Annotated in this window: 180 protein-coding genes, 3 tRNA genes, 1 other RNA gene and 4 pseudogenes; 68 read left to right on the top strand and 120 right to left on the bottom strand. The window is 57.4% G+C overall.

The features are described 5' to 3' along the window. Nucleotides 1-62: 62 nt before the first annotated feature. Complete coding sequence (gene gmhB, locus ACL2XF_RS25890; protein WP_410013744.1) at nt 63-635, bottom strand: D-glycero-beta-D-manno-heptose 1,7-bisphosphate 7-phosphatase; 573 nt, start codon at nt 633-635, stop codon at nt 63-65. A gap of 188 nt (nt 636-823) precedes the next feature. Here gmhB and metN point away from each other — a divergent pair, with 188 nt between their 5' ends. From metN to proS, 6 genes are all read left to right on the top strand, one after another. Then, complete coding sequence (metN, locus tag ACL2XF_RS25885; RefSeq protein ID WP_410013743.1) at nt 824-1,855, top strand: methionine ABC transporter ATP-binding protein MetN; 1,032 nt, start codon at nt 824-826, stop codon at nt 1,853-1,855. Continuing rightward, nucleotides 1,848-2,501 (top strand): methionine ABC transporter permease MetI, encoded by a 654-nt coding sequence (locus tag ACL2XF_RS25880; protein WP_410013742.1) that lies wholly within the window; start codon nt 1,848-1,850, stop codon nt 2,499-2,501. The genes metN and ACL2XF_RS25880 overlap by 8 nt, the downstream gene beginning before the upstream one ends. Nucleotides 2,502-2,565: 64 nt before the next feature. Continuing rightward, on the top strand, nt 2,566-3,381 hold the full coding sequence (locus tag ACL2XF_RS25875) for a MetQ/NlpA family lipoprotein (protein ID WP_410013741.1): 816 nt from the start codon (nt 2,566-2,568) through the stop codon (nt 3,379-3,381). Between the two features lie 116 nt (nt 3,382-3,497). Further along, nucleotides 3,498-3,908 carry an Rcs stress response system protein RcsF gene (rcsF, locus tag ACL2XF_RS25870; protein ID WP_410013740.1) on the top strand — a complete coding sequence of 137 codons (411 nt, stop codon included), beginning with the start codon at nt 3,498-3,500 and terminating at the stop codon, nt 3,906-3,908. After that, entirely contained in the window at nt 3,905-4,639 is a 735-nt protein-coding gene (tsaA, locus tag ACL2XF_RS25865) for a tRNA (N6-threonylcarbamoyladenosine(37)-N6)-methyltransferase TrmO (protein WP_413727762.1), read from the top strand. Before rcsF ends, tsaA begins: the two co-directional genes overlap by 4 nt. Nucleotides 4,640-4,808: 169 nt before the next feature. Beyond that, a complete protein-coding gene (proS, locus tag ACL2XF_RS25860; protein WP_413727761.1) occupies nt 4,809-6,536 on the top strand; it encodes a proline--tRNA ligase in 1,728 nt (575 codons plus the stop codon). A gap of 76 nt (nt 6,537-6,612) precedes the next feature. Here proS and ACL2XF_RS25855 read toward each other — a convergent pair whose 3' ends face one another. The 4 genes from ACL2XF_RS25855 to ACL2XF_RS25840 all read right to left on the bottom strand — a co-directional run bounded on the left by ACL2XF_RS25855 (nt 6,613) and on the right by ACL2XF_RS25840 (nt 13,156). Then, nucleotides 6,613-7,329, bottom strand: coding sequence for a hypothetical protein (locus ACL2XF_RS25855; protein WP_413727760.1), 717 nt, complete (start codon nt 7,327-7,329; stop codon nt 6,613-6,615). Nucleotides 7,330-7,336: 7 nt separating this feature from the next. After that, on the bottom strand, nt 7,337-11,656 hold the full coding sequence (locus ACL2XF_RS25850; RefSeq protein WP_413727759.1) for a hypothetical protein: 4,320 nt from the start codon (nt 11,654-11,656) through the stop codon (nt 7,337-7,339). 77 nt (nt 11,657-11,733) lie between these two features. Continuing rightward, nucleotides 11,734-12,342 (bottom strand): hypothetical protein, encoded by a 609-nt coding sequence (locus ACL2XF_RS25845; RefSeq protein ID WP_413727758.1) that lies wholly within the window; start codon nt 12,340-12,342, stop codon nt 11,734-11,736. A 265-nt stretch (nt 12,343-12,607) separates the two neighbouring features. Then, nucleotides 12,608-13,156, bottom strand: a complete 549-nt coding sequence (locus ACL2XF_RS25840; RefSeq protein WP_413721324.1) for a YaeQ family protein — start codon at nt 13,154-13,156, stop codon at nt 12,608-12,610. A gap of 258 nt (nt 13,157-13,414) precedes the next feature. Between ACL2XF_RS25840 and rof the strand changes: the two genes are divergently transcribed. Beyond that, the gene (gene rof / locus ACL2XF_RS25835; protein ID WP_410013735.1) at nt 13,415-13,672 is read left to right on the top strand and encodes a Rho-binding antiterminator; all 258 of its coding nucleotides are present in this window, start codon (nt 13,415-13,417) and stop codon (nt 13,670-13,672) included. A 56-nt stretch (nt 13,673-13,728) separates the two neighbouring features. On the opposite strand, the gene tilS is transcribed toward rof, so the two are convergent. Both tilS and ACL2XF_RS25825 read right to left on the bottom strand, forming a co-directional pair. Next, on the bottom strand, nt 13,729-15,051 hold the full coding sequence (tilS, locus tag ACL2XF_RS25830; protein WP_413727757.1) for a tRNA lysidine(34) synthetase TilS: 1,323 nt from the start codon (nt 15,049-15,051) through the stop codon (nt 13,729-13,731). After that, nucleotides 15,041-15,430: a VOC family protein gene (locus tag ACL2XF_RS25825; RefSeq protein ID WP_413727756.1), complete on the bottom strand. Its 390-nt coding sequence runs from the start codon at nt 15,428-15,430 to the stop codon at nt 15,041-15,043. Before ACL2XF_RS25825 ends, tilS begins: the two co-directional genes overlap by 11 nt. A gap of 230 nt (nt 15,431-15,660) precedes the next feature. Here ACL2XF_RS25825 and ACL2XF_RS25820 point away from each other — a divergent pair, with 230 nt between their 5' ends. Further along, complete coding sequence (locus ACL2XF_RS25820; RefSeq protein WP_413727755.1) at nt 15,661-17,316, top strand: inositol phosphate phosphatase SopB; 1,656 nt, start codon at nt 15,661-15,663, stop codon at nt 17,314-17,316. 8 nt (nt 17,317-17,324) lie between these two features. Further along, the gene (locus ACL2XF_RS25815; RefSeq protein ID WP_413727754.1) at nt 17,325-17,693 is read left to right on the top strand and encodes a hypothetical protein; all 369 of its coding nucleotides are present in this window, start codon (nt 17,325-17,327) and stop codon (nt 17,691-17,693) included. 97 nt (nt 17,694-17,790) lie between these two features. Here ACL2XF_RS25815 and ACL2XF_RS25810 read toward each other — a convergent pair whose 3' ends face one another. From ACL2XF_RS25810 to rpsB, 18 genes and pseudogenes are all read right to left on the bottom strand, one after another. After that, entirely contained in the window at nt 17,791-19,938 is a 2,148-nt protein-coding gene (locus ACL2XF_RS25810) for a lysine decarboxylase LdcC (protein ID WP_410013730.1), read from the bottom strand. Between the two features lie 247 nt (nt 19,939-20,185). Continuing rightward, the gene (accA, locus tag ACL2XF_RS25805) at nt 20,186-21,145 is read right to left on the bottom strand and encodes an acetyl-CoA carboxylase carboxyl transferase subunit alpha (RefSeq protein ID WP_410013729.1); all 960 of its coding nucleotides are present in this window, start codon (nt 21,143-21,145) and stop codon (nt 20,186-20,188) included. A gap of 12 nt (nt 21,146-21,157) precedes the next feature. Then, nucleotides 21,158-24,640 (bottom strand): DNA polymerase III subunit alpha, encoded by a 3,483-nt coding sequence (gene dnaE / locus ACL2XF_RS25800; RefSeq protein WP_413727753.1) that lies wholly within the window; start codon nt 24,638-24,640, stop codon nt 21,158-21,160. Nucleotides 24,641-24,704: 64 nt separating this feature from the next. Continuing rightward, nucleotides 24,705-25,301, bottom strand: coding sequence for a ribonuclease HII (rnhB, locus tag ACL2XF_RS25795; protein ID WP_410013727.1), 597 nt, complete (start codon nt 25,299-25,301; stop codon nt 24,705-24,707). 5 nt (nt 25,302-25,306) lie between these two features. Next, nucleotides 25,307-26,470 carry a lipid-A-disaccharide synthase gene (gene lpxB, locus ACL2XF_RS25790; RefSeq protein WP_413727752.1) on the bottom strand — a complete coding sequence of 388 codons (1,164 nt, stop codon included), beginning with the start codon at nt 26,468-26,470 and terminating at the stop codon, nt 25,307-25,309. Nucleotides 26,471-26,472: 2 nt separating this feature from the next. Continuing rightward, nucleotides 26,473-27,261, bottom strand: a complete 789-nt coding sequence (gene lpxA / locus ACL2XF_RS25785; RefSeq protein WP_410013725.1) for an acyl-ACP--UDP-N-acetylglucosamine O-acyltransferase — start codon at nt 27,259-27,261, stop codon at nt 26,473-26,475. 4 nt (nt 27,262-27,265) lie between these two features. Next, complete coding sequence (gene fabZ, locus ACL2XF_RS25780; RefSeq protein WP_331119968.1) at nt 27,266-27,727, bottom strand: 3-hydroxyacyl-ACP dehydratase FabZ; 462 nt, start codon at nt 27,725-27,727, stop codon at nt 27,266-27,268. Nucleotides 27,728-27,877: 150 nt separating this feature from the next. Continuing rightward, the gene (gene lpxD, locus ACL2XF_RS25775; RefSeq protein WP_410013724.1) at nt 27,878-28,900 is read right to left on the bottom strand and encodes a UDP-3-O-(3-hydroxymyristoyl)glucosamine N-acyltransferase; all 1,023 of its coding nucleotides are present in this window, start codon (nt 28,898-28,900) and stop codon (nt 27,878-27,880) included. Between the two features lie 3 nt (nt 28,901-28,903). Further along, nucleotides 28,904-29,401 carry a molecular chaperone Skp gene (skp, locus tag ACL2XF_RS25770; RefSeq protein ID WP_410013723.1) on the bottom strand — a complete coding sequence of 166 codons (498 nt, stop codon included), beginning with the start codon at nt 29,399-29,401 and terminating at the stop codon, nt 28,904-28,906. Nucleotides 29,402-29,548: 147 nt separating this feature from the next. Beyond that, complete coding sequence (gene bamA, locus ACL2XF_RS25765) at nt 29,549-31,975, bottom strand: outer membrane protein assembly factor BamA (protein ID WP_410013722.1); 2,427 nt, start codon at nt 31,973-31,975, stop codon at nt 29,549-29,551. A gap of 36 nt (nt 31,976-32,011) precedes the next feature. After that, nucleotides 32,012-33,367, bottom strand: coding sequence for a sigma E protease regulator RseP (gene rseP, locus ACL2XF_RS25760; RefSeq protein WP_410013721.1), 1,356 nt, complete (start codon nt 33,365-33,367; stop codon nt 32,012-32,014). A 20-nt stretch (nt 33,368-33,387) separates the two neighbouring features. Next, a pseudogene (gene cdsA, locus ACL2XF_RS25755) lies at nt 33,388-34,246 on the bottom strand (phosphatidate cytidylyltransferase). A gap of 9 nt (nt 34,247-34,255) precedes the next feature. Then, on the bottom strand, nt 34,256-35,017 hold the full coding sequence (ispU, locus tag ACL2XF_RS25750) for a (2E,6E)-farnesyl-diphosphate-specific ditrans,polycis-undecaprenyl-diphosphate synthase (protein WP_410013719.1): 762 nt from the start codon (nt 35,015-35,017) through the stop codon (nt 34,256-34,258). A 209-nt stretch (nt 35,018-35,226) separates the two neighbouring features. After that, nucleotides 35,227-36,423, bottom strand: a complete 1,197-nt coding sequence (ispC, locus tag ACL2XF_RS25745; RefSeq protein ID WP_410013718.1) for a 1-deoxy-D-xylulose-5-phosphate reductoisomerase — start codon at nt 36,421-36,423, stop codon at nt 35,227-35,229. A gap of 202 nt (nt 36,424-36,625) precedes the next feature. Continuing rightward, complete coding sequence (gene frr, locus ACL2XF_RS25740) at nt 36,626-37,183, bottom strand: ribosome recycling factor (RefSeq protein ID WP_410013717.1); 558 nt, start codon at nt 37,181-37,183, stop codon at nt 36,626-36,628. Between the two features lie 136 nt (nt 37,184-37,319). Beyond that, nucleotides 37,320-38,045, bottom strand: a complete 726-nt coding sequence (gene pyrH, locus ACL2XF_RS25735; protein ID WP_410013716.1) for a UMP kinase — start codon at nt 38,043-38,045, stop codon at nt 37,320-37,322. A 143-nt stretch (nt 38,046-38,188) separates the two neighbouring features. After that, the gene (gene tsf, locus ACL2XF_RS25730; protein ID WP_410013715.1) at nt 38,189-39,046 is read right to left on the bottom strand and encodes a translation elongation factor Ts; all 858 of its coding nucleotides are present in this window, start codon (nt 39,044-39,046) and stop codon (nt 38,189-38,191) included. A gap of 118 nt (nt 39,047-39,164) precedes the next feature. Continuing rightward, on the bottom strand, nt 39,165-39,890 hold the full coding sequence (rpsB, locus tag ACL2XF_RS25725) for a 30S ribosomal protein S2 (protein WP_410013714.1): 726 nt from the start codon (nt 39,888-39,890) through the stop codon (nt 39,165-39,167). A 337-nt stretch (nt 39,891-40,227) separates the two neighbouring features. On the opposite strand from rpsB, the gene map reads away from it, so the two are divergent. The 4 genes from map to ACL2XF_RS25705 all read left to right on the top strand — a co-directional run bounded on the left by map (nt 40,228) and on the right by ACL2XF_RS25705 (nt 45,246). Beyond that, nucleotides 40,228-41,022 carry a type I methionyl aminopeptidase gene (map, locus tag ACL2XF_RS25720; RefSeq protein WP_410013713.1) on the top strand — a complete coding sequence of 265 codons (795 nt, stop codon included), beginning with the start codon at nt 40,228-40,230 and terminating at the stop codon, nt 41,020-41,022. Nucleotides 41,023-41,143: 121 nt separating this feature from the next. Beyond that, nucleotides 41,144-43,822: a bifunctional uridylyltransferase/uridylyl-removing protein GlnD gene (glnD, locus tag ACL2XF_RS25715; RefSeq protein ID WP_410013712.1), complete on the top strand. Its 2,679-nt coding sequence runs from the start codon at nt 41,144-41,146 to the stop codon at nt 43,820-43,822. Between the two features lie 76 nt (nt 43,823-43,898). Next, a complete protein-coding gene (gene dapD / locus ACL2XF_RS25710; RefSeq protein ID WP_413727751.1) occupies nt 43,899-44,723 on the top strand; it encodes a 2,3,4,5-tetrahydropyridine-2,6-dicarboxylate N-succinyltransferase in 825 nt (274 codons plus the stop codon). A 130-nt stretch (nt 44,724-44,853) separates the two neighbouring features. Continuing rightward, a complete protein-coding gene (locus tag ACL2XF_RS25705) occupies nt 44,854-45,246 on the top strand; it encodes a DUF3461 family protein (RefSeq protein ID WP_410013710.1) in 393 nt (130 codons plus the stop codon). Between the two features lie 823 nt (nt 45,247-46,069). Here the strand turns inward: ACL2XF_RS25705 and ACL2XF_RS25700 are convergent. The 8 genes from ACL2XF_RS25700 to syd all read right to left on the bottom strand — a co-directional run bounded on the left by ACL2XF_RS25700 (nt 46,070) and on the right by syd (nt 53,990). After that, on the bottom strand, nt 46,070-46,522 hold the full coding sequence (locus ACL2XF_RS25700; protein ID WP_410013709.1) for a flavodoxin: 453 nt from the start codon (nt 46,520-46,522) through the stop codon (nt 46,070-46,072). Between the two features lie 14 nt (nt 46,523-46,536). After that, a complete protein-coding gene (truC, locus tag ACL2XF_RS25695; protein WP_413727750.1) occupies nt 46,537-47,328 on the bottom strand; it encodes a tRNA pseudouridine(65) synthase TruC in 792 nt (263 codons plus the stop codon). Further along, nucleotides 47,321-47,677, bottom strand: coding sequence for a YqcC family protein (locus ACL2XF_RS25690; RefSeq protein ID WP_410013707.1), 357 nt, complete (start codon nt 47,675-47,677; stop codon nt 47,321-47,323). Before ACL2XF_RS25690 ends, truC begins: the two co-directional genes overlap by 8 nt. A gap of 358 nt (nt 47,678-48,035) precedes the next feature. After that, nucleotides 48,036-50,696, bottom strand: coding sequence for an ankyrin repeat domain-containing protein (locus tag ACL2XF_RS25685; RefSeq protein ID WP_413727749.1), 2,661 nt, complete (start codon nt 50,694-50,696; stop codon nt 48,036-48,038). 522 nt (nt 50,697-51,218) lie between these two features. Beyond that, nucleotides 51,219-51,416, bottom strand: a complete 198-nt coding sequence (locus ACL2XF_RS25680; protein ID WP_410013705.1) for a group II intron maturase-specific domain-containing protein — start codon at nt 51,414-51,416, stop codon at nt 51,219-51,221. A 175-nt stretch (nt 51,417-51,591) separates the two neighbouring features. Further along, entirely contained in the window at nt 51,592-51,876 is a 285-nt protein-coding gene (locus tag ACL2XF_RS25675; RefSeq protein WP_413728863.1) for a reverse transcriptase domain-containing protein, read from the bottom strand. A 123-nt stretch (nt 51,877-51,999) separates the two neighbouring features. Next, nucleotides 52,000-52,344, bottom strand: a complete 345-nt coding sequence (locus tag ACL2XF_RS25670) for a hypothetical protein (protein ID WP_410013704.1) — start codon at nt 52,342-52,344, stop codon at nt 52,000-52,002. A gap of 1,097 nt (nt 52,345-53,441) precedes the next feature. Then, nucleotides 53,442-53,990: a SecY-interacting protein gene (gene syd / locus ACL2XF_RS25665; RefSeq protein ID WP_413727748.1), complete on the bottom strand. Its 549-nt coding sequence runs from the start codon at nt 53,988-53,990 to the stop codon at nt 53,442-53,444. Nucleotides 53,991-54,063: 73 nt separating this feature from the next. On the opposite strand from syd, the gene queF reads away from it, so the two are divergent. The 3 genes from queF (at nt 54,064) to xni (ending at nt 57,303) form a co-directional block, all read left to right on the top strand. Next, the gene (gene queF / locus ACL2XF_RS25660; protein ID WP_410013702.1) at nt 54,064-54,912 is read left to right on the top strand and encodes an NADPH-dependent 7-cyano-7-deazaguanine reductase QueF; all 849 of its coding nucleotides are present in this window, start codon (nt 54,064-54,066) and stop codon (nt 54,910-54,912) included. Between the two features lie 174 nt (nt 54,913-55,086). After that, a complete protein-coding gene (ppnN, locus tag ACL2XF_RS25655; protein ID WP_410013701.1) occupies nt 55,087-56,451 on the top strand; it encodes a nucleotide 5'-monophosphate nucleosidase PpnN in 1,365 nt (454 codons plus the stop codon). 87 nt (nt 56,452-56,538) lie between these two features. Beyond that, a complete protein-coding gene (gene xni / locus ACL2XF_RS25650) occupies nt 56,539-57,303 on the top strand; it encodes a flap endonuclease Xni (RefSeq protein WP_413721337.1) in 765 nt (254 codons plus the stop codon). Between the two features lie 108 nt (nt 57,304-57,411). Here xni and rlmM read toward each other — a convergent pair whose 3' ends face one another. The 4 genes from rlmM to ACL2XF_RS25630 form a co-directional block, all read right to left on the bottom strand. Next, complete coding sequence (gene rlmM / locus ACL2XF_RS25645) at nt 57,412-58,512, bottom strand: 23S rRNA (cytidine(2498)-2'-O)-methyltransferase RlmM (RefSeq protein ID WP_410013699.1); 1,101 nt, start codon at nt 58,510-58,512, stop codon at nt 57,412-57,414. Further along, on the bottom strand, nt 58,505-58,900 hold the full coding sequence (locus ACL2XF_RS25640; protein ID WP_410013698.1) for a DUF423 domain-containing protein: 396 nt from the start codon (nt 58,898-58,900) through the stop codon (nt 58,505-58,507). The genes rlmM and ACL2XF_RS25640 overlap by 8 nt, the downstream gene beginning before the upstream one ends. Nucleotides 58,901-58,937: 37 nt before the next feature. Continuing rightward, entirely contained in the window at nt 58,938-59,876 is a 939-nt protein-coding gene (locus ACL2XF_RS25635) for a transcriptional regulator GcvA (protein WP_410013697.1), read from the bottom strand. Between the two features lie 432 nt (nt 59,877-60,308). After that, nucleotides 60,309-60,530, bottom strand: a complete 222-nt coding sequence (locus ACL2XF_RS25630) for a YgdI/YgdR family lipoprotein (protein ID WP_410013696.1) — start codon at nt 60,528-60,530, stop codon at nt 60,309-60,311. Nucleotides 60,531-60,757: 227 nt separating this feature from the next. Here ACL2XF_RS25630 and csdA point away from each other — a divergent pair, with 227 nt between their 5' ends. Next, nucleotides 60,758-61,963 carry a cysteine desulfurase CsdA gene (csdA, locus tag ACL2XF_RS25625; protein WP_410013695.1) on the top strand — a complete coding sequence of 402 codons (1,206 nt, stop codon included), beginning with the start codon at nt 60,758-60,760 and terminating at the stop codon, nt 61,961-61,963. 19 nt (nt 61,964-61,982) lie between these two features. Further along, nucleotides 61,983-62,435, top strand: coding sequence for a cysteine desulfurase sulfur acceptor subunit CsdE (gene csdE / locus ACL2XF_RS25620; RefSeq protein ID WP_410013694.1), 453 nt, complete (start codon nt 61,983-61,985; stop codon nt 62,433-62,435). Here csdE and tcdA read toward each other — a convergent pair. After that, nucleotides 62,425-63,252, bottom strand: a complete 828-nt coding sequence (gene tcdA / locus ACL2XF_RS25615) for a tRNA cyclic N6-threonylcarbamoyladenosine(37) synthase TcdA (RefSeq protein ID WP_410013693.1) — start codon at nt 63,250-63,252, stop codon at nt 62,425-62,427. The genes csdE and tcdA overlap by 11 nt on opposite strands. Nucleotides 63,253-63,284: 32 nt before the next feature. Then, nucleotides 63,285-64,448, bottom strand: coding sequence for a murein transglycosylase A (mltA, locus tag ACL2XF_RS25610; protein WP_413727747.1), 1,164 nt, complete (start codon nt 64,446-64,448; stop codon nt 63,285-63,287). Nucleotides 64,449-64,664: 216 nt separating this feature from the next. Between mltA and ACL2XF_RS25605 the strand changes: the two genes are divergently transcribed. Further along, nucleotides 64,665-64,741, top strand: a tRNA-Met gene (locus ACL2XF_RS25605). Between the two features lie 92 nt (nt 64,742-64,833). Then, a tRNA-Met gene (locus ACL2XF_RS25600) sits at nt 64,834-64,910 on the top strand. 83 nt (nt 64,911-64,993) lie between these two features. Here the strand turns inward: ACL2XF_RS25600 and amiC are convergent. Then, nucleotides 64,994-66,251: pseudogene (gene amiC / locus ACL2XF_RS25595) on the bottom strand (N-acetylmuramoyl-L-alanine amidase AmiC). Nucleotides 66,252-66,482: 231 nt separating this feature from the next. Here amiC and argA point away from each other — a divergent pair. Beyond that, nucleotides 66,483-67,817, top strand: coding sequence for an amino-acid N-acetyltransferase (argA, locus tag ACL2XF_RS25590; RefSeq protein ID WP_410013690.1), 1,335 nt, complete (start codon nt 66,483-66,485; stop codon nt 67,815-67,817). A 71-nt stretch (nt 67,818-67,888) separates the two neighbouring features. Here argA and recD read toward each other — a convergent pair whose 3' ends face one another. The 12 genes from recD to rppH all read right to left on the bottom strand — a co-directional run bounded on the left by recD (nt 67,889) and on the right by rppH (nt 86,536). Beyond that, nucleotides 67,889-69,739, bottom strand: a complete 1,851-nt coding sequence (gene recD / locus ACL2XF_RS25585) for an exodeoxyribonuclease V subunit alpha (RefSeq protein WP_413727746.1) — start codon at nt 69,737-69,739, stop codon at nt 67,889-67,891. Next, nucleotides 69,739-73,305, bottom strand: a complete 3,567-nt coding sequence (gene recB / locus ACL2XF_RS25580; protein WP_413727745.1) for an exodeoxyribonuclease V subunit beta — start codon at nt 73,303-73,305, stop codon at nt 69,739-69,741. The genes recD and recB overlap by 1 nt, the downstream gene beginning before the upstream one ends. Before the next feature lie 15 nt (nt 73,306-73,320). Continuing rightward, complete coding sequence (ptrA, locus tag ACL2XF_RS25575) at nt 73,321-76,215, bottom strand: pitrilysin (protein ID WP_413727744.1); 2,895 nt, start codon at nt 76,213-76,215, stop codon at nt 73,321-73,323. Nucleotides 76,216-76,297: 82 nt separating this feature from the next. Next, nucleotides 76,298-79,711 carry an exodeoxyribonuclease V subunit gamma gene (gene recC / locus ACL2XF_RS25570; RefSeq protein WP_413727743.1) on the bottom strand — a complete coding sequence of 1,138 codons (3,414 nt, stop codon included), beginning with the start codon at nt 79,709-79,711 and terminating at the stop codon, nt 76,298-76,300. A gap of 79 nt (nt 79,712-79,790) precedes the next feature. Next, entirely contained in the window at nt 79,791-80,150 is a 360-nt protein-coding gene (locus ACL2XF_RS25565) for a prepilin-type N-terminal cleavage/methylation domain-containing protein (protein WP_410013685.1), read from the bottom strand. Nucleotides 80,151-80,197: 47 nt separating this feature from the next. Further along, nucleotides 80,198-80,623: a DUF2509 family protein gene (locus tag ACL2XF_RS25560; protein WP_413721343.1), complete on the bottom strand. Its 426-nt coding sequence runs from the start codon at nt 80,621-80,623 to the stop codon at nt 80,198-80,200. Further along, complete coding sequence (locus ACL2XF_RS25555) at nt 80,620-81,225, bottom strand: prepilin peptidase-dependent protein (protein WP_413727742.1); 606 nt, start codon at nt 81,223-81,225, stop codon at nt 80,620-80,622. The genes ACL2XF_RS25560 and ACL2XF_RS25555 overlap by 4 nt, the downstream gene beginning before the upstream one ends. Beyond that, on the bottom strand, nt 81,183-81,680 hold the full coding sequence (locus ACL2XF_RS25550) for a prepilin-type N-terminal cleavage/methylation domain-containing protein (protein WP_410013682.1): 498 nt from the start codon (nt 81,678-81,680) through the stop codon (nt 81,183-81,185). The genes ACL2XF_RS25555 and ACL2XF_RS25550 overlap by 43 nt, the downstream gene beginning before the upstream one ends. Before the next feature lie 197 nt (nt 81,681-81,877). Then, nucleotides 81,878-82,672 carry a thymidylate synthase gene (gene thyA / locus ACL2XF_RS25545; protein WP_410013681.1) on the bottom strand — a complete coding sequence of 265 codons (795 nt, stop codon included), beginning with the start codon at nt 82,670-82,672 and terminating at the stop codon, nt 81,878-81,880. 6 nt (nt 82,673-82,678) lie between these two features. Next, on the bottom strand, nt 82,679-83,551 hold the full coding sequence (gene lgt, locus ACL2XF_RS25540; protein WP_410013680.1) for a prolipoprotein diacylglyceryl transferase: 873 nt from the start codon (nt 83,549-83,551) through the stop codon (nt 82,679-82,681). A gap of 195 nt (nt 83,552-83,746) precedes the next feature. Beyond that, nucleotides 83,747-85,996 (bottom strand): phosphoenolpyruvate--protein phosphotransferase, encoded by a 2,250-nt coding sequence (gene ptsP / locus ACL2XF_RS25535; protein WP_410013679.1) that lies wholly within the window; start codon nt 85,994-85,996, stop codon nt 83,747-83,749. Between the two features lie 12 nt (nt 85,997-86,008). Next, nucleotides 86,009-86,536 carry an RNA pyrophosphohydrolase gene (rppH, locus tag ACL2XF_RS25530; RefSeq protein ID WP_410013678.1) on the bottom strand — a complete coding sequence of 176 codons (528 nt, stop codon included), beginning with the start codon at nt 86,534-86,536 and terminating at the stop codon, nt 86,009-86,011. Between the two features lie 690 nt (nt 86,537-87,226). Between rppH and mutH the strand changes: the two genes are divergently transcribed. The 4 genes from mutH (at nt 87,227) to ACL2XF_RS25510 (ending at nt 90,145) form a co-directional block, all read left to right on the top strand. Continuing rightward, a complete protein-coding gene (gene mutH, locus ACL2XF_RS25525; RefSeq protein ID WP_413727741.1) occupies nt 87,227-87,919 on the top strand; it encodes a DNA mismatch repair endonuclease MutH in 693 nt (230 codons plus the stop codon). Nucleotides 87,920-88,002: 83 nt separating this feature from the next. Then, a complete protein-coding gene (locus ACL2XF_RS25520; protein ID WP_410013676.1) occupies nt 88,003-88,725 on the top strand; it encodes a TerC family protein in 723 nt (240 codons plus the stop codon). Between the two features lie 24 nt (nt 88,726-88,749). Then, nucleotides 88,750-88,968, top strand: a complete 219-nt coding sequence (locus tag ACL2XF_RS25515; RefSeq protein WP_410013675.1) for a YgdI/YgdR family lipoprotein — start codon at nt 88,750-88,752, stop codon at nt 88,966-88,968. Between the two features lie 136 nt (nt 88,969-89,104). After that, entirely contained in the window at nt 89,105-90,145 is a 1,041-nt protein-coding gene (locus ACL2XF_RS25510) for an NADP(H)-dependent aldo-keto reductase (RefSeq protein ID WP_413721347.1), read from the top strand. A gap of 46 nt (nt 90,146-90,191) precedes the next feature. On the opposite strand, the gene lplT is transcribed toward ACL2XF_RS25510, so the two are convergent. From lplT to ACL2XF_RS25490, 4 genes are all read right to left on the bottom strand, one after another. Next, nucleotides 90,192-91,397 (bottom strand): lysophospholipid transporter LplT, encoded by a 1,206-nt coding sequence (lplT, locus tag ACL2XF_RS25505; protein WP_410013673.1) that lies wholly within the window; start codon nt 91,395-91,397, stop codon nt 90,192-90,194. Further along, entirely contained in the window at nt 91,394-93,550 is a 2,157-nt protein-coding gene (gene aas, locus ACL2XF_RS25500) for a bifunctional acyl-ACP--phospholipid O-acyltransferase/long-chain-fatty-acid--ACP ligase (RefSeq protein ID WP_413727740.1), read from the bottom strand. Before aas ends, lplT begins: the two co-directional genes overlap by 4 nt. A gap of 9 nt (nt 93,551-93,559) precedes the next feature. Beyond that, the gene (locus ACL2XF_RS25495) at nt 93,560-94,279 is read right to left on the bottom strand and encodes a GNAT family N-acetyltransferase (protein ID WP_410013671.1); all 720 of its coding nucleotides are present in this window, start codon (nt 94,277-94,279) and stop codon (nt 93,560-93,562) included. A gap of 410 nt (nt 94,280-94,689) precedes the next feature. Then, the gene (locus ACL2XF_RS25490) at nt 94,690-96,951 is read right to left on the bottom strand and encodes a molybdopterin-dependent oxidoreductase (RefSeq protein WP_413727739.1); all 2,262 of its coding nucleotides are present in this window, start codon (nt 96,949-96,951) and stop codon (nt 94,690-94,692) included. Nucleotides 96,952-97,155: 204 nt separating this feature from the next. On the opposite strand from ACL2XF_RS25490, the gene galR reads away from it, so the two are divergent. After that, nucleotides 97,156-98,157 carry an HTH-type transcriptional regulator GalR gene (gene galR / locus ACL2XF_RS25485; protein WP_410013669.1) on the top strand — a complete coding sequence of 334 codons (1,002 nt, stop codon included), beginning with the start codon at nt 97,156-97,158 and terminating at the stop codon, nt 98,155-98,157. Nucleotides 98,158-98,172: 15 nt separating this feature from the next. Here galR and ACL2XF_RS25480 read toward each other — a convergent pair whose 3' ends face one another. From ACL2XF_RS25480 to ACL2XF_RS25460, 5 genes are all read right to left on the bottom strand, one after another. Beyond that, complete coding sequence (locus ACL2XF_RS25480; RefSeq protein WP_413721350.1) at nt 98,173-98,637, bottom strand: GNAT family N-acetyltransferase; 465 nt, start codon at nt 98,635-98,637, stop codon at nt 98,173-98,175. Further along, a complete protein-coding gene (locus tag ACL2XF_RS25475; protein WP_410013667.1) occupies nt 98,637-99,392 on the bottom strand; it encodes a GntR family transcriptional regulator in 756 nt (251 codons plus the stop codon). The genes ACL2XF_RS25480 and ACL2XF_RS25475 overlap by 1 nt, the downstream gene beginning before the upstream one ends. A gap of 98 nt (nt 99,393-99,490) precedes the next feature. Continuing rightward, nucleotides 99,491-99,808 carry a PTS sugar transporter subunit IIB gene (locus tag ACL2XF_RS25470; protein ID WP_410013666.1) on the bottom strand — a complete coding sequence of 106 codons (318 nt, stop codon included), beginning with the start codon at nt 99,806-99,808 and terminating at the stop codon, nt 99,491-99,493. A gap of 11 nt (nt 99,809-99,819) precedes the next feature. Continuing rightward, nucleotides 99,820-101,256, bottom strand: coding sequence for a glycoside hydrolase family 1 protein (locus tag ACL2XF_RS25465; RefSeq protein ID WP_413727738.1), 1,437 nt, complete (start codon nt 101,254-101,256; stop codon nt 99,820-99,822). 8 nt (nt 101,257-101,264) lie between these two features. Further along, entirely contained in the window at nt 101,265-102,617 is a 1,353-nt protein-coding gene (locus ACL2XF_RS25460; protein ID WP_410013664.1) for a PTS sugar transporter subunit IIC, read from the bottom strand. Between the two features lie 195 nt (nt 102,618-102,812). On the opposite strand from ACL2XF_RS25460, the gene ACL2XF_RS25455 reads away from it, so the two are divergent. Both ACL2XF_RS25455 and ACL2XF_RS25450 read left to right on the top strand, forming a co-directional pair. After that, complete coding sequence (locus ACL2XF_RS25455; RefSeq protein WP_410013663.1) at nt 102,813-103,136, top strand: PTS lactose/cellobiose transporter subunit IIA; 324 nt, start codon at nt 102,813-102,815, stop codon at nt 103,134-103,136. 178 nt (nt 103,137-103,314) lie between these two features. Continuing rightward, on the top strand, nt 103,315-104,133 hold the full coding sequence (locus tag ACL2XF_RS25450) for a formate/nitrite transporter family protein (RefSeq protein WP_410013662.1): 819 nt from the start codon (nt 103,315-103,317) through the stop codon (nt 104,131-104,133). Nucleotides 104,134-104,180: 47 nt separating this feature from the next. Here ACL2XF_RS25450 and lysA read toward each other — a convergent pair whose 3' ends face one another. After that, nucleotides 104,181-105,443 carry a diaminopimelate decarboxylase gene (gene lysA, locus ACL2XF_RS25445; RefSeq protein ID WP_413727737.1) on the bottom strand — a complete coding sequence of 421 codons (1,263 nt, stop codon included), beginning with the start codon at nt 105,441-105,443 and terminating at the stop codon, nt 104,181-104,183. Nucleotides 105,444-105,565: 122 nt separating this feature from the next. On the opposite strand from lysA, the gene ACL2XF_RS25440 reads away from it, so the two are divergent. Then, nucleotides 105,566-106,492, top strand: a complete 927-nt coding sequence (locus ACL2XF_RS25440) for a LysR family transcriptional regulator (RefSeq protein ID WP_413727736.1) — start codon at nt 105,566-105,568, stop codon at nt 106,490-106,492. 43 nt (nt 106,493-106,535) lie between these two features. On the opposite strand, the gene ACL2XF_RS25435 is transcribed toward ACL2XF_RS25440, so the two are convergent. From ACL2XF_RS25435 to ACL2XF_RS25410, 6 genes are all read right to left on the bottom strand, one after another. Beyond that, entirely contained in the window at nt 106,536-107,693 is a 1,158-nt protein-coding gene (locus tag ACL2XF_RS25435) for an MFS transporter (protein WP_413721357.1), read from the bottom strand. Nucleotides 107,694-107,872: 179 nt separating this feature from the next. Then, nucleotides 107,873-108,595 carry a tetratricopeptide repeat protein gene (locus ACL2XF_RS25430; RefSeq protein WP_413721358.1) on the bottom strand — a complete coding sequence of 241 codons (723 nt, stop codon included), beginning with the start codon at nt 108,593-108,595 and terminating at the stop codon, nt 107,873-107,875. A gap of 115 nt (nt 108,596-108,710) precedes the next feature. After that, nucleotides 108,711-109,748 carry an NAD(P)H-quinone oxidoreductase gene (locus tag ACL2XF_RS25425; protein ID WP_413727735.1) on the bottom strand — a complete coding sequence of 346 codons (1,038 nt, stop codon included), beginning with the start codon at nt 109,746-109,748 and terminating at the stop codon, nt 108,711-108,713. A 93-nt stretch (nt 109,749-109,841) separates the two neighbouring features. After that, a complete protein-coding gene (locus ACL2XF_RS25420; protein WP_413721360.1) occupies nt 109,842-110,789 on the bottom strand; it encodes a dihydrodipicolinate synthase family protein in 948 nt (315 codons plus the stop codon). 66 nt (nt 110,790-110,855) lie between these two features. Next, nucleotides 110,856-111,863 (bottom strand): ABC transporter ATP-binding protein, encoded by a 1,008-nt coding sequence (locus ACL2XF_RS25415; protein ID WP_413721361.1) that lies wholly within the window; start codon nt 111,861-111,863, stop codon nt 110,856-110,858. Next, on the bottom strand, nt 111,844-113,547 hold the full coding sequence (locus ACL2XF_RS25410; RefSeq protein WP_413721362.1) for an ABC transporter permease subunit: 1,704 nt from the start codon (nt 113,545-113,547) through the stop codon (nt 111,844-111,846). Before ACL2XF_RS25410 ends, ACL2XF_RS25415 begins: the two co-directional genes overlap by 20 nt. 494 nt (nt 113,548-114,041) lie before the next feature. Here ACL2XF_RS25410 and ACL2XF_RS25405 point away from each other — a divergent pair, with 494 nt between their 5' ends. Then, the gene (locus ACL2XF_RS25405) at nt 114,042-115,250 is read left to right on the top strand and encodes a pyridoxal phosphate-dependent aminotransferase (protein WP_413727734.1); all 1,209 of its coding nucleotides are present in this window, start codon (nt 114,042-114,044) and stop codon (nt 115,248-115,250) included. On the opposite strand, the gene ACL2XF_RS25400 is transcribed toward ACL2XF_RS25405, so the two are convergent. The 4 genes from ACL2XF_RS25400 to ACL2XF_RS25385 form a co-directional block, all read right to left on the bottom strand. Next, nucleotides 115,247-116,380 (bottom strand): M24 family metallopeptidase, encoded by a 1,134-nt coding sequence (locus tag ACL2XF_RS25400; protein WP_413727733.1) that lies wholly within the window; start codon nt 116,378-116,380, stop codon nt 115,247-115,249. The two genes, ACL2XF_RS25405 and ACL2XF_RS25400, sit on opposite strands and share 4 nt — an antisense overlap. A gap of 18 nt (nt 116,381-116,398) precedes the next feature. Further along, nucleotides 116,399-117,457 (bottom strand): ABC transporter substrate-binding protein, encoded by a 1,059-nt coding sequence (locus ACL2XF_RS25395; protein WP_410013651.1) that lies wholly within the window; start codon nt 117,455-117,457, stop codon nt 116,399-116,401. Between the two features lie 72 nt (nt 117,458-117,529). Then, the gene (locus tag ACL2XF_RS25390; RefSeq protein ID WP_413727732.1) at nt 117,530-118,231 is read right to left on the bottom strand and encodes a type 1 glutamine amidotransferase; all 702 of its coding nucleotides are present in this window, start codon (nt 118,229-118,231) and stop codon (nt 117,530-117,532) included. A 47-nt stretch (nt 118,232-118,278) separates the two neighbouring features. After that, nucleotides 118,279-118,944, bottom strand: a complete 666-nt coding sequence (locus ACL2XF_RS25385; RefSeq protein WP_413721367.1) for a GntR family transcriptional regulator — start codon at nt 118,942-118,944, stop codon at nt 118,279-118,281. A gap of 577 nt (nt 118,945-119,521) precedes the next feature. On the opposite strand from ACL2XF_RS25385, the gene umuD reads away from it, so the two are divergent. The 4 genes from umuD to ACL2XF_RS25365 all read left to right on the top strand — a co-directional run bounded on the left by umuD (nt 119,522) and on the right by ACL2XF_RS25365 (nt 124,587). Continuing rightward, nucleotides 119,522-119,953 carry a translesion error-prone DNA polymerase V autoproteolytic subunit gene (umuD, locus tag ACL2XF_RS25380; RefSeq protein ID WP_410013648.1) on the top strand — a complete coding sequence of 144 codons (432 nt, stop codon included), beginning with the start codon at nt 119,522-119,524 and terminating at the stop codon, nt 119,951-119,953. 2 nt (nt 119,954-119,955) lie between these two features. Then, a complete protein-coding gene (umuC, locus tag ACL2XF_RS25375) occupies nt 119,956-121,224 on the top strand; it encodes a translesion error-prone DNA polymerase V subunit UmuC (protein WP_413721369.1) in 1,269 nt (422 codons plus the stop codon). Nucleotides 121,225-121,413: 189 nt separating this feature from the next. After that, nucleotides 121,414-122,340 carry a ketopantoate/pantoate/pantothenate transporter PanS gene (gene panS, locus ACL2XF_RS25370; protein ID WP_413721370.1) on the top strand — a complete coding sequence of 309 codons (927 nt, stop codon included), beginning with the start codon at nt 121,414-121,416 and terminating at the stop codon, nt 122,338-122,340. Nucleotides 122,341-122,736: 396 nt separating this feature from the next. Further along, entirely contained in the window at nt 122,737-124,587 is a 1,851-nt protein-coding gene (locus ACL2XF_RS25365; RefSeq protein WP_413727731.1) for a DUF3413 domain-containing protein, read from the top strand. A 210-nt stretch (nt 124,588-124,797) separates the two neighbouring features. Here the strand turns inward: ACL2XF_RS25365 and ACL2XF_RS25360 are convergent, their stop codons facing one another. The 3 genes from ACL2XF_RS25360 to ACL2XF_RS25350 all read right to left on the bottom strand — a co-directional run bounded on the left by ACL2XF_RS25360 (nt 124,798) and on the right by ACL2XF_RS25350 (nt 126,758). Then, nucleotides 124,798-125,343: a YfaZ family outer membrane protein gene (locus tag ACL2XF_RS25360; protein ID WP_410013644.1), complete on the bottom strand. Its 546-nt coding sequence runs from the start codon at nt 125,341-125,343 to the stop codon at nt 124,798-124,800. Between the two features lie 145 nt (nt 125,344-125,488). Then, nucleotides 125,489-125,665 (bottom strand): DUF3606 domain-containing protein, encoded by a 177-nt coding sequence (locus ACL2XF_RS25355; protein ID WP_410013643.1) that lies wholly within the window; start codon nt 125,663-125,665, stop codon nt 125,489-125,491. A 262-nt stretch (nt 125,666-125,927) separates the two neighbouring features. Next, nucleotides 125,928-126,758 (bottom strand): SDR family oxidoreductase, encoded by an 831-nt coding sequence (locus tag ACL2XF_RS25350; RefSeq protein WP_413721372.1) that lies wholly within the window; start codon nt 126,756-126,758, stop codon nt 125,928-125,930. A gap of 117 nt (nt 126,759-126,875) precedes the next feature. Between ACL2XF_RS25350 and ACL2XF_RS25345 the strand changes: the two genes are divergently transcribed. The 6 genes from ACL2XF_RS25345 to ACL2XF_RS25320 all read left to right on the top strand — a co-directional run bounded on the left by ACL2XF_RS25345 (nt 126,876) and on the right by ACL2XF_RS25320 (nt 133,289). Further along, nucleotides 126,876-127,766, top strand: coding sequence for a LysR family transcriptional regulator (locus ACL2XF_RS25345; RefSeq protein ID WP_413727730.1), 891 nt, complete (start codon nt 126,876-126,878; stop codon nt 127,764-127,766). A 75-nt stretch (nt 127,767-127,841) separates the two neighbouring features. Continuing rightward, nucleotides 127,842-129,014, top strand: a complete 1,173-nt coding sequence (locus tag ACL2XF_RS25340; RefSeq protein WP_413727729.1) for a hypothetical protein — start codon at nt 127,842-127,844, stop codon at nt 129,012-129,014. Between the two features lie 205 nt (nt 129,015-129,219). Next, nucleotides 129,220-130,071 carry an ABC transporter ATP-binding protein gene (locus ACL2XF_RS25335; RefSeq protein WP_413727728.1) on the top strand — a complete coding sequence of 284 codons (852 nt, stop codon included), beginning with the start codon at nt 129,220-129,222 and terminating at the stop codon, nt 130,069-130,071. Next, entirely contained in the window at nt 130,068-130,850 is a 783-nt protein-coding gene (locus ACL2XF_RS25330) for an ABC transporter permease (RefSeq protein ID WP_410013638.1), read from the top strand. The genes ACL2XF_RS25335 and ACL2XF_RS25330 overlap by 4 nt, the downstream gene beginning before the upstream one ends. A 37-nt stretch (nt 130,851-130,887) precedes the next feature. Next, nucleotides 130,888-131,973, top strand: coding sequence for an ABC transporter substrate-binding protein (locus ACL2XF_RS25325; protein WP_413727727.1), 1,086 nt, complete (start codon nt 130,888-130,890; stop codon nt 131,971-131,973). Then, complete coding sequence (locus ACL2XF_RS25320; RefSeq protein WP_413727726.1) at nt 131,973-133,289, top strand: acyl-CoA thioester hydrolase/BAAT C-terminal domain-containing protein; 1,317 nt, start codon at nt 131,973-131,975, stop codon at nt 133,287-133,289. The genes ACL2XF_RS25325 and ACL2XF_RS25320 overlap by 1 nt, the downstream gene beginning before the upstream one ends. Nucleotides 133,290-133,313: 24 nt before the next feature. Here ACL2XF_RS25320 and ACL2XF_RS25315 read toward each other — a convergent pair whose 3' ends face one another. Continuing rightward, a complete protein-coding gene (locus ACL2XF_RS25315; protein ID WP_410013635.1) occupies nt 133,314-133,955 on the bottom strand; it encodes an HD domain-containing protein in 642 nt (213 codons plus the stop codon). Between the two features lie 135 nt (nt 133,956-134,090). Here ACL2XF_RS25315 and ACL2XF_RS25310 point away from each other — a divergent pair, with 135 nt between their 5' ends. Then, the gene (locus ACL2XF_RS25310) at nt 134,091-135,059 is read left to right on the top strand and encodes a GlxA family transcriptional regulator (protein WP_413721378.1); all 969 of its coding nucleotides are present in this window, start codon (nt 134,091-134,093) and stop codon (nt 135,057-135,059) included. 204 nt (nt 135,060-135,263) lie between these two features. After that, entirely contained in the window at nt 135,264-136,112 is an 849-nt protein-coding gene (locus tag ACL2XF_RS25305; protein WP_413727725.1) for a hypothetical protein, read from the top strand. 160 nt (nt 136,113-136,272) lie between these two features. On the opposite strand, the gene psiE is transcribed toward ACL2XF_RS25305, so the two are convergent. Both psiE and ACL2XF_RS25295 read right to left on the bottom strand, forming a co-directional pair. Then, nucleotides 136,273-136,671 (bottom strand): phosphate-starvation-inducible protein PsiE, encoded by a 399-nt coding sequence (gene psiE / locus ACL2XF_RS25300; RefSeq protein ID WP_410013632.1) that lies wholly within the window; start codon nt 136,669-136,671, stop codon nt 136,273-136,275. A 248-nt stretch (nt 136,672-136,919) separates the two neighbouring features. Further along, complete coding sequence (locus ACL2XF_RS25295; protein ID WP_413727724.1) at nt 136,920-137,351, bottom strand: OsmC family protein; 432 nt, start codon at nt 137,349-137,351, stop codon at nt 136,920-136,922. A gap of 569 nt (nt 137,352-137,920) precedes the next feature. Here ACL2XF_RS25295 and ACL2XF_RS25290 point away from each other — a divergent pair. Continuing rightward, nucleotides 137,921-139,747: a methyl-accepting chemotaxis protein gene (locus ACL2XF_RS25290; RefSeq protein WP_413727723.1), complete on the top strand. Its 1,827-nt coding sequence runs from the start codon at nt 137,921-137,923 to the stop codon at nt 139,745-139,747. A gap of 15 nt (nt 139,748-139,762) precedes the next feature. Here ACL2XF_RS25290 and ACL2XF_RS25285 read toward each other — a convergent pair whose 3' ends face one another. Then, complete coding sequence (locus ACL2XF_RS25285; protein ID WP_410016736.1) at nt 139,763-140,500, bottom strand: SDR family oxidoreductase; 738 nt, start codon at nt 140,498-140,500, stop codon at nt 139,763-139,765. 141 nt (nt 140,501-140,641) lie between these two features. Here ACL2XF_RS25285 and ACL2XF_RS25280 point away from each other — a divergent pair, with 141 nt between their 5' ends. After that, nucleotides 140,642-141,550 (top strand): cupin domain-containing protein, encoded by a 909-nt coding sequence (locus ACL2XF_RS25280; RefSeq protein WP_413721382.1) that lies wholly within the window; start codon nt 140,642-140,644, stop codon nt 141,548-141,550. On the opposite strand, the gene ACL2XF_RS25275 is transcribed toward ACL2XF_RS25280, so the two are convergent. Then, nucleotides 141,551-142,036, bottom strand: a complete 486-nt coding sequence (locus tag ACL2XF_RS25275) for an RcnB family protein (protein WP_413721383.1) — start codon at nt 142,034-142,036, stop codon at nt 141,551-141,553. A 375-nt stretch (nt 142,037-142,411) separates the two neighbouring features. Between ACL2XF_RS25275 and ACL2XF_RS25270 the strand changes: the two genes are divergently transcribed. From ACL2XF_RS25270 to ACL2XF_RS25230, 9 genes and pseudogenes are all read left to right on the top strand, one after another. After that, nucleotides 142,412-143,134, top strand: coding sequence for a hypothetical protein (locus ACL2XF_RS25270; RefSeq protein ID WP_413727722.1), 723 nt, complete (start codon nt 142,412-142,414; stop codon nt 143,132-143,134). A gap of 113 nt (nt 143,135-143,247) precedes the next feature. Further along, nucleotides 143,248-143,613, top strand: coding sequence for a hypothetical protein (locus ACL2XF_RS25265; RefSeq protein WP_410013627.1), 366 nt, complete (start codon nt 143,248-143,250; stop codon nt 143,611-143,613). Further along, complete coding sequence (locus ACL2XF_RS25260; RefSeq protein ID WP_413721386.1) at nt 143,613-144,173, top strand: RNA polymerase sigma factor; 561 nt, start codon at nt 143,613-143,615, stop codon at nt 144,171-144,173. The genes ACL2XF_RS25265 and ACL2XF_RS25260 overlap by 1 nt, the downstream gene beginning before the upstream one ends. A 124-nt stretch (nt 144,174-144,297) precedes the next feature. Continuing rightward, complete coding sequence (locus ACL2XF_RS25255; RefSeq protein ID WP_413721387.1) at nt 144,298-144,930, top strand: TetR/AcrR family transcriptional regulator; 633 nt, start codon at nt 144,298-144,300, stop codon at nt 144,928-144,930. A gap of 231 nt (nt 144,931-145,161) precedes the next feature. Further along, nucleotides 145,162-145,803: a TetR/AcrR family transcriptional regulator gene (locus ACL2XF_RS25250; protein WP_413727721.1), complete on the top strand. Its 642-nt coding sequence runs from the start codon at nt 145,162-145,164 to the stop codon at nt 145,801-145,803. Nucleotides 145,804-145,845: 42 nt separating this feature from the next. Then, the gene (locus ACL2XF_RS25245; protein ID WP_413728862.1) at nt 145,846-147,015 is read left to right on the top strand and encodes a TCR/Tet family MFS transporter; all 1,170 of its coding nucleotides are present in this window, start codon (nt 145,846-145,848) and stop codon (nt 147,013-147,015) included. A gap of 234 nt (nt 147,016-147,249) precedes the next feature. Then, the gene (locus ACL2XF_RS25240) at nt 147,250-147,765 is read left to right on the top strand and encodes a ClbS/DfsB family four-helix bundle protein (RefSeq protein WP_413721390.1); all 516 of its coding nucleotides are present in this window, start codon (nt 147,250-147,252) and stop codon (nt 147,763-147,765) included. Nucleotides 147,766-148,078: 313 nt separating this feature from the next. After that, nucleotides 148,079-148,188, top strand: a pseudogene (locus ACL2XF_RS25235) (recombinase XerC); the annotation flags it as partial. Further along, nucleotides 148,178-148,429, top strand: coding sequence for a type II toxin-antitoxin system ParD family antitoxin (locus ACL2XF_RS25230; protein WP_413723564.1), 252 nt, complete (start codon nt 148,178-148,180; stop codon nt 148,427-148,429). The pseudogene ACL2XF_RS25235 and the gene ACL2XF_RS25230, both read left to right, overlap by 11 nt. Nucleotides 148,430-148,432: 3 nt before the next feature. On the opposite strand, the gene tnpC is transcribed toward ACL2XF_RS25230, so the two are convergent. Next, nucleotides 148,433-150,001, bottom strand: a complete 1,569-nt coding sequence (tnpC, locus tag ACL2XF_RS25225; protein WP_413721392.1) for an IS66 family transposase — start codon at nt 149,999-150,001, stop codon at nt 148,433-148,435. Nucleotides 150,002-150,092: 91 nt separating this feature from the next. Between tnpC and ACL2XF_RS25220 the strand changes: the two genes are divergently transcribed. Beyond that, complete coding sequence (locus tag ACL2XF_RS25220; RefSeq protein WP_413721393.1) at nt 150,093-150,320, top strand: SymE family type I addiction module toxin; 228 nt, start codon at nt 150,093-150,095, stop codon at nt 150,318-150,320. Nucleotides 150,321-150,358: 38 nt separating this feature from the next. Here ACL2XF_RS25220 and ACL2XF_RS25215 read toward each other — a convergent pair whose 3' ends face one another. From ACL2XF_RS25215 to ACL2XF_RS25205, 3 genes are all read right to left on the bottom strand, one after another. Next, the gene (locus ACL2XF_RS25215; protein ID WP_413721394.1) at nt 150,359-150,607 is read right to left on the bottom strand and encodes a hypothetical protein; all 249 of its coding nucleotides are present in this window, start codon (nt 150,605-150,607) and stop codon (nt 150,359-150,361) included. Next, nucleotides 150,594-151,499, bottom strand: coding sequence for a hypothetical protein (locus tag ACL2XF_RS25210; RefSeq protein WP_413721395.1), 906 nt, complete (start codon nt 151,497-151,499; stop codon nt 150,594-150,596). The genes ACL2XF_RS25215 and ACL2XF_RS25210 overlap by 14 nt, the downstream gene beginning before the upstream one ends. 224 nt (nt 151,500-151,723) lie before the next feature. Continuing rightward, nucleotides 151,724-152,392, bottom strand: coding sequence for an adhesin (locus tag ACL2XF_RS25205; RefSeq protein ID WP_413723563.1), 669 nt, complete (start codon nt 152,390-152,392; stop codon nt 151,724-151,726). 16 nt (nt 152,393-152,408) lie between these two features. On the opposite strand from ACL2XF_RS25205, the gene ACL2XF_RS25200 reads away from it, so the two are divergent. Then, complete coding sequence (locus ACL2XF_RS25200; protein WP_413721397.1) at nt 152,409-152,717, top strand: hypothetical protein; 309 nt, start codon at nt 152,409-152,411, stop codon at nt 152,715-152,717. A 105-nt stretch (nt 152,718-152,822) separates the two neighbouring features. Here ACL2XF_RS25200 and ACL2XF_RS25195 read toward each other — a convergent pair whose 3' ends face one another. Continuing rightward, nucleotides 152,823-153,680, bottom strand: a complete 858-nt coding sequence (locus ACL2XF_RS25195) for a hypothetical protein (protein WP_413727720.1) — start codon at nt 153,678-153,680, stop codon at nt 152,823-152,825. Nucleotides 153,681-154,295: 615 nt separating this feature from the next. Between ACL2XF_RS25195 and ACL2XF_RS25190 the strand changes: the two genes are divergently transcribed. Next, nucleotides 154,296-154,532 carry a SymE family type I addiction module toxin gene (locus tag ACL2XF_RS25190; RefSeq protein ID WP_413727719.1) on the top strand — a complete coding sequence of 79 codons (237 nt, stop codon included), beginning with the start codon at nt 154,296-154,298 and terminating at the stop codon, nt 154,530-154,532. A gap of 313 nt (nt 154,533-154,845) precedes the next feature. Here the strand turns inward: ACL2XF_RS25190 and ACL2XF_RS25185 are convergent, their stop codons facing one another. Then, on the bottom strand, nt 154,846-155,862 hold the full coding sequence (locus tag ACL2XF_RS25185; RefSeq protein WP_413727718.1) for a VENN motif pre-toxin domain-containing protein: 1,017 nt from the start codon (nt 155,860-155,862) through the stop codon (nt 154,846-154,848). On the opposite strand from ACL2XF_RS25185, the gene ACL2XF_RS25180 reads away from it, so the two are divergent. After that, nucleotides 155,802-156,194 (top strand): SymE family type I addiction module toxin, encoded by a 393-nt coding sequence (locus tag ACL2XF_RS25180; RefSeq protein ID WP_413723562.1) that lies wholly within the window; start codon nt 155,802-155,804, stop codon nt 156,192-156,194. The two genes, ACL2XF_RS25185 and ACL2XF_RS25180, sit on opposite strands and share 61 nt — an antisense overlap. A gap of 290 nt (nt 156,195-156,484) precedes the next feature. On the opposite strand, the gene ACL2XF_RS25175 is transcribed toward ACL2XF_RS25180, so the two are convergent. From ACL2XF_RS25175 to xerD, 11 genes are all read right to left on the bottom strand, one after another. After that, nucleotides 156,485-157,009 carry an adhesin gene (locus ACL2XF_RS25175; protein WP_413721400.1) on the bottom strand — a complete coding sequence of 175 codons (525 nt, stop codon included), beginning with the start codon at nt 157,007-157,009 and terminating at the stop codon, nt 156,485-156,487. A 167-nt stretch (nt 157,010-157,176) separates the two neighbouring features. Beyond that, the gene (locus tag ACL2XF_RS25170) at nt 157,177-157,443 is read right to left on the bottom strand and encodes a hypothetical protein (protein WP_413721401.1); all 267 of its coding nucleotides are present in this window, start codon (nt 157,441-157,443) and stop codon (nt 157,177-157,179) included. After that, the gene (locus ACL2XF_RS25165; protein WP_413727717.1) at nt 157,440-169,184 is read right to left on the bottom strand and encodes a hemagglutinin repeat-containing protein; all 11,745 of its coding nucleotides are present in this window, start codon (nt 169,182-169,184) and stop codon (nt 157,440-157,442) included. The genes ACL2XF_RS25170 and ACL2XF_RS25165 overlap by 4 nt, the downstream gene beginning before the upstream one ends. A gap of 421 nt (nt 169,185-169,605) precedes the next feature. Beyond that, nucleotides 169,606-169,716 carry a POTRA domain-containing protein gene (locus ACL2XF_RS25160; RefSeq protein WP_413721403.1) on the bottom strand — a complete coding sequence of 37 codons (111 nt, stop codon included), beginning with the start codon at nt 169,714-169,716 and terminating at the stop codon, nt 169,606-169,608. Between the two features lie 142 nt (nt 169,717-169,858). Beyond that, entirely contained in the window at nt 169,859-170,266 is a 408-nt protein-coding gene (locus tag ACL2XF_RS25155) for a hypothetical protein (RefSeq protein WP_413721404.1), read from the bottom strand. Between the two features lie 884 nt (nt 170,267-171,150). Next, nucleotides 171,151-171,224 (bottom strand) — tRNA-Gly (locus ACL2XF_RS25150). Between the two features lie 223 nt (nt 171,225-171,447). Then, a complete protein-coding gene (gene lysS, locus ACL2XF_RS25145) occupies nt 171,448-172,968 on the bottom strand; it encodes a lysine--tRNA ligase (RefSeq protein ID WP_413721405.1) in 1,521 nt (506 codons plus the stop codon). 9 nt (nt 172,969-172,977) lie between these two features. Then, a protein-coding gene (gene prfB / locus ACL2XF_RS25140) for a peptide chain release factor 2 (RefSeq protein WP_410013617.1) occupies nt 172,978-174,076 on the bottom strand; the annotation gives its coding sequence in 2 pieces (ribosomal slippage) (nt 172,978-174,000 and nt 174,002-174,076; 1,098 coding nt in all). 85 nt (nt 174,077-174,161) lie between these two features. Beyond that, nucleotides 174,162-175,898: a single-stranded-DNA-specific exonuclease RecJ gene (gene recJ, locus ACL2XF_RS25135; protein ID WP_413721406.1), complete on the bottom strand. Its 1,737-nt coding sequence runs from the start codon at nt 175,896-175,898 to the stop codon at nt 174,162-174,164. A gap of 5 nt (nt 175,899-175,903) precedes the next feature. After that, complete coding sequence (dsbC, locus tag ACL2XF_RS25130) at nt 175,904-176,608, bottom strand: bifunctional protein-disulfide isomerase/oxidoreductase DsbC (RefSeq protein ID WP_410013615.1); 705 nt, start codon at nt 176,606-176,608, stop codon at nt 175,904-175,906. A 79-nt stretch (nt 176,609-176,687) separates the two neighbouring features. Then, nucleotides 176,688-177,602 carry a site-specific tyrosine recombinase XerD gene (gene xerD / locus ACL2XF_RS25125; protein ID WP_413727716.1) on the bottom strand — a complete coding sequence of 305 codons (915 nt, stop codon included), beginning with the start codon at nt 177,600-177,602 and terminating at the stop codon, nt 176,688-176,690. A 99-nt stretch (nt 177,603-177,701) separates the two neighbouring features. Here xerD and fldB point away from each other — a divergent pair, with 99 nt between their 5' ends. Continuing rightward, entirely contained in the window at nt 177,702-178,220 is a 519-nt protein-coding gene (gene fldB / locus ACL2XF_RS25120) for a flavodoxin FldB (protein WP_413721407.1), read from the top strand. Nucleotides 178,221-178,251: 31 nt separating this feature from the next. On the opposite strand, the gene ACL2XF_RS25115 is transcribed toward fldB, so the two are convergent. The 3 genes from ACL2XF_RS25115 to ACL2XF_RS25105 form a co-directional block, all read right to left on the bottom strand. Beyond that, nucleotides 178,252-178,671 (bottom strand): protein YgfX, encoded by a 420-nt coding sequence (locus tag ACL2XF_RS25115; RefSeq protein ID WP_410013612.1) that lies wholly within the window; start codon nt 178,669-178,671, stop codon nt 178,252-178,254. Further along, nucleotides 178,652-178,918 carry an FAD assembly factor SdhE gene (gene sdhE, locus ACL2XF_RS25110; protein ID WP_410013611.1) on the bottom strand — a complete coding sequence of 89 codons (267 nt, stop codon included), beginning with the start codon at nt 178,916-178,918 and terminating at the stop codon, nt 178,652-178,654. Before sdhE ends, ACL2XF_RS25115 begins: the two co-directional genes overlap by 20 nt. A 63-nt stretch (nt 178,919-178,981) precedes the next feature. Beyond that, the gene (locus ACL2XF_RS25105; protein WP_410013610.1) at nt 178,982-179,137 is read right to left on the bottom strand and encodes a hypothetical protein; all 156 of its coding nucleotides are present in this window, start codon (nt 179,135-179,137) and stop codon (nt 178,982-178,984) included. On the opposite strand from ACL2XF_RS25105, the gene ygfZ reads away from it, so the two are divergent. Next, a complete protein-coding gene (gene ygfZ / locus ACL2XF_RS25100; RefSeq protein WP_413727715.1) occupies nt 179,136-180,119 on the top strand; it encodes a tRNA-modifying protein YgfZ in 984 nt (327 codons plus the stop codon). The two genes, ACL2XF_RS25105 and ygfZ, sit on opposite strands and share 2 nt — an antisense overlap. 123 nt (nt 180,120-180,242) lie before the next feature. Here ygfZ and trhA read toward each other — a convergent pair whose 3' ends face one another. Continuing rightward, complete coding sequence (trhA, locus tag ACL2XF_RS25095; protein ID WP_410013608.1) at nt 180,243-180,890, bottom strand: PAQR family membrane homeostasis protein TrhA; 648 nt, start codon at nt 180,888-180,890, stop codon at nt 180,243-180,245. Between the two features lie 240 nt (nt 180,891-181,130). Here trhA and ACL2XF_RS25090 point away from each other — a divergent pair, with 240 nt between their 5' ends. After that, on the top strand, nt 181,131-181,739 hold the full coding sequence (locus tag ACL2XF_RS25090; protein WP_413721410.1) for an HD domain-containing protein: 609 nt from the start codon (nt 181,131-181,133) through the stop codon (nt 181,737-181,739). Here ACL2XF_RS25090 and ACL2XF_RS25085 read toward each other — a convergent pair. The 3 genes from ACL2XF_RS25085 to mntR all read right to left on the bottom strand — a co-directional run bounded on the left by ACL2XF_RS25085 (nt 181,657) and on the right by mntR (nt 185,856). Then, entirely contained in the window at nt 181,657-183,873 is a 2,217-nt protein-coding gene (locus tag ACL2XF_RS25085; RefSeq protein ID WP_413727714.1) for a YgiQ family radical SAM protein, read from the bottom strand. The two genes, ACL2XF_RS25090 and ACL2XF_RS25085, sit on opposite strands and share 83 nt — an antisense overlap. Nucleotides 183,874-183,992: 119 nt before the next feature. Further along, nucleotides 183,993-185,198 (bottom strand): zinc metallochaperone GTPase ZigA, encoded by a 1,206-nt coding sequence (gene zigA, locus ACL2XF_RS25080; RefSeq protein WP_413728861.1) that lies wholly within the window; start codon nt 185,196-185,198, stop codon nt 183,993-183,995. Between the two features lie 187 nt (nt 185,199-185,385). Then, a complete protein-coding gene (mntR, locus tag ACL2XF_RS25075; protein ID WP_413721412.1) occupies nt 185,386-185,856 on the bottom strand; it encodes a manganese-binding transcriptional regulator MntR in 471 nt (156 codons plus the stop codon). 316 nt (nt 185,857-186,172) lie between these two features. On the opposite strand from mntR, the gene ACL2XF_RS25070 reads away from it, so the two are divergent. The 4 genes from ACL2XF_RS25070 to ACL2XF_RS25055 are packed head-to-tail and all read left to right on the top strand — an operon-like array spanning nt 186,173 to nt 189,622. Continuing rightward, on the top strand, nt 186,173-187,093 hold the full coding sequence (locus ACL2XF_RS25070) for a metal ABC transporter substrate-binding protein (protein ID WP_413728860.1): 921 nt from the start codon (nt 186,173-186,175) through the stop codon (nt 187,091-187,093). Next, on the top strand, nt 187,090-187,902 hold the full coding sequence (locus tag ACL2XF_RS25065) for an ATP-binding cassette domain-containing protein (protein WP_410013604.1): 813 nt from the start codon (nt 187,090-187,092) through the stop codon (nt 187,900-187,902). The genes ACL2XF_RS25070 and ACL2XF_RS25065 overlap by 4 nt, the downstream gene beginning before the upstream one ends. After that, a complete protein-coding gene (locus ACL2XF_RS25060; protein ID WP_410013603.1) occupies nt 187,902-188,771 on the top strand; it encodes a metal ABC transporter permease in 870 nt (289 codons plus the stop codon). The genes ACL2XF_RS25065 and ACL2XF_RS25060 overlap by 1 nt, the downstream gene beginning before the upstream one ends. Then, complete coding sequence (locus ACL2XF_RS25055) at nt 188,768-189,622, top strand: metal ABC transporter permease (RefSeq protein ID WP_413727713.1); 855 nt, start codon at nt 188,768-188,770, stop codon at nt 189,620-189,622. Before ACL2XF_RS25060 ends, ACL2XF_RS25055 begins: the two co-directional genes overlap by 4 nt. 248 nt (nt 189,623-189,870) lie before the next feature. On the opposite strand, the gene ACL2XF_RS25050 is transcribed toward ACL2XF_RS25055, so the two are convergent. The 9 genes and pseudogenes from ACL2XF_RS25050 to ACL2XF_RS25010 all read right to left on the bottom strand — a co-directional run bounded on the left by ACL2XF_RS25050 (nt 189,871) and on the right by ACL2XF_RS25010 (nt 201,450). Continuing rightward, nucleotides 189,871-190,071, bottom strand: coding sequence for a hypothetical protein (locus tag ACL2XF_RS25050; RefSeq protein ID WP_413727712.1), 201 nt, complete (start codon nt 190,069-190,071; stop codon nt 189,871-189,873). A gap of 110 nt (nt 190,072-190,181) precedes the next feature. Beyond that, a pseudogene (gene eptB, locus ACL2XF_RS25045) lies at nt 190,182-191,835 on the bottom strand (kdo(2)-lipid A phosphoethanolamine 7''-transferase). Between the two features lie 339 nt (nt 191,836-192,174). Continuing rightward, nucleotides 192,175-195,039: an aminomethyl-transferring glycine dehydrogenase gene (gene gcvP / locus ACL2XF_RS25040; RefSeq protein WP_413727711.1), complete on the bottom strand. Its 2,865-nt coding sequence runs from the start codon at nt 195,037-195,039 to the stop codon at nt 192,175-192,177. Between the two features lie 141 nt (nt 195,040-195,180). Continuing rightward, entirely contained in the window at nt 195,181-195,573 is a 393-nt protein-coding gene (gene gcvH / locus ACL2XF_RS25035; RefSeq protein ID WP_410013598.1) for a glycine cleavage system protein GcvH, read from the bottom strand. Between the two features lie 26 nt (nt 195,574-195,599). Next, nucleotides 195,600-196,697, bottom strand: a complete 1,098-nt coding sequence (gcvT, locus tag ACL2XF_RS25030) for a glycine cleavage system aminomethyltransferase GcvT (RefSeq protein WP_413721417.1) — start codon at nt 196,695-196,697, stop codon at nt 195,600-195,602. A 355-nt stretch (nt 196,698-197,052) separates the two neighbouring features. Continuing rightward, nucleotides 197,053-198,267, bottom strand: coding sequence for an FAD-dependent 2-octaprenylphenol hydroxylase (ubiI, locus tag ACL2XF_RS25025; RefSeq protein WP_413721418.1), 1,215 nt, complete (start codon nt 198,265-198,267; stop codon nt 197,053-197,055). Between the two features lie 43 nt (nt 198,268-198,310). Further along, nucleotides 198,311-199,489 (bottom strand): 2-octaprenyl-6-methoxyphenyl hydroxylase, encoded by a 1,179-nt coding sequence (ubiH, locus tag ACL2XF_RS25020; protein WP_413727710.1) that lies wholly within the window; start codon nt 199,487-199,489, stop codon nt 198,311-198,313. Nucleotides 199,490-199,492: 3 nt separating this feature from the next. Continuing rightward, nucleotides 199,493-200,806, bottom strand: a complete 1,314-nt coding sequence (pepP, locus tag ACL2XF_RS25015) for a Xaa-Pro aminopeptidase (protein WP_413727709.1) — start codon at nt 200,804-200,806, stop codon at nt 199,493-199,495. Between the two features lie 62 nt (nt 200,807-200,868). Further along, a complete protein-coding gene (locus ACL2XF_RS25010) occupies nt 200,869-201,450 on the bottom strand; it encodes a YecA family protein (protein WP_410013593.1) in 582 nt (193 codons plus the stop codon). 213 nt (nt 201,451-201,663) lie between these two features. On the opposite strand from ACL2XF_RS25010, the gene zapA reads away from it, so the two are divergent. The 3 genes from zapA to ACL2XF_RS24995 all read left to right on the top strand — a co-directional run bounded on the left by zapA (nt 201,664) and on the right by ACL2XF_RS24995 (nt 203,047). Next, nucleotides 201,664-201,993 carry a cell division protein ZapA gene (gene zapA, locus ACL2XF_RS25005; protein ID WP_410013592.1) on the top strand — a complete coding sequence of 110 codons (330 nt, stop codon included), beginning with the start codon at nt 201,664-201,666 and terminating at the stop codon, nt 201,991-201,993. A gap of 40 nt (nt 201,994-202,033) precedes the next feature. Beyond that, nucleotides 202,034-202,217, top strand: a non-coding RNA gene (ssrS, locus tag ACL2XF_RS25000) — 6S RNA. A gap of 230 nt (nt 202,218-202,447) precedes the next feature. Continuing rightward, entirely contained in the window at nt 202,448-203,047 is a 600-nt protein-coding gene (locus ACL2XF_RS24995) for a 5-formyltetrahydrofolate cyclo-ligase (protein WP_410013591.1), read from the top strand. Between the two features lie 130 nt (nt 203,048-203,177). Here ACL2XF_RS24995 and serA read toward each other — a convergent pair whose 3' ends face one another. Then, nucleotides 203,178-204,410 carry a phosphoglycerate dehydrogenase gene (serA, locus tag ACL2XF_RS24990; protein ID WP_410013590.1) on the bottom strand — a complete coding sequence of 411 codons (1,233 nt, stop codon included), beginning with the start codon at nt 204,408-204,410 and terminating at the stop codon, nt 203,178-203,180. A 315-nt stretch (nt 204,411-204,725) separates the two neighbouring features. Next, complete coding sequence (gene rpiA, locus ACL2XF_RS24985; RefSeq protein WP_410013589.1) at nt 204,726-205,382, bottom strand: ribose-5-phosphate isomerase RpiA; 657 nt, start codon at nt 205,380-205,382, stop codon at nt 204,726-204,728. 217 nt (nt 205,383-205,599) lie between these two features. Here rpiA and ACL2XF_RS24980 point away from each other — a divergent pair, with 217 nt between their 5' ends. Next, nucleotides 205,600-206,493 carry a LysR family transcriptional regulator ArgP gene (locus ACL2XF_RS24980; protein WP_410013588.1) on the top strand — a complete coding sequence of 298 codons (894 nt, stop codon included), beginning with the start codon at nt 205,600-205,602 and terminating at the stop codon, nt 206,491-206,493. Between the two features lie 55 nt (nt 206,494-206,548). Here the strand turns inward: ACL2XF_RS24980 and ACL2XF_RS24975 are convergent, their stop codons facing one another. The 5 genes from ACL2XF_RS24975 to pgk all read right to left on the bottom strand — a co-directional run bounded on the left by ACL2XF_RS24975 (nt 206,549) and on the right by pgk (nt 211,777). Next, a complete protein-coding gene (locus ACL2XF_RS24975) occupies nt 206,549-207,274 on the bottom strand; it encodes an oxidative stress defense protein (protein WP_410013587.1) in 726 nt (241 codons plus the stop codon). A 191-nt stretch (nt 207,275-207,465) separates the two neighbouring features. Next, a complete protein-coding gene (locus tag ACL2XF_RS24970; RefSeq protein WP_413728859.1) occupies nt 207,466-208,095 on the bottom strand; it encodes a LysE family transporter in 630 nt (209 codons plus the stop codon). Between the two features lie 204 nt (nt 208,096-208,299). After that, the gene (mscS, locus tag ACL2XF_RS24965) at nt 208,300-209,217 is read right to left on the bottom strand and encodes a small-conductance mechanosensitive channel MscS (RefSeq protein WP_413727708.1); all 918 of its coding nucleotides are present in this window, start codon (nt 209,215-209,217) and stop codon (nt 208,300-208,302) included. A gap of 203 nt (nt 209,218-209,420) precedes the next feature. After that, entirely contained in the window at nt 209,421-210,497 is a 1,077-nt protein-coding gene (gene fbaA, locus ACL2XF_RS24960) for a class II fructose-bisphosphate aldolase (RefSeq protein ID WP_410013585.1), read from the bottom strand. A gap of 116 nt (nt 210,498-210,613) precedes the next feature. Further along, on the bottom strand, nt 210,614-211,777 hold the full coding sequence (gene pgk / locus ACL2XF_RS24955; RefSeq protein WP_410013584.1) for a phosphoglycerate kinase: 1,164 nt from the start codon (nt 211,775-211,777) through the stop codon (nt 210,614-210,616). Between the last annotated feature and the right edge of the window lie 300 nt (nt 211,778-212,077).

Here is a 212,077-nt window from a genome sequence, read left to right as displayed (position 1 = left end):
GGGTACGGAAAAATGGCAAGTAAAAAAAACGTCATTTTAACCGACCGGTTAAAATCTAACCGTTATGCACCTTTTGCATGCTGTTTAATGGCAGCCGGTAGTTGCGCAAGACTGTCTATCACCCAATCCGCCAGGGCCTGGGCCTTTTCGTCCAGCGGCTTGCCGCTGCGCACCAGCACTTTGGCGCCGACGCCCGCGGCTTGCCCCGCCAGCATGTCTTCGGCCTTATCACCTACTATATAGGAGGCCGCCATATCGATATTCAGGAACTGCTGCGCATCGAGCAGCATGCCGGGTTTGGGTTTGCGGCAGTCGCAATCCTGGCGGTATTCCCCTTCCACGCCGTCGGGATGATGCGGGCAGAAATAGATGCCGTCCAATTCCACGTCGCGATCGGCCAGCGACCAATCCATCCACTCGGTTAGGCGCATAAACTGATCTTCGGTAAATTTACCCCGTGCAATACCGGACTGGTTCGTCACCACCACCAGGGCGAATCCCATGGTTTTCAATTCCCGCATGGCATCGATAACACCGTCGATAAATTGAAATTCATCGATCTCATGTACATAACCGTGATCGACATTAATGGTACCATCGCGGTCTAAAAATATAGCTGGGACAGGCTGTGTCACTGATTGGCTCCTGACAACATAAACGGCGCCCAGTATCGCATGTTTTATCGGGCGAAGAGAAACGGAGAAAATGAAACCCAGTTGACTTAGCCGTCTAGACGCCCTAACATCCACGCACGCTGATATCTGCGGATATCGTAAAGGTGCCATTTATTCTCGCAACAGGTAACCAGTAACCCTAAAAAAGCATGATCACACTCTCTCATATTACCAAGCAATATTCGCAGGGCGCCCTGACTATTAATGCCCTGTCGGATGTTTCCCTGCACGTTGCGCCAGGTCAGATTTATGGCGTTATCGGCGCTTCCGGCGCCGGTAAAAGCACGCTTATCCGTTGCGTAAATTTATTGGAACGTCCCACCAGGGGTACGGTGCTGGTCGATGGTAAAGATCTTACCAACCTGCCTGAGCGTCAGCTTATTGCCGCCCGCCGGCAAATCGGCATGATATTTCAGCATTTTAATTTGCTGTCCTCGCGCACCGTGTCCGGCAATATCGCCCTGCCGCTGGAATTGGATAAATTATCCAGGCGCGATATCACCGCGCGGGTCAATGAGCTGCTGACCCTGGTCGGGCTTGAGGATAAGGCCGACGCCTATCCGGCCAACCTGTCCGGCGGCCAGAAACAGCGGGTCGCCATTGCCCGGGCGCTGGCCAGCAACCCCAAGGTGCTGCTGTGCGATGAAGCCACCAGCGCCCTGGATCCGGCCACCACCCGTTCTATTTTGGCTTTGCTGAAGGATATCAATCGCCGCCTCGGCCTGACCATTTTGTTAATTACGCATGAAATGGACGTGGTGAAGCGCATCTGCGATCAGGTGGCGGTAATAAGCCAGGGTGAATTGATCGAACAGGACACCGTGAGCGAAATGTTTTCGCATCCCAAAACGCCGCTGGCCCAGCAATTCATCAAGTCCACCCTGCATCTGGATATACCGGACGACTATCGCGAGCGCATGACCGACGCGCCGTCGGCGGGTAAAATCCCCATTCTGCAGCTGGAGTTTACCGGCCAGTCGGTGGATGCGCCGTTATTATCCGAGGCCGCCCGGCGTTTTAACGTCAACAATAATATAATCAGCGCGCAGATGGATTATGCCGGTGGGGTTAAGTTCGGCATTATGCTGACGGAAATGGCCGGGGATGAACAAAATTCCCGTGACGCCATCGCCTTTTTGCAGCAGCAGCACGTTAAAGTAGAGGTACTGGGTTATGTCTGAAGCCATGGTGGCGTTATTCGCCAAGGGAATCTGGGAAACACTGATGATGACATTTGTCTCCGGTTTCCTGGGGTTCGTCGTGGGACTGCCCATCGGCGTATTGCTGTATATCAGCCGGCCCGGGCAGATTATCGAAAACGGCAAGGTCTATCGCACAACCTCGGCGCTGGTGAATATCTTTCGCTCCATTCCTTTTATTATCCTGCTGGTGTGGATGATCCCCTTTACCCGCATGATTGTCGGCACGTCAATCGGCCTGCAGGCGGCGATTGTCCCATTGACCGTCGGCGCCGCTCCGTTTATCGCCCGCATGGTGGAGAACGCCCTGCTGGAGATCCCGGCCGGCCTGATTGAAGCCTCGCGCGCCATGGGCGCCACGCCGCTGCAGATTATCCGCAAGGTTCTGTTGCCGGAAGCGCTGCCTGGCCTGGTGAACGCCGCCACCATCACGCTTATCACCCTGGTGGGCTATTCCGCCATGGGGGGGGCGGTGGGCGCCGGCGGCCTGGGTCAAATCGGTATCCAGTACGGGTATATCGGTTATAACGCGACCATCATGAATATTGTCTTGGCGTTATTAGTTATCCTGGTGTTTTTAATACAAATCGGCGGCGATAGAATCGTCAAAGCCGTTACCCATAAATAGTCAATAATGAAACTGCCATTCCGGCGTTTCATTGCGGCAACTTTATCCACAAGAGGAAAGGGATATGTTTTCTAAAATAAAAACTCTGGCTACCGTCAGCGCGTTGATCGGTTCCCTGGCATTGGCAGGCTGCGGGCAGGAAGAAAAAGATCCAAACCATATCAAGGTCGGCGTGATTGTCGGCGCGGAACAGCAGGTTGCCGAAGTGGCGCAAAAAGTGGCGAAGGAAAAATATGGTCTGGATGTCGAGCTGGTCACCTTCAACGATTACGTGCTGCCTAACGAAGCGTTGAGCAAAGGCGATATCGACGCCAATGCCTTCCAGCACAAACCTTATCTTGATCAGCAAATCAAGGATCGCGGTTATAAGCTAACGCCCGTGGGCAATACCTTTGTGTATCCGATTGCCGGTTATTCAAAACAAATCAAATCCCTGGATGAACTGAAGCCAGGCTCACAGGTAGCCCTGCCCAATGACCCGACCAATCTGGGCCGTTCCTTGCTGCTGCTGCAGAAAGTGGGCCTGATCACCCTTAAGGACGGCGTCGGCCTGCAGCCAACCGCGCTGGATGTGGTCGGCAACCCGAAAAACCTGAAACTGGTTGAACTGGAAGCGCCACAATTGCCGCGCTCCCTGGACGATCAGCAAATTGCCCTGGCGATTATCAACACCACCTATGCCAGCCAGATTGGCTTGACCCCGGCGAAAGACGGCCTGTTCGTGGAAGATAAGGAATCTCCCTACGTCAATCTGATCGTGGCCCGCGAAGATAATAAAAATGCCGAAAATGTAAAAAAATTCGTGCAGGCATATGAATCCGATGAAGTTAACGATGCCGCCAATAAAGTCTTCAATGGCGGCGCCGTTAAGGGCTGGTAATCTTTATACATTAATAACGTGCGTTTTTGACCAGACGGGCTACGGCCCGTCTTGTTATTTATGCCGTAGATTGATTCAATAGCGCCGTTGAAATAAAAATAATCAGAGGAAAATGTATGCGTGCTTTACCTGGATGTATTTTGGTGCTCTCGTTGACGGGGTGTGCATGGGTCCATACGCCCCCATCGTCCACGACGACCCAGGCCGCACCCGTCTCTCCGTTCAAGAGCGCGCCGCCCGCCCACAAGGCCCCCGCGCGCCCGCAGCCGGCCAAACTGTATAAATCCGCCGAAGAGCTGGTCGGTAAACCGTTCCGCGATCTGGGCGAAGTGTATGGCTCCACCTGCCAGGTGAGCTTGCAGGATCCACCGCCAAGCCTGCCCGCGGCGCGCAAGGAAATGCAGATGCGTGCGGCGTATATGAAGGGCAACGCGGTATTGCTGCACCAGTGTGAAACGGTGCGGGCGGTGGCGGGATGCTATCAGCAGGCCGTTTGCCAGGGCACGGCGTTGAAAGTTTCGCAATGAGCGCATACGCCCTGCGGCAAATCGGCGTAATCCATTCGCCCTATAAAGAAAAATTTGCCGTTCCCCGCCAGCCGGGACTGGTGCCGGACGGTACCGGCGAACTGCGGCTGCTGGCGCCCTATAACCAGCCGGACGCCGTGCGCGGGCTGGAGGCGTTCAGCCATATCTGGCTGCTGTTTATCTTTCACCAAACGATGGAACAGGGCTGGCATCCTACGGTGCGCCCCCCGCGCTTGGGCGGCAATAGCCGTATCGGCGTGTTTGCCACTCGTTCAACGTTTCGCCCCAACCCCATAGGTATGTCCCTGGTGGCGCTGCGCGGTATCCGCCTTCAGGGCGCGGAAGTGATACTGGAACTGGGCAGCCTGGATTTGGTGGACGGCACGCCGGTGGTGGACATCAAACCCTATCTGCCCTATGCCGAAAGCATCCCCGCGGCGCGGGCCGGTTTCGCCCTGCATCCTCCCGCGGCTTCGATGGCGGTAACCTTTACCACAGCGGCGGAGCATCGTCTGGCCGCGCTGGCGGGCCGTTATCCCCACTTGCGCCGGTTCCTCACCGATGTGCTGGCGCAGGATCCGCGCCCAGCCTATCGCCGGGATCGCGACGGCGAGCGCACCTACGCGGCGCTGTTGCTGACCTTTAATGTCAGCTGGCGTGTCTTGGGCGAGGTGACCGAAGTGCTGTCGATCGAGGATTATCCCGGCGCCGCGGCAGGCGAGAGCCGGTAATCAGCGGCCGTCGCCGGCGAACGCATACCGGCCGCGGACAGGTTTTTGCGATTTTTCCATTTGCTCTCTTTTGGCCGCCCGCCTGCACTGGTAAACTGATTCACTTTTGATACTTTGCTGCCGATAAGCAGCCTGTGGCATTAAGCCGTTCTTGTGGAACCCAACTATCATGCGTACTACTCAATATCTGCTCTCCACCCTTAAGGAGACCCCCGCCGACGCCGAGGTTATCAGCCATCAGCTGATGCTGCGCGCCGGAATGATCCGCAAGCTGGCATCCGGCCTGTATACCTGGCTGCCCACCGGCCTGCGGGTACTGCGAAAAGTCGAAGCCATCGTGCGTGAAGAGATGAACAACGCCGGCGCCATTGAGGTTTCCATGCCGGTGGTGCAACCGGCGGATCTATGGCAGGAGAGCGGACGCTGGGAACAGTACGGGCCGGAATTGCTGCGTTTTGTCGATCGCGGGGATCGTCCGTTCGTGCTCGGCCCCACCCATGAGGAAGTGATTACCGATCTGGTGCGCAATGAAATCAGTTCGTACAAACAGCTGCCGCTGAATTTTTTCCAGATCCAGACCAAATTCCGCGACGAAGTACGCCCGCGTTTTGGCGTGATGCGCGCGCGCGAATTTTTGATGAAGGACGCCTACTCGTTCCATACCAGCCAGGAATCCCTGCAGGCGACTTACGACGCCATGTACCAAGCCTACAGCGCCATTTTCAATCGTATCGGCCTGAACTTCCGCGCCGTACAGGCGGATACCGGTTCCATCGGCGGCAACGCCTCCCATGAGTTCCAGGTGCTGGCCGACAGCGGCGAGGACGATATTGTTTTCGCCAGCGGTTCGGACTACGCCGCCAATATCGAACTGGCCGAAGCGGTTGCCCCGTCCCATCCGCGCGCGCAGCCGGCTGAAGAGCTGCGCCTGGTGGACACGCCCAACGCCAAGACCATTAATGAACTGGTGGAACAATTCAACCTGCCGGTGAGCAAAACCGTCAAGACGCTGATCGTTCACGGCGATAACGAGGCGGGCCACGCGCTGGTCGCACTGCTGATACGCGGCGATCATCAGCTTAATGAAATCAAGGCGGAGAAACTGCCGCAGGTGGCAAGCCCTCTTGAGTTCGCCAGCGAAGAAGAAATTCGCGCGGCCGTCGGCGCCGGCCCCGGTTCCCTCGGGCCGGTCAACCTGCCGATTCCGCTGGTGATTGACCGCAGCGTGGCGGCGATGAGCGATTTCAGCGCCGGCGCCAATACCGACGGCAAGCATTATTTCGGCATTAACTGGGAACGGGATCTGCCGCTGGCGGAAACCGCCGATCTGCGCAAAGTCGTGGAAGGCGATGCCAGCCCGGACGGCAAGGGCACGCTGCAGATTAAGCGCGGCATTGAAGTCGGCCATATTTTTCAACTGGGCGCCAAATATTCCCAGGCGATGAATGCCACCGTTCAGGGCGAGGACGGCCGTAACCAAACCTTGACCATGGGCTGCTACGGTATCGGCATTTCCCGGGTGGTCGCGGCGGCGATTGAGCAAAACCACGATGAGCGCGGCATCCTCTGGCCAGAAGCCATTGCTCCGTTCCAGGTCGCCATCCTGCCGATGAACATGCATAAATCCTTCCGGGTCAAGGATGCGGCGGAAGGCATCTATAACGCGTTGCGCGCCAAAGGCATCGACGTATTGCTCGACGATCGCAAGGAGCGCCCGGGCGTCATGTTCGCCGATATGGAGCTGATTGGCATACCGCACACCATTGTTATCGGCGACCGCAATCTCGACAGCGAAGAGATTGAATATAAACACCGCCGGATTGGCGAAAAGCAGATGATGAAAATCAGCGCTATCGTCGACTATCTGGTGGCTGAAATCAGCAACGCCGGCCGTTAAGCCGGTAATCCGCCCACTATCCGGCCGGCAATATGCCGGCCGTTTTTTCCGATCGCCGGATTAAACCCGCCATCTGTTAATCATTGTGAATGAGATTGATCAATATCCAGCTTTTTTGCAGGATGCCCGGGTCACCATAGATAAAGTTGCGGCTGTTCGATTTTACCGGTCTAATATCCAGATGATCCTTGGCGCCAAGCTTAATGGTTTCGGTATATTTATTAACTTCGGTGGCAATAAAAAAAGCGATCTCTCCCTGGTCGGAAAATATTTCGCTTGGAATATTCCTTTGCAACATCACCAGCCTTTCCCTGTTTTCCAGCAGTGTGATGACCACCCTTGGCGTTGACGGCAAAGGGGACATTGTCGAACCGTTATTTTCACCATTATCGGGCCCGCCGGGGCGGTCAACGATTAACGTCTCATTCATTTGCAAAGCGAGCCGCCCTACTTGTTCCACCAACAGGGAATGCCCTAATCCGATATCATCGCGCGTATCGGTACGCCTTCCGCCTGTTTCGCTAAAATGAACATAGTGCGCGGGCTGAATGGGATCAAGCCTGGGTTCGTCGGTGGTCATATCGATTTGCAGGCTGAAATCAGACCTTAACCAGGAATTAAGATAAAAATGAAAATGCGAGAAATCAAATCCCATGCTTAAAATATCCTGATCTCTGACGCCCGCCATAATGGGAAAGAAAGCAGATTTTTCCTTGAAAAAATTAGCCAGTAAAAGTGGCCATAATGTCTTGCGATGGCATTCACTACCCAGGCGGATGAGATATTCTCTCAAATGATCTTTATCGTCCGTTAAAGAGATATAAATATTGCTCTTGCTCAGCAGATTCCTGGAAACAACGATCGAGGGGAGACTGCCGGAAGGTGTCCAGCGACGGCAGGACATCCCGCCAATGCAGCGGATGGCGTAAATCTTGTCCGTCCACGACGAGAGTCCCCGCCGGCATCTCCTTATATTCCCGCGACAAAATATAGGCATCCAGGGCGTTGCTCATAGTCCGGCTGCCATAAAAAATGGTCAGCATGGCGGCGATAAGCGTTTCCTCATCCCCGGTGGGGTTTGCCAGCAAGCTGGCCTGATAAAGGGATTCCGCCGTCATCAGGCCGGGATAATAAGCCATCAGCGTTTGCGCGCCGATTTCTTTCCTGAGAAAATGCAGCACATCAATTACCACCATGCCGAAGGGAATGTTTTCACTAACCGCCCTGCTGTGGCGCTGGAATGGCAAATTTCCAATGAGGCTAAGAGCGTCCTCGATGAAATCATGGATACGCCGGTGCCAGCGCTCGTTATCCCGCCGCCGTTCAATACCGCAGCCACGCTGCGGCTTAAACATAACTCCCGTCCCCCGATTACGCGATTTACTGTCGGTAATCACCCCGCGATAACTTTCTACCGTGGCACCCAGCCTGTCGGCAATAATCTGCGCGGAAGAGCGCCGTCCCCCTAACGCGCCAAAGCACGAGATCAGCTCGATATGGCTAATAGGCTGATCCGGGTGCAGCGAGCGATGTAACCCAAGAATAATATTTGATAGTTCAACGGCGTCGTAATGATTGATGGAAGCCAGGGCGCCATGGGCCTTTATTTCCATTTGCAGGCTATTTAGCCCGTTGCGAACGTAGTCAATACGACCATCAGGCCCTAATAATGCTGAAATCCGGTTTTTTTCTAAATTACCCTCTCCGACCACAACCTTAAAGGATTTTTGATCATTGATCCTTCTGCCGTTAGTGATATCCCCTATCTCTTGCGAAGAAACTATCCTCTGATCACTCCTCAGCATATTATTGATATAATCATTGTTAAGTCCCGCAAAACGATCGTCCCCCAAGCTGACCATCATATGAAAATCTTTATCATCGGTATAAAAAACCAACAACTTTCCGGCAGCCACATTGGCAAGCTGAGCGTTATTGTCAATATACTTATCTATAACCATAAATTTATTGAGCTTTATTATTGATATCCTATTACCATCCATTTTTCCGATCATTAGCCTTGCCAAACGTTCCAGCGCATCGGCTTGCTGAGGTACGAGATGTTTAGCGGCAATTAAAATTTCCAGTGCAAAACGGATGCTGGTTTTTTCGTTGGAACTTTTAGCGCTAAGTTCTTTGGCAATATCCATGATACTTTTGCTTGTCGGGCTTGAGTGCGGAAAATCCCCTTTTTCAACCATAAAGCTTTTACATTGGTTATAAGTAACTAACACATCGTCCTTGAAATGTCCCAATTGCTCAGTAATCAAAATGCATTTTTCATCACTGAGTTCCGCATCCAGCAGGCTATTATTCATCCCGGTAAACCTGCCGTTACCCACGCTGAGCATCAGATGTGAGATTGAACTGTCTTGAAGATTAGTAAAACGAACCAGTTTTCCCGGTTCAATACGCAGCATGTCGCTATAAGTCCTGATCTGAAAGGGATGTGGTATAATCTCAAGCATCGCTTCTGAGGAGTTTTTTTTATATGCTGCCAATAAATTATCCTTCTGATTAAGCGTGAGCTGTCCGGCTTTTTGCATAACCGATATAATAAATTCATAACTGTTTTTGGACGTTTGATCTTTGATAATGGATTTACGTATTTTTTTTTGCAGCAATAACTGTTGTTCCACGCCATCATAATGCGATAAAAAAGTTGAAAACGTTATCGGCGTAGCCGGCTGCAGCAATTCACTGAAACCCGGCGGCGACAATAATAATTGTTCATTGTCGCGGCTAATCATAAAACTTTCCTGATAATCTTGAGCCAGTTGTTCCGTAGCGAAGTCTTTATAAGTGATCAAAGCGGCGGAACCGGAATTTTTAAAGCTCAGGGTCCATTTATCCTCAGTTAAAATCGCCACATCTTCGATGTCAGGCAGTTTTATAGACCGTAAATTTTCAGCATTAGGCTCAAGTAGATAATCTATATTTTTATATTTAGCGGCCAACAAGTAATGGCGAATAACTTCACTATTTATAATTGGGTCGAAAATAAATAGTGCGCGATAACGGACATTATAAAATCCATGATTAATGGCAAAGCGTTCCACTCCTTTTAATGCTTGTTTTAAATTCCCTTCAAATTTGAATCGATTGCAATAACGACGAAACCTTAAGGCTAAATTATCATCATAACTGAAAATTTCCTTGTCTAACGTCGATGTTGATACCACATTATAATCCTCAACATACAAGGTGGCGGACCTGCCATTCTTTAATATCAGTTGCTGGTTATTCATTATGAAGGCGTCGCCGCCAACTTCTTGCCACTGCGAGGCGGAAAGAGAGTGATCCAATTTTTGCAGTCCAAAGCCGGCAAATCTGTCGTTACCTAGACTAAGCAATAATAGCGTCAATTTATTGGTTAAATTATCCACTACCGCAACTTTATAGCCAGGGGGAATGAAACGCAATGACTCCCTTTCGCGTAAAATTATTTTTGGACTAGAACTTTCATCCCAAAAATAAAGTTCATTGGCAAATTGATAGGTTTCATCATCTATCCGGCGACATAGCTGAAACACTTGCAGCATCGCCTTAATGTTGTTATTTCCCAGGATATTTAAACGACCTTTTTCTTCATTTACCAGCGCTTTAACCAACATGACCATACGATCGCGTGTTTCCCCTTTGGTAAAAGTCTCGGCCACCTGTGTGGCGGTGGTGGCGGACTTTAACAATTCACCGATCCTGCCCGCCTGCTCGTGCAGTAATGCGTATCCCTGGCTACCATAGGATTTTATCACGCCATAGATATCCGCCGCGCCGGTTATGCCGGTAATCACTATACTTAACAAGGCTGATTCCCAGCCCTTCTGGCGCCTTTGCGCGTCCTGTTCGCGGGCGGCGCTTTGCAGTTGCAGAACACTACCGGCACCCGCCAGCATATCGCCCAGTATCATGGCGGCACAGCCCGCAGGTGAACCGCCGCTGAAAAACAGCGCCAGCAGAGAAATGGCATTGCTTGCAGCCAGTAAACGCTGTTGTGTCACGTCATCAGGGCCGGCATCGTTTGGATTGGTTGAAACCAGAGCATTATAACCAATATGCTCGTCCAGTTTTTCCATATCCAGATGTCTTAAACGTTCCCAAATATTGACCTGATTGATCAACACGATAGTGGATTCTAAAATACAGGCAGGCTTATTCAACCTTGGTGTCAGACTGGTTGATTCTAGCCATGCTTTATGTTGAATCGAGAGGTGCCCGGCGATAAAGTGCTTTAATGCGGTGGATGCGTCGTCAGGAGTCCAAAGATAAATTCTGCCCGTTGCCAGGGAGATAAATAACCCGCCTGTTGGCTCGGCGATAGCGACAATGCCCGGAACAGTGAACCGGCCTTCAGGGGTAGCCACACTGATCAGCCGCTCGCCTATCAGTCCATCCATCCAGCGATCAATCATATTTCGTAAATCACGATCCGCGTCGCTGGCCATAAATGGGAACAACGCCGCGACCATCCGGTTTTTAGCCATAGTAATATAAGCGGCGCTGATATCCGTACTAGCACCAAAGTATTCAAGCAACCGTTCTAGCTCAGCCGTCAGGGTGATGGCGTCACCATTAATAATAAATTCCAGATAGGAGAGAAAATTTTCCTTATCAGATCCCAAAATGGTAGTTTTAATAATGATATAATCATTATCTTCTTTTGCATTATTACCTATATTTAATATGGCATTAGAGAATTCCTTTAGCAACAGTTGCCGGACGCTATAGATCCCTTCTTTTATATGCGTTGTCGGCTGCATGCCTTTGCGGTCGTGTTTCATAAAAAGAATAAGCAGGGAGATTTTTCTGGAAAGTTGATGCGCCGTCAGGGACAGGCCGTATTTTCTCTGTACCAGGTCACTTAACATCATATCAACAAAATTCAGGGTCACGTTATCACGTGCCGCCGGAAACTCTTGGGAAACACCGAATGTATGCAGCCATTGATTACGTTCCAGCATCATGTGGTGTCGGGACATGTTATTTCGGTTGGGATTCGGGTTAACAGGCGCCAAATCGGGTAGAGAAGGATAATGTCCATCTGCTGTCGGTTTATCCATGGCCGCGTTCATCTGAGAATATGTATTTATTTTTTCACGCAACGTCCGCCAATACGCCATGTGCTCTTCCTGGCTTGCACAAGCGGGTGATTGAGCTTCATCAGTTATTTGCCTTCTGCCACGTAAGATTTTATCGCTTATCTGCTCTGCTTTTTTTTTATTTTGCCTTGCGATATTCTTTCCGCGGGAACCACGCAGCGGGTAATAATGGCGGGGTATGGCGATCCATCCCGGGCTGGCTGCGCCTTTAGCGGGGCGATAGCCTCGCTATCGTCCCATCCTGGATATATTTTTGATGGCATAAGAGAGAAACCGGGCAGTCTGATCGAGGCGAACGCCTCAAGCAGCGCCGCGGTAAATCGAATCTTTTGCCGGGATAGCGGATGAACGCGTTCAGCGGCATCTCTGACTGCGCAAAGTACTCCTCTCGCCTCCCGTTGTTCCTCAGGCGGTAATTCCTCCAGCCATTTATTGCCGGAGATAGCCTCACTGCCATAGCGCAAATAGTACAGCAACGTATCATTGATTACTGGATGCGAAGCCTTTAATATATCTTTATTGCCATAAAATTTATTTTCATCATTCTTAAACTGACGTATTGTGACGCCCTCCCCATGTTGTTCTCTATTTGAAACGTTGGTTAGACTATGCGCTCCCCAGGTGACTTGCGGCGAATTATTTATTTTCGTTTTATTATTAAAGAAAGAAATAATAGAAAAAAGTTGAGTTGCATTCGCTATTAGCATAGATATTATATCCTTTTTTATTCACGGTGATCAGGTTGATGATTGGAAGAGGCTATAATCAATGGCGAACATTATCTTTTGCGGCGGCTAAGCGTCAACCGCGGATCAGGTTAATCAATATTTAATCATTACGCTGCGCCGGTGCCGGGGGGATATTAAATAGCGTTTATTACGCGGGCCATTCGCCATGAACCGCGCAACTTTTTCTGGGGATGCATCGTCGACGCCGCTGCGCGGCCCGGGCTTATCGGCGCAGCCAAAGTCCTTAGCCAGCCGCGTTTTTCCAGGTCGCCAGGGTAATTTCCAGCTGAGTTTGCTGATCCGACAGCCACATCAATCCGTCCTGCAGTGTTGCCTGCAAAGACATATTACGCGCCGCCAGCGCGGCCAGCTGCGCCATTTGCGCATCGTCGACAAAATAAACGCTCAGATTGTCGTGCTGGGATAATATTGGCTCGACCTGTCGCCACCAAATCCGCGCCGCGCGCTCGTTATAGGCATAGAGCACCACATTGCGCGCCAGGTGGCAGGCTTTACGCAGCCGTTTTTCCTCCGGCAGCCCCAGCTCAATCCACCACTCCGGTTCACCGTGATCGTTGCGCAGCCATAATGCAGGCTCATCTTCGGCGCTGAGGCCGCGGGTAAACTCCAGGCGATCGTCGGCATGATAAATCCATGCCAGCAGCCGCAGCATCATGCGCTGCGGTGTTTCCGAGGGATGCTGGGCCAGTACCAGATTAACATCGGAAAAATAATTCCGGTCCATATCGGCGATGTTGACCGCCGCTTTATGTACAGTCGCTTTTAACGCCATGGTGATTCCGTAAGATATGCTTTGCCCGGCAGTGTACCTGACATCGCCCGTCGGCCGCCAGAAAAGCGGTAAATGCATAGTGCTGGCTCTATTAATTCCTAAACCATTTATTCCAGGGATAGGGGCGCTCTGTGCTATAGTCTGATAAGGAAATACTGTTGAAAGATGTAGGCGGGATGAGCGGCGGATGAAAATCGCACTTCATCCTCCCTCAGGGAACAGGCGGTATTTACCGCCGTAACAAGTAGGTGAGCTATTATGTCAACGAATGAAGAATATCAACCCATTAATTGTGATGATTACGATAATCTTGAGCTCGCCTGTCAGCGCCACTGGGTCCTCACTCTGACGCTTAAGAATGGAGATACCGTTGCCGGCACGGCGCGCGATATGATCTCAAGAAAACATGTCGAGTATCTGGTTATCGATGACGCTGGCGGCAGCCATGAAATACGGCTGGACCATATTGCCAGTTTCACCCATCCTGAACTCGGTACAGTGGTGGTTAGCGAATAACCCCCGCGCCCCTTCCTTCCTGACGGGCAGTAGGATTGCTACCCGTTAGCGTAACTCTATCGTATCCATTCCACATTCAGGCCTGTTTCCTCCTCCCCGGCCTGTCCTTCGCGAGTAATAAAGATGCCGGGTGCGGTTATCAGTTGCTCATTGTAATACACCAGAGGTGTGCGCTCGCGTTGCCAGGGCGCGATACCCAGCTCCTGCCATAATTTTTTTACCGATCGTCCATGGCGCCGGCCCAGGATATGCAGGGTACCGGTCGCCGAAAACTGCACGCTTACCCGCTCGTCCATCCGCGGCCGGCGCACCGCCCCGCCGCTGGAACCCAGGCGCAGTAGACCGAGATCCTCCGGCAGCGGCAGCGGTTGTCCGGTGTCCTCCCATAATAGCACCCGCCCCCTGAGCGGGGGCCACAGCGGCAGGATAAACAAGCGTTGGCGAAAGCGCCTGATCTGCCGGTCACCCAGCCGCATCATGGGCTCGGCGTCCTGGCGGCTTAACGCAACCTCCTGCCAGATCCTGGCCAGTTGTTCCTGCGCGGGCATGGCCATGCCAAACGACGCCAGCCAGCGGCGCAATACGGCCGCGCGCCGGATAGCGCTCATGCCCATCATCGGCGCCAGTTCGAGTGAGCCGTCATCGCGGGTTAATTGTTGCAGCGTCTCGGCGAGCAGCTCGTCGAGCAGGGTTTCCTGTTCGGCGCAAAGCGTAGCGCTGCGCGCCGCCGCCCGGCTGAAATGGGGCCAGCGCTCCTTAAGCACAGGGAGAATGCGCAGGCGCAGAAAATTACGATCGAAGCGTTGATCCTGGTTACTCTCATCCTCAATCCAGCGTAAGCGCCGGCTTTCGGCATAGTCGCGCAGCTGCGCCCGGCTGATATCGAGTAAAGGACGCAGCAGCTCGTGCCCGTGGAAAGGCGACGCGGCGGCCATGGCCGACAATCCGGCCGGTCCGCTGCCGCGTTTTAGCGCCAGCAGCAGCGTTTCGCTTTGGTCGTCCTGATGCTGGGCGGTCAGCAATGTCTCTCCGGGCAGCAGCGCCTGGGCCAGCGCTTGGTAACGCGCGGAGCGCGCCGCCGCTTCAATACCGCCGTCGGCGGGATCCACGCTCACCCTGACCTGCTGGAACGGAATCGCCAGATGGCGGCACAGCGCCTGGCAATGCTGCGCCCAATCATCGGCATGGGCGCTCAAGCCATGATGAACATAGACCGCGCGCGGGGCGAGATCGGGCAGTTGCCGCCCGCGCAGGCATGCCAGCGCATCCAACAGCACCGTGGAGTCCAGTCCGCCGCTCAGGGCCACCAGCACCGTTCTGCGCCGCTCAAGCCTGGCGGCGATATGGCGGCAGAGCGCCTCACCGTCATCAGGCTTCATAGAGTTCCAGGGGCAGATCGTCGGGATCGGCGAAAAAGGTAAAGCGCCTGCCGGTCAGGGGATCGATGCGGATCGGCTCGCAGTCGACGCCGTCGATATGAAGCGCGCTGACGGCCGCGGCGACGTCCGCCACGCTGAACGCCAGGTGGCGCAAACCGCGGGCCTCCGGGCGGCTGACCCTGGCCGGCGCGTTGGGAAAACTGAACAGCTCGATAATATAGGCGCCATTGAGCGCCAAATCGCCTTTCCAGGAATCGCGTTCGGCGCGATATACCTCGCTTAACAACGTGAACCCCAGGATGTCGCAATAAAATTGCTTACTGCGCGGGTAATCCGACGCGATGATGGCGATATGGTGCACCTGCTGTAGTTTTAGCATCGGCATAGTCCTTTTTATTCCGTTAATGCGCGTTGCCCGGGTTTGCCGCCCGGCGTTCAAAGGCAATTTACCACACTCTCTCCGCCCTCGCCCGCCTGTCATGCGCGCGGCAAGATGCATAAAACGCTCACGCCCGGAGTAATGCCTGGAATTATCCATTTCATTGATTTAGCATCTGATTAAATTATATACACCTTCCATTAAATTGATGCATAGCAACAGGTAACGCCATGAGCAGTTCCTCCCACATCCTTATTAATCGTCCAGCCGACCCCAGCCGGTTCGCTACCGGTCAAGTGGCGGGTATTAGCCCTTGCGAGGCGGTTACCGGAACATTTGCGCATTTGAAAGCGCCGCGTATCAGTCATCCGGTCAATATCATGGGCAGGCCTTCAGCCGCCGGTTTCCCACGCTCCCCGATTGCGGCGCGGCGCAGGCTGGCGCTGGCGACAGGGCTCGGCGCCGCGGAGAAATTGGGCGACGACGAAGGCGTAAATTATTTTGCCGTCATGCTGGATAATGAAAAAGACGATGATGATACGCCCAGGGAAAATAAGGATTACAAGGCCGTACTGGCGCTGGAAAAAGGGATTATAAAATTGTTAGCCAATTTTATAAAGAAACACAGCGGATGCAGTTCCCGCAAAGCCAGCAGCGAGGCCAAAGCGCTTTTTAATACGTCCAGTAAAGATGTATTGAACAATCTGGATTGGAATACCGTTGAAGACAGTTTTCGTTTTCGCGGTACTCACTTTAACAGTACATTAATACCCGCGGGTCAAATAAAACTGGGTGATCAGGATATTTTTGCCGCGGGCTACGCTAACAAAGGGATCAGCAGTAAATCCAATGAGGAAACCACCCATGCGATGAATATGTGGATCTCGACGTTTTACGCGGGAGACGATAACCGGGATCCGCTGTTTTCCGGCATCCGCCACGGCGTACTGAGTCCCTTCGGCCTGAAAGCGGGCAGCGCGGAACGTCAACAAGGCGCGTTGAATCGGGCCAGGGAAGTGGCCGCCGCCGCGTTGTTCCTGCATCCGGAAAAACTGGCCGCGGCGTTGGCGGGCCAGACGGTAGTATTGCCGCTTACGTCGACGAGCCTGCTGACACCGGTGGATATCGGGCCGTCAACGGAGGAATCACAATTCAGGGATCAGATGGAAGCCTGGGAGAAACTGGGCGCCGGCCCGGTTGAAATACCTATCAGGAACGAGAAAGGCGAAATGGTGCGGGTCACCCTGCGCCTTGACATCGCCGCCTTTAATTTCGGGGTCAATGAGCTGGCGTTGAAACGGCTGCATTTGGGACATAACACCGCCGGCGCTTATAATCGCTCCGCCCTGGTCAAGCTGCTCGGCAAGGATCTTTCCCCCGGCTCGGCGCACGGAGGCTGGGTGGGGCAATATCTCGCTTCCCGGCCGGATAATGCCGACAGGGTTTCTTCGCTTGCCAGCGAACTGAAACAGATTTGGGCCAAGAAGACGTACCGTGCCGATAAAGGCGAGCCGTACAAGGCGGCCGTGCGGGTGGCGTTATTATCCCATGAAATAGGCATTACCCCCTGCTGGAACTGCAAGAGCGGAAAAGACCGCACCGGTATAATGGATGCGGTCATTAAGCATCAGGCTGTAAGTCAATACCTGCGTAAAACCGATGCAGACAGTGTATTGCCTGATGCAGAGAACAAAACGCTGATGCAGAAAGTGATGCTCAACAGCGGAAATATGCAAATCCAGCAACATAACGCCGGCGTCCCCGGCAACAAATGTTTGAAGAATAATAAAATATTTAATTTTTTATTCGGCAAATTAACATTGCGCCGCAGCATTGGCGATAAAAGAATAGCCGACCAGGCAGAAGGATTTTCTAAATACGTATAGGAGAGAGTATGGAAACCTTTTTGCAGGGTTTATACGACCGTTATAATATTATCCCCCATGAAGAAAACACATTATACATTAATGAAGATGTGGTTATTTATTTTGATGAAACAGATAAGGATATCATCTTGCTTTGTCCCTGTTTTCCCGTGCCGGCGCAGCAGATGCAATTACTAGAGCTGTTAGCGCTAAATGGCAAAAGCGATATCAGCTTCTGCGCCGCCGATAATCTGATCCTGGCCAGATTAACCCTAAGGCAGCACGATGATTTCGACGACATGATGGAGAGATTCAGTGCATATATTGCGGAAATTACCTGCGCCATTGAACGCTTTGATCCGGGCCCATGGCATCAGGCCGCCGGCCGCTTTGCCTGAAGATGGGCCGACACGGCCGCCGCCTTTGCCGGCCCGGGGAATGACCGCACCGGTTCGCCGCCGGCCGGCCCGGGCGCCGCATGCTTATCACGCGGCCTCAGGCCGGACTATCGGTTTTCAGCACCCGCACCAGGTAACGACCGTCCTCGGTCAACTGGGCGCCGTGGATATCGGTTTCAAATCCCGGATAATGTATCCCGATGGTGCACAGCATAATCAGGAAATCCAGCACGCCGCGGCTTTGCTCGGTGATCATTTCACCCGGCATCACCACCGGCACTCCCGGCGGATACGGCAACAGCATATTGGCGGAAATACGTCCCAGCAGGTCAGGCAACTCCACCGTCTCCACATTGCCCCGCACCTGTTGCTGGAAAGCGGCATGGGGCGTCATTTTCATCTCGGGCAGCACGTCGAAGGCGCTTAACATCAGATGCGGCAGCCGGTGTTGCCGGATCAAGCGGTGAATGCCCTGGGCCAGATCCTGGATACGCATATTGCGATAGAAATCAGGATCCTCGGCGAACAGATCCGGCAGCATATTCCTCACCCGCAAATTCAGATCATAGGAACGTTTAAATTCCGTCAGCCCGCGCAGCAGGCTCATGGCCTTGGTTTTATCAATGCCGATGCTGAACAGGAACAGCAGGTTGTAGGGGCCGGTTTTTTCCACCACCACGCCGCGCTCGTCGAGGAATTTGGCCACCAGCGCCGCCGGTATGCCTTCCTCGGCCATGTTGCCGAACTCATCCATGCCTGGCGTCAGGATGGTGACCTTGATCGGGTCGAGATACATATGGTCGGCGTCGGCATGGTTAAATCCGTGCCAGGGCGCGCCCGGCTCGATGGGCCAGCACACCGCCTCCTCGATAATCTCCGGTTGCCAGATATCGAAAAACCAGCCCTCGGACTCCTCACGCAGACGCTGCACCTCTTTGCGAAAATGCAGCGCCCGCTCGATGGAGCGCAGGATCAGCCGCCGCCCGGGCTTGCCGCGCACCATGGCCGCCGCGGTCTCAATCGACGCCACGATGCCGTAATTCGGCGACGTCGTGGTATGCATCATATAGGCTTCGTTAAAGGTGCGTTCGTCATAATCACCTTTAATATGAATCAACGAGGCCTGGGAAAACGCCGCCAGCAGTTTATGAGTGGACTGGGTTTCAAAAATCACCTTGCCGGGAATACGGTCGCCGCTCATGCCGCTTTTGCCGCGGTAAATCGGATGAAAATTGGTATAAGGCACCCAGGCGGAGTCAAAATGGATCGAGGCCACCTCCAGGGTTTCTTTAATATACTGTGTATTATACAGCAAGCCGTCATAGGTTGAATTGGTGATCACCGCATGCACGGGCCAGGAGGCGTGGGGGGTTTGCGCTACTTTCAGCGCAATGCTTTCCCGGCTGAACTCACGTTTGGGAATGCCGCCCAGGATCCCGTAGGCATTGCGGATAGGACACAGGTAGATCGGCACAATGTCGCTCATCATCAGCAAATGCGTCAGCGACTTGTGGCAGTTGCGATCGATAAGCACCGTGCTGCCCGACGGCGCGGCATACATCCCCACCATTTTATTGGCGGTGGATGTACCGTTGGTCACCATATAGCTTTGCTCCGCGCCGAAGATGCGGGCGATAAACTCTTCCGCCTCCAGGTGCGGGCCGGAGTGATCGAGCAGCGATCCCAGTTCGGTTACCGAGATCGAGACATCCGCCTTCAGGGTGTTGGCGCCGAAAAAATCATAAAACAGGCTGCCCACCGGGCTTTTTTGATAGGCGGTGCCGGCCATGTGTCCGGGGGTGCAAAAAGTATATTTACCCTCCTTCACGTAGTTGAACAGCGCCTTGGTAAAGGGGGGAATAATGGCGTCGATATATTCGTCGGTATACTGACGGATGCGCACGCTGATATCGTCGGCCACGCCCAGGCCGTACTCAAAAAAGTACAGCACCATACGCATTTCGTTCAGGCTGACGTCCAGTGACGAATGGGTGTTGATAAACGCGTAGAGCGGCAGGTATTCGTTCAGTTCATTGATCTCGATGCAGAGATCCATACTGTACTGATCCCAGTCGAAAATCACGCCGCAGATGCGCGGGTTCTGCTCGATAAGCTTGACCAGATCGCCGCTCGAGGTGGGATAGACTAATTGAAAACCCTGCGTTTTCAACGCCTCGTCCAGCTCACGGATGGGTTCATTTTTATAAAATACCCGCTCCGGACTTAGTATTGCAATGATGTTCATTCAGCCGGTCCTTTTAGCCTGGGTCTGTTTTGCCTGAAGATGTCGCTTAAAAAGTTCCCTTGAAAACTTCCCTGGCAATACTACGCCGCCCCATAAGCATAGATGACTTCATTACGCCCATGGCCGCAAATGCCGGCGGCTGCGCGCGGCCCATGAAAAAACACCCCGCGAGCGCACGCTTGCGGGGTGTTTGGCCGTGATCAACCGCGCGGTGCCGGCGGCGCATGCCGGCGCGGCCGGGTGGGTATCAGCAGTAGCCGTAATTCATCAGCCGCTGATAACGGCGGTTCAGCAGTTCTTCTTCGCTCATTCTGTCCAGCTCGTCCAGGTCGGAGAGCAACTGCGCTTTTAATGACGCCGCAATAGCCAGCACATCGCGATGCGCGCCGCCCAGCGGCTCGGGAACTATGCTGTCGATAAGCTCCAGTTCCTTCAGACGCGGCGCGACGATGCCCATCGCCTCGGCGGCAATCGGCGCCTTGTCGGCGCTTTTCCACAGGATGGACGCGCAGCCTTCCGGTGAAATCACCGAGTAGGTGCTGTACTGCAGCATATTGACCTTATCGCCCACGCCGATGGCGAGTGCGCCGCCGGAGCCGCCCTCGCCGATAACGGTGCAGACCACCGGTACCCGCAGCCCCGGCATTTCGCGCAGGTTGTGGGCAATGGCCTCGGACTGGCCACGCTCCTCGGCGCCGACGCCCGGATAGGCGCCTGGGGTATCGATAAAGGTCAGCAGCGGCAGGTTAAAACGATCGGCCATTTCCATCAGCCGCAGGGCCTTGCGATAGCCTTCCGGCGCGGGCATGCCGAAGTTGCGGCGGATTTTTTCTTTGGTTTCCCGGCCCTTTTGATGGCCGATGATCATCACCGGCCGGCCGTCGAGGCGGGCCATGCCGCCGACAATCGCTTTATCGTCGGCATAGGCGCGATCGCCCGCCAGCTCATCGAAGTCGGTGAAAATATGCTGGACGTAATCCAGCGTATAAGGCCTGCGGGGATGACGGGCCAGCTGGGCTATTTGCCAGGCCCCCAGATCGGAGAAAATTTTACGGGTCAGCTCTACGCTTTTTTCACGCAGCCGCTGCACCTCTTCATCCAGATTAATATCTAATTTTTCGTCTTGACGGCTGACTGCGGTCAGCGAGTCAATTTTCGCTTCCAGCTCTGCAATCGGCTGTTCAAAATCAAGAAAATTCAGACTCATAGTATTCCTATATTAGTCAAATTCCAGTTCTACCTGTTCGTTGCCTACCAGGGTACGCAAATCATTCAGCAACCGGTCGGTCGGCGTGACACGCCATGTCGCGCCAAATCGCAACCTGGCGCGAGCATCTTCGCGTTGATAATAAAGATGCACTGGAATCGTCCCGGATCGGTGTGGTTCCAACGATTGGCGGAGACGGTTTAAAAGCTGGTCATCAATTTGCCTGTCAGTCAGCGAGATAGCAAGACCCCGGGCATATTTTTCACGTGCTTCGCTGATATCCATCAGTTCACGGGCGGTCATTTTAAGACCCCCGTTGAAGTCATCAAAGCTGACCTGTCCAGATGCGATCAGGATACGGTCTTTTTCCAGCAAATGCTGGTATTTTTCCAACGCATCCGTGAACAACATCACGTCGAGGCGACCGGACCTGTCGTCGAGGGTCAAGACCCCGATGCGGTTACCCCGTTTGGTCACCATAATGCGGGCGGAAAGCACCAGGCCCACCGCGGTAATCATCTTGCCGCGATCGGTGGGATGCATGTCCTTCAGGCGCAGGCCGCCGGCATAACGCTCGATTTCGCGCAGATAACGCGTAATGGGATGGCCGGTCAGGTACAGCCCCAGGGTTTCGCGCTCGCCGTCCAGCACCACATGCTCCGGCCAGGGCGGCACGGTGCTATAGGATGCCTCCACCGCCTCGGGCGCGTCGGCCAGCACGCCGAACATATCGCCCTGGCCGATGGCTTCCGCCTTGGCGTGCTGGTCCGCCGCCTTAAGCGCATCGTTAAGGGAATTCATTAACGCGGCGCGGTGCGGCCCAAGGCGGTCGAACGCCCCGGACATAATCAGTTTTTCCAGCATGCGGCGATTAAGCTTTTTGATATCGGTGCGGGCGCAAAGATCAAACAGCTCTTTAAAATGGCCGTCCTGGTTGCGGGCATCAATAATCGCTTCGATCGGTCCCTCGCCCACGCCTTTGATCGCCCCGATGCCGTAAACGATTTCGCCTTCGTCATTGACATGGAAATGATACTGCCCGCTGTTGATATCCGGCGGCAAGACCTTCAGGCCCATGCGCCAGCACTCGTCCACCAGGCCGACCACTTTTTCGGTATTGTCCATATCGGCGGTCATCACCGCCGCCATGAACTCGGCTGGATAGTGCGCCTTCAGCCACAGGGTCTGATACGAGACCAGGGCATACGCGGCGGAGTGGGATTTATTAAACCCATAACCGGCGAATTTCTCCACCAGATCGAAGATTTTCATCGACAGTTCGCCGTCAATACCGTTTTTTTCCGCCCCTTCCTTGAAGATGGAACGCTGCTTTTCCATCTCCTCGAGTTTCTTTTTGCCCATGGCGCGGCGCAACATATCCGCGCCGCCCAGGGTATAGCCCGAAAGCACCTGGGCTATCTGCATCACCTGTTCCTGGTAGAGGATAATGCCGTAGGTCGGCTCCAGTACCGTGCTCAGGGATTCATGCTGCCATTGGATATCCGGATATGAAATAGCCTCGCGCCCGTGTTTACGGTCGATAAAGTTATCCACCATGCCGGATTGCAGCGGACCGGGACGGAACAGCGCCACCAGGGCGATCATATCTTCGAAGCAGTCGGGCTGCAGGCGCTTGATCAGATCCTTCATGCCGCGGGATTCCAGCTGGAATACCGCGGTGGTTTCCGAACGCTGCAGCATATCGAAGCTTTTTTTATCCTCGAGCGGGATCGCCGCGATATCCACCGGCGCCAGGCCGTGCCTGGCGCGGCGGGCGTTAATCATCTCCAGCGCCCAGTTGATGATGGTCAGGGTACGCAGCCCCAGGAAGTCGAACTTCACCAGCCCGGTATATTCCACATCGTTTTTATCAAATTGCGTGACCGGGTGATTGCCCTCGGCGTCGCAATAGAGCGGGGCGAAGTCGGTTATCCGGGTGGGGGCGATAACCACCCCGCCCGCATGTTTGCCGGCGTTGCGGGTGACGCCTTCGAGCTTGCGCGCCATGTCGATAAGCGCCCGGACTTCTTCATCGGCGTCGTAGATCGCCTGCAGCTGCGGCTCGGCGGCAAAGGCCTTTTCCAGCGTCATGCCCGGGTCGGGCGGCACCAGCTTGGAGATGCGATCGACAAAACCATAAGGATGGCCCAGTACCCGGCCGACGTCACGGATCACCGCCTTCGCCGCCATGGTACCAAAGGTAATGATCTGCGATACCGCCTCGCGGCCGTAGGTCTCGGCCACGTGGTCGATAACCAGGTCGCGCTTCTCCATGCAGAAATCCACGTCGAAGTCGGGCATCGAGACGCGTTCCGGGTTGAGGAACCGTTCAAACAGCAGATCGAACGCCAGCGGATCGAGATCGGTGATTTTTAATGAGTAGGCCACCAGCGAACCCGCGCCCGACCCGCGCCCGGGCCCCACCGGCACGCCGTTATCCTTCGACCACTGAATAAATTCCATCACGATCAGAAAGTAGCCGGGAAATCCCATCTGGTTGATCACCTTCAGCTCGATTTCCAGGCGTTCGTCATAAGGCGCACGCTTGACGCTGCGTTCCTGCTCGTCCGGGAACAGGAAGGCCAGCCGTTCCTCCAGCCCCTCGCGGGAGCGGGCCACCAGGAAATCCTCGGTGGTCATGTCGCCGGTGGGGAACTGCGGCAGGAAATATTCCCCCAGCCGGATGGTGACGTTGCAGCGCTTGGCAATCTCAACGCTGTTTTGCAGCGCTTCCGGCAAATCGGCGAACAGCTCGCACATTTGTTCTTCGCTGCGCATAAACTGCTGCGGGCTGTAATTGCGCGGCCGTTTCGGATCGTCCAGGGTAAAGCCGTCATGGATCGCCACGCGGATTTCGTGGGCGTCAAAATCGCCTTCGCCGATAAAACGCACATCGTTGGTGGCCACCACCGGCAGCCCGCGCTCGATGGCGATGGCGACCGCGGCATGCAGGTAGCTTTCTTCATCCGCGCGGCCGGTACGGGTCAGTTCGAGATAATAACGATCGGGAAAATACCGTTGATAAAACGCCAGGCATTGGTCAACCTGCGGCATATTGCCGCGCATCAGGAACTTGCCGACGTCGCCTTTGCGACCGCCGGAGAGCAGCAGCAGCCCTTCGTTATGCTTTATCAGCCAGTCCCGATCGATTATCGGACCCGCCGCGCCGTAGCCGCGCTGGTAGGCCTCGGAAATCAGCAGCGTGAGGTGTTGATAACCGACGTTATCGGCCGCCAGAATGGTCAGTTCCGCCATTTCCTCGCCGAGCATATCGCTCTGCACCAGGACATCCGCCCCGACGATAGGCTTGATCCCGGCCCCGTGCGCGCTGCCGTAGAATTTCACCAGGCCGCACAGGTTCATGAAATCGGTAATGGCCAGGGCGGGCATATTCAGCGCCGCCGTTTTTTTAACCAGCGGGCCGATTTTAGCCAACCCGTCGATCATCGAGTAGTCGCTATGAACGCGAAGGTGAATAAAGCGTGGTTCGGCCATTATCCTGCTACCAAAAGTTGATTTTTTGTGGTGAAGACCCGAAATCCACCGGGATACCGGCCTTTTAGACCAGTCCCAGTACCCGTTTTACCGGCGCGAAGCTGCGGCGATGATGCACCGTGGCGCCCAGCAGCGCCAGTTTTTCCAAATGGAACGCCGTCGGATAGCCTTTATGCTGCGCAAAACCATATTCGGGGAACTCCAGATCCAGCACCGCCATCTCCCGGTCCCGCGACACTTTTGCCACGATGGAGGCCGCGCTGATTTCCGCCACCCGGCTGTCGCCCTTGACCACCGCCAGCGACGGCATGGACAACAGCGGGCAGCGATTGCCGTCTATTAAAACAAAGTCCGGCGGGATATGCAGCCCCTGGACCGCGCGCTGCATCGCCAGCAGGGTGGCATGGAAGATATTCAACCGGTCGATTTCCTCGGCTTCGGCGCGTCCCAGGCACCAGGCCAGGGCCTTATCGGTGATTTCGTCATACAGCGATTCGCGACGTTTGGCGCTGAGTTTTTTGGAATCCGCCAGGCCGGCTATCGGCCGCCGGGGATCGAGGATCACCGCCGCGGTCACCACCGCGCCGACCAGCGGCCCGCGGCCGACTTCGTCAACGCCTGCGATACAGGCGGCCTGCGGATAAACAAACAATTCCATCATGATAGCTACCGTGAACGCGCAGGCTGCGCGATGAGTTGCAGCACCGCCTGGGCGGCCTGCTCGTCGGCGTTACAGCGAATTTGCTGGTGCAAATCGCGAAAAGTCTCTTTAAGCACCTGGCTATCGACACTCTTTTTTAACAAGGGCGCCAGCGCCGAGGCCAGTTTTTCCGGCACGCAGTCTTCCTGCAGCAGTTCCTGCACCAGCTCGCGCCCGGCCAGCAGGTTGGGCAGCGAGACATAGGGCGTCTTCACCAGGCGCCGCGCCAGCCAGTAGGTGAAAGGTTTCATGCGGTAGCCCACCACCATGGGGCATTTGGCCAGCATGCATTCAAGGGCGGCGGTGCCGGAGGCCAGCAGGGCCGCGTCGCTGGCCACCATCGCCTCGCGCGCCTGCCCGTCGAGCAGGTGCACCTGAAGATCCGGCGCTACCCGCGCTTTAATGGCGTCGAACTGCGCGCGGCGGCGGGCATTGACCAGCGGCACCAGGATATCGAGTCCGGGATATTGGGTGCTAAGCAGCTGGGCGGCATGGAGGAAATCGGCGCTGAGCATCTCGACTTCCGCGCCGCGGCTGCCGGGCAGCAGGGCCAGGCAGCGGGCATCCTGGGCAATGCCCAAATGTTGCCGGGCGGCCGCTTTATCCGGATCGAGGGGCATGGCGTCGGCCAGGGTGTGGCCGATAAACTGGCAGGGAACGTTATACCGGTCGTAAAAGGCTTTCTCAAACGGCAGGAATGCCAGTACGTTGTCGGTGGCCCTGCCGATTTTAAATACCCGCTTCTGGCGCCAGGCCCATACCGACGGACTCACGTAATGAATGGTGCGGATACCGCGCCGCTTGAGCCGGCCTTCGAGGGTGATATTAAAATCCGGCGCGTCGATGCCGACAAACACCGCCGGGCGCAGCGCGGTGAAACGCCGGGTCAGGTCGCGACGGATGTGCAGCAGCCGCGGCAGCCGCTCTATCACCTCGACGATGCCCATCACCGCCAGCTCTTCCATCTCGTACCACGCTTCGCAGCCTTCGGCCTGCATACGCGGGCCGGCGACGCCGACAAAACGGGCGTCGGGCAGATGCCGGCGCAGCGCGCGGATCAAGCCGGCGCCAAGGACATCCCCCGATGCTTCGCCGGCTACCAAGCCGATTACCACCGCGCAAGCCTGCATGTTCAGCGGATAATACCCCGTTGCGAACGGGCCAGGAAATCGGTAAAGGCGGAAATCACCGGATGCTGGACCGCCATGGCGTCGAGTTCGGGTTTTACTTCATCCAGGGTCTTGCCGCTGCGATAGATAAGCTTATACGCGGCGCGAATGGCGTGTTGGGCTTCCTTATCGAAACCGCGGCGCTTAAGCCCTTCGATATTAATGCCGAACGGCGTGGCGTGATTGCCCTGGGCGATGACAAACGGCGGCACGTCCTGGGCCACGCCCGAGCAGCCGCCGACCATAACATGGGCGCCGATGCTGCAAAACTGATGCACAGCGGTCAGGCCGCCGATAATGGCGTAATCGCCCACCGAGACATGGCCGCCCAGGGTGGCGTTATTGGCCAGGATACAGCGATCGCCGATAACGCAATCGTGAGCGATATGGGTATTGATCATCAGTAGATTATCGCTGCCGATGCGGGTCACTTCCCCGCCCTGGGCGGTGCCGCGATGCACGGTCACGCTTTCGCGGATGCTGTTGCGATCGCCGATTTCAACACGGGTGGGTTCGCCGGCGTACTTCAGATCCTGGTTCACTTCGCCGATGGAGGCGAACTGGTAGATCAGGTTATCTTCACCGATCTTGGTAATGCCGTTGATGACGATATGGGATTTCAGCACCGTGCGGGCGCCAATCTCGACCTGCGGGCCGATAAAGCAAAACGGCCCGATCTGTACACCGGCATGAATGATGGCGCCGTCTTCAACTATGGCACTGGGATGGATAAAGGCGGATTGATCAATCACGTTTTCAGGACTCCCGACGACGGGCGCACATCATTGACGCTTCGCAAGCGATCTCGCCGTCCACCTTGGCAACCCCCTGGAAACGAGCAACTCCGCGGCGCTCTTTAATGAATTCGACTTCAAGGATCATTTGGTCGCCTGGTTGCACCGGGCGTTTAAAGCGCGCGTGATCCACCGCTGCAAAATAGTATAGCTCACCCGGCTCCAGCTTACCGACGCTCTTAAAAGCCAGGATACCCGTTGCCTGCGCCATCGCTTCCAGGATTAGCACACCGGGGAAGATGGGTTTGCCGGGGAAATGTCCCTGAAAAAACGGCTCGTTAAAAGAAACATTTTTCACCGCACGCAGGAATTTCCCTTTTTCAAAATCCAGCACCCGGTCCACCAGCAAAAAAGGGAAACGGTGCGGCAATAGTTCTAATATCTCTTCTATCTGCAGAGTATGAGCATGAGTGTCATTAGTCAAAATACTCTTCCTGTCTGAAAAAACGATGGCATTAACAACACGGCCTGCAACAATCCCACACAGGACAATTTAGCAGGCCGCAAATAAAAAATGTCTTGCCAGGCTTTAAGTGCCTGAACGCGCATAATTATCACTATCTGGCGAAGGCGATTAGTTTTTTGCCAGGTTTCGCTCGATAGCTTTCAACCGCTTGCTGATCTCGTTGATATTCATTACTAACGCTGCGGTCTTGCGCCACACTTTATTGGGTTGCAGCGGAATACCCGAGGAGTATACGCCAGGTTCAGTGATAGGTCTCATCACCATTCCCATGCCGGTGATGGTCACTTTGTCGCATATTTCCATATGGCCGTTGATGACGCTGGCGCCGCCAATCATGCAATAGCGGCCTATTCGCAGGCTGCCGGCCATAATAACGCCGCCCGCAACCGCGGTATTGTCGCCAATTATGACGTTATGTGCAATCTGGCACTGGTTATCAATGATGACGCCATTGCCGATAATAGTGTTATCCAGCGCGCCGCGATCGATGGTGGTGCAGGCGCCAATTTCAACCCGATCGCCAATTTCAACCGTGCCCAGTTGGGGAATCTTAATCCAGTTGCCGCGATCGTTGGCATAACCGAAACCATCGGCGCCGATAACGGTGCCCGACTGGATCAGGCATTTTTCGCCGATGCGCACTTCATGATAAACGGTGACGTTGGCCCACAGCTGGGTGCCCGCGCCGATGACCGTATTTTTACCGATAAAGCAGCCCGGACCGATAACCACGTTATCGCCCAGGATCACGCCGGATTCAATGACCGCGTTGGCCCCGACGGCCACCTGGCTGCCAAGCTGCGCGTCGGCTGCAATGACCGCGCTGGGGGCGATATCCTGTGCGGCGGCGGGCGTGGTATTTAGCAATTGCGCCATATGCGCATAGGTCAGGTAGGGATTTTTAACCACCAGCGCGGCGCTGTGGCAAAAGGGCAGGTCGGCTTCGGTAAGAACGATCGCGCCGGCCTGGCAGGAAGCAAGTTTTTCACGAAAACGGCTATCAGCCAGAAACGTAATCTGGTCCGCCTTGGCGGAGCCCATGGAAGCAATGCCGGTGATGACAAGAGAGCCATCACCGTGCAATTGTGCATCCAACTGCTGCGCTAAATCAGCAAGTCGAATTGATGGCATGACTTATTTAACCTGTTTTAACACATCAGCCGTAATGTCATTGGCAGAACCGGCATACGCCACGGCGTTGGCATCGATAACGATGTCATAACCTTGTTTGCTGGCGACGGCTTTCACCGCATCCTGAATACGGCTCAGGATTTTATTGCGTTCTTCACCCTGACGGCGACGATTGTCCTGTTCAAAGGCCTGCGCCTTGCCGGAGAAGTCTTCACGTTGCGCCATGACTTCCTTCTCCAGACGGCTGCGATCGGCGGCTTTCATGGTAGAGCCGTCACGTTGCAGGCGCTGCATTTTGGTCTGCAGATCACGTTCCTGCGCTTGCAGGTCGGTTGCCCGGCCCTTGAACTCATTTTCGAGTTGTTTAGCGACAACAGCGCGCTGAGGAGACTGCTGAAAGATATTGGCAATATTGACAACAGCAATTTTATCAGCAGCTTGCACGCTGGCTGAGGCAGCCAATGCTAATCCGAGGCCCGCGGCATACAACCACTTTTTCACTATAAACTCCTTAACACTACATTTAAGTTTGAAAACATTTCAACGCGGCAGGAACTAACACCCAAACCGGCGGCATGGCCGCCGGTCATGTCATTCAGGCTCCGTTCGCTGCCTTGCATGGTGCCTGCGCTGTGAATCGACGCAATGTTACCACGTTTTACCGATATTAAACTGGAACTGCTCCGCCTTATCGCCATCGTACTTCTTGACCGGCTGGGCATAAGAGAATACCAACGGCCCGAGCGGAGACATCCACTGCAGGGCAAAACCGCTGGAAATGCGGATATTACCCGGATTACTGTAGTCAGGTACGTTGTATTGCCGGGTCTGCGCGGTGTTTTCCCACGCGGTGTCCCAGACGGTGCCGCTGTCCACGAACAGCGAGGTACGTACCGAGTTGGCGTATTTCGGGCTGATAAACGGCGTCGGCACGATAAGCTCGGCGCTCAACAGCGCCATGGCGTTGCCGCCCACCGCATCGCTGGATTTATCCAGCGGGCAATCGCCAAGCGACGACTCGCCGCCGCCGCACTTATAATACGCCGCTTTCGGCCCGATGGTATTGGACCGGAAACCACGCACGGTGCTGGAACCGCCGGCGTAGAAGTTATCGTAGAACGGCATTTCCTTGCTGCCGATGCCATCGGCGTAACCCGCGCGCCCACGGCCCATCAGCACCCAGCTGCCGGAGTCGGTCAGCGGCACATAGCTGGTGGTATCGAAAGTCACCTTGTAGTATTCGTTATCCGAACCCGGCACGGTGACCTTGCCGGTCAGGCTGGCGCTGGTACCCGATGTAGGGAAATAGCCCCGATCCAGGTTGCTGTAATTCCAGCCGGTGGTCAGGAAGAAATCATTGGCGCTGAAATCAGCGTCGTTGTCTTTCTTCTCGCCCGCCACGACCTTGGGTTGGAAACCGGTGGATTCCAGGTAACGCCACATGGCAATCTGCGGATACATATTCGACAGATCGTTATGGACATAATCCACGCCCAGGCGCAGCGCACTGGTTTCACTGATCGGGAAACCGAGCGTGGTGCCTAAGCCATAGCTCCTGTTGGTGTAATCCGACAGGTCGGCGTTATCGGCGTCGAAGTTATTGTAGAAAATGCGCCCGCCGAGACTGACGCCGTCCACCGTAAAGTACGGGTCGGTCAGCGAAAGTTCGGCATAGGTCTGGTAATCGTTCTTGGTGCCGCTGAAACCAACGGAATTACCGGTGCCCAGCCAGTTGTCCTGCTGGATGCCGAACTGGAAGCTGACGCCGCTCTCGGTGCCGAAGCCCACGCCGAAGTTGATGCTGCCGGTGTTGCGCTCCTTCACCTTGTACGTCACGTCCACCATATCATCGGTGCCGGGAACACGCTGCGTGTCCACGTCAACCGTTTCAAAGTAGCCCAGGCGGTTCAGGCGCTCCTTGCCCTGATCCACCAAGTTGCTGCCAAGCCAGGCGCCTTCCATCTGGCGCATTTCGCGCCGCAACACCACGTCTTTGGTGATATCGTTGCCTTCGAACTTCACGTGCCTGACGTAAAAACGGTTGCCCGCGTCCACATTGACATGGAGTTTGACGGTTTTGTCGGCGTCGTTGATTTCCGGTTGCGTCACCACGCGCGGATAGGCATAACCATAACGGCCCAGCAGCTGCTTGATGTCGTTTTCCATCTTGGTGACTTTCGCGCCGCTGTACAGCTCGCCCGGCTTAACGCGCGACAGGGCGTCGATCTCGGCGGAGTGGCCGGCCAGGTTGCCGTTGACCACGGTGCCCGACAGGGTGTACTGCGCGCCTTCGGTGATATTCAGGGTGATATAGATACCCTTTTTGTCCGGCGTCAGGCTCACCTGGGTCGAGTCGATATTAAAGCGGGCATAGCCCCGGTCAAGGTAGAAGCTGCGCAGGGTCTCGAGATCGCCCGCCAGTTTCTGCTTCTGGTATTTACGATCGCCGACCACGTTCCACCACGGCACTTCATCGCGCAGCTGGAAGCGCGAAACCAGTTCGTCGGTGGTGAAGGCATGATTGCCGACAATGTTGATTTGCTGGATCTTGGCGGAAACGCCCTCGGTAAAGACCAGTTTTAAATCTACCCGGTTACGCGGCAGCGGCGTGACCACGGCTTTCACCGACGCGCTGTATTTACCGACGCTGTAGTAGAAATCCTCCAGCCCTTTCTCGATGTTGGAAATCGTGGTGCGGTCCAACGCCTCGCCGACGCGCACGCCGGAAGCCTCGAGATTCTGCTTGAGCATATCCTCCTTCACCGCCTTGTTGCCGGAGAAGGTGATACTGGCAATAGTGGGACGTTCCTTGACCTGAACGAGCAGTGTGTCTCCATCACGCAGCACCCGGACATCCTCGAAGTTCCCGGTGGCAAATAAGGCGCGGATAGTATTGCCGATATCTTCATCACTGGCCGTGTCTCCGACACGTACCGGCATACTGAGTAACGCCGCACCGACGGCGACCCGTTGCAGTCCTTCGAAATGAATGTCCTTCACTACGAACCCGTCTGCACCGTATACGGTGGCGCTGCTAAGAAGCAGCGACGCTATGAGCAACTTTTTCATCGCCATCGTGGTTATGCGTTCTTCCTAACATAATCCCCGGCGCTAGAGCCGGGAGAAATCATTGAAAAGAGCAAGGCCCATTAACAGCACCAGCAAAATCGAGCCGATACGATAACTGAAATCCTGCACTCGTTCGGAAACCGGCCCCCCCTTAAGCTTTTCTATCGCCAGGAAGAGCAAGTGACCACCATCTAACACCGGTAACGGGAACAGGTTGATGATACCCAGGTTGACGCTGATAAGCGCCAGGAACATCAGGTAGTAGATCAAACCATATTCCGCTGACATCCCCGCGCCTTGGGCTATTGATATCGGCCCGCTCAGGTTGTTCAGCTTAACATCTCCCGTGACCAGTTTGCCTAGCATACTGACCGTCAATTTCATCAGTTGCCAGGTTTTTTCGCCAGCCTGATAAAACGCGGGAAACAGGCCGTACTGGCGTATCGTTTTGTATTCCTCGGGCAGGGGCGTCACTTTCGGCACCACGCCCGCGAAGCCTTCCACTTCGCCTTTACCTACCGACTTCTCGTCGGGCACCAACGTCACCGGCAGGCTTTCACCCTGTCGGTCGATTTCCAGGGCCAGCGGCTTGCCGGGATTATCCCGCACCCGCATGACGAAATTCTGCCAGCGGCCGATAGGCTGACCATCGACTTTAACGATCCTGTCGCCCGCTTGCAAACCGGCTTTTGCCGCCGCCGATGCATTTTGCACCTCGGCGAGCACCGGTTCTATCTGCGGACCCCGGGGAATAATCCCCAACGCGATGATAGGATCCTGCTTATCCGGTTCAAAATCCCACCCGCGCAGATCGAGTATCTTCCGTTCGATATGGGAAGACCCGAAAGGCGCCACCCCGACGCTGGTCTGGCCGTCGCCAATCTTGCCGATAAGCTCCAGCCGCACCGAATCCCAGTCAGGCGTTTCGATACCGTCAACCGACTTTAGTTCCATGCCGGGCGAAATATCGGCCTGCGCGACGATAGAATTGGGGGTAACCTCACCGATTACCGGACGAAAACTCGGCACGCCGATCAAAAATACCAGCCAGTAGGCAAACACCGCAAAAATAAAGTTGGCGATGGGGCCGGCGCTGATAATGGCGGCGCGCTGCCAAACCTTCTTGTGGTTAAACGCTTCATGCCGGCGTTCGGGGGCGACGGTATCCACCCGTTCGTCCAGCATTTTCACATAGCCCCCCAAGGGGATGGCCGCGATAACATACTCGGTGCCGCGCTTATCCCGATGACGCCACAGCGCGCGGCCGAATCCGATGGAGAATCGCTCCACCGTAACACCGCACCGGCGGGCCACCCAGAAGTGACCGAACTCGTGCACGGTGATCAATATACCCAACGCAACGATAAATGCGGCGAGACTCCAGAGAAAGTGCAACATGATAACTCCTGGCCCCTCGATTAAATAGCTCTAAAAATCAGCAGCATTAAACAGGCGAAAACCGGCACCGCGGCGGTCAGGCTATCGATGCGGTCCAAGATGCCGCCGTGCCCCGGAATCAGGTGCCCGCTGTCCTTGATACCGGCCTCGCGTTTAAACATGCTTTCCGTTAAATCGCCCAGCACCGACGCCAGGGCGGCAATCACCGAGCACAGCAGCAGGCTGAGCGGCAGCGCGTCCAGCGGGGCGTATTTGCCGAACAGCCAGGAAATGACGGCCGAGGTCACCAGCCCGCCCGCCAGGCCTTCCCAGGTCTTGCCGGGAGAGACCTTCGGCGCCAGCTTATGCTTGCCCAGCGCGCGCCCGAAAATATAGGCGCCCGAGTCGGCCCCCCACACCAGCAGCATCACATACAGCAGCCACCAGGCGCCGGTAAAATGATTCACCGCGTAGTGGTACTGGCGCAGGGTGAGCATGCCCCAAAAAAAAGGCATGATGGTCAGGACGCCGAACACGAGACCGCAGCGCGCATGAATGGCGCCAGAACGCGGCGGAGCGCGGATAGAACAGCACCAGCACCAAGGCCGCGGCCCACCACGCCAGAGAGGCTCCCAGCGCGTATTTCACCATGGTGGCGGTGACGAACGGATGGTAATCCGGAATAGTGAACATCATTAACGCCAGCAGCAGCCCGCACAGAATAGCCAGCCAGATGCGCTGGCTTCGGGTCGCCAGGCCGGCAAGCTGCCCCCATTCCCACGCCGCCAGCATGCAGACAACGAGCGTAACCAGCGCAAACCCCAGCGGGGGCAGTAAAAAGATCGCGGCGATAACAACAGGTATCAGAATAAAGGCAGTGATCAAGCGAGACTTCAGCAAAAATCCCCCCTAGGACGCGTTGGCATCATTAGGCGTAGTTCCTCCGAAGCGCCGCTCACGTTGAGCAAAAGCATTCAGCGCACCTTCAAAAACGTCTTCGTCAAAATCCGGCCACAGCACATCGGTAAAATAGAGTTCGGCATAGGCTATCTGCCATAATAAAAAATTACTGATGCGATGTTCTCCGCCGGTGCGAATTACCAAATCCACCGGCGCGAGTTCATTGAGGCAGACATGCCGGCACAGGGCGTCCTCATCTATCTGGTCGGGACGCAATATCCCTTCCTGCACTTCTTCGGCCAGTCGCTTCACGCCCTGAATAATATCCCAACGGCCGCCATAATTCGCGGCAATATTGAGGGTTAAGCCAGTGTTATTTTGCGTCAGGGCCTCTGAGCGGCGGATTCGCTCCTGCAAACGCAGGCCGAAACGGCTAGTATCGCCGATAATACGTAAACGAACGTTATGTTTATGCAGGCTTTTTACTTCGCTGTCCAATGCCCTGACGAATAATTCCATCAATGCGGACACCTCCTGCGTCGGCCGGTTCCAATTTTCGCTGCTGAAGGCATAGAGCGTCAGAGCATCAAAATGATGGCTGACGGCAAAACTGACCGCGCGACGGACTGACTTCACCCCCGCTTTATGCCCGAAGATGCGTAATCTTCCCCGGCTTTTCGCCCAACGTCCGTTGCCATCCATGATGATGGCCACGTGACGGGGAGTGGATGATGACAGAATAGTAGCCTCGTGCTGATTTTCGGACGACATAACGCTTACGTATTTCCTCAATAAGAATACAACCGTCTTTCCGGAACAGTAGGCCCCGAATGCGCAAAAAAGCCGTGTACTCACACGGCTCACTCCGGATTTCTTATGGCCAGCCATCATCCTGGAGACAATTGGCGCTGACTATATCATTTCAGCAGCGGCGGAACAAATCAGGCCGCGACCGACGCAACGACCCGCGCCGGCTGATTTTACTGCATAAAAGCGGCCATTTCGCGCTCCGCCACGCTTCTGGCCTCGGCGTCAATCGCCACGACGTCGTCCACGCTCTCCGGTTCCGGCAATACCATCCGTTCAAGCGTAGCGCGCACCAGGGGGGCGATGGCGGTAAAGCGCACCCGCCCCTGCAAAAACGCCGCCACGGCTATTTCGTTGGCGGCATTCAGCGTCGTGGTGGCCGCCTGGCCGCGTTCGCAGGCGTCTATCGCCAATTGCAGGCACGGGTAGCGCGCTTCATCGGCCCGCTCGAAGGTCAGCCCGCCGATGCGGTAGAAATCGAGCGCCTCGACCCCGGCCGCCACCCGCTCGGGATAGGCCATCGCGTGGGCGATGGGGGTGCGCATATCCGGCGAACCCAACTGCGCCAGCACGCTGCCGTCGCGATAACGCACCATGGAATGAATCACCGACTGCGGATGCACAATCACTTCCATTTGCGCCGCCGAGGCGTTGAATAACCACCGCGCCTCGATATACTCCAGTCCTTTGTTCATCATCGTCGCCGAATCAACGGAGATTTTGCGCCCCATCGACCAATTGGGGTGGGCGCAGGCCTGATCCGGCGTCATGGCGTCCAGTTCAGACAGGGCCGTGGTGCGAAACGGGCCGCCGGAACCGGTGAGGATGATGCTCGACACGCCATGCGCCTCCAGGGAAGCGTACCCTAACTGACGCTGAAATGGTTCGGGTAAACTCTGAAAAATCGCATTATGTTCGCTGTCCACCGGTAATAGTTGCGCTTTGCTCTGGCGAACCTCGTTTATAAACAGCCTGCCGCAGGTCACCAGCGCCTCTTTATTGGCCAGCAGCACGGATTTACCGGCGCGGATTGCCGCCAGGGTCGACGGCAGCCCCGCGGCGCCCACGATGGCGGCCATCACCAGATCGACCCCGTCGAGAGCCGCCAGTTCGCAGGCGGCCCGCGGCCCCGCCATGACCTCGGTGGCGCTCCCCGCCTCATGCAGGAGGCGTTTGAGCTCACGCGCCGACGCCTCGTCGGCCATACAGGCATACGCGGGACGAAAAGCCAGGCATTGTCGGGCCATGACGGCGCTGTTTCGTCCGGCCACCAGGGCGCGCACGGCGAACTTTTCCGGATTTTGCTGAACAACGGCCAGTGTGCTGGTTCCAACCGAACCAGTGGAGCCGAGAATCGTCAAATTTCTCATGAGGTACTCTGGACAACCGCGTGTTAAAAATAAAGAAGGCACAGTAGTCTGGAACGTTGCGCAACATTTGTCTATGACGTTGCCGACAAAAAAAACCGCGGCGGACAAACAATATAATTGATTGGCCGCCGCGGCGTGTTTGACGGGCCGGCGCGCTGCCGGCCCCTGCAGGCCGGCATGACGTCAGCGTAGCGCCGTTAGCTTAGATTTCCATTAACTCGGCTTCTTTGTCGGCCAGGGCGCTGTCGACCTTCTTGATAAAGGCATCGGTCAGCTTCTGGATATCATCCTGCGAACGGCGATCCTCGTCTTCGCTGATTTCTTTATCCTTGAGCATGGCTTTGACTTTATCGTTGGCGTCGCGGCGCACGTTGCGCACCGATACCCTGCCCTGCTCGGCCTCGGCGCGCACGATCTTGATCAGATCACGGCGGCGTTCCTCGGTCAGCGGCGGCAGCGGAACGCGGATCACGGTGCCGGCGGACGAGGGATTCAGGCCCAGGTCGGAGGCCATGATGGCTTTTTCCACCGCGGCGCTCAGGGAGCGATCGAATACGGTAATGGCCAAAGTGCGTGAATCTTCGGCCACCACGTTCGCCAGCTGGCGCAGCGGCGTGGACGTACCGTAATATTCGATCTGAATACCATCAAGCAGGCTCGGAGACGCTCGGCCGGTACGGATTTTGCCGATGTGGTTTTTGAATGCTTCTACGCATTTTTCCATGCGTTGCTCTGCATCTTTGCGGATTTCATTAATCACGTTGCGAACCCTTGGAAACTGGTTATCCGGGCGGGCTTAAGCTTACGTCAAGCCCGTGATAGTCTGACCAGCCGCAGCCAGTCGTGTCTATTATTGCCGTAAAATCGGCATGATACTGTAACCTGGCGAACAAATGCTACTTGGTAATGAGCGTGCCTTCCTTCTCGCCCATCACCACCCGCCGCAGCGCGCCGGGTTTGTTCATATTGAATACCCTGATGGGAATATTATGATCCCGCGCCAGGGTAAACGCCGCCAAATCCATCACTTTCAGCTCCTGCTCCAGGACGTCCTGGTAGCTGAGCTGTTCATACAGTGTAGCATCAGGGTTTTTCACCGGATCGGCGGAAAATACGCCGTCCACCTTGGTGGCTTTCAGCACCACGTCGGCTTCGATCTCAATGCCGCGCAGGCAGGCGGCGGAGTCGGTGGTGAAGAAAGGATTGCCGGTACCGGCGGAGAAGATGACCACGCGGTTGTTGCGCAGCAGGCTGATGGCCTCGGCCCAGCTGTAGTTATCGCACACGCCGTTAAGCGGAATGGCCGACATCAGCCTGGCGTTGACATAGGCGCGATGCAGCGCGTCGCGCATCGCCAGCCCGTTCATTACCGTCGCCAGCATGCCCATATGATCGCCGACCACGCGATTCATCCCCGCCTGGGCCAGTCCCGCGCCGCGAAACAGATTGCCGCCGCCTATCACCACGCCGACCTGGATGCCCAGCTCGACCAGCTCCTTCACTTCCTGGGCCATGCGATCCAGGACGCTAGCGTCGATACCAAAACCTTCTGCGCCTTGCAGGGCTTCACCGCTCAATTTAAGCAGGATACGCTGGTATACGGGTTTTGCATTGGTTGCCATTTGTTCTGTTCCTAAGCAGCGATAACGAGATGGGCGGATCCGACTGCTGGACCGCGCGTTGCAGTTTTTATGCGGCAAAAGTCCCCTGACTTTATTTCAGCTCATAAAAAGGAACCGCCTGATGGCGGTTCCGGAGTTCTAATTTAAGACTGTTTGCTCATGGCGGCAACTTCGGCGGCGAAGTCGACTTCCGCTTTTTCGATGCCTTCACCCACTTCAAAACGGATGAAGTCGGCAACAGTGGCTTTATGCTCTTCGAGCAACTGGCCCACGGTCTTGCTCGGATCCATCACGAAATGCTGGCCGGTCAGGGAGATTTCGCCGGTAAACTTACGCATGCGGCCTTCAACCATTTTCTCGGCGATTTCACGCGGCTTGCCGGACTGCATGGCGATATCCAGCTGGATCTGGTGCTCACGGGCCACCACGTCCGCCGGTACGTCTTCGGCATGGACATATTCAGGCTTGCTGGCGGCGATATGCATGGCAATATGCTTGACCAGTTCTTCGTCGGCGCCGGTAGCGGCCACCATAACGCCGATACGCGCGCCGTGCAGGTAAGAACCCAGCACGTCTCCCGCCAATGCGGCTACGCGGCGGATATTGATGTTTTCGCCGATCTTGGCAACCATCGCGGCGCGCTGATCTTCAAATTTGGCTTTCAGCGTCTCGATATCCGTGATGCGTTCGGCCAGGGCCGCGCTGATCACTTCGTCGCCGAAGGCTTTGAATCCGCCGTCTTTGGCCACGAAATCGGTTTCACAGTTCAGCTCGACGATAACGCCGTATTTGCCGTCGGCGGCGATTTTAGTCAGGATGATGCCTTCGGCGGCAACGCGGCCCGCTTTCTTGGCGGCCTTGGCCTGACCGGATTTACGCATGTTGTCGATAGCCAGCTCGATATCGCCTTGAGCTTCAACCAGCGCTTTTTTACATTCCATCATGCCTGCGCCAGTGCGTTCACGCAGTTCTTTCACCAGGGCGGCGGTAATATCAGCCATTATTTTTTCCTCGTTATCCCATGAGGGGGGATAGGTAAAAAAGAGGGCCTGAAGCCAGGCCCTCTAACCAACATAGTTAAAACTTGGTTAATAAGGGCTCAATGAAGAGCATGCCTTATTACTCAGTTTCTACAAAGCTTTCTTCGGCCTGTTCAACCAGGTCCTGAGAGCGGCCTTCGCGAACGGCGGTGGCAACGGCGGTCAGGTACAGGTTGATGGCGCGGATGGCGTCATCGTTACCCGGAATGATGAAGTCCACGCCGTCCGGATCGGAGTTGGTATCAACGATAGAGAACACCGGGATGCCCAGGTTGTTCGCTTCTTTGATAGCGATGTGCTCGTGCTCGGCATCGATAACAAACAGCGCGTCAGGCAGGCCGCCCATATCCTTGATCCCGCCCAGGCTGTTTTCCAGCTTGGCCAGTTCGCGAGTGCGCATCAGCGCCTCTTTTTTGGTCAGCTTTTCGAACGTGCCGTCCTGGGACTGGGTTTCCAGATCCTTCAAACGCTTGATGGACTGACGAACCGTTTTCCAGTTGGTCAACATCCCGCCTAACCAGCGATGATTCACGAAGAACTGATCGCAGCTGTTGGCAGCTTCTTTTACCGCTTCACTTGCCGCGCGCTTGGTGCCGACAAACAGAATTTTACCCTTGCGGGAGGCAATTTTGTTCAATTCGGCCAGGGCGTCGTTGAACATCGGTACCGTCTGCTCAAGGTTGATGATGTGTACTTTATTACGCGCACCGAAGATGAAAGGCTTCATTTTCGGATTCCAGTAACGGGTCTGGTGACCGAAATGTACACCCGCTTTGAGCATGTCACGCATGGAAACAGTAGCCATGATTAAACCTCTTGTTAAAGTTTGGGGTTATGCCTCCACGTGTCCCATACGACCGACCCCGCCTTACTGGCCAAGGCACCCCGGCGCATGTGCCGACACGTGTGTGTAATTACACAATTGAGTTTAGTTGATCTGAACGGCGCATAGGACCAAAATACTCTACGCCGATCGTCGGCGCGCTTTATACCATAATCCGCGCCCGGACTCCACTCTTTGTTCAGTCACGGCACCGGCACCAAATGATAATTTGGCAGTCTTATGGCTGGACTGGTAACATTATCCTCTACTTAAGCTTAATCATAATTTGTCGACTTTCACGCCGACTGTGGATCTATTCATGGCCATTCCAATTAAAAATTCCGATGATATCGCCAAAATGCGCGTTGCCGGCCGGCTTGCCGCTGAAGTGCTGGAAATAATCGAGCCCTATGTTGTCCCGGGCGTCAGCACCGGCGAGCTCGATCGCCTGTGCCATGAGCATATCACCGTTCATCAGCACGCCATTTCCGCCAGCCTCGGCTATCACGGTTACCCGAAGTCCGTCTGCATTTCGGTTAACGAAGTCGTGTGCCACGGCATTCCCTCGGATGAAAAAATACTTAAGGACGGCGATATCATCAATATCGACGTGACGGTCATTAAAGATGGCTTCCACGGCGACACATCGAAAATGTTTATCGTCGGCAAGCCGACCATCCTCGGCGAGCGCCTGTGCCGCATCACCAAGGAGAGCCTGTACCTGGCCATCAATATGGTGAAGCCCGGCATTCGCCTGCGCACGCTGGGCAAGGCCATCCAGCAGTTTGTCGAGGCGGAAAATTTTTCCGTGGTGCGCGAATATTGCGGGCACGGCATCGGCGAGGGTTTTCACGAAGAGCCGCAGGTCCTGCACTACGATGCCGATGACGGCGGCGTGATACTGCAGCCGGGCATGGCGTTTACCATCGAACCCATGGTCAACGCCGGCGACTACCGCATCCGCACCATGAAGGACGGCTGGACGGTAAAGACCAAGGATCGCAGCTTGTCGGCGCAATACGAACATACTATTGTGGTCACCGACAGCGGTTGTGAAATCATGACCCTGCGCAGCGACGATACGCTGCCGACGGTCATTACGCACGCGGCCTGATTGTTAACCGCGCGGCGCCCGCCCGCCGGCGGCGTCCCGCGCGCCATGTCTTCTCCTCCCGCGGGTAGTCCGGGGCCGATGTGCCCCGCCCCGGACCTACCGGCTTTACCATGGGTCTCCTATGCCGGATAAAATCCTGCTGTACGCCGACAAGCCCGCCGCCACCGCCGTCCTGCCGGCCAAGCCCGCCTCGCCGCTGACCTGGCCGGACGACGCCTTGAACCGCACTTTTCTCAAAAGCCGGCTGGATGATTTCCAGACCTGGCTGGCCGAGGCGTTTAACGCCGGGGTATCGGCGGAGACGCTGATCGACGCGCGGGCGCTGTATATCGATCAGCTGCTGCGCCAGCTGTGGCGGTTGTACGGCTTCGGCGCGGCGCCGGAAACGGCGCTGGTGGCGGTAGGCGGCTATGGCCGCGCGGAGCTGCATCCCTTATCGGATATCGACGTGCTGGTGCTGAGCCAGGATCCGCTTTCGGCCACGCAGGCCCATGCCGTCAGCGAGTTGCTGACGCTGCTGTGGGATTTAAAACTGGAAGTCGGCCATAGCGTGCGCACCCTGGAGCAATGCCTGCAGGAAGGGCTGGCGGACCTGACCGTCGCCACCAATTTGATCGAGTCGCGGCTGATCTGCGGCGATGTGGCGTTATTCCTGAAATTGCAAAAGAGCATCTTCAGCGAGGAATTCTGGCCTTCCCGTGAATTTTTCCCGGCCAAGCTGGCGGAGCAGGAAGAGCGGCACCAGCGCTACCACGGCACCAGCTATAACCTGGAGCCGGATATCAAAAGCAGCCCGGGCGGCCTGCGGGATATCCATACCCTGCTTTGGGTGGCCCATCGCCATTTCGGCGCCACGTCGCTGGATGAAATGGTCGGTTTCGGTTTTCTTACCCAGGCCGAGCGCGATGAACTTATCGAATGCCAGAGTTTTCTCTGGCGCATCCGTTTCGCGCTGCACCTGGTGCTGAACCGGTACGATAACCGGCTGCTGTTCGACCGCCAGCAAAGCGTGGCGCAAATCCTGCACTACGGCGGCGAGGGCAATCTGCCGGTCGAACGGATGATGAAGGATTTTTTCCGCGTCACCCGCCGCATCGGCGAGCTGAACCAGATGCTGCTGCAGCTGTTCGACGAGGCCATCCTGGCCCTGGGGCCGGACGATAAACCCCAGCCGCTGGACGCCGACTTCCAGCTGCGCGGCAGCCTTATCGACCTGCGCGACGAAACGCTGTTCGCGCGCGAGCCGGAAGCCATACTGCGCATGTTCTACCAGATGGTGGTGCACCAGAAGATCACCGGCATCTATTCCGCCACGCTGCGCCAGCTGCGCTACGCCCGCCGTCATCTGGCCGAACCCTTGTGCAACAACCCCAAGGCGCGGCAGTTGTTCCTGGCCATCCTGCGCCATCCCGGCGCGGTGCGGCACGCCTTGCTGCCCATGCACCGTCATAGCGTGCTTTGGGCTTATATGCCGCAGTGGAGCAATATCGTCGGGCAGATGCAGTTCGACCTGTTCCATGCCTATACGGTGGATGAGCACACCATCCGCGTCTTGATGAAGCTTGAAAGTTTCGCCGACGAAAAAGTGCGTCCGCAGCATCCGTTATGCGTCGAGCTGTTCCCGCGCCTGGCGCACCAGCATCTGCTGCTGCTGGCGGCGCTGTTCCATGATATCGCCAAGGGGCGCGGCGGCGATCATTCCCAGTTGGGGGCGAAAGACGCGCTGGAATTTGCCGAGCTGCACGGCCTGCACGCCCGCGAAGCCCAACTGGTCTCCTGGCTGGTGCGTTATCATCTGGTCATGTCGGTCACGGCGCAACGGCGGGATATCCAGGATCCGGACGTACTGCGGGAATTCGCCGCCGAGGTGCAAACCGAAAACCGGCTGCATTACCTGCTGTGCCTGACGGTGGCGGATATCTGCGCCACCAATGAAACCCTCTGGAACAGCTGGAAGCAGAGCCTGCTGCGCGAGCTGTTTTTCGCCACCGAAAAACTCCTGCGCCGCGGTATGCAAAGCGCGCCGGATATGCGCGCCCGGATCCGCCACCACCGGATGCAGGCGCTGTCGCTGCTGCGAATGGAGAACATCGACGAAGAAGCGCTGCACGCCATTTGGAGCCGTTGCCGCGCGGATTATTTTCTGCGCCACTCGCCGAATCAGCTGGCGTGGCACGCCCGCCATCTGCTGCGCCACCGGTCCAATGAGCCGCTGGTACTGATAAGCCCGCAGGCCACCCGCGGCGGCACCGAAATTTTCATCTGGAACCAGGACCGTCCCTATTTGTTCGCCGCCGTGACCGGCGAGCTGGACCGGCGCAACCTGAGCGTGCATGACGCGCAGATCTTTACCAACCGCGACGGCATGGCCATGGATACCTTTGTGGTATTGGAGCCGGACGGCAGCCCCCTGGCGCCGGATCGCCATCAGGTTATCGGCCAGGCGCTGCTGCAAACGCTGCAGCCGGGCAAGTATCAGCATCCGCGCGTGCGCCGTCCTTCGCCGAAGCTGCGGCATTTTAATGTCGCCACCTCGGTGGTGTTCCTGCCGACCCATTCCGACAGGCGCAGCTATCTGGAACTGACGGCATTGGATCAGCCGGGCCTGCTGGCCCGCGTCAGCGAGGTGTTCGTCGATATGGGCGTGTCGCTGCACGGCGCCAGGATTTCCACCATCGGCGAACGGGTTGAGGACTTATTTATCCTGGCGGGCAGCGATCGGCGCGCATTAAGTCCGGAAATACAGCAGGAACTGGAACGGCGCTTGACAGAGGCGCTCAATCCAAACGATAAAATATGATACAACGGGTGCGTGCGCGGACGGCAGGTCCGCTGCGCCCATTTATCCATTTGACAAGAGACGGGACTGAGACAGGATGCAGCAATTACAACAGATCATTGAAAACGCCTTCGAGCGCCGCGCGGACATTACGCCGGCCACGGCCGACAGCGTCACCATCGACGCCGTCCAGCGCGTTATCAGCCAATTGGACAACGGCGCACTGCGCGTGGCGGAAAAAATCAACGGCGAATGGATCACTCATCAATGGCTGAAAAAAGCGGTATTGCTGTCTTTTCGCATCAGCGATAACCAGGTTATGGAAGGGGCGGAAACGCGCTACTTCGATAAAGTGCCGATGAAATTCGCCCAATACGACGCCGCCCGTTTCCAGCGCGAAGGTTTTCGCGTCGTGCCCCCCGCCAGCGTGCGCCAGGGCGCGTTTATCGCCCGCAATACCGTGCTGATGCCTTCGTATGTGAATATCGGCGCCTACGTGGATGAAGGCACCATGGTGGATACCTGGGCGACGGTGGGGTCGTGCGCGCAGATTGGCAAGAACGTTCATCTCTCGGGTGGCGTCGGTATCGGCGGCGTGCTGGAGCCGCTACAGGCCAATCCCACTATTATCGAGGATAACTGTTTTATCGGCGCCCGTTCGGAAGTGGTGGAAGGCGTGATAGTCGAGGAGGGTTCGGTGATCTCCATGGGCGTGTTTATCGGCCAGAGCACCAAGATTTATGACCGTGAGACCGGCGAGGTGCACTATGGTCGCGTGCCGGCCGGTTCGGTGGTGGTTTCCGGCAATTTGCCCTCAAAGGACGGGAGTTATAGTTTGTATTGCGCGGTTATCGTCAAGAAAGTCGACGCCAAGACCCGCGGCAAGGTCGGTATCAATGAGCTGTTGCGTACGATAGACTAATATCTTTAGTGGCGAAAGCGTTAACCGCCCGGATATCTGGCTGCAATCTTAGCCGTTAATCACATTTTATGGCGCCCGCGGGCGTCATAATCATCCCGGAACCCCGGCATTACATACCAGAGGTAGCGCTATGTACGATAATCTTAAAAGCCTTGGCGTTAATCATCCGGACGATATCGACAGATACAGCCTGCGTCAGGAAGCCAATAACGATATTTTGAAAATTTATTTTCGGCGGGATAAAGGCGAATTTTTTGCCAAGAGCGTTAAATTTAAATATCCGCGCCAGCGTAAAACCGTGGTTTCCGATAACGTCGCCGAGGGCTATCGCGAAATTAACGAAATCAGCCCTAACCTGCGTTATGTGATTGACGAGCTGGATCAGCTTTGTCTGCGCGATCAGACCGAGGTGGACTTGAAACATAAGATTTTGGAAGATCTGCGCCATCTGGACAGCGTGGTGTCCAATAAGATCGCCGAGATCGAGGCCGATCTGGAAAAGCTGACCCGCAATAAGCCATAATCCCGCCGGCACGTCCGCCCTTCAACACGTTTGTGTTGAGTTCGGCGTTGGCGGGCCTAGCATGCCATGGGGCCTCGGTCGGGCGGGAAAAGCACGCCCGATTCGACCCCATTGGCACGCTCTCCCTTGAACACGTCTGCGTTAAGTTCGGCGTTGGCGGGCATACCGCGCCATGGGGCCTCGGTCGGGCGGGAACACCACGCCCGATTCGACCCCATCGGCACGCTCTCCCTTGAACACGTTTGCGTTGAGTTCGGCGTTGGCGGGCATACCGTGCCATGGGGCGCTCGGTCGGGCGGGAAAAGCACGCCCGATTCGACCCCATCGGCACGCTCTCCCTTGAACACGTCTGCGTTGAGTTCGGCGTTGGCGGGCATACCGTGCCATGGGGCGCTCGGTCGGGCGGGAAAAGCACGCCCGATTCGACCCCATCGGCACGCTCTCCCTTGAACACGTCTGCGTTGAGTTCGGCGTTGGCGGGCATACCGTGCCATGGGGCGCTCGGTCGGGCGGGAACACCACGCCCGATTCGACCCCATTGGCACTCCCTCCCTTGAACACGGCTGCGTTGAGATCAGTGTTGGCGGGCCTAGCATGCCATGGGGCGCTCGGTCGGGCGGGAACACCACGCCCGATTCGACCCCATTGGCACGCTTTCCCTTGAACACGACTGCGTTGAGATCAGTGTTGGCGGGCCTGGCATGCCATGGGGCCTCGGTCGGGCGGGAAAAGCACGCCCGATTCGACCCCATTGGCACGCTCTCCCTTGAACACGTCTGCGTTGAGTTCGGCGTTGGCGGGTATAGCGCGCCGGGGCTTGACGTTAACTTTTGATCAGTTCGGCCCATTTTTTGACCCAGGGGCCGGAGATCACCTCCGGTTCAGGGTGCGCCAGCGCATCGATTTCCAGCAGCTCACCCACCCTGACCGCGCCCTGCTCCTGCAACAGCGCGTCAAAGGTATGCCCGGCGCCGCAGAAATTGTCATAGCTGCTGTCGCCCAGGGCAATCAGGCCATACCGCAGTTCCGGCTGGTAGCCGACATGATCCTTTACCGCCTGGAACAGCGGCGCGATGGAGTCCGGGAAATTGCCCTGCCCGGTGGTGGAGGTCACGATCAGCACATGATGTTGCCGATAATATTGCCAGGACTCCAGCGTGCCCTCGTCAAATAATTTTACCTCGTGGCCCGCCTCGGCCAGGAGGGTTTCCGCTTCTTCGGCGACCAATAAGGCATTACCGTAGACTGTCCCGACAAAAATACCCACTTGGGCCATGCTTTGACTCCCTTTCATTCCGTCAGCGTAGAAGATGCCATATCCTGACCCGATGCCCCGGGAAACTCAACCCTTTCATAGTCAGGGATAATACCGGTCCAGCCGAACCGTACCATCAGATCCTGCCAGGTCTGGTCCCAGCCGGCGTTGATTTTTAACGGTTTCCCGGTGACCGGATGGGTTAACTCCAGGCAGCTGGCGTGCAGCATTAACCGCGCGCAGTCAAAGGTGCGGGCAAATCCGCGATTCTGGCGTAAATCACCGTGGGTGGAATCGCCGATCAAGGGATGGTGCAAATGGGACATATGGCGGCGCAGCTGATGTTTGCGCCCGGTTTGCGGCAGCAGTTCCATCAGGCTGTAGCGGGACGTGGGATAGCGGCCGATAGCCACCGGCATTTCTACCTGCGCCAGCGTCCGGTAATGGCTTATCGCCTGCTGCGGCGCCTTGTCCGGCTGGGCGAATTTGTCGGCTATCTTGTCCAGTTCCTGGGTCAGAGCATAATCGATCACGCCTTCGCCTTCCATATAACCGCGCGCCACCGCATGGTAGGTTTTCCTGATCCCGTGCTGTTCGAACTGTTCGGATAAGCTGCGCGCCACGTCACTGGACAGCGCCAGCAACAGCACGCCGGACGTGGGGCGGTCCAGGCGATGGACGGTAAAGACATGCTGTCCCAGCATGTCGCGCACCGTTTGCATCACGACTATTTTTTCCTTGCGGTCCAGCCAACTGCGGTGTACCAACCACCCTGCCGGCTTATTGACCGCCACGATATATTCGTCCTGGTAACAGATCTCAATCATGCTGAATTTTCGGCGCCTGCGTAGGGGGATCCTGGGGGGAATCGATATTAAGTAAGTCGTCCAGCCGCTGTAACTGGGTAAGCAATCCGGCGGCGTGCGCAAACGCTTCCTCAAAATAGGGCGTGATGGCGAAGCGCCGCGGTAGTGCCGCCTGCTGATCGAGCAAGGCGTGCATACGCGGCAGCAGGATCCACTGCAGCCACTCTTCGGGGCGCATGGTATCGATACAAAACGGCTCCCGGCTTTCAAACGCCTCGCGCGCCGGCGGCTGCGGCTGCCATATTGACAATGAACGCATCGCCTGCTCAACGGCAAACAGCCGCTGGCGAACCTGTTGGTGGAAATCCATCGTATGCTCCCCGTAAAGGACTGCTGCGCCTGATCTGACAAAGCGGCAAAGCATAGCACTTAACTTTGTCCGGTACTAATTATGACATATAAAGTTAGCCTGATAATTACAGCTGCTGGCACCGGCGACCGCGACCGTCTGTAACAATGCGTGGAATAGCCCGAACGCTAAGCGAGGAGATAATCCTGAAAGGCGATACCAGGCGCCATTCAGGATTTTTAAGCATCTTACCCCTCTTAACTTGCGCCCAGCGGGCACGGTTTGATTACCTGCATCCGCTTTTAACCGTCTCGGCTTTGCCCGTATCGCAACCCTATCCTTCTCTATCGGGCTACATATTCATTTGGCAATATTATTGTCAAAATCCAGCTTCATTACATTTTTTGTGCAAAAAATCAATCATTTGCGTATCACCCGTCAGACTGGCGATATAAAGAGCCGCTTTCCCGGTTAATTGTGTCGAATCAATTAAAGAGTGATCTTGTTTAACGTAGTTTTCAACCTGATCGAACCGTCCACTTTCCACTGCCAGGAAAAAAGCCGTTTTCAAAGGTAAAGCAGTTTCATCGGTATTGGACTTAATCTTCTCGAACAATTTAACAACGATACTACCCAAATCATTACTAGCAGCCATCATTAACGCATTTACGCCTGATGCATCTTCTAAATTGAAATTGATTTTTTTCTCATTTAACAAAAGTTCTATTATCTCGGTTGCTCCCACTTCAATTGCATATAATAACGATGTTTTGCCGGTATCTGTTTGCATATTCAAATTTAGCTTACCGCTATCAATAAACATCTTGAAAATTTTAATGTCATTCGCTTCGATCGCTATGAATTGAGCTGGAAATGAAGGTCTTTCGGCGCCCAAACTTATCATTTCATTCACATCAAAATTGTTTTTTAAAAGAAATTCAATTATATCGTAACGTTTTTGGGTTAGAGCCATCAAAATACCCATTGGAACTCCATCTTGATCTTTTGAATAAAAATCTGGTTTGTAATCAACAATCAACTTCACTAAATCTAAATCGTCCATATAAATTGAATTTACCAAAGCATCCCACCCATCTCTATCCTTAAAATGAACAGAGGCGTTATTCTCAAGTAAAATTTTAGCCATGTCATAATATTTAGCTGCAATGGCAATTAATAAAGCGGTTTTTCCATTTAGATCGGCATGATTGATATTAGCGCCATGGCTGAGTAATAATTTAACCATTTCTAAATTATTGCTGGCGACCGCGAAGGTCAACGGAGCATTTCCCTTCATGTTGACATGCTCGACGTCCGCGCTCGCGCTATGCTCCAGTAAAAGTTTAGCCATGTTTATATCTTCGTTCTTTATAGCTATAAACAGCGCAGTTTCCCCATTATGCTTCTGAGGCATGAGTTTGGCGCCATATTTCAGTAAAACCTGCGCCACTTCGAGGCGCTTCTTATTAACGGACGCAATTAAGGCTTGATCGAGGGCAAGAACTTCATTACCTTGATCGAGATTATTTGCCAATAAAAATTCAATTATCTCAACAGAGATATTATTTTCCAGAGCGTAAAACAAGGTTGTCTTACCATGAAGATCTTTGTAATTTATGTTATAAGTTTTCTTATTATTAGTTATTAATTTCTTAACCATCTCGGTATCATTATATGTCAAGGCATACATCACGAATTTGTTCATTGACTCGGCATAATCTTTTTCATTAAAAATATTATAATTTATACAAAACAATAAAGCCTTGTAACGTTTTTCGTTATCAATATTATTGGAAAAATCCTTAATATCTATTAACCATTCGGTGTCAAAAAAATAAGAAACTTTTTCCGTTAATGTATTATCAATAGCGAAATACAAAAGTTCAGAACTTTGCTTGCCACTTATTTTATTTTGTTGTAATAATTCAAGAGTAACAAGGCTACGAATATCTGAATTTTTATCTAAAAACCAAAATATATTGGCCGCTGACATTAAACTGAAGTCGAGAGTGCTAATTTCATTTTTTAATGTAGCTTGTCCAGAATCCACAAGCGCCGTGGCCAAGGCAATATAAATACCTTCAGCATTCGGCAACAAGTGATATTGGCCGGCTATATCACCTTCCTCTACAATCGCCCAATCATTTATTTTAAGGGAAATAACCTCTGGGCTGCCAAAGATGGCGCGATATCCTTCTACAGTCAAATAACATTGAGTACCGTCGATAACATGGTTAGCTTTTTTATTACTAATATTTACAAGCTGCTCATAAATACAATCACCATATTTTTTTATTAGCGCGGGCATCTGACAGTTATTATTAATCTCTATCAATAAACGTGGAAATAGTTCACTGATTTCTTCTTTCATATGCACGCCATGGAAAGGATCGCTGTCAGAGCTTGCCAAATTCCAGTTATGTTCTTTGTTTAGCATCAATTTATAAGCATTGACATAATGTATTTCCATAGCTACGGATATAGATTGGTGATTATTACTCACAAACCAGGAAATCACATCATTCGCTATCGTGTTTTTTTCATTTTCAAGTTTTTCAACCAACCCTGCACTTTTGATTAGATTAATTTTATGGCACGTCTGTTGGATTCTAATCAGTGAACCGGAAACACAATATTCAAGATCGCTGAGCGTATTTCTAACTTCATCTACTATCGTCTCGCATATTGGTTTCTTAAGGGATTTTAATTGCAGAAGCCAATTACTAAGCTCATGATATATATTATATTTAATCGAGGGATGTATCTCACTTGGGTCTGCCAATTTTTGAATGAATATATTTATAGACTTGCTTAAATGCTTATCAAATCCCATTATATCAATTATATCATCGAAATCATTCTTCACTTGAAGAATATATTTTGTTAAAAACATTTTTTCAAAAGACTCAATTTCCCCATGGACCTCTTTTGTATAAATAATTCTTATTTCTTTCTTGAGCAAATGATTATTATTTTTACCTTCTTCCATCAGTGAAGAAAGGGTATGATTTAAATTTTGTTGTACATTATTTATGGGCATAATCAGTTCTCATTATTATAAGATGAGCGAATCAGGTTGCCAGCGTACTGTTTTTTCTAGAAAAAACACAATTATAATAGCGGGCTTTATAAACAAAACATTCACTTGTTGATGTTTGGTTGATGCCGGCGGGTAAATTCAAATAAATAGATATCTAATAGATTTAATTATATTTAATTTCTTTTAACCGGCAGGAAAATCCAGGGGGCAACGCACGGCAAAATACTTTGCGTAATAGGCGGCGCGCCATCGAGTAGGCGGCGGGATTGCTCCTACCGTCCTCTCACGGCACCGTACTCACGGTTCCGTATACGGCGCTTCATTTACAGCGCTGGAACTCACTATACAACTCCAGCAGTGTTCACAGTCCTAAGCGCTCGAACACTTTCTTCGCTAACGCGTGGTTCATATGACTGGCCCCCGCGTTCTACCAGAGACCCCGTCGGATCGTCGCCGATATTCACGCCCTTTCTTCACCTAGGCCTATTTTCATCAGCATCCTTGCCCGCTTGCTCGTCCTTTTCAAGTGCCGCCACAGCAGTAACGCAGTTTACGGCGAACCCAGCCATCCATTTCGTCCAGTATCCCTTTGACTTTGGTCAGCCGGCAGTAACTTATCCACCTTCGTAGCACCGGCGCAAGCCCGCCGATCACCGTTTTCAGCGCTTTTGAACAGTCGCCTGTCGTCAGGCTGCGGATTTTATCCTTCAGCCTTGCCACGCTGCTCGCGGCTATCTTCAGTTTTACCCGTTTGTGCCACGTCAGGCTATATCCCTGGAACTTGCGCTCTCAGGGCCCGGCCATCGCGCTTTTGTTTGGAATTACCGACAGATGGAGATGCTTTTACAGGTACCGGCTTATCGAGTTCATCGCCTTTTCCCCGCTTTGCGACTGCTCACGTATTATTACAGTCATCTGCGTAACGGCGGAACCGGCGCCCCCTGCGCTCCAGCTCAAGGTCAAGGCCGGTCAATCGCAGGTTGCAGAGTAACGGCGATAACGGACTGCGCTGCGACATTCCCTCCCGTCGCTTTGTCGCCACCTTACCATTGACCAGGTCCGCTTCCAGGTACCGCCTGATGGGCTTGAGCAATCTGGCATCTTTGATTTTGCGGCTTCGTCTCGACATCATGATATTGTGGTTAACCCGGTCAAAGAATTTTTCCAGATCCCTATCCACCACGCAGCGCCGACCACTTCGCACTTAGGCCTGTGCTTGACGCACTGCCTGCCATGCGTTGAGTCCCGGCCTAAAGCCGTAGCTAAACTCGGAAAACGTAGGCTCATAGTAAGGGGTAAGGTGCTATTGGATGGCCTGCTGGATCAATCGGTCCACGGCCGTGGGGATACCCAGGACTCTGACTACGCCATTAGGTTTGGGGAGCTCGACCCGACGTATCGCCCGCGGTATAAAGCTACCGTCCAGCGGGGCCGCTTTGACCGTCGGCCAAAGCCGTTTCAGCCAGTCTTTGAGTTCCCCGAGGCCCAGGGTATTTACACCCGGCGCGCATTTGTTCTCAATCACCCGCTGACGGGCCAGCACCCGGTTGCTGCGGGTTATCACCGCTTCGATTGACAACGGTTGTTCCGCTTTCGTTTGCTCAGGTTGCGCCGTGCGCATTTCAGCATCCGCGTCAGGCTCTTGCAAATACTATGCGCTTCCTCCTGTCCGGGCCGCGGTATTCTGCGCTTGTGCCTCATCAATACGCATCGAAATAACCTGTCCTGATCACGGTTGTAAATGTTCAGCCCTTCACCATGCCGGTTTTGCACCGCTACTACGGGCCTCGGCTGACTTCTGTACGTTCATTCCGTCGCCTCTCAGCGCTCGGTAGTACCATGGCAAACGTATAGCTCTCCCCGGATGATGCGCGTGAACTCCCTGCTTATACCTCTCCACTGTATGTCACAGCGTTCTGTGCAAGTATTGGGGCTTTGATGATATTTGCCTCCTTATCCCGCTGTCTCGCCTAAACCGATCCCTGTTCGTTAGGCCAGCATGTTGCCTTCAGCTGCCTTCAGATCCCACCTCGCGGTGGGCACCCTTGCCGTTCAGCTAGCACGTCCCCCTCGCCGGGTGTGCAGAGGGCTTTCACCGCCAAGTCGCCCCTTAACCACCACGGTCAAGGGACAGCGCCTGTCAAGACGCTACGCGCCATGCCCGGCGCGCCAAAGAAAAGGGGGTACTGTATCGCTACAGTACCCCCGGTTCGTTTATAGCAATCCCGCTATTGTTGTGCTCCCTGCCTTCATCCATGATAAGCGTTATATTCACGATAACTTGGCAACACTCCTTGTCGGCAATCTCCATCCGTGAAAGCCGCCTACGTTCTCCAACGTATTTCCTGCAGGCATTCCCGCCCCGCCGGTACTCCCTGACCCGCGCACATTCTCCATCCTGGAGGTGTCCCGCTCATCATCCTGAATCGTCCGGGCCTCTTCATGAAGCCATCCCTGTTGCAGCCCGTCCTGGGCCCTTCCCTAATAGGCTGGCCCAATACCAACGGCGTTTGCCGCGTCCTGAACCGAATGGTAAGATCGCTTAATCGAACCGCTTATACAAGACGATCACTGTTAATAGCGAACATTGTTTACCACCGCACTGTTAATTCTGCTAATTAATTTATTGATTAATAGCGTTTAATTCCGCATTCCAGTGATTAAAAAAACCTGAATTAATAGCTTTGTCTTACATGTAATGTAAGAGATCTCTCACATGCATTGTTGCAAAACCCGCTCGGTTTTTCATGTAACACAGGGATCGAGGCGGGATAAAAAGTCCTGCAGCGTCGGCGCCAGCACCGTATTTTTTTTCCGGCCGACTTCTTCGAGCAGGACTTCGCCGGTCAGGTTGGATAAAGACACCAGGCTGAGCTCGGAGTCGGTGGTGGCGATAAATACGCTGGGAGGGAGCTTAAGCCGCTTTTGCATCAGCAGGTGGCCGATGAGGTTTTCCTGGATGCGCACCCCGTCCGCCGCGCTCCAGACTTGCAGCAGCTCCAGGGGTTGGCCCTGGAAAGAGGCGGCCATATCGCCGGCAAGCTGGGTGCAATAAAAATCCCAGGCCGCCGGACGCAGCCGCATGTCCATCGCCCGCTCGACGCCGGCGAGGGTCAACGCCTCTTCCGGCTGGCGCGGTTGCCAGACTACCCGGCCGTCGTCCTCGCTTACCACGCAGGGAGAAGGAACGCCATACAGCGCCTGGCTGGCGGGCCCATGGCCGGTGAGAGACTGCCAGTGGCGCAGATAACGGCGGGTGAAATCCTGTAATGACTGTGACACTTGGTAATCCATATTCTCTCTCATCTTACGACTCTCTACGTTACACTAAGCGCATTGCACTACGGAACATGCCGGATACTCTATTATGTCCTTGAATGAAGAACGCCACACCCTGGATCATTTGACGCTGGGTAAACCCACCGCCTATCGCGACCGGTACGACGCCACGCTGCTGCAGGCGGTGCCGCGCGCGCTCAATCGCGAGCCGCTGGGCATCGACGCGCGGGCGCTGCCGTTTCACGGCGCCGATATCTGGACGCTTTATGAACTGTCGTGGCTCAACGATAAGGGCCTGCCCCAGGTCGCAATGGGTGAAGTCATCCTGAACGCGCAAAGCCTTAACCTGATTGAATCCAAAAGCTTTAAGCTCTATCTTAACAGTTTCAATCAAACCCGGTTTGCCGACTGGGCCACGGTGCGGGAAATATTAACCCGCGATCTCGCCCGGTGCGCCGTGGGCGAAGTGGGCGTTACGCTGTTCAGGCTCGGCGAGCTGACAAATCAGCCGGTTGCCGATTTTACCGGCGAGTGCATCGACGAGCAGGACATCGCCATCGATGACTACGCCTTCAACGCCGATTGGCTGAAGAATGCCGCCGCGGGCGCCCAGCCGGTCAGCGAAACCCTGGTCAGCCACGTGCTGAAATCCAACTGCCTGATTACCCACCAGCCCGACTGGGGGTCCGTCCAAATCAGCTACCGGGGCCCGCGTATCGATCGCGAAGCCCTGCTGCGTTATCTGGTATCGTTTCGCCAGCATAATGAATTTCACGAGCAATGCGTGGAGCGGATTTATACCGATCTGATGCGTTTTTGCCGGCCGGAGCGCTTAGCGGTGTACGCGCGCTATACCCGGCGCGGCGGCCTGGACATCAATCCCTGGCGGAGCAATACGGATTTTGTCCCGTCAAAAAGCCGCCTGGCGCGGCAATAATGCGCGCAAGCGCGCAACTCAGAGGCATTTTGGCGCGGACCGTTGGTAAAACCGCGCCGATATTATTATGGTTAACCTGACTAGAAAACAGCGAACGCGCCGCCATCGTGCGCTCCGGCGGCCGCGTCGACTGTCTGTTTGCATTTTGTGCCGAGTCGCACACAAGGAGTTATATTGATTACGCATATCAGCCCCCTTGGCTCAATGGATTTATTGTCACAACTCGAAGTCGATATGCTCAAGCGTACCGCCAGCAGCGATCTTTACCGCTTATTCCGCAACTGTTCGCTGGCGGTGCTCAATTCCGGCAGCCAGACCGACAGCAGCAAGGAATTGCTGGCCCGCTATCAGGATTTCGATATCAACGTGCTGCGCCGCGAGCGCGGCGTCAAGCTCGAGCTGGTCAACCCGCCCGAGGAAGCCTTTGTCGACGGCCGGATTATCCGCTCGCTGCAGGCGAACCTGTTCGCGGTGCTGCGCGATATCCTGTTCGTCAACGGCCAGATTGTCAGCGCCGGCCATCATCAGCACCTGGACATGACAAACTCCGTCCATATCACCAACCTGGTGTTTTCCATCATGCGCAACGCCCGCGGCCTGCACGTGGGCGAGGCGCCGAACATGATCGTCTGCTGGGGCGGGCATTCCATCAATGAAACCGAATATCTTTATGCGCGCAATGTCGGCAGCCAACTGGGCCTGCGCGAGCTGAATATCTGCACCGGCTGCGGTCCGGGCGCCATGGAGGCGCCCATGAAAGGCGCGGCCGTGGGCCATGCCCAGCAGCGCTACAAGGAAGGGCGTTTTATCGGCATGACCGAACCCTCTATTATCGCCGCCGAGCCGCCTAACCCGCTGGTCAACGAGCTGATTATCATGCCGGATATCGAAAAACGCCTCGAAGCCTTCGTGCGTATCGGCCATGGGATCATTATCTTCCCCGGCGGCGTGGGCACTGCCGAAGAGCTGCTTTACCTGCTCGGCATCATGATGAACCCGGAGAATAAACACCAGGTGCTGCCGCTGATCCTGACCGGTCCCGGCATCAGCGCCGATTATTTCCGGGTCCTGGACGAGTTTATTGTCAGCACCCTGGGCGAGCAGGCACGCCGGTATTACACCATCATTATCGACGATGCCGCCGAAGTGGCCCGGCGCATGAAAAAAGCGATGCCGGAAGTGAAGGAAAACCGTCGCAACACCGGCGACGCCTACAGCTTTAACTGGTCGCTGCGCATCGCGCCGGACCTGCAGCATCCGTTCGACCCGACCCATGAAAATATGGCCAACCTGAACCTGCATCGCGACCAGCCGGCCGAACAGCTGGCCTCCGCGCTGCGCCGGGCCTTTTCGGGCATCGTGTCAGGCAACGTCAAGGAAACCGGCATCCGCCTGATTGAGCAGTACGGTCCCTATAAGCTGCATGGCGACCCGGCCATCATGAAACGCATGGACGCCCTGTTGCAGGGTTTTGTCGCCCAGCACCGGATGAAGCTGCCCGGCAGCGCTTATATCCCCTGCTACGAGATTTGTATTTAATCCCGCGCCTCGCGGCCCGGCAGGGCGGCACCACGGCTTACCGGCCCGGCTTGCCGCCGCGCCGGTAAATGATCAGGACGGTATGCCATGTCGGTTCACTTATTGATTGTCGATGCGTTAAACCTGATACGCCGCATCCACGCGGTGCAGGGAGCGTCCTGCGCGGCCTCCTGCCTGCATGCGCTGCAGCAGTTAATCCTGCACAGCGCGCCGACTCACGCGGTGGCGGTATTCGACGATGAGGAACGTCATGAGAGCTGGCGGCACCAACGGTTGCCAGGCTATAAGGGCGGCCGCTCGCCGATGCCTGAGGATTTGCGGCTCCTGCTGCCGGACATCAAACAGTCTTTTGCCCGAACGGGCGTATCCAGCTGGCAGGCGGCGGGCTATGAAGCGGATGATATTGCCGCGACGCTGGCATGCAAAGTGGCCGCGGCGGGCCACCGCGTGACGCTGGTTTCCACCGACAAGGGATATTGCCAACTGCTGTCTCCGTCGATTCAAATCCGTGATTATTTCCAGAAACGCTGGCTGGATATGCCGTTCGTCACCCATACCTTTGGCGTACAGCCGCGGCAGCTTACCGATTACTGGGGCCTGGCCGGCATCAGCGGCAGCAAAATCCCGGGCGTCACCGGCATCGGTCCCAAAACCGCCGCCCTGCTAATCGGCCAAGCCGGATCCTTAGCCGCGCTGTATCAGCAATTGGATCAACTGGGCGGCAAGTGGCGCGCCAGGCTCGAACAGCAGCGGGAAATAGCCTTTACCTGCCAACAGGTGGCGACGCTTGATACCGGCATCCATCTGGATGGCAATCTGCAGCAATTAAGATTGGGTACAAGGCCGTTATAACCGACGCCGCCTGGGTTTAATCCACCACCCTCGCCTGCGTTGGGAAGACCGGGGCCGGCCTGACGACGCCATGGTGAGCGAGAATAATGATTAACTTGACCCCGGGCTTCAGCGTTCGTCCCGCCGTCCCGGCACCGCGCTCCAGAACCGGCGGATATGCACCGTCACCTCTTCGCGATCGTGGTAAAGCTGCTTGGCGTGGACCTCGGAATGAATATCATTTTCCTTCAGGGCCGCGCGCAGCAGCGCCAGGTTCTGGCTCACTTCCTCGTAGCGCTTTTTCATCGGCAGCTTAAGATTGATGATAGCCTCGCGGCACCACCCCTTGACCAACCAATCGGCGGCCAACTGCGCCACCCGCGCCGGTTTTTCCACCATATCGCAGACCAGCCAGTACACATTATTGCGCGGCGGCTCGAACCTGAATCCATCCTCGCGGTGGTGGATGACCTGCCCGGTCGCCATCAGGCTCTCCGCCATGTCGCCGTTATCCACCGCATGCACCATCATGCTGCGCTGGACCAACTGATAGGTCCAGCCGCCGGGGCAGGCGCCCAGATCCACCGCGTACATGCCGCTGCCCAGCCGTTCATCCCATTCATCACGTGGAATAAAAACATGAAATGCCTCTTCCAGCTTCAGCGTGGAACGGCTCGGCGCCTCGGACGGGAATTTCAGGCGCGGGATGCCCATATAAAACGGCGAGTTGTTATTGCTATAGGAATACCCGACATAACAGCAGCCCGGGGCAATAAAAAACACGTGGATCACCGGACGGAACGGCTCTTCCCGCACGGCCAGTATTTTCTGCGCGCGCAGGACCCCGCGCAGCGGCACGGTAAATTTGCGGCAGAACTTCATCAGTTCCTTGCTTTCATTGGTATCCGGCACTTCCACCCGCAAATCGCCGGCGCCCTTCACCGCGCCGGTCAGCATGCCGACTATCGGCGTGATGCGGTCGTCCACCGGCAAATCGCGCAGCAGTTCCCCGGTGAGCAGCATTTGCCGGGCAAAGATCAACTCGCGAAACGGCAGCTCGCGGATCAGCCGGTCTGCTTCTTCATGCTGATAGCATTCAAAGATCACGTAGCCGCTGTTGTCCTTAACCCGCGCAAAACCATAGATTTCCAGGGCGCCGGCTTTTTCGGTAATCTCCGAGGCGCACTCTTTTTCAAATCCGGGTCGGCAATATAAAATAACTTTATTCACGGCGATCGGCCTTTTTCTTCAGACGCAGCGCGCCAATTAACATTAACGTCCAACCCGCCACAAAGCAGGCCCCGCCTATCGGCGTAACATAAACCCACAGACGCAGATGCGACAGCGACAGGCAATAGAGGCTGCCGCTAAACAGGACAATACCGATGGCCAGCAGCGCACCGCTCCAGTAAAACCACACGCTGGCGTTACGCTGCATGGCAACCCCCAGCGCCATCACGGCCAGGGTGTGAAATCCTTGATACTCCAGGCCGGTTTTCAACCAGGCCAATTCCAGCTCGCCCAGCGTCTGGCTAAGGATATGGGCGCCGAAAGCGCCAAGGGCGACATAGATTAGACCACTGACGGCGGCAAATACCAACATAGCGCGACTACGCATCGTATTAATCCTGATTAGGGTGTTATTTTTGTGATATTTATTCGGATTCAACCGTATGACCGTTATTATAACGGAAACGGAATTTTTCCTGTTCGCTCGCCGCGCGCCCGATGATCCATTGGCGAAAGGCGGCTATTTTACCCACTTCCGCCTGGCTGTCATGACAAACCAGATAAAAAGCGTTTTTACTGACCAATACGTCGTTAAACGGACAGGTCAGCCTGCCCGCCTCGATTTCCGTCTGCGCCATGACATTATTGGCCAGCGCCACCCCCTGACCATGGATGGCGGCCTGCAGTACCATGGCGCTGTGACTGAAAATCGGCCCCTGCTGCACGTTAAGATGAGTCAGTCCCAACTGACGGGTATAGGCCTGCCAGTCCCGGCGCGACGCATCATGCAGCAGGGTATGATAGGCTAAATCCCCGGGCGTTTTCAGCGGGTGCGCCCCACTCAGCAGGGCGGGCGCACAGACCGGCAGCAAATATTCGGCATACAGTTTTTCCACCCGCAGCCCGGGCCAGTTGCCGCGGCCGTAAAAGATGCCGACGTCAACGTCATCGGCCAGTTTGTCCTCTTCGCGATCCACCGCCTGGATCAGGACATCAATCCCCGGCCAGGCGCTATTGAAGCTGGATAAACGCGGCACCAGCCACTGAATGGCGAAACTGGGCAACAGGCTGACCGTTAACGCGCCTTTGGCGCTGCGCGATTGCAGCCGGCGCGTGGCGTCGATGAGCGCCGAGAAAATTTCCTTGATATCCAGGTAGTAGCTTTGTCCTTCCTCGGTGAGCAACAGCGATCGGTTACGGCGGCGAAACAGCTTCAACCCAAGGAAATCTTCCAGGGACTTGATCTGGTGACTGACGGCCGCCTGGGTGACGAACAGCTCCTCGGCCGCTTTGGTAAAGCTTAAATGACGGGCGGCGGCATCAAATACCCGCAAGGCATTTAGCGGCGGTAAGCGTTTAGACATGGGCGAGACGCTTTTCTGCGCCGGTGGCAAGTAAGATGGGCACGAAGAATTGACCTATTAGTTTTTTTTATCCGAGACATTATAATTTGTCCGTTGTGGATGCACCAGCAAATACCTATAGTATCGCTCTACCACGCGGGCCGGAACGAAAGGTAAGTCTGGATTTTGCCATTCAGGCGAGCTTTTGGCCTGCGGTGTGGTGTTGTGTTTGCCCTTTTTGGTCTGTCTTTCGGGCCTGTGGTATTTACGGTAACCGGTCTTATCGTGCCAGGTGACTATTTTTTATTCTTTCAGCCTTACTGAACATTTTTCTGTCTGTCCAATACGTGAAATATGTAGCACCGCCTGAGGCGGTGCTTTTTTATGCCTGATAACCGGCAATCATGAAGTGCGGCAGGGTTTGGTATTGTCCGGCTTGGCAAAAACGGGCGCTTATTGCGCCTTCATCATTTCTTTGACATCGGAACTGTTGATTTGCTGCTCGGTGCCGTTGGCGTCTTGATAACCGATCATGCCGGTTTCATCATCAACCTTTGGTTTGCCGGACGTCACGATGGTGCGCCCGTCGTTGGTGTGCATAACATAGTTGCTTGAACATGCGCTTAGCGTCAGGGCAAACAAAAAAGCGGATAGCATTGCGGCTGTTTTCTTCATCGTTATCTCCTTGCAATCTCATTTTAAAAATAAAAAATCACCACTTAATTCTGTTATTAAGCTTCCAGGCAGGCAGGTATTTTGCTTACCTGATAATAATCAGCATAACAAGCATTGTTCATTTTTCCATAAAACCGGATTAAATCCTGTCACTTATCCCCTCCAGACGGCGATAATAGGATAAGTCTGTAGTTCTGCTTTGCCGAAACAAGGTGTATGAGGTAACCATGACCGAATTTGATTTTGCCGCCTTCCGCCGTCATTTCCCCGCGCTGGATAATGACGCGGTGTATCTGGACAGCGCCGCCACCGCCCTGAAGCCCGACGCGGTCATTGATGCCACCGACGCCTTTTATCGCCATGGCACCGGCAATGTCCATCGCAGCCAGTATCCCGGCGCCGTTTCGCTCACCGCCCGTTATGAGCAGGCGCGCCTCAAGGCCGCCGCCTGGATCGGCGCTCCGGCCGCCGGCATTATCTGGACCCGGGGCGCCACCGAGGCGATTAACCTGGTGGCGCAAAGTTATGCCCGGCCGCGCCTGCGGGCGGGTGACGAAATCCTGGTCAGCGAGGCCGAGCATCACGCCAATCTCATCCCCTGGCTGATGGTGGCGCAGCAGACCGGCGCGCGGGTGGTTCGATGGCCCCTGGGACGCGATTGGCTGCCGGACCCGGCGCAACTCGCCGGGCTGCTGAACGGCAAAACCCGTATCCTGGCCGTGACACAGATGTCGAACGTCACCGGCGCCTGCCCGGATCTGGCGGGCATCACCGCCCTGGTCCGCCGCTACCCGCAGGCGGCGATCGTGCTTGACGGCGCGCAGGGTGCGGTGCACCGTCCCCCCGACGTGCGGGACGCCGATATCGATTTCTACGTTTTTTCCGGCCATAAACTGTATGGCCCGACCGGCATCGGCGTGCTGTATGGCAAAACGGCGCTGCTGGAGGACATGCCGCCCTGGCAAGGGGGCGGCAAGATGCTGACCGCGGCGGGTTTCGACGGTTTTATTCCGCAGGCGGCGCCGCTGCGTTTTGAAGCGGGCACGCCCAATATCGCCGGCGTGCTTGGACTGGGCGCCGCGCTCGACTGGCTGCGCACGCAGGATCTGGCGGCCGCGGAGGAATACAGCGCCGGGCTGGCCGGCCTCGCCGCGCAACGTCTGTCCGCCCTGCCGGGTTTTCGCGCGTTCCGCGCACCGGGTTCCAGTGTGTTATCCTTTGTGTTTGCCGGTCTTCACCATCAGGATATCGCCATGATCCTGGCGCAGGACGGCATTGCCTTGCGCGCCGGGCAGCATTGCGCCCAGCCGCTGATGGCGGCGCTGGGCGTATCCGGCACCCTGCGCGCCTCTTTTGCGCCCTATAATACCCGCCATGACGTCGACCGGCTGGTCGCGTCGGTGGAAAAAGCCGTCTCCCTGCTGAGGGATTGATTCTGATGGGGATAACGTCATGACAGAACATCAAGCGGGCAGCCATCCTTTCGGCGGCGAGATCGCTATGCGGGAATTGACGCAACGCTTTGCCGGCTGCCGGACCTGGGAAGATCGCCTGCGGCAGATTATCCTGCTGGCCAAGGCGCTGCCGCCGCTGCCGGATACGCTGAAAACGCCGGCAACGATACTGACGGGCTGCGAAAACCGCGTCTGGCTCGGCCATCAGCGGCTGCGCGACGGTACGCTGCATTTTTATGCCGACAGCGACGGGCGCATCGTCAAGGGTCTGCTGGCCGTGGTGCTGGCCGGCAGCGAAGGCCAAACGCCGGAACAACTGTCCCACCGGGATCCCCTGGCGCCGTTTGACGACCTGGGGCTGCGCGCCGAGCTGAGCGTCAGCCGCGCCGGCGGGCTGGCGGCTATCGCCGGGCGGATCAACGCCATTGCCGAGAGCTATATTAAACGCTGACGCCCCGCGCCGCCCGGGCCAGCATTTTTTTTAGCGCATGGGATACGGCGATAAACCCGAAGCTGGCGGTGACCATGGTCGCCGCGCCAAAGCCGGAGGCGCAATCCATGCGCTTGGGCCCAACGGCGGTGGCAGGCGACGCGCACACCGAGCCGTCCGGCTGCGGATAGACCAGATGCTCGGTGGAGTAAACGCAGTCTATGCCCAATTTGCCTTTACTGTTTTTTACCACGTTGAAATCATGCTTGAGCCGCTCGCGCAGTTTTGCCGCCAGCGGATCCTGGATGGTTTTCGCCAGATCGGCCACCGCGATGCGGGTGGGATCGATTTGCCCGCCCGCCCCGCCCACGGTGACCACCGGAATTTTATAACGACGGCAGTATGAGAGCAGCGCCGCTTTCGGCCGCACGCTGTCAATAGCATCGATAACATAGTCGAAGCCGCGATCGAGCAGGGCCGCGACGTTGTCGGCGGTAATAAAATCATCCACGCAGGTCACCACGCATTCCGGATTGATCGAGGCGATGCGCGCGGCCATGACCTCGGTTTTCGGCTGTCCCACCTGCTCGCGCAGCGCATGGATCTGGCGGTTGGTATTGGTGACGCACACATCATCCATATCGATAAGCGTAATGGCGCCGACGCCGGTGCGCGCCAACGCCTCCGCCGCCCATGAGCCCACGCCGCCGATGCCTATCACGCAGACATGGGCGCGGAAAAACACGTCCAGCGCCTGCCGGCCATACAGGCGGGCGGTGCCGCCGAACCGCTGCAGATACGCGTCTGACTGGTACGCGTGTGAAGGGTGCCCGTTCATCTTGCTAACCTTATTGGCGGTGCCAATAGCATCTAATTATCGTAGGTAACCTGTACCTGGCCGGTGCTGGCCTGGGTTGTCAGGCCCTGGCTCTCGCCCGTGAATAACGGGGCGCTGTCCTGCGACCCTTTCAATACCCATACCCGGCCGTAGTGGTTGTAATAACCCGCCGCGTGGCCGGCCTCGGCGCCGATGCCCTGGTAGATATCAAAATGCTGTCCTTTTATGGCGCCGCCCACATCCAGGGCCACCATCAGGCGCATCTCATATTTACCGGTAAATTTGCCGGCGTTGTCCAGCAGGGGTACCTCCGCCAGCAGCGTGGTGCCGGCCGGGATCAGCGAGCGATCCGACGCCACCGAGGCCTTGGCCACCAGCGGCACGGCGCTGGCGCCTTTTACCGGCGCGAAGGGAACCGGCCTGAAGAACACATAGGACGGATTCTCTTCCAGCAGTTGCCGCACCTCGGTCTCGCTGTGGCGCGAGGCCCACTGGCGAATCGCCTGCATCGACATATCCTCGCGCGCCACTTCGCCGCGATCGATCAATATTTTACCGATGCTGCGGTAGGCGTGACCGTTTTTACCGCCATAGCCAAAAAAGGTGAGCGGCCGGCCGTCGCCGTAATCCACATAGCCGCTGCCCTGCACTTCCATCATAAAATTATCCATCAGCGAATTACTGTAGGCGATGGCCAGGTTACGGCCGTCAAGCGCGCCCGCGTAGATGGCGGCGCGGTCGGGCAGGCGGTTCCTGCCCTTGGGCGGCATGCGGTACAGCGGATACTGAAATTCGCCCTGGGGCGTATAGCGGGCCTGAATCACCGGCGTGTAATAGCCGGTGAACTGTACATTGCCGTAATTATCCACCCCTTCCATCTGGTAGGCCTTGACGCCGAACTGGCTGAGCTGGCGGGTATCCGCGCCCGCCATGGCCCAGCGCTTGACGGCGTCGAAATTGGCGCTGTTGCGGCTATACAGGCCCGCGGCGGCGTATTGCGTTTCAGCCACCTGATCGGCGTAGTCCTTGGCATTAACCGGTCGCCCCTTGGCATTGGGTTCATTGACCAGCCCGAACGGCTGGGTAAGAAGACCATCTTTATACTGTTGTCCACGATCGGTGGGGCGCGACGAACAGCCGGCCAGAATGGCGAAAATCAGGCCAATGAAAAGATAGTGTGCCCATTGTTTGTTCATAACGTTCTCATGCCGGTTCCATTTGCCTATGTATCAACGGCGAACGATAGCAAAGGCGGTTCAATAGATAAATGCATTATTGCAAAAACAACCGTCTGTTTTGCTTATAAAACAGGCAAAAAAGCGCCTCTTTAAACAAAAATCATTATAGCAGGCGATTAATCGCAAAAAGGGGTTGCATCAAAGGCTGTCCGGAGTATAGTGCGCTTCCACGGACGCGGGGTGGAGCAGCCTGGTAGCTCGTCGGGCTCATAACCCGAAGGTCGTCGGTTCAAATCCGGCCCCCGCAACCAATTAAGCAGTAAAAGTCATACGTTAAGAAAAGAATTAAAAAAAAGAGTAAAAGAAGCAAGCATCTGACTGCTCACAGATGTAGTATATCGGACGCGGGGTGGAGCAGCCTGGTAGCTCGTCGGGCTCATAACCCGAAGGTCGTCGGTTCAAATCCGGCCCCCGCAACCACTTCTTGAAAAATGACAGGCTAAAGCGCTTAACCCACTCTAAGGTGGGTTTTTTGTTGTCTGCATTACGCAAAACGCGCCGCCTCACCGGCCCGAGATCACCCCACCCGCCGCAAAATACGCCTTGATGCCCGCCAGGATGGCGTGCGCCACCTGCTGCTGGAAATGCGTGGTGCGCAGGCGCCGCTCCTCTTCCACATTGCTGATAAACGCGGTCTCCACCAGGATGGAGGGAATATCGGGCGCCTTGAGCACCGCAAAACCTGCCTGATCCACGCTGCGTTTATGCAGGTGCGCGATTTTCCCCAGATGATGCAACACCGCCTTGCCGAATTTCAGGCTGTCGTTGATGGTGGCGGTCTGCACCAAATCAAACAAGGTATGATCCAGATAGCGGTCGCCGCTTTTGCCTACCCCGCCGATATCGTCCGCGGCGTTCTGGGTTTGCGCCAGGAAACGCGCGGCGGCGCTGGTGGCCCCTTTGGTGGACAGCGCGAACACCGACGCGCCGCGTGCCGCGCGGTTGGTAAACGCGTCGGCATGAATGGAGACGAACAGATCCGCGCGCTGTTTGCGCGCTTTCGCCACCCTGACCTTCAGCGGAATAAAGACATCCTCATTGCGCGTCATATAGACTTTCATATTGGGCTCACGGTCAATCAAGGCGCGCAGGTGGCGGGCAATCTTGAGCACCACATCCTTTTCGCGGGTGCGGAACTTGCCGATGGCGCCAGGATCCTCACCGCCATGGCCGGGGTCGAGCATGATGACAACCGGCCGGTCGCGCCCGGCTTTGCCGGCGCGCGGCGCCTGGGATTCGGGCGGCAGGCTGCGCGCCAGATCGCCCTGATTGTAGTCCTCCAGCAGCGCCAGCAGCGGATCGTCCTGCAGCGCGGAACGGCTGCCGGCCCGGGGATAGAGATCCATGATGAGACGATGTTTGAACCCGGCCACCGGCGGCAGGGCCAGGAAGCGCGCCTGGACCGGCTGCTTCAGTTCGATCACCATCCTGGCGGTGCGATCGTCAAACTGGCCGGCCCGTATCCGGCTGATGTAGGGGTCCTCTTCCCTGACCAATTGACCGGCGCCCTTCAGCACCGAATTAAGCTGGGCATCCTGGATATCCACCACCAGCCGGTCGGGATTGCCAAGGACAAACTGGCGATAGCGCAAGGGGGACTGGGATTCAAGCGTAATGCGGGTATAACTGGCCGCGGGCCAGATGCGCACGGCCACCACCAGCGGCGCCGCCATTCCGATGCGACTGAGCGTTAACAGCCAGGTGGCGGCGGTTGCCTGCAGCAGACCGCCTGCGCCCCTTATTATGATGTGAATCCGGCATATCGCCCCAGGATAAAAGCTAATATAATGAAAAAGCAGTCATTTTTTCGAATGGCAAAAACTTTAGCGAATCCGCCGGTATCTGTCATCCTTAAAAGGCTCTATGCTTAGTGCTTCGGGGTTTATTTTCGATTCTTTACAAACAAGAATGGGGAAAAATGCTGCTTGCCAATACCCTATTTATAGAATAAAAATACACAAAATCAGAATAATCATTCACAGAGGATTTGCCGTGAAGGAACGTAGTACTGAACTGGTCCAAGGCTTTCGTCACTCAGTTCCCTATATCAATGCCCATCGGGGCAAGACGTTTGTCGTCATGTTAGGCGGCGAAGCCATCGAACATGAAAACTTCGCCAACATCGTTAATGATATCGGCCTCCTTCACAGCCTGGGCATCCGCCTGGTGCTGGTCTACGGCGCACGGCCGCAAATCGACGCCAATCTGTCGGTGCACCACCTGGAACCTATTTACCACAAGCATACCCGCGTCACCGACGCGCCGACCCTTGAACTGGTCAAGCAGGCGGCCGGCCTGCTGCAGCTGGATATTACCGCGCGGCTGTCCATGAGCCTGAACAATACGCCGCTGCAGGGGGCGCATATTAATGTGGTCAGCGGCAATTTTATCATTGCCCAGCCGCTCGGGGTGGACGACGGGGTGGACTACTGCCACAGCGGCCGCATCCGCCGTATCGACGACGAGGCGATACACCGCCAGCTGGACAGCGGCGCTATCGTGCTGCTCGGGCCGGTGGCGGTGTCGGTAACGGGCGAGAGCTTTAACCTGACCTCGGAAGAAGTGGCCACCCAGCTGGCTATCAAACTGAAAGCGGAAAAGATTATCGGCTTTTGTTCTTCGCAAGGGGTGTGTGACGATAAGGGCGAGATAATATCCGAACTGTTTCCCAATGAGGCCCAGCTGCGTATCGACGCGCTGGAAAAAAAAGGCGATTACCATTCCGGCACGGTGCGCTTTTTGCGCGGCGCGGTGAAAGCCTGCCGCAGCGGCGTGCGCCGTTGCCATCTGATCAGCTATCAGGATGACGGCGCGCTGGTGCAGGAACTGTTCTCCCGCGAAGGCATCGGCACCCAGATCGTGATGGAAAGCGCGGAACAGGTGCGGCGCGCGACCATTAACGATATCGGCGGCATCCTGGAATTGATACGCCCGCTGGAGCAGCAGGGCATCCTGGTGCGCCGGTCCCGCGAACAGCTGGAAATGGAAATCGATAAATTCACTATTATCGAACGGGACAACCTGACCATTGCCTGCGCCGCCCTTTACCCCTTTCCGGAAGAACAGCTGGGGGAGATGGCCTGCGTGGCCGTGCATCCCGATTACCGCAGTTCGTCGCGCGGCGAAATGCTGTTGCAGCGCATTACGCAGCAGGCGCGCCAGATGGGGCTGAAAAAGCTGTTTGTACTGACGACGCGCAGCATTCACTGGTTCCAGGAGCGCGGTTTTACCCCGGCGGAAGTGGAAGTGCTGCCGCAGCAGAAGCAGGCGCTGTATAACTACCATCGCCGTTCAAAAATCCTGGTGGCGGACCTCACCGGCCAGTAACCGGGCTGCGCCGGCGAGCATTCCCGGGACGCCCGCCGGCTACCGCGTGCGCCGGCAAGCCTGCCGGCGGCCTACCCCTTTAACAGCAATTCCCGCAGGCCGCTGCGCCGCTCGGTCGGCGTGGCGATGGCCTGGCTTATCACCTCGTCGTTGGCATAGACCGACAGCCGCTCGCGGGCGCGGGTAATGGCCGTATAGACCAGCTCGCGGGTTAGCACCGGCAGAAACTGGTTGGGCAGCACCAGCGCCGTATGGATAAACTCCGACCCCTGGGATTTATGCACCGTCATGGCAAAAGCGGTTTCATGATCGGGCAGACGGCTTAACGGCACCGCCTTGATGGTGCCGTCAGGCAGCGGGAAGCAGACCCGCAGCGCCGACTGCGCATCCGGCAGCATAATACCGATATCGCCGTTATACAGTCCAAGGGACGGCGCATTGCGGGTGATCATCAGCGGCCGTCCCGCATACCCCCTGCCGGCGGCATCCGCCTGGCGCTTAATCAACCCCGCCTGGGCCAGCGCCTGTTCAATCCGCGCGTTAAGGCCGGCGACGCCGAAAGGCCCTTCGCGCAGCGCGCACAGCAGGCGGTAGCGGTCAAATGCCGCTAACACCGCGCCTGCCCCGGCGCCGTCCCGCACCAGCCGCAGGTAATCACGATAGCCCGCCACGCACCCGTCGAGCAGGCGCAGATAGTTTTCGCCGTCGCGCACCGGCGCGTAGGCCACGTCCTCATCACGCCCGGCTTTCAGCAACGCCAGCGCCCCCCGGCCATCGCCGTTGTTAACGGTATTGGCCAGACGGCCGATGCCGGATCCCGCGTCAAAGCGGTAGCTTTTACGCAGCAGGCACAGGCTGTCCCCCGTCTGGTGTCCCGCCACGGGCGTGCCCGCCGGCACCTCGCAGCCGGTAAGCCGCCGCAGCTGCGCATTACGCCCGGGACTATAGCCGTTCTCCGCCAGAAAGCAGATGTCACCCAGCACCGCCCCCGCTTCCACCGACGCCAGTTGGCAACGATCGCCTAAAAAAACCACCCGCGCCTGCGGCGGCAGCGCGGCGATCAGGCTGGCCATCATCGGCAGATCGACCATCGAGGCTTCGTCGACAATCAGGATATCCACATGCAGCGGATTATCCTGATGGTAACGCATGCGCTGGCTGTTGGGCTGCGCGCCCAGCAGCCGGTGCAGCGTCACGGCTTCCGCGGGGAACAGCCGCCGCTGCCGTTCGTCAAGGCCGAGCGCCGCCAGCGCCGCGCCAAGGGACTCGCTCAGGCGCGCCGCCGCTTTCCCGGTGGGCGCCGCCAGTTGGATACGCAGACGGGCATCGCCGCCCAGCACCACCATGGCGGCCAGCATTTTCGCCACCGTCGAGGTTTTACCGGTGCCCGGGCCGCCGGAAATCAGCGCCACCGGATGGGTGATAGCCACCGCCGCCGCCACTTTTTGCCAGTCCACCGCATCGGCGCCGGCCGGGAAAAACCGGTCCAGCACCCGCCTGATAAGCGCTTCATCCCCAGCGGGCATGGGCCGGATGGCGTTAAAAAAATGCGCGACCCGCCGTTCATTTTGCCACATGCGCTGCAAATACAACCGGCCCTGATCTAATACCAGGGGGGTGGGCCTGGAACCGTCGCTGACCGCCGGCGACGCGTTCAGCAAACGCGGCCACTCGTCCGGCGAGGGCTTGCCGGCAAGGCGCCAGGCATGCTCGGCCAGCTGCGGATGCCGGCCGTTGAACAGGCCGCCGGGCTGCAATAGCGTCAACGGCAGGCAAACATGTCCGGCGCCGGCGTCGGCGCTCAGGCAAGCGCAAGCCAGCAGCAGGGCCGGCTCATCCGCGCTCGCCAGCATGCGGGCAAACTGGATATCCAGCGGCCGCCAAAGCCGCAGTAATTGCGCCTGCTCGATCACAACGTCCATTAAATCGCCTTATCCTCGCTGGTGACCGCCGCGCCCTGGCTGAATAATGTATCCAGCCCGTCAATCAGGGCCGGTTCAGGGCGGCAGTAAAATATGCCGTTGCCGGGATTATCGGCCGCGACGCCGCGCAGGAACAGATAAAAGACTCCGCCAAAATGGCGGCGATAATCATAATCCGCCAGGCGATGGCGCAGGTAACGGTGCAACGCCAGGGTATAAAGCTGGTATTGCAGATCGTAGCGATGCTCCGCCATGGCCTGCGCCATCGCCTCGGGCGTATAGGCGGCATCGTCTTCGCCCAGCCAGTTGGATTTGTAGTCCAGCAGGTAATAACGGTCCTGCCAGCAAAATACCAGGTCGATAAACCCCTTCAGCATTCCCCGCACCTGGGGAAAATCCAGCGGCGGGCAGCGCGCGGACAACGGATCGTAGCGTTTGCACAGCATATCCAGCGCGCCGGCGGTCACCGTGGCGTCGATCGGCAGATAGAACTGCAGCTCCGCCTGTTTCCGCCCCGGCGCCAGTCGGGAGAGCGTAATGCCGGAGGCGCCGAGCGGCGCGTTTAATACCCGGTCCATCCACTGCCCGATAACCGGTCGCCAAATGTCGCTGATGCCGTTTTGCGCCAGTTGCCCACTGAGCCAATCCTCATCAAGCGGCCGGGTAAAATCGAGCGATTCAAACAGGGCGTGCAGGAAGGTGCCGGGGGAGGCGCCGCGCGCAAAGGTATGGGGCGACAGCTCGGGTTCGGCGTCCTGACGGCGTTCGCCCACCGCGTCGACGTCCAGCCGGGGCAGCAGTTCCATCAGCCCCGGTCCGCCGCCGTGCTGTTGCAGGCCGGAATAGCTGGTGACGCGCCAATTGTCCTGCGCGCGCGGCTGAAAGCGCCGGGCGGCGAGGCTATGCCGCGCCGTCACGGCCGGTTGCCAGGGGTGCCCCTGCGGCTGGGTAATCACGTCCAGGGCGATATCCGCTGCGCACAGTTGCTCAAGCCGCGCCCGCAGGACGGCGCCGCCGCCGGGCTCGCCCTGCTGTATCAGGTAGCCCAACGCGCTTTGATGCACATCGGTATCGCCGTTTTTGGCACGGGTGCCGCGAAACAGCGGCGCGATACCGATGCAACATTGATAAATGGAACGGGTCAGCGCCACGTACAGCAGGCGCAGGTCTTCCGCCAACCGCTCTTCCTCCGCGAGCGCGAGGCTCTCCTCGGAGGCCGCCAGATCCAGCCAGGCCTGGAAATCACTGCGGTCATGGAACAAGGGGCGCTTTTGCAGCCGGAAATCGGCGACAAACGGCAGGAATACCAGGGGAAATTCCAATCCCTTGGACTTATGCACCGTGGTGATCTTCACCAGATGGCGGTCGCTTTCCAGCCTCAGCTGCTGGTTATCGGCCTGGGTGTTGGGCTGTTCAATCTGCAACGCCAGCCAGCGCACCAGCGCGTGTTCGTTATCCAGCTGCGCCGAGGCTTCCTGCAGCAGTTCGGCCAGATGCAGCAGATCGGTCAGCCTGCGTTCGCCATTAACGCTGGCCAGTAGGTTCTCCGCTATCTGATGGGCAATCATCACCTGGCGCAGCATCGGCAGCACACCGCGTTGCCGCCACAGCTGGCGATACCCGGCGAACTCATCCACCAGCGCGTCCCAGGCCTGGCCGTTGTGGTTGACGGCATCGATATCCTGGGCGTCTAGCCCCATCAGGCTGGTGGCCAGGGCGCAGCGCAGGGCGTTATCCTGGCCCGGGATCAGGATTGCCTGCAACAACCACAGCAGCTCGCGCGCCTCCGGCGTTTCATAAACGCTGTCACGATTGGACAGGTAAACCGCGGGGATCGACAATGCGCTTAACGCGTCGCGCACCAGGGAGGCTTCATTACGGTTACGCACCAGCACCGTCATGTCCGAGGCCTGCAGCGCCTCGCGTCCCTTGCGGCCGTTAAGCCAGGCGCGCCCGTCCCGGCCGGCGGTCAGCAGGTCGCTGATGGCGGCGGCGCACTGGCGCGCCATTAAATGTTGGTACTCACTTACACCGGTTCCGTCCCCCGCCAGCAGCCAGACCCGCAGCGCCGGCTGCGGCGCCTGGTCGACCATCAGCGATAGCGCGTCGTTTTCCGGGGCGGCGGCGACCGGCAAAAAGGGAATTTGCGCAAAAATAAAGGGGTTTGCGAGCGATTGGAACAGGCGGTTCACCGCGCCGATCATGGGCGGCGAGGAGCGCCAGTTGGTGCCGAGAGTATAGTGGGCGCTAACTTCGCTGCGGGCGCGCATATAGGTAAAAATATCCGCGCCGCGAAAAGCATAAATCGCCTGTTTGGGATCGCCAATCAATACCAGCCCGCAGGCCGGCTGCCCGCCATAGAGGCGGCGGAAAATGCGGTATTGCTGGGGGTCGGTATCCTGGAATTCGTCAATCATCGCCACCGGATAGCGCGCGCGCACCGACTGCGCCAGGGCGTCACCGCCCTCGCCCCGCAGCGCCTCGTCAAAACGGCTAAGCAGATCGTCAAAGCCCAGTTCACCGCGCCGGCGCTTTTCGAGTTGCAGCGCGAGGCGCATTTCATCCAGCGCCAGCACAAAAATCAGCTCGCGCAGCGTCAACGCCTCCTGGAAAAACCGGTCGATTTCGTCGAACAGGGCATGTTCGGGCGGGCTGCCCTTGATGGTTTTGGCGCGCAGTACCGATTGGCGGAAGCGTTCAAGCTCTTTTGGCACCGCATAATCATCGGTTGGCGCGGCGGCCCAGGCTGACATTTTATCCAGCCACACAGGCAGGTTCTTGCTGCTGTATGAGCGCTTATCGACGCCTGAGTCGCCCACCAGGGCCGGCAACAAACCGGCGGATTGGCGCCATGACCGCTTAAGGGCGTCGATGCGGGCGATAATGCGCTCATGCCGCGCCAGGATGGACTCGGTTTTATCCGGCGGATTGCGCACCACCGGCGCCTCGCCCTGCATATAAGGCAGCAATTCAGCCAACAGTTTTTCCGGACCGTCCCATTCCTGGTGTATGGCCTGGGCGATGGCGTAAGGCAGCGGGTAGCAATGGCGGCGCCAAAAGTCGGCGCAGACCTGGCGTCTGAGCGCCGATTCGTCTTCCACCAGGGTTTGCTGGAACAACATACCCGACTCAACGGTATTCTGGCCGAGCATGCGCTGGCAAAAGCCATGAATGGTATAAATCGCCGCTTCATCCATCTGCCGTTCGGCCGCCAGCAGTAAACGGGCGGCATGCTCCGTATCGGCGACCTGGGCCAGCAGTTCCTGAAACAGGTCGTCCTTGCCGGGTTCACTCAGGGCAGGACCACGCACGCAGGCCAGCCGCAGGCGGTGGATATTCTCCCGGATGCGTCCCCGCAGTTCCTCGGTGGCCGCCTCGGTAAAGGTCACCACCAGGATTTCTTCCACGCTGAGCGGGCGCTGATAAGCCGCCTGCTGGCCCAGCCCCAGCAGCAGGCGGAGATAAAGCGCCGCCAGCGTGTAGGTTTTCCCGGTACCCGCCGACGCCTCGATAAGGCTTGCGCCCTGCAACGGCAACGTCAGCGGATTAAGTATCTGCGCGGTCAAGGATGCTGTTTTCCTCTATTGATGAGCAAGTACGGGTAACGTCCTTTGCAGCGCCGAGGCGTTGGGATAAAGCTGCCAGCCCGCGGGCGCGGCATATTCCGCCGGAGCGTGGCCGTCGCCGCTGCCGCCAATCTGGGATAATAGCGCCAGCCCGGTCGGCGCAATTACCGCCTGATGGAAAAAATCAGCCAGCTGCGCGAGCGTCATCTGCCGCAGCGCCGCCACTACTTTAGCACGGGTATCGAAAGACAGGTTATCGCGCTCGATGTCATCGGTATATTGTCCCACTTCTTCGGCCAGCGTCTGCGGCTGCTGTAGCAATTGGCTGATAATGCCTTGCTTATACTGCTCGAAATCCGCGGGCGCCATAGCGCGCAGCCGCCGTTCCGCCTCGGGGAAAAACGCCTGGTAGCGCTGGTAAAGGTATGCGGGCTGCCGGGTGCCGCTTTGCAGCACAAAACCGATCCCGCCCTGGTCGCCGACAAATACCGGCACCATAAAAATCGCATATCCCAACTGTTCCTGGGTGCGCAGCTGCTGGTAGAACCAGGACTCCACGATTTGCGCCAGCATATAGCTATTAGCCATGCCCTGTATCCGGTCATAGCCGGCGGGGACATACGCCGCGGACAGCGCCGCATCAGAACTGCCGCCCTGTTTTTGCATCACGGCCAGCTGCGGCCGGGTAATCTGCACTTTGTCGGCGCGCCGCCACTGCGTGCCCGTCCAACCTATCTGTTTCTTCAGCTGTGCCGACAGTTCGGTGGCCTGCTGCGGCGTCATATTGCCCACCACCAGCATATCCAGCGCGGTGGGCTTGAACAGGGTTTCGCGGTAATCAATCACATCCTGTACCGTCATGCCGTCAATCAGGGCGCGCCGCTCATCCCGTTCCACATACGGCAGGGCCGACAACACTTTGACCGGGATCATCGCCTGCGCGTACGGCTTCTCTTTTTCCGTGCCGTCCAGCTGCTGGCGATACCAGCTTTTGGCCTGTAACAGCTGATCAACCGTCGGCGTAAAGGTGGCGTAACGCTCCACCAGGCTTAATACCAGTTGCGACAGGCGCTGGGTATACCCCGAGGCTTTAATGGTCAACCCGTCGTTTTCATAGGTGGAAAAGCTGATGCCGCCCACATAGGCCTGATTGCTGAGCTCGGCCAGATCCTGGCTGGCGATATAGTCGTTCAGGGAATAAAGCACCTGATTGCGGGCGGAAGCCATGACGGCGGGATTACGGAAATTGAGGGTGATATCCGCCCGCGGCACGTCGGCGAAATACCGGCTGGGCATATAACGCAGCCGCAGTCCCGGTTCGTCGATCAGCAGTTGCGGATAGGCCGGCGCCGCGGTGGCTTTGATTAATGAAAAATCGCTGGCGATATAGGGATTGAGCGCCGGCAGCGACAGCTGGATATGAGGCTGGGTCTGGCGCCATAACGTCAGCCGTTGCGCCGGGATTTTATCTACCTGGTAAGGCGCGTTGACAAAATAAGCGCTTTTGTTATGCGGCTCGTCCGGACTGATAAACCAGATGCGGGCCTTGTCCGGCGTCATGCCGTCCAGGCGCGCGGCGATGGCCTTGGGATCGTAGCGGTCCGCCACATAGGCGGAATCGAGCACGTGCTGTACCGGCACCCGCAGCATGGAGTCCACCAGCCATTCGATATAATCCATATTGCGGGTAATCACCGGGTAGCGGAAATCCTGTTCCAGCACATGGGCGATCTCATCGAAATATTGCCTCTGTATCCCTTGTTCGCGCAGGGTCTTCAGGTAACTGAAGATTGCCGCCACCACTTCATCCCGTTGCCTGAGCCCTTTATCGCTCAGGGACGTGGCGATGGCGAACACCCCGCCGTTGCGATCGACCATGGGATCGGCGCCCGCGTCTATGGCATCCGCCAGTCCCTGTTTCTGCAACCAGTCAGCCAGGGTGTTCGGACTGCGGTTGCCAATCAGGTAACTGATATAAGTATCGGTTTTACTGCGAAAAGCCTGGCTGTTATTGGTGATGGGAAACTCGATGCGCAGCATTTTCTGCGGCTGCACCGGCTGGTAGTGGATCAGGACGCCGGTTTGCTTTTTTGTCACCGCCGGTGCGGTAATCTTGGGCACCGTGGCGTGGCGGTTGGCCACGCGTCCGTAGGTGGCGGCCGCGATCCGCGCCAATTCGGGCAACGGCTGGTTGCCGTAGATCACCGCCACCATCAGGTTGGCGGAGTAATAACGATGATAAAACGCCTTCAGCGCCTGGTGCAGGTTGCTGCCCGGCTTATCGCGCAGGGTGTCGAGGTTGCCGCCGGAAAAACGCGAGCCGGGATGGGCGGGATTCATGGTTTCGGCGCGGATTTGCGCCATGCGCAAGCCGTCATTGGCGCGGGCCATGGTGAGTTCGGCATCGACCGCATGACGTTCTTTGTCGGCGTTGCCGGGATCGAGCAACGGCTCGGCGATGGCGTCCGCCAGGCGATCGATGGCTGGCTCCAGGGCGTTATTTTCCACCTCGAGGTAAAATGCGGTGCGGTAGGAGGCGGTGCTGGCGTTATGATCGCCGCCGTGCTTTTTCAGGAATTCCGCCAGGTTTTCCGGCTGTGGGTATTTTTTCGACCCCATCAGGATCATATGTTCAAGATAGTGGGCCAGGCCCAACTGGTCATCCGGGTTCTCAAGCGATCCCACCGGCACCGCGATGGCGGACAGCGACTTCACCGCCTGCTTATCGCTGACCAGCAATACCGTCATGCCGTTGGCCAGCCTGACGGCCTGGTACTGGCGTATGTCCTTGCTGCTCTTGCGGATGGTCTCCTTTATCGGCTGCCAGCCGGCGACATCCGCTACGGCAGGCGCAATGCCCAAACAACACAACACAGCACAACTGAACAATCCCACAACCAATCTACGCATTCCACTCTCCAACAACCCTGAAGGGCCGGCCATGGCCTCTTCGCTTATTTCGCGATGTATTTGCCGGCTATCGCCGGTGTTGTTAGCTTAACGTGCTTTTTTTCCCCCGTCGTGCCTTTTCGGCTTCCGCCAGATTGAGGCTGAACGGCGCCAGCAGGTAAGTTTGCGCCGCCTGGATAATCGCCTCGACATGCGGCGCGTTGAGTTGCCGCATCAGCCGCTGCAGGTAGGGGTCTTGTCCCTCGCCGGGCGTGTAGCCGTCCCCTTGCCAGGCCTGCATCAGCTTATCGCGCGCCTGGAGCTGGCAGGATTCCCCCCAGTCAATGGCGCCCGTACCGTGGTCGTAGCTTTGTGCCAGCCATGCGCCGCCGGCGCGGTGTAATAATAGCAGCGGCGTGCTCATGCCCTGGCCATACCCCGTCACCAGCGTCAGTAAAAACGCTTTCGCCTGCTCCGGCGCCAACGCGGCAAAACGCCACTGGCCCTTGGTGCCATACATGCGGCTCTCCCCGCCGCCGCCCATGGCGCACCATGCCAGATGCTCCAGCCACAGCGCCATGCCGTCTTTCATCGATAAAACGCCCGGACGCCAGCGCAGCAAGCCGTCGCTCTGCGTCTGGGGCAGCCAGCCGCTCAGTTCGGCGTCGCCCAGCATCAGGCTTATCTCGATGCTTTGCGCCCCATCACGGCGTTGTTCGCGCACCGTTTCAGCCAGCAGGGCCATTTCATCGCGCTGTTTGGCCCAATACAGTTCGCCGAATGCGCCGTAGGGCAGGTATCCGGCCGCCCTGAAGGTACGGTAAAGCCGGTCGGGATCTTCCCCGGCGATAAGCGTATTAAGCAGTTGGTCGTTAAGCTGGTAGCGGTCCAGGCCTTCGACGACAAACGGCTCGTCGGCGGACAGCTCGGTTTCTTCCAGGCGGAAATAGACGCCCAGGCGCTGCTGGAAATAGGCGCGCACCGGGTGGCCGTAAAACCGTTTCAGCACGTCAAACGCCAGCAGGGTAACCGGCTGCGGGTCCAGCGGACGGGTAAACTCGGGATGGGGCTTGCCGCCCGCGCTGGCGGCGGGCAGCCACTCCGCGGCAAAACTTTGCTGTTCGGTATCCTTGATAAAATTCTCGGCGGCAAACGGCATGCGGCTGTGCCACTGGCACAGATGCGCGCTGACCCGGGCGGCGCTGGTGTCCACATCCACCGCCTCATCCCCCGGCAGGTAAAAACTCTGCGCGACATACTCGATCAATTCGCTGACCAGCACCGACGGATAGCGTTGACTGTTATCCTGGATAGAACGGCCGATAAAACTGATGTAAAAACGCTGCTGGGCCGACAGCAATGCTTCCAGGAACAGGTAGCGGTCATCGTCGCGGCGGCTGCGGTCGCCCCGTCTCGCCTGGCCGGCCATTAAATCGAACCCCAGCGGCGGCAGCGAACGCGGATAGACGCCGTCGTTCATGCCCAGCAGGCACACAACCTTGAAAGGGATGGATCGCATGGGCATCAGCGTGCAAAAATTAATCGTGCCCGCCAGGAAGCGCTGGCTGACGCGCTGCTGATCCAGCCGGGCGGATAATTCGTCGCGCAGCAGCGTGATCGACAAGGGTTCGTCATAGGCAGCCTGCAGGCCGAATTGCAGGATCTCCTGCCATTGGGTTTCCAGCAGGGCCAGCGCGGCTTCGGTCTCGCTGTCCGGCAGGAAAAAGTCCGCCGCCAGTTCCCGGCAACAGGGCAGCCATCCGGCCAGGTCGCGCGGTTCCCGCAGGATGTCCCGCCAGCGCCTGAGCTGCGCCAGCAATTCCGCCAGATGGCCCACCAGTTCCGCAATCAGCCCGCTTGATTCGTCGTAAGGCAGAATACCGCGCCAGTCCCCGCTATGGCTGTCCATGGCGTACCCCAGCAGCATGCGCGTCAGTCCGAATTGCCAGGTATGCTGGCCGGTGGCGGGCAGCATCAGCTCGCGGATATTATCGTCGTCCAGGCCCCAGCGGATGCCCGACTCGGCGACCCATTGCCGCAGCAACTTCTGCCCGTCCTCGTTAATCGAAAAACGCGCCGCCACCGCCGGCACCTCAAGCAGCGCCAGCACCTGTTCGGCGGCGAAGCGGCTTTGCGGCAGCTCCAGCAAGGACAAAAACGCCGGCAGCGCCGGATGGATATGGCGCGCGCGCCGGTCGGAAATGGCAAACGGCAGATAGCGCCCGCTGCCGGCATGACCGAATACCGCCTGGATCGCGGGCGTATAACGATCGATATCCGCCACCATGACGATAATGTCGCGGGGCGACAGGCCGGGATCGTCGCCGATCATCGCCAGCAGCCGATCGTGCAGCACTTCCACCTCGCGCTGCGGACTGTGGCAGACATGCAGGCTGAGGGAACGATCGGAGGGCTGCAGCAGCCGTTTTGTCCGGCTGTTCTCCAGCGTCTCGCGGGTCATGCCGACCACGGCATGATCTTCCAGTTCCAGTATGTCGCGCTGCAGGGTGGATAGCAGGCCGTCGTCCGGCGGGTCGACAAAGGCGTCCACTTCCTGGACGCCCTCCAGCTGGGCCAGCAGATACAGGTTATCGCGGCCCAGTTTACCCCAGGAAGCCAGCAGAGGATTGCCGACCTGCTGTTCTCCCGCGTCGTTGAACAGCGCCCCGGCCTCCGCCGGCCGGCGGAAAAGGCCCTGTTCCCGTGGCTCCTGGTAATGGGTGCGTTTGCGGTTTTGCAACTTGGCCAGGAAGGCGTAATCGCGGATATCGCCCCAATAATAGCGGCAAGGGTTGGTGAAAAGCAGATGAATGTCGATATGGCACCCCAGCGCCTGCAACGCCTGTAGATAGGTGGGGGGCAAGGCGGAAATGCCGCAGATAAATACGCGTTCGGGCAGGCCCGGCGGACATTCGGCCGCCTCTTCCAGCGTCTGGATAAACCGCGTGTAGAGGTTGGCGCGATGCCAGGGAGATTGCCCGGCCCGGTCGGTGAACGCCACCAGTTCCCGCCACAGGGGGGCTTGCCAGGACTGGGCATCGCCCAGGTCCGGCACCGGCTCTGCGCGCTGCCAGCGCTCCAGCCAGTCCGGCCTGAAGACCAGGTATTGATCGAAAAGATCCGCGATACGGGCGGCAAACTGGAAACATTTACGCCGGTCGCCGTCATCCTTAAGGTACTGGCAGATCACCTCGAACCCGGGCTGCTGGCACAGCTTTGGCAGCAATGCCATCAGTTTCCAGGTCATGGCATCCTTGGAGAACGCGCTCTCCTGCGGGATATCCGGCAGTACGCGGGTGAACATTTGCCAGATAAAGCTTGCCGGCAAGGGAAATTCGATATTGGCGGAAATGCCGAACCGCGCCGCCAGCGCCATCTGCATCCATTGGGCCATGCCGGAGCTTTGCACCAGGATCACCTCCGGCTGGAACGGATCGCGCAGCGGACGCCCCTCGATCAGCGCGGCGGCCAGCGCTTTAAGCAAATCCAGCTGGTTTGAATGGTACACCGTAAACATGCCGCCCCCTTTCGCCTGACCCAACGGGTGTTACTCATGCCGACACTCTAGCGGTATTCGCGCTGAAAACAAGCGTTGATCACCCGCCATCGACGGTATCACCCCCACGTCGCTTCGCATCCACGGGCAAACAAAACCATTCGCACAGCGTTGCCCGTTGCCCGCGCGCGGTTGCGACCCCGGCACTGACCCGCGTACAGCCGCCGGCCAGCGGCTGTACGACGATATCGAGCCGCCAACCGGCGGGCAGGTCCATGCTGTCAGCCAGCCTGTCCCGCAGGCTTGGCAGGCGATATCCTTCCAACGCCTGGTGGCTGAGCGTCAACGCCTGGCGGTACTGGCGCACATCCTCCTGCCGGTTCGCCAGCCGCTGCAGATAGTGCAGCATAAACAGCGCCACCAGCGAAAACAACAGTACCGCCATTAATGCTTCCGGCATGCCATGCCCCCGCTGATGATAGCTTTTCATTACACCTCGCAAAGGATTCAGCCCGGGTGGTAGTCCAGCCAGCCCGCGGGCAGCGGCGTCAGACGCCATGATGTTGCGCCGTCCCCCAACTGCCCCGCAGGGCGCATCGCCACCACGCGGTACAGATACACCGGTTCGGCTACACCATCGCCGTGGCCGCGCAGTATCCATCTGCCGCCCGCCCCCGCCAGCAGGCAGGCCTGGAAATTTCCGCCCGGCGGCCGCAGGCATTGCCCGTCCTCCCCCCGCCAGCACTGGCCGGTTCCCCACGACAGCGCGGATTCGGCCTGATGAAAAGCGCTCAGGTAATGCTGTTCATCGGCAATCAACGCCAGGGAAGCATCCATAAAACGCTGCCACGCCGCCAGAGCCGCCATGCCGGTAAACAATACGGCCAGCAGCGCCGCCAGGGAACCGCCGCCCCGCTGCGATTGAGTATTCATCCATTACGCCCGACAACGATCCGGCTGGTCCGATACCCGCCGCCGGGACGATCGCTTTGCACGCCATGCAGCGTGATCCGCCATGCATGGGCCGCCACCGGTTCAAACCTGAGCCTTGTTATCCGCACCTGCCGGGGATCGTGCATATTGGCCCAGCCCGCCTCGTCGCAATGCCTGACGCCGCGCTGGGTTTCCAAGGCGCCGCGATGCAAACGGTAGCCGAAGGTATCGTTGACGACGCGGCCTCCCGCCGTTCTGGCCCCGGTCGGATAAAAGGCGTAACTGACGATCAGGCAGGAATTTTTACGCTCGCCGCGTCGCTGCCCCAGCACGACGCCGGACCGTGCGCAGGGCGGCCGGCAATGACCGGCGCGGCGCAAATCTTTTTCCATGGCCAGCAGGCTGTAATCAATCTGCCGAACCAGCCTGGCCTGTTGCATGCCGCCGTGGCTGAGGCGATGCAATAGCGGCAACAGCCGCAGGCCGGCCAGCAGCAGCAGGGACACCACCGCCAGGGCGCCCAGGGTTTCCGCCAGGCCCGCCCCCCGCTGCGCCCGGTTTAGCACGGCCCGATCCCCGCCCAGCGGCCGTGCTCGCTGCACACCCTGACCCGCCCCTTGCCAGACAGGATAACCCTGATCCTGCCCGCCGGGTTGCTGAGCGTCAGGTGGGCCGGCGTGGCGGTATTGCGCAGTCCCGCCAGGGTAAGGTAGCCGGGCGTGGAAATTTCCAGCCGGATACTCCCGGCGGACGCCTGCCGCCGCAAGGTCATTGCCGGCGCCGGCATAGGGCGCGCCTGCGCGTCCCCACGCGCCTCCAGCGACCAGTCCAGGCCGGTTCGCACCCTGATGCGATAATGATGATTGCCCCAGGCGGCCCGGCACTGTAAACGCTGCATGAAATCCGCTATCTGGCGCGCCGCGTGTTCGAGCTGGGATTTATGCTGGTAATGCCGCCAGACAAACGTGCCCGACAGCGCCAGCATCGCCGTCAAGGCCAGCACCAGCATCATTTCAATCAGGGTATAGCCCCGCTGTGACAGGTTGGGAATTTTCATGCACCGCAGGATAGCGGCTATCCATCCCGCCGCGCTACCGGGTAAGACGCAAAGTGCGACGGGCTGTCGCAGGGATTTAGGGGAGAGGTGCAAACAGACAAAATATTGCGGGGAGCATAACAAAACTATGGCGCCCCACGGCGCGGCAGGCCCGTTAACCTCCCGTGCAAAGCAGACGTGTTAACGGGCGCGCAATATCAGATTGCCACAGGCGCCTTGATTGGCGGATACGGGTCGTAACCCTGGATATCAAAATCCTCAAAACGGTAGTCGAACAGCGACGCGGGCTTACGCTTGATCACCAGGCGCGGCAGTTCACGCGGCGCGCGCGTCAGCTGCAGGTCGGCCTGCTCCAGATGATTGCTGTACAGATGGGTATCGCCGCCGGTCCAGACAAAATCCCCCACCCGCAGGTCGCACTGCTGCGCCACCATATGCACCAGCAGCGCGTAGCTGGCGATATTAAACGGCAGGCCGAGGAAAATATCGCATGAGCGCTGGTAAAGCTGGCAGGACAGCGTACCGTCCGCGACATAAAACTGGAACAAGGCATGGCAAGGCGCCAGCGCCATCTGATCCAGCTCGCCCACATTCCAGGCGGAAACGATAATGCGCCGTGAGTCGGGGTCCTGGCGCAACTGCTCGATCACCCGGCTCAGCTGATCGATCCGGCGGCCGTCCGCCGCGCCCCAGGCGCGCCATTGCTTACCGTACACCGGGCCGAGATTGCCGTCCTTATCCGCCCACTCGTCCCAAATGGACACGTTGTGCTCGTGCAGATAATCCACCTGGGTATCGCCGTTGAGAAACCACAGCAGCTCATAAATGATCGAGCGCAGGTGGCAGCGTTTGGTGGTGACCAGCGGAAAACCCTGCTGCAGGTTAAAGCGCATCTGATGGCCGAAAATCGATAAGGTGCCGGTGCCGGTGCGATCGGCTTTCGGCGTGCCTTGATGCCGAACCAGGCGCATCAGTTCCAAATACTGTTTCATGTGACCTCAGGACAGTTGTTGCTGGGGGCGGCGGCGGTAGGCCCAGATAAACATAATCAGACCGGCGATAATCATCGGCAACGACAGGATTTGCCCCATGCTGATGGCATCGTCGAATAATCCGAGCTGCGCGTCGGGCTGGCGGAAAAACTCCACGATAATGCGAAACGCGCCGTACCCCATCAGAAACAGGCCGGAGACGCTGCCCAGCGGGCGCGGCTTGCGGATAAACACATTCAGGATGATAAACAGCACCACGCCTTCAAGCAGCAGCTCATAAATTTGCGAGGGATGGCGGGGCAATACGCCATACTGGTTAAACAGCGCCTGCCATTGCGGATGCGAAGGCAGCAGGGCCAGATCCTCGGCGCGCGAGCTGGGAAACAGCATCGCCCACGGGGTATCCGTCGTTACGCGCCCCCAAAGTTCGCCGTTGATAAAATTGCCCAGCCGGCCGGCGCCCAGGCCGAAGGGGATCATCGGGGCGATAAAATCCGCCACCTGGAAGAAATGGCGTTTGGTGCGGTGGGCAAACCACAGCATCACGATAATAACGCCCATCAGGCCGCCATGGAACGACATGCCGCCGTCCCATACCTTAAACAGATAAAGCGGATTCTCGAGGAACTGCGGCAGGTTATAGAACAGCACATAGCCGATGCGTCCGCCCAGGAACACGCCCAGGAACCCGGCATACAGCAGGTTCTCCACTTCATCCTTGGTCCAGCCGCTGCCGGGCCGGTTGGCGCGGCGCACCGCCAGCCACATGGCAAAGACGAAACCGACCAGGTACATCAGGCCGTACCAATGGAGCGACACCGGTCCCACGGAAAAAATCACCGGGTCAAACTGCGGGAAGGCCAGATAATTCATTGTCATTCATCACCACGATTTAAGTCATTTTCACCGCGTCGGTGCGACGGGGCGGCAGGCCGTTCGGTCACGAAAAAGCGTTGCGTCGCCGTGCGCCTGGTTCGTCCGATGGCGGCATATCATAGCATAGCGGCCTAATGTTCGCGGCGGGGCGACGGAAAATTTACGCGTTTTTAATATCGGGTTGCGCCGCCGGCCGTCCTACCTGCCGCCGCGGATAAGACCGCCCAGCCCGCGGCGCTCCAGAAACGCCGCCACCTGATGACGCACATCGATGGCATTTTGCGCGGTGAGCACCCGTTCCACCAGGGTAACGGCGTCGCCGAGCTCCACATTACGCAGCAGGTATTTGATGCGGGCGACGCTGCGTCCATTCATGCTGAGGGTGCGATAACCCATGCCGGCCAGCAGCAGCGCGCCCATGGGGTCGCCGGCCATTTCGCCGCACAGGCTGCAATCGAGCCCCAGCAGGCGGCACTCGGCGACGATTTTCACCAATACCTGCAGCATGGCCGGATGCAGGCTGTCGTACATGGCCGCCACCCGGGTATTGTTGCGATCCACCGCCAGCAGGTACTGGGTCAGGTCATTACTGCCCACCGAGACAAAATCCACCCGGTTGATCAACAGCGGCAGCATAAACACCATGGCGGGCACTTCAATCATCACCCCGATGCGCAGCGGCGGCAGCGCGTACCCCAGCATGTCCTCCACCTCGCGCCCGGCCCGGTCGATAAGGCGCCGGGCCTCGTCGATTTCGTCGACGCTTGTGATCATCGGCAGCAGGATACTGAGATTACCGGTAGCCGCGTTGGCCCGCAGCATGGCGCGCACCTGGATGAGGAAAATTTCCGGTTGATCGAGCGTGATGCGGATACCGCGCCAGCCCAGGCAGGGATTTTCCTCATTAAGCGGCGCCATATAGGGCAGTTGCTTATCCGAGCCGACATCCAGCGTGCGCAGCGTCACCGGCTTGGCCGGGAACAGCTGCAACATGCCCTGGTATTGCGCGACCTGTTCATCCTCGGACGGAAATCCGCTTTGCAGCATAAACGGAATTTCGGTGCGGTAGAGGCCGACGCCGTCCACGCGATTGCCCAGACGCTGTTCATGTCCAGCGCTCAGGCCGGCGTTAAGCATCACCTGGATGCGCTCGCCGCTTTTCATGGTCGCCGGCTGTTCCACATCGTCTTCCGCCAGGCGGCTGAGCTGTTTTTCCTCGCTGATTAAACGCTGGTACTCTTGCACCAGCACCGGTTCGGGATCCACCAGCAGCTCGCCGCGATAACCGTCCACCACCAACAGCCGCTGGTTTAGCAGCGCCGGCTGGATATCGGCGCCCATAACGGTTGGGATGCCCATGGCCCGCACCAGGATGGCGGCATGGGAATTGGCGGCGCCGTCCCTGACCACCACGCCCACCATTTTGTCCTGCGGCATCTCGGCCAGCAGTGTGGCGCTCAGCTCATCGGCCACCAGGATAAAACGCGACGGCCAGGGCGTCTCGCCCTGGATGTTATCGCCCAGATGAAACAGCAGGCGTTGCCCGAGGGCGCGTAAATCGCCGGCGCGCTCGCGCATATAGCTGTCATTCAACTGCGCGAACTGCTCGGCGAACAGCTCGATAACTTGTTTTACCGCCCATTCGGCCATGGCGCCGGCATCGATTCGCGCAAACAGCTCACGCTTTAAGCGCGCGTCGTTAAGCAAATGGGAGTAAAGATCGAAAATCGCCGCGCTGTCTTTTTGCGCATTGGCGGTGAAACGCTTGCTAAAACGGCGGAACTCCGCCGCCGCTTCGCCGAGGGCGAGCGTCAGGCGCTCGCGCTCGCGCGCGCTGTCCAGCGACGAAGCTTGAAAAACCTGATCGAGCGAAGGCTGGCTGTTGTCCACCCACCCCTGGGCTATCGCCACGCCGGGGGCGGCGGCCAGCGCGCGGATGCGCGTCTGGCGGTATTGGCCGAACAGCGCGTTGAGCTGGGATTGCGACAAAATACCGGCCATTTGCGTGGCCAGCGTCACCATAAAGGATTCTTCGCTTTCGTCGAACTGCCGATGTTCGCGCTGCTGCACCACCAATACGCCCAGCAGTTGGCGGCGGTGGATAATCGGCACGCCGAGGAAGGAGCGGAAACGCTCTTCTTTTACCGCCGGAATGTACTGGAAGCTGGGATGGTTATGGGCATCGGCCAGGTTGATGGGCTCCGCCAGGCGGCCCACCAGCCCGACGATCCCCTGGTCGAAAGCCAGCGTGATGGTGCGCCCGCGCGGTTTTTGCAAACCACGCGTGGCCATCAGGTAGTAGCAGCGGCGATCGTTATCGGCCAGATAAACCGAACAGACTTCGGTATCCATCGCCAGACAGGTCTCATTGACCAGAATTTCCAGCGTATCCGACAGGCGCGGCGCGGCGGCGACCTTTTCAACGATTTCCCGCAAGCGCGTGAGCATATTCTGCGTGGCTTAACCCCTCTTCCGTCTGTAGCCTGGGAGAGTCCGTTGCACAGCGCTTTCCTGCAACGGCATGACAATAGTAGAAAACTCTTTCATTACCCGGCGGTAAACGTCCCGCTTAAAAGAAACCACCTGGCGCACCGGGTACCAGAAACTGACCCAGCGCCAGCCGTCGAACTCAGGGGTGCCCCCGCGCTGCATATTGATATCGGCGTCCGGGCACATGAGCTGCAGCAGGAACCATTTTTGCTTCTGGCCGATACAAACCGGCTTGGTGTCCCAGCGTACCAGACGCTTCGGCAGCTTGTAACGCAACCAGTTACGGGTGGAGGCCAGTATGCGCACATCCTTACGGCTCAGCCCGACCTCTTCGTACAGTTCACGGTACATGGCCTGTTCCGCGGTTTCGCCGGGATTAATGCCGCCCTGGGGAAACTGCCATGAGTGCTGCCCATATCTCCTGGCCCATACCACCTGCCCATCACGATTACAGATCACAATACCAACATTCGGGCGGTAGCCATCATCATCGATCACCGGACTACCTCGATTACATAAAATGCAAGATAGCCTGATTGTTTCACACTCGCTCAATACGGTAAACCACTGCTTTTAAGGAATGTCCGACTTCCTGGACGTCGAATGGCGTCCGGATGCGGCTTGGTTATCAACAGCCGGGGATAACTGCCGGTGCTTTTATTCACTTTTTCTGTGGATAGGTATGTGCAGAACACTGGGTTAAAGAGGGAAAACTTTTCGCCGCGTGCCGGCTTTGCAAAACGCGCCGCGGGAAAACACAATGATTTTCAATCGCCTGTTGCCGGATCCCGCCGTGGGAACGATCGTGCGGGATCCGCCTGTCCACCGGTTGCGCGCGATGAGGTTAAAAAACAGACGATGATGATTTTATCCACAAATTATGCTGTAAAGCGCGGCGATATATGTACAAACCTGTAAAAAACAGGGGCGTCAAGGCTGTAAATAGTGACAGTAGTGCCAGTTTATTAGGTTTATCCCATACTTCTGTGGATAACATGGTGTAAGATCCTGTTCATTGTCGCCCGCTTCAGGTGTACAACCTCGGGCGCGCCGGCGGAAAAACGCGATCGACGCTTAAAAAAGAGTGTGAAATCATGCTATTATTTATGGCTGATGATTAAATGCCGATCCTGGGTCGGACGGCCCCGGCGACCGATTAGTTTTTATACAGCACGCGGATAACTGTTTATGACCCTTCCCCTCATCGCCACACCGATCCTCCCGCCGGGGGACGAAATAGAGCTATTGGCGCGCGCCAGCGCCCTGGCGGGCTATAATCTGGGTGAACTGGCGGCGCACGCGGGCCTGGTAATGCCGGCCAACCTGAAACGTGATAAAGGCTGGATCGGCGTCTTGCTGGAACGTTACCTGGGCGCCAGCGCGGGCAGTAAACCCGAGCAGGATTTTGCCGCCATCGGGGTGGAACTGAAAACCATACCGGTCGACGGCCGCGGCCGCCCCCTGGAAACCACCTTTGTCTGTGTCGCGCCGCTGACCGGCAACAGCGGCGTCACCTGGGCGTCCAGCCATGTCAGGTATAAGCTGGCCAGGGTATTGTGGATACCGGTGGAAGGCGAGCGCGCGATCCCGCTCACCCGGCGCCGTATCGGCACGCCGCTGCTGTGGAGTCCCAGCGCCGAGGAAGAATCGCTGTTGCAAAACGACTGGGAGGAATTAATGGATTTAATCGTACTCGGGCGCGTGGAACATATCACCGCGCGCCACGGCGAGGTGCTGCAGTTGAGGCCCAAGGCCGCCAATAGCCGGGCGCTGACCAGGGCCATCGGCGAATTCGGCCAGCCGATCATGACGTTACCGCGCGGGTTTTACCTGAAAAAGACCTTCACCGGGCCAATGCTGGCACGGCATTTCCTGATGTAAATGCATTTTACCTTGCCTGCTGCCCTTTGGACCTGTTTATAATATTCGTTTAAGCTTCGTTTACATTTAGGTAATGGATCACAATGTTTGATTGGATCGTGGATCCCGATGCGTGGCTGGCGCTGGGAACACTGACTGTTCTGGAAATCGTCCTTGGTATTGATAATATCATTTTTCTCTCCCTGGTCGTCGCCAAGCTGCCCGCGAGACAGCAAGCCAAAGCCCGCCGTCTGGGCCTGTTCGGCGCCATGGTCATGCGGCTTTGCCTGCTGGCGTCCATTTCGTGGGTGATTCGCCTTACCTACCCGTTGTTTACCGTTTTCGCGACCGAGGTATCGATCCGCGACCTGATATTACTGCTGGGAGGATTGTTCCTTATCTGGAAATCCTGCCGGGAGATCCACCAGGCGCTGGAAGGGGGCGAAGCCGATCAAAGCACCAATGTCAGTTCGTTTCTCGGCGCCATCACGCAAATCATGCTGCTGGATATTATCTTCAGCCTGGATTCGGTGATCACCGCCGTCGGCCTGTCCAATCACCTGTTTATCATGATGGCGGCGGTGGTGATCGCGGTGGGCGTGATGATGTTCGCCGCGCGGCCGATAGGAGAGTTCGTCGCCCGCCATCCCTCGGTCAAGATGCTGGCGCTGGCGTTCCTGATTTTAATCGGCTTTACCCTGATCCTCGAAAGCGTTGATATTCATGTACCTAAAGGCTACATTTATTTTGCGATGTTTTTCTCTATGGGCGTCGAGGCGCTGAACCTTCTCAGGAATAAGAAAGTCAGCCACGCCCGTCGTAATTGATCCAATGCTTAACATGGACATAATATGAATAAAAAAGTGGCAATCGTATCGGCGGTGTTATTCACCGTCATGCTATCGGGCTGCGCCAGTGATTATGTGATGGCGACCAAGGACGGCCGGATGATTTTGACCCAGGGCAAACCTAAACTGGATAAGTCCACCGGCCTGATTCGCTATACCGACGAGCAGGGCAATGATATGCAGATTAACGGTAATGAGGTATCGCAGATGATCGCGCGCTGAGCGTTCGGCGCCCTTGTCGGTTAAACATCCCCGCCCGCCCATTTTGCGCTTTTCCCCGCGCTCTGGCTTGGTTATAGTCTGATCGGGCGGCGCCTGTTGACGCCTGATCTTTTCAGACATTAAGGAACTAGCCTCAATGCATTATCACCGTATTCCCCATAGTTCACTAGAAGTCAGCGTTCTGGGATTGGGCACCATGACCTTTGGCGAGCAAAATACGCAGGCCGATGCCCATGCGCAGCTGGATCATGCCGTTGCCGCCGGGGTGAATCTGATCGACACGGCTGAAATGTATCCGGTGCCGCCGCGCCCCGAAACCCAGGGACTGACCGAAACCTATATCGGCAATTGGCTTAAGCAACGGGGCGGACGGGAAAAAATCATCCTGGCCAGCAAGGTCGCCGGCCCCACGCGCGGCAATGACGCCGGCATCCGGCCCCAGCAGATACTGGATCGCAAGAATATCCGCATGGCGCTGGACGCCAGCCTGCAGCGGCTGGGCACCGATTATCTCGATCTCTACCAGGTGCACTGGCCGCAGCGCGCCACTAACTGCTTCGGCAAACTGAATTACCAGTACACCGACGAAAAACTGGCGGTAACCATACTCGAAACGCTGGAAGCGCTGGCCGAGCAGGTACGGGCGGGGAAAATCCGCTATCTCGGCATCTCCAACGAGACGCCCTGGGGCGCCATGCGTTATCTGCAGTTGGCGGAAAAGCACGATCTGCCGCGCATCGTCACGGTGCAGAATCCCTACAGCCTGTTGAACCGCAGTTTTGAAGTGGGCATGGCGGAAATCAGCCAGTTTGAAGGGCTGGAGCTGCTGGCCTATTCCAGCCTGGCCTTCGGCACGCTGACCGGTAAATACCTCAATGGCGCCAAACCGGCGGGCGCGCGCAATACGCTGTTCAGCCGCTTTACCCGCTACAGCGCGCCCCATACCCAGCAGGCGATTGCCGAATATGTGGCGCTGGCGCAGCGCTACGGCATTGACCCCGCGCAGATGGCGCTGGCGTTTGTGCGCCGGCAACCGTTTGTGGCGTCTACCCTGCTGGGCGCCACTTCCCTGGAACAGTTACAGACCAATCTCGATAGCCTGGAACTGACGTTAAACGACGAGATTATCGCCGAACTGGAAAACATCCATCAGCGCTTTACCATCCCGGCGCCTTAACCCACACGGAGCGGCGCTATCGGTCGCTCCGCGTGTCGCCACGGCTTCAGCCGGCGGTTTTGCCGGCGCGGGTGGTCAGCCACAGCAAGGCAATCGCCAGCGCGAATACGACGCCGAAGCCCACCCCGATAATCACGGCCGGCACGCCAAGCCTGACCACCAGCGAATACAGCCCCAGCATCAGCAGCATGGCGATATTCTCGCCGAAATTCTGCACCGCGATGGCATTGCCCGCGCCTACGCTCTCCTTGCCGCGCTGTTGCAGCAGCGCATTTAACGGCACGATAAAAAAGCCGCCCAGGATACCGATCAGCGCCAGCAGCAGATACGACGGCAACAAATGGTGTTGCAGGCAAAGCGCCACCACCACCACGCCCATCAGGATGCCCGCCGGCATGCAGCGCCGTACCGTCTCAAGCGTGACCAGCCTGGCCGCGGCGCCGGCGCCGAACACGATGCCCACCGCCACCATGGCGTTGAGGGTGGTCGGCGTGGCGTTATCGTTAATGCCCAGCGCCACCGGCACCCAGAGCACCAGCAGGAAACGCAGGGTCACCCCGGCGCCCCAGAACAGGCTGGTGCCGATCAGGGAAAAGCGGGTGTAGCCGTCGCGCCAGAGCAGGCGGCAGGCGGTGCCGAAATGGCCCGCCATGCGCGCCGGATGCCAGGAGCTGTCCTTGCGCGCCGCGGGCAGGCGCGGGATAAACAGATTGGCCGCCACCGCCACGCCATAGGTCAGGGCGCAGACCGCCAGCGCCGTGATCAGATGCCAGTCGGCCAGTACCCCGCCGGCCACGGAACCGGTCAGGATGGCGGCAATGGTCGAGGCTTCGATCAGGCCGTTGGCCTTGACCAATTGCCCGCCCTGGGTCAATTCGCCCAGAATGCCGTATTTGGCCGGCGAGTAGGCCGCCGCGCCAATCCCCACCAGGCAATAACCGATAAACGGATTAAAACCGAAACAGATAAGCAGCGCGCCGGCAAGCTTCAGGGAATTAGCCGCCATCATCACCCGGCCCTTGGCGAAATTGTCGGCGAATTGGCCGACAAAGGGCGCCAGCACGATATAGGCGGCGACAAACAACATTTGCAGCACCGGCTGGCTCCACGCCGGATATTGCTGTTCCTTGATCAATGCAATGGTGGCGAACAGCAGCGCATTATCGCCAAACGCGGAAAAAAACTGCGCGGACATGACCGCCAGCATCGGTCGGGATAATACGCCCGCCGGAGTGGTTACAGATGGGTTCATCCCTGTGGCTCCGTGGCTTCCGCCATTTTTTTCAAGGCTACATAATCGGGCTTGCCGCTGCCGAGCAACGGCAGCGCGTCGAGGTGGCGGATATCCCGCGGCACGTAGATTTCGGCAATACCGTCCTGCCGGGCCTGCTGGAACAGCTTCTCCCGCGTCAGCGCGGCATCGGTGGTAAACAGCACCAGGCCCTCGCCCTTGGCTTTATCGTTTTTGGCGGATGCGCCGTGCCGTGCGTCCGGCGATACCTTCAGGGCCAGTTGCTCGACGCTTTCCAGGGACACCATTTCGCCGGCCAGCTTGGCAAAGCGTTTTACCCGGCCCTGGATGGCGCAAAATCCCTGGGCGTCCAGGGTGACGATATCGCCGGTGTCGTACCAGCCCTCTTCGCGCACCCCCTGTTCGTTGTAGGCCGCCGGCGTTTCCAGGATGCCGGGATGTTCCACCCGCAGGTAGCCGCGCATGATATTGGGCCCGCGCAGCTGCAGCCGCCCGCCTTGTTCAATGCCCGGCACCGCGATGATCCGCGCCTGCATGCCCGGCAGGATCTGGCCGACGGTATGAGGCTTCGCCGCCAGCGGAACATTGATCGCCACCACCGGCGCGCATTCCGTGACGCCATACCCCTCCAGAATGCGGATGCCGAACTTTTCCTGCCACAGCAAGCGGGTGTTTTCGGACAATTTTTCCGCCCCGGCGACCACATAACGCACCCGGGCGAAATCATACTGGTGGGCCAGACGGCCGTACTGCGCCAGGAAGGTGGAGGTGCCGAACAGCACGGTACAGTTCTGGTCGTAAACCAGCTCGGGAATAATGCGATAATGCAGCGGGCTCGGATAAAGCAGCACCCGCGCCCCGGTGAGCAGCGGGGTCAGCAAACCGACGGTGAGGCCGAACGCATGGAACAGCGGCAGCGCCGACATAAATTTGTCACGCGGGGTGAAATCGGCCACCGTGCGGATTTGCTCGATATTGGCCAGGATGCCGTCATGGGAATGGACCACGCCTTTCGGCGTGCCTTCCGAGCCGGAGGTAAACAGCACCAGCGCGCTGTCGCCGGGCTGTTGCGCCACCTCGGCCCGGTCCGGGAACAGTAAATGCCCAAGGATCCACAGCTTATCCCGCAGCGTCACCTGATCTTTCAGATCCTCCAGATAGACCCAGCGCGCCCCGGTGACCTGTTCCGGCAGGCCGGCCAGCTTGGCTTTGTCCAGGAACTGGCGGGAAGTGACGATAGTATTGATGGTGGCGGCTTTAAGCGCGTTGTTGATGCCGCTGGCGCCGGAGGTATAGTTCAGCAACGCGGGAATGCGTCCGCGCAGACCGGCGCCGAGGATAACGGCGGCGGTAATGGTGGCGTTGGGCAGCAGCAGGCCGACATGCTCGCCGCGGGCGGTAAAACGTTCGAGAATCCGGCTGACGCCGAAGATTTTTTTCAATAATCCGCGATAACTGTCCGGACTGAAGGCGATATCCTCGATGCAGGGCTTGCCGACGCCATAGCGCCGGGCCGCCGCCAGCAGCGCCTGATACAACGTCTGCCGGGGCCGGGAGGCCATGCGCGCCTCCATCATGATGCGATGCAGGTTCTCGCCGGCCAGCCGGCGGCGATCGCGCGCCCTGGGCGCCGCGGGCATCGGCAGGGACACCGGGGCCTGCAGATGAAGGGTGATTTTGGGAAACCAGTGGCGCTTGATGATGCCGCCCATGCGGCTGAACGGCGTCAGTTCCGGCCCATCCAGCCAGACCGGCACCACCGTTGCGCCCGAACGGGACGCAACGAACGCCGCCCCATCGTAGATTTTCATCAGCGACCCGGTGACCGAAATGCGCCCCTCGGGGAAGACCACAATCGGCCGGCCGCTGCCGACATACTTGATAAGCTGTTTAATACTGAGCGGCTTGGTGGGGTCGAGCGGCAGGATATCCACATAACGTTTTACCACGCGCATATACCATACGTCGGTAATCGTGGAATAAATGGCGAATACCGGTTTTACCGGCAAAAACAGCGCCAGCAGAATACCGTCCATAAACGAGACATGATTCGGGGTAATCATGATCTTCGGCTGCTGCAATACCCGCGTATCGCCAACCAGTTCCACCCGATAAAGCAGCCGGAACAGCCGGCGCAACACGGAAAAAAGCATACCATCTCCTTATTGGTTTGCGGACCTGAAATCCGCCAGCGGCCGCTTTTGCCTGCCTTCGGCGCTAAAATTATCGCTATCCAGCCAGGCGCGCAACGCCCGGCCGACGGCCGGCCATTCGCTGTCGATAATGGAATACCAACAGGTATCGCGATTGTGTCCTTTGGCCACCACCGCCTGGCGGAAGGTGCCCTCGTATTGAAACCCCAGCCGGCGGGCCGCCTGGTTGGAAGGCTGGTTCAGGCTATGGCATTTCCATTCGCAGCGCCGGTAACCCAGGGTGTCAAAGCTATAGCTTAGCAGCAGGCTGATGGCTTCGGTGCCGCAGGGCGATCGTTTCATCAGCGGCGACCAGTTAACCCAGCCGATTTCCAGCACGCCGTTGGCCGGGTCGATGCGCATCAGCGCCACCGAGCCCGCCGCCAGCCCGGTGGCCTGGTCGATGACCGCGTAAAACAGCGGATCGCCGCTGGCCGCATTGGCGGCGATCAGGGCATCGCACGCGGCGGGGGTCGCCGGCCGGCGGCGGGAAAAGTAGGTCCAGTCGCGTTCGTCGGCGATACTGTGCCAGGCGCTGAACAGCGCCGGGCTATGGGTTAACGCCAGCGGCTCCAGGCGACAAAAACGCCCGGCCAGGGTAATTTTTTGCGGCAGCGGACGGGACTGCCAGTCCGCAAGCCGGGCGCCGATAGGCTGGCCGTATTCATTTACCAACGTTGCCTGTTGCATAATCTGGTCCTTTTGCCTGGTAACCGGTGAAGAGAAAAAAAAAGCGGCGCACAAAAGGTATTACAACCTAAAAGCGGTCATACATAAAGTCCGGAATAACAATAGCGTGCGGCGGGAACTGAAAAGCGCGGGCAAAAAAAAACCTACGCATCCGCGTAGGTTGGTGCAACTGAAATGGTTTCAACATACAGAGTATGCTGATTTCTCACCAATCAATACCTCTGGGAGTACCTACTCTATAGTCCGTCACCCGATTACACTACCGCATAATCGCAAGATTACCGCTCGAAATGAAACCAACTGTAAAATTTACCCCATCATTGATTCCATTCGGCCAGGTTATCGCCCGGACCGTCTAAAACAATGCGGTCGCGGCTGGTCACGGCCGGCGGCGGCGACGGCGTTCAGCCTTACCGCCTGCGCACTTCCACCAGGCAACCCATGGCGTTGGGGCCCTGGGTCAGCGGCGAGGTGCCGATATCCAGCGTCAGCGCATTGGGATTGCCGGACTGTTCAATACCGGCCTCATCGCCCTGCCGCCCCGGCGAAAACCAGGAGCCGGTGGCCATGAGGATAACGCCGGGCGCCACCCCGTCGTTATGCCTGGCGCCCGCCAGGATCCGGCCGCGCTGATTATACACCTCCACTATTTCGCCGTCCTGGATGCCGCGGCGGCGGGCATCATCGGGATGAATATGGAGCGTCTCCTTGCCGGCGGTTTTATTTCCCTGGGCCAGGGGCGCGGGATCAAGCTGGCTATGCAGCCGATCTTTAGGCTGCAGGCTAATCAAATGCAGCGGATAGGTTGCGGCCAGCGCGCTGCCCAGCCATTCCGCCGGCGGCTGCCATTGCGGATGCGGGGCGAAATCGGCATAACCAAAACCGGCGATGGCGGCGCTGAACAGCTCGATGCGCCCGCTCGGCGTTTTCAGCGGATGCGCGAGCGGGTCGCGGCGAAAATCCCCCAGCAAGATAAAATCCTGCGCGGGCGCGGGCACCTTGATATGGCCTTCCCGCCAGAACTGCGCGAACGCCGGCCACGCATGGCCGGCGCGGGCGTGGGACTCGGCGCTTTGGCGGTAGAGATGCTCTATCCAGTCCTGTTCGTCCCGTCCGCCGGTAAATGCCGCGCGATAGCCCAGGCGATCGGCCAGATCGGCGAAGATATCCATATCGTTACGCGCCTGGTGCCGCGGCTCCACGGCCTTATGCATCGCCAGCACGTAACTGTCGCGCGAAGACCCGCCGATATCGTTGCGCTCAAGGGAGGTGGTCGCCGGCAGGACGATATCGGCAAGCTTCGCCGCCGGCGTCCACCAGATATCCTGCACCACCACGGTATCGGGTTTGCTCCAGCCCGCCAGCAGGCGGTTAAGCTGCTGATGGTGATGGAAGGGATTGCCGCCCGCCCAGTGGATCATATGGATATCCGGATAGCGCCGGTCCTCGCCCTGAAAGGTGTAATGTCCGCCGGGATTGAGCAGCATATCGGCGATGCGCGCCACGGGAATGGTCAGGCCGGCGGCGGCGTTCGGCCCCAGCGGCAGGGTCGGCGCCTGGGCGTCCAGGCGCGGATTGCCCACGCCGTTCATCGAACCGTGGCCGAAGGCAAAACCGCCCCCCGGCAGGCCAACCTGGCCCAGCATGGCGGACAGGGCAATCACCATCCAATAGGGTTGTTCGCCCCGGTGCGCCCGCTGGACGGCATAAGAACAGGTCATAAAACTGCGCACGCCGATAAGCTGGCGCGCCAGGCGTGCAATGCGCGCCTCGGGTATGCCGGTAATGGCGCTGGCCCAGGCCGGCGTTTTGCCGATGCCGTCATCCTGCCCGCGCAGATAGCCGGCCAGCTGTTGATATCCGACGCAATAGCGGGCCAGAAAGGCGTCATCCTGCGCGCCGAGGCGCTGGATTTCATAGGCCAGCGCCAGCATCAGCGCCACGTCGGTGTTCGGCCGGATGGGGATCCACTCCGCCTGGAGGAACGCCGGGCAATCATCACGGGTCGGACTGATATTGATAACCGGCGTGCCTTTAGCCGCCAGTTGCTTAAGCCAGGGTTTCAGCGTGTGCTCGGCCGCGCCGCCCGACGAAACCTGGGCATTCTTCAGCGCCAGGCCGCCAAAGGCGATAAACAGCTGGCAGTGCGCAATCACGCTGGGCCAGGCGGTGACGCGCCCGGTTAACGGACTGAAGGTGCCGATGACATGCGGCAGGAAAAACTGCGCGGCGCCCCAGCTGTAGTTGCCCGCCTGGTCTACCGCCCCGCCGCCGGCAAAATAAAAGCGCCTGACCAGCGAGCGGGCATGATGGACACGGCCGGCGGAAGACCAGCCGTAGGAGCCGGTAAAAATGCCGGACGCGCCGTAGCGATCGCGCACCCGCCGGTTCTCATCGGCAATCAGGTCCAGCGCCACATCCCAGCTGACATCGACAAAGGCTTCCCGGCCGCGCAGCGCGCCGTCGCTGCGCTCCCTTTTTTGCAGCCAGGAGCGGCGCACCGCCGGCTGGCGGATCCGCTGGTCCGAGTATAGCATCGGCGCGATGGAGTCCAGCAGCGGCGACGGGTCCGGATCGCCGGCGAAGGGCTCGCAGCCGATTAACCTGCCGTCCTCGACCACTGCGGTAAACGCCCCCCAATGGGCCAGATGGGGGAAACGTGAAATAGCCATGCTATTGGTGTCTTGTTCAGGAATTGAAACATAAAACTAACATTAATCGCCCCCCCGCCACAAAGCAGAAAATCAGTCGCGGCGATAATTTTCATTTATCCCGCAGCGATCACCAAAGCTGTGCGCCAACGCCTTGCATCGGCGGGCTTTTTCCGTAAAACTTAATAATGTAAACGATTACCCTATTGAGAGCTTGTAAGCGATATGGCCACCATAAAGGATGTAGCTAAACTGGCGGGTGTATCAGTCGCCACAGTCTCGCGCGTTATCAATAATTCACCGAAGGCCAGCGACAATTCCCGCCAGGCGGTGCTTGGCGCCATGGAAGAGCTGCAATATCATCCCAACGCCAATGCCCGGGCGCTGGCGCAGCAATCCACCGAAACGGTGGGGCTTATCGTCTCGGACGTATCCGATCCTTTTTTCGGCGCCATGGTCAAGGCGGTGGAGCAGGTAGCCTATCGCACCGGTAACTTTCTGCTGATTGGCAACGGCTACCATATCCTGGAGCAGGAACGGCAGGCCATCGAGCAGTTGATCCGCCACCGCTGCGCTGCGCTGGTGGTTCATGCGCAGATGATCCCCGAAGAGGAGCTTAACGCCCTGATGGCGCATATTCCGGGCATGGTGCTGATTAACCGTATTCTGCCGGCCTATGCCAGCCGCTGCGTGGCCCTCGACGACCGTTATGGCGCCTGGCTGGCCACCCGCCACCTGATTCAGCAGGGCCACCGGCGCATTGCGTTTATCTGTTCAAGCCATCCCATTTCCGACAGCACCGATCGATTGCAGGGCTATCTGGATGCGCTGAAGGATCATGATATCGAGGTGGATGAGAAGCTTATCGCCTACGGCGAACCCGACGAGGTGGGCGGCGAGCAGGCCATTACCAGCCTGCTGGGGCGCGGGCGTAATTTTACCGCCATCGCCTGTTACAACGATTCCATGGCTGCCGGCGCGCTGGCGGTCCTCAGCGATAACGGTATCGACGTGCCGGAGCAAATCTCGCTGGTCGGCTTTGACGATGTGCTGATTTCACGTTACCTGCGACCGCGCCTGACCACTATCCGCTATCCGGTGGTGGCGATGGCCACCCAGGCGGCGCAGCTGGCGCTGGCGCTGGCGAACGGGGACCCGCTGCCGGAGGTGACCAATACCTTCAGCCCGACCCTGGTAAGGCGTCACTCGGTCGCGCCGCCGCCTTAAGCGGCGACCGCGGATTTACCGCGCGTCCGCGCGCAGCTGATAGAGATGCACCGGCATATCGGGATATTCGATCCCGTCGCCGATATAGTCCCAGCCGTGGCGTTCATAATAGCCGGTAAAAGTGGCATACAAATACAGGGAACCGAAACCGGCCCGGCGGCTGAAATCCTGCACAAACGCCTGCAGCTGCCGTCCCAGGCCCCGCCCCCGGTATGCTTCATCGACATACAGCGCCGCCAGCCAGGGGGTGAGGTCCTGGCGGCTCAACAGATCGCTGCGCCACAGGCCCACGGTGCCCACCGGGCGGCCGTCGTCAAGGGCGATAAAGGTGATCGGCAGGCCGTCCCGGCGCATGCCATTGTCGACGATGGCGGCATAGAACCCCCGGCCGGCGCCGTGGCCGAAAGCGCGCCATAGCCAGTCGGTCACCTGTTCTTTATGCCGGGCATGGTCCGCCAGCGGGGCAATCACCACCGGCATCAGACCAGTTTTCCCTGGAAAATGGGCACCGATTCAAACAAAAAGCCGTCGAATTCCGGCGCATCGGCATCGGAAATTTCCATCAGGGTGTTTTTGACGCTTTCCATATGCTGCCACATGCACTGGTAGGAGGCCATCACGTCGCGCCGGCGCAGGGCCACCAGAATATTCTGATGATCCGCCAGCCAGCGCAGCCGCAGGGAACGCGTATCTATATGGCTGTAGAGCTGCTGCCACAACGCGCTGGATTCCTGCCGCAGCCAGATGGATTTTACCGTTTCCAGCAGCATCTGGTTTTGCGTGGCGCCGGCAATCAGCTCGTGAAACAGCTTATCGTTATTCTCGCTGCGCTCGTTGGTAATGATATCGCGCTGCTCCTGCTCCAGCGTCCGGCGCAGGTTTTCAATGTCCATTTTGGTGGCCATTTTGGCGGCGAACGCGGCGATATTGCTCTCCAGAAGCTGGCGGGCCTGCAGCAGTTCAAACGGCCCCACCTCGCTTTCAAGGTAATGGGTTCCCTCGGTGTCCCCGCCCGGAATGCGTATCACATATACGCCGGAACCCTGGCGGATATCCACCACCCCCTCCAGCTCCAGCATCAGGAGGGCCTCGCGGATAATGGTGCGGCTGACGCCGTAGGTTTCCGCAATATTACGCTCCGGGGGCAAACGCGTACCGATCGGGTAATGACCTGACTGGATCTTCTGCCGCAGATCCCGGCCAATTTCCTGATACTGTTTTTTTTCCTGCAACATCACACCTTCTTCCCCTCGCCCGTTAACGCGTAGCCTCAAACACGATATGCCCGCGACAGGACGGCAGGCTTGCTTCCTGCCGTTTGCCGGCGCGCGGGCTAGTGTAACAAACCCAGGGCCTGATCGAGTACTTTCGCGCCGTTTAAAGTGCCATAGGCCACCGAATCGATTACCGCGATGGGGATCTGGTATTCATCGGTCAGCTTTTTGTTTTCCACAAGCTTAAAGCGCACCTGCGGCCCCAGCAACACGACCAGGATATCGTTGCCGAACGTTTGCAGCTCATCGCGCAGATTTTGTTCGGGGATGGCGTAAATCTTGTATTCCAGGGAGCGGCTGGCCGCTTCCTTTTCCATTTTGGTCACCACCAGCGAAGTGGACATGCCCGCGGAACAGGCCAGGACGATACGTTTCATAGGTACTCCTCTTATTTATCTTCGTCATCGAGCGTTAACGCCAGGGTGCGGGTAGCGCTTAAGCGGGCGAACCAGGCGGCGGATTTTTTCGGCTGCCGGCGCAACTGTTGCTGCAGGTCGATTTCAATCAGACCATAGCGGTTTTTAAACGCGTTCATCGGCGAAACATTATCGGTAAACGCCCAGAGCATATAACCCAGGCAGCGCGCGCCCTCCTCCCGGGCTTTTAACGCCCAGTACAGATGTTCGGCGATAAAGTCGATGCGGTAATCATCCTGGATCACGCCGGCGGGGTCTTTAAAGCGTTCCTCATGTTCAACGCCCATGCCGTTTTCGGCGATAAACCAGGGCGTATCCGGATAATCGCGGTTCATCCGCTGCGCCATGTCATAGACAATCCGGGGATGGATTTCCCAGCCGCGCGAGGGATTCATCCGCCGCCCCGGCAGCTCGAACGGCTCATAATAATATGCCGGATGGAACGGGGTATTGTCATTCCACTGGCGGCTGGGGGCCTTGACCCGATGGGGATAATAAAGATTAATCCCCACCTCATGCACCGGATAACGGCGGATAATCTCCAGTTCCTGCGCGTCGTACTGCCAGTCGACCCCATGGTGGCGCAGCAGTTCCATTAACTCCGGTGGATAGACGCCCAGCAGCAGCGGATCGAGAAATACCCGGTTATAAAACAGATCGTAGAGATGCGCCGCCCGCTGGTCATGGGGAGCGCTGGAACGGGCATAGGTCACCTCCGGATTAAGGATAACCCCGAGCGATCCGCCGCCGCGCCGGTAGCCTTGTTCTTCAAACAACTGTACCAGCCGGGCGGTGGCGAGGATTTTATGATGGTTCCACTGCATCCATTTATGGGTATTCTGTTCATAGGGATAGCGCAGGGCATCCAGGTAAACCCGGGTCTGCACCACGATCGGCTCGTTAAAGGAAAACCAGCGCTTCACCTTGCCGGCATAACGCGCGAACACTTTTTCCGCGTAACGCACAAACAGCTCCACCACCCGCTTCGACTGCCAGCCGCCATAGTGTTCCAACAGGCAGGCCGGCAGCTCGTAATGCTCCAGGCAGATCATCGGCTCAATACCCTGCCTGATCATCTCATCAAGAAAATTATCGATATAGGCCGCATAGTCTTCATCGACAATCACCTGCTCGTGATCCACCAGGAAACGCGACCAGTTGATCGAGGTGCGGTAATGCGTCAGCCCGGCCTGCTTCATCAGCGCCACGTCTTCGGCGTAGCGATGGATAAAATCGGTGGCCACCGCCGGACCATAGCCGTTATGCCAGACGTGGCGGTCCTGCTGGTACCACAGGTCGAGATAAGAATCCTGGCCCGGCTTCTTGCCGCTCCAGCCCTCGGTTTGCCAGGCGGACGCCGCGGCGCCCAGGATAAAATCCGCCGGGATGGCGATGCTAACCTTGCTCATGTCCGTCCTCACGATGACTTAAGGGTTTGCGCGCGGGATGCTTCGCTCATTTCCGCCGCCAGCTGCGCCTGGTCCGCGCGGCGCGACGCCACCTGGACAAAAGGCAGATAGATCAGGAACGACACCACGATGCAGCACAACTGCGTAATCACCGCGCCCATCGATCCGGCGGTGGACAGCCAGGCGTTAATCAGCGGCGGCGTGGTCCAGGGCACCATCACCACCGCCTTGTCGGCAAAACCCAGGCTGGTGGCGAAATAGCCGATGGTGCCGGTGACCAGCGGCGTAATAATAAAAGGAATGGCCAGGATCGGATTAAGCATGATCGGCATGCCGAAGATCACCGGTTCATTAATATTAAACACCGAGGGACCAAGGGATAATTTAGCGATTTCTTTCATCTCCTTGCGCTTGGATGTAAACAATACCGCCATTAATAATCCGATGGTCAGGCCGGAACCGCCGATGCTCATATACACATCCCAAAACGGCATGGTAATGATATTGGGAATATCCTTGCCCTGTTCAAACGCGGTCATATTGACGGTAATGGCGCCGAGCAATAAAGGTTCGCGAATCGGCTTAATCATTTGGTTGCCGTGAATGCCGATGACCCAGAACATCTGGGCGACGAACATCAGCACCAGGATGCCCGGCAGGCTTTGCACCACCGATTCCAGCGGCTGCTGTACCACCTTATATACCGCATCGTACAGATACATGCCGGTCACGCGCTGGAAGACGAACCCAAAGGTCGCCAGCAGCAGCACGGTAATAATGGCCGGGATCAGGGCGGTAAAAGACGCGGACACATTGGGCGGCACGGTATCCGGCATCTTGATGCGGAATTTATCCACCTTTTCCAGGCGCGAATAAACCTCCACCGATAAAATCGCCATAAACATGCCGAGGAACAGGCTCTTGGTATCCGAGAACTGCCGCGCCAGCACGTCCTTGACCACCATCATCTGGTCGCCGACCATTAACTGCAGCGTGGTCGGCGTGACGGCGATAAAACAAATTACCGCCAGCAGCCCGGGAAATAAGGTGCGTGACCCATTAAGCCGGCCCAGCTCAATACCAATTAGGAATACCGCGCCGATGGTTAAAAAATTCAGGGTGGCGTAGTTAATACTGCTCATAATAGGCTTGAGCGTCGCCAGCGGCGCGAAGAAACTAAAACTGGCGAGGCCGTTAACCGGATCGAGCACCATATTGGAGATCAACACCGAAAACGCGCCGACAATGATGACCGGCATTAAGGTAATAAATGCCGCCTTGATCGCCATAATATAGCGAAAGCTATTAAATTTAGTGGCAAACGATCCCAGAGAATCGATCATACGATCCTTAAATGACATGACACCACCTCATCATCAGTGAGTTAAGCCTATTGATATGCACGTTTGCCGGTAGCCGGCAGGTTTTATTGTGGGTTTGGCATACCAAAAACTAGCGTAACTGAATTTATTTTCTGTGATCATGCTCTCACAAGCCAACATTGGAATTCCAATATGATGAAATTACCAAATTTGGTATACCAATAGAGGTGGCGAATGGAAGATTTTGAACAAACCGTGATGGAATTGCTGATTAACGCCGGCGAAGCCCGTTCCGAGAGCATGAGCGCCATCCAGTCGGCGCGGGAACGCAACTGGGACGAGGCGCGGGAGAGGATGGACGCGGCGCGCCAGGCCTCGCGCCGCGCCCACGCCATCCAGACGCGGCTTATCGGGCTGGATGAGGGAACGGGCAAGGTGCCGGTCAATTTAATCATGGTCCACGCGCAGGATCATTTGATGACCGCCATGCTGTGCCAGGATCTGGCGCAGGAATTTATCCTGCTGCGCCGCGAGCTGGCGGACCTGGCCGCGCGCTGATCCGCACGGGCCTTAAGCCGCGCCGGCGGCGAATGGCCGGCGCGGCCTGAAGCCCGCGGCCATGTCGGTGCAGAACGGTGTTTTAATTTTTAACACTCTTTTAGCGGCCAACCGTTGGCTTCGCCGCGGGGGGAGGATATGATGCGAATCACCACTTTCTTTTAACATATAAACTACCATGTCGTTTCATTCTCCTAAAGAAGTCGCAGCAATCGCTGTGCAAACGGGCGCCACCAAAAGCCGCGCGCCGCTCCCCTATTTACTGGTGCTCGGCTGTCTGGCCGGTGCGTATATCGCGATAGGTTTTATGCTGGATATCCATGTGACCGCCAGCCTGCCCGCCGACTGGGGGTCGTTCGGCGTCTTTTTAGGGGCGGCGGTGTTCCCGGTGGGGCTGGTGCTGACGCTTATCGCCGGAGGAGAACTCCTGACCGGCAATATGATGACGCTGCCTATTGCCTGGCTGGCGCGGCAAATCTCTTTTATGTCGCTGATACGCAACTGGTTCTGGATTACCGTCGCCAACTTTGCCGGCAGCATTTTGATTGCGTGGTTTTTCGGCCACGTGCTCGGCCTGACCGAAGGCGCGTTCCTGGCCAAAACCGCGGCCACCGCCCAGGCAAAGATTTCCGCCGATTTCCTGCACGCCTTTATTTCCGGCATCGGCTGCAACTGGCTGGTGAGCCTGGCGGTATGGCTGGCATACAGCGGCAAGGATGTGGCTAGTAAGATCCTGGGTATCTGGTTTCCGATCATGGCGTTTGTCGATCTCGGCTTCCAGCACGTGGTGGCCAATATGTTCGTGATTCCGGCGGCGATTTTTGCCGGGCAGGCGACCTGGGCGCAGTACTGGGGCAACTTCCCCGGCGTGTTCCTGGGCAACGCCGCCGGCGGCGCCATCTTTGTCGCGCTGGTCTATTATATTGCCTATCGCCCCATGGCGTCCGACACCGCGGCCGCGGCGCCGTTGCCGGCGGCCGGGCGCAGCAAAGCCTGAGTTCCCGGGTACCGCCGCGCCGCCGGCGAAGACCCCGCCGTTTTGGGTTACAAGCGTTCCAGCGCCAGCAGCTCATCCAGCGTCTGGCGGCGGCGGATCAGGCGCGGGCGGCCCTGCGTGAACAAGACTTCGGGCAGCAGCGGGCGGGTATTGTAATTGGATGACATTGAGGCGCCGTAGGCGCCGGTATCATGGAACACCAGGTAATCGCCCACCCGGGCGGCGGGCAATGGCCGCGGCTCGATGCCGCCGCCGGCCAACTGGGTAAACACATCCCCCGATTCGCACAGCGGGCCGCCCACCACCGTCGCTATTTCCGCCCGGTCGTCCGGCTCGCCGCCGTCGGCCGGGATCAGCGAAATATGGTGATAGCTGCCGTACATCGCCGGGCGCATCAGATCGTTGAAACCGGCGTCCACCAGCACGAAATGGCGACTGCCCATCTCCTTGATCGCCTGCACCTGCGCCACCAGCGCGCCGGATTCCGCCACCAGGAAACGCCCCGGCTCGATTTCCAGCGTCACCGGATGGCCCAGATGGTCGCTGATTTCACGGCGCGCGGCATCCCACAGGCCAAAGTAATGCCCGGTGTTGATCGCCTCCTCGCCAAACCGGTACGGCACCGACAGCCCGCCGCCGGCGGAAATGGCGTGGACATCCTGGCCGGAGGCGATAACTTCCCGCACCATCGCCGCGCAGACCTGGCGCAAATGGTCATAATCCACGCCAGATCCGATATGCATATGCAGGCCGACGAGCTTTAAGCCGTAGCGCCGGATTTGCGCGATGGCCAGCGGCAGGTCGGCATACCAGATCCCGTGCTTGCTGTTTTCGCCGCCGGTATTGGTTTTCTGGCTATGGCCGTGGCCGAAGCCGGGGTTAATGCGCAGCCATACCGCATGCCCGGGCGAATGCCGCCCCAGTTGTTCCAGCATATCCACCGAACCGGCGTTGACCGGGATGGCGAGCTCCACCACCCGTTGCAGGGTCGGGCGGTCAAAGACATCGGCGGTGAACACCATATCAGCCGGCTGTTGTCCCGGGCGGTAGCCCGCCGCCAGCGCCCGCTCGATTTCACCCAGGGACACGGCATCGACCTTTACCCCCTGCTCGCGCATCAGGCTCAGGATATGGATGTTGGAGCAGGCCTTCTGGGCAAAACGAATCACGTCGAACTGCCGCAGCTGGCGGATGCGCTCGCTAATCACTTCGGCTTCATAGGCCCACACCGGGCCGCCGTATTGCCGGGCCAGTTGCCGCAAATTGACCGCGTTAAGCGCGCTTTGGGTGTGAAAAAGGTTATGTGGCATGGGGTTCCCGTCGGTGTTACCGCTTTGAGCCTATTTTTATCTATTACTGGCTATCGATAAAATATCTATTTTAGCGTCAGCTATTCACCTATGATATGGGTTTAGGGGCCGGGAGCGGTATTATGGCGGCAATTTCGTTGCGACATATCGATATCTTTCACGCGGTGATGACCACCGGCAATCTTACCGAGGCGGCGGCGCTGCTCCATACCTCGCAGCCCACGGTCAGCCGGGAGCTGGCACGCTTCGAGCATTTGCTGCGCATGACGCTGTTCGAGCGGATTAAAGGCCGGCTGAAACCCACCGGCGAAGGGTTGCGCCTATTTGAAGAGGTGCAGCGCTCCTATTACGGGCTGGATCGTATTGTCAGCGCCGCGCAGGCCATTCGCGAGTTCCGCCAGGCGCAGCTGTCGGTGGCCTGCCTGCCGGTGTTTTCCCAATCGCTGCTGCCGCTGGTATGCCGGGATTTTTTCGACCGTCATCCGGCGGTCAGCCTGAGCGTGGTGCCGCAGGAGTCGCCGCTGCTGGAGGAATGGCTCTCCGCCCAGCGCCACGATATCGGCCTGACGGAAAATACCTTTACCCCCGCGGGCACCGGGCGCGAGACTCTGATGACCCTTAACGAGGTGTGCGTGCTGCCCGCCGGACACCCGTTGACCCGGCGGGAGCGCCTGACCCCGCAGGATTTTCACCGTCTGCCGTATATCAGCCTGTCGGCCACCGACAGCTACCGCCAGCTGCTGGATCGGCTGTTCAGCCAGGAAGGCGTGGAGCGCGGCATGGTGGTGGAGACCCATAGCGCCGCGTCGGTGTGCGCGATGGTACGCGCCGGGGTCGGCATTTCCATTGTCAATCCGCTGACCGCGCTGGATTACGCCGCCGGCGGCGTAGTATTACGCCCCTTCAGTCATCAGGTGCCGTTCACGGTCAGCCTGATCCGGCCGCTGCACCGTCCGGCATCGGCCCTGGTCAGCCATTTTATCGATTACCTGCATACGTTTGCCGCCGCCGTTCCCGCCCGGCTGGACGCCGCGCTGGCACAGTCGTAACCCGGTCCCCGTTCATTCGCCGGGGGGGCCGCCGCCGGCCACGTTATGCGGCCACCGGCCGGCCGGGAGAACGAGCGAAGGTCAGCAGGCACACCAGCAGCCCGCACAGCGCCATCGCCGCCGCGGCCAGCGGCACCGCGGTCAGTCCCAGCCCGGTGGCGATCACCTTGCCGCCGGCCCAGGCGCCAAACGCATTGCCGATATTGAACGCGGAGATATTCAGCGTCGATACCAGGTTGGGCGCGTCGTCGCCGTGCGCCACCACGTTAATCTGCAGCGCCGGGATGGTGCTGAAGGTGGCCAGCGCCCAAAAGAACAGGGTGATTTCCGCCGGCAGCAGCGCGCGGCTGGTCCAGTAAAACATTACCGAGAACACCGCGATCAGGGCAAAACTCAGTATCAGGCTGAAGGAGACCCGCCAGTCGGCCAGACGGCCGCCAATCAGGTTGCCCAGCGTTAAACCCGCGCCGATTAAAAACAGCGTCCAGCTGACCCCCCGATCGCTGACCCCGGTCACCTGCAACAACAGCGGCGCAATATAGCTGAACAGCGTAAACATGGCGGCGGCGAAACACACCGTCATCAGCAGCGACAGTAGCAGGCGGCCATTGCGCAGCGCGGCGAATTCCCGGGCCAGGTCGGCGGGCGCCGCATCGCGCTGCGGCGGCAGACTGGCCAGCAGGGCGACAAATCCCACGATGCCCAGGAGCGAGACGCCCCAGAACGTCGCGCGCCAGCCGTACAGCTGCCCAAGCCAGGTGCCGGCGGGCACCCCCAGCACATTGGCAAGGGTCAAACCGGTAAACATCAGCGCCACCGCCGACGCCCGCCGGTGCGGCGGCACCAGCCCGGCGGCCACCACCGCGCCGATGCCAAAAAAGGCGCCGTGGCTCAGCGCCGTGATCACCCTGGCCAGCATCAGCAGACCGTAATCGTAGGACCAGGCGCACAGGGCATTGCCGATAATAAATATCACCATCAGCAGCGCCAGGCAGGTTTTGCGCGGCAGCCGGGCGGTCAGAATCGCCATGATGGGCGCACCCGCCGCCACGCCGATGGCGTAACCGCTGATAAGCCAGCCGGCGTCCGGCAGCGATACCGCCAGGCTTTCCGCCACTTGCGGCAACAGGCCCATAATGACGAATTCAGTCGTCCCGATGGCGAACGCGCTCAGCGCCAGGGCCAGAAGAGCAACAGGCATAACAGACTCCTATACATCATCCCGCCCGCGGGCCGGAAAGGTTATGTAGCGATAATGAGGACGGTACGGTAGGGAAAAGAGGGGGGCGGCCAAGGGAGCCGCAATGCGATTGCCGGGCTAATCGTTATAATATTGTTAAAATAACACGCGCCGCGGCCGGCGCCAATACCGCTGCGTGCTCAGTAGAGCGAGACCCGCTGAAAATCGCCGTCCGCCCGCACGTTCATGCCGAACCCGCAGTCGCCCGAGACGGTTTCCAGGTGCGCCGCATTAGCCGTAAAGGTCATGTTGACCTGACAGGACGACCCGTCCGCCTGCGCGTCCTGGCGATAAACGCCATGGCCGCCGTCAAGTGATTGCACCACCGAAAACTCGCCCATATTCGGGCCGTAGTACATCCCCATCACCGGCATATAAAAGCCGTTAAAGCTGATTTTCCACGCCTCGCCCTCGGGCTGTACCGAAACGGTGCTCCATACCCCTTTACCGGCGTAGCGCCAGTAGGTGCCCATCGGGGTGGCGGCCAGTGCCGGGCGCAGGCGGTCAAGCACCGGCTGGATCAGCGCCAGGTTGGTGCGGGTTTTGTCGTCATCCGGCGCCAGGGAAAGCCAGGCCGCGGCCTTTAACGGCTCGCCGGCGTGGATCAGCGCCAGCGCCACGTTGTTATAGGCGGTCGCGATGGCCGCGGCGGGCAAACGGCAAAATTCACTCCAGGCGGCCTGGGCGGTAAACTCATCCGCCGCGCGCGCCATATGGCCCTGCTGATAAGCCGTATTGCCCGCCTGGGCATAGTCGTCAAGGCGCGCGCAATCGGTTTTGATCTGTTCGTCTTTTGGCGTCGCATAGCTCAACGCGCTATACAATCCCAGGGCGAACGCCCCGGTTTTCAGTATCCTGTCCATCCCCTGCCCATATCGCTGCCGCCCCGTATCTCCCGCGATAATGAAGCGCCGGCGGCGATAAGTAAAGATGAAGCCGGCAAGGTGAATCCCGCCGGGCGAAAAAAACGGCCGCCGGTCAGCCGTTGCCGTCCAGTAAATCCGCATAGGCGTCGGTTACCAGCATGATTTTACCGATATGGGTGCTCCCTTCCATCAGCGCATGGGCCTCGGCGGCCTGGCGCAACGGAAAAGCCCGTTCGATCAGCGGCCGGATCTTACCCGCCGCCAGCAGCGGCCAGACCTGCTGCTGCAAGTCGGCGGCAATGGCGGCCTTGTCCGCCACCGGACGCGGCCGCAGCGTCGAGCCGGTATGGATCAGGCGCTTGGCCAGCATCTTCATCAGATTGAGCTCTTTTGCCGGGCCATCCTGTACGCCGATTTGCACGATGCGCCCGTCCATCGCCGCCGCCGCATAGTTACGCGCCACATAGTCGCCGGCAATCAGATCGACAATCACATCCGCGCCATGCCCGCCGGTCAGTCGTTCCGTCTGTGCGACAAAATCCTCGGTACGGTAGTTAATGGCATGATCGGCGCCCAGCTTGCGCGCCGCCGCGCATTTCTCTTCGGAGCCGACGGTGGTCAGCACCGTGGCGCCAAAGGCCTTCGCCAGCATAATGGCGACGGTGCCGATACCGGAGGTGCCGCCGTGCACCAGCAGGATCTCCCCTGCTTTGAGTTTACCGCGCCGGAAAACGTTAACCCAAACGGTGAAAAAGGTCTCCGGCAGCGCCGCGGCCTCCAGCAGCGACAGGCCCTGCGGCACCGGCAGCGCGTTGCTTTCATGCACCACGCAATATTCGGCGTAACCGCCGCCGGCCACCAGGCCGCACACCTCGTCGCCGACGGCAAAACGCCCGGCGCCGTCGCCCAGCGCCGCCACGACCCCCGCGAACTCAAGCCCCGGCAGTTCGGAGGCGCCCGCGGGCGGCGGATAACTGCCTTTACGCTGCAACACGTCGGGACGGTTAACGCCCGCCGCGGCAACCTTGACCAGCAGGTAGCCGGGACCGGGACGGGGTACCGGCAGCTCGGCCGCAATCAGTTGTTCGGGGCCGCCGGGCTGTTTAATCCTGACGGCTTGCATGGTGGCGGGAACGGTGGATAAAGTCATAGCTAGCGTCCTGTAACAGAGTCTTCAATCCCGGGTCGGGATAAAGAATTAACGATCCGATGCAAGATAGCCTAGCCTATTTTGCGCCGCGGCTCAGCTATCCGCCGTGCTATGTTCGCGTAATCGCGTTTCAAGTCGTGCGATCAACTGCCCCAGTTCGCGCATATCGTCGCCGTCCAGCACCGGGCCGGGTTGCCGCACCGCCGCGCTGCGGATCACCCCCCGGCGGCGCAGTGTTTCCTTGCGCAGCGCCAGGCCGATGCCGTACTGGAATTCGTGGCGCAGCAGCGGCAGATAGACATCAAATACATCCTCGGCCTGCTCGGCCTTGCCTGCCTGGAACAGCGCGCAGACCCGCACCAGCATTTCCGGATAGGCGAATCCGGTCATCGCCCCGTCCGCGCCGCGCCGCATTTCCTGCGGTAAAAACAGACCGCCGTTGCCGGCCAGGATACTGATGCGCCGCAGGCCGCGCGCCGCGCTTTGTCCCCGTACCTGGCTCAGCTTGCGCAATCCCGGCAAATCTTCATGTTTCAGCATCACCAACTGCGGCAGCGCCTCAATCAAGCGAAGGATAACCGCCACCGACGTATGCACGCCGGTGGACTGGGGAAAATCCTGCAGGCAGATGGGCACATCGCCCCCCAGCAATCCCGCCACCGTCAAATAATATTGGCTTATTTGATCGTCGGTTTTAAGATTGGCCACCGGCGCCAGCATCACGCCGGCGGCGCCCAGCTCCATGGCGGTATGGCTTAGCCGCTGTACGTGACGGTGGGACGCGTGGCTGACGCCGACCACCACCGGCACCCGCCCATTGACACGCGTCAGCACCCGGCGCATAAACAGCAGCGATTCGTCGTCCGTCAGCTTGGGCGCCTCCCCCATCATGCCGAGAATGGTGATACCGCTGACGCCCTGCTGCAAATAAAAATCGGTCAGGCGATCGGCGCTGTCCAAATCCAGCCCGCCGTCATCGGTAAAGGGGGTGGCTGAAATGATATAGACGCCGCGCGCCTGTTCATTGAGTTTATCGGTCATATCTACCCTACCTTGCTGAATAAAATGTGTCTCGTCCGCCAGGACGCGGCGGCGGAGGGCGGTCCCTCAGGCACGCGGGTCCTGGTGAAATACCATGGCGTCCCCCGGCTGGAACCCCCAGTCGACGATGTGACCGGGCGTACGCTCAAGGGTTGGGATATCCGGCGGCGCATAGGCGATAATGGTTTGTCCCAGCGAGGCGATAAACAGCTTCCAGTGCATGCCGCAAAAGGTCGCCGCCTGAATTTCGCCCCGGTGGCGCACCGCCGCCCGGCGGCCCGGGTCGCCCACCAGCAGATGTTCCGGGCGGATGCCAAGTCGGGCGCCGCCGTCCTGTTGGATAAAATTACATTCCCCCAGAAATCCGGCGACAAAAGGACTGCCCGGCCGGCGGTACAAGGTTTCCGGCGCGCCGGACTCCACAATGCCGCCGTTTTCCATGATCACGATGGTATCGGAGAGATTCATCGCCTCCTCCTGATCGTGGGTGACAAACACCACGGTCAGGCCCAGTTCCCGGTGCAGTTGTTTAATCTGCAGCTGTATGGTCTGGCGCAGGTTTTTATCCAGCGCCCCCAGCGGCTCATCCATCAGCAGGATATCCGGATTGAATACCAGCGCCCGCGCCAGCGCGGTGCGCTGCTGCTGGCCGCCGGACAGTTCCCCCGGCATGCGCGCGCGGTACTCGTCCAGGCTGACCAGCGCCAGGGCCTCCGCCACCTTGCGTTCTATATCCGCTTTGGCCATGCGCCGCATGCGCAGCGGAAAGGCGACATTTTCAAACACCGACATATGCGGAAACAGCGCGTAGTTCTGGAATACCATGCCGATATTGCGATCGGCAATCGGCGTGCTGCTGACATTTTTTCCGGCGATGTGCACGCTGCCGCGATCCGGCATTTCAAACCCGGCGATAATTTTCAGTAAGGTGGTCTTGCCGGAGCCTGAGGCACCCAGTAAGGTGCAAAACTCGCCGCGCCGCACCGCAAGGTCCACGTTCGGCAAGGCGATGACGCCACCGTAGGTTTTGCGGATCCCCTTGAGTGCGACGTCTTTACCTTGTAGCTGTTGCATGCTTTTCTCCATGGCGACCGAACAGGCTGTGGGCGATTAAAATCAGCGCGGTGGCGGCGATCAGCACGCAGGACGCGGAAATGACCGTCGGGTCGAAGTCAAATGACAAGCCCTCATACATCAGTTTTGGCAGCGTGCGGTTGCGCAGGGTTGTCAGGAACAGCGCCATCACCACATCGTCGAACGAGGTAATAAACGCAAACACCGCCCCGCCGATGATGCCCGGCAGCAGGGCCGGCAGCATCACCCGCCGGAACATCCGCGGCCAACTCGCGCCCAGGCTGAGCGCCGCCAGCTCCAGGTTGGGATCAAAGCTTTGCAGCGCCGCGCGCAGGGTAATATAGACATAGGGGGTGGCCAGCACCGTATGGCCGATAACCAGCGCCACCGAGTTACTGATCAAGCCGCGCGGACCACACAGATAATACAGCGCCACGGCGGTGATAATCGCCGGCACCGACATCGGGATGATAAACAACGTTTCCAGCAAGCCTTTACGGCCCGGGCGCATCTTATAGACGCCCAGCGCGGCGGCGGCCCCCAGCGCCATCGAGGCGGCGGTGACCATCGCGCCGACCTTGACGCTTTGCCATAGCGCGGCCATCCATTTGGGATCCTGGAAGAAATTGCGATACCAGCGGACGCCGTATTCCGGCGGCGGAAAGGTCGGAAAGCTGCCGGTGCCGAAGCTCATCGGGATCACCACCAGGATCGGCAACAGCAGGAACGCCGCGCACAATACGCCCGCCAGCGCGCCGATACGTCCGCCGCCCGTCCGCCGGGCGCTGCTCATCTGGCTGCCCTTGCCCGCCTGGCCGCTCATGAGTTTATCCAGTCCGAACAGGCGATTGAACAGCCACAGCGCGAACAGCGTGGTCACCAGCAATACTCCCGCCAGCGCGGCGGCGATGCCCCAGTTCAACTCATCGCTGATATTGTGCGAGATAAGCTCGGCAATCATGCGCTGCGCCGGGCCGCCCATCAGCGAAGGCGTGATGTAGTACCCCACCGCGTTCATAAACACGATAATGGCTCCCGCCACCATGCCGGGGCGCGTCAGCGGCAAAATCACCCGGGTGAATATGCCGATAGAATCGGCGCCCATGCCTTGGGCCGCCAGGATAAGCGAGTTATCCAGCGCCCGGAACGAAGCGTACAGCGGTAATACCACGAACGGCATCAATACATGGGTCATGCCGATCAGCACACCGGTAAAGTTGTAGAGAAAGGCGATCGGATGATCGATAAGGCTGGTGGTGATAAGCAGCGTATTCAGCGGCCCGTTTTGCTGCAACAGCGCGATCCAGGCCGATGTGCGCACCAGCGCGCTGGACCAGAACGGCAGCAGCACGGCAAAAAACAGCAGTTTCGACAGCGCCGGCCTGACCGATGCCATCAGATAAGCCAGCGGATAACTCATGATCACGCAGCTGCCGGTCACCACGGTGGCGATGACAAAGGTGTTTTGCAGCACGATGCGGTAGATCGGCACCTGCAGCAGGCGCAGATAATTATCCGCCGACAGCGCGCCCTGGCTGTACAAGCCCTGTTTAAGCAGGCCCAGAATCGGCCAGATAAAAAACAGCGCCAGGAAAACCAGCAGCGGCAGGGCCAGCAGGCACAGGCGGGAAAAACGCCGCGTCTCCTTGTCCCGGCCTGCCGCGCTCAGTGTTATGGTCGACATAGATTCTCCATGGGGCCGAACTTGCGCAGACCGCCGCCAGCCTGGGGCTGACTGCGGTTTTGACGATAAGCGTCGGCCGCGTTGATCCATGATAGGAATGATGTTTTCACTTTGCCTCCGCAGCTTGCACGCAACCTTGACCGCGCCGGCGCATGCTTGCCGGGGAAGGCCTCGTCCGGCATTCTTTTTGCATACTTCTGGTATACCAAGAGTAACGCTGAAATCTTATGCAAGAAGCAGACCCGAAATGCAGCGTCGGGAAAATTTCATTCTTCCCCGGCCCCGTCGGCGCGCGCAGAGCGAACATCGCCCCGCATATCATGGCGGTACGGGTATTTCTAAGCTGCATAGATATCGGTACAGACGGGGCCTGCGCCAGCCGGCGGCGTTCGTTTATGGGGCATCAGGCCCCAGGCGGGTGCAACGGGGCAAAGGATAAGGCCTTTATCGCCGCCCAGAAACCTTAATGGCACCACATTATTCAAGGGGATGACATGTCAGAAAAATTTATTGCCCGGCGTATGAAACGCGTACGCCCCTCGCCAACCGGGGCCATAGCCGATACCGTGCGCGCCATGGAGGAAGCGGGCCTTGATGTAATAAACCTGGGCCTGGGCGAGCTGGATTTCGCCACGCCGCCGGCCATCGGCCAAGCCGGGATCGATGCCATAGTGCGCGGCGACACCAAATATACCGCCGTGGCCGGCACATTGGCGCTGAGGCAGGCGATCGCCGATAAGTTCCAACGAGATAACGGGCTATCCTACCGGCCGGCGGAGATCATCGCCGGCACCGGCGCCAAGCAGCTTATTTTCAACGCCTTTATGGCCACCCTGTCGCCGGGAGATGAAGTGATTATTCCGGCGCCCTATTGGGTCTCCTATCCGGATATGGTGGCGCTGGCCGAGGGCGAGACGCGAATAGTGGCCTGTAGCGAAGCGTCGGGCTGGAAGCTACAGCCCGAGGATCTGAGGGCGGCCATTACCCCGCGCACCCGCTGGCTGGTGCTCAACTCCCCCAACAACCCCACCGGGGCGGTCTATTGCCATCAGGAACTGGCGGCGCTGGCCGCCGTGCTGGTCGATGCGCCGCAGGTACTGGTGCTATCTGATGATATCTACGAACGCCTGCGCCACCAGGACGAGCCGTTTGCCACGCTGGCGGCGGTTGAGCCGCGCCTGCGGGATCGGACGCTGACGGTTAACGGGTTATCAAAAGGGTTCTCCATGACCGGCTGGCGGCTGGGCTATGCAGGCGGGCCGGGCTGGCTGATTACCGCCATGCAGGTGTTGCAATCGCAGAGCACCTCCAATCCCAGTTCGGTATCCCAGGCGGCGGCGCTGACCGCGCTGACCGCGCCCGACGATTTTACCGCCGGCTGGCTGGCCCGGCTTGCGGCGCGGCGGGCGATAGTCATGGCGATGATTGACCAGGTGGAGGGACTCAGCGCCCAAACTCCCCCCGGCGCCTTCTATGTCTTTGCCTGCTGCTGCGGACTGCTGGGTAAACGCGCGCCCGACGGCGCTTTGCTGGCAACCGATGGCGACGTGGCCGACTATCTGGCGCGCAGCGCCCGGGTGGCGACGCTGCAAGGCGCGGCATTCGGCATGTCGCCCTATATCCGCATCGCCTATGCCCTCGACGACCAACGCCTGTCTGAAGCCTGCGAACGCATTAAACAGGCCTGCGCCCGGCTGCGCTAACTGATAAACAACTGGCGCGGGAACTGGGTTAACCGCTCATGGCCGCTGTCGGTAATCGCGATGGTTTCGGACATGCCGAAACCACGCGCCAGTACATAGGTATGAAACGTCATGCCCGGGACAAAATGCCAGGCGCAGCCCGGCGCCGCTTCCAGCGGCTCGCCGCCGCTCGGCGCCAGCAGCAGGCCGACCGAATAGAAGGTTTTATTGGTGTAGGTCTCGCGCAGTCCCGCCGCCAGCACGCCCTCGCGATAGACCGCGTCCGGCACGGTGGCCGCCACGCCGGGCCGCACTTCCGCCAGCGCCGCATCCTGTATGGCAATCAACTGCTCCACCGTGCGGCGGTCCTCATCGCTGGCCTGGCCGACGCGGATCGGGCGCATAAAGCGCGCATGGTAATGCCGTACGTTGGGCGTGGTTTCAATCTGTACGATATCGCCGTGCGCCAGCACCCGATCGCTGTAACCGCCGTGCAAATGGTAAGCACGCTCCCCCGACGACATGACCCCCGGCCCCGGCAAATCACTGCCGGCGCGGATCATGGCGCTACAGATTTCCGCCGCCATGTCCCGTTCACTGACGCCGGGCCTGGCCGCCCCGATCGCCGCCGCCATGCCGGCCTCGGCCGCCCGCGCCGCCCTGCGTTGATAGCTGATTTCCGCCGGGGACTTAATAAAGCGCATCTCCGTAACCAATTGGCTTTCATCGAGCATCAGCGCATCCGGCAGACCGGCCCGGAGGCCGTTAAACCGCGCCACCGACAGCGGCCATGCCCCCATTTCCACCGCCAGCCGGGGCGAACTGCCGAGCCGCGAGCGGATCGCCTGCACCGCGACGGCGGTTTTATCGTCGCTGTCGCTCCACATCTCCCGATCGGGGAACAGGCAGGTGCTGTCGAGATAATATGCTTCCACGTCACGGCAAATCACCGTCGGATCGCCGTTCGCCGGAATAATGGCAAACTGGAACGACGAGTAGGCGCGGGTAAAGAATCCCGTCAGCCAGGTTACGCTTTCCGGCATAAACGCCAGCAGGGCATCATAGCCTTTTGCCACCAGTTGTTGCCGCACCCGCGCCAGGCGTTGGTCATATTCCGCTTTTTCAAACCAGTAATTGGTTTCCACCATCATTGATACCCTATTTGTGAATTACTGTTGCATGGCGGTGTTGTAGGCTTCACCCGCCGCCAGGGAATGGGCCGCCCACCAGTCGATATTCATAAACAACGCATTGGCCAGGCGTTCAGGCGTCGAGGGCAGCCGCCCCAGGCGCGATTTATCAATCAGCGGGATTGACTTAGGCGTTACCGGACCGTAGGCCACATATTGACTGAAACGCGCCTGCACCTCCGGGCGAATGATGTAGTTGAGGAATTTAACTGCCTGCGCCTTGTTGGGGGCGTCTTTGACAATCATAAAATAGCCTACCTGGGCCACTGATTGATCCCAGGCCATGGCAATCGGCAGACCGTCGTCAATGCCGGCCTGGAAACGGCCGTTCCAGCCCAGCGCCATGACCACTTCGCCGCTGCCCAGCGCCTGTACCGGCTGCGCGCCCGATGACCACCACATGGCGACATAGGGCTTGATCTGGCGGATCTTATTCAACGCGCGCTCCATGCCGGCGGGCGTATCAAGGGTTTTATACACATCGGCGGGCGCGACGCCGTCGGCCAGCAGCGCCGCTTCCAGCACGGTGTCCGGCTTATCCGGCAGCGTGCGCTTACCGGGGAATTTCTTCACGTCCCAGAAGTCGGAGAACGTTTTCGGTCCGCCGTTGGGAAAAGCCTTGGTCGAATAGCCGATTACCGTGGAAAAGATTTCCGACGGTACGCCGTAGTCGTTGCGGGCCTGGGGCAGCACATTGCTTTCATCGACCATATCCGGCGTGATTTTTTCAAACAGGCCGCTTTTCGCCCCCTGCATCAGGCTGGCGCCGCCGGCGGTCACCACGTCCCACTCGACTTTATGGGTATCCACCATCGCCTTGATACGCGCGATAACCGGATTGGTATCCTCGATAACCTCAATGCCGGTTTCCTGGGTAAAAGGTTTCATCCAGGCCGCGCGAATGCCATCCTGGTATGCGCCGCCCCAACTGGCAAACGTCATTTCATCGGCTGCGGCGGCGTTTAACGGCAGCGCCGACGCGGCAACGACCGTGGCGGCGGCAAACGCGCCGAGCAGTTTTATGCGCAATCTTGTCATCACTTCTCTCCCTTCATCACTGGAAACATCGTTCCCGGCACGAAACCCTGCCCCGCGCCGGGCGATAAGCCGTTAACGTGCGATAAACGCCGCAAAGCGGGTCAGCATGGTTTTGGCCGCCGCGGCTTCGTCGGCGGTAGCGATAAGATGCCCGATATCCGCCCCGTCGCGCTCCATGGTGGCGCGGTTTTGCTCAAACCACAGCGGCGCCTGCCGCAGCGTAATTTCCGGATGGCCCTGGATACCCCAGATCGGCTGATCTTTATAACGCCAGATTTGGTTGGGGCATTGATCGCTGGCCGCGAGGATGGTCATGTCGGGATGGGTGGCGCGCACTTCATCGTTGTGCCAGACAAACATATACACCTGCGGCACGATGCCGGAGGCGATGGCATCGCCGGCGGCCGCGGGTGTCGCCTGCAGCCATTTATTGCCGATTTCGCACGTGGGGCGCCGGAAGACCTGATCCCGCCCGCACAACGCCGAGGCGAGGATCTGGCTACCGAAACAGATCCCCAGCATGGGGATGCCCAGGCCGGCGGCTTGCGTGATCAGCTGGTGTTCACGGTGGATAAAGGGAATATCTTCATAAGCGCCGTGCGGGCTGCCTGAAAGAAAAATGCCGTCATAACCGGCCAGGTCGGCGGGAAATTGGTTCTGGTAGGCCCAGTGGCGATCGACCTCCAGCCCCCATGATTCAAAACGATCGTCCAGGCGGGCGATCGTCTGTTGCGATTGGCCGTTGTGAAGATACAGCAGACGCTTGCGACCCATCGGGCCCTCCTGATACTCGTTAACGAACCGCTGTCGGCGGCCGGTAGTTAGCGCGAACCGCCGCCGGTGACCGACTGGAATATGGCGTTGCGCGCCCCTTCGATATGCCGCACCATCGCCTGCGCCGCACGCTCGCCGTCGCCCGCCTCAATGGCGTCGACGATCGCCAGGTGCTCGTTGCGCCCCGGTTCAAAACGCGAGGGCACGGTCTCTTTGCCAAACATCCGGGTGCGGGTGCGCAGCTCGCCTATCAGGCGCAGCAAGAGCTTATTGCCGCTGGTCTCGGCGATACTGAGATGCAGGAAGTCGTCGACTTCCCAATGATGGCCGGCCGTAACCTGATCGGGACCGGCCATCGCCATCAGCCGCTGGCGGATGGCGCCCAGCTTCGCCGCCGACATCTTGCCGGCGGCGCTGCGGGCGGCGTCGGCTTCCAGCAGCATGCGCACCGACATGATTTCTAAAATTTCGCTTAATTCCACGCCGTTAACCAGCAGCGTCCGCCCCGATCGGCGCAGATAATGGCTGCCTTCCAACCGGCCGAGCGCCTCGCGCACGGGCGTACGCGACAGGCCCAGCTGTTCCGCCAGCCGGCGTTCGTTTACCACGTCGCCATTGGCCAGGGCGCCGGCCTGGATCATGCGCAGCACGGCATCAAAGGCATTTTGCGTTAACGATTGATCGTGCGGTGGGGTTAATTCCGTTGCTTTCATTATTGCCTCCGTACTGCATGATTTTTACCCTGCCCTCTTTTTGTATTCTATTTGTATACCATTTGTCTACCGCAACATCCGCCGCTTAAATGCCCTGAACGTCTGATAACAGGCGGCGAATTGCAGTAAAATAAGCAAATCTTATTTCTTGACCGGCTGCGGACGCGTCCGGCGCCGGGCGAACGTATACCGCCAAGGCCCGTAGCAGGCATTGCGCGGGCTGAGCAGGGGGCAGAATAAAGAGCGGCGGGGCGGCAAGCGAAATAGTAATGCAGTCATTTTTGATCTGGCTGGCGCGCAGAGATAGGTTATCCGTATGGCGGTGTTTTTCCCGCGCCCGCGCCCTGGGGCAACATAAGGTTGCCGCATGAAACCAATAACATATCCTAACTAATAATTAGCTATATAAATTATATACATGAGCGAGATAACGCCGACGCATTGCCGGTTAAATTTTTTGATCCTTATTTATCAGCCAGCTAATCGCTTTTTAGGCCGCTATCCCGCTTTGGTGTCTTTTCAAACCGCCTGATTTATTTATACTGGACACATAAACAGTATTAATGGATTTATCAGCATGAAGATCATCACGACATTTTTTGCGCCCGCCGGCCTGTTGCCGGTGCTGTCCCTGCCGCTGTTCGCCGACCGGTGCCGGGCGGGTTTTCCCTCGCCGGCCCAGGATTATGTCGAAAAGACCCTCGACCTGAACGAATACTGTATCCGCCATCCCAGCGCCACCTATTTTGTCCGCGCCAGCGGCGATTCCATGACCGACGCGGGTATCGGCGACGGCGATCTGCTGGTGGTGGACCGGGCGGAAAAAGCCGGCCACGGCGATATCGTCATCGCCGCCGTCGACGGCGAATTTACCGTCAAACGGCTCTGCCTGCGGCCGCGCCTGGCGCTGCAGCCGATGAATCCGGCGTTCCCCGAACTGTTTCCCGACCCCGACACGCTGGAAATTTTCGGCGTGGTGCTGTTCGCCGTTCACGACACCCGCAATTGATCATGTTTGCCCTGGCCGACGTCAACAGCTTCTACGCCTCATGCGAAGGCCTGTTCCGTCCAGATCTGCGCGGCGTGCCGATCGTGGTGCTGAGCAATAACGACGGCTGCGTGATTGCCCGATCGGCGGAGGCGAAAAAACTCGGGGTGAAAATGGGCCTGCCCTATTTTCAACTGGAAGCGTTATTGCGCCGGCAGCGCATCGCCGTGTTTTCCTCGAACTACGCCCTGTACGCCGATATGTCGGCGCGGGTGATGGCGACGCTTGAAGCCCTGGCGCCCCGTACCGAGGTGTACTCCATCGACGAAGCTTGGATGGATGTCGCCGGCATAAATGCCAGCGTGCCCTACGATCGGTTCGGCCGGCAGGTGCGCGCGGCGGTGCGGGAGGTGACCGGATTGACGGTGGGGGTAGGCATTGCCCGCACCAAAACCCTGGCCAAACTGTGCAATCATGCGGCCAAGCGGTGGCCGGCCACCGGCGGCGTGGTGGCGCTTGACGATCCGATCCGGCTGCGCAGGCTGATGGCGTTGACGCCGGTTGAAGATGTGTGGGGCGTTGGGCGGCGTATCGGCAAAAAACTCACCGCCATGGGCATGCAAACCACGCTGCAGCTGGCCGACGCCAATATCCATTTTATCCGCAAAACCTTCGGCGTGGTGCTGGAGCGCACGGTACGGGAGCTGCGCGGCGAATCCTGCCTCAGTCTGGAGCAGCAGCCGCCGGCCAAGCAGCAGATCGTCTGCAGCCGCTCGTTTGGCGGCCGGGTCACCGATCTTGCCGCCATGCGCCAGGCGGTCTGCCGCTACGCCGGGCGCGCGGCGGAAAAACTGCGCCAGGAAAAACAGTATTGCCGCCAGATAGCGGTATTTATCCGCTCATCCCCCTACGCCATCAATGAGCCTTATTATGCCAACGGCGCCAGCGAAACGCTGCTCACCGCCACCCAGGATACCCGGGATATTATGGCGGCCGCCGTGCGCGGCCTGGAGCGCATCTGGCGCGACGGCCCCCGTTACGCCAAGGCGGGGGTAATGCTGAATGATTTTTCTCCCACCCGCCAGGCCCAGTTCCAGCTGTTTGACGACCATCCTCCCCGTCCGTCCAGCCGTGAGCTGATGGCGGTGCTCGACCGCATCAACCAGACCGGTATCGGCCATATCGGGTTTGCGGGCCAGGGCATCGCCCCCGCCTGGGCGATGAAGCGCGAGATGCTATCGCCGGCTTATACCACGCGCTGGGGGCAATTGCCCGTCGCCAGGATAATCTGAAGACGCGGGGTTAAAAAAGCCGCGCGGGCAAGGCCGGCACAGCCGGCAACGCGCTTTATTGACGGTAATATATTGCCACCCATCCGGATTGACGGTACAAATAAAGCCGCTATGGCAAGCGCGGGGGCCGTATCAGCTCCCGGCAACACAATTTACCTATTAAAATAAGATAATAAGGACACACCTCACATGTTAGCCAAGATTACCCGCCTGTTCCCGCTGTGGGCTGTTTTGCTGTCCATCGCCGCCTACTATTCCCCGACCACCTTTACCCGCATCGGGCCCTATGTGAGCATCCTGCTGATGCTGATTATGTTCGCCATGGGCGTCACGCTCCGGGTGGCTGATTTTAAACGCGTCCTCTCCCGCCCGGCGCCGGTTATCGCCGCCACCTTCCTGCACTACCTGGTGATGCCGCTGGCCGCCTGGATACTGGCCAAGCTGTTCCAGATGCCGCCCGATCTGTCGGCGGGCATGATCCTGGTGGGCAGCGTCGCCAGCGGCACGGCCTCCAATGTGATGATTTACCTGGCGAAAGGCGATGTGGCGCTGTCGGTGACCATTTCCGCCGTGTCCACCCTGGTGGGGGTTTTCGCCACGCCGCTGCTGACCCGGCTGTATGTGGATGCGCAGATCAAGGTCGATGTGGCGGGCATGCTGCTGAGCATTTTGCAGATTGTGGTTATCCCGATCTTTGCCGGCCTGGTTATCCATCATTTGTTTACCCGCGCCGTTAAGCGCGTGGAGCCTTGGCTGCCGGCGTTCTCAATGATCTGCATCCTGGCGATTATCAGCGCGGTGGTGGGCGGCAGCCAGGGATTTATCGGCTCGGTGGGGCTGGTGGTGATCGCGGCGGTGATCCTGCATAACGGCATCGGCCTGCTGAGCGGCTACTGGGGCGGAAAACTGTTCGGCTTTGACGAAACCACCTGCCGCACGCTGGCCATGGAGGTCGGCATGCAAAACTCCGGTCTGGCGGCCACCCTGGGCAAGATTTATTTCTCCCCCCTGGCCGCGCTGCCCGGCGCGCTGTTCTCGGTATGGCACAACCTGTCCGGTTCGGTGCTGGCCGGCTACTGGTCCGGCCGTCCGATCAAGAACGGGAAGCCAAAATAACGGCGCTACGCTATCAATGACGCCATGCCGTCCGGCGCAGAGGTTGCGCCGGCGGTTAACGTATCAGAAAGCTTAACGGAATACGTCCGCGCGGCTCGCCCATTTGATAAATAAAACCGCGGTGATTCCACCGTCGCCTATCGCCGGATTTACGCGTTGATGTGGTCATGGCCGCCTCTGGCGCCGTTGACGGCGGCGCCTGTCGTTTTCCCCATTTTCTCATCCGCCCGCTATGCTTAAGCCAAGTTAATCGATAAAGCCATCCGGTGACCGGCTGATAATGAGCGGCGCGTTACAGTTGTTTACTAAAATAGATAGCCGGTTAAACACAATTTGGGTGTTAAATCTCACCGCCTCTCAGCTCGCCGCTCTATTTGCCATACAGGATTACTGAAGATGACGCTTAGATTGAATGCCTTTAGTTCAATTAAACCCAATGTAAAATGGGCAACGGTGTTCTGGTTATTAAACGCTGTGTTACTGACGGCGGTAAGTTTCCGCTATTGGCAATGGATTACCATTCCGGCGGGGGATTACCGTTCGGTTATCTATTTGCTTACCGCCCAATACGCCCTGTTCGGCACCATTTGCCTGCTGGGCCTGGCGCTGAATTGCCTGTTGTGCCTGTTGCCCGGCCGGCTGTTCCGGGGCATCGGCATCCTGCTGGGGTTCTGCGCCGTTGCGGTGCTGGTTGTCGATACCCTGGTGTTCGCCCAATACCGCTTTCACCTTAACGGCGTCGTGCTCGAAATGCTGTTCGAGGGGCGCGACGTGGTCGACCTCTCATGGTACACCTGGCTGGTGGGCGCGGGCATGGGGCTGGCGCTGCTGGCGCTGCAACTGCTGTTTAACCGCCTGGCGCGCGCCGTACGCCGTCTAAGCACGCTCAGGACGCCCGGCTACAGCCTGATGGCGCTCAGTATCCTGGTCAGCCAGGGTATGCACGCCTGGGATGACGCCAACTATAGAACCCAGATCCCAAGTTATACCCATGATTTTCCGCTTTATTACCCGCTGACGGCCAAGTCCAGGCTGGTCGCCTGGGGACTGGTGGATCCCTCCCTGGCATTGAATAAAGAGAACAATCTACAGGCCGAGCCGGAAGGGACATTGCATTACCCCCTGCACCCTATCGCCTATGCCAAGCCGGCCCAGCAGCCCAATGTGCTGTTTATCCTGATCGACGCCTGGCGCTACGACGACGCCAATGACCGGGTGACCCCCAACGTCAGCCGGTTCGCGCAGCAGGCGCTGCGCTTCCATCAGCATCGCAGCGGCGGCAACTCTACCGAGCCGGGCATATTCAGTTTGTTCTACAGCCTGCCGGATACCTACTGGCTGGCGGTGCGTAACAGCGGCCAGCGCCCGGTGCTGATGCAAACCCTGGCCGACGAGGGGTATCAATTTTCCATTCACGGGTCGGCGGATCTCAACCATCCGCCGTTTGACCGCACGGTATTTTCCCATATTCCCGATTTGACCATCAGCAACAGCGAACCGTCTCCCGCCCGGCGCGACCGGCAGATCACCGATGCCTTTAAGCAGTTTATCGATAAGCGGGACGCTAAAAAGCCGTTTTTCGGTTTTCTGTTTTATGACGCGGCCCATGGCTACGACCTGCCGCCCGACGCGGCGACGCCGTTCAAGCCCTATTGGGAACGCGTGGATCACATTAAGCTCAACAACGATTTTGACCCGACCGAATACCATAACCGCTACCGGGACGCGCTGTATTATGACGATAGCCTGATAGGCGAGGTGTTGGCCAAACTGGCGCAGGCGGGGCTGGACAACAATACCCTGGTGGTGATTACCTCCGATCACGGCGAAGAGTTTAACGATCATAAAAAGAACTACTGGGGTCACGGCAGCAACTTTAGCGACGTGCAAATCCATGTGCCGATGTTTATGAAGCTGCCGGGCGGCGAAAGCGGCGATATCAACCGGCGCACCAGCCATTTCGATGTGGTGCCGACGCTGATGCAAACTATTGCGGGCGTCACGACCCCGGTGGGCGACTACAGCGTGGGACGCAATTTATTGCAGCCCGACGCGCCGCGTTCCGACGATATCATTGTCGGCAGTTATTACAATTACGCGGTGGTGTCCCCCGATCAGATTGACGTCGTCTACCCGGGCGGGATCTTCGAGACCTTTACGCCGGACCTGCAGCCCAGCAAGCAGCATCTGCTGCAGGGCGAGCGCCTGCGTAATATTATCGGGCTGATGTCGCGGTTTAATAAATAAAACGCCACCGCCCGGCGGCGGTCTTGTTCAGACTGCTGACAAGCGTGCACATGAGCTAGCGGTGGGTATGATGGGTAGGCTCAGTAAAGCGTAGCGCACCAGGGATGGCGCGCACGACGTTGCCATCAAACTCAACAAGACCGCCGCCGGGCGGTCTTGTTTCGATCAAATGAAATCGCAGGCATGATGACGGGAGGACGAGGACGCCCCTCAGAAGTTAAACGCGCCGCCGATATACGGGCCGTCGGCCAGGATATTGTCGCGGTCGCCGTCCTTGCCGTCCATCGCCATATAGCGGTAACCGACGCTGACGGTTACCAGCGGGATGGCGGTCAGCCTGACGCCGGCATTGGCTTCGGTATAGTTTTCCACGCCGCTGGAAAGGGAATCCGGCGAGTAGTAATAATCGCCATACAGGCTGAACAGGCTGCCCACCGGCAACTGCAGGCCTCCGCCCACGGCAATGGCATAACCTTCATCGCCGTCTTTTGGCCCCACATACAGTCCCTTGCCGCCCACGGTGCCCATAAACGGGCCGAGGGGAATATTGTAACCGAGGCCGAGGCCGGCGACATCGCCGTTGTCATCGTTATGCGCCCAATTGCCGCTGACGGCAATGCCCGGCGTAGTGGTCCCGAAACCAACGCCTACGTTGGTATAATGTTCGCCGACTTCACCGGTTACGCTTACGGCATTGGCGGATGCGGCGGCCAGTAACAGGCTGGCGGCGGCACCAGCAATAAAAAACGTCTTCATTGTTTTCTTCCTGAATCATCAAAATGGTCGGGAAACATTCCACCGCAGGAAGTTTAACGCAAAGAGTTGAAAGTGTAATGAGGTTAATTATATAAATTTCAGATACAAGCATTCATCCTGATTGGCGCGCCCCGCCGCCGGCGCATTATTTACCACAATGCTCCTTCACGTCTTTCGTGCCATTGCCGACCGCCCTGATGGCGGCGGAGAGTTTTTGTTTGGTGATTCCTAAGGTTTGCGTCCAGTACTCCACTTCCCACGGTTCCCGCAGGCTGATAAAATTTTTATCCTTCGGCTCTTGAAGATGAATTTGTTCACTCATTTCGTCGTGTCCCTGCTGATGGGAATAGCCCCATACCAGTTATAAGTTTATATAACTGAATAGCAACAGGGATTATTTAACTTTTGGGGCTGGATCATGACCCTGACCGAATAAAGCTGTTTATCTGCAAAACGTGAAAAGGATCGCAGTAACTTTTATTGTCTGCGGGAAATGTCGCCGCCCGGTAAATTACTAAATTAATCATCGCGCAGAGGATCGGCACCCGGAATCATTCCCGCCGCCCTGCGCGATATCTTGTCTTTCACTGGTCAATATCGGTCGATAGAGCAATGTCTTTTTGCGCTTCCAGCGCGGCCAGCCGCTGCGTCAGCGTCGCGTGGAGATGATCATAAGCCTGGCTGCCCAGCGTCAGCCGCCGGGGAGCGGGGCTGCGCTCCACGCTGGCCATGATTTCCCAGACCATCTTTACCGGGTCCCCCAGGATCGGGAAAGCCTCAGCGGCCAGCGCGCGACGCATATCCCCCGCCGGGGTGGCGTCATACTCCGCCATCGGCGGCGGGGTGATCAGCGCGCCGCCGAAGCCTGTTTTCGCCGGTCCCGGTTCCACCAGGGTAAACTCGATATTGAACGGCGCCACTTCCTGGGCCACCGCCTCGACGAATCCCTCGATACCCCATTTAGTGGCATGATACAGGCTGAAATTGGGATAGGCGGTTTGGCCGCCCTCCGAGGATATCTGCAGGATCCGCCCGCCGCCCTGGCGGCGCAGGTGCGGCAAGGCGACGCGGATAAGCTGGATCGAGCCGATGAGATTGGTATCGATCTGATGACGGATCTGCTCATCGCTCGCCTCCTCGCCCGCGCCGAACACCGCATAACCGGCATTGCTCACCACGATGTCGATACGGCCCCAATGCGCGACGGCCTGATCGAAAACACGATGCACCTGCTGCGTATCGGTAACGTCCAACGACGCCACCCACAGACGGTCGCCATACCGCGCCAGCAGATCGTCAAGCGCGCCGGTCTTGCGCAAGGTTGCCGCGACGCGATCGCCGCGCGCCAGGAGTTTTTCCGTCAGTTCCCGGCCAAGTCCCGAGGACGTGCCGGTAATAAACCACGTTCTAGACATACGCTGTCTCCTTATTGTTAAGGCGCCGCTATGATGGCGCGTTAACTGAGTATAAGGCCCGCAGATCCATGCTACTATCCGTACAATATCGCATGAAGAAGTGAAATAAACCCAGCAATGAAAAAACCCGATTTAGCGGATTTAACCGCTTTCGCCGCGATAGTCGCCCATCGCAGCTTTCGCAAGGCGGCGGACGAGCTAGGCCTGTCCCCCTCCACCCTCAGCCATATGATGCGGGTGCTGGAGCAGAATATGGGGGTGCGGCTGCTGCACCGGACCACCCGCAGCGTGGCGCCCACCGAGGCCGGCGAGCGGCTGGTGTCCCGTCTGCGCCCGTTGCTCAGGGATCTGGATTCGGCGCTGGAGGATGTCAACGAATTCCGCGACCGGCCCAGCGGCATATTACGCATTAACGCCAGCGAGCCGGCGGCCCGGCAACTGCTGGCGCGGGTGGTGCCGGCGTTTCTGGCGCGCTACCCGGAAATGTCCCTCGATCTGGTGACGGAGAACCGGCTGGTGGATATCGTCGCCGGCGGTTTTGACGCCGGCGTTCGCCTGGGCGAGGCGCTGCCGCAGGATATGATTGCCGTGCGTTTCGGCGGCGAGGTACGTTTTGTGACGGTGGCCGCTCCCGTCTATCTGGCGGGCCGCAGGCCGCCGCAGACGCCGGACGACTTGAAAGGACATGAATGCATCCGCCTGCGCCTGCCCAGCGGCAAGATTTTCCGCTGGGAATTTGCCCGCAACGGCCAGGAAATCGCCCTCGACGTGCCCGGCGCCCTGACCCTGGACCACCTGGGCCTGATGGCGGAATCCGCCGTCGCCGGACTGGGCATCGCCTACTTACCCGCGCCGGTGGCCCAGCCCTATATCGACCAGGGTAAACTTATCCGGGTGCTTGAGGAGTGGTGCCCGCCGATACCCGGGTTATTTTTATATTATCCCGGCAATCGCCATGTGCCGTTGGGGCTGAGGGCATTTATTGCCGTATTGAAAGAAGTTGATTAGTTTATTCGTAGATATTATTTTTTCAAATAAATTAATATCTGGCATTAATTAAATTCAATAGCACCGCGCATTGCAATGCTATTACCTGTTCGCGTAAACTGCGCAGCGCATTACTTATTGCGCACTATGCTTCGGCACTTATGCCATCAATATAATGCTCACTCCCATCGACATCATTATCCATTAGGTTTCTACTATATGCCTTTAAATGTAACACTCGCCTCGGCACCGCAAAATCAGCCATCCCTTACCGCCGGCCCTGGCAGCACCGCGCACGACCCCCATCTTGCCGGTGACCTTTTAATTGCATTGTTAAAAAAAACCGGCTACGCCGCAACGCCGCTTCCCGCAGAAATAGGGGATGTGACTATAGATAGCAATAATATCGATTTTTTTAATGAGATTTTCGTTAAAACGTATACCGCTACCCGTGATAAAAAAAACGTTCAGGACATCCGATTCGACAACGCATTCACCCTTTCGCTGCTCGACTGCGATGGCGGATTGGTAATAGCCTATGGCGAGAAAGTCTTTGAGCTGTCTAATATTACTATCGAATTATTAACGAATTTAATCATAAGCGATTACCATGATCATCCCGCCGCGTACGATAATACGCTGCTGGCGGATTTTATCCTGATGCAGACAGCGCTGGACGATAATACCGATAAACCCGATGTCCATAAAAAAATCGATATCCTGCATAATATATACCACGACATTCCCCAGCCCTGTTTTATTGCCGCCGCGTATATGATGGCGCACAGATCCATCAGTCCTTTCGACTTTTCCGTACCGGCGTCGATCCTGGCGCAGCTCAGGCAAGGCGGGCAGTTCGACATCGGCTTATGCATGCTGGACGGTAACGATATCAGCCAGGAGCGCCATGGCGTCGATTTTACCCTCACGCGCCATGATAATCAGAAAACCAGCCTGCAGGCGAATGTCCGCCCCCGGGATTTATTTAACCACGCGGCGGAGATCCGGCATTTCCTTGCCGCCAATTTAGGCGACCACTGTATTTTTCTGACCAGCAGCTACAGCGTCGGCCACTTTTGCTATTATGATATTAAAAATGATATTGTTTATTCCGGTCGGACAAAGGCGCTTTCCGCGGTAGCCTCCGGCATACATTTCGTCGACTATATGGCAACAAAATATAATAAAGATAATGAAAAGCAGCAAATCACTTTGTTTTGCACGGATAATAGCGCGGATGAAGTAGCGAAAATCATCGACAGCTTCTGATCAACCCCGCGTCATCAGCACCGCCAATACGCCGTCAGCACCTGGCCGGCGCTGATCCTTAAGCAGCTCAGCCGATGCATTTAACTCATATTTAATCCCGGTTTATTTATTAGAGCTTCCATTATTTTCCTCACATACTGAGCCATGTCAAATCACCCCAGACACCCGCGGTGAGCTGCTCACAATATGCATTAAGGATCATTTTATGGTTGCCGTTTCACCCCGCTTTACGGGGGCTATTGTCCGGGGCGCGCCGGGCGATACGCTTTCTTCGCCGCCGGGCATTGCCCCGGCTGACCCGATGCTTAACGCCGAAGGTATTTCGGTCACCTACCGTACCCGTCGTGGGATAATAGAAGCGCTGAAACAGGTCAGCCTGCGCATCGGCACGGGCGAGTTCGTCACGCTGCTGGGGCCGTCCGGCTGCGGAAAATCGACGCTGCTGAAAATTGCCGCCGGCCTGCTGCGTCCCTCCGCGGGGCAAATTACCATTGCCGGCAAGCCGTCCCACGGCCCTAACCGCAATATCGGCGTGGCGTTCCAGAAACCCACCCTGATGCCCTGGAAAACCGTGCTGGAAAATATCCTCATGCCGGCGCATACGCTTAAGCTGGATTTAACCCGGGCCCATGCCCGCGCCCTGGAGCTGCTCGCGCTGGTGGGACTGAGCGAATTCAGCCACAACTACCCTAATGAACTGTCCGGGGGCATGCAGCAGAGAGTCGGGCTGGCGCGCATGCTGCTGGGGGATCCCAAACTGTTATTGATGGATGAGCCCTTCGCGGCGCTGGATGCCATGACCCGGGAAACCCTGACCCTGGAACTGCAGCGCGTCTGGCTGCAAGACCGGAAATCCGTGCTGTTTATTACCCATAGCATCCCGGAGGCGGTGTTCCTGTCGGACCGGGTCCTGGTCATGTCCGCCCGCCCGGGAACCCTTATCGAAGACTACCGGATAACCCTGCCGCGGCCCCGATCGCCTGAGACCCTCTCCTCGCCCCCGTTCAGCGAGGCATGCCGGCACCTGCGCCGGCATTTTATGGAGCACGCGCAATGAACCGGATCCTATCGGTGATTTATCCGCTGATAACGCTTACGGTATTGTTGCTGGCATGGCAACTGGCCGTCAGCCTGCTGAATATTCCGGAATATATTTTACCCGCCCCCACCGCGGTGTGGACCACCTTGCTGGATCTGTTCCGCCAGGGCGTTATCTGGAAGCATATCGGCTATACCCTGTCGGCCACGCTTATCGGGTATGCGCTGGGCAGCGGCTTTGCCCTGATCGCCGGCGCCGCGCTGGCGGAATCCGCCACCTTCGAAAAATTCGTTTACCCGCTGCTGGTGGCTATCCAATCCACGCCTAAAGTGGCCCTGGCGCCGCTGATCCTGGTCTGGTTTGGTTTCGGCATCGCCTCCAAGGTGGTGCTGGTGGTGCTGTTATGCTTTTTCCCGCTGTTTATCAATACTCTGGTGGGATTTAAGCGGGTAGATGCCGACCTGATTGACGCCTGCCGGGCCTTTTCCGCCTCCCGCTGGTATATCTTCCGCCACGTTAAGCTGCCGTCGGTGGCCGGGGATATTTTTGCCGGTCTGCAGATAGGCATTGCGCTGGCGCTGATTGGCGCCGTGGTGGGCGAACTGGTGTCGTCGGAAGCCGGGCTCGGTTACATGATTGGCGCCGCCGCGGCGAATTTAAACGTCAGCACGATGTTTGCCGGCGTATTCCTGCTGGCGGTGATAGGGCTTATCGGGGCGCAAAGCGTGCGCTGGCTGCACCGGCGCCTGGTTTTTTGGGAAACACCCCGGGCCGATGATACCCGCACGGTGCGCTAACCCCAGGTTTGATGACATTAACGAGGCTCGCTATTTCATGACACAACGTGGTTATTTATTCAGCACTTTTTTTTGCCTGGCGCTAAGTGCGGCGGCCCAGGCTGAAGAACAGATTATCGTGGGATTGAATATTCCCCAAACCGTGGTCGACGGCAGTATTTATAGCGCCGCCGATAAGCTGGGTTACTTCCGCGCGGAAAACCTGGCGGTGAAAACCATCGTTTTCCAGGGCGCCGGCGCCCTGCTGCCGCAGGTTAACAGCAAAAAAATCGATATCGGCTTTCCGATGCCGGAGCCGGTGCTGGCGTCCTATGCCCCCGGCAAACAACCCTTGCCGGTACAGTTTTTCTATAACGCCCGGCCTTCCGGCGGCATGGAGCTGGCGGTATTGGACAGTTCGCCCATCAAGACCCTGGCCGACCTGAAAGGGAAAAAAATCGGCGTCGGCGCGCTGACCTGGGCTTCGATTCCGCAAACCCGCGCCGTGCTGGCCAACCAGGGACTGAATCCGGATAAAGACGTGCAGATCGTGGCCACCGGCGCGCTCGGCGCCGGCTTCCTGGCGTTAAAGGAAGGCCGCGTCGACGCGCTGAACTTTAACCAGAGCTGGCACGACATGCTGGAGCAAAGCGGCACTAAAATCCGCCGGTTGTCCTATCCGGCCGAATTTTCCGCGATGGTGGGCAATGGCTTTATCGCCCATAACGATACCCTGCGCGATCGCCGCGCCATGCTGGTGGGTTTTGGCCGCGCCATCACCAAGGCCACACTGGCGTGTGAGGCCAATCCCGGCTTCTGCGTCCAGACATTCTGGCAGGCGCAGCCGGAATTAAAACCGGGCGCCGAGGTCTACCAGGCCAAGCTGAAAGACGCGGTATTCCTGTTGGAACGCCGGTTAAAACGCACCCTTTACACACCTGAGGGTCAGCCGGTGGTGCCGGGACGATACGATATCGACGCCATTGCCCGCTATGTCGCCTTGATGCATGACGCCGGTGAACTGGACGTGGCCAGCGTACCGCTGGATAAGATTTTCACCAACGCGCTGGTCGGCGATATTAATCATTTCGATAAACAGGCCGTACAGCAACAGGCCCGCGTGGCCAAAATGGAGGAGAATTGATGATGCCGCTGACACTGACCGTTACCCCGGCCATCGCCTTGGTGGATGAACCGCGCCGCATCCGTCTCCATGGCCTGCGCCCCGGCGCCACGGTTGAGATTGAAGCCACATCCCGCACCGGCGATGGCGCGGCCTGGCGCAGTTACGCGCAATTTATCGCGGCGGATGACGGCACGGTGGATTTGCAGCGTGATGCGCCGGTTGCCGGTGATTACCGGGGCGTCGACGGCCAGGGATTACTGTGGTCGCAGCGGCAGGTTTCCCCGCCGACCGGCGCCGCCGGTCATCCGGCGGTTATCGCGCCGGTCACCGTGCATCTGCGCGCAACGGGACGCTCCGCCGGGGTGGATGCCGCACCTGTCCATGCCGACGCGCAAATGGTGCAACAGTTTAGCGCCGATAACGTCGCCTATCGGCCGATTGAAGAGCAGGGCCTGGTGGGCGCGCTCTATACGCCTGGCACGCCGGGGCCGCATCCGGTGGTTATCTACCTCAACGGATCCGGCGGCGGCATCAATCATCAGCGCGCCGCGTTATGGGCTTCCCGCGGCTATGCGGCGCTGGCATTGGGGTACTTCGGCGCGCCGGGCCTGCCGTCGCATATCTCCGCCACGCCGCTGGAATATTTCGCCGACGCCCTGGCCTGGGTACACGAGCGGCTGCGGCCGCGCAAGGGTTTTGTCGCGGTCAGCGGGCAGTCGCGCGGCGGGGAATTATCCCTGCTGCTGGCCGCCACCTTTCCCGAACGGGTGTCCGCCGTGATCGCCTATGTTCCCAGTTCGGTAACGCACGGCGTACTGGCGGCGGGACGCCCGGGTGAAAGCCGCTTCGCGCCCTGCTGGGTTTACCAGGGCAAGCCGCTGCCGATTGTCTGGCATGGAAACGACGCGCAGGCATGCTGGCGCGAAATTGACAACGCCCCGCAGCCGCGGCGCCAGGCGGCGGCGTTTGTCCACGCCCAGCGGAATACCGCCGCGGTGGAAGCCGCGCGCATCCAGGTGGAAAATATGCGCTGCCCGGTGCTGTTGATTTCCGGCGGCGACGATGGATTCTGGCCGTCCACCGACTACTGCCGCCATGTGACCAGGACGCTTAACGATCACGCCTATCCTTACCCCGTTCAGCACCTGGATTATCCCGACGCCGGCCACGCTATCGCCACGCCGTATGTGCCAGCCACGGTTATCGATAAGCCCCATGCGGTATCGGGCATTATCATGGCCGCCGGCGGCACGCCCGCCGCCAATGCCCACGCCTCGGCGGATTCGTGGCGCCACAGCCTGGCGTTTATGGCAAAACTGACGCAAAGCCGCTGATCAACTCGCCGCCTTGCGCGGCGGTTACCCTTTCCAGCGCGACGCGCGGATAAGCGCGCAAAAGTCGCCAGGCATAAAACCCGGTTCCTTATCGGCAATCACATCGGCTTTAACATTGCCGAAGGTGGTGTCCGGCTTATGCTTAATGCCGTCATAAAACGCCTGGATAATGTCTTCTTTAAACGCCGGCGTGCGCGGATGCTCGGCCACCACCTGTTCCCGCACGTCTTCCGGGTAGGACGCATAGTTAATGCCCAGTACATCCATCTCCACGCCGGCGGTGACCAGGGCGATTTCCGGCGCCATAAACTCCGGCACCCCCGGCGTGGTATGCAGGGCGATGGCGGTCCAGACCTTATCGATATCCGCCTGGCCGACACCGTACCGGCGCAGGAAATCGCGCGCCGCATCGGCGCCATCCACCTCAAAACGCTTATCGCAGCTGCAGTGCTCCCGTGTCAGCCCCATGTCGTGGAACAGGCAGCCGATATACAACAATTCTTGATCGACGCGAAGGCCGCGCTGCCGCCCGGCCAGCGCCCCCCAATAATAGGTGCGGCTGGAATGATGAAACAGCAGATCGGATTCGGTGTCGCGCACCAGCTCCGTTGCTTCGCGCGCCATTTTGCTGTCGGGCACGCTGATACCGTTGATGCTGAAAGCCATGGTGATTACCTCCGGTTAATTGACCTGACCAGGGTAATGGCTCATGCTCGGTGTCTTCAATCACCGTATTACGACGATTTGAGACAAAACGCTGACCGGTGCCATGCAATAACCCATTGAGGTACGGAATAGGATATGCGTAAAGAAATAGTCTGCCTCGCGCTGCCCGGCGCGCAACTGCTGGATATTTCCGGGCCGCTGGACGTGTTTGCCGAGGCGAACGCCATCCTGGGGCGCGTGGTTTACCGTATGCGGGTCATGGGGCTGGATCAGCAGATCATTACCTCATCCTCGGGGGTAAAAATCGTCCCCGACCTGTCGTTGCGGGAGACGCTTACCGGGCCGCTGGATAGCTTCCTGGTGGCGGGCGCGCCGGCGGTGGCGGCGGGCGTTAATCTGGATGCGCACAGCCTGGCGGCGCTGGCGGCCTGCTGCCGGCAAAGCCAGCGTTATGGCTCGGTATGCACCGGCGCGCTGGTGCTGGCGGCTACCGGATTAATGGATGGCTTCCGGGTCACCACCCATTGGGCGGTATGCGGGGAACTGGCGCGCCGCTACCCCGGCGTGCGGGTCAATGGCGATGAAATCTATATCTGCGACGGCCCGCTGCGCACGGCGGCGGGCGTAACGTCCGGTCTGGATCTGGCGTTGCGGATGGTGGAAGAGGATCTGGGCCGCGAGGTGGCGATGGCGATCGCCGCCAACCTGGTGATGTTTTTCACCCGCCCGGTCGGCCAAGGGCATTTCAGCCGCAGCGGCCGCGCCTCGCTGGCCGGCAGATCGTCCTTGCAGGATATGCAGCGCTGGGCCGTCGCCCATCTCGATGAGGTGAAAAGTGTGAAAACCCTGGCCAATCATATGCAGCTCAGTACCCGGCATTTTACGCGTCTCTTCCAGGAGGCGCTGGGAGTGGCGCCGGCGCGCTGGCTGGAGCAGGAGCGGGTGGCCAAAGCGCGCGACCTGCTTGAATCCAGCCGTTTGGCGCCGAAGGAAATCGCCGCCGCCTGCGGTTTTTCCAGCGTGGATATTCTGCGGCGCGCCTTTTTACGGCGGCTGAAAACCACGCCCACGCAATATCGCCGCTATTATATCGGCCTTGATTGAGCGCAAGGGCAAACCCGCCTGCGCGCGGCCACACCAACGTCGCTACCGCCTAATCAACACGCCTGGCAAGTCCTCCGGGGCAATCTCCTACAAAATTTCAAAGAATAGCGTTCAATCTCTGTACTGATTAAGCGCTTTATCAAAGACACCGGTGATTTATTATACCCACACTCTTTTTATCAGGTGAAACTCAACGGCGGGCGCATGAACAATATCAATTCAACATCCTCTTCCTCCGATACCGCCATAAATGATGTCGCCGCCGCTCGGCAAGCCGGGCCGTTCAATCCGGCATTCGGCTTAAGCGTAACCAATGTCCCGCGGCCCTTTACCGCAATGCGCAGCCCCATACTCCGCCACCAGGAAGGCCCCCCGGCAAAAATCCATAAACCAAACTTCGCCGATGGTGATAATACCCCCGGCAAGGGAAACCCAGGTTTCGCCTGTCGTTCATATGAATGTTTAAAACAAGAACTGCATAAAAAATATTATGATATAAGCGTTTTGCTGCCGCATGAAAAACACCTTTATCTGCCGATTTTGCTCGACGGCGATAGCGGGACGATAGAACTGCTCAAAAATACCACCCTTATCGATGATAGTGATAACCCTGCTTTAAACTTTCACGCGGCATCCGGCAGGCTGTCCATCACCACTGTCACAGATAAAGATGATAATGAATTTAACGATATCCCGTTAAAACTGATGGACCAAATAAATATGCATTACCCTATATTAGGTAATAATTTCTATGCATCTTATTATTGTGAGCCAAATAAAAAGAAAAAAATGTATAAACTGATATTCCCTAAGAAAAATTTTACGGGGGAAAATTTTTATCTGACGTTGGAATGCGCAAATACGGTATTTAATGCCGCATCGATCAATAAAAAATTTTATATTTCATTGGTTATAATGCATTTAAGTAACTATCTAAAGCACGCCGGCTTGCCTGAGCTTAATCATGATGTTATTGACAAATTATTGCAGGGATATCCGTCATTGGCCAATAGCGGCAAGGGGATTTTGCAATGCTTAGCGGCCTATTACTGAAGGCTCCTTGCCCTACCCTCGCCCACCAATGCGCCATGGCGCGTTTTTATCATGTAAAAGCAGGCCGGATGATGTCCGGCGCCGGCACGTTTTCATCCAGGCGACGATCGCCAGGCTTGGGGGAAGCGCTAATCATGGGCAGTCCGCATCACTGACGGGGCTATTCGCGCTTAAGCCGGTTACTGTTGACCAGCCACAGCGTTACCACCAGGATTAATATGGCGGCCGAATAATACAGCGTATCCTGCGGATCTTTATGATCGACGATAATCAGGCGGATAATCGCCGTGATGCCGATATAGACAAAGTAGCGCAGCGGAAAGTGATACCCGGACTGGAAATACTTCACAATCAGGGCGATAAACTCAAAATACAGAAAATAAATGACGATGCCTTCAATCATTTGGTAGTAAGACGCCAGTTCGCCGTTTACCAGCAATACCCTGGCCAGAAGAACGGTTTCCTTACCCATAAAAACGATCAGGATCGCCGCCAGGAACAGCAGGCCGATATTCAGGATCATTTGCAGCACGGTCGCTATACGCATACCGGTAATCATACCCATACCTCGTCGTGATAGTTTCCTTACGGAAAGACCGGTAAGCATAGCATGATTTTTGTGATGAATATCACATTAAACCAGCGCATCCGGGTACTTGCCTTCAGGCGAGTAAAGGAAGAGCAAGGGGTTTGGCGGCGCGGCGAAACGCGGTATGCGGCGTAGGGAGGGGAAACCCACTGCGTGGTAAAGCGGTGGCGCAAGCCCCGCCCTGATAGACGGGGTGCGGATCAGGTCGTGCTGCCAATTCAGTTTTTTAACTGGTAGGTTAGCGTAATCTCAGCCTTAAGCACCTTGGACACCGGGCAGTTTTCTTTTGCCTGCTGGATAATGGCGTCAAATTCCTGTTTATCGATCCCGGGCACTACCACGCTGCTGTCCAGGGCGATTTTAGTGATGCCGTAGCCGCCGCCCACCTTATCAAGGGAAACATCGGCTTTGGTATCAATGCTCTGCGCAGTGTATCCCTTCTCGCCCAGCATCAAGGATAGCGCCATGGAAAAGCAGGCCGAGTGGGCGGCGCCGATAAGCTCTTCGGGATTGGTGCCGGGTTTGCCTTCAAAGCGGGTATTGAAGCCATAGGGCTGCTGGCTTAAGGCGCCGCTTTCCGTGGAGATGGTGCCCTTACCCTGCTTGATATCGCCTTCCCAATGTGCCTGTCCGTATTTATGAATAGTCATCTGCATCCTCCTGTTTGTTACCCATAGGCTTTTAGTATAGCTACTCTTGCCGGAGGTGGGGAAATCCCAGGCCAATGCGGCCGGGTAAGCGACGTGACAGCAACCCGGTTTATTTTTTTCGCTCTTTTGTTAAAGCGGCTATTCTATTTCCGCCATGCGGCTGGCGGAAAATATATGCCCTGTTATTTTATTAACAAATAGCAGTAATTATTTCCCAACGTTCATTTGCATTCGGTAAGCCGAGGCATTACCCGTCACGATTGAGCCATAATCATCCATTGGACGGTTGCACTATTTTTTTCAGGCATCCGCATATCAGCGCGGGCAAAAGACAAAAATTGGGCTTAACGCCATCACGCAAAGCACAGGGTGGCATGAGCGAATCCCCATAATTCCCACAACAACCGCCCTACCGCCGCCGCACCACTCTGCATCGATATTTTTACTGTCCATTCTCTCATTCCGCGGAAAATAACCTAAAGAAGCGGAAAAATTTGCCGATAGCTAGGCAGGACATTTATCTCAGGTATTACACAGTTTGATTTGTGACATTTATATGGGAAACAGAAATGACAAGTTTAATAAGTAAAATAAATAGCATTAAAGTGTCACATAAACTTTTTTTAGGCTTCGGCATTGTCTTATTACTGGTCGTTATTGCATCAGGCCTTAGTGTTCAACGCTTCAAGGAAATTCGCGATATTTATGAAAAGACCAATCTGGTTTATAATATAAATATTGATGTTTTCCAGGTTAAAGTCAACCGCGTTAAATACCTTTACTCGTCCGACGACGCGGTGCGTAAAGTCATGGCCGGCTTTATCGATGACGCCGCCGCGCTCACCCACCAAGCCCAGGCGCTGTCATGGGATAAAGAATCGATGGCAAGCCTGGATAGCATTGCCCGCTATCTGGGAGATTTTAATAAATCTCTGGAAAACATGAGTGTTTTTTCCAAAAAGATGGTTGCCATCCGCGCCCAGCTGGACGATCTCCATAACCAGGACGCCATCGGCCCCTTTAAAACCGCCTTGCTAAACCAGACGTTTGGCACCGATAGGGATAATCAACTCAATGATTTTGTATTGGCCTATATTTTAATTAAAGACAATTCCTTTAATTTGCAATTAAAAGGCACCGATGAGGCATTAGCCTTGCTGCAAAAGAATTATGCGGATGCAGCGAAAAAATATAACGATTTGGCGGTCAGCCTCGCACCAGAAAACAAGCCGACCCTTGATGCTTTTTGGAGCTACTTTGGCAAATATAAGGATATAAGCCAGAACTACTATGCCGATTATAAGGATTTAAATGCGGCGGAAAACGGCGTAAAACTTGCCGGCGATAAGAGCAGCGCCGCGGTCAAAGTCATTATTAATATCGTGAAAGAAAAAAATGACGCGCTGGCGTACGGCTCTTCAAGCATTACCATTATCATCGGCCTGATTGCGGTGGTCTTCGGTATTCTCGTCTCCTGGTATATCACCCGGCAGATTACCCGGCCGGTGCTGAAAAATCTCGCGGTTGCCGAGCGCATTGCCGACGGCGATCTCACCGCGTCGATAACGCCTGAAAGTCATGATGAACTGGGCCAGCTTACCGCCGCCATGGCGCGCATGAACGCCAAACTGCGCACCATCATTTCCGATGTGCGCGACAGCGTCGGCACCGTGGCCTCGTCGGCGGCCAAAATCGCCACGGGCAATACCGACCTGTCTTCCCGCACCGAGCAACAGGCCGCCGCCGTGGTCGAGACCGCCGCCAGCATGGAAGAGCTTACCTCAACGGTGAAAAACAACGCCGACAACGCCAGACATGCCAGCCAGATCGCCGGCGAAGCCACCCACAATGCCCATCAAGGCGGCGAAGTGATGAAAAATGTCGTCAGGACCATGGACGACATCTCCCTGAGTTCGAAAAAAATCACGGATATTACCGCCGTCATCAACAGCATCGCTTTCCAGACCAATATCCTGGCGCTTAACGCGGCGGTGGAAGCGGCGCGCGCCGGCGAGCAGGGCCGTGGGTTCGCGGTGGTGGCCAGCGAAGTACGCAATTTGTCGCAACGCAGTTCGCAGGCGGCGAAAGAGATCGCCACCTTAATAGGCGAGTCCGTCTCGCGCATTGACGTGGGCACCAAACTGGTGGCCCAGGCCGGCGATACCATGGAGCAAATCGTCGCCTCGGTTTCGCGCGTCAACGACATCATGGGCGAGATTTCCTCGGCCTCGGAAGAGCAAAGCCACGGCATCGAACAAATCGCCCGGGCGATCAGCGAGCTGGATACCACGACCCAGCAGAACGCCGCGCTGGTCACCGAGTCCTCCCTTGCCGCCAACACGCTCGAAGATCAGTCGGCGGTGCTGGAGGAACTGGTTGCCAGCTTCCGTTTATAGCGGCCGCCTTGCGGGTTAACCCTGCGCGGTGGGACGCACGATAATCTCGCCCACATCCACGTCGGCGGGCTGTTCAATGGCAAAGGCGATGGCGCGCGCTATCGCCTCAGGCGCAATGCCGAACGTGTTCATGGACTCTTCGATCCGGGCCTTGACGGCCGGATCGGTGATGGTCTGCGCAAAGTCGGTACGCGTCATACCAGGAGAGATGACCGTGACCCGCAGCGTTTCCCCCGCCTCTTGCCGCAGCCCTTCGGAGATGGCGCGCACCGCCATTTTCGTGCCGGCATAGACCGCCATGGTCGGTACGATACGATGCGCGGCGGTGGACGCGGTGTGGACAAAATGGCCGAAACCCTGGGCGCGGAACACCGGCAGCGCGGCGGCAATACCATACAACACGCCCTTGATATTAATATCGATCATCGCCTCCCAGTCGTCTACCTTCAGTTCGTCGAGAGGTGAAATCGGGCCCACGCCGGCGTTGCCGATCAAAACATCCAGCTTGCCATACCGTTCGCACGCCAGGTCGACAATACGCGCCACATCGTCGCGCCGGGTGACATCGGTTTGCAAACAGGCCGCGTCCCCCCCCTCGGTTCGTATACGGGTTGCCAGCGCCGCCAGCCGCTCCGGCCTGCGCGCGCCCAGCACCACTTTAGCGCCGCGCGACGCCAGCAGCAGCGCGGTCGCCGCGCCGATACCGCTGCCCGCGCCGGTAATAATCACCACTTTACCGTTGATTTGCGACATGAATACGCCTCCACCTAATTCGCCATCAAAATCGGCGCGGCCTTGCCGGGCCACGCCGGGGACAGATGGCATCATGGCGCCCGCCGGCCGATTAATCTATAATCAATTCTCCGCTATTTATCATCGATCGTACGGAATGTTATGGACCCGTTGTCGGATGTGTTTTCCCTGTTGAAAGCTAAAAGCCTGTTGTCGGCGCGCATTGAGGTGCACGGTCCCTGGGCGATGCGTTTCTCCGGCCTGAGCCATATCAAATTCGCCGGCGTGTTGGAAGGATCATTCTGGCTGTGGAGTGAAGATGGCATGCCGCCCGTGCATATCATGACCGGTGATTTTTATTTGCTGACGCGCGGCCAGGACTATTGCACCGGCAGCGATCCCACGCTGGCGCCGGTTGATGGCCGGGAGGCCCTGGCGAAAAACCTTGGCGCAGACGGTATTGCGCGTTATGGCGACAGCGGCGAGAAGGTGAGCGCGGCGGGCGGACGTTTTATTTTTGCGCACGACTCCGGCACCCTGTTATTGAAGCTACTGCCGCCGGTGGTTCATGTGCCGGCGGCGTCAGCCAGCGCCGCGCCGCTGCGCGCGGTGCTGGAACTGCTGCGCATCGAGACCGAAGCCTCACGCCCGGGGGCCGCGGTGGTGGCCACCAATCTCGCCAATATGGTGCTCATCCAGATCCTGCGGGCGCACCTGGGGTCGGGTATGCAAGCGCCCGGCTGGCTGGGCGCCCTGGCCGATCCGCAGATCGGCGCGGCGCTGGGCCTGATGCACGCCGATATCGCCCGCCGCTGGACCGTGGGGGAACTGGCGGCCAGGGTCGCCATGTCGCGCACCACGTTCTCGCAGCATTTCAGGCGGCTGGTCGGGGTGCCGCCGCTGCAATATCTTATCGAGTGGCGCATGGCGGTGGCGGGCGACGCCCTGCGGGCCGGCAAAAGTCTGGCGGCGGTGGCGGACAGCGTCGGTTACGGTTCCGATACGGCATTTAGTGCGGCGTTTACGCGCACCACCGGCCAAAGGCCGGGGCGTTACCGGGCGCAAAGGTAGTCAGTTATTACTGAAAAAGATATCGCCCGATTCGGCTTTGAGAATTTTGCCGGTGTCATTGGTGATCAGAAGGTAATTGCCGCTGGCATAGGTCCAATGGCTATTCTCTACCGGGGCGGGCAAATGGCGCTTTTGCCATTCGACAATTTCATACTGCTTGGTGAGGTATTTAGCCGGTACCGTATCGCCGATTTGATGCTCTTTATCATCGATAATGATTTTATTGAGCTCGTAGGACGGGGGCGCGGCGGGCTGGGGCTGCGTAAGCTCCGGTTGGGGTTGCGTAAGCTGCGGCTGCGCCGAATCCGGTTGCGCGGGTGCCGGCGCCTGTTCAGGCTGCGCCGGCTCCTGCTGCGGTTGTACCTGTTCCTGCTGCGGCGCAACGGCATCCTGCTCGCCTTCCGCCCGTACGGGGGAAACCAGGCTGAGGCTGCCGGCCAGTAATCCCGCCGTAAAGAGTAAAACTTGAGTCCTGCTGCGCATCATGTCTCCCGCTGTAAATGCTGTTTTATCAAAATACTTACACTACAGACAATACGGAAGGTAGTGTTGTTCCGTACATGGGTGGCACGCAGCAAAATTTAATCGCCCCATGGCAATACCCAAATCCGGGGTAAAGCGGCGGGGAGTAGAGTAAAATGGAATGCGCCACGGTAGATTATTATTCACAATAGTCTTGGTAATCAGATCGCCCCGGGCCCAAAGAGGGATAGGCCGCGCATGACCATGAGCCACGCCCATATTATAACCAAACTTATGCGCCTGTAGGTCAGTATTGCAACCCATTTGCTCAGCAGCAAACATGTCAAAAGAATGGGGAACGGTGTTTATCCAGGCGTTAATATAGAATTGCAGGATGTTATGAATAAAATCAAAGGACTTTTGAAATTAGTCGCCATTTTTATCATCATTAAGGTCATCTTTTTTTTTAGCGCTGAATTTAGTAAAAACCAGGCCATGTCGGCGAATACAGCGCCCCGGCCAATCCCTGCGACAGCACCGATTGTTTCTTCTGCTCACGCGGTGGTGCCAAAAGATGGATTCCGTCGCTATGTGGCCGGCTATGGCGTAAGCGTTGAGTTGCCTGAAAAATGGTTTATTCTTGCACACAGCCAGGTAAAAGACATCGCGGACATTGGCAGTAAGGCGATGAATAGCCAGGATAAAAGTAAAAAAACGCCCCTAGCCGCCAATTCCAGCGCCGATCAAAAACAGAATCAGGCGGTATTCAGAGTTTCCTTCAGCGATAATCTGTTAACCGAAAGCGAGATACAAACAGCGACGGCGGCGGAAATAAAGGAGGCTTGCGACGCGCTTAATAACGGCCTGAATCCTGGCTTAGAAAAGATGGGCACTCACCTAGTGAGAAAACCCTACTGTTCAGTGGGCAAAATAGCCGGTAAGACGGCGTTTATTGCGGACTATCAGCGCAGCGGCGCCTATGGCCCCGATCCGTGGAGAGTGCTGATTTATCAAATTCCGCTGAGTGCAAAAACGGCGATGATAACCGTATCCTACCAACTTGTTTCCGACGCGGCAAAAAACCAGATTGAGGAGATATTGAGCTCTCTGTTGTTTGAGTAACAGCCAACCTGGGTGAAAATATTTGCGCGTGGGTTTTTTTAACCCGTGCCGACGCAAATATTTTCGCCGCTGATTCGTCTACCTCTGTATCTGAACAATGTGGAGTAGACAACATGAGAGATCGTAAGTTAAAGATATTGGTTATGGCCGTTGTGGCTATCCTCGCGGTTACCACGCTGGTCATGCTACTGTGGAACGCGCTGCTGCCGGTAATATTCGGCGTAAAGAGCATTGGCTTTTTCCAGGCGCTGGGGCTGCTTATCCTCTGCAAAATCCTGTTTGGCGGTTTTGGCGGCCGGGGCATGTTCGGCCGCCGGGGCCAGGAAATGCGCGCGCGCTGGATGGCGATGAGCCCCGAGGAACGCGAGGCGTTTATTAAACAGCGCGGCATGGGCCACCGGCAGGGTCCCTGGCATGGCCACTGCCATCCTAGGGATCGGGGCAATGAACCGCGCGCCGACGATAACGGCCAGGCATAATGACTAACGCCGCGGACCGGCGCCACGATCTGCTGGCCGCGCTGCGCGGCTGCCAGCAGCGGCTGCGGGCGTTTATTGCCGGGCGCACCGTTAATGTCGCCGATGCGGAAGATGTGTTCCAGGAGATAAGCTATCAGCTGATCAAGGCCGATAGCTATCTTCATCCCATCGAGCAGGTCGCCGCCTGGCTGTATCGCGCCGCGCGCAATGAGCTTATCGACCGGTCGCGTAAAAAGCGCGAATTATTGCTATCCGACGATGTGGACCAGGAATGGCCCGCCGGCGAGGAACTGGGCGAGCTGCTGTTTAATGCGCAAAGCGGCGCCGAGGACACCTATCTGCGCGAGCTGGTATGGCAGGAGTTGGCGCTGGCGCTGGCGGATATGCCGCCCCAGCAGCGCGAGGCGTTTGAAAAGACCGAACTTCAGGGCTACTCCTTTAAGCAGCTGGCCGATGAGACCGGGATCGCCGTCGAAACCCTGCTGTCGCGCAAACACCAGGCGGTGCTGTTCCTGCGCCTGCGCCTGCAGGTGCTTTATGAAGCGGTAACCGGTGCCTGAGCAGGCTGAAAATAGCCTGCCGTTATGGTCTCTCCGGCGCCCGGACCTCAAGGCGTTGTCCCTCTATGCCGCGGCTCGAGGTATACTCAGTACATATACATACGCTGATAAGGTCCATTCGCCAATGCCATCCGACCGTCGTTCCCGTAAGCGCCTTGCCATGCGGCAAGCCATCTCCAATGCCGCCACGCGCCTCTTCATGGAACGGGGCTTCGATCGGGTGACGGTGGATGAGATCGCCGCGGCCGCCGACGTCGGGAGGATGACCGTGTTCAATCACTTTCCCCGCAAGGAGGACATGTTCTTCGATCGCGACGAGGAGGGCCGTGAACTCTTGCGCGACGCTTTGCGGCGCCGCGATCCCCAAGTCTCTCCCATCGAGGCGCTGCGCCTGCTCGCGCACCGGCTGGTGGCGGAACAAAGCCCCTATGTCGAATTTTCCGCCGGGAGCGAACGCTTCATGGCGACCATCGAGGGCAGCGAAACCCTTAAGGCCCGGGCCCGCGGGATACGCGACGAGATAGCGCAGGTGGTGACGCAAGCGCTATGCGCATGCGTGGGGCGGGAGCCCACCGATCCCGCCGCCCATCTGGCGGCCGGCCTGCTCCTGGCCACCTGGACCGTGGCCTTCATCCAGGCTCACCGGATCTTTCGCCACCATCGGGACGCAGAGGAAGCGCAGGCCGCCTTTCTCGCTCTTATCGATCGGGGAACCCTCGGCCTGAACGCCGCCATGGCGGGCACGCCTTACGCCTGAGCGAACGGCGGCTCCCCTGCCCGCTACATTCACCGGTTGCCCATCATATAACAACCTCCCGTCGGTCCGCCGCCTGCGGGGGTCGCCGCCCCAATAACCCTTCCGCGCTGTTGGCCGCCCAAAATGGACGTGATTTAAAATTTTACTGGACTTAATTTTATGATGATCATAAAATTTTACCAGACATAAAAACATGCCCTAATAGAGACACGAACACCCGGGAGCGGACAAGTGAACATCAACGGTAAAGCGGAAGGGTTGCGTGAGCAAAAAAAACGCATCACGCGCCAGCAGCTATCAAACACCGCGACGGAACTCTTTATTAAACATGGATTTGATAATGTCACTATTACGGATATTGCCATCGCTGCAAACGTTTCTAAGATGACGGTATTCAACTACTTCCCGCGCAAAGAGGCGCTTTATTTCGATCGCATTGACGAGATCCATCAATTATTACAAAGCGCTATCGACCGCCATCACGCGCTTTCGCCGGTGGCGGCATTACGGACCCTGGCCGCTGAACTGGTCGAACAGGAACATCCGTTAGTCAGGATGGATAAGGGTGTTGCCGACTTTTGGAGGGTGGTCGCGGAAAGCCCATCACTGCGCGTTTATGCGCTTGAGCAGTTTGAAATACTGGTACTGACGCTGAGCAATATCCTGTCCTCGCGCATCAACGCGCAAAATAATGATCCCGCGGCCAGCCTTATCGCCGTCATCGTGCTGAATACCTGGCGTATCGCATTCCAGGAGGCGCTGAGCCACCAAACAACTTTATCAATCAAGGATAGGCGACAGGTATTCCTTGGTCTTCTTGACCGCGGCTTTCATGCCGTCGAAGCGGCTGCACAGGGAACGCCCTATGTGTAAACCGTGGGGAACGGCGCTTGCCAGCCTGATGTTGCAGCCATGGTGAAGAAAACGCTGAGCGTTATTTTTATTACCATTTGGCTTGACGCTATTGGCATCGGCATCATATTTCCTATTCTTCCGCGGCTTCTCGAAGATGTCATGCATACGGCGGACATCTCGCCTTACATCGGTATTATGGCGGCGCTTTATGCGCTTATGCAGTTTATTTTCGCCCCCTTTCTCGGCGCATTAAGCGATAATTTCGGCAGGCGCCGGATATTGCTGATTTCTCTTTCCGGCGCGGTGATCAACTACTTGATAATGGCTTTCTCCACCCAGCTTTGGATGCTGCTGGCCGGGCGGGCGATAGCAGGCCTCACTAGCGCGAATATAGCAGTCGCTATGGCCTGGCTGACTGATATAACCCCGCAACACAAACGCGCCCGGCGTTTTGGATTATTTAATGCCATGTTTGGCGCTGGCTTCATCATCGGGCCGGTTCTTGGCGGGTGGCTCGGCGACTACGGATTACGGCTCCCCTTTCTCGTTGCCGCCGGACTGAACACCGGTAACTTTCTGCTGGCGCTAACCGTCCTGAAAGAGTCCCGCACCCCGGCAAACCGGAAAATGAATTTGTCTGAATTTAACCCGCTCAAGCCGTTGCGCTGGTTATCCGCCTCTAAAGGGCTTTTGATTGTCACGCTGGTTTTCTTTTTCTTAAGCGCCACTGGCGAGGTTTATGGAACCTGTTGGGCGCTGTGGGGGCAGGATATGTTTCACTGGAATGGGTTGTGGATTGGCCTGTCCCTGGGCACGTTCGGAGTATGCCAGACACTGGCGCAGGCATTTTTGCCCGGCCCTGCCAGCCGGCTGCTTGGCGAACGCGGCACTATCCTGGCCGGCATTGCCTGCTCATGCCTGGCATTGATTATCCTGTCCATAAGCAACCAGAGTTGGATGGTGTTCGCGATTATGCCGCTTGTGGCCCTTGGCGGCATCGGCACGCCAGCCCTCCAGGCATTGGCTACCCATCAGGTTAACGCTGACCAACAAGGACAGCTTCAGGGCATATTGGCCTCGGCTGTCAGCCTGGCGTCTATTGTGGCTCCATTGATTTTCTCGACCTTATACTTTCTGGTCCGGACATGGTGGCCCGGCGCCATCTGGATTTCAGTCATTATCATTTATGCGTTCGCGGTACCTTTGATATATCGCTGCGCCCGCACATAACGTAAGCGTGTGGCCAGCGACCGACACTGCAAAATATCGCCTTATTCCTTTAGGCGAGCTTGCTCCCAATAGAAGATATCTATAAATAAAAACAATATATTAGTAACTTTTCAAAATAAGAACCGATCAGCTTAACGATGAGATTTACTCACACTTTCCTCGAAAGTGTTCGCATAAGTACCCCCGCCTTTGCCAAACTACCTCGATACCCCAACAACCGGAGAGGGAATTCTGATGGGTGTGCCGCAAACTAAATCGGAACTTCTGTTAGCCATCGACAAAAACTACAATAAATTATCAGGTTACCTCGCATCCATTCCGCCAGAATTAGCATCGGATCCATCCATGGAAGGGCATGCAAAAGGCTCTGTTATGAGTGTTTGCAATCTTGTCGCTTACTTAGTTGGCTGGAATAGATTAGTTATCAAATGGATAACGCGTGACGAAGCAGGACAGCCCGTCGATTTCCCGGAAAAAGGTTACCAGTGGAACCAGCTTGGTCTTCTCGCCCAAAAGTTTTATCACGACTATGGCGATGTGGATTTAGACTCGCTAAAAAACCAACTGCAGGAAGCTAAAAACGAAATCGTTGAATCTATCAATAAGCGATCCGACGATGATCTGTATGGAAAAGCGTGGTATGGCAAATGGACAATGGGAAGAATGATTTCTCTTAATACGTCTTCACCCTACGCCAACGCCTGCGGCAGGTTAAGAAAATGGGCAAAGGAAAATAACCTTAAGCTGTGAGGGAAGCTGGCGGAAAAATTGACTGCGAAAAAGCAACAGTCCCAGGTTTGGCAGCCCCCCTCAGCCATAGCGTTTAAAAACATCGGCGACGGCAAATCAGTTCTTATAGGGGCGTTATTGCGTAAGCGTACGTCCAGTCGCCGTCTGATTTAACAGAAGTCGTTAGATAACCTGGGTGCTCCTCTGTTAAATTGATCTGCGCCCCAGATCCTGGACTTCAAAATCAATCTGGTGGAACAGGCGCTCCAGCCCAGCGTATCTATTGCCAAACTGGCGTAGGAGCATGGGATCAACGACAATTTGCTATTCAACTGGCGCAGACCTGCGCTGGATACAGGCGATGCTGGGCCATGCCGCGTCAAATCGACTCAAATCTACACGCAGGTAAGCATCAAGGCGCTGTCGGCGGTGCATGCGTCAACGCGATAGGCCAGACGTTGACGACGATATCGGGTTGTTGCTCGACTTGATGGCAGAAGATGCCCCCACGGGGGTTGACGTTAATAAACCATCAAAGATACTAACAGATAGTAATAGATATTATTCTGTATCGGAGGCAACCATGACAACCAGTATCGCGCTAAGTCCTCACTTCGAAGAGTTTATCCGCGCACAAATCGACAGTGGCCGTTATAACGTAAGCGTCAACTCAGTGACGTATTGACGCTTATTCGGCAGGTATGACAAGGTTCCACGGCAGCAGATCTTTAATCTTATTGATGGGATGATCCGCGATTGTCGCCAGTACATGGCGCAGATAGGCTTCCGGTTCGACACCGTTCAGTTTGCAACTGCCGATCAGCGTGTACATCAACGCCGCCCGGTCGCCGCCGCTGTCCGACCCCGTGAAGAGATAATTTTCCCGGCCCAGGCTCACCACCCGCAGCGCGTTTTCCGCGATATTGTTATCGATCTCCGCCCAGCCATCGCCGGCGTAGTAACACAACGCCGGCCAGTGGTTCATCAGATAGTTGAACGCCTTTGCCGTATCGGCCTGTCGCGGCAATGTGGTGAGTTTTTCCCTGATCCAGCTCTCCAGGCCCATCAGTAACGGCTGGGTTCGCGCTTCGCGCACCTGTTGTCGTTCTTCGGCCGGGCGCCCCCGGATGTCGGCTTCGATAGCATACAGTTCACCGATCCTCTGCAGGGCTTCGGTGGTGGTCGGCGACGGATGGCGAACATGGATATCATGGATTTTACGCCGGGCGTGGGCCATGCAGCCGACCTCGCGGATAGGGCCTTCTTCGTATGGCGGGTTGAAGCCCGCGTACGCATCCGCCTGCAACAGTCCGCTGAACCCGGCCAGATGCGTTGGCGGATGAATCCCCTTGCGGTCCGGGCTGTAGGTGAACCACACCGCGGGTGGAAGTCGCGAACCGGCATTGCGGTCGTCACGCACATAGACCCACAGCCGGCCGGTTTTCGGCTTGCCTTTGCCCGATTGCAGCACGTCCACCGGCGTGTCGTCGACGTGCACTTTACCCGTGTTCATCACATAGTCGCATACCGCGTCGGCCAGCGGCGCCAGCAGGTTGCTGCACAGGCCCACCCAGCCGGCCATGGTGGCCCGGCTCAGTGTGACGCCCTGACGGGCGAAGATTTCCGACAGGCGATACAGCGGCGAGTGCTCGGCGTATTTCGCCGTCATCACGCGCGCCAGCAGGCCCGGACCGGCGATGCCACGTTCGATGGGGTGCGACGGCGCCGGCGCCTGGACGATGACATCGCAGCGGGCGCAGGCTTTCTTTTTACGCCGGGTTTTTATCACCTTGAACGCGCTTTTAATCAGCTCAAGCTGTTCGCTGACATCCTCGCCCAGCGGCTTAAGATCGCCGCCGCAGGCGGGACAGGCCGGCTCGTGCGGCTCCAGGCAGCACTCTTCACGCGGCAGGTGTGACGGTAAAGGCCGACGTACCGGTGAGGGGCGTGAGGCCGGCAGCATAGCCGGGCAATCGACGGGCGCATGCTGGACCTTATCTTCCGTCAGCAGCTCTTCCAGGCGATGCTCCAGTTGGACTATCTGTCGCCCGGCCTTTTCCGAGCTGCGGCCGAAGTACAGGCGCCGCAGTTTCGCCAGTTGCGCCAGCAGGCGGTCGATTTCTGCTTTGCGTGCGTTAAGGTCATTGTGCAGGGATGCGATAGTCGCCTGTTGTTGCGCGACCAGCGTTTGTTGTTGCAGTACCAGCGCTTGCAGCGCGGGCATATCAGTGGGCAAGGCATGATTTTTTCGTTTCATGCCAGGATGTTAAGGGAAGCTATCGGGTTATTACAATATCGCCAGGTTAAACGAAGTACGTTCCGGTTGTTTCCAATTAGGAGTAGTTACTATGGCTAAGCGCGATTGTAAGTCAGAACTTGGCACAACTGAAGTAAAACCATCACAACCTCGTTATTATACAGTAGGTTATGCACCTAATGGCGGAACGCGCCAGACCAGCCCGCAGTTGAAGATAAGCGGGCGGTGGCTTGATGAACTGGGCTTTAACACTGGGCAAACGGTAGTGGTAACGTCTGAGCAGGGATGCTTGACCATCAAAACTGAGCTTAACGTCTAGAACTAATGTTATCATCCCGGCATAAGGCCGGGATTTGACTATCTGATTTTTTGTATGTCTTTATAATAACAACAAAACAATATAATTCCGATTGGAAAACCTGTTAGGCCAATTTTGCAAATGATTTTTATCTCTTCTTTTCCAAAAGGAAATGGCTTATCAAATTCCCACATTAACCATCCTTTCAGTAAGTAAGCAAAGACACCACTTACAATAAAAATAAAAACCATTGAAAAACACATATATATCAATAAAAATAAACAAAATTTTAATTTATTTCGTTTCATCTTTAATTCCAGATACACTTTGGTTCAAGCGTTCTCCCACAACTTCAGATACAAACGAATCAGTAATATTTGCACTAATTGAAGGTAAAGGATTCATTGGCGCAGGCTTCGTTATTGTCCAGATCCCAATCGGCACCCATTCGTATTGTTTCGAGACTGGATTAAGTACCTTATCCATGGGGACTTTGAATACGTTTCCTGCAGCATAGCCCACTGAAGCCCCTGATTTACTCAGTAATGCCCCCATAAAAGGATCGTCCCCTTTTATTTCCGCCGAATAAAAGCCGCCTGCCGCATTCCAGGTGACAGTAGGGTTATATCCTTTACCCGCCGTGATTGCACCAATGACTCCAGCGTTGATCACATCGGTAAGTTTGACATCGCCTGTCGCCCCTGCTTGTATCGCCGCATTAGCCGCGCCCGATATTCCAGCAGCGATTAATTGCTCTTTTCCACTTGGCCCTTGAATAATGGATTTTGCACCCATCATAATGACTGGCCAAGACGTAGGGTCACTGACCACAGACAGCACTCTATCACCGGTAGTGATATTATCTTTAAGGAATTTAAGATCATTTTTATTTAGATAATTAACTAATGCGGCGGCTTCGGGCTGCTTTAATTTCTCATCTAGCCGAAATTGCGAAGGATGAGCATCATTGGCAACATTTGTTTCAGCCTGAATAAGCTCTTCCAATGTCACACAGGCCACGCCGCCACCGCTGCATGCATCAGCAAGTTCTTTCGCATTCTTGTTGCTGATATCAATGTATTTCTCAAGTAAGGGAGTGACGTCTTCACCCGTCTCTTTCAGGTCGGCTAGCTCTTTATCCAGTTGCCGTGCTTCTTTTGCACTCAGGAAGTTATTCTCCACCTTAGTCGGATGACCCATGCGTTTTCTTAGCGCTAAGCTTGGACTTAATCCAGATTCCCACGCCAAGCGTCGTACCGGCTACAGTAGCTTGCTTTAGAGAGGTCAAAAAGCCATCCCCAAGATAGAACATGAAATGGCCAATCTTGAAATAAACAATAATAGATGCCAAAAGCCTAGCTACGAATACTAATATAATGAATAAAAATATATTACAAATAACTAACACGCTGAGTTTTTTGAGGTCAGTTATTCCCATCATTCTCGTCCGCATTATCTAAATACTCTTTTACAGCTCCGCCAAGCATCTCGCTAGAGAAAGACCCGCCTATAGCCCCAGTTAGATGTGCTGTATTTTCTTTAATCAAGCCAGAAAATTTATCAGTCATACCTTTTGAGACTTTATTTCCTATAACAGTACCGGCCCCAGCCCCAATCATAGCATTGGTCGGATCTTCACCTTTAGCTGCACTACCAATAGCTGCACCGCCTATATTTATTCCCACGCTGGGTAAAATAGCTTTTCCTGTGGTCGCCGCTGCGGTAACCCCGGCCATTACCACATCAACATAGCTAAAAGGATCGCCTCCGCTGAGTTGGACGCCTGTATTAACACCAACACCGATCGCAGCATTGGTTACCATCCCCGTTTTGATCGATTGGCCCAGCGGCCCCAATCCAAACATTAGCGCGGGGTCACCCATACTCGCATTCGAAGTATGGTAACCCCAGGTGTTCATAATGGTGTGGGCTTTCTGCTGCGCTTCGCTGTTGGGCGCTGACTTAAGATAATCTTGCCCCGTCAATAAGCCGGTCACCAGCTCTCTGGTTACCGCATCTCCATGTTGAGTCTGCATATCGGCCGCGTAAAGCCTGATATAGCTTTTCAGTTCATTACGTTCATCGGCCGTCATCGCTGCCGGATCTTTCTTGAACTGGCTGACCAACGCATCACTGCGTTTATCGGCATTTTCCAGCGCTAAATACTCCTTCGCCGTTTGCAGCGTCTTATCACCGTTGATGATTTTTTCCGCTAAGTCGTCCCGTTTTGTCGCGGAACGGGTGCTCAGGAAATTATTCTCCTCGACTATTTTTCCAAAATTTCAATTATTGGATCCTGAAGAACCGCTATCTTCAAGTCTAACTTTTATCCAGATGCCGATACCGAGAATTGAACCCGCTGTGATGCCTCTTTTTAGTGAAAGTAATGCTGCTTCTTTCCAACTGAAGGAAAAATAACCATGCTTGAAATAAACTAAAATTGAGGCAACAAAGCTCCCAATCATACAAAGACCGACAAAGACTAAAACACACCGACAAATAAGAGAGATAAGTAAATGTAATTTATTTGTTGTCATTTTTAAGCCCAACTTTGTCTAAATCATCCTTTACGCTACTGCTGATGATCTCGTTTGTTGTAGCCCCCCCGACATTACCTATTAATCCTGCGGTTCCCTCTTTTACTGCTGTCGATAATCCTGTAGTAATGAATTTATCAGCTTTATTACCTAAAACAGTGCCTAGCCCAGCACCAATCATAGCATTGGTCGGATCTTCACCTTTGGCTGCACTACCAATAGCTGCACCGCCTATATTTATTCCCACGCTGGGTAAAATAGCTTTTCCTGTGGTCGCCGCTGCGGTAACCCCAGCAATTACCACATCAACATAGCTGAAAGGATCGCCTCCGCTGAGTTGGACGCCTGTATTAACACCAACACCGATCGCAGCATTGGTTACCATCCCCGTTTTGATCGATTGGCCCAGCGGCCCCAATCCGAACATTAGCGCGGGGTCACCCATACTCGCATTCGAAGTATGGTAACCCCAGGTGTTCATAATGGTGTGGGCTTTCTGCTGCGCTTCGCTGTTGGGCGCTGACTTAAGATAATCTTGCCCCGTCAATAAGCCGGTCACCAGCTCTCTGGTTACCGCATCTCCATGTTGAGTCTGCATATCGGCCGCGTAAAGCCTGATATAGCTTTTCAGTTCATTACGTTCATCGGCCGTCATCGCTGCCGGATCTTTCTTGAACTGGCTGACCAACGCATCACTGCGTTTATCGGCATTTTCCAGCGCTAAATACTCCTTCGCCGTTTGCAGCGTTTTATCACCCTCAATGATTTTTTCCGCTAATTCTTCTCGTTTTGTTGCTGAAGGCGTGCTTAAGAAATTATTCTCCACAACAACTTCAGCTGACATGCATCCCTGCATAGTTGGTGACTTTCCCTTGTCAGTTCAGTGACTTACAACCTACTTTTTCTACTGCATCTCTCCCCAGAGACCCGCAGCCCCCGACGCGCGTTTTTCGCCCCGTGGCGCGGTTTTGCCTTAACAGAGTATCAACGTGTTTCTCTACGGCGAGTATATGGGCGATGGGTTTTTACTCCGAGGCGTTGAGGCGGGTCACAGCTTGTCTGTGGCCCGGCGAACCGTCTGCCGGGCGTGGGCTGGCGAAGCCCGCAAGCGACGCACTGCGGCGCTCTGGACCACGGAAGGTTAAGGGAGCGCCGGGCCTGCATGACCGCGCCGGACTGGGCTGGGTGGCGCAAGCTGGCGAGCCGGGAAGGAGCAACGCAGTGCGACCCGGCGTAGCCAGGCGAAGCCGGGCGGGCATAAAGCCTTTAAGCGGAGGCCGGCAGGCCGTCAACCCCATAAGGTGTTGATGTTGATGTTGATGTTGGTGTTGATGTTGCTGAGGATCGGCGCTGATTGTGACGCCGCCAGGGATGGCGGCCACACCGCCGTGGCTTAAGTGATAACGGAAGATAGGAGCAGAGGGCAAACCGGTCACGGCGCCGCCCAGGAGTAGTTACTATGGCTAAGCGCGATTGTAAGTCAGAACCTGCCACAACCCAAGTGGTTAAAAAAGAAGGATATCAACCCCGCCACTACACCATCGGTTATGCCCCCAACGGTGGACGTAAGAAACCCAGCCCACAGCTAACCATAAAGGGCCGATGGCTGGAAGCGCTGGGATTTAACACCGGCCAGTCGGTAACGGTGACCACTGAACAGGGATGTCTGACGATCAAGACTAAGTTGGGCGTTTAAGATAATCATAGAAAAATCCCGGCCATAAGCCGGGATAAGGTCACATAGGTATGGCTATATCAAAACGAACCTTAGTCGGATGACTCATGCGTTTTCTTAGCGCTAAGCTTGGACTTAATCCAGATTCCCACACCAAGCGTCGTACCGGTCTACAGTAGCTTGTTTTAGAGAGGTCAAAAAGCCATCCCCAAGATAGAACATGAAATGGCCAATCTTGAAATAAACAATAATAGATGCCAAAAGCCTAGCTACGAATACTAATAGAATGAATAAAAATATATTACAAATAACTAACACGCTGAGTTTTTTGAGGTCAGTTATTCCCATCATTCTCGTCCGCATTATCTAAATACTCTTTTACAGCTCCGCCAAGCATCTCGCTAGAGAAAGACCCGCCTATAGCCCCAGTTAGATGTGCTGTATTTTCTTTAATCAAGCCAGAAAATTTATCAGTCATACCTTTTGAGACTTTATTTCCTATAACAGTACCGGCCCCAGCCCCAATCATAGCATTGGTCGGATCTTCACCTTTAGCTGCACTACTAATAGCAGCACCGCCTATATTTATTCCCACGCTGGGTAAAATAGCTTTTCCTTTGGTCGCCGCTGCGGTAACCCCAGCCATTACCACATCAACATAGCTAAAAGGATCGCCTCCGCTGAGTTGGACGCCTGTATTAACACTAACACCGATCGCAACATTGGTTACCATCCCCATTTTGATCGATTGGCCCAGCGGCCCCAATCCAAACATCAGCGCGGGATCGCCCATGCTCGCATTCGAAGTATGGTAGCCCCACGTCTTCATAAGGGTGTGCGCTTTCTGCTGCGCTTCGCTGTTGGGGGCTGACTTGAGATAATCTTGCCCCGTCAACAGACCGGTCACCAACTCTCGAGTCACCGCATCGCCGTGTTGCGTCTGCATATCGGCCGCGTAAAGCCTGATATAGCTTTTCAGTTCATTACGTTCATCGGCCGTCATCGCTGCCGGACCTTTCTTGAACTGGCTGACCAACGCATCACTGCGTTTATCGGCATTTTCCAGCGCTAAATACTCCTTCGCCGTTTGCAGCGTTTTATCACCCTCAATGATTTTTTCCGCTAATTCTTCTCGTTTTGTTGCTGAAGGCGTGCTTAAGAAGTTATTCTCCACCGCGTTTTTGCCAGCCTGCGCCCCCGCAGTCGCACCTGATATGCTGCCGCTACTGACTCCCGCCGCGATCCCCGACGCCAGCGTCGACAGCGCGCCCAGGTTCTCCTTTTGTTGCGATGTCAATTTATCGCTGTCCGCCGTGCCGTATAATGCCAGTGCTATCGCCGGCGCGGCCATTTCGCCGCTTGCCGCACCGGTCGCTCCCGCTACGGCGTTGGCGCCGCTTAGCTAGGTTATTACCCCGCCCAGGATGGCATGCGCCACCACGTTATTCCGCTTCTCCTCATCGCTCAGATTGTAAGTCAGAACTCGGCACAACTGAAGTAAAACCGTCACAACCTCGTTATTATACAGCAGGTTATGCACCTAATGGCGGCTCACGACAGACCAGCCCGCAGTTGAAGATAAGTGGGCGGTGGCTTGATGAACTGGGCTTTAACACTGGGCAAACGGTGGTGGTGACGTCTGAGCAGAGATGCTTGATCACCAAAACAGAACTTAACGTGTAGGACTAACGTTATAATCCCGGCACAAGGCCGGGATTTAATAGCAAGAAAGAGATCGGCTAAAAACCTTTTACTTTAAAGAGGCGAAAAAGAACTAGGCCTATTCCAGTTATCCCTCCACCTGCACCACCCACTTTCACCCCTCTTATAACTTCAGAATGAATTATTTCAAAATAACCATTAACAAAATAATTAATCATCACCAACGAAAAATAAGATATCTCGGCAATCAATATACCCGCTAGAAGCGATGTCATGAGAATGTAAGCATTAGGAACAAATGACCTCAATATTTAATCTCCGCCTTCCTGCTTAGCTATAATTTTTTGTATTCCATCTCCAGTCATTTCTGAAGTGATAGAGGCGCCTGCGTTACCAAAAGCACTAGGAATTTTACTCGGTAACATTTCTTTCGATATGCCAAGCTGCCCCTTAACTTCATTATATTTTAATAGCTCAGGGCGAAATTTTGGATCCCAGCCGCCAGTGACTGCTTTACCCACAGCATTCGTTCCTTTAGCGATAACCTTACCAAATCCATAACCTACAGCCCCACCGGCACCACCCGTTATTGCCCCAGTCAACGGATCATCACCCTTAATGGTATTAGTTAAAGCACCGCCTGCTGCATTCCAACCAAAGGTTCCAGCCAGCCCGCTTCCCATACTGGCTACATTCACCCACCCAGCCACTGCGGCGTTCACTGGATTTATGTCTTTATCGTCATCGTCCAGATATTGAACTCCGGCATTAGCCGCCGCGCCAAGCCCCCCCCATAGCCTGGGCCGCACCCGGTAACATTGCAACGCCAGCAGCATTAGCGATACCGGCGGATACTTTGGCATTGCCTTTCGCGATATCTCCGGCCAGTTGGGCTTTCTCCTCTCTATCCGTGTCTGGTATCTCACCCAGCCAGAACCCCAGTCCGGAACCCGCTGCCGCACCGCCCAGAGAGTTATTCTCCACAACATCTCTTTTTCAATCGTCATTCATCAGATTTTGTACATTTTGAATTTCTTAGCTTAGCCTCAATCCAAATTCCTATACTAAGGACTAATCCTACTGAAATTCCTTTTTTTGCTGCTGAAATAAACTGACTCAACCAATCAAAGTAAAAGGGGATGTCACTTATTATAAAAAAATAAGCAGCAACAGCCAGACTCACAAAAAAAATAGCTGTGAAAATGATTAAAGACCAATAAACAATCAAAAATATCAACAAAGTTAAACTTACTTGTTCAAATCTCATCATTTCATATCTACTTCATCTATTTGTTCTTTAACCCCATCACTCACTACTTCAGATATCACAGACCCTACTACCGCTCCACCTTTATCAGAAGTTGCTTTGCCAACAGCCTGACCTATAGAAGTCGAAGTAACTTGACCTGCTTTACCCCCAATCACTGAACCCAACCCAGCCCCGACTATTGACCCAACCGGATTTTCTCCTTTAGCAGCACTACCTATAGCAGCTCCGCCCATGTTGATTACAGCAGAGGCCCCCATTCCCTTTCCTGTTGTTGCTGCTGCGGTTACACCCGCCATCACCGCATCAACATAACTAAAGGGGTCGCTCCCACTAAATTGAACGGCAGTATTAGCACCAACACCGATCGCTGCATTGGTTAACATCCCCATTTTGATCGATTGGCCCAGCGGCCCCAATCCAAACATCAGCGCGGGATCGCCCATGCTCGCATTCGAAGTATGGTAGCCCCACGTCTTCATAAGGGTGTGCGCTTTCTGCTGCGCTTCGCTGTTGGGGGCTGACTTGAGATAATCTTGCCCCGTCAACAAGCCGGTCACCAACTCTCGAGTCACCGCATCGCCGTGTTGAGTCTGCATATCGGCCGCGTAAAGCCTGATATAGCTATTCAATTCATTACGTTCATCGGCCGTCATTGCAGCCGGATCTTTCTTGAACTGGCTGACCAACGCATCACTGCGTTTATCGGCATTCTCCAACTGCAAAAACTCCTTCGCCGTTTGCAGCGTCTTATCACCGTTGATGATTTTTTCTGCCAACTCGTCTCGTTTTGTTGCTGAAGGCGTGCTTAAGAAATTATTCTCCACCGCGTTCTTCCCCGCCTGTGCACCCGCTACCGCATTGGCCGAACTGTCGCCCGCCAGGCCGCCAGCTAAACCCGCAGCCAGTGTACTTAATACGCTGATGGTCTGCTTTTCTTCTTCGCTCAAGTCTTCGCGTTCGATATCTGGATAGAGATGCTGGGCAATATATTCGCCTATCACGCCCCCAGATGCCCCCGCTAAAGCACTGTTGCCATTCACCTGCGCCACCAGCGCGCCTAAGGCCGCATGCGCCATCAAGTTGGCTGTCGTATTCACTTCAGCCGTGCCCGCGTCAGTAGTCATATGGTGAATCCCTTGCGCCACATAGGGTGCGCCTGCGCCGACCAGCGCCTCCGCCATAGCTCCACCCGCCAAACCCTGCACTGCAGCAGTCGCCGCCTGGATCGCACGCTGGCAATAGCCACCGGTACCGAAGCCCGACTCCGTTAATGCCTCGTTATAGGCCGTCTGATATATCCGTTGTCTGATATACTCATCCGACGGCGCTTCGCCTTGGTAATCCTTCCGCCACTGCGCTTCTGCCGCAATACGATCTTCGGGGTTCATGTTCTGTAGCTTTTCGTTCGCCGCCTGGGTAGCCATAATTTGCCCCTGAGTGCGCGCCACATCCGCCGCCTGGCTGCCTATTTCGCCAATCAGCCGCGCTTCCCTTAACCGCCGTTGCTCCTTCTCTTTATCGAAGATAGGACTAAGCGTTTGATGGGCGTTTGCAACATCGCGACTTAGGTCCGCCACATCCTGCCGGCCTTCCGGATTACGAAGAGTAATAGCACCTTCAGACACCGCCGATTGCGTGATAGAGCGACTGTTATCGTTGCTGTTGTTCCCCATCGGCATGGCGTTCGCCATATTGCCGGCAAACTGCCCGCCGATATTTCCGCCGTTGCCAAAATTCGCGCTCTGGTGCGTCACCTGAAAATCGGCCTGGTTCTCGATATTGCTAAAGCCCAGGGTGCCGGTAGTCAATGAATTATTGCCCGCTTCGGCGGTCGAACCAATCACCGCGCCGGTGAGCTGAGTATGTTCCCCCACCGTGATATCAAAACCACCCTTACCGGCGAAAACCCCCGTTTGCTCCTGCACCGAGCGGTAGCTGCTGTGTATCTTATCCCGGCTCAGATTAATATTTGCCGAACCACTCATCGAACCAAAACTGAAGCTGCCGCCCGCGCTAGAATTCTGCTGTTTGCAATCATAACTTTCTTGGTCCTGCACGCTGTTCAATGCCAGATTGCGGCCGACGTTCATCGTCACCGTCTCACCGCTTAGCTGCGCTCCGGCAAGGGTGGTATCACGCAGGCTGCTGATATTCAGCAAATTACCGCTAGTCGCCGTCATTACGCTATGCGTTATCTTATTGCCTTCCTCATTGCCGCTCCCCTTATTGATACTGGCCGACACATTTATGCCCCAGCCGCCCTGGCCAACACCAATACCTATACCGACGCTGCCTCCCTTGCTCTCATTTTTACCCTCCATGCGCAGCGTATTTTTAGCCGACTGAAGATTGATATCTCGCGCCGCATCGATGAAGATATCTTTCCCGGCCTGAAACCGGCCACCCCGCACGGTGATATCGCTGCCTGTGGAGCGGATGGATAAGTCTCTGGCCGCTATCAGTTGGCTTCCCTGGCTCTGTGTCCAACTAACGGTCTTCTCCGATTTAGAGGACTGGCTACCATAGGACAGACTAACGCCGATAGCATTTTTGTCATTGGCGTTTGTCGCCGCCAGAGCACCGCTTTGCGCGGCCTGCACACTGCTCAGCGCCGCCTTGATGCCCTGCAATGCCGCCAGGCGGTTATCGTTTTCCTTGCTGGCTTCAGCGGTATTGGTAGCCGCTGAATTTACCGCGCTGCCCACCGCGCCGGATAACGCCAATGTCAATCCACTCCATTTCTGCTGGAATTTTTGGGTCTGTGTGCTCTGGTTTTCAGCCGACATGATAGCAATGCTATTACCGGTCAGGTTGATATTTTTGCCCGCTAGCAACTCGGAGCCCCGCACCAGGATAGCATCGCCTGCATCCATTGTGACGCTGCCATGTGTAGCTCCCAGTATGCTGCCTGTATGGCTGATATTTAGCGCGCTATTAGCGTTATTAGTGATGCGGTTGCCAAAACGATAGCCGATGACACCGTTGTCGGAAAGACCGGATGTCTTGCTCTGACTCTCCGCGCCGGCCTGAAAGTGGTTTTGCGCAGCCTCAACCATTATATTTTTTTTTGCCATCAATATCATATTCTGGTCGGCTACCGCGTTACTGCCTGCTATTTTGATATCGCCGCCACTCAATAAGATGATTTCCTGACCACTTAGCAGGCTACCACGGGACACGCTACTTCTCTCATCCCCTTGATACGCGGATTGGCTACCACTAATAAGCCGGTTACAATTGCTGTTGCCATCTTGTTTTGCATAAAGTTTATCTTGGCTGCCATACACGACGATGTCCCCCGCCGCTTTAATCGCTAATATGCCAGTCTCGCTTTGTACCTCATATCCTGTTAAAGCGCTATGCCCATACCCGGAAGTAACATGCGCCCCGGCCTGCAACTGGCTAGCCCGCACAGTGATATCGCCGCCGGTGGCGTGTATATTAAGATTCGCGCCCGCGGTCAAGTGACTGCCGCGGTTTTTTGATTGGCTGATGAATTGCTCAGATTTGCGGGACTGTTTACCGTATGAGAGACTTACGCCGCCAACATCAATTTCATTGACATCACTGGGCTGTAACATGCCGCGCTGCGCAGTCATCTGTTTACTCAGCGAGGCCTTTATATCCCGACGCGTGGTCGGCCCGCGATGGCTTTCTTTGACGGCTATAACACTACCGGAGACGGCCGACTTCACCATACTACCTATCATGCCGAAGGGGCTAGCACTCAGTCCGCTCCGCTTTAGCTCAAACTTATGAGTTTGAGTACTCTGATTTGCCACCGGGAGAATATCAACATCCTTACCGGCCAGATTGATTGCGTTACCCGCCAGTACATCCGAGCCTTGCACCCTAAGGGTATTGCCCGCGTAAAGGGTTACGTCGCCCTGTCTAGCGCCCACCGTGCTGCCAGTATGGCTGATAGCATCCAGGGTATCGGCGGTTTTCGTACGGAGATTATCGTTGCTAAAGCCGATACCGCCGGTACTGCAAAAACCTGATTTCTGGCTCTGGCTCGCCGCGCTGGCCTGATATCGATTTTCCGTAGCGTCCACCATAATGTCGTTGCCCGCCAGCAGTGAGATAGCCTCGCTGGCAACAGTATTACTGCCTAACACATTAATATTCTGAGCACTGTGCAGAACAACCTTTTGGCCGCTCAGCAAACTGCCCTTGGATGTGCTGCTGCGCTTTTCAATTTGGTAAACACTTCTTTTGCTGCTGACATAACCTTTACTGCTGCTGCTGCCCTGTTGCTTGAAATGCCGTTTGTCCCGGCTGGCTATGACTGAGATGTTACCTGCCGCTTGCATCTCTATCGCTCCTGTTTCACTTTGCATTTCACTACCCTGCAGCGTGATATCGCCCTGCCCGGCAACGACAAGTGTACCTTGCCGATCGTTAAAGACGCTGCCCAAAGAAATATCACTCTCCATATCAATTTGGCGCTGGCTTCGCCCGCTGCCCTCTTGCCGACGTTCGCTATCGCTTTCGCTCAACTGTTGGCGCGCTTCCTTAATGATTGCCTGTTGTGCACTCAAGGCGATACCGCCTGAAATACTGTCAACCGTGGCTCCTTGCGCGACAAAATTCTTTCCGGACAAAATCATAACGCCGTGATTACCTTTCAGTGTGCTGATGTGCAAAGCGTCTGCCCGGCGGCTGTTTCTTACCGCCGAAGTGCGGCCCCCCGCTTGCAGGTGAGTATTATTAGTGGTGGTATCGGCCAATAATGCGATATTCCCTCCAGCCCGCGCATAAAGCTTGCCACCGGCGGAGGCTTGGCTGCCTTGCAAAGTTGTATCATGAAGGGACTGTAAAATAAGGTTATTTCCCGCCGACAGGTGGCTGCCCAGCGCTTGCTGCCATTCCCCGTGGACCCGGGCCATCCGCGGCCCGCTTACCGTCATTGCTGCGCTTATGCTCTTATTCAATGGGTCAGCTATTATGCTCCGGCCTTCACCACCGCCTCGGTTGCCCAAGGAGCCGGAGATCATACTCAAATCCGTATCGGTGCGACTACGGGCCATGGTTATGCTTAGGCTATTGTCGGCACTGAGGCTGATATTTTCCTCAGCGCTGAGCCTGGCGCCCTGCAAACTGATATCGCCGCCGCTTATGCTGATATTACGGGCGTTCATACTGGCCTGACGCAGTGCGTCCCGCAGATTGGTGTTTAATGCGACACTGTCAGCATGTAAACGTATGCTGTCGGCATGGATGCCGCCGCCAGTATTGTTAAAGAGACGGCTGTCAATATTCAGCGCTCTATCTGCATAAAGGTTACCGATATTGTTGATGGTTTTCATGGACAATCGCAGATTACCACCAGCAATCAAGGCGCCATGCCCCGTTAATCCGGCTTGGTTCCGGGGGCTTATCAATGCGCATACCGCCTGTGTACAGCCGGCGACGTCGCCCGTGTTGCTCTTCAGCGAAAGGATCTGATTATGCAAAGCAGCGTGAAGTGTCGGCGTTAACGCCATAGGGGGCGTGAGATATGAATCTGTCGTGACTCCGGAAACATGTTCTTTGGTAATCAAGGCTAACTCGTTGGAATCGAAGGCGCTGTCGATAGCCGGCAGTAGTACAATAGCGGACTGCCATGCTCTGGGTGCACCATCGACCGCCGACGGATGAGTTACCCACTGCGCGCTGTCAAATCCCTCCGTATTCGGCCCAGTTACCAGCGCGTTGATTTGCGCTGGGTTGACCATGATATTCTCAAGGCGTGCGCCTTTAAGGGTGACATTGCCCCCGCCGTTAATTATCCCGTCGACGGTAGACAATGCGGTAGTCTCATCACGATTGAACGTGGGATACCAGTGTTTAGCGTCTCTGTCGTAGTGATCGACGATGTATTCCCTGCGCCGTTCATTTATTGAATAGGCCCGGTTAGTAATATTGGCGCCACCACTTGTGAGGTGGCCCCTGGCGCTAATGATACTGGCATCATTCATTAGCTGCCCGGCAACGCGCAGATCCATATTGCCACCTGACAATATGCTGGCGCCATTGCCAGCGGATACCAGTTTATCCCTGGTCACGGTTCCGTTCACCGTGCGCTCCCGCAAGTTACTGTAATCGGTCACAAACGGTATATCGGCAATCGCTATATGGCGTTCGGGACTCCATAGCTCAACCTGGCCCCGGTCATGTTCACGCCAAAACATATTGTGATAACGTGTAGGAGTAGATGTTTCCGGCAGTTTTAATATTCGTGACCCAGAGAAGCCAATCTGACGCGGCCCCCGCATTTCATAAAACGTCATGTTGTGGCTACCATCGGCATTCGGATCCAATGTCAGATAATGAGTCCACAGGTTCACCAGTTCTCCCCGATGGTTCTGCACACGCACTTCCACTCTTTGGGCAGCGGTGTCTATATTCAGCAATGTGCCATAGGGGTGAATGCCCGCAGCGTGCTCATCACGAAACGTCAGCCTTTGGGTCGTTGGCGCTACGGTATTAACGTCAGTATTCTCCTTAGAACCATACGAACGCCAATATAAATTATAACGATGCCAATTATAGTCGTTTTGCTCAGCATTCCGTGCAATATCCAACCCTTCGCGCAGGTTATCCAGGCGTTTGGCCTCTATCGTGATGTCTCCTCCGGCTTCGATATGACTGGCGCGATTTTCAATGACATTACCGCTCGTCAGATACATTGCCCCCCCACTGTGAATCAGGGCGCCGCCCATATTGCTTAGCCGCTCCCTCGTTTGCAGGTTGAGATGCTCAGTGGCGGCGATACAGCCGCCACTGCCTTTATTCTCAATAAGTTTGCTGCGGACGGTAAGCGATTTACTTGTTAAAGATGCGTTATTATTCAGAGTATCGAGATTGAGATTGAGCGTGATTGCTTCGATGCGCCCTTGATTGGACATTACGCCAGTGCTTACCTGCAACTTATTGGCCACCAGCCGGGCTAAATTATTAAAATGCGCGCTGTTGAGAGTCAGGTCGCCAGGCAATAGCCAATCCGCCACATTGTTTAATAACCCAGACACCGTTAGGTTAACAGCGCTGTTGCTGCTTAGCGTATCCCCATTCCGTTGGATAAAATCCTGTCGCATATTTAGCGTTAACGGCCGCTGGCTTAGCAACGTGCCGCCCTGGTTATCCAATAAACCGGTGTCGATCGCAAGGGTCCCACCGCTTTGGATATTGCCGCTTTGGTTAAACAGCGCCAGGTTTGACGCATCATCGCTCTGTACAGTAAGTGGGCCATGGCTTAAAATATGCCCGTGCCGATTGTCTAGCTTGTCTTGTAATATCAAGGTTAAGGCACCCGCGCTTTCTAACCGGCCCGCGGTATTGTCCAGCTCGCGCGCGTGGGTACATGTACGCGACTTGCCAAACACTATGCCGCCGTCGCGATTGGTCAATTGCCTGGTATGCACGTCCAATTTATCTTGGCTCGTTATAACGCCCTGATTGTTTTGCAACAGGTCAGTCAATATTCGCAGTGCCTGATTGGTACATAGTTTGCCTTGCGTATTTATGAACTCTCGGGACTTCAGTTTCACCGCGCCTTGGCTGGCAATATTGCCGTTGCGGTTATCCAAGGTGTCGCCAAACCGCATGGATAGATTATCAAACGCCCTAATTCTGCCATGTGAGTTAGCGAGATTACTCGTGTATATTGTGCTGTTCCCACCGCCGGAAAGGTTTCCGCCCTGGTTATCCAGTAAACCGGCGTCGATCGCAAGGGTCCCACCGCTTTGGATATTGCCGCTTTGGTTAAACAGCGCCAGGTTTGACGCATCATCGCTCTGTACAGTAAGTGGGCCATGGCTTAAAATATGCCCGTGCCGATTGTCTAGCTTGTCTTGTAATATCAAGGTTAAGGCACCCGCGCTTTCTAACCGGCCCGCGGTATTGTCCAGCTCGCGCGCGTGGGTACATGTACGCGACTTGCCAAACACTATGCCGCCGTCGCGATTGGTCAATTGCCTGGTATGCACGTCCAATTTATCTTGGCTCGTTATAACGCCCTGATTGTTTTGCAACAGGTCAGTCAATATTCGCAGTGCCTGATTGGTACATAGTTTGCCTTGCGTATTTATGAACTCTCGGGACTTCAGTTTCATCGCGCCTTGGCTGGCAATATTGCCGTTGCGGTTATCCAAGGTGTCGCCAAACCGCATAGTTAGATTATTAAACGCCCAAATTTTGCCATGTGAGTTAGCGAGATTACTCGTGTATATTGTACTGTTCCCACCGCCGGAAAGGTTTCCGCCCTGGTTATCCAATTTTCCGGTGAGTCCTATTTCAAGCGTCCGCGCTCCTTGCATGAGTCCGTGGTCACGATTGAGCAACTGGTCCGTAAATAGAGATAATGTACCCTCACACAATACTTTGCCGGCGTCATTATTCATCAGACTGCGCTCGCCGGGAAGCAATATCAAATCTTGCTGAGCCGTCAGGACGCCGCCTTGATTATAGATATTGCGTTTACTCTCCAAACCTAACCTAGCGCCAGATTTCATCTCCCCCTGGCGGTTATTTATCTCATACTGCGAACTGATTTCCAGATTTAACTGGCTTTGCACCGTCCCTTCTTGATTGTTTAACGATTGTGTGGTGACTGCCAGGGCCTTGCCGCTTTGAATGTTTCCGTTCTGGTTAAATAGGGACAGACCAGACGCATCAACACGCTCTATTGTAAGAGAGCCATGAGTCACGAGATGCCCGTGCCTATTGTCTAACTTTTCCAGTAATGTCAGGATAGAGGAACCCGCGCTTTCTATCCGACCCGCGGTATTGTCGAGCTCGCGCGCGTTCACCACGGTAAATAACTTGCTAAACACTATGCCGCCGTCACGATTGATCAAATGCTTGGTATGCACGCCCACTGTATCCTGGCTATTGATAACACCCTGATCGTTCTGTAACAGGCCAGCCGAAATTCGAAGAGGCCGATTGGCACAAAGTTTGCCTTGTGTATTTATGATATCTCTGGACTTTATATTTATAGATCCTTTACTGACAATGTCACCGCGGCGGTTATTTATCCCAGACCTTGACTTGATAGCCAGATCTGACTGGCTTTGCACCCTCCCCCCCGTATTATTTAAATAATGAGCGGTGACGGCGAGTGCCCCGCCGCTTGAGATATTGCCGCCCGAGTTAAATAGCGATTGAAGAGAAATATTGCCGCCATTGATATCAAGCGCGCCCGTGGATGAGATGTACCCCTGCCGGTTGTTTAATAGATCAACCAATAGCAGGGTTAACGAACTGTCACTTTTTACCTGTCCCGCGGTATTGTCCAGCTCACGTGCATGCACATCCATGCTCGTCGCGCCCTTCAGCATACCGCCGTTGCGGTTGTACAATCGCACGGCTTGTAGCGTCAATGCATCTTGGCTACTGATGACACTTCGAGAGTGTTGCCCTTGTTTACTCTCTATCCGCGGTGGCTGATTGGCTTCTGGCGCGCTTGGAATATTGAGGATAGTTTCGGCATGTAGACGCTGAGCCCGCCGGCTGAGAATTTCACCATCGCGATTATCCAAAACGCGGGTAAACTGCATGACCAACATGCCTGATGACTGAATGCTTCCTAAAGAATTGATTAAACCAAGCGCGCGCACATTACCGTTGCCATCGCTCACGACATTACCGTCCTGATTTTCCCATGTCCCTGCGAGGTCTATTTCAAGCTCCCGATGGCTATGCACCATGCCGCGCTCGCGGTTGGTTAAATGTCCCCCTTGCAGTGATAATGCGCCTTCACTTGATATCTTGCCTGCGTCATTATCAAACAAGCTCTTCATACCGCCTTGCCAGATCAAATCTTGTTTTGCCTCTAACACGCCGGCTTGATTAGAGACATTCCCTTTACTTTTCAACGTCAGGTTTGCGCCTGATAACATCTTGCCGTGGCGGTTATTTATCCTCTCTCCAGCGGTAATGGCCAGATTGGATAAGCTTTGCAGCGTGCCCGCTTGGTTATTCAACGTAACAGTATTCAGTTCCAAGCTGCCCGTACTGCTCAAAACCCCCATTTGGTTTGAATGCAGATGATTCACATGCCAGCGTTGCGCTGTATCGCTCAGTACTAAAAAACGTCCGCGCAGGTTATTCAGGTCGGCGGCATGCAATCCGATCTGCCGTGCTTCAATAACCCCATCAGTGTTATCCAGTCCACCCGAAAGGGTCATATAGCTTTTACCCTGGCCTTCCTGCAACCAAACGCCCTCCTGGTTTAACAGACCATCGGCGAAAATCTGCCAACGTCCAGCCCGGATGCGGGCGTGTCGGGTATCAATGTCGCCGGCGCTCTCCACTATTAACTCCCCACTTTCCACATGCGCCTGTTTCAGGACAACGCCTTCCGTTGCTGTTAATTTGGCCCAGTCGGCCTTCAAACGGCTTTGTTTTAAATTCACTCGAGGGCTTGTGATATCGACTCTATTCAGGCTCATTAAACTACCGCTGGCGTTTACCACCGACTGACTTCTAAGTGTTAAATCCGCCATGCGATGCAGTGTGCCGCTCGCATCACTGCCCGCTAACAGTCGCCCGCTGCTCTGAATGGCTTTTTCAGCGCATAATGAGACATCGCCCGCCGCCGCCAGCGTGCCGGATTGCTTAATCTTCCCCTGCCGGCTTACCAGGATAAGCTCTCCGCCACTGTAGAGTTTGCCGGAATGTTCAACACTACCCCTGGCTGTCAGGGTAATATCCCCTGTGGCTACTGTGGTAGGTTCCGTTAATCCAGACTGCAAGAACAATTTGCCCTCGCTGCTCACCGTTAGCGTCTTCTCAGCCACCAAGTGCCCGCCCTGGTTACGTACGCCTACCCCGGATTCTGTGCCGATCATCCTGATATGGCCACTATACATCCCTCCCATTCGCCCCATATCGATAGCAAACTCAGCAGGCTTATCCTTTCCACCAGGCAATGTGCCTATTATTCTGCCCTTTGCATTGATTTGGTTGCGCCCGGCGGCGATTGAAATGCTTTTTTTGGCCCAGATTCCTGCGTTTACCTGCACCGCTTGCGCCATGATATCGACATATTGGGTATCGTGGCGCGCGTTCCTGTTGAGACCACTGCCTTCAATCCGGATTAGCCCACGTTCCACATGATAGCCAGCAACAGTACCATCCGCATTAAGCTGTGGTTTACCGGTGGTGAGCGTCATACGCCCGGCATTTATGGTTCCGCAGCCGTCGCATAGTATGCCGGATGGGTTGGCGACGATGACTTGCGCCTGACCGCCTGCCACTTCGAGATAACCCCGCAATTGGCTGGGATCGCTGCTGTTCACTTGATTAATAATGACACTTGCGGGTGCGACATTGGGATCGAATCTGCTATTTCCCGGAATATCACCTGCTAATTGGGTCGATGTCATCACTGCAGAGTTATTGAGGATGGCTCCTTCTTGGCCGACATCGAACTGCTGAAAATGATTGTGTGAAACTCCCGCCTGGTTGGGAGCATTGATATTGACTTGTGGTAACCCATTATGCGTTATTACCACCTCTGGGCGCTGTTCGGGTGCAAAGTGGCCATCGGCGATAATTCCGCCGGCAGACACGTAGCAGGGAAACAATGCCAGACCGATACGCCACACGACACAACGCAGCGTTATCCATATGCGCTGCATGCCAGTACCGCGGCGTTGCCCTGGCCTAGCGCCGCAGCTGCGGGCCAGCTCCGAGACTACCCTTAACTCACCCCGTGATCGGCTGAAAATAATGCAATAGCACTGTTTATTCATAACTGACTTCCCTGTTTAAAAAATATCCATTTTAAAAACACCAACAGAGTGGTACTAACATTGACCTTTATAGTTCTACATTGATGCTAAAACCGCTGGTGAGGCCGGAGGTATGGAACTTATCCGGCTTAACCAGCGGGACGCCGGCAAAAAAATCAAAACTAAGACACTTCCACAATGCGCCCCGCAGACCTAAGGCGCCGCCAGCCAGTTGATGTTCTGCCAAATAGCGGGTGCCGAGACCATCCGCACGACCATAATCCAACGCCCAATGGAGTTTTTGACCACGCGACCATGGATTTCAAGTCAACTTATTGCGCCAGGTAATGCCTTTGTCGCCGGATATTTTTTTTCCCCTGCAAATCCACGGATGGTGTAGCGCCAGACAATCCTGTTTCGTCAATCGCTGGTAACGTCCCGATCACCAGGTATAATCTTTGATATCGGCATTAGCGTTGTACACATCGGTAAAATTCTCCAACGCTTGTTCGATATCGCGCAGGTTAAGGATATCTCCTGTAACTGACGGCATGGCATTCCATAATCTGGCGCGGTAAGACACGGCCCGACAAACTGGATTTTAGCAATGCGTCCGGGCTGAAGCGTTAGCGCCAACATCCCTTGAGTAATATCTTGATTCTGCGCCATAACGCGCGTGGTCACATGCCCATGATCTATTTTGTATTTTGTATTTTGTCGATAGCCAGCCGGCTGCCCTTTGCTTCCAAGCAAGGTCCTTTCGCTTTTTTGGCAGCGTCAAGCGCCCATTGAAAATGTCTGGCGGTATCCCCTTCTAATTTGATGGTGTTGATAGTGAAACAAGGAGATTCATTAGCTGGGTAATCAGGCAATAAAACATTTGCGCGGGTGAGCCGAATGTCTCTTTTCGGAAACAAATGCTGCTGAAAAACCCGTTCCCACTCCAAGTGCCGAGTTTGCTCCTGAGCGTCAAACGAAGCAGAAATGTCCTTTGTCGGGAATGCGTGTATACTGGCTAACGCAAGCGCTGAATGTTGAACAACCAAGAAGAAAACGCCAGATCTAAAGGCGTGGATCAGAAAGTTATATTGGATACAATTCATCCCTGTATACCTCAATCAATTCCAATAAGCATAAGACACGCCTTCCGGTGCGGGTTATTAGGTAGAAAATTTACGATTCCCTTTTAATGGCTTTTTTAAGGGTGTGTTTTCCTACGCCGCGTGATTACGGTTTAATCCCCAGTTTATCAACTCACTATTGCAGTTTACGGGAGCAGACACCCTTGCTCGTTCCCGGCAGTTAACCTGCGAATATTGTCTGCAAGCACATCAAGGCCATCGTTGCAGGACAATGCTTAGATTATAACGGTGAGAATAAATAGCGTTATAAATTACAATCATTTGTACTATCATGCTTATAAAAAATATACACATATCTTAAGTAAATACAGTGTGATTACAATAACGCCAGTTTAAACAGAATGCGTTTTAGTTTAGAAAAGGGATAATAATACATTATTATGCTGCTGCATTTAAAAATAGCGATTATGATAATGTTAGTATTGTTTAACCATGCGACTGGAGAATAGGCAGCATGTGTTCGCAAACTACGCCTTTAGGTTATTCATCAATGCTTTTCATGGGCGCGTGCAAGCGAACATTTCATCAATTCGGACGTTTCAGTCTATGCGACCAAGACGATTTATCATATTCCTCTATAGACTTCGACCGTGTCGTGCCGGAATTTAAGACCCATCCTTCACGCTGGAACAACCATATCCATTTGAACAGGTGCTTGTCATTCCCGTTATGGCGGTGAGCGACGCTGATGCGTCGTGCTGTCGGGCAAGCTAAACCAGCGTTAGCTATAGCCCTGATCGTTTCATCATTCGCGTGTGGCCCGGTTCGCCGTTTTTGACAATCTATACAAGGGTGCAAACAAAGCCTGGAGAGTAAGAGGAGAAGCGAGATGCAGATATATTTTTTGGAGCGGGTGAAGGGAATCGAACCCTCGTATGCAGCTTGGGAAGCTGCCGTTCTACCATTGAACTACACCCGCACGGCCGCGCTCGGGGAAAGCGCGAGAGGCATTATAACCTTATGCCGGTGCCTGGCAAGCGGTGCGGCGATTAACTGCGTGAGTTTTAAGCGGTTATCCCCTAATAAAAAACGGCGCCCCGGAATATTGGCGCGCAACCAACATTCAAGGCGCCGTTTAGCTGCTGCCTGCGGGGCGTTAAGCCCGCCGGCCCAGGTCATTGACCGGCTGGGGTACCGGCCCGTTATTTCTGCGGGCGCAGCGCCGGGAACAGGATCACGTCGCGGATGGTGTGGCTGTTGGTAAACAGCATCATCATGCGGTCGATACCCACGCCCAGTCCCGCCGTCGGCGGCATGCCGTGTTCGAGGGCGATAACGTAGTCCTCGTCGTAGAACATGGCTTCGTCGTCGCCGGCATCCTTGGCGCTGGCCTGTTCGGCAAAACGCGCCGCCTGGTCTTCGGCGTCGTTCAGCTCCGAGAAGCCGTTGCCGATTTCGCGGCCGCCGATAAAGAACTCAAACCGGTCGGTGAAGAACGGGTTTTCATCGTTACGGCGCGCCAGCGGCGAGACCTCGGCCGGGTATTCGGTGATAAAGGTCGGCTGGATCAGGTGGCTTTCGGCGGTTTCTTCAAAAATCTCGGTCTGGATACGGCCCAGGCCCCAGCTTTTTTCGATCTTGATGCCGAGCGACGCGGCGATGGCGCTGGCCTGTTCCAAATTGTCCAGATGGGCGGCAACGGTTTCCGGGCGGTAATGGCAGATGGCTTCGCGCATGGTCATCTGGGTAAAGGGTTTGCCGAAATCAAAGGTCTGGTCGCCATACTGTATGACGCTTGTGCCCAATACCCGCTCGGTCAGGGTGCGGAACAGCTCTTCCACCAGCACGATGAGATCGCGATAATCCGCATAGGCCATATAGAGTTCCATCATGGTGAACTCGGGATTATGGCGCGGCGAAATGCCCTCGTTGCGGAAGTTGCGGTTGATCTCGAACACCCGTTCAAACCCGCCGACCACCAGGCGCTTGAGGTACAGTTCAGGCGCGATGCGCAGGAACATATCTATATCCAGCGCATTATGGTGGGTAACAAACGGCCGGGCGGCGGCGCCGCCGGGGATGCTTTGCATCATCGGCGTTTCCACTTCCATAAAGCCTTTATCCACCATAAAGCGGCGGATTTCCGCCATGATCTGCGAGCGCACTTTAAAGGTATGGCGGGATTCGTCGTTGGCGATCAGGTCCAGGTAGCGCTGGCGATAGCGGCTTTCCTGATCCACCAGGCCGTGGAATTTATCCGGCAGCGGGCGCAGGGCCTTGGTCAGCAGGCGCAGTTCGGTGCAGTGGATCGACAGTTCGCCGGTCTTGGTCTTGAAGACTTTGCCGCGCGCGCCGAGAATATCGCCCAGGTCCCATTTTTTGAACTGGTCGTTATACAGGCCCTCGGGGAGTTCGTCGCGGGCGACGTACAGCTGGATGGTGCCGCCGACGTCCTGCAGGGTCACAAAAGACGCCTTGCCCATGATACGGCGGGTCATCATGCGCCCGGCGATGCTGACCTCGAGCCCCAGTTCCTGTAGTTGTTCGTTGCTGTGTTCGTCATAGGCGGCATGCAGCGTATCGGACGTGGCGTCGCGGCGAAAATCGTTGGGAAAAGCATTGCCCTGCGCCCGCAGCAGCGCCAGTTTTTCACGGCGCGCCGCGAGTTCGTTATTGACATCCGTCGCCTGCGGGGCACCGCCCTGTGATTGTGATTCAGACATCTTGGTTCCTCATAGCCCGGCTTTAAGGCTTGCTTCGATAAATTTATCCAGATCGCCATCCAGTACCGCCTGCGTATTGCGTGTTTCCACGCCGGTGCGCAAATCCTTGATACGGGAATCGTCCAGGACGTAAGAGCGGATCTGGCTACCCCAGCCGATATCGGACTTGGTGTCTTCCAGCGCCTGCTTTTCGGCATTTTTCTTCTGCAGTTCAAACTCGTACAGCTTGGCCTTTAACTGCTTCATCGCCTGTTCTTTATTTTTATGCTGCGAGCGGTCGTTCTGGCACTGGGTGACGATATTGGTCGGCAAATGGGTAATACGCACCGCGGACTCGGTGCGGTTTACATGCTGGCCGCCGGCGCCGGAGGCGCGGTAGACGTCGATGCGCAGATCCGCCGGATTGATTTCGATATCGATATCGTCATCCACTTCCGGGTAGGCAAAGGCGGAGCTGAACGAGGTATGGCGGCGGCCGCCGGAGTCGAACGGGCTTTTGCGCACCAGGCGGTGCACGCCGGTTTCGGTGCGCAGCCAGCCGAAGGCGTATTCGCCGATGACCTTGATGGTGACCGATTTAATGCCGGCCACTTCGCCATCGGATTGTTCGATAATTTCGGTTTTAAAGCCGCGGGCCTCGGCCCAGCGCAGGTACATGCGCAGCAGCATGCTGGCCCAGTCCTGGGCTTCGGTGCCGCCGGATCCGGCCTGGATATCCAGGTAGCAGTTGGCGCTGTCGTATTCGCCCGAGAACATGCGGCGGAACTCCAGCTGGGCCAGTTTGGCCTCCAGCTGATCGAGCTCGGCGATAGTGTCGTTAAGGGTTTCCTCGTCGTCTTCCTCCACCGCCAGTTCCAGCAGGCCGGACACGTCGTCCAGTCCGCGGGTCATCTGATCGATGGTGTCGACGATGGCTTCAAGGGAGGCGCGTTCCTTGCCTAAGGCCTGGGCGCGCTCGGGGTCGTTCCAGACATCGGGCTGTTCCAGGTCGGCGTTGACTTCTTCCAGGCGTTCGCGCTTGAGATCGTAGTCAAAGATACCCCCTGAGAACTTCCGTCCGTTCAGACAGGTCCTGGATGCGGTTTTTTACCGGATTAATTTCAAACATGAGTTCAGTTAGCTCGTAAAGAAAAGATAGGCATATAAGCCCGGTATTCTAACGGATCCGCACCCCGGTGTGTAGCATATTGCGCTTACAGCGGCCAGAGATGCTGGATTAATAATTGCACCGTGCGGTTGCCGCGATATTCGTTCACGTCCAGCTTGTAGGCGAGCTCCACCAGCCGCACGCTGTTGTCGGGCCAGAGGGTGTTATCGACATTAAAGGCAATGCCGTCCAGCAGCGGACCGCCGGCCACCGGTTCGACCATCAGCTTCAGGTGCTTGTCTCCCACCAGCTTTTGCTGCAGCACGCGGAATTTGCCGTCGAACAGCGGTTCCGGAAAAGCCTGGCCCCAGGGGCCGCCGTCGCGCAGGATTTCGGCGGTGGCCAGGGACAGTTCGCCGCCGCCCAGTTCGCCGTCGGACCAGATAATGCCGTCAAGCAGCGCCGGATCCAGCCATTCGTTGACCAGTTCGGCAAAACGCAGGCGAAAAGGCTCAAACTGCGAGGCGTCCAGGGACAGGCCGGCCGCCATGGCATGGCCGCCGAATTTCATGATCATGCCGGGATGCAGCGTATCGAGCCTTTCGAGCAGGTCGCGCATATGCAGGCCCGCCACCGAGCGGCCCGAGCCTTTCAGGATGCCGTCGCCCGCCGGGGCGAAGGCGATGACCGGGCGGTGGAAACGCTCCTTGATACGCGAGGCCAGGATGCCCACCACGCCCTGGTGCCATTCGGCGTGGTAGATAGCCAGGCCATAGGGCATTTCGTTTTGGTTTAGCTCCATCTGGCCGCACAGCGCCAGCGCCTCCACTTCCATGCCCTGCTCGATTTCGCGCCGGGTCTGGTTAAGGGCGTCCAGTTCACCGGCAAGCCCGCGCGCCTGCGCCAGGTCGTCGGTCAGCAGCAGCGCCACGCCCACCGACATATCGTCCAGCCGGCCGGCGGCGTTAAGCCGCGGCCCGAGGGCAAAACCCAGATCGCCGGCGCTGAGCCTGGCGGTATCACGGTTGGCAACCTCCGCCAGCGCCCGGATACCGGGACGGCAGCGGCCGGCGCGGATGCGGCTGATGCCCTGGTGCACGAGAATGCGATTATTGGCGTCCAGCGGCACTACGTCGGCAACGGTGCCCAGCGCCACCAGATCCAGCAGTTCGGCAAGCTTGGGCACCGGGATATTTTTTTGCGCAAACCAGCCGCTGTCGTTAAGCCGGGCGCGCAGCGCCAGCATCAGGTAAAACGCCACGCCGACCCCGGCCAGGGATTTAGAGGGGAAAGCGCAGCCGGCCAGGTTGGGATTAACGATGGCGTCGGCGTCCGGCAGGGTGTCGCCGGGCAAGTGGTGGTCGGTCACCAGCACCGGGATGCCGTGTTGATGGGCCAGATCGACCCCCGCATGCGACGAGATGCCGTTATCCACCGTAATGATAACCTCGGCGCGGCGCGCCAGCGCCTGCACCACCACCTCGGGGCTAAGGCCGTAGCCGTCCTCGAACCGGTTCGGCACCAGGAAATCCACATGGCCGGCGCCCATCTGCCGCAGCGCCATCACCATCAGCGCGGTGCTGGTGGCGCCGTCGGCGTCAAAATCGCCCACCACCATCAGGCGGCGTTCGTCAGCCAGGGCGCGTACCAGCAGATCCACCGCGCTTTCGATACCGTCCAGTTGCCCATATGCCAGCAGCCCCTTGACGCCGCGCTCCAGCTCGCCGGCGCCTTTGACGCCGCGCTGCGCATAAAGACGGCGCAGCAAAGGATGGATATCCATCTCGCGCAGTCCTTCGGCGCTTGCCTGCGGGCGGCGGCGCAGTTCGGTTTTGATTTTCACCGCCGTCAGCCGCCCGCCTGCTGCTGATCGAGCATCGCCGCCATTTCCTTCGGGCTTTGATAGCCCGGCACCATGGCGCCGTTGTCCAGCAGCACCGCCGGCGTGCCCTGAATGCCGTATTGCACGCCCAGCTGGTAATGTTTGCTGATATCGGTATTGCAGGCGGCGGCGGGCACCGGGTCGCCGTTCATGGCTTTATCAAAGGCGGCATTGGGGTTGGCGCTGCACCACACCGAGACCATGTCTTTTTCCGCCTGGGAATTGAGCCCCTGGCGCGGGAACGCCAGGTAGCGCACGGTAATGCCCAGCCCGTTGTAGTCTTTCATCTGCTCGTGCATCTTGTGGCAATAGCCGCAGGTGATATCGGTAAAGACGGTAATGACATGTTTTTGCTGCGGCGCTTTATAGACGATCATCTGGTTTTGCAGCGCGTCCAGCCGTTTGCCCAGCAGCTGGTTGGTCACATTGACCGGCTGGCTGCCGCCGACGTCGTACATCGGACCCTGGATGACGTGTTTACCGTCGTCGGAGACATACAGCACGCCGCTTTCGGTCAGCACGGTTTTCAGCCCCGCCACCGGCGCGGGCTGGATTTCCGCTTGATGCACCCCCAGGCGCGCCAGTGAGTGCGTAATGGCGGCGTCATCGGCGCAGGCCAGGCGGGAAAGCGACAGCGCCGCAAAAGAAAGCAATACCAGGCTCGGTTTCATTGTCAGTCCTTATCTCTTGATCCTAAATGGGTCTTGTTGGTTTATGCCACGCAGGTGGTGATCAATACGTTGATCCCCGTCAGGCCCGGGGATGATGCTGCTGATGAATCAGTTTAAGACGTTCGGTTGCGACATGCGTGTAAATCTGGGTGGTGGACAGGTCGCTGTGGCCCAGCAGCAGTTGCACCACGCGCAGGTCCGCGCCGTGGTTAAGCAGATGCGTGGCGAACGCATGGCGCAAAACATGGGGGGAGAGCCGCTCGCTGTCGATACCCGCCAGGATCGCATAATGCTTGATGCGATGCCAGAAGGTCTGCCGGGTCATTTGCCGGCTGCGGTTGCTGGGGAACAAGACGTCGGCGCTCTGGCCGTTCATCAGCCAGGGACGGCCGTGCTCCAGGTAATATTCCACCCAGTATACCGCCTCCTCGCCCAGGGGCACCAGCCGCTCCTTGTCCCCTTTGCCGGTAACCCGCACCACGCCCTGGCGCAGACTGACATCGCTCATGGTCAGGCCCACCAGCTCCGAAACGCGCAGGCCGGTGGCGTAAAGCACCTCCAGCATCGCCTTGTCGCGCACTTCGATGGGCTGGTCCAGCACCGGCGCGTTGAGCAGCGCGCCGACCTGGTCCTCGCTGAGCCCCTTGGGCAGGCGCTGCGGCAGCTTCGGCGCCGCCAGCGCGGCGCTGGGGTCGTCGTCGCGCGCTTTTTCACGGTACAGGTACTGGAAAAAGCGCCGCATGGCGCTCAGCAGGCGGGCGGAGCTGGTGGCCTTATAGCCGTGCTCCAGGCGGTCGGCCAGGAACGCTTGCAAATCCGCCGTGCCGGCGGTTTGCAGGTCCGTCTGGCGGGCGGCCAGCCAATCGGCCAGGGCCTGCAAATCGAGACGGTAGGCCGACAGGGTGTTTTCGGCCAGGTTGCGCTCCAGCCACAGGGCATCGAGAAACTGCTCGATCCAGGGGTTGTTCGATCCTGGGTTATTCTGCTGCTGCATCTGGGCCCCCGGTGTTTTTCATGCCTGCATTATGCCTGATTACGCGGTGAATCTGGTACACTTGATGACATAGATTGAAGGTCAAGAGTATGAGTAAAGATGAAAGTCGGTTTATTTTATGGCTCCAGTACCTGCTATACCGAAATGGCGGCGGAGAAAATCCGCGATATCCTGGGTCCGGATCTGGTCGACCTGCATAATATCAAAGAGGTGCCGCCAAGCCGCATGGCAGAGTATAACGTGCTGATCCTCGGCATCCCCACCTGGGATTTCGGCGAAATCCAGGAAGACTGGGACGCATCCTGGTCGCAGCTGTCCGATCTGGACCTGTCGGGCAAGATTATCGCCCTGTACGGCATGGGCGATCAGCTCGGCTACGGCGAGTGGTTCCTGGACGCGCTGGGTTATCTGCATGATGTGCTGGCGCCGCGGGGCGCCACCTTTATCGGTTTCTGGCCCACCGCCGGTTATGAATTCACCAGTCCAAAGGCATTGGCCGCCGACGGCGAGCATTTTGTCGGCCTGGCGCTGGATGAGGTGAATCAGTACGATTTAAGCGAGGAACGCCTGCAGCTGTGGTGCGAGCAGATCCTGAACGAAATGGCGGCGCTGCTTTAGCCTTCAGCATTGCGCCAAGGCCGGTCCGGCGTTAATCCAGCGTTTCCTGTGAGCCATGGTGCAGCAGCGCCTGGCGCAGGCTGCGCCACTCGCGCTGGCCCATGCAGTCCGCGGCCAGCCACAGGCGGCGCTTTTTTTTGCCCCCCACCTGGCGCAGGCGCAGCAGCACCCCGCCTTTAAGCAGCCAGGGTTTCCCCACGACCGACCATTCCTGCTGATGCCAGCGGATATGCCGGTCGCTTTGCAGCACCAGCTCTCCCCGGCAGGCCATGATATTCCTCTGGCTGCGGATGCATTCAAACACCACAAGCGTTATCAGCGTAACCCAGACCAGGCCGTAATTTTCCGGCCACGGCGACAGCAGGATCACTAGGGTCAGGATCCCATGAACCGCCAGCGAAAAAATCTGCGTGCGCCAGGAGACCCGTATGTCACATCGCCAGAGGGCCACGGGCTTTATTTCGCTGTTGTATCATGGTTATCATTTTTTTTAATCCGCTGTCCTGGGGTTCGCCATGATTCATCAGCCAATTGAAAAGATCGGGATCGTCGCATTCCAGCAGGCGGACGAACAAGGCTTTGTCATCGTCGCTAAGGGTGTCATAGTCGTATTCAAAAAACGGCATTATGGAGATATCCAGCTCGCGCATGCCGCGGCGGCAGGCCCAGTGGATGCGCGCTTTATTAACGATATCCATTTGTATCTTTTACCTCATTTCCATCCGGCCAGGGCATAGTTTAACCCGTTTCACGGGTTGGCATTACATAAAACGACACATTTCGACATGTTCCGGCAATTTTTTACCGGCACGCATCGCACATTTCGGCACAGCGCCGATGAAATAACCACTTGCAAAGCCTCTTGACTCTTTTACCATTAGGCTATTGTTTTGTCTTACAGGATAGGAGTGTTGCATGACACCTAAAGTTCCTTTTCCGCCGCGTTTACCTTCTCCCTCCAGCCATTTGCCCCTGACGCTGATGTCGCTTGAGGACTGGGCGCTGGTCGGGCTGACCGGGCCGGATACCCTTAAGTACCTGCAGGGCCAGGTCACCACCGATGTGGAGGCTATGGCGCGCGATCGGCATATCCTGGGCGCGCATTGCGATGCAAAAGGTAAAATGTACAGCAATATGCGTATATTCCATCGCGGCGCGGGCATGGCCTATATCGAGCGGCGCAGCGTGCGCGACGCCCAGCTTGCGGAACTGAAAAAATACGCGGTATTTTCCAAGGTCGCCATGACGGCGGACGAGGACGCGCTGCTGCTGGGCGTCGCCGGGTTTCAGGCGCGCGCGGCCCTGGCCGGCCTGTTTGCCGCCCTGCCCGACGCCGAACATCAGGTGGTGGAGGACGGTGAAACGTCGATCCTGCATTTCAGCCTGCCCGCGGAGCGTTTTTTACTGGTCACCACCCCCGGCGTCCTGGAGCAACTGCTGCACAAGCTTGAGGGCCAGGCACAGTTGACCGACAGCCGTCAGTGGCTGGCGTTGAATATCGAAGCCGGGTTGCCGGTCATCGACAGCGTCAGCAGCGCGCAGTTTATTCCCCAGGCGGTCAACCTGCAGTCGCTCGGCGGCATCAGCTTTACCAAGGGCTGCTATGCCGGGCAGGAGATGGTGGCGCGCGCCAAATACCGGGGCGCCAATAAACGGGCGCTGTACTGGCTGGCCGGTAAAGCCGGCCGCGTGCCGGCGGCGGGAGAAGACCTTGAGCTGCAAATGGGCGATAACTGGCGCCGCACCGGCACGGTACTGGCCGCCCTGCAACTGGAGGACGGCAGCGTCTGGGTACAGGCGGTGCTGAATAACGATCTGGCGGCGGATAGCCGGCTGCGGGTCAAGGACGACGCCGCCGGCGCGCTGGCGATCCAGCCCCTGCCTTATGAAATCGAGTAAAGCAAACCGGCGCCGCCGCCTTTAAGCGGGAAGTGACCGACGCGCCCGGCGGCATAGGCATGGCGCCGGGTGTCGTGTGACTTTGACGGCGTTATCCCTGTTATCCGCGGCCGCCGGGCGGCATTAAATATACAAATAAATCGCCAGGAAATGGCATACGCTGCCGCCCAGCACAAACCCATGCCAGATGGCGTGATTGAACGGGATACGGTTGCAGGCGTAAAAAATGACCCCCACCGTGTAGACCAGACCGCCCACCGCCAGCAGCGTCAGGCCGCCCACCGGCAGGCGCTGCGCCAGCTGATAAATCACCACCAGCGATAGCCAGCCCATGGTCAGGTAGGTGATAAGCGATATCACCTCAAAACGATGGGCAAACGCCAGTTTGAACACGACGCCCAGCAGCGCCATGCTCCAGATCACCACCATCAGGCCCTTGGCCAGCGGCGACGCCAGGCCCACCAGCAGGAACGGAGTGTAGGTACCCGCGATCAGCAGGTAGATGGCGCAGTGGTCCATCTTTTTCAGCCAGCGCTTGGCCGGCGGATGGGGAATGGCGTGGTAGAGCGTAGAGGCCAGGAACAGCAGAATCATGCTGCCGCCGTACAAACTGTAGCTGGTGATGGCCGTCACGTCGGCGCCGACATGACCGGCCTGCACCAGCAATAGCACCAGGCCGACGATACCGAAGATCAGGCCGATGCCGTGACTGATGCTGTTGGCGATCTCTTCCGCCAGTGAATATCCCTGAGCTAATAGCTTATTAGCCATACGTAATACATCCTCAATCTTAACTCATTATCATTTTCGCCAACCGCACCAAGCTTAGCTGAGAACCATTCCAGTGTACACGCGTAAGCTGAAAAAATGTTAACGCGCCCTGACGGCGGCGGCGCGCTTCGCACCCTATCGTCCCGGCGGCGATGGGAAACGGCGTGCAGAGAGCGTTCGAAATTGCCGCCGGTTTGGCCTACAATGTGGCGCTTTACGCTAGCGTGGTTAAAAATTGATATGTCTGAACTAACGCCTGAACTCGCCTTCGGCGAACTGACCGAAGTGATCGCTTTTTTAATGGAAATCGACAAGCTTAAAAGCATTCAGCGCCGCACCAAGGTCCTTGGCACCCAGCGTCAGGAAAATACCGCCGAGCACAGCTGGCATTTTGCCGTCGCGGCGATGGCGCTCGCGCCCTATGCGGACGATAACGTCGATATCAACCGGGTGATCCAGATGGCGCTGGTGCACGATATCGTGGAAATCGACGCCGGCGACGTACTGGTTTACGATTTGGTCGGGCGGGCGGCGGTGCATGCCCAGGAAGAAGCGGCCGCCGAACGGCTGTTCGGCCTGCTGCCGACGCCGCAACGCGGGCATTTCCATCAGCTATGGCTGGAGTACGAGGCGGGCGAAACGCCCAACGCGCAGTTTGCCCTGATGCTGGACCGGCTGATGCCGGTGCTGATGAACCTGCATAACCGCGGCCAAAGCTGGGTGGAAAACGGCATCCGGCTTGAGCAGGTGCTGACGCGCAACGCCTTTATCGGCGACGTTTACCCTGCCCTTTGGGAACATCTGAAACGCCATCTTGACGCCGCCCATCAGAACGGCTGGCTGAAGTAGCCCGGCCGGACGCCGCCGGCGCGCGCTGGCGCGCCATATCGGTATGCCGGGTCAGGGCGGGACGCGCGTTGCCGCGCGCGGCACGCGGTTCCCCGGCGCCCGCTGCCGGGGAAGGCACCAGGCATTCGCCCCCGCCGCCAATCAGGTGCTTTAGTCCCATCTCTTCCAGCGCGGCGCGGATCAGCGCGGCATTGGCCGGATCGTGGTAACGCAGCAGCGCTTTATGCAAGCGGCGCTGGCGATCGCCGCGCGGCACCACCACCTCTTCGCTCTTATAGTCCACCTTGGCCAGCGGATTCTTGCCGGTGTAATACATGGTGGTGGCGCTGGCCAGCGGCGACGGATAAAAATTCTGCACCTGGTCGAGCCGAAAACGGTTTTTCTTCAGCCATAACGCCAGGTTGACCATATCCACATCGCGCGTGCCCGGATGCGCCGAAATAAAATAGGGAATAAGGTACTGTTTTTTCCCCGCCTCGGCGGAGTAGCGATCGAACAATGCCTTAAAGCGGTGGTAGCTGCCCATGCCCGGCTTCATCATCTTCGCTAAGGGCCCGGCCTCGGTATGCTCGGGCGCAATCTTCAGGTAGCCGCCCACATGGTGCAGCGCCAGTTCCTTGATATAGCGCGGATCCTCCACCGCCAGATCGTAACGCACGCCGGAGGCGATCAGCACCTTTTTGATGCCTTTGACCGCCCGCGCCCGCCGGTAGAGCGAGATGGTCGGCTCATGATCGGTATCCATATGCGGGCAGATTTCCGGATAGACGCAGGAAGCGCGGCGGCAGGTCTGTTCCGCCCGGGGCGATTTACAGCGCAGCATATACATATTGGCGGTCGGCCCGCCCAGATCGGAAATCACGCCGGTAAACGCCGGCACCGTATCGCGAATGGCCTCGATCTCGCGCACGATGGACGCTTGCGAGCGGCTTTGGATAATACGGCCTTCATGTTCGGTAATCGAACAAAACGAGCAGCCGCCGAAGCAGCCGCGCATGATATTGATGGACGAGTGAATCATCTCATACGCCGGGATGGCCGCCTTGCCGTAGGACGGATGCGGCACGCGCTGGAACGGCAGGGCGAAAACCTGGTCCATCTCCGGGGTGGTCAGGGGAATGGCCGGCGGATTGATCCAGACATAACGATCGCCGTGTTTTTGCATCAGCGCCCGCGCGCAGCCGGGGTTGGTTTCGTGATGCAGGATGCGCGAGGCATGGGCATACATCACCTTATCGCCTTTGACTTTTTCGAACGAAGGCAGCAGCACGTAGGTTTTTTCCCACGGCTTGGGTTTGGCGGCGCGCACCGTTACCGATCCGGCCTGCGGAGCCGGCGCCGCGCCGTCGGCACAGGGCAGGTCGTCGCCATAGGGATTAAGGATCGGTTCGATGCGCCCAGGCTGGTCCAGGCGGGTGGAATCCACCCCGCTCCAGCCGGGCAGCGGCTCCCGGCGCATAATGGCGGTATTGCGCACATCGTCGATGGCGCCGATCGCCTCCCCCGCCGCCAGCCGATGGGCTAGCTCCACCAGCGGCCGCTCGCCGTTGCCGTAGATCAGCATATCGGCTTTCGAATCCACCAGCACCGAGCGGCGCACGGTATCGGACCAATAATCGTAATGGGCGATGCGCCGCAGGCTGGCCTCAATGCCGCCAAGGATCACCGGCACCTCTTTGTAAGCTTCCTTGCAGCGCTGGCTATAGGCCATGGTGGCGCGGTCCGGACGCTTGCCGCCGACGTTGCCGGGGGTGTAGGCGTCGTCATGGCGCAGCTTGCGGTCGGCGGTATAGCGGTTGATCATCGAATCCATATTGCCGGCGGTGACGCCAAAAAACAGGTTCGGCCGCCCCAGGCGCATAAAGTCGTCCTTGCTGGTCCAGTCCGGCTGGGCAATGATGCCGACGCGAAACCCCTGGGATTCCAGCATGCGGCCGATAATCGCCATGCCGAAGCTGGGATGATCGACATAGGCGTCGCCGCTGATTATCACCACATCGCAGCTGTCCCACCCCAATTGTTCCATTTCGGCGCGCGACATCGGCAAAAACGGCGCGATGCCGTAACATTCCGCCCAATAAGGAGGATAGGAAAACAGGCCGCGTTCGGGTTGGATCAGGCTGGTGGACGCCATACAAGCACTCTTTATCTGGTTAATTCGCCGGGCGGCGATTATACGCGTACCCGGCGAAATAAGCAGGGATCTTTATCAGTAGTGCGGGCTTTTCCCGATAAAAACAGCCAAATGCCAGGTTATGACCATTGCGGAAACGGATCGCCATACCAGAACCACATCTCAGGTCCCTGCGCCATTTCCCGATCGGTCAGCAGACAGGCGTCAAAACCTGCCCTTAAACCCGCCTCATCCATGCCGATTCCGATCAGCACCAGTTCCTGACGGGCATCGCCGACCCCGTCAACCCAGTTGTCGTGAATAAATGCCAGCGTATCGGGATCGCCGGGCCATCGATCGCGGGGTATGGCGGCCCACCAGCAGCCAGCCGGAGCATGCCTGCTGACGCCGCCGGCCTGCGACCATGAACCGGCATGCGCCGGACGGGTGGCCAGCCAGAAAAAACCCTTGGAACGCATCACCCCGGGCCAATCCTTCGCAATCCAGGCGTAGAAGCGCTCTGGATGAAACGGCCGGCGGGCGCGATAGACAAAGTGGGTAATGCCGTACTCTTCGGTCTCCGGCGTATGCTCGCCGCGCAGCTCCTTCAGCCAGCCCGGCGCCTGCGCCGCCTGGTCAAAATCAAACAATCCGGTGTTCAGGACGCTATCCAGCGCCACCCGGCCGAATTCAGCCGCTTCGATTTTTGCCCTTGGGTTCAGGCCGCGCAGGATAGCCAACAGGCGCAGGCGTTCGTCTTCGCCGATCAGATCGATTTTGTTCAGCACCAGCACATCGCAGAATTCGATCTGTTCGATCAGGAGATCCACCACCGTGCGCGGGTCCTCCACGCCCAGGGATTCGCCCCGGGATGACAGGCTGTCGCGCGAACCGTAATCGCGCAGGAAGTTGAACGCATCCACCACGGTGACCATGGTATCCAGGCGGGCGACGTGCGACAGGCTCAGGCCGTCGTCATCGGTAAAGGTAAAGGTCTCGGCCACCGGCAGGGGTTCGGAAATACCGGTGGATTCGATGACCAATTGGTCGAATTTGCCCTCTTTCGCCAGCCGGCCGACTTCCAGCAGCAAATCTTCCCGCAGGGTGCAGCAAATGCAGCCGTTGCTCATCTCCACCAGCCTTTCATCCGTTCTGGACAATTCGGCGCCGCCGTCGCGCACCAGTGCCGCATCAATATTCACGTCCGACATATCATTGACGATCACCGCCACGCGGCGGCCTTGCCGGTTGTTAAGGATGTGGTTAAGCAAGGTGGTTTTACCCGCGCCAAGGAACCCCGAAAGCACGGTTACCGGCAGGGGAATGGATGCACGCCCTTCCCCCATCCGGGTTATGCCGGGCATTTTATCTGTCGCACGCATGTTTCACTCCATCAGTGTTGTGGTTGGTAAAAGGGCGGAGAAGTCCGTGCTTTAATGTTACGTTATAACATAACGTATTCAATAAAGACCAGAGCTTTCCCGCGTCTTTCGCCTGCGGGACACACAGAAGGAATGGATAAGGTAAAGGCCGTTATTTTTGCCGGGCGGCTTGTTCGGTAAACGCGCGGAAAATGGCCAGCGTTTCCTCGCTGACATGATGCTCCAGCCCTTCGGCATCCAGGCGCGCCGTCTCAGGACTGACGCCCAGCGCCAGCAGGAACGACTCGACCACCTGGTGCCTTTCCCGGCTGCGCGCCGCCAGCGCCTCGCCCTCGGGGGTAAGAAAAACGCCGCGGTAGGGTAATTGCCGGATTAGCCCCGCCGCGGCCAGCCTTTTCAGCATTTTCGCCACCGTGGGCTGCGATACGCCCAACCGCGCGGCCAATTCCACCTGGCGGACTTCGCCGAAATCACGGATAAGATCGTCGATAAGCTCCACATAATCGTCCATCAGCTCGGCACGGTGGGCTGCCCTGACCTGAAGGAAACCCTGCGCATGTTCCTGTACATCCACAAGTTGCGTGCTACGGACGGGCATATCCGCTTTTTCAGGGGTGGTCATAGTCCTTCCTCTTGATGTACGGCTGCATAAGGCCATCACCGGCGATGGCGAGGTAAAGCATAGCATTGTTACCAAAGGCGTTGATAAACAAAATAGGCATGCACGGCGCGGCGGTGACGACAAACAGATTAAGTTTGCCTTTGCTATACAGTATAGCTCATGCTATATATGAACATTAAAGCATCACTTGTTAATTATATACATGCAAATGTAATGACGCCCCGGCCGTGCGGACATCGGTAAAAGATGACGACACTGTACTCCGACCCTGCCAGGGCCAGCCTGATGACCGGAAGCGTTTATGGAGATCGCCGACATGCCGTTATTGCCGTTAAAGAGACGTTTTTCCGCCCTGGCGCCATGGGGCCTGCTGTTTGGCATGGCGTTATCGCTTGCCGGCACCCCCGCCATGGCGGAGAAAAAATTCAAGGTGATAACCACCTTTACCATTATTCAGGATATGGCGCGCAACGTGGCCGGCGACGCGGCGGTAGTGGAATCCATCACCAAGCCCGGCGCGGAAATCCATGATTACCAGCCTACCCCGCGCGATATCGTCAAGACCCAGTCGGCGGACCTGATTTTGTGGAACGGCCTGAACCTGGAACGCTGGTTTGCCCGTTTTTTCGATAATATCCATGACGTGCCCTCGGCCGTAGTCACCGAGGGCATCGAGCCGCTGCCTATCCGTGAAGGCCCCTATAACGGCAATCCCAACCCCCATGCCTGGATGTCGTCCGCCAATGCGCTGATCTATGTGGAAAACATCCGCAAGGCGCTGGTGCAATACGACCCGGCCAACGCCGACGCCTACAACCGCAACGCCAAAGCCTATGCGGAGAAAATCGCCGCCACCGACGCCCCGCTGCGCGCCCGGTTGGCCAATATTCCCGCATCCCGGCGCGTGCTGGTGACCAGCGAAGGCGCCTTCAGCTACCTGGCGCGGGATTACGCCCTGCGCGAAGCCTATCTTTGGCCGATCAACGCCGAGGAGCAGGGCACGCCCCAGCAGGTGCGCCGGGTGATCGATCTGGTGCGGGAGCAGCAGGTCCCGGTGGTGTTCAGCGAAAGCACCATCTCGGATAAACCCGCCCGGCAGGTCGCCAAGGAAACCGGCGCGCGCTACGGCGGCGTGCTGTATGTCGATTCGCTGTCGGCAGCCGGCGGGCCGGTGCCCGACTACCTCAGCCTGCTTAACGTGACGGTGGATACCATCGCCAGGGGGTTCGGCCAATGAACAACACCGGCTATCAGCCCGATCTCCGGGTGGACGACGTGACGGTCACCTACAATAACGGCCATACCGCCATCAGCAACGCCAGTTTCCGGCTTACCGGCGGCACCATCTGCGCGCTGGTCGGCATCAACGGCAGCGGCAAATCGACATTGTTCAAAAGCATTATGGGCATGGTGCGCCCTTCCTCCGGCAAGGTTACCCTGGATAACCTGCCGGTGGCGAAGGCGCTGCGTAAAAACCTGATTGCCTATGTGCCGCAAACCGAGGAAGTGGACTGGAATTTCCCGGTGCTGGTGGCGGATGTCGTGATGATGGGGCGTTATGGCAAAATGTCTTTCCTGCGCATCCCTTCCGCCGAGGATAAGGCCCAGGTGGACCGGGCGCTGGCGCGGGTCGGCATGAGCGCATTCCGCCAGCGCCAGATTGGCGAACTGTCCGGCGGCCAGCGCAAACGGGTGTTCCTGGCGCGGGCGCTGGCGCAGCAGGGACGGGTCATGCTCCTTGACGAGCCGTTTACCGGTATTGATGTGCAGACCGAAGATGCCATTATCGCGCTGCTGCAATCGCTGCGCGCCGAAGGCCATCTGATCCTGGTCTCTACCCATAACCTGGCCAGCGTGCCGGAATTTTGCGACCGGGTGGTGATGATCAACCGCACAGTACTGGCCGCCGGCCCTACCGCCGCCGCCTTTACCCAGGAAAACCTGGAGCGGGTATTCGGCGGCAGGCTGCGCCAGTTTGATATCGCGGCGGCCGGGGCGCCGCGGGCCGGACTGCGCGCGGTCGACGCCGATAAGCGGGTTTCGTGATGATGGCGCTCTTGCTACAGCCGTTTCAGTACGATTATATGCTCAAGGCCATTTGGGTAAGCGGCATTGTCGGCGGGGTCTGCGCCTTTCTTTCGGCCTACCTGATGCTCAAGGGCTGGTCGCTGATGGGGGATGCGCTGTCCCACTCGGTGGTGCCGGGCGTGGCGGGCGCGTATGCGCTGGGTTTGCCCATCGCCGCCGGCGCGTTCCTGACCGGTATGCTGGCGGCGCTGGTGATGACGCTGGTGCGCCATTATACCCGGCTGCGCGAGGACGCCATTATCGGTTTTGTCTTCACCACTTTTTTCGCCGTCGGGCTACTGATCGTTTCGCTAAATCCCACGTCGGTCAACGTGCAATCGATCATCTTCGGCAATATCCTCGGGATAGCCGACGCGGATGTCCTGCAGGTGCAGGTGATAAGCGGCGTGTCTTTTATCGTGCTGTGCGTGATCTGGAAGGATCTGCTGGCGGCGTTTTTTGACGAGGGCCATGCCGTCTCCATCGGCCTGTCGCCGCTGCGCCTGAAAATTATTTTTTTCACGCTGTTGAGCGCCTGTACCGTGGCCGCGCTGCAAACGGTCGGCGCCATCCTGGTCATAGCCATGGTGATAACGCCCGGCGCCACGGCGTACCTGCTGACCGATCGCTTCCCGCGCCTTATCATAATCGCCGTGATCATCGGCACCCTGACCAGCGCCTGCGGCGCCTGGCTGAGCTATTTCCTGAACGGCGCCACCGGCGGGGTTATCGTTACCCTGCAAACCCTGGTTTTCCTGCTGGCGTTTTTGCTGGCGCCGAAACACGGGCTGCTGGCCGCCAAGATGCGTGGCCGGGCGCGGGCTAAAGACAGACGGAGCGCCGGATGATGGCATGGTTGGATTACCTGCTCGCCTATGTCGCCGAACCACTGGGCTTTCCGTTTATGCAACGGGCGATTATCGCCGCCATCGCCACCGGCGTGGTGTGCGCCATCTTGTCGTGCTTCCTGGTGCTCAAAGGCTGGTCGCTGATGGGGGACGCCATCTCCCACGCGGTGCTGCCGGGCATTATCCTGGCCTATATCGCCGGACTGCCGATCGTGGCCGGCGCCTTTGGATCGGGTATCGTATGCGCCCTGGGCACCGGTTATATCAAAGACCACTGCCGGGTGAAGGAGGACACGGTCATGGGCATTGTCTTCTCGGGCATGTTCGCCCTCGGCCTGGTGCTATTTTCACGTATCGATACCGACCAGCACCTCAGCCATATCCTGTTCGGCAATGTGCTGGGCATTACGCCCGCGGAGCTGTGGCAGGTCGTGTTGATAGCCGGCGCGGTATCCCTGGTCATCCTGGTCAAGCGCCGGGATCTGATGCTGTATTGTTTTGATCCGGCCCAGGCGCGGGTGCTGGGCCTGTCGGTAAAGACGCTGCATTATGGCCTGTTATGCCTGCTGGCGCTGACCATTGTCGCCGCCCTGCAGGCGGTGGGCGTGATACTGGTGATCGCCATGCTGATTTCACCCGGCATTACCGCCTCCCTGCTCGCCCGCCGGTTCGACGGGATGCTGCTGGCGGCGGTGCTGGTCTCGGTGTTCTCCTGCGTTACCGGCACGCTGATAAGTTTTTATATCGACGGCGCCACCGGGCCCTGTATCGTTATCGTCCAGGCCGTGCTGTTTGTGGCGGCGCAAATCTATCGCCTCGCCCGGCGCAAAAATCACGCGGCCACCGCCTGAGCGCATCCGCCGGGCGCGGCGACGCTATCATGGTGCTGGCGCCGGGCGATACTTGCCAATCGCCTTCCCTTTTGTTGGTGCAAAATCCAGCCAGCAAATATCGCCGCGTCCAGGAATAAACATCAGTAATCCAGCTCCCCAGCGATGGGCGCCGCCAGATCGTCGGCATGGGCGGTATACGCGGCAAGTCCCATTAACAGGTCGGATTCCCGGAACCGTTTTTTATGGGCTTTTTGAATGACTAATCCTTACTCGCTCATCTCGATATCCACCGTATCCCCCGCTTCGAAATGCGGGATGGTTTTAAGGTTACCGGATAAACGCAGCGCAATGCTATTGCCCCATTTTTGTAAAACCGCCTGGGTATGCATAACAACCTTATAGGTAAAGGTATCGACAATGAGTAGACATGCAGCATGCGCGATGTCAACACCGTGGGTGTCCGCCATACCCGGCACAGGGTGCCTTGTGCCGGGTATCGGGCGTGATGACTGAAAAATCAGATCCCCGGGCATCACCGGCGTCTCGCCAAGGCCATCTCTGACCTGGACGCCGCGGCCTAGGGCGTCTGGCACCAGTTACGCTGCTTGACGATGCCGCCGTCGGGGGAGGTAAAGCCGATGCAGCCTAAGATACTGTCATAGAGTTTTTCATGGAATACCGGCGTCTTGGCCGCCGCGAGGGCGCGCAGACCGGCTAAACGCCGCCTGGTGATCGCTCCCGCGCAGGAAGCCGTCCGAGGCCCAGACCATAATGGGGATGGTGCGTTGTTCAATCGGCGCATGATCGCGCGGCGTGCCGTGGAAATGCATATTTTCCGCGATGGATTCCCCATGATCGGAGGCGTAGAACACGATGGCGTTACGATCGCGCAGCTGATCGAAGACCTGTTTCAGGAAATAGTCGGTGTACAGCAGGCTGTTGTCATAGGAATTGACCAGTTCCTCGGTGGAGCAGGCATCGTCGATGCCCTGGCATTCCGGCTGGTAACGGGCGAACTGGCGCGGATAACGCTCCGTATACATATAATGGGAACCCTTGGTATGCAGCACGATCAGGTGCTTGCCGTCGGGATGGCGCGCCAGGGAATCGTGCAGTTCGTCCACCAGCGCCATATCGTCCACCGGCTCGCCCGCGTTGCGTTTTTCCGCCTGAATGGTTTCCCGCAGGGCATAGTCGTCGGCCATCACCTTATTATAGAACCAGGCCTCGCTCTGCATGGAAAACAGCTCGGAGCTAAAGCCCTGTTTTTTTAATACGGAAAAGACGTTCATCTCTTTCAGGGTGCGCTGCGGCGCTTCCGACGCGCCGCCCTCGCGCACAAACATGCAGCGCAGGGAGAGCTTGGTGGACGTATCGCAGGAGTAGCCCTGCAGCAGCGCCAGGTTCTTTTCCTTGTCCAGGTTGGGCGTATTATCGCGCTGGTAGCCGTAGGCGCCCATATGGTCGCGGCGCGCGCTCTCGCCGATGATAAACACCACATACAGATCCTTGACATCCTTCGGCGCCACATACGTAAAATGCTGCGCCGGATCGTACAGCTTGCGGCTGTCCTCCGCCTGGCTATAGGAGCTGTAGATCAGCATGCCGAGCGCCGACAGCCAGTTTGACGGCGAGTAGGAGCCGGCGACCACGCCGCCGTAGCTGGCCATGGTGCGGTTATTCTCGCGATCGTGCTGGTCCTGTACCTGGCCCATCAGCTTCAGCGGCAGCCAGCAGCACAGGGCGGCGGTAACGATCAGCAGCCCTTTTTTGGAAATATGCCTGACGTTGCTGCGCCTGAGCGCCGCTTCGGGCATCGGCGCCAGCCAAATCAGCGCCAGGGGGATCAGGCTGACCAGGATAACCCAGATAAAGAAGTGGTAACCCACCGATTCCTTTGACAGGTCCACATCGGTGGTCATCACGGCGGCCAGGATGCCGTAGCCGATATCCACGTTGTACAGCACCATGTAATAACTGGCGGCCACCGAACTGACCACCACCAGGGTGACCAGTACGCGATAGAGTGTCTTGCCCAGCAGCGAGAGCAGCATGGTCAACAAAAACACCAGTGAAAACAATGCCAGCACTTCGATAGCCACCGACAAGGCATTATTATATTGCAGTTGCTGGTAGCGGCGGATCAGAATGGGTATGTTAAGAATAATCCCGATATAAAAAGCGATAAACAGGGAAATTTTCAGTTGGGATAGTTGCAGAAGCTTTCTCATTAATTCTATTTTTCTCAGTATAAATGACCGCGGATAAGCACATCCCGTACTTAAGCACGCTCCGCCGGGCCATCTTTAACGTCTTCATAATTTCAGACAAGGGATAATCCTTATCGGACCCCCATACAGCTCAGGTGGTTCATTTAGCCAGGCGAATATCAGGCGATATGATGTAACAACACGTGTTGTCGGCCGGGGCAGGCGGGGTAAAACAGCGGCAATGGGCGTCAGCGCAGGAGCGATCGCCGCCCGGGCCGGGCTACCCAGCAGCGGCGGCAAAGTCCGCGCCCCTGCCCGCTGCGGCGCGGACGGGGGAGCGGGGACAGCGCCGGTCAGCGCCTATTGATAATCGTCGATCGGCACGCAGGAGCAGAATAAATTGCGATCGCCGTACACATCATCCAGGCGTTTTACGCTCGGCCAGTATTTATTGCCGAAGCCCGCGGGAAACGCCGCGGTTTCCCGGCTGTAGGGATGGGACCACGCGCCCGTCAGCTCGCGCTCGATATGGGGCGCGTTGACCAGCGGATTGTCCGCCAGCGGCCATTCGCCGCTGCCCACCCGGTCGATTTCACCGCGGATGGCCAGCATCGCGTCGATAAAGCGATCCAGTTCCACCTGGCTTTCGGATTCGGTGGGCTCGACCATCAGCGTTCCCGCCACCGGGAAAGACATGGTGGGGGCGTGGAAACCGTAATCGATCAGGCGCTTGGCGATATCCATCTCGCTGATGCCGGTCGCTTCCTTCAGCGGCCGGATGTCCAGGATGCATTCATGGGCGACGCGGCCGTCGCGCCCGGTATACAGCACCGGAAACGCGGACTGCAACCGGCTGGCGATATAGTTGGCGTTCAGGATCGCCACCTGGCTGGCCTGCTTGAGTCCCTGGGCCCCCATCATGCGGATATACATCCAGCTGATCGGCAGGATCGAGGCGCTGCCGAACGGGGCGGCGGATACCGCGCCCTGGCGCGTCAGCACGCCGTCGATATGTACTACGGCATGCCCCGGCACAAACGGCGCCAGATGCGCTTTCACGCCGATGGGGCCCATGCCCGGGCCGCCGCCGCCGTGGGGAATGCAGAAGGTTTTATGCAGGTTCAGGTGCGAAACGTCGGCGCCGATAAAGCCCGGCGAGGTGATGCCGACCTGCGCGTTCATATTGGCGCCGTCCAGATACACCTGGCCGCCGAACTGGTGCACGATTTGGCAGACTTCGCGGATGGTCTCTTCGTATACGCCGTGGGTCGACGGGTAGGTCACCATGATGCATGACAACTGGTCGCCGGCCTGTTCGGCTTTCCGGCGCAAATCGTGTAAATCGATATTGCCGTTTTTATCGCAGGCCACCACGGTGACCGACATGCCGGCCATCTGGGCGGACGCCGGGTTGGTGCCGTGGGCGGAGCTGGGGATCAGGCAGATACGGCGGTTGCCCTCGTTGCGGCTCTCATGATAGCGGCGTATGGCCAGCATGCCGGCGTATTCTCCCTGCGCGCCCGAATTGGGCTGCATGCACAGCGCGTCATAGCCGGTAAGCTGCACCAGCCAGCGGGAGAGTTGAGCGATCATCTGCTGGTAGCCGGCCGCCTGCCCGACGGGACAAAACGGATGCAGCTCGGCGAACTCCGGCCAGGTGATGGGGATCATCTCGGCGGCGGCGTTCAGCTTCATGGTGCAGGAGCCGAGCGGGATCATCGACTGGTTAAGCGCCAGATCCTTGCGTTCCAGCTGATGCATATAACGCATCATGTCCGTTTCGCTGTGGTAACGGTTAAACACCGGATGCGTCAGGATGGGCGCGGCGCGCAGCAGATCCGCCGGGATGACCTCCCCGACCGCGCGATCAAGGGCGTCAATATCCAGCACGGCGTCGCCGCCGGTCACCACGCCGTACAGCGCGGCAAGGTCGTCGCGGCCGGTGGTTTCATCAAGCGTTATCCCCACCGCCCCGTCCAGGTCGGCGCGCAGGTTAATGCCGCGGGCCAGCGCGCGGCTTATCACCGCGTCTTTATCCGCCACATTGACGGTAAGGGTATCGAACCACCGGGCATGGCGCAGCGTCAGTCCCGCCGCCGTCAGGCCGGAAGCCAGGATGGCGGTCAGGCGATGGATGCGCGCGGCGATGCGTTTCAATCCTTCCGGACCGTGGTAGACCGCGTACAGGCCGGCGATATTGGCCAGCAGTACCTGCGAGGTGCAGATATTGGAGTTGGCCTTTTCGCGGCGGATATGCTGCTCGCGGGTTTGCATCGCCATGCGCAGGGCGGTACTGCCGGCCGCGTCGCGGGACACGCCGATAATACGTCCCGGCATGGAGCGCTTGACGTCGTCACGGGCGGCGAAAAACGCCGCGTGCGGGCCGCCGTAGCCCATGGGCACGCCGAAACGCTGGGAAGAGCCGAACACCACGTCGGCCCCCTGCGCGCCCGGCGCCGCCAGCAGTACCAGCGCCATCATATCGGCCGCCACGCAGCTGATGATGTGACGGGTTTTCAGTTCGGCCAGCAGCGCGCGGTAATCATGCAGTTCGCCGGTGGTGCCCGTCTGTTGCAGCAGCACGCCGAAGACGCCCTGCTGTTCCAGCGCGCGCGGGGCCGGGCCGGTGATCACCTCGAAACCGAAGGTCTCGGCGCGGGTGCGCACCACGTCCAGCGTTTGCGGATGGACATCGTCGGCGACAAAAAACACGTTGGCCTGTTTGAGCTTGCTGGCGCGCTTGGCCAGCGCCATGGCTTCCGCCGCCGCCGTGGCTTCATCCAGCAGCGAGGCGGAGGCGATATCCAGCCCGGTCAGGTCGAGGGTCAGTTGCTGGAAATTCAGCAAGGCCTCAAGGCGCCCCTGGGCGACCTCCGGCTGATAAGGCGTATAGGCGGTGTACCAGCCCGGGTTTTCCAGCATGTTGCGCAGGATCACCGGCGGGGTGACCACCGCGCTGTAGCCCATGCCGATATAGGTTTTAAACCGCTGGTTAAGACCCGCCATGGCCCTGAGCTCCGCCAGCGCCTGGGATTCCGTGGCCGCATCGCCGACCGCCGGAGGCGCCGGCAGCTGGATGTCGGCCGGGACGATGTGGCCAATCAACGCGTCGAGCGTCGCGGCGCCGATAGCCGACAGCATATGCGCCTGCTGCTGCGCGCTGGGGCCGATATGACGCTTGATAAAAGCGTCATGGTGTTCAAGCTGGCTGAGAGTCTGGGTCATAAACAACAATTCCTGCATCGGGCATGGGACGGGGAAAGGCAACGTGCTCGGCAGGGACAGGGGCCGGTATTCCAACGCCCTGTCCCGCCTGTTGGCCTCCGGACGGCTAATTAACCGTGCGGGACCGGGTCTCGGCGGTGGTTATTCGTCTTCGTCGAGCGTGGCCTCATAGGCCTCGGCGTCAAGCAATCCGGCGACCTCGCTTTCGTCGTCGGCCTTGATCTGGAACAACCAGCCCTCGGTGTAGGGCGCGCTGTTCACCAGTTCCGGCGACGCTTCCAGCTCTTCGTTCACCGCCACGATCTCGCCGCCGATGGGCGCATAGATATCCGAGGCGGCTTTCACTGATTCGGCTACCGCGCAATCGTCGCTGGCGGCGAAGGATGTGCCGACGTCCGGCAGGTCGAGAAACACCATATCGCCCAGCAGTTCCTGGGCATGTTCGGTAATGCCGACGGTATACACGCCGTTACCTTCGTTGCGCACCCATTCGTGGGAGGGGGTATATTTTAGTTCTTGCGGCACATTGCTCATTGCCTTCCTCACTCTTGCAAAGTTAATTATTGAACGACCGGTTTACCGGCGCGCACAAAACCAGGTTTGGTGACCTTAACCGGCATTTCGCGGTTACGGATTAATACAATGGCGTGCTCGCCGATACCGGCGGGCACGCGGGCCAGGGCAATGCTGAAACCCAGGGTGGGCGAGAACGAACCGCTGGTTATCACGCCCGTTTTCATATTACCGTCGGCGTCGGTAAAGTGTACCGTCAGGTCGTTGCGCAGCACACCTTTTTCCGTCATCACCAGGCCGACCAGTTGGTCGGTGCCGGCGCGGCGCTGGGCTTCAAGCGCCTCGCGGCCGATAAAATCCCGATCCTCGGGCTGCCAGGCGATGGTCCAGCCCATGTTGGCCGCCAGCGGAGAAATACGCTCATCCATTTCCTGGCCGTACAGGTTCATGCCGGCTTCCAGGCGCAGCGTATCGCGCGCGCCCAGGCCGCAGGGTTTGACGCCCGCCGCCAGCAGTTTGCGCCAGAAGGACTCCGCCTCGGTTTTCGGCAGCGCAATTTCAAATCCCGCCTCGCCGGTATAACCGGTGGTGGCGATAAATAAATCCTCCGACTGCACGCCGAAGAACGGTTTCATCCCGGCCACCGCCGCCTGCTGCGCGGGGGTAAACAGCGTGCGCGCTTTCTCCTGCGCCCGCGGGCCCTGTACGGCAATCAGCGCCAGGTCGTCGCGTACCCGTACCGACACACCGTAGGGGGCCGCGTGGTCGGTCACCCAGGTGACGTCTTTGTCGCGGGTGGCGGAATTCACCACCAGGCGAAAATAAGTCTCTTCGAGGAAATAGACGATCAGATCGTCGATAACGCCGCCTGAGGCGTTCAGCATGCCGCTATAGAGCGCCTTGCCGGGCACGGTGAGCTTGGCCACGTCGTTCGCCAGCAGGTAGCGCAGGTATTCGCGGGTGCGCGGACCCGTTAAATCGATGATGGTCATATGGGACACATCAAACATGCCCGCGTCGCGGCGCACCTGGTGATGCTCCTCCAGCTGGGAGCCATAGTGCAGCGGCATCATCCAGCCATGGAAGTCCACCATTTTCGCGCCGCACGCTATGTGCTGTTCATACAACGATGTCAGCTGGGCCATCTCGTCCTCTTTGTCGTCAAATCAGGAGCTGTAAAATTGAATTTTACGCCGCGACGCCCACAGCGAATCCGGCGGCGCAAACGATACCTTTTGCCAGAAGTTACCACTGAATCCCAGGGGAAACCATAAATTAAATTATCCTGCGGCCAGGGCGGTGCAGGCGGAGGGGATAGGCATGAATCAGCATGTTATGTTGGCAAAGTGGCGAATACGGCGCACAAACAATAAATGCCGGCCGTCAAAAGCAAAATATGATAACAAAAAACCCTGACTTTGGTCAGGGGCAAAGACTTTATTCCCGATATCGGATTAGAAAATATAATGCAAAATAGCGGGTTAAATTAGTTTATTTCAGTCAAACCGCGCCCGGTTCCAGCCATGCAGGCAGATCGTTTAACCCCATGGCCTGGCGGATGAGCCGGGGTTTGACCCCGGGTACCGTATCGGCCAGGCGCAGTCCCGCGTCGCGCACCCATTTTTTCAGCGGGTTATTGCCGTCGAACAACTGGCGGAACCCCTGCATGCCGGCCAGCATCACGGCAGCGCTATGCTTGCGACGGCGCTCATAGCGCCGCAGGTAGGGATGATGGCCGATATCCTTGCCGGCCTGCTGCAGCCGGCGCAGCTCCGACAGCAGTTCCGCCACGTCCATAAAACCGAGATTTACCCCCTGCCCGGCCAGCGGATGGACCGTATGCGCCGCGTCGCCCACCAGCACCAGGCGGTGGGCGGCGAAATCCCGCGCATAGCGGGCGGTCAGGGGAAAGGTTAACCGTTCGCTTTGCAATTCGCATAACCCCAGCGCCAGGTTGAAGTGCGCAGCCAGCTGCGCGTTAAATCCGGCCGGCGCCTGTTCCTGGAGCGACTGCGCCATCTCGGGCGGCAGGGACCAGACGATGGAGCAAAGATGCGGATCGCTCAGCGGCAGGAACGCCAGGATGCCGTCGCCGTGAAAGGCCTGGCGCGCAATGCCGCCGTGCGGATGTTCGGTACGCACGGTGGCCACCAGTGCGTGATGCTGGTAATCCCAGAAGGTCAGCGGAATATCGGCGTAGCGGCGCAGCCAGGAGTTGGCGCCGTCCGCGCCCACCACCAGCCGGGCGGTCAGCATGCCGCCGTCGTCGAGGGTGATAAACGCTTCGTTCTCGCCCCAGGCAATCTGGCGCGGCGCGCGCGGGCACAGCAGCGTCACGTCGGACAGCTGCCCGGCCCGGCGCCACAGCGCCTGGTGGATAACCGGGTTCTCGACGATATGGCCCAGATGGGCGTAGCCCAGCTGTTTACCGTCAAAGGCGATATTGCCGAAGCCATCGTTGTCCCAGACCTGCATGCCCTGATAGGGATTGGCGCGCAGCGCGACGATATCGTCCCAGACCTGCAGGTGTTCCAGCAGGCGCTGGCTGGCGGCGTTGATGGCCGATACCCGCAGCGCGGGGCTATCGGCCGGCGGCACCGGCTCCGGCGCCTGTTGTTCCAGCACGGCCACGCGCATGCCGCTGCCCTGGAGTCCACAGGCCAGCGCCAGGCCGACCATGCCGCCGCCGTTGATGACCACGTCAAATGCTTGCATAACTGTAATATCCTTTTAAAGACCGGGAACCAGCGTAAGGGTGCTAACGCGCCACCCAGCCCAGGGTTTGCCGCGCCAGCGCGTCGCGCAGCCCCGGCGAAGCGGCCATGGCGGCAAGACCCAGGTTACGCGCCACCACCAGCGGCGGATGCCGGTTGGCAAACAAATGTATCAGGCCGTCGGTAATGCCGATCGTGCGGTCCTTATCGGGCAGACGGCGCTGCTGATAGCGCTGTAGGGTGGCGTAGGCGCCCGGGTCCTCGCCCCGCGCCAGGGCCTCGGCCAGGGTTTCCGCCAGGGTCATCACGTCACGCAAGCCCAGGTTGAACCCCTGGCCGGCAATAGGATGCAGGGTTTGCGCCGCGTTGCCCACCAGCGCCAGCCGATGGCTTACCTGGCGCGTGGCGGTGCGCAGCTGCAGCGGGTAACACTGCCGCTGCCCGCAGGCGGTAATACGCCCGAGCCGCCAGCCGAAGGCGGCTTGCAGCGCGTCGATAAACCGGCTTTCGCTCCAGCCGGTGATTTCCTGGCGCATGGACTGCGGCAGGCACCACACCAGCGCGCTGCGCCCCTGCGACATGGGCAGCATGGCCAGCGGCCCATGTTCGGTAAAACGCTCATAAGCCCGGCCCTGATGCGCCTCAGCGGTGGTGACATTGGCGATAATCGCCAGTTGCCCATAGTCCTCCTGGCGCCACTGCATATGGCAATGGCGCGCCGCCTGCGAGTGCGAACCGTCCGCCGCCACCAGCAGCGAGCCGGTCAGCTCCGTCCCGTTGTCAAGCCGCGCCAGGATATCGTCCTGGCGGCGGGTAATATCCGTAAGCGTCGCGGGGCAGTGCAGCCTTACCCCCGACGCCTGGCGCAGCAGGGCAAATAAACGCTGCCCGGCGTCGTGCAGCTCCACCACATAACCCAGCGCGGGTACGCGGTAATCGCGCGCGGACAGCGAGACTTTACCCGGATAGCCGCTATCGCTGACCTCGACACGGGTGATGGGCGTGGCGCAGGACATCAGCGAAGGCCAGACACCGATGGCGGTTAATTGCTGGCTGGTGCCCTGGGCCAGGGCGATGGCGCGGGCGTCATAACCGGGATGGCGCCGGTTTTCCGGCGCGGCCGCTTCCACTAAATCGATCTCCAGCCGCCCGCCGGTCAGGCGGGACAAGGCCAGCGCCAGGGTGGCGCCGGCCATGCCGCCGCCGATAATGATCACCGACATAGGCTAGCGCGCCGCCGCCATCAGCGCTTCGATGGCATCCGGGTCCTTGACCACCGATGCGGTGAGGTTGTCGTTGCCCTGTTCGGTGATAACGATATTGTCCTCGATGCGGATGCCGATGCCGCGATATTGCGGCGGCACATCCGCGTCCGCGGCGATATAAATGCCCGGCTCGATGGTCAGCACCATGCCCGGCTCCAGGGTCCTGCCCCGCTCCGGGGTGCCGTAGTCGCCGACGTCGTGCACATCCAGCCCCAGCCAATGGCTTAAGCCGTGCATAAAGAACTGCCGGTGGGCCTGGGCGGCGATAAGCCCGTCCACGTCGCCCTTCATTACGCCCAGCGCCACCAGCCCGGAGACCATAACCCGCACCGCCTGTTCATTGACTTCGCGGATACTGGTGCCCGGCCGGTACAACGCCAGGGATTTCTCCAGCATCGCCAGCACTATGTCGTACAGCGCCCGCTGCTCGGGGCTGAACTTGCCGTTCACCGGGAAGGTGCGGGTGATATCGCCGGCATACCCCTGGTATTCACAGCCGGCGTCGATAAGCACCAGATCGCCGTCGCGCATCTGCGCCTCGTTTTCGGTGTAGTGCAGAATACAGCCGTTTTCGCCGCTGCCGACGATGGTATTGTAGGAAGGATAGCGGGCGCCGTGCCGGTTGAATTCATGCAGGATTTCGCCTTCCAGCTGGTATTCATACTGCCCCGGACGACAGGCCCGCATGGCGCGGGTATGCCCGAGCGCGGTGATTTCGCCGGCGCGGCGCATGACCGCCAGCTCCTCCGCCGATTTAACCAGCCTGAAATCGTGCACCCAGGGGCGCCAGTCGGTAAGCGTGGCGGGCGCGCGCAAATGCTGACGGTAGCCGCGGCGCAGGGTATCGAGGGCGTTAAACACCAGGGTATCGGCAAAGGCGTATTGTCCCTGGGCGTGATAGACCACATCCAGTCCGTTCAGCAGCAGGTGCAACTGATGATTGATTTCGTCCCACGGCAAGGCCCGGTCCACGGCAAGTCTGGCCGGGGCGGCCTCCTGGCCCAGGCGGCGGCCGAACCAGGTCTCGGCGCCGGGATCGCGCACCCGGTTGAACAGCACGCTGTGCGAATGGGTCGCGTCGCTTTTGATAAGCACCAGCGCCGCCTCCGGTTCGTTGAACCCGGTGAAATACCAGAAGTCGCTATTCTGGCGATAGGGATATTCACTGTCGGCGCTGCGCGTCGCCTCCGGCGCCGCAAAAATGACGGCGGCGCTGGCCGGAGCCATGTTGGCCAACAATGCCTGCCGGCGGCGTAAAAATTCTTGTGATGTCATCACTCTCTCCTGCCTTGCCATACTCTCAACAATTCAACGGGCGGTGCTGCCGGTTGCGGCGATCAGTGCAGCGTCGGCTTTGGCTTTTCCAGCGGGCCGGCGTGCTCCGAGCGGGTAAATCCATTATGGCAAAGAATGGCGGCCATACGCACGTATTCAACGACTTCCTCCAGCGACTGCGCCAGCTCTTCCTGATCTTCATCTTCGTCATAGCCGAGCTGGCCGATATTGCGCAGATCGTCGATGGCTTCCTTTAGCTCGCCCTTGATTTTATCCAGCTGCGGCTGCATCACGCCCAGCCCCAGCAGGAAATGATTTACCCAGCCGGCCAGCGCGTCCACGCGCTCGAATACCGTGGCGCGGTCGTCGTCGGGCAGCAGCAGCTGAAACATAAACTCCTCGTCGTCCAGGGTTTGCGCGGTGGCTTCGTGCAGCTGGCGCAGCGGGTCGGCCAGGGTCTGGGAAAAGGCCATGCCCTCGTTGGTCAGCTCGTGCACCAGCGTCTGCCAACTGTGATCCTTGTTGCCGCCGCACAGCATGCCGCTTATCAAACCATGCATTTCCGCCGGCGTCAGCGCCACGGCCTGTTGGTTAAGCAGTTGGGTCAGGTTATCGTAGTCGGGAAAGGTATTTTGTATAGACATGCGCTTTCATCGTCGTTGGCAGGATAAGTTCGTGTTATGCTACCACCAAGGTCCGTAGCTATACCAGAAAGGGCGTGTATCTTCTGTTTTATATGGATTCTTCTGTTTGATATAGCGCATGGATATAGAGTATAGTTGCGCCCGCCCTGTGCTCCCGCAATGGTGAAACGGGAGTGGCCTGGCGTCGGCGCGGTAACAAAGCAGGAAGGTGGTATGTCCGCACAACCGGTAGATATTCAAATTTTTGGCCGCACGTTAAGGGTAAATTGCCCGCCGGAACAACAAGAAGCGTTGAACCAGGCGGCGGAAGATCTTAATCAGCGGTTGCAAGATCTCAAAGTTCGCACTAGAGTCACCAATACAGAACAGCTTGTTTTTATCGCGGCACTGAACGTATGCCACGAACTGGCGCAGGAAAGAGTTAAAACCCGTGATTACGCCGCCAACATGGAACAGCGGATCCGGTTACTGCAGCAGACGATTGAGCAGGCACTGGTAGAACAGGGCCGTATCTCCGAGCGACCAGGCACGCAGTTCGAGTAACGATAGCCGCCGGGAAAATCCCGCGGAACAGGAATACAAAATTTCTCTGAGGTGTTCGCCAGCGGGCCCGTCCCCTGAGCCGATAATTTTTACCACAAGAATGTGGCGATCTGTAACTGGTGCGCAAGCTCGGTTCGTCCGAGAAGCCTTAAGGTTATAACGCTGCGTTCACCTTGAACCATGGGTTCAAGGGTTACAGCCTGCGGCGGCATCTCGGAGATCCCTTTATAGCGTAGCGTCGGTTTGCATCAGCAGCGGACGCGCGCGTCAGCGGCGCGGCTTGGTACGGCTCTCGGCACGGCGTATCAGGCTTCTTCCCCCCCGCCACACGCTATTCCCCGACAGCGTTTTTTCAGACCCGATTTCTTTATCCGCGTACGTTATGACATCCCCCCGGACCGTCTTTATGACATACTTTATTACCTTCTTTTTCCGGTATAGCGCGTAATCAGCCATGACCCAGTCGCCCGAAACGTCCCTGCAGCGGCAAAGTATCCGCAACCATATCCGCCGGCAACGCCGCCGGCTCACCCCGGGCGAACAGGCCGCTGCGGCCGCGGCGCTGGTCAAAACCCTGCTGGCCGACCCGCGGGTTACCGCGGCCCGCAGCCTGGCGCTGTTTTTATCGTTTGACGGCGAGCTGGATACCCGGCCGCTTATTGAGGCGCTTTGGCAACGCGACCAGCGCGTCTATTTGCCGGTGCTGCACCCTTTCAGCCCGGGCCACCTGTTGTTCCTGCGCTACAGGCCCGATACGCCGCTGGTGCTGAACCGCCTGCATATCAGCGAGCCGCGGCTGGACGTGACCCAACTCTTGCCGGCGCGGCATCTCGATATCCTGTTTACCCCGCTGGTGGCCTTTGATGCCCGGGGCCAGCGCCTGGGCATGGGCGGCGGCTTTTACGATCGCACCCTGCGGCACTGGCGGCGCGGCGCCGGCTTCTACCCCATCGGGCTGGCCCACGATTGCCAGCAGGTGGACGCCATACCGGCGGAGCCCTGGGATATCCCGTTGCCGGAAATTGTTACCCCGTCGCGGCACTGGCGCTGGTAAACCGCCGGGGACGGATGGCAGCCCTTGGCCCGGTGGTGTACCCGGCGTGCGCGGTAAGCGGGCGGTACCCATAAAAAAACCCCGGCTTGCTAAGCCGGGGCTGGGGTCGACCACGTCAGGCGCGCAGCTATCAGTACAGCAGGCGGGCGCGGATAGTGCCGGGTATCGCCTTCAGCAGCTGCAGGGCGGTATTTTCGGTATCGGTTTCCACATCAATGACCACATAACCGATTTCGGGCGTGGTTTGCAGATACTGGGCGGCGATATTGATGCTTTGCTCGGCAAAAATCTGGTTGATGCGGGTCAGGATCCCGGGACGGTTTTCATGGATATGCAGTAAACGGCTGACGTTATCGCCATGTTCCGGCAGCGAGACTTCCGGGAAATTGACCGCCGACAGGGTCGAGCCGTTATCGGAGTATTTGGCCAGTTTGCCCGCCACCTCCACGCCGATATTTTCCTGCGCTTCCTCGGTGGAGCCGCCGATATGCGGCGTCAGGATCACATTATCGAATTCACACAGCGGCGAGTTGAACGGATCGCTGTTGGTGGCGGGCTCTTCGGGGAACACGTCCACGGCGGCGCCGGCGATATGTTTACTGGCCAGGGCGTCGCACAGGGCCGGGATATCCACCACCGTACCGCGCGAGGCATTGATAAACAGCGACCCCGGTTTCATATGGCCGAATTCGTCCTTGCCCATCATATTGCGGGTGGACTGAGTATCCGGCACATGCAGGGAGACCACGTCGCACATACCCAGCAGCTCAGGCAGCGAATCCACCTGGCGCGCGTTGCCCAGGGACAGTTTGCTCTCGATATCGTAATAGAACACCTGCATCCCCAGGCCTTCCGCCAGGATACTCAGCTGGGTGCCGATATGGCCGTAACCGATGATGCCCAGTTTCTTGCCGCGCGCTTCATAGCTGCCGCTCGCCTGCTTGTTCCACTGGCCGCGGTGCGCCTTGGCGTTGGCCTCCGGGACGCCGCGTATCATCAGCAGCATTTCGCCGAGCACCAATTCCGCCACGGAGCGGGTATTGGAAAAAGGCGCATTGAATACCGGCACGCCTTTTTTCAGCGCGGCTTTCAGATCGACCTGATTGGTGCCGATACAAAAGCAGCCGACGGCAACGAGTTTTTCCGCCGCGGCAAAGATGTCTTCCGTCAGGTGGGTACGGGATCGGATGCCGATAAAGTGCGCGTCGCGCACGGAGGCTTTCAGTGCCGCGGAATCCAGCGCGCCCTTATGGTATTCAATATTGGTATAACCGGCGCGTTTCAGGTTATCCACCGCGCTGGGGTGAACACCTTCGACCAACAGAAACTTAATCTTATCTTTTTCCAGCGATACTTTTGCCATTTCCCGACCCTTTTTGAGACTTCAGATGCGACTGCAACACACAGCACCCGGACAAAATAACAAAAATTACCGTGGCGGCAACAGGGCCGTTTATCCTTAAGACAGCATAAGACGCAGCCATAAGCGATTGCTATGGATAAATCCTCTGGTCTGGTGGAGAAGCGTCATATATATAGCAGGCCGATGGCATAAATGTGACATTTATCACTGAATTTCGCCTGCGGCGATAAAAGATGCTATGTAAACAAAATTAACATCCGCCGCCGCCGGCGTGGCAAGCCGGCGGCGGCGCCGGGCGGCGGTAAAACCGGCCCGTTACTCGATAACCTGAACGCCCCCGGCGGTGCCGATCAGCGCCACATCCGCGCCGCGCCGGGCAAACAGGCCCACGGTCACCACGCCGGGCAGGCTGTTGATTTTGTCTTCCAGGGCCACCGCGTCCAGGATGCGCAGGTTGCGCACGTCCAGGATAATATTGCCGTTATCGGTTACCACGCCCTGGCGGTACTCCGGCAATCCGCCCAGTTTCACCAGCTCGCGCGCCACATAGGCGCGCGCCATCGGGATCACTTCCACCGGCAGGGGAAAATTGCCCAGGACGTCCACCCGTTTGGATCCATCGACGATACAGATAAATTTACGCGCGACCGCCGCGATGATTTTTTCGCGCGTCAGGGCCGCCCCGCCGCCTTTGATCATCTGCATCTGGCCGTTGATTTCATCGGCGCCGTCGACATAGATGTCCAGCACGTCGACGCTGTTGAGATCCAGCAGCGGGATACCGAGGCTCTTCAGCTTGGCCGAGGAGGCGTCCGAACTGGAGACCGCCCCTTCGATTTGATTCCTGATGCTGCCCAGGGCATCGATAAAATGCGCGGCGGTGGACCCGGTGCCGACGCCGACGATCGTGCCCGGTTTCACATACTTCAATGCCGACCAGCCCACCGCCTTTTTCAGTTCATCCTGCGTCATAAATAATTAAGCCCTTGGCTACGGAAAGTGGGCGGTATTATAAAACAATATCATCGCCGATGGCGTGAATTCCGCCACAACCCGCCGCATCCCGGATGCCCGCGCCTGACACGGCTGAAATTTTGCGTCCGCAACCGGGTCAATCTATGGCATAGTGAAAACCGGTGACCAAAAAGTACCTATTGATGCACAGAGATATCGACGCAGGGGATAAAGAATGAAACGCCCGGACTATCGGACGCTGCAGGCGCTTGACGCCGTGATACGGGAACGGGGTTTTGAACGCGCCGCGCAAAAATTATGTATCACCCAATCCGCGGTATCGCAGCGCATAAAACAACTGGAAAACCTGTTCGGCCAGCCGCTGCTGGTGCGTACCATTCCCCCACGGCCCACCGAACAAGGGCAAAAGCTGCTGGCCTTGCTGCATCAGGTGGAATTGCTGGAGGACGAATGGCTGGGCACCGATAACGGCAGCGACACGCCGCTGCTGCTGTCGCTGGCGGTGAATGCCGACAGCCTGGCGACCTGGCTGCTGCCGGCGCTGAAACCGGTGCTGACCGATTCGCCTATCCGCCTTAATTTACAGGTGGAAGATGAAACGCGTACCCAGGAAAGGCTAAGGCGCGGCGAAGTGGTGGGCGCGGTCAGTATCCAGCCCCAGCCGCTGCCGAGCTGCCTGGTGGATCAACTGGGCGCCCTGGATTATCTGTTCGTGGCATCCCAGCCTTTTGCCGATCGTTATTTCCCCCACGGCGTGACGCGCAGCGCGCTGCTGAAAGCGCCGGCGGTGGCGTTTGACCATCTGGACGATATGCACCAGGCGTTTTTGCAGCAGAACTTTGACCTGCCGCCGGGCAGCGTGCCCTGCCATATCGTCAACTCATCGGAAGCCTTCGTGCAGCTGGCGCGCCAGGGCACGACCTGCTGCATGATCCCGCATCTGCAAATCGAACGGGAGCTGGCGACGGGCGAACTGATAGACCTGACGCCGGGCCTATACCAGCGCCGCATGCTGTTCTGGCATCGGTTTGCGCCGGAAAGCCGCATGATGCGCAAAGTGACCGACGCCCTGCTCTCCCATGGCCGGCAGGTCTTGCGCCAGGCCTGAGGGCCGCACAGCGCCGGCGCGCCCCGCAGTGGGACGCATCGGCCACACCCGCCGCCTAGGGCTGGCGTTGCAGCTCGAACACGACATCCACCTGATCGTCAAAATGGATCGCCTGCTGGACATAGGTCTGGGCCGCATCGGTCTGCGACATGGCCTCGTTGGTCTTAAACATCCGCGCCACCGGCACCGGCTGGTAGTTCGCCACATGGTAACGAATGCTGAAAATCGGCCCCAGGGTGGCTTTAAAGCCTTCCGCCAGCGAACGGGCCTGGGAAGTGGCGTTTTCAATCGCCTTGTTGCGCGCCCGATCGCGGTAGGCGTCCGGATTAGCCACGCCCAGCTCGACGGAGCGGATTTCATTCAGGCCGGATTTCAGCGCGCCGTCCAGCAGTTCATTGAGCTTATCAAGCTGGCGCAGCGTGACCTGCACCTGGCGCACGGCGCGATAGCCTTTCAGCACCGATTCCCCGGTCTTTAAAAAATCATATTCCGGCTGGGTGCGCAGGTTCGCGGCGTCGATATCTTTATTTTCGATGCCGTTTTTATTAAGAAAATCAAAATATTGCGCCACGCGCGCGTCCACCTGTTTTTTAGCGTCGGCGGCGTCTTTCGAGGAAATCGACACTTCGATGGTCAGGGTGGCGATATCCGGCGTCGCCTCGACACTTGACGTGCCGGAGGTGATCACATGCGGCCCGGCGGGAAGCTCGGCGGCCAGCGCCTGGGTCGTAAACGATCCTAATCCCAACAGGGTGGTTAACAGCAATGCTTTGACCTTCATGACGTCTCCTGTGCGGCAAAATGCGCTGAATATAAATGAAAATACCGCCTATGATTGCGCATTTTCATCTAAAAACAACGCCCTTTGCGCTTATTTACCGTTATGTGATTATCGGCACCCAGCATAATCGTTGCCGTTGCGTTAAAATATAGGATAAGTTCGCAATCTCATGCAGCGCCACGCCCCGGGCACTACACCGGCTGCGCGGTAAACATCTGCCAGGCCTGGCGCGCCAACTGCAGCGCCACCAGCCACATCACCACGCCGACGAATAACTGGATCCCGCGCTGCACCCGGCCGCGGTTAAGCCAGGGGGCCAGACGCGCCGACAGCATGGCCAGGCCATAGAACCATACCAGGGACGCGCCGATGGTGCCGCCGGCGAACCAGCGCCGCGCCGCCGGCTCCAGTTGCCCGCCGATACTGCCCAGCACCACCAGCGTATCCAGGTAAACGTGGGGATTGAGCCAGGTCACCGCCAGCATGGTAAGGATAATGCGCCGCCGCGACGGGCGGAAGACCTCGCCCGGGACACCGGCGCGGTCATCCCCTTCCCCGCGCCAGGCGTTTTTCAGCGCGCAAAAGCCATACACCGCCAAAAACGCCACCCCCGCCAGGGTCACGCCCTGCAACAATATGGGCGACTGCGACAGCAGCGCGCTGCTGCCAAAAACGCCGGCGATAATCAGCGCCATATCGCTTAACAGGCACAAAGTGGCGATCAGCAAATGATATTGCCGCCGTATGCCCTGGTTCATCACCAGGATATTCTGCGGCCCAAGGGGCACAATGGTCGCCATGCCCAACGCAAAACCCTGCATAAAAATAACCCACACGTCGCTCACCGCCTGCTGCCAATAAAAAGTAGCGCTAGTGTAATCAGAAGCGGATATCAGTTGAAATGGAATAAATTAATCTTGCATTAGCATTGCTTATAATCTGATCACCTGTGCGGCAGCGGGCAAGGCTGACCGCCGGCATGGCGTGACAACCCGCCGCGCCGGCGGGTTTAGCGGCAAGGCCTCTCAGGAGGGTTGCCGCGGCGCAGCCGGGGCCGCGGGCGAATGGCCGCCCTCGGCCGCCGCCTCGGATTTGGGCTTGGGCGCGCGATACATATGCACATCCATTTGCGGATAGGGAATGCCGATCTGGTGCTCGTCAAGGGCGCGTTTAAAGCTTTCCAGCAGGTCGAAGGTGGCGTTTTGCAGCGCATCCCGCGGTACCCAGGCGCGGACCATAAAATCGAGCGACGAGGCCCCCAGGGCGTTGAGGCGCACGGTAATACCCTTATCTTTCAGCACGCGGTTGTCGGCTGCGATAATATCGGTCAGCAGGCTTTTCACCTGTTCGATATCGGCGTCGTAGCTCACGCTGATAATCAAATCGATCAGCCGGTTGGGTTCCCGCGAGAAGTTGGTGATATTGCCGGACAGGATCTTGCTGTTGGGCACCACGATCATTTTGCCGTCGAAGGTGCGCAGCGTGGTGGAAAAGATCTGCACCACCAGCACGGTGCCGGCGGTGCCGGCGAAATCGACATACTCCCCGGCGCGAAAATGGCGGAAGGTCACCAGCAGCACGCCGGCGGCGAAATTGGACAGCGAGCCTTGCAGCGCCAGGCCTACCGCCAGGCCGGCGGCGCCGATAACCGCAATCACCGACGCGGTCTGCACGCCGATGCGCCCCAGGGCCGCGATAATGGTGAAAATGATGATGCCGTAACGGACAATGGCGGAGAGAAAGTCCGCCACGGTAATATCGATGTGGCGCGTTCTCATCAGTTTGTTGAGGGTGCGCGAAATGACGCCCGCAACCAGCATCCCGACGATCAGAATGATAATGGCGGCGACGATGTTCACCGCGTAATGGATTAATAATTGCTGGTTATTGACCAGCCAGCTGCCGGCGTCATTGATTTTATCGACTACGTTTAGATCTTCCATTTAGGTCATCCCACTCTGGTGTATTGCAAAAAAAAACCTGCCGGCGCTGACGTGCCGGCAACAACGGAGCCTTTTAAGCGTAACCAATAATCGGATGACTGCCAACGTCAGGTGGAAAAACGGCCGAAAATAATGCGCCTTATCATAACGTTAAAGGCCTCCACACGGGAGGCCTTTAGAGAAGGGCAATGACGGCGGAAAAATTACAGCACGTCTATCGCATTCAATTCCTGAAACGCCAGTTCCAGGCGGGTAGCCATAGAGACCTGTCCGGCACGCAGCCAGGCACGCGGATCGTAGAATTTCTTGTTCGGTTTGTCGTCGCCTTCCGGGTTGCCCAGCTGGGTTTCCAGGTAGCCGGCATTCTTGTGGTAATACTTCAGGATACCTTCCCAGGTTGCCCATTGGGTATCGGTATCGATGTTCATTTTCACGACGCCGTAGCTCACCGCTTCTTTAATTTCTTCCGGGGTTGAGCCCGAGCCGCCGTGGAACACCAGGTTCAGGGAGTTAGCCGGCAGGCCGAATTTTTCCGAAACGAATTTCTGCGAGTTATCCAGAATTTTCGGGGTCAGCTTAACGTTGCCCGGTTTGTAAACGCCATGCACGTTGCCGAAGGCGGCGGCGATGGTGAAACGCGGGCTGATGGCGTTGAGCTTTTCATACGCGTAGGCCACGTCTTCCGGCTGGGTATACAGCGCGGAGTTATCCAGATGGCTGTTGTCCACGCCGTCTTCTTCACCACCGGTGCAGCCCAGTTCGATTTCCAGCGTCATGTCCAGCTTGGCCATGCGGGCCAGGTACTTGCCGCTGATTTCAATGTTTTCTTCCAGCGGCTCTTCGGACAGATCGATCATATGCGAGGAGAACAGCGGTTTGCCGGTGGCGGCGTAATGTTTTTCACCCGCGTCCAACAGGCCGTCAAGCCAGGGCAGCAGTTTTTTGGCGCAATGGTCGGTATGCAGGATAACCGGCACGCCGTAATGCTCCGCCATATGATGGACATGCAGCGCGCCGGCGATAGCGCCGAGAACCGCGGCAGTCTGGCCTTCGACCTTCAGGCCTTTACCGGCGATAAAAGCCGCGCCGCCGTTGGAGAACTGAACGATAATCGGCGCGCGTACCTTCGCGGCGGCTTCCAGCGCGGCGTTAATGGAATCCGTGCCTACGCAGTTAACGGCGGGCAGGGCAAAGTGGTTTTCCTTCGCCACGGCAAATACTTTTTGTACGTCGTCACCGGTGATGACGCCTGGTTTTACAAAATCAAAAATCTTAGACATATTGCTTTGTCCTGTTCTGTAGGCCATTGATGGAGGGAATCAAATACCGTTGCCCTAGCCTGCATTCGCAACGATGTTTGCGGGCGCCCTGATGCCGCGCCCGGCTCGCTAATGCGTTATTGTTTTGCGCGCTCTTCAAGCATAACCACGGCCGGCAGTTTTTTGCCTTCCACGAACTCAAGGAACGCGCCGCCGCCGGTGGAAATATAAGAAATTTTGTCCGCGATGCCAAACAGATCGATGGCGGCCAGGGTGTCGCCGCCGCCGGCGATGGAAAACGCGTCGCTGTCGGCAATGGCGTTGGCCACGATTTCGGTGCCTTTGCGGAAGTTAGGGAACTCGAACACGCCCACCGGGCCGTTCCACAAAATGGTCTTGGCTTTTTTCAGGATATCGGCCAGCTGCTGCGCGGACACATCGCCCAAATCCAGCACCTGCTCGTTGTCTTTGATCTCGCTGGCGGATTTCAGGGTGGCCGGCGCGGTTTCCGAGAATTCGGTGGCGACGCGGACATCGGTCGGAACCGGGATCTGGCAGGTCTGCAGCAGGCGCTTCGCTTCAGGAATCAAATCGGCTTCGTACAGGGATTTGCCCACGTTGTGGCCCTGGGCGGCGATAAAGGTATTGGCGATGCCGCCGCCGACAATCAGCTGATCGGCAATTTTGGACAGGGAGTCCAGCACGGTCAGTTTCGTCGACACCTTGGATCCGCCGACAATGGCCACCATCGGGCGCGCCGGGTTGCCAAGAGCCTTGCCCAGCGCTTCAAGTTCATTGGACAGCAGCGGGCCGGCGCAGGCGATAGGCGCGAATTTTCCCACGCCATGGGTAGAGGCCTGGGCGCGGTGCGCGGTGCCGAAGGCGTCCATGACATAGATATCGCACAGTGCGGCGTATTTTTTCGCCAGGGTTTCGTCGTCTTTCTTTTCGCCTTTATTAAAGCGGACGTTTTCCAGCACCACCAGCTCGCCCGGCTTGATTTCCAGGCCGTCCAGATAATCCTTGGCCAGGCGTACCGGCGCGGACATATGTTCCTTCAGGTAATTCACTACCGGCAGCAAAGAAAACTCTTCGTTGTATTCGCCTTCGGTCGGACGACCAAGATGGGACGTCACCATGACGCTCGCGCCTTGTTTCAGGGCGGCTTCAATGGTGGGCAGGGACGCGCGGATGCGCGCGTCGGACGTGACTTTCCCGTCTTTAACCGGAACGTTCAGATCAGAACGGATAAGCACGCGTTTACCAGCCAGATCCAGATCGGTCATCTTAATTACAGCCATGGTGAACCCTCTTGTTGATTCTTGGAAAATTGCCTGAACGGCGGGAGGCGCATCGTCGCCCGCCGGCCGAGAAGCCGCTTACGGTCCGCGCCTGGCGGGAGAACCTCTCCATTGGCGCAGCCCTGTGTCTGTTTATTGTCTGCCCTTGTTTCATCACCGTTATTTTTTAACATACCGGCCTGGGGGAAACGTTGCGTCTCGTGCTCACGCGCCCCGTGGCAGGCCGCCGTCCGTCAGGACGGCCGAGGATAACGTTGAAAAGCGGTCATGATTGTAGAGCATGTTATACAGTCAACTATA

This window comes from Sodalis sp. RH19 (assembly GCF_047324215.1).
GTDB lineage: Bacteria > Pseudomonadota > Gammaproteobacteria > Enterobacterales > Enterobacteriaceae > Acerihabitans.
This window is presented reverse-complemented; position numbering and strand designations above follow the sequence as displayed.

What these genes read in the sequence shown, in the direction of transcription:
- metN (WP_410013743.1), top strand. Translation starts at nt 824, where the DNA reads ATGATCACACTCTCTCATATTACCAAGCAATATTCGCAGGGCGCCCTG.
- ACL2XF_RS25880 (WP_410013742.1), top strand. Translation starts at nt 1,848, where the DNA reads ATGTCTGAAGCCATGGTGGCGTTATTCGCCAAGGGAATCTGGGAAACA.
- ACL2XF_RS25875 (WP_410013741.1), top strand. Translation starts at nt 2,566, where the DNA reads ATGTTTTCTAAAATAAAAACTCTGGCTACCGTCAGCGCGTTGATCGGT.
- rcsF (WP_410013740.1), top strand. Translation starts at nt 3,498, where the DNA reads ATGCGTGCTTTACCTGGATGTATTTTGGTGCTCTCGTTGACGGGGTGT.
- tsaA (WP_413727762.1), top strand. Translation starts at nt 3,905, where the DNA reads ATGAGCGCATACGCCCTGCGGCAAATCGGCGTAATCCATTCGCCCTAT.
- proS (WP_413727761.1), top strand. Translation starts at nt 4,809, where the DNA reads ATGCGTACTACTCAATATCTGCTCTCCACCCTTAAGGAGACCCCCGCC.
- ACL2XF_RS25850 (WP_413727759.1), bottom strand. Translation starts at nt 11,656, where the DNA reads ATGGCGTATTGGCGGACGTTGCGTGAAAAAATAAATACATATTCTCAG.
- ACL2XF_RS25845 (WP_413727758.1), bottom strand. Translation starts at nt 12,342, where the DNA reads ATGCTAATAGCGAATGCAACTCAACTTTTTTCTATTATTTCTTTCTTT.
- ACL2XF_RS25840 (WP_413721324.1), bottom strand. Translation starts at nt 13,156, where the DNA reads ATGGCGTTAAAAGCGACTGTACATAAAGCGGCGGTCAACATCGCCGAT.
- rof (WP_410013735.1), top strand. Translation starts at nt 13,415, where the DNA reads ATGTCAACGAATGAAGAATATCAACCCATTAATTGTGATGATTACGAT.
- tilS (WP_413727757.1), bottom strand. Translation starts at nt 15,051, where the DNA reads ATGAAGCCTGATGACGGTGAGGCGCTCTGCCGCCATATCGCCGCCAGG.
- ACL2XF_RS25825 (WP_413727756.1), bottom strand. Translation starts at nt 15,430, where the DNA reads ATGCTAAAACTACAGCAGGTGCACCATATCGCCATCATCGCGTCGGAT.
- ACL2XF_RS25820 (WP_413727755.1), top strand. Translation starts at nt 15,661, where the DNA reads ATGAGCAGTTCCTCCCACATCCTTATTAATCGTCCAGCCGACCCCAGC.
- ACL2XF_RS25815 (WP_413727754.1), top strand. Translation starts at nt 17,325, where the DNA reads ATGGAAACCTTTTTGCAGGGTTTATACGACCGTTATAATATTATCCCC.
- ACL2XF_RS25810 (WP_410013730.1), bottom strand. Translation starts at nt 19,938, where the DNA reads ATGAACATCATTGCAATACTAAGTCCGGAGCGGGTATTTTATAAAAAT.
- accA (WP_410013729.1), bottom strand. Translation starts at nt 21,145, where the DNA reads ATGAGTCTGAATTTTCTTGATTTTGAACAGCCGATTGCAGAGCTGGAA.
- dnaE (WP_413727753.1), bottom strand. Translation starts at nt 24,640, where the DNA reads ATGGCCGAACCACGCTTTATTCACCTTCGCGTTCATAGCGACTACTCG.
- rnhB (WP_410013727.1), bottom strand. Translation starts at nt 25,301, where the DNA reads ATGATGGAATTGTTTGTTTATCCGCAGGCCGCCTGTATCGCAGGCGTT.
- lpxB (WP_413727752.1), bottom strand. Translation starts at nt 26,470, where the DNA reads ATGCAGGCTTGCGCGGTGGTAATCGGCTTGGTAGCCGGCGAAGCATCG.
- lpxD (WP_410013724.1), bottom strand. Translation starts at nt 28,900, where the DNA reads ATGCCATCAATTCGACTTGCTGATTTAGCGCAGCAGTTGGATGCACAA.
- bamA (WP_410013722.1), bottom strand. Translation starts at nt 31,975, where the DNA reads ATGGCGATGAAAAAGTTGCTCATAGCGTCGCTGCTTCTTAGCAGCGCC.
- rseP (WP_410013721.1), bottom strand. Translation starts at nt 33,367, where the DNA reads ATGTTGCACTTTCTCTGGAGTCTCGCCGCATTTATCGTTGCGTTGGGT.
- ispU (WP_410013719.1), bottom strand. Translation starts at nt 35,017, where the DNA reads ATGTCGTCCGAAAATCAGCACGAGGCTACTATTCTGTCATCATCCACT.
- ispC (WP_410013718.1), bottom strand. Translation starts at nt 36,423, where the DNA reads ATGAGAAATTTGACGATTCTCGGCTCCACTGGTTCGGTTGGAACCAGC.
- pyrH (WP_410013716.1), bottom strand. Translation starts at nt 38,045, where the DNA reads ATGGCAACCAATGCAAAACCCGTATACCAGCGTATCCTGCTTAAATTG.
- tsf (WP_410013715.1), bottom strand. Translation starts at nt 39,046, where the DNA reads ATGGCTGATATTACCGCCGCCCTGGTGAAAGAACTGCGTGAACGCACT.
- rpsB (WP_410013714.1), bottom strand. Translation starts at nt 39,890, where the DNA reads ATGGCTACTGTTTCCATGCGTGACATGCTCAAAGCGGGTGTACATTTC.
- map (WP_410013713.1), top strand. Translation starts at nt 40,228, where the DNA reads ATGGCCATTCCAATTAAAAATTCCGATGATATCGCCAAAATGCGCGTT.
- glnD (WP_410013712.1), top strand. Translation starts at nt 41,144, where the DNA reads ATGCCGGATAAAATCCTGCTGTACGCCGACAAGCCCGCCGCCACCGCC.
- dapD (WP_413727751.1), top strand. Translation starts at nt 43,899, where the DNA reads ATGCAGCAATTACAACAGATCATTGAAAACGCCTTCGAGCGCCGCGCG.
- ACL2XF_RS25705 (WP_410013710.1), top strand. Translation starts at nt 44,854, where the DNA reads ATGTACGATAATCTTAAAAGCCTTGGCGTTAATCATCCGGACGATATC.
- ACL2XF_RS25700 (WP_410013709.1), bottom strand. Translation starts at nt 46,522, where the DNA reads ATGGCCCAAGTGGGTATTTTTGTCGGGACAGTCTACGGTAATGCCTTA.
- truC (WP_413727750.1), bottom strand. Translation starts at nt 47,328, where the DNA reads ATGATTGAGATCTGTTACCAGGACGAATATATCGTGGCGGTCAATAAG.
- ACL2XF_RS25690 (WP_410013707.1), bottom strand. Translation starts at nt 47,677, where the DNA reads ATGGATTTCCACCAACAGGTTCGCCAGCGGCTGTTTGCCGTTGAGCAG.
- ACL2XF_RS25685 (WP_413727749.1), bottom strand. Translation starts at nt 50,696, where the DNA reads ATGCCCATAAATAATGTACAACAAAATTTAAATCATACCCTTTCTTCA.
- syd (WP_413727748.1), bottom strand. Translation starts at nt 53,990, where the DNA reads ATGGATTACCAAGTGTCACAGTCATTACAGGATTTCACCCGCCGTTAT.
- queF (WP_410013702.1), top strand. Translation starts at nt 54,064, where the DNA reads ATGTCCTTGAATGAAGAACGCCACACCCTGGATCATTTGACGCTGGGT.
- xni (WP_413721337.1), top strand. Translation starts at nt 56,539, where the DNA reads ATGTCGGTTCACTTATTGATTGTCGATGCGTTAAACCTGATACGCCGC.
- ACL2XF_RS25640 (WP_410013698.1), bottom strand. Translation starts at nt 58,900, where the DNA reads ATGCGTAGTCGCGCTATGTTGGTATTTGCCGCCGTCAGTGGTCTAATC.
- ACL2XF_RS25635 (WP_410013697.1), bottom strand. Translation starts at nt 59,876, where the DNA reads ATGTCTAAACGCTTACCGCCGCTAAATGCCTTGCGGGTATTTGATGCC.
- ACL2XF_RS25630 (WP_410013696.1), bottom strand. Translation starts at nt 60,530, where the DNA reads ATGAAGAAAACAGCCGCAATGCTATCCGCTTTTTTGTTTGCCCTGACG.
- csdA (WP_410013695.1), top strand. Translation starts at nt 60,758, where the DNA reads ATGACCGAATTTGATTTTGCCGCCTTCCGCCGTCATTTCCCCGCGCTG.
- csdE (WP_410013694.1), top strand. Translation starts at nt 61,983, where the DNA reads ATGACAGAACATCAAGCGGGCAGCCATCCTTTCGGCGGCGAGATCGCT.
- tcdA (WP_410013693.1), bottom strand. Translation starts at nt 63,252, where the DNA reads ATGAACGGGCACCCTTCACACGCGTACCAGTCAGACGCGTATCTGCAG.
- mltA (WP_413727747.1), bottom strand. Translation starts at nt 64,448, where the DNA reads ATGAACAAACAATGGGCACACTATCTTTTCATTGGCCTGATTTTCGCC.
- recD (WP_413727746.1), bottom strand. Translation starts at nt 69,739, where the DNA reads ATGGACGTTGTGATCGAGCAGGCGCAATTACTGCGGCTTTGGCGGCCG.
- ptrA (WP_413727744.1), bottom strand. Translation starts at nt 76,215, where the DNA reads ATGCGTAGATTGGTTGTGGGATTGTTCAGTTGTGCTGTGTTGTGTTGT.
- recC (WP_413727743.1), bottom strand. Translation starts at nt 79,711, where the DNA reads ATGTTTACGGTGTACCATTCAAACCAGCTGGATTTGCTTAAAGCGCTG.
- ACL2XF_RS25565 (WP_410013685.1), bottom strand. Translation starts at nt 80,150, where the DNA reads ATGCCGGAAGCATTAATGGCGGTACTGTTGTTTTCGCTGGTGGCGCTG.
- ACL2XF_RS25560 (WP_413721343.1), bottom strand. Translation starts at nt 80,623, where the DNA reads ATGAATACTCAATCGCAGCGGGGCGGCGGTTCCCTGGCGGCGCTGCTG.
- ACL2XF_RS25550 (WP_410013682.1), bottom strand. Translation starts at nt 81,680, where the DNA reads ATGAAAATTCCCAACCTGTCACAGCGGGGCTATACCCTGATTGAAATG.
- thyA (WP_410013681.1), bottom strand. Translation starts at nt 82,672, where the DNA reads ATGAAACAGTATTTGGAACTGATGCGCCTGGTTCGGCATCAAGGCACG.
- lgt (WP_410013680.1), bottom strand. Translation starts at nt 83,551, where the DNA reads ATGACAATGAATTATCTGGCCTTCCCGCAGTTTGACCCGGTGATTTTT.
- ptsP (WP_410013679.1), bottom strand. Translation starts at nt 85,996, where the DNA reads ATGCTCACGCGCTTGCGGGAAATCGTTGAAAAGGTCGCCGCCGCGCCG.
- mutH (WP_413727741.1), top strand. Translation starts at nt 87,227, where the DNA reads ATGACCCTTCCCCTCATCGCCACACCGATCCTCCCGCCGGGGGACGAA.
- ACL2XF_RS25520 (WP_410013676.1), top strand. Translation starts at nt 88,003, where the DNA reads ATGTTTGATTGGATCGTGGATCCCGATGCGTGGCTGGCGCTGGGAACA.
- ACL2XF_RS25515 (WP_410013675.1), top strand. Translation starts at nt 88,750, where the DNA reads ATGAATAAAAAAGTGGCAATCGTATCGGCGGTGTTATTCACCGTCATG.
- ACL2XF_RS25510 (WP_413721347.1), top strand. Translation starts at nt 89,105, where the DNA reads ATGCATTATCACCGTATTCCCCATAGTTCACTAGAAGTCAGCGTTCTG.
- lplT (WP_410013673.1), bottom strand. Translation starts at nt 91,397, where the DNA reads ATGAACCCATCTGTAACCACTCCGGCGGGCGTATTATCCCGACCGATG.
- aas (WP_413727740.1), bottom strand. Translation starts at nt 93,550, where the DNA reads ATGCTTTTTTCCGTGTTGCGCCGGCTGTTCCGGCTGCTTTATCGGGTG.
- ACL2XF_RS25495 (WP_410013671.1), bottom strand. Translation starts at nt 94,279, where the DNA reads ATGCAACAGGCAACGTTGGTAAATGAATACGGCCAGCCTATCGGCGCC.
- ACL2XF_RS25490 (WP_413727739.1), bottom strand. Translation starts at nt 96,951, where the DNA reads ATGGCTATTTCACGTTTCCCCCATCTGGCCCATTGGGGGGCGTTTACC.
- galR (WP_410013669.1), top strand. Translation starts at nt 97,156, where the DNA reads ATGGCCACCATAAAGGATGTAGCTAAACTGGCGGGTGTATCAGTCGCC.
- ACL2XF_RS25480 (WP_413721350.1), bottom strand. Translation starts at nt 98,637, where the DNA reads ATGCCGGTGGTGATTGCCCCGCTGGCGGACCATGCCCGGCATAAAGAA.
- ACL2XF_RS25475 (WP_410013667.1), bottom strand. Translation starts at nt 99,392, where the DNA reads ATGTTGCAGGAAAAAAAACAGTATCAGGAAATTGGCCGGGATCTGCGG.
- ACL2XF_RS25470 (WP_410013666.1), bottom strand. Translation starts at nt 99,808, where the DNA reads ATGAAACGTATCGTCCTGGCCTGTTCCGCGGGCATGTCCACTTCGCTG.
- ACL2XF_RS25465 (WP_413727738.1), bottom strand. Translation starts at nt 101,256, where the DNA reads ATGAGCAAGGTTAGCATCGCCATCCCGGCGGATTTTATCCTGGGCGCC.
- ACL2XF_RS25460 (WP_410013664.1), bottom strand. Translation starts at nt 102,617, where the DNA reads ATGTCATTTAAGGATCGTATGATCGATTCTCTGGGATCGTTTGCCACT.
- ACL2XF_RS25455 (WP_410013663.1), top strand. Translation starts at nt 102,813, where the DNA reads ATGGAAGATTTTGAACAAACCGTGATGGAATTGCTGATTAACGCCGGC.
- ACL2XF_RS25450 (WP_410013662.1), top strand. Translation starts at nt 103,315, where the DNA reads ATGTCGTTTCATTCTCCTAAAGAAGTCGCAGCAATCGCTGTGCAAACG.
- lysA (WP_413727737.1), bottom strand. Translation starts at nt 105,443, where the DNA reads ATGCCACATAACCTTTTTCACACCCAAAGCGCGCTTAACGCGGTCAAT.
- ACL2XF_RS25440 (WP_413727736.1), top strand. Translation starts at nt 105,566, where the DNA reads ATGGCGGCAATTTCGTTGCGACATATCGATATCTTTCACGCGGTGATG.
- ACL2XF_RS25435 (WP_413721357.1), bottom strand. Translation starts at nt 107,693, where the DNA reads ATGCCTGTTGCTCTTCTGGCCCTGGCGCTGAGCGCGTTCGCCATCGGG.
- ACL2XF_RS25430 (WP_413721358.1), bottom strand. Translation starts at nt 108,595, where the DNA reads ATGGACAGGATACTGAAAACCGGGGCGTTCGCCCTGGGATTGTATAGC.
- ACL2XF_RS25425 (WP_413727735.1), bottom strand. Translation starts at nt 109,748, where the DNA reads ATGACTTTATCCACCGTTCCCGCCACCATGCAAGCCGTCAGGATTAAA.
- ACL2XF_RS25420 (WP_413721360.1), bottom strand. Translation starts at nt 110,789, where the DNA reads ATGACCGATAAACTCAATGAACAGGCGCGCGGCGTCTATATCATTTCA.
- ACL2XF_RS25415 (WP_413721361.1), bottom strand. Translation starts at nt 111,863, where the DNA reads ATGCAACAGCTACAAGGTAAAGACGTCGCACTCAAGGGGATCCGCAAA.
- ACL2XF_RS25410 (WP_413721362.1), bottom strand. Translation starts at nt 113,547, where the DNA reads ATGTCGACCATAACACTGAGCGCGGCAGGCCGGGACAAGGAGACGCGG.
- ACL2XF_RS25405 (WP_413727734.1), top strand. Translation starts at nt 114,042, where the DNA reads ATGTCAGAAAAATTTATTGCCCGGCGTATGAAACGCGTACGCCCCTCG.
- ACL2XF_RS25400 (WP_413727733.1), bottom strand. Translation starts at nt 116,380, where the DNA reads ATGATGGTGGAAACCAATTACTGGTTTGAAAAAGCGGAATATGACCAA.
- ACL2XF_RS25395 (WP_410013651.1), bottom strand. Translation starts at nt 117,457, where the DNA reads ATGACAAGATTGCGCATAAAACTGCTCGGCGCGTTTGCCGCCGCCACG.
- ACL2XF_RS25390 (WP_413727732.1), bottom strand. Translation starts at nt 118,231, where the DNA reads ATGGGTCGCAAGCGTCTGCTGTATCTTCACAACGGCCAATCGCAACAG.
- ACL2XF_RS25385 (WP_413721367.1), bottom strand. Translation starts at nt 118,944, where the DNA reads ATGAAAGCAACGGAATTAACCCCACCGCACGATCAATCGTTAACGCAA.
- umuD (WP_410013648.1), top strand. Translation starts at nt 119,522, where the DNA reads ATGAAGATCATCACGACATTTTTTGCGCCCGCCGGCCTGTTGCCGGTG.
- umuC (WP_413721369.1), top strand. Translation starts at nt 119,956, where the DNA reads ATGTTTGCCCTGGCCGACGTCAACAGCTTCTACGCCTCATGCGAAGGC.
- panS (WP_413721370.1), top strand. Translation starts at nt 121,414, where the DNA reads ATGTTAGCCAAGATTACCCGCCTGTTCCCGCTGTGGGCTGTTTTGCTG.
- ACL2XF_RS25365 (WP_413727731.1), top strand. Translation starts at nt 122,737, where the DNA reads ATGACGCTTAGATTGAATGCCTTTAGTTCAATTAAACCCAATGTAAAA.
- ACL2XF_RS25360 (WP_410013644.1), bottom strand. Translation starts at nt 125,343, where the DNA reads ATGAAGACGTTTTTTATTGCTGGTGCCGCCGCCAGCCTGTTACTGGCC.
- ACL2XF_RS25355 (WP_410013643.1), bottom strand. Translation starts at nt 125,665, where the DNA reads ATGAGTGAACAAATTCATCTTCAAGAGCCGAAGGATAAAAATTTTATC.
- ACL2XF_RS25350 (WP_413721372.1), bottom strand. Translation starts at nt 126,758, where the DNA reads ATGTCTAGAACGTGGTTTATTACCGGCACGTCCTCGGGACTTGGCCGG.
- ACL2XF_RS25345 (WP_413727730.1), top strand. Translation starts at nt 126,876, where the DNA reads ATGAAAAAACCCGATTTAGCGGATTTAACCGCTTTCGCCGCGATAGTC.
- ACL2XF_RS25340 (WP_413727729.1), top strand. Translation starts at nt 127,842, where the DNA reads ATGCTATTACCTGTTCGCGTAAACTGCGCAGCGCATTACTTATTGCGC.
- ACL2XF_RS25335 (WP_413727728.1), top strand. Translation starts at nt 129,220, where the DNA reads ATGGTTGCCGTTTCACCCCGCTTTACGGGGGCTATTGTCCGGGGCGCG.
- ACL2XF_RS25330 (WP_410013638.1), top strand. Translation starts at nt 130,068, where the DNA reads ATGAACCGGATCCTATCGGTGATTTATCCGCTGATAACGCTTACGGTA.
- ACL2XF_RS25325 (WP_413727727.1), top strand. Translation starts at nt 130,888, where the DNA reads ATGACACAACGTGGTTATTTATTCAGCACTTTTTTTTGCCTGGCGCTA.
- ACL2XF_RS25320 (WP_413727726.1), top strand. Translation starts at nt 131,973, where the DNA reads ATGATGCCGCTGACACTGACCGTTACCCCGGCCATCGCCTTGGTGGAT.
- ACL2XF_RS25315 (WP_410013635.1), bottom strand. Translation starts at nt 133,955, where the DNA reads ATGGCTTTCAGCATCAACGGTATCAGCGTGCCCGACAGCAAAATGGCG.
- ACL2XF_RS25310 (WP_413721378.1), top strand. Translation starts at nt 134,091, where the DNA reads ATGCGTAAAGAAATAGTCTGCCTCGCGCTGCCCGGCGCGCAACTGCTG.
- ACL2XF_RS25305 (WP_413727725.1), top strand. Translation starts at nt 135,264, where the DNA reads ATGAACAATATCAATTCAACATCCTCTTCCTCCGATACCGCCATAAAT.
- psiE (WP_410013632.1), bottom strand. Translation starts at nt 136,671, where the DNA reads ATGATTACCGGTATGCGTATAGCGACCGTGCTGCAAATGATCCTGAAT.
- ACL2XF_RS25295 (WP_413727724.1), bottom strand. Translation starts at nt 137,351, where the DNA reads ATGACTATTCATAAATACGGACAGGCACATTGGGAAGGCGATATCAAG.
- ACL2XF_RS25290 (WP_413727723.1), top strand. Translation starts at nt 137,921, where the DNA reads ATGACAAGTTTAATAAGTAAAATAAATAGCATTAAAGTGTCACATAAA.
- ACL2XF_RS25285 (WP_410016736.1), bottom strand. Translation starts at nt 140,500, where the DNA reads ATGTCGCAAATCAACGGTAAAGTGGTGATTATTACCGGCGCGGGCAGC.
- ACL2XF_RS25280 (WP_413721382.1), top strand. Translation starts at nt 140,642, where the DNA reads ATGGACCCGTTGTCGGATGTGTTTTCCCTGTTGAAAGCTAAAAGCCTG.
- ACL2XF_RS25275 (WP_413721383.1), bottom strand. Translation starts at nt 142,036, where the DNA reads ATGATGCGCAGCAGGACTCAAGTTTTACTCTTTACGGCGGGATTACTG.
- ACL2XF_RS25270 (WP_413727722.1), top strand. Translation starts at nt 142,412, where the DNA reads ATGAATAAAATCAAAGGACTTTTGAAATTAGTCGCCATTTTTATCATC.
- ACL2XF_RS25265 (WP_410013627.1), top strand. Translation starts at nt 143,248, where the DNA reads ATGAGAGATCGTAAGTTAAAGATATTGGTTATGGCCGTTGTGGCTATC.
- ACL2XF_RS25260 (WP_413721386.1), top strand. Translation starts at nt 143,613, where the DNA reads ATGACTAACGCCGCGGACCGGCGCCACGATCTGCTGGCCGCGCTGCGC.
- ACL2XF_RS25255 (WP_413721387.1), top strand. Translation starts at nt 144,298, where the DNA reads ATGCCATCCGACCGTCGTTCCCGTAAGCGCCTTGCCATGCGGCAAGCC.
- ACL2XF_RS25240 (WP_413721390.1), top strand. Translation starts at nt 147,250, where the DNA reads ATGGGTGTGCCGCAAACTAAATCGGAACTTCTGTTAGCCATCGACAAA.
- ACL2XF_RS25230 (WP_413723564.1), top strand. Translation starts at nt 148,178, where the DNA reads ATGCGTCAACGCGATAGGCCAGACGTTGACGACGATATCGGGTTGTTG.
- tnpC (WP_413721392.1), bottom strand. Translation starts at nt 150,001, where the DNA reads ATGAAACGAAAAAATCATGCCTTGCCCACTGATATGCCCGCGCTGCAA.
- ACL2XF_RS25220 (WP_413721393.1), top strand. Translation starts at nt 150,093, where the DNA reads ATGGCTAAGCGCGATTGTAAGTCAGAACTTGGCACAACTGAAGTAAAA.
- ACL2XF_RS25215 (WP_413721394.1), bottom strand. Translation starts at nt 150,607, where the DNA reads ATGAAACGAAATAAATTAAAATTTTGTTTATTTTTATTGATATATATG.
- ACL2XF_RS25210 (WP_413721395.1), bottom strand. Translation starts at nt 151,499, where the DNA reads ATGGGTCATCCGACTAAGGTGGAGAATAACTTCCTGAGTGCAAAAGAA.
- ACL2XF_RS25205 (WP_413723563.1), bottom strand. Translation starts at nt 152,392, where the DNA reads ATGACGGCCGATGAACGTAATGAACTGAAAAGCTATATCAGGCTTTAC.
- ACL2XF_RS25195 (WP_413727720.1), bottom strand. Translation starts at nt 153,680, where the DNA reads ATGTCAGCTGAAGTTGTTGTGGAGAATAATTTCTTAAGCACGCCTTCA.
- ACL2XF_RS25190 (WP_413727719.1), top strand. Translation starts at nt 154,296, where the DNA reads ATGGCTAAGCGCGATTGTAAGTCAGAACCTGCCACAACCCAAGTGGTT.
- ACL2XF_RS25180 (WP_413723562.1), top strand. Translation starts at nt 155,802, where the DNA reads ATGTCAATTTATCGCTGTCCGCCGTGCCGTATAATGCCAGTGCTATCG.
- ACL2XF_RS25185 (WP_413727718.1), bottom strand. Translation starts at nt 155,862, where the DNA reads ATGGCCGCGCCGGCGATAGCACTGGCATTATACGGCACGGCGGACAGC.
- ACL2XF_RS25175 (WP_413721400.1), bottom strand. Translation starts at nt 157,009, where the DNA reads ATGCTGCTGGCGTTGCAATGTTACCGGGTGCGGCCCAGGCTATGGGGG.
- ACL2XF_RS25170 (WP_413721401.1), bottom strand. Translation starts at nt 157,443, where the DNA reads ATGATGAGATTTGAACAAGTAAGTTTAACTTTGTTGATATTTTTGATT.
- ACL2XF_RS25165 (WP_413727717.1), bottom strand. Translation starts at nt 169,184, where the DNA reads ATGAATAAACAGTGCTATTGCATTATTTTCAGCCGATCACGGGGTGAG.
- ACL2XF_RS25160 (WP_413721403.1), bottom strand. Translation starts at nt 169,716, where the DNA reads ATGCCGTCAGTTACAGGAGATATCCTTAACCTGCGCGATATCGAACAA.
- ACL2XF_RS25155 (WP_413721404.1), bottom strand. Translation starts at nt 170,266, where the DNA reads ATGAATTGTATCCAATATAACTTTCTGATCCACGCCTTTAGATCTGGC.
- lysS (WP_413721405.1), bottom strand. Translation starts at nt 172,968, where the DNA reads ATGTCTGAATCACAATCACAGGGCGGTGCCCCGCAGGCGACGGATGTC.
- dsbC (WP_410013615.1), bottom strand. Translation starts at nt 176,608, where the DNA reads ATGAAACCGAGCCTGGTATTGCTTTCTTTTGCGGCGCTGTCGCTTTCC.
- xerD (WP_413727716.1), bottom strand. Translation starts at nt 177,602, where the DNA reads ATGCAGCAGCAGAATAACCCAGGATCGAACAACCCCTGGATCGAGCAG.
- fldB (WP_413721407.1), top strand. Translation starts at nt 177,702, where the DNA reads ATGAAAGTCGGTTTATTTTATGGCTCCAGTACCTGCTATACCGAAATG.
- sdhE (WP_410013611.1), bottom strand. Translation starts at nt 178,918, where the DNA reads ATGGATATCGTTAATAAAGCGCGCATCCACTGGGCCTGCCGCCGCGGC.
- ygfZ (WP_413727715.1), top strand. Translation starts at nt 179,136, where the DNA reads ATGACACCTAAAGTTCCTTTTCCGCCGCGTTTACCTTCTCCCTCCAGC.
- ACL2XF_RS25105 (WP_410013610.1), bottom strand. Translation starts at nt 179,137, where the DNA reads ATGCAACACTCCTATCCTGTAAGACAAAACAATAGCCTAATGGTAAAA.
- trhA (WP_410013608.1), bottom strand. Translation starts at nt 180,890, where the DNA reads ATGGCTAATAAGCTATTAGCTCAGGGATATTCACTGGCGGAAGAGATC.
- ACL2XF_RS25090 (WP_413721410.1), top strand. Translation starts at nt 181,131, where the DNA reads ATGTCTGAACTAACGCCTGAACTCGCCTTCGGCGAACTGACCGAAGTG.
- ACL2XF_RS25085 (WP_413727714.1), bottom strand. Translation starts at nt 183,873, where the DNA reads ATGGCGTCCACCAGCCTGATCCAACCCGAACGCGGCCTGTTTTCCTAT.
- zigA (WP_413728861.1), bottom strand. Translation starts at nt 185,198, where the DNA reads ATGGGGGAAGGGCGTGCATCCATTCCCCTGCCGGTAACCGTGCTTTCG.
- mntR (WP_413721412.1), bottom strand. Translation starts at nt 185,856, where the DNA reads ATGACCACCCCTGAAAAAGCGGATATGCCCGTCCGTAGCACGCAACTT.
- ACL2XF_RS25070 (WP_413728860.1), top strand. Translation starts at nt 186,173, where the DNA reads ATGCCGTTATTGCCGTTAAAGAGACGTTTTTCCGCCCTGGCGCCATGG.
- ACL2XF_RS25065 (WP_410013604.1), top strand. Translation starts at nt 187,090, where the DNA reads ATGAACAACACCGGCTATCAGCCCGATCTCCGGGTGGACGACGTGACG.
- ACL2XF_RS25060 (WP_410013603.1), top strand. Translation starts at nt 187,902, where the DNA reads ATGATGGCGCTCTTGCTACAGCCGTTTCAGTACGATTATATGCTCAAG.
- ACL2XF_RS25055 (WP_413727713.1), top strand. Translation starts at nt 188,768, where the DNA reads ATGATGGCATGGTTGGATTACCTGCTCGCCTATGTCGCCGAACCACTG.
- ACL2XF_RS25050 (WP_413727712.1), bottom strand. Translation starts at nt 190,071, where the DNA reads ATGGCGGACACCCACGGTGTTGACATCGCGCATGCTGCATGTCTACTC.
- gcvP (WP_413727711.1), bottom strand. Translation starts at nt 195,039, where the DNA reads ATGACCCAGACTCTCAGCCAGCTTGAACACCATGACGCTTTTATCAAG.
- gcvH (WP_410013598.1), bottom strand. Translation starts at nt 195,573, where the DNA reads ATGAGCAATGTGCCGCAAGAACTAAAATATACCCCCTCCCACGAATGG.
- gcvT (WP_413721417.1), bottom strand. Translation starts at nt 196,697, where the DNA reads ATGGCCCAGCTGACATCGTTGTATGAACAGCACATAGCGTGCGGCGCG.
- ubiI (WP_413721418.1), bottom strand. Translation starts at nt 198,267, where the DNA reads ATGCAAGCATTTGACGTGGTCATCAACGGCGGCGGCATGGTCGGCCTG.
- ubiH (WP_413727710.1), bottom strand. Translation starts at nt 199,489, where the DNA reads ATGTCGGTGATCATTATCGGCGGCGGCATGGCCGGCGCCACCCTGGCG.
- pepP (WP_413727709.1), bottom strand. Translation starts at nt 200,806, where the DNA reads ATGACATCACAAGAATTTTTACGCCGCCGGCAGGCATTGTTGGCCAAC.
- ACL2XF_RS25010 (WP_410013593.1), bottom strand. Translation starts at nt 201,450, where the DNA reads ATGTCTATACAAAATACCTTTCCCGACTACGATAACCTGACCCAACTG.
- zapA (WP_410013592.1), top strand. Translation starts at nt 201,664, where the DNA reads ATGTCCGCACAACCGGTAGATATTCAAATTTTTGGCCGCACGTTAAGG.
- ACL2XF_RS24995 (WP_410013591.1), top strand. Translation starts at nt 202,448, where the DNA reads ATGACCCAGTCGCCCGAAACGTCCCTGCAGCGGCAAAGTATCCGCAAC.
- serA (WP_410013590.1), bottom strand. Translation starts at nt 204,410, where the DNA reads ATGGCAAAAGTATCGCTGGAAAAAGATAAGATTAAGTTTCTGTTGGTC.
- rpiA (WP_410013589.1), bottom strand. Translation starts at nt 205,382, where the DNA reads ATGACGCAGGATGAACTGAAAAAGGCGGTGGGCTGGTCGGCATTGAAG.
- ACL2XF_RS24980 (WP_410013588.1), top strand. Translation starts at nt 205,600, where the DNA reads ATGAAACGCCCGGACTATCGGACGCTGCAGGCGCTTGACGCCGTGATA.
- ACL2XF_RS24975 (WP_410013587.1), bottom strand. Translation starts at nt 207,274, where the DNA reads ATGAAGGTCAAAGCATTGCTGTTAACCACCCTGTTGGGATTAGGATCG.
- ACL2XF_RS24970 (WP_413728859.1), bottom strand. Translation starts at nt 208,095, where the DNA reads ATGCAGGGTTTTGCGTTGGGCATGGCGACCATTGTGCCCCTTGGGCCG.
- mscS (WP_413727708.1), bottom strand. Translation starts at nt 209,217, where the DNA reads ATGGAAGATCTAAACGTAGTCGATAAAATCAATGACGCCGGCAGCTGG.
- fbaA (WP_410013585.1), bottom strand. Translation starts at nt 210,497, where the DNA reads ATGTCTAAGATTTTTGATTTTGTAAAACCAGGCGTCATCACCGGTGAC.
- pgk (WP_410013584.1), bottom strand. Translation starts at nt 211,777, where the DNA reads ATGGCTGTAATTAAGATGACCGATCTGGATCTGGCTGGTAAACGCGTG.